Genomic DNA, 227,273 nt, shown 5'->3' on the forward strand with positions numbered 1-227,273 from the left:
TGGAGCCACCGACCAGCCCCGTCACCAGGAGCACGACGGCGACGAGGATGAGCAGAATGCTGGCGACTATCACGGCTCACCCCCGCCGCGTCGGTTCAGATGGCGCGGCCGGCGGCCGTCCGCAGGGACGACCGCCAACCGCGATCAGCGACCGGACTCGAGCGAGCCCGAGCGACCGCCGCCGTACGAGCCGGCGAGGCTGGCCGCGGCGAGGCCGTTGCTGCCACCGGCGGCACGGGTGCCCTCGGCGCGGTTGACCTCGGCCTCCAGGCCCTGGGCCCGGCCGTCGAGGTCACGCAGCTGGCTCTCCAGGTAGGCCTTGAGCCGGGTGCGGTACTCCCGCTCGAACTGCTTGAGCTCCTCGATGTGCTTCTGCAGCGCGGTGCGCTTGGCGTCCAGGCCGCCCATGGCCTCCTGGTGCCGCTGGCGAGCGTCGCGCTCCAGCGCGTCGGCCTTGGCGCGGGCCTCGCGGGTGACCTCCTCGGCCTTGGTGCGGGCCTCGGAGAGCAGCTGGTCGGCCTCGCGACGGGCGTCGGAGACGTGGTCGTCGGCGGTGCGCTGGGCCATCATGAGCACCCGCAGCGCCTGCTGCTCGCCGTCCCCACCGGTGGCCGGGCCACCCTGGGAACGGACCTGCTCCAGCTCGGCCTGCATCGCCCGGGCGGCCTGCTCGGCGGCCGCCTTGTCGCGCTGCACCCGGTCCAGCTGGGCCTTGACGTCGTTGAGCTCCGCCGCGAGACGGGCGTCGCCGCCGGGGCCGGCGGGAGCGCCACCCCGACCGCCGCGCTCCACCTGGGCGCGCAGCTCGTTGTTCTCCTCGATCAGACGGGCAAGCTCGCGCTCGACCTCGTCCAGGAAGGCGTCGACCTCCTCCTCGTCATACCCCCGCTTGCCGATCGGCGGCTTTTTGAAGGCGACGTTATGGACGTCAGCCGGGGTCAGCGGCATCGAAACTCCTCGGGTCAGTTGCGGCCGCGCAGGTGCCGGTCATCAGGAGAACCTGAAGATCAGCGGCTCTAACACAAACCTCATCAGCACGAACAGGATAACCAGGAGCACAAGGGAGGCCAGGTCGACGCTCACGGTACCAATTCGCAGTGGTGGGATCACACGCCTCAACGTCTTGAGAGGCGGATCAGTGACGCTCCACACGGATTCCAGTCCCGCTGACGCTCCTCGGCCCGGCTGCCAGCGGCGACCGTACTGCAGGACGGCGCTGAGGACAAACCGGGCGAGCAGGGCAATCAGGAAGAGATAGACGATCAGGTACAGCACTTGGAACACGATCGACAACACGGCAGGCGACGTCCCTCGGTCGGGCGGACTAGCTCAGGCTGAAAAAGCCACCCTCAGCGATCTTGGCCTTGTCCTCCGCGGTGACCTGGACATTGGCCGGCGAGAGCAGGAACACCCGGTTGGTCACGCGCTCGATCGTACCGCGCAGGCCGAACGCGAGCCCGGCGGCGAAGTCGACCAGTCGCCGGGCGTCGGCCTCGTCCATCTCGGTGAGGTTGATGATCACCGGCACGCCGTCGCGGAAGTGCTCCCCGATGGTCCGGGCCTCGCGGTAGGTGGTCGGGTGCAGCGTGGTGATCTGGTAGCGCTGCTCGTCCTCCGCGGGCGCCGACCGCTCCCGCGGCGGGGCCTGCGGCGCCAGGGCGAGGTTGTCCCGGGTGTGGTAGGTCAGCGCACCGGAGGTCTCCCCCGCGCCGGTCCGGGTGATCGACCGTACGCTCGCCCGCTCCGAGCGCTCGGCGCGCTCCGCCCGCTCGACGTCCCGGTCGGCCTCGGCCGCCCGGCCGGTGGCCCGCTCGGACAGGCGACCGCGGTCACCGACCCGGGACCGTGGCGCCGGCGGCTCCTCGGTCTCGTCGTCGTCCTCGTCGGCGAACTCCTCGGCGTACCGGCTCGACCGGTACCGCGACTCGCGGTAAGCCGGCTTGTCGTAGCCACCGTCCTCGTAGGCCCGCTCGTCGTCCTCTTCGACCAGACCGAGCCAGACCCCCGCCTTGCGCAGTGCACCCATCCCGCGCCCTTCCGTCCGCCGTGCGGCACGCGCCCCCGTGCCGTGTCGCTTGATCACTAATGGACACGGTGCCCATCGGACCGGGACGGCAATCCCTTCGGCGCGCGATTCGCGGTCCGCTCGCCGTGGCCCCCGACACCGGGACGCCGTTCCTGAACGACACAGATGTAATTTGCTTCTTCCGCGGCCAGGCTACCGCAGCGTGGGACGCATTCCGAGCAACGCGCTGCCGACGCGGACATGTGTCGCGCCGTACCCGATCGCGGCCTCCAGGTCGCCGCTCATCCCGGCGGAGAGCGCGGTGGCGTCGGGATGGTCCGCCCGGAACCGGGCCGCCACCTCGGCCAGCCGGGCGAAGGCCCGCTCCGGTTCCCAGCCCAACGGGGCCACCGCCATCAACCCGCCCAGCCGCAGCGCCCCGCGCCGGCCACCGCCGCCGCCACCGCGCCGAGCCCCGGTCGGGGTCGGCGGAGTCCGGCAGGGCGCCGCCCCTGGCCGGGTCGCTGTCGATGCTGACCTGCACCAGCACGTCCAGCGGCCGGTCCCGGCCGGCCGCCGCGGCGGCGTCGAGCGCCCCGGCGAGCCGCACGCTGTCGACCGACTGGACCACGTCGGCGTAACGCACCACCGAGCGGCACTTGTTGCGCTGCAACTGGCCGATGAAGTGCCAGCGCGGGGTCATCCCGGCCGCGGCCACCTCGGCGGCCTTCGGGGCCGCCTCCTGGTCGCGGTTCTCCCCCACGTCGGCGACGCCGAGCCCGGCCAGGGCGACGACGTCACCGGCCGGGTACGTCTTGGTGACCGCGATCATGGTGACCTCGGCCTCGTCCCGGCCGGCGGCGGTGCAGGCGTCGGCGATCCGGGCCCGCACCCGGGCCAGCCCGTCGGCCAGCTCGGCGCGCCGGTCGGGCCGGACCGTGGCTGCGGTGTCGGACATCGGCGGCGCTCAGGATCCGTTCTTGAGGAAGTCCGGCACGTCGACGTCGTCGAAGAGCACCCGGCGCGGCGACTGCTGCGGCGCCGGCATGGTGGCCGGCGGGGTGACCGGGGTGCTCGGCTGCGCCGGCTGGTTCTGGTTGGACTTGCGGGTCGGCTCGGCCGCCTTGTAGGCCGGCGTGCCGCCGTCGAAGCCCGCCGCGATCACCGTCACCCGCACCTCGTCGCCGAGCGCGTCGTCGATGACCGCGCCGAAGATGATGTTCGCGTCCGGGTGGGCCGCGTCGGTGACCAGCTGGGCCGCGTCGTTGATCTCGAACAGGCCCAGGTCGGAGCCGCCGGCGATGGAGAGCAGCACGCCGCGCGCGCCGTCCATGCTCTGCTCCAGCAGCGGGCTGGAGATGGCCGCCTCGGCCGCCTCGACCGCGCGGTTCTCGCCCCGGGCGCTGCCGATGCCCATCAGCGCGCTGCCCGCGCCGCTCATCACGCTCTTCACGTCGGCGAAGTCCAGGTTGATCAGACCCGGGGTGGTGATCAGGTCGGTGATGCCCTGGACACCGGAGAGGAGCACCTGGTCCGCGGTGCGGAAGGCGTCCATCATGGAAATGTTGCGGTCACCGAGCGCCAGCAGCCGGTCGTTCGGGATCACGATCAGCGTGTCGCACTGGTTGCGCAGCTCGTCTATGCCGGACTCGGCCTGCACCTGGCGGCGCTTGCCCTCGAAGGAGAACGGCCGGGTGACCACGCCGATGGTGAGCGCGCCGAGCTTACGGGCGATGTTCGCCACCACGGGCGCGCCACCGGTGCCGGTGCCGCCGCCCTCGCCGCAGGTGACGAAGACCATGTCGGCGCCCTTGAGCACCTCCTCGATCTCGTCGCGGTGGTCCTCGGCGGCGTTCTTGCCGACGTCCGGGTTGGCGCCGGCGCCGAGGCCCCGGGTCAGCTCCCGCCCGACGTCGAGCTTCACGTCGGCGTCGCTCATCAGCAGCGCCTGCGCGTCGGTGTTGATCGCGATGAACTCGACGCCCTTGAGCCCAACCTCGATCATCCGGTTGACGGCGTTGACGCCGCCACCCCCGATGCCGACGACCTTGATGACCGCCAGGTAGTTGTGCGGAGGTGTCATCTCCGGTCCTTTCCCTTCGAGATTGGCATGGGCCGACCCCACACGGCTTGGCCAGACCAGCGGTCGACACGTTTCCAGCGAGGTTACGGGCGGAAACCCTAACCCTCTACTAGAGGCTTACAGTTATGTCAACCACTGATCCTCTTCGGGGCAACGTAAGCGCCTCCACGCCGAGAGCCAAGGACCCTTTCGGCGTGTCGCCCCGTGGAGCGGGCCGGGTCACCTCCGCTGAGCGGTCGGTCACTGGAAGGTGACCACGTCCGGGGCGCTCACGTCGATCCGGTCGGCCCGGCGACCGAGCAGCGCGGTGGCCACCCGGGACTTCTCCGCACCCCGGGTGGCGTCCCCCCAGACGATCTCCCGGTCACCGCGCAGCCGGAGCGTGATCCGGGCCAGCCCGGCCACGTCCACCGCCACCAGCTGGGCGCGCAGCTGCGGGGTGAGCGCGGCGAGCACCGTCAGCCCGGCCCGGGTGCCCGGATCGTCCGGCCCGGGGCGGCCCACCCGGATCACCGGCAGGGCGTCCGGCACCCGGTCCAGGGTCCGGAAGACCACCCCCGACCGGTCGACGACGGCGTACCGCTCGCCCTGCGGGACCGCCGCCACGGCGGTCCGCTCCACCACCCGGATCACCAGGGCGCTCGGCCAGTCCCGGGACACCGAGGCGTGCTCCACCGCCGGCAGGGCGCCGATCCGCCGCGCGGTGGCGGCCAGGTCCACCCGGGCCAGCGGCGCGTCGTCGGGCACCGCCGCCGCGTCGCGGACCTCCACCTCGGTGACCAGCTCCGCGCCGACCACCCGGACCTCCCGCACCCCGAACAGGCCGGTGCCCAGCACCGTCCAGGCGACCAGCCCGGCCAGCGCCAGCACCCCGGCGGCCACCGCCCAGGGCAGGGCCGCACGCATCCGCCGCTGCCGCGCCCGGGCCATGAACCGCCGGGTCGACGGCGGCACCGCGTCGGTGTTCGCCCGGACCAGCTGCCAGCGGCGTACCGGTTCGCGCCGGCCGCGCCGCCGTCCGCGCCCGGGGTACGGCCGCGCGCCGGACCGGGGCTCATCCGGCCGCGGTCGCCGCGCCGTCCGGGCCCACGGCGGTGCCCAGGGCCGGCACCCCGGCACCGGTACGGGCCAGCAGGGCGTCGAGCAGCTGGTCACCCATCAGCGAGATCGGCGGGGCGCCCATGGTGACCACCACGTCGCCCGGTCGGGCCCGCCGGGCCACCTCGACCGGCGCCGCCTCCCAGGAGTCCACGAAGACCTTGCGGTCGGCCGGCAGCGGCACCGCCGCCAGCAGCGCGGCCGACCCCTCGCCCGGCTGGCGCAGCTCGCCCGGTCCGAAGACCTCCAGCAGCACCAGCTCGTCGGCGATGCCGAGCGCCGCGGCGATCTCCGCCTGGAGGTCCCGGGTGCGGTACAGCCGGTACGGCTGGAAGACCACGATCAACCGGCCCTCGCCGGCCACCTCGCGGAGCGTCTGCAGGGCCAGGGTCATCGAGGTGGGGTGGTACGCGTACTCGTCGTAGACCAGCACGTCGTCCGCGACGCCCTTACGCTCGAAGCGCCGCCGTACGCCGGGGAACGCGGCCAGCGCGGCCTCCGCCGCCTCCACCGGCAGGCCCAGCAGGTAGGCGGTGAGCACCGCCGAGGCGCTGTTGAGGCCCATGTGCCGCCCCGGCACCGGCAGCCGGATCTCGCCCAGCGACCGGCCGTCGATCTCGGCCAGGTAGCGCACCCCACGCGCCGAGGAGGCCATCTCGCTCAGCCGCAGGTCGGCGTCGGGCGCCTCGCCGTACGTCCAGACCCGGCGCCCCTCGGCCCGCAGCGTCTCGGCCAGCCGCCGCCCGCCCGCGTCGTCGGCGCAGGTGATGATGAACCCCTCCGGGTCGGTGAGCCGGGCGAACTCGGCGAAGGCCGCCTCAAGGTTCGCCAGGTCGCCGTAGGTGTTGAGGTGGTCCGCCTCGATGTTCGTGACGATCGAGACGTACGGGCGGTAGATGAGGAAGGACCGGTCGCTCTCGTCCGCCTCGACCACGAAGTGCTCGCCGGTGCCGTGGTGCGCGCCCGAGCCCACCTCGGAGATCTCCCCGCCGATCACGAAGGACGGGTCGACGCCGGCCTGCTGGAGCACCATGGTGACCATCGAGGTGGTGGTGGTCTTGCCGTGGGTGCCGGCGACCGCCACGGTGCGCCGGCCGGTCATCGCCGCGGCGAGGGCCTCGGAGCGGTGCAGCACCCGCAGGCCGCGCCGGCGCGCCTCCACCATCTCCAGGTGGTCCTGCGGGATCGCCGAGGAATAGACCACGGTGTCCACCCCGTCGAGGTTGCTCGCCTCGTGGCTCATGTGGACGGTGCCGCCGAGCGCCCGCAGGCCGGCCAGGGACGGCCACTCCCGCAGCTCGCTGCCGGAGACCGGCAGCCCCCGGGTGAGGAAGAGCCGGGCCAGGCCGCTCATGCCGACCCCGCCCACCCCGATCAGGTGGATCCGGCCCAGGTCCTCCGCGGTCATCGTGCCGGCGGGGGTGAACTGCGCGGTGTTCATGACAGGTACCTTCCGGTCGCGACGGCGCGCATCAGCGGGCCACCGCCTCATAGACGAACTGCAGCAGGGCCTCGTCGCCGTCCCGCCGCCCGTACGCGGCTGCGGCGGCGCCCATCGCGCCGAGCCGGTGCGGGTCCCGGATCAGCGGGATCACCGTCCGCTCCAGCCAGGCCGGGGTCAGCTCGGCGTCGTCGACGAGCACCCCGCCCCCGGCCTCCACCACGGGCAGCGCGTTGCGCTTCTGCTCCTGGTTGCTGTGCGGGTAGGGGACGTAGATGGTGGGCAGCCCGATCGCCGCCACCTCCGCGCAGGTCATCGCCCCGCCCCGGGCCAGCATCAGGTCGGCGGCGGCGTAGCCCAGCTCCATCTCGGACAGGTAGGGCAGCGCCACGTAGGGCACCGGCAGGTCGGTGGGGACCGGCACCGGCTCGTTGCGCGCACCCATCACGTGCAGCACCTGCACGCCGTTGCGGGCCAGCTCCTTGGCCGCGCCGGAGACCGCCAGGTTGATCGAGCGGGCGCCCTGCGAGCCGCCGGCCACGAAGAGCACCGGCAGGTCGGGGCGGAGCCCGAAGTGGGCCCGGGCGGCGTTGCGCATGGCGTTGCGGTCCAGGCCGGAGATGCCCCGGCGCAGCGGCACCCCGACCACCCGGGCGTCGCGCAGCGCCTCGGCCTGGGCCGGCTGGTGCGGGAAGCCGACCGCGACGTTCTTCGTGAACTTCATCCCCATCCGGTTCGCCACGCCCGGGGGCACGTTCACCTCGTGGATGACGATCGGCAGCTCACGCCGCCAGGCGGCCAGGTAGCCGGGGACGGAGACGTACCCGCCGAAGCCGACCACGACGTCGGCGGCGACCTCGTCGATCACCTTGCCCGCCGCGCGGGCCGCCTTGTACATCCGGTCCGGGGTGCGGACCAGGCTCATGTTCACCGAGCGGGGCAGCTGGTAGGCCGGGATCTGCCGCAGGTCGTAGCCGGCCGGCGGGATCAGCTCGTTCTCCAGGCCCTTCGGGGTGCCGAGGCAGGTGATCCGGACGCCCGGGTCGTGTCGGCGCAGGCAGTCGGCGAAGGCGAGCAGCGGGTAGATGTGGCCACCCGTGCCCCCTCCGCAGAGCACCACCGAACGCAGCGGACCCATCAGCGTCTCCTCTCGCTCGCCGCGCCGGACCGCGCCCGGCCGGGCCGAAGCTGCGGGCCGCGGCCTGGTCGTCGGACCGCCGCGCGCCGGGACCGGGGTACGGACCCACGGTCCGCCGGAGGCGTCGCCGGTCGGCGGCGCCGGCCGGGAAGCGGCGGCAACGGGGCCCACACTAGTCGGACCCACCGGGCCGGTGGACGGGCATGCAGGGCTCGGGCCGCGTCGGGCTCGGCGCGGGCGAAGGAGGCGAGCATGCCGATCGCCGCGAGGGTCACCACCAGGGCGCTGCCGCCGTCGGAGATGAACGGCAGCGGCACGCCGGTCAGCGGCAGCAGGCCGGTGACCCCACCGATGTTGATCACGGCCTGGCCGACCAGCCAGGCGGTGACGCCGGCCGCGGCGAGCCGGCGGAACGGGTCCTCCACCCGCCGGGCGATCCGCAACCCGGTGTACGCCAGCACGGCGAACAGCACGATCACCACCGTGCAGCCCACCACGCCCAACTCCTCGGCGATCACCGCGAAGATGAAGTCGTTGTGCGCCTCGGGCAGCCAGCCGAACTTGAAGCTGCTCTTGCCCAGCCCGACGCCGAACCAGCCGCCCTGCTCGACCGCGTAGCGGGCCTGGACGAGCTGGTAGCAGCCCGGGATCTGCTCGCTGAAGCAGGTCTTCGGGTCGGGCGGGTCGAGGAACACGGTGAGCCGGCCCAGCCGGTAGTTGTCCGCGTCCCGCGAGCCGGAGCCGGCACCGAGCGAGGCGGCGGCGACCAGCAGGCCGACCCCGGCCAGGCCGACCGCGGAGAGCGCGGCGAAGACCTGGAGCCGGACGCCGGCCGCCCAGAGCATCCCGACCACCAGCGCCAGCAGGCAGAGCATGCTGCCCAGGTCGTTGTAGCCGACCAGCACGAAGAGCAGGCCGACCACCGGGAAGAGCGGGGTGGCCAACTCCTTCCACCAGCCCAGCGCGGCGCCCTTGCGGGCCAGCACGTGCGCGCCCCACAGCACCAGCGCGAACTTGGCCACCTCGACCGGCTGCACCGAGACCGGGCCGAGATAGAGCCAGAGCAGCTTGGCCCGGAGCGGACCGATGGACTCGACCCCGAACAGCGCGTTCAGCGCGACCAGCAGGTTGAGCAGCAGCAGCAGCGCCACCGCCGCCCCGAGCACCGGCCGGCTCAGCGACCGGAAGCTGCGTACGGGCAGCCGCTGGCAGGCCCAGAACGCCAGGATGCCGATCACCGCGAAGATGGTCTGCTTCACCAGGGACGCGGTGGCGTCCCCCTCCTCGGCGAAGTCCTTCACGCTGGTCGCCGAGAAGACCATGGTCAGGCCGATCAGCAGCAGCAGGCCCGCGCTGGAGAGCAGCAGGTAGTAGGAGGCGAGCGGGCGGGCCAGCAGGCCGCGCAGTGCCGCCAGCCCGCCGGCCGCGTCCAGCCCGAGCGGCACTCCGGGCGGGTCGGCCGTCCGGGTCGCCGCGGGTGGTCGTCTGGCCGGTGTGTCGCTGGTGACCTCGATGATTCGTTCCTCCCCCACCCGCCCATCATCGCGGCTCGGCCGGCCCGCCCGTGGCGCAACCGCCCGGTCGGCGTGTCGCACCGGCGAAAAGGAGGGGCTCCCTGCTATCACAGGGAGCCCCTCCGCGACCGGTGCGGCCCGGCGATCAGGTGACCGCGGCGAGGAACTCGCTGTAGAACAGGCCCAGGGCGATCGCCACGCCGATGCCGGCGATGATCCAGAACCGGACCACGATGTTGACCTCGCTCCAGCCGGCCAGCTCGAAGTGGTGCTGCAGCGGCGACATCCGGAACACCCGCTTGCCGGTGGTCCGGAAGGAGATGATCTGGATCACCACGGACATCGTGATGATCACGAAGAGCCCGCCGAGGATCGGCAGCAGCAGAATGGTCCGGGTGGACATCGCCATGCCGGCGATCAGGCCGCCCAGGCCCAGCGCGCCGGTGTCACCCATGAAGATCCGGGCCGGCGAGGTGTTCCACCACAGGAAGCCGACACAGGCCCCGGCCGCCGCCCCGGCGATCAGCGCGATCTCCAGCGGGTCCCGGACGGTGTAGCAGTATTCCCCGGCGGGGTAGTTCGGGTCCGCGCACCAGTGCCGGTACTGCCAGAACGCGATCAGCGCGTACGCCGCGAGGACCATCACCGAGGCGCCGGTGGCCAGGCCGTCCAGACCGTCGGTGAGGTTCACCCCGTTGGTCGCCGCCATCACCACCATGATGATCACGATGATCGCGCCGATCTTGCCGATCTCCAGCGCCGGGATGTCCCGGATGAAGCTCAGCGTGGTGCTGCCCACCGTCTCGGTGTTGGTGGCGGTGCCACTCGGGTCCGTCATCGTGCTCGGGAAATAGAGCGCCACGACGCCGAAGAGGGCACCGACCAGGATCTGCCCGGCCAGCTTGCCCCGCTTGTTCAGGCCACCGCTGTGCCGCTTGCGGACCTTGAGGAAGTCGTCGATGAAGCCGACCGCCCCGGAGAAGACCATCAGCCCCAGCAGCACCAGCGCCGTGATGGTCGGCTCCACCTGGGCGATCTGCGCGTCCGGCAGGGTGGTCAGGGCCAGGTGACCGGCGACGTACGCGATCACCGTGGCCAGGATGAAGACCACGCCGCCCATCGTCGGCGTGCCCTTCTTGCCCTGGTGCATGGCCGGGCCCTCGGCCCGGATCGGCTGGCCGGCCTTGAGCCGGGTGAACACCTTGATCGCGAGCGGGGTGGCCAGCAACGAGACCAGGAACGCGACCCCGATGGCGACGATGACCGCCCTCACCGGGAGACCTCCCCGGCGGCCGGGCGCAGTGCGTCGACCACCTCCCAGGTGCGGTACCGGGAGCCCTTCACCAGCACCACGTCACCCGGACGTAGCTCGCTCCGCAGCACCTCGACGGCCGCCGCCTGATCGGTGAGCAGCACCGACTCTCCTCCCCAGTCACTTACCGCTGTCGCGCCCTCGTGGATCGGCGCCGCCGGCTCACCCACCACGAGCAGCCGGTCGATGTCCAGCTCGGCCGCGAGCCGGCCGACCTGCTGGTGCCCTTCGCGCTCGAACGCGCCCAACTCGGCCATGTAGCCGAGCACCGCGAACGTGCGCCCCGCACCCCGCAGGGCGGCCAGCGCGCGCAGCGCGACCGCCATCGAGGCCGGGTTGGCGTTGTACGAGTCGTCGATCACCGTGACCCCGTCGGGCCGGGCGAAGACGTCCATCCGGCGGGTGGAGACCAGCCCCAGCTCGCCCAGCGCCACGGCCAGCTCGGCCGGCGGCATGCCCAGCTCGCGGGCCACCGCCGCGGCGGCGAGCGAGTTCGACACCTGGTGCCGCCCGGTGAGCCCGAGCCGGACCGGCGCGTTGCCCTCCGGCGTCACCAGGGTGTACGCCGGCCGACCCCGCTCGTCCAGCGTGACGTCCACCGCCCGCACGTCGGCGTGCGGCGCCTCGCCGTACCGGACCACCCGGGCCACCGTGCGCGACGCCATCGCGTCGACCAGCGGGTCGTCGGCGTTGAGCACGGCCAGCCCGTCGGCGGGCAGCGCCTCGACCAGCTCCCCCTTGGCCAGCGCGATGGTCTCCACCGAGCCGAACTCGCCCAGGTGCGCCACCCCGACGTTGAGCACCACCGAGATCCGGGGCGGCACCACGTCGCAGAGGTAGCGCACGTGCCCCACCCCCCGGGCGCCCTTCTCCATCACCAGGTAGCGCGTCTCCGGCGTCGCCTGCAACGCCGTGTACGGGTGACCCAGCTCGTTGTTGAACGAGCCGGGCGGCGCCACGGTCGGGCCGAGCCGCACGGTGAGCTGGGCGATCAGGTCCTTGGTGGTGGTCTTGCCGGACGAGCCGGTCAACCCGATCACGGTCAGTCCGGGCAGCCGGTCGACGACCGCGCGGGCCAGCTTCCCCATCGCGTCGAGGGCGTCGGCGACCAGCACCATCGGCACGCCGGGCACCTCGCGGGTGCCGAGCACCGCCACCGCGCCCGCCTCGACCGCACCGGCCGCGTAGTCGTGGCCGTCGACCTGCTCCCCGGGGAACGCCACGAAGAGCGCCCCCGGGCCGACCTTGCGGGAGTCGAACTCCACGGTGCCGGTGACCCGGGCCTGCGGGTCGGCGGCGACCAGCCGCCCGTCGACCGCGGCGGCCACCTCGGCCAGGCTGAGCGGGATCACCGCTGACCCGCCCGGTCGGCGAAGCGGGCGCGCAGCGCCTCGGCCAGCTCCACCCGGTCGTCGAACGGGTGCACCTCGCCGGCCACCTCCTGGCCGCGTTCGTGCCCCTTGCCGAGCACCGCCACCACGTCACCGGGTTCGGCCAGCCGGACCGCCTCGGCGATGGCGGCCCGCCGGCCGTCCACCTCGACGATCCGGGCCGGCGTGCCGGCCGCGTACGCCCCGGCGAGCACCTCCGCGCGGATCGCGGCCGGGTCCTCCGTCCGCGGGTTGTCGTCGGTCACCAGCACCACGTCGGCTCCCTCCGCGGCGGCCCCGCCCATCACCGGCCGCTTGCCCCGGTCCCGGTCGCCGCCCGCACCGATCACGCAGATCAGCCGGCCGGCGCTGAGTTCGCGCAGCGCACGCAGCGCGGCCACGATGGCGTCCGGCTTGTGCGCGTAGTCGACCACGCCGCGCACCGGCGCGTCGCTGCTGACCAGCTCCAGCCGGCCGGGCACCCCGCCGCAGGCGGCCACCCCGGTGGCGGCGGTGGTCGGGTCCACCCCGACCGCGACCAGCGCGGCGATCGCCAGCAGCGCGTTGGCGACGTTGTGCCGGCCGGGCAGCGCCACGCCGGCCGGCACGACCAGCCCGTCGGGGCCGTGCGCGGTGAACCGCTGGGCGTAGCCCTCGCCGTCGACGTCGGTGGCGTACCAGGTGGCGGTCGGGTCACCGGCCGCCGAGTAGCTGACCGTGGCGGGCTTGAACAGCGGGCGCAGCGCCGGGTCGTCGTGGTTGAGCACCTCGACCGCGCAGCGCCCGTCGAACAGCTGCGCCTTGGCCGCGAAGTAGTCGGCCGAGTCGGCGTGGAAGTCCAGGTGGTCGGAGCCGAAGTTGGTGTAGCCGCCGACCGCGAAGCTGACTCCGCCGACCCGCCCCATCGCCAGGGCGTGGCTGGAGACCTCCATGACCACGGCGGTGACCCCGCGCTCCCGGGCGGCGGCGAGCATGGCGTGCAGGTCGGTGGCCTCGGGGGTGGTCCGGACGCTGTCCACCACCAGGTCGCCGAGGCGGGTCTCCACGGTGCCGATCAGGCCGGTGGTGTGCCCGGCGGCACGCAGCCCGGACTCGACCAGGTAGGCGGTGGAGGTCTTGCCGGCGGTGCCGGTCACCCCGAGCACGGTCAGCCCGGTGGTCGGGTCGCCGTAGACGGCGGAGGCGACGGCGCCGAGCACCGCGCGCGGGTCGCCCACCACCAGCACCGGCAGGCCGGCCCCGGCGGCCAGCTCCGCGCCGGCCGGATCGGTCAGCACGGCCACCGCGCCGGCCTCGGCCGCGCCGGCGGCGAACTCCGCCGTGCCGGCGGGCACCGGGCAGGGCGGCGTACAGGTCGCCGGGGTGGACCTCCTGGCTGGCGTGGGTCACCCCGGTCACGGCCAGGTCGGCGGCGCCGTCGGGCGGGGCCGTGCCGAGTCGCCCGGCGAGGTCGCCGAGCCGGACGGGATTCACGGTACGGGGACGTGGATTGCCGGGCACGGCGTCAGACCCTACCCGGTCGTCCGGTTCCGACCGTACAGCCGCCCCGGTGGTTCGTCGCCACTCACCGATGATGTCCCGTCCTTCCCGGTCAGCGCGGAAAGACCTCGAACTTCGGGGACCGGTCGGTGGCCGACGGCGGCACCCGGTAGTGCCGCAGTGTGTAGCCCATGATCTCGCGGAAGGCCGGTGCGGCGACCGCGCCGCCCTCCCCGCCGGGGCTCCACACGAAGACCGCGACCACGTACCTCGGCTCCTCCGCCGGGGCCATCCCGATGAACGAGCCCACCTCGCCGGGCTGGAGCTTGCCGTCGAGGTAGCGCAGGCCGGTGCCGGTCTTGCCGGCGACCCGGTAGCCGGGGACCGCGGCGGCCAGGCCGGTGGCCCGCCCGTCGGGGCCGTCGACCGTGGTGACCGCCTCCAGCATGGTGCGCAGCGCCGCCGCGTTCTGCGGGCTGAGCACCGAGCGGGTCTTCGGGGCCGGACCGGGCGTCTTCTTCCCGTCCGCGCCGATGACCTCCTTGATGAGGTGCGGCTGCACGTACGTGCCGTCGTTGGCGATGGCGGCGTACGCGGCGGCCATCTGCAACGGGGTGGCGTCCACGCTGTGCCCGATGGGCACCGACCCGTACGCCGAGCCGCTCCACTGGTCGGCGGGGAGCAGCCGCCCGGACGCCTCGCCCGGCATGCCCTCGCCGGTGGGCTGCCCCAGCCCGAACCGCTTCTGGTAGTCGATCAGCCGGTCCTTGCCCAGCTTCTCGGCGATCTCGATGGTGCCGACGTTGGACGAGAAGGCCAGCATCCCGGGGATGCTCATCTTCTGGCCGTTCGCCGGGTGGGTGTCCCGGAAGGTCACGCCGCCCCTGGTGATCGTGTTGGCCACCGGGAACGCGGTGTCCGGGGTGATCACACCCTCCTGGAGGGCCGCGCCGTAGGTGATCGCCTTGTGGATCGAACCCGGGTCGACCACGAAGCTGGTGGCCGCGTCCTCCCGGTCGGTGGGCTTGCTGCCCGCCGGGTCCGCCGCGTCGTAGGTGGGGTTGCTCGCCTGGGCCAGCACCTCGCCCTGCATGTCGAGCACCACGGCGGCCCCGATGCTGCCCCTGGTCTGCGCCATCTGTTCGGTGAGGATGCGCTGGGTGCGGTACTGCAGGTCCAGGTCGAGGGTGAGCGCGATCGAGCTGCCCGGCTTGGGCTGGACGGTCACGCTGTAGCCGCCGGGGATCGGTGCGGCCAGGTCACCCTGGCCGACCTCGTAGGTCTTCCGGCCGGGCTTGCCCTGGAGCACGTTGTCGTACTTGGCCTCCAGCCCTTCCAGCCCGGTCATGTCGTCGCTGACGAAGCCGAGCAGGTTGGCGGCCAGGTCACCGCCGGGAACCTCGCGCCGCTCGTCGCGGTGGGTGCCGATGCCGGGCAGGTCCAGCGCCATGATCTGCTTCGCCCGGTCGATGTCGACGCCGCGGGCCAGGTACTGGAACTGCGACTCCCCGCCGCCGGGCAGCTTGCGCCGCTTCATCTTGTCGGCCAGGTCGGAGGTGGGGACGCCGAGCAGCGGCGAGAGCCGCCGGGCGGTGTCCAGCCGGACGGACTCCTCGATCTGGGTGGGGTCGGCGAAGACGTACCGCGCCTCGACGCTGTGCGCCAGCGGGGCGCCGGTCCGGTCGTAGATCGCGCCGCGCGGCGCGGGCAGCTCCACCACGGCGACCCGGTTGCCGAGGCCGCCGTCGGCGTACGCCGGGGTGTTCACGGTCTGCAGGAAGACCAGCCGGATGCCGATGGTGGCGAAGAGCGCCAGGGCGAGCAGGGTGCCCAGGCGCAGCCGGCGGCGCGGGTCGGCGAGCTTCGGCGGGCGGCGCGGCTTGCGCGACGGCCGCCGGGCGGCCGGCCGCTCGGGGCGGCGCGGTCCGGGCGGCGGCGCGGCGCCGGCGGCTCGTCGTCGTCGAAGGGTTCCCGGCCGGGCCGGGCGGTGACGGTCCGGACCACGCCGGAGCGGCCGCCGCCCGCGGTCTCCCGCCGGCCGGCGCGGCCGGCGCCGGCGCGACCGCCGTCGAGCACCTGCAACGCCGGCCGGAACGGGTCGCCGGAGCGGGTGCTGCGCGGGGTACGCCGCTGCTCGGCACCCGCGCCGGTCCCGGTGCGGGCGGCCCCGCCGCCCTCCCGGACGGTGCGCCCCCGAGGGCGTACGCGCGGGCGTCGGAGATGCCCCCCACGCCGGGCTCGCCGGTGCGCGGCTCGGCCCCCGACCGCCCCGCGACGAGCGGCGCCGGGACCCCGTGGGGTCCCGGCGCGGGTCATCCGATCTGGGCGGCACCGGCTCAGCCTCCGTTGCCCTGCGGGCTGGTGATCGCCGGCTGACCGGTGGCCGGGTGCGGCACGCCGATCATCTTGCCGTCGGGCAGCCGGATGTACGCCGGGTCGTCGGACTCGACCAGCCCCAGCTTGCGGGCGTTGGCGGTCAGGTTGCCCGGCGCCTTCTGCTCGGCGATCTCCTTCTCCAGCTGCTGCTGGTCCACGTCGAGCTTGGCCTGCTGCTGCTGGAGCTTCTCCAGCCGGAACGCGTTCTCATTGATCTTGGTGTTGACCGCCAGGATGCCGAGCACCCCGCCGACCACCAGGAACAGGATCAGCCCGACGAACGGCGCGCGCGGCACGGAGACCGGCGGCGGCGGGCGACCCGCAGGCGCGGCGACGCCGCCTCGGTCGTCCGGGTCCGCTCGGCCGGCCGCAGCGCGGCGCTGCCCTGGGTCGGGAACTCGCGCGCCCCCCGGGCGCGAGTCTCCTCCCGGCGGTCGAGCCGGTCGGCTCCCGCCGTCGTGTTCCGCCGCGCCGCGGTCCGGCCCCCCGACCGCGGTGCGCGCTGCCCGACGGCGCCCCGGCCGTCGTGCTTGTCAACGTTCATGTCCCCTCCCCCTCTTCGTCCGTCCCGTTGTCCCCCGGGGCCGCCCGTGGATCCGTCCCGGATCCCGGTGACCCCGTCCCCGGTTGGTGCATCGCCTTCACCCGGCGCCGGTACCGTTCGCGGTCGGTACGCCCCTGCCGGGTCGCCTCCGGGTCGAGCCGTTCCGCTGCCCGCAGCCGCACCGAAGCGGCCCGCGGGTTCGCGGCGACCTCCGCCTCCCCGGGAAGCTCGGCGCCCCGGCTGAGCAGCCGGAACGTCGGGCCCGTCCCGGGGAGCTCGACCGGGAGGTCGACCGGGCCCTTACTGCGGACCCGGTCGGCGAGCGCCTGCTTGGTGAGCCGGTCCTCCAGCGAGTGGTAGGACAGGACCACCATGCGGCCGCCCACGGTGAGCTTGTCCAGAGCGGCCGGCAGCGCTGTCTCCAGCGCTGCCAGTTCTCTGTTTACCTCGATCCGTAAAGCCTGAAACGTTCTCTTGGCCGGGTGTCCCCCGGTTCGTCGGGCTGGTGCCGGAATGCTCTCCCTGACCAGCTCCGCCAGCCGCGCCGACGAGGTGATCCGGCCCCGCTCCCGCTCCCGGAGGATCGCCGAGGCGATCCGGCCGGCGAACTTCTCCTCGCCGTAGACCCGCAGCACCCGGGCCAGGTCCGGATGGGAGTAGGTGTTGACCACCTCCTCGGCGGTCACCCCCCGGGTCTGGTCCATCCGCATGTCCAGCGGCGCGTCCTGCGCATAGGCGAACCCGCGGTCGGGCGCGTCCAGTTGCAGGGACGAGACCCCCAGGTCGAACAGGATCCCGTCGATCGCCGGATAGCCGAGCCGCTCCAGCACCTCGGGCAGTTCGTCGTAGACGGCGTGCTCCAGGTGGATCCGGTCGGCGAACCGGGCCAACCGGATCCGCGCGTGGGCGAGCGCCTCGGTGTCCCGGTCCAGACCGATCAGCACCGTGTCCGGGTGCGCCTGCAGGACCGCCTCGGCGTGCCCGGCCAGCCCCAGCGTCGCGTCGACGTGGACGGTGCGTCCGTTCCGACCCAGCGCGGGGGCCAGCAACTCGAGACACCGCTCGAGCAGCACCGGCACGTGCGTGCCGCGTAGCTCCCCCATGTCGACCCCCACTGGTTGAAACCCGCTTCCGTCCCTGGTGCGTCCGTTGTCGTCGCGACGCCTCGTCATACCGCCAGATCCCCATCCGCTCCCGCCCGCCGGAGGCCGCGGCCCCCCGATACGGATCGTGCGCCTGGCACCGGGGAAGGGGTGCCAGGAACTCGAAAGCGGCTGGAGATCTCGCAGTACGCCGGGCGTCGCCACGCCCTACAGACCGCCGGGCAGCACCCCCTCGGTGATGTCGGCGAAGTCGTCTTCGCTCTCCTCGAGGTAGGCCTCCCAGGCCGCCCTGTCCCAGATCTCCACCCGGCTGCTCGCGCCGATCACGACCAGATCGCGGTCGAGCGCGGCGTACGAGCGCAGGTGCGCCGGGATCGTCACCCGGCCCTGCTTGTCCGGCACCTCGTCGTGCGCGCTGGCGAAGAAGACCCGGTTGTAGGCCCGGGCCGCCTTGTGCGTCATCGGCTGCGCGCGCAACTGCTCCGCGATGCGCTGGAACTCGGGCATCGGGAAGACGTAGAGGCAGCGCTCCTGCCCTTTGGTGATCACGACACCCCCCGCCAGCTCGTCCCGGAACTTCGCCGGAAGGATCAACCGGCCCTTTTCGTCCAGGCGTGGGGTGTGGGTGCCGAGGAACATCGGCCCAACCCCCTCGCCCTGAGCGGCGTTCGCGGCGCCGCTGACCCCCCGGGCCGGTGTGGCCCTCCCGGCCTCACCATCGGGCCCCACTCTACTCCACTTCCCTCCACCTGCAACCGAAAACGCCCGCGTGGCGCGCCGTGTCGCCGAGCAAAAGAGCACGTCAACGGGGGTGGAGCGGAGTGGAGGGGGTGGCGTGCCCCCGGCGGCCGTCCGCTACCCGACATAGATCGACTCCGTCCGGCGGAACGGCCGCCGACCGGACGCCCGGGAGTGCCCGGCCGAACGGATCGTCGTCGGCGGCGATCTGGCGGGGTCCCGGGTCCGGTAACCTCGCTCGCGTGACGGACGCGAAGATGCCCCTGCGGGCAAAGGTGGCCAGCTCGGTGTCGCGGACCGCCGCGGCGCTGTCGCGGGCCGCGGGTCGGGGCGACGGCTCGGTGATCGGCGGGTGGATCGGGCTCAAGATCGACCCGGACCTGCTGGCCCACCTGTCGGCCGGCCGCGCCATCGCGCTGGTGTCCGGCACCAACGGCAAGACCACCACCACCCGGCTGACCACCGCCGCCGTCGGCGTGCTCGGCCGGGTCGCCACCAACTCCTTCGGCGCCAACATGCCCACCGGCCACACCTCGGCGCTGGCCAAGGCCGGCAGCACCCCGTACGCCGTGCTCGAGGTCGACGAGCACTACCTGGCCCAGGTGCTGGAGGCCACCGAGCCGCACGTGGTGGCGCTGCTCAACCTCTCCCGGGACCAGCTCGACCGCGCCAAGGAGGTCGCCATGATGGCGCAGCTCTGGCGCGCCGCGCTGGTCCGGCACGCCGACGTACGGGTGATCGCGAACGCCGACGACCCGATGGTGGTCTGGGCGGCCACCCCGCCGGCCGACCCGGCGCAGGGCCACGTCCCGCCGCACGTGACCTGGTTCAGCGCCGGCCAGCGCTGGCACGACGACTCCTGGGTCTGCCCGGAGTGCGGCTCCACCATCGCCCGCAAGGACGACCAGTGGTGGTGCACCGGCTGTCCGCTGCGCCGGCCCGAGCCGCAGTGGACCGTCGAGGACGACGGGGTGCTCGACCCGACCGGTGCCTGGCACAAGGTGCGGCTCCAGCTCCCCGGCAAGGTCAACCTCGGCAACGCGGCCACCGCGCTGGCCGTCGCCGCCGAGTTCGGCGTACGCCCGGTGGACGCGGTCTCCCGGCTCGGCTCGGTCACCTCGGTCGCCGGCCGCTACGCGCAGGTCGACCGGGACGGCCGCAACATCCGGCTGCTGCTGGCCAAGAACCCGGCCAGCTGGCTGGAGGCGTTCGACATGGCGGACGAGGCGCCGACCCTGCTCTCCATCAACGCGCGGGACCCCGACGGGCTGGACACCTCCTGGCTCTTCGACGTCGACTTCGCCCCGCTGCGCGGCCGGCAGGTGCTGATCACCGGCGACCGGGCGTACGACCTGGCCGTCCGGCTCGACGTCAACGACGTGCCGTTCCAGCACGTCCGGAGCTTCGCCGAGGCGATCCGGGCGGTCCCGCCGGGCCGGCTGGAAGTCATCGCCAACTACACCGCCTTCCAGGACATCCGAGCGGAGCTGGACCGTGTCAACTGAGAGCCTGCGCATCGTCTGGATCTATCCCGACCTGCTGTCCACCTACGGCGACCGGGGCAACATGCTGATCCTGGCCCGCCGGGCCCAGCTGCGCGGCATGCCGGTCGAGGTGCTGGAGGTCCGCTCCGACCAGCGGCTGCCGGCCACCGCCGACATCTATCTGATCGGCGGCGGCGAGGACGGCCCGCAGGCGCTCGGCGCGCAGCGGTTGATCGCCGACGGCGGCCTGCACCGCGCGGTGGCCCAGGGCTCGGTGGTGTTCGGGGTGTGCGCCGGCTACCAGCTGCTCGGCACCTCCTTCTTCGCCAAGGGCACCGAGTGCGCCGGGCTGGGGCTGCTCGACCTGCGCTCCGACCGGGGGCCCAGCCGGGCCGTCGGCGAGTTGGCCGGTGAGATCGACCCGCGGCTGGGCGTGCCGGCGCTGACCGGCTTCGAGAACCACGGCGGCCGGACCCACCTCGGCCCCGAAGTCGCCCCGCTGGCCCGGGTCACCGCCGGCGTCGGCAACGACGGCGCCACCGAGGGCGCCTGGCGCGGCAAGCTGCTCGGCACCTATTCGCACGGGCCGGCCCTGGCCCGCAACCCTGCCCTGGCGGACCTGCTGCTGCGCTGGGCCACCGGCGTCCACCAACTGCCCGCGCTGGACGACACCTGGGCCGAGCGGCTCCGCTCGGAACGCCGCGCCGCGGTGGCCGCCGCCGCCCGACCGTGACCGGCGCCGCCCGAGCGCGGCGGCGACCGGATCTCCGCCGGCTCGTCCGGTTGCTCGGCGCAGGCGTCCGCGCGGCGGTTCGTCCTGCTGCTGGCCCTGCTCGCCGGGTTCGCGGTGCTGCTGCTCCTGGTGCCCCGGCCGGACCCGGCGCAGCTGCCCCGGCTGGCCGACTCGCTCGGCGGGTACGCCCCGCCGGCCGCCATCGTCGCCGGGGCACTGCTGCTGGTGGCGCTGGTGCCGCGGACCTTCGTCACGCTCGCCGCCGGGGCGATCTTCGGTCCCCTGGAGGGGGCCGCGTACGCCCTCGGCGCGGCGTTGCTGGCCGCGGCGATCGGTTTCACCGTCGGCCGGCTGCTGGGCCGGGACTTCGTCGCCGAACGGGTACGGGGTCGGCTGGCCCGGCTGGACGGCTGGTTCGCCCGGCAGAGCGTGCTCGGGGTGATCACCGTACGGCTGCTGCCGATCGCCGGCTTCGGCCTGGTCAGCTACGGCTACGGCACCACCGGTGCCCGGCTGCTGCCGTTTCTCGCCGGCAGTGTGATCGCGTCCGCGCCGACCGCCTTCGGCTATGCCGCGATCGGCGCGGCGGTCAGCACCCCCGGCCACGTCAACTGGTACGCCGCCGCCCCGGCCGGCCTCGGCCTGATCGCCAGCGTGGTGATCATCGCCCGTTGGTGGCGGGCCGAGCGGCAGCGCCGGCTCGGGCCGAGCTGATGAACGCCGAGGACCGGCTGCCCGGCGGGTTCATCGCCGAAGTGGTCCGGATCGGCGACACGGTCCGCCGCACTCCCCCGACGGACGCCGACTTCGTCGGTGCGTTGCTGCGGCACCTGGCCGTGTCGGCGCCCGGGGTGGCACCGGCGTACCTCGGAACGGACGAGCGGGGCCGCCAGGTGCTGGCCCACGTGGCCGGCCGGGTGCCCTGGCGGGACCGGGAGGAGGACGCCTTCTTCTCCGATGCCGCCCTGGCCGGGCTGGCCCGGCTGGTCCGTACCCTGCACGACGCCTGCGCCGGCACCGCCCTGGCCGGCGGCGCGGAGACCGTCTGCCACCGCGACCTGTCGCCGAAGAACACGGTGTACCGCGCCACGCCGGCCGGGCTGCTTCCGGTCACCCTGCTGGACTGGGACCTGGCCGGACCGGGCCGCCGGATCGAGGACGTCGCCTTCGCCGGCTGGCACTGGGCCACCCTCGGCGGCGACGCTGACCCGGCGGAGCTGGGCCGCCGCTGCCGGCTGCTCTGCGACGGCTACGACGCGGCCGGTGATCCGCCGCTGTGCCGGGCCGGTCTGCTCGACGTCATGCTCGACCAGATCGAGGGCACCTGGCGCGGCATCGCCGCCGGCGCGGAGCGGGACGCGCCCGGCATGCGCCGGCTCCGCGCGGCCGGCGTGGTCGAGGTGGTGCGCGGCTGGCAGGACTGGCTGATCCGGTGTCGTCCGGCGGTGGAGGCGTCCCTCGGCGCCCGCTGAGGGGGTTGCCGGGCGCCGGTCAGCGGGACGGTGCGACCAGGCCCGCGTCGAAGGCGGCGATCACCAGGTGCACCCGGTCCCGGGCGTCCAGCTTGGTGAAGAGGCGGGCCACGTGCGCCTTCGCGGTGGCTGGGCTGATCACCAACTCGGCGGCGATCTCCGCGTTGGACAGTCCCCGCCCGACCAGGGTCAACACCTCCCGCTCCCGGTCGGTCACCCCGGGCAGCCCACGCGGTCGGGGCAGCGGGTCGGGTCGGCGGGCGAACTCGGCGATGAGTCGCCGGGTCACACCGGGCGCGATCAGCGCGTCCCCGGCCGCCACCACCCGCACCGCGCCCAGGATCTCCTCCAGCGCCATGTCCTTGACCAGGAAGCCGCTCGCCCCGGCCCGCAGCGCCGCGTGCACGTGCTCGTCGTCGTCGAAGGTGGTGAGCACCAGCACCCGGGTCGGGCCACCGGCCGCGGTGATCGCCCGGGTCGCCGCGATCCCGTCGGTGCCCGGCATCCGCAGGTCCATCAGCACCACGTCGGGGGCGACCTCGCGGACCAGCCGGACCGCCTCGGCGCCCGTGCCCGCCTCACCGACGACCGTCAGGTCCCGCGCGTCCGCGATGAGCACCCGCAGTCCGGCGCGGACCAGGGGCTGGTCGTCGACGAGCAGCACCCGGACGCTCACGCGCCGGCTCCCGGCGCCGGGAGCCAGGCGGTGACCCGGAAGCCGCCCTCGGGCCGGGGCGCGGCGGCGAACCGGCCACCGAGCAGGATCACCCGCTCCCGCATCCCGACGATGCCGTGCCCGGTGCCGCCGAGCGGGCCGCCCCGCCCGTCGTCCACCACCTCGATGCGTACCCCCTGCGGCCGGTGCTCGACGGTCACCCGGCAGTGGTCGGTCGCCGCGTGCCGGACCACGTTGGTCAGCCCCTCCTGCACGATCCGGTACGCCACCAGCTGTACGTCGTCCGGCAGCGGACCGGGCTCGCCGTCCCGACGCAGGTCCACCCGTACCCCGGCGTCGCCGGCCGCGGTGACCAGTCGGTCCAGGTCGACCAGGCCCGGTGTGGGGTCGAGGGACGCCGCCGCGCCCTCCGGCCGGCGCAGCGCGCCCAGGGCACGCCGCAGCCCGGTCAGCGTCTCCCGGCTGGTCCGCTCGATGACGGCGAGCGCCACCCGGGCCTGTCCCGGCTGGGTGTCGATGACCCGGACGCCGACGCCGGCCTGGATGGCGATCACACCGATGCTGTGCGCCACCAGATCGTGCAGTTCCCGGGCGATGCGCAGCCGCTCGGCGGTGACCGCCTCGGCGGCGGCGTGTGCGCGCAGCGCCTCGGCGTGCCGGCGCCGGGACCGGCGTGAGTCGCCGGCCAGCCAGGCGGCGACCACCGCGAGCACCGAGACGGTGGCCCGGCCCACCGGGTCGGTCGCCAGGCTGACGAAGCTGGCCGCCACCTGGACGACGAGCACCGCACCGGCCGCGACGATCGAGATCCGGCGCGGGTTACGTGCCGCGACCAGCCCCAGCATCAGGTCGATGACGAGGAACTGGAGATACCAGATGCCGGCGAGGTAGCCGTTCTCCCAGGAGCTGGTCGTGATGGTCACGAGGGACGATCCGGCGAGCATCAGCCCCAGGGCGAGCAGCGGACGGCGCCCGAGCAGGCCGGCGGGCAGGAGCACCACCAGGGCGGGCGCGAGGTAACGGAACGGGATGCCGGGCCCGGTGCCGCCCAGGGTGGGCAGGTACAGCCCGGCGGCGCCGTCGGCGAGGCTCGGGGTGAAGAGCACGACGACCGGCAGCAGTGCGACGCCGGCCCAGATCAGGACCGTCCGCGCCCGCCGGGCGGCGGGACGCGGAGCAGGGGCGATGACCTCCATGGGGAACACGGTAGCCAGCGCCACCGGGGCGGTCATCGGCTGACGGGCGTACGCCCGGGGGCGGGTCCCCACCGGCCGGATGTGGTCGTCGGCAGGATGAACCGCCGCCCGGCCTGCGGAATCGTCACCGCCATGATCGAGCTGAGGGACCTCACCAAACGATACGGCCGGACCACGGCCGTCGACCGGCTGACCCTGACCGTGCGACCCGGACATGTGACCGGGTTCCTCGGGCCCAACGGCGCCGGCAAGTCCACCACGCTGCGGCTGATCCTCGGCCTGCACCGCCCCACCGGCGGCACGACGCTGGTGCAGGGGCATCCGTTCGCCGAGAGCCCGCGCGGCCTGCACCTCGTCGGCGCGCTGCTCGACGCCGGCGACGTCCACGGCGGGCGCAGCGCCCGGGCCCACCTGTCCGCGCTGGCCCGCAGCAACCGCATCCCCCGCCGCCGGGTCGACGAGACGCTGCGCGAGGTCGGGCTGGCCGCCGCCGCCGAGCGCCGCATCGGCGGCTTCTCGCTCGGCATGAAGCAGCGCCTCGGTATCGCCGCCGCACTGCTCGGCGACCCGCCCGTGCTGCTCTTCGACGAACCGTTCAACGGCCTCGACCCGGAGGGAGTGCGCTGGGTGCGTGGGCTGTTTCACCGGCTGGCCGGCGAGGGGCGCACCGTGCTGGTCTCCAGCCACCTGATGAGCGAGATGGAGCAGACCGCCGACCACCTCGTCGTGATCGGCCGGGGGGAGCTGGTGGCCGACGAGAGCCTCGCCGGCTTCGCGGCCCGCAGCGCCCGGCCGCACCTCGTCGTGCGTACCCCCGATCCGGGGCGGCTGGCGACGACGGCGCGGGCAGCCGGCGGCCAGGTGACGGTCGACGGCGACGCCCTCACCGTGACCGGCCTGACCGCCACCGAACTGGGCGAGCTGGCGTCCGCCCACCGGATCCCGCTGCACGAACTGGCCACCCGAACCGCATCCCTGGAGGAGGCGTTCATGGACCTGACCGCCGACCGCGTCGAATACCTGGCAGGAGACCACCGATGACCCCCGTACCCGCATCCGCGACCCGGTCCGCCGCTCCGCTCATCGGGCCGAGGGCCCGCTTCCGGGACCTGGTCGCCGCCGAGTGGATCAAGCTCTGGTCGTTGCGTTCCACGTACGGGTCGCTCGCCCTCATCGCGGTCTCCGCCGTGCTGTTCAGCGCCCGCGCCGCCCTCGCCGACCAGTACAACTGGCCGGACTACTCCCCCGAGCGGCGGGCCGCGTTCGACCCGATCCATGACGCCTTTCCCGAGGAGGGTTGGCTCTTCATCATCCTGGCGGCCGGCGCCGTCGGCGCGCTGATGATCGCCGGGGAGTACGCCAGCGGCCAGATCCGGACCACCTTCGCCGCGGTGCCGGCCCGCCGCGCGGTGGTCGCCGCCAAGGTGGTGGTGCTGGGGGCCGTCATGCTCGTCGTCGGCGTGCTGGCCGCGGCGGCGTCGTTCTGGCTCTCCCAGGCGATCCTCGCCGACCGGCAGGCCGGCGCGTCGATCGGCGAGCCCCAGGCGCTGCGGGCCGTCGTGGCGTCGGCGCTGCTACTCCCGGTCTGCGCGCTCATCGGGTTCGGGGTCGGTGCGCTGGTCCGGCACACCGCGCCGGCGATCGTGATCACCGCGACGCTGCTGCTGTTGGCGCCGATGGCATTCGACATCTCCAACCGGTGGACGGCGGTGGCCCACAACGCGCTGCCGGTGCCCGCCTGGGAACGCCTGGTCGGCAACCCGTACGTACTGCCGAACCTGCACGTGGCGACGGTCGCCGGCTCCTGGACGGTGTTCGCCGTCTGGCCGCTGGTCGCCGCGCTGCTCGCGACGGTCGTCGTCCACCGCCGCGAGCCCTGACCCCGGGTACACCGGAGGCGCGCCCCGGACCTGGGACGCGCCTCCGCGGTGGACCGTCAGGCGACGACCGAGACCATCCGGCCCTTCACCACGATGACCTTGCGGGGCTCCTTGCCGGCCAGCGAACCCGCGACCGCCTCCAGCGCGGCCGACCGGACGTCGTCCTCGGCCGCGTCGGCGGCCACCTCGATCCGGCCCCGGACCTTGCCGTTGACCTGCACCGGATAGGTCACCGTCTCGGCGACCAGCAGCGCCGGATCGGCGGTCGGGAAGTCCGCGTACGCCAGGGAGCTGTCGTGGCCCAGTCGCCGCCACAGTTCCTCGGCGACGTGCGGGGCAAACGGCGCCACCATCAGCACCAGCGGCTCGGCCACCTCGCGCGGCGTCTCCGCCAGCCGGGTCAGCCCGTTGGTCAGCTCGATCAGCTTGGCGATCGCGGTGTTGAACCGGATCCCGTCCATGTCGCCGCGGACGCCGTCGATGACCTTGTGCAGCAGCCGGCGGGTCGCCTCGTCGGCCGGCGCGTCGGTCACCCGCAGGTCACCGGTCTGCTCGTCGATCACGGCCCGCCAGACCCGCTGCAGGAACCGGTACGACCCGACGACCGCCCGGGTGTCCCAGGGGCGGGAGACCTCCAGCGGTCCCATCGACATCTCGTACACCCGGAAGGTGTCCGCGCCGTAGGCGGCGCACATCTCGTCCGGGGTGACGACGTTCTTCAGGGACTTGCCCATCTTGCCGTACTCGCGGGTGACCTCCTGCTCGCCGTGGAACCAGCGGCCGTCGACCTCGACGACCTCCTCGGCCGGCACCGGCGCGCGCCGGGCGTCGCGGAACGCGTACGCCTGGATCATGCCCTGGTTGAACAGCTTGCGGAACGGCTCGAACGACGAGACGTGCCCCAGATCGAACAGCACCTTGTGCCAGAACCGCGCGTACAGCAGGTGCAGCACGGCGTGCTCGGCGCCGCCGACGTACAGGTCGGTGCCACCGCAGTCGCCGGGGCGCTGCGGCCCCATCCAGTACGCCTCGTTCGCCGGGTCGACGAAACGCTCGGCGTTGGTCGGGTCCAGGTAGCGCAGCTCGTACCAGCAGGAGCCGGCCCACTGCGGCATCACGTTGGTCTCCCGGGTGTAGCGCTTCGGCCCGTCACCCAGGTCCAGCTCCACCTCCACCCAGTCGCGCCGGCGGGACAGCGGGGTCTCCGGGTTGCTGTCGGCGTCCTCCGGGTCGAACGTCTTCGGCGAGAAGTCGTCCACCTCGGGCAGCTCGACCGGCAGCATCGACTCGGGCAGCGCGATCGGCGCGCCGGTGGAGTCGTACACGATCGGGAACGGCTCGCCCCAGTAGCGCTGCCGGCTGAACAGCCAGTCGCGCAGCCGCCAGGTGACCGCGCCGGTGCCGTGCCCGTTGGCCTCCAGCCACTCGATGACCCGGGCCTTGGCGTCGGCCATGCCCAGGCCGTTCAGGTCCAGGCCGCGGTCGGGCGCGGCGCTGTTGATCATCGGACCGGTGCCGGTGTACGCCCCGCCGGTGAAGCCCTCCGGCGGCTGCACGGTCCGCACCACGGGCAGCTCGTAGACCTCGGCGAAGGCGTGGTCGCGCTCGTCCTCGGCCGGCACCGCCATGATCGCGCCGGTGCCGTAGCCGGCCAGCACGTAGTCGGCGATGAAGATCGGGACGCGTCCGCCGGTGACCGGGTTGGTCGCGTACGCGCCGACGAAGACGCCGGTCTTCTCCTTGCTGTCCGCCTGCCGCTCCACGTCCGTCTTCGCCGCGGCGGCCTTCCGGTACGCCTCGACGGCGGCCCGCGGGTTGGCGTGCCCACCGGTCCAGGCGTCCTTCGTCCCGGCCGGCCAGGCGGCCGGCACCAGCACGTCGACCAGCTCGTGCTCGGGGGCCAGCACCATGTACGTGGCGCCGAAGATGGTGTCCGGCCGGGTCGTGAACACCCGTACCGGGGCGGCGTCGGTCGGGAAGTCGATGTGCGCGCCGCTGGACCGCCCGATCCAGTTGCGCTGCATCAGCTTGATCGGCTCCGGCCAGTCCAGCGTGTCCAGGTCGTCCAGCAGCCGATCGCCGTACGCGGTGATCCGCATCATCCACTGCTTCAGGTTGCGCTTGAAGACCGGGAAGTTGCCCCGCTCGGAGCGGCCGTCGGCGGTGACCTCCTCGTTGGCCAGCACGGTGCCCAGCCCCGGGCACCAGTTCACCGGTGCCTCGGAGACGTACGCCAGCCGGTGGTCGTCGACGACCTGCCGGCGCTCGGCCACGGTCAGCTCGGCCCAGCGGCGGCCGTCCGGGGTGGGCCGGGTGCCCCCCTCGAACTCGGCGACCAGGTCGGCGATCGGCCGGGCCTTGCGGGCCTCCGGGTCGTACCAGGAGTTGAAGACCTGCAGGAAGATCCACTGCGTCCAGCGGTAGAAGTCGGTGTCGATGGTCGCCACCGAGCGCCGCTCGTCGTGGCCCAGCCCCAGCCGGCGCAGCTGCGCCCGGTACCGCTCGATGTTCGCCACGGTGGTGGTGCGCGGGTGGGTGCCGGTTTGCACCGCGTACTGCTCGGCGGGCAGCCCGAACGCGTCGAAGCCCATCGCGTGCAGCACGTTCCGCCCGGCCATCCGCTGGTAGCGGGCGTAGCAGTCGGTGCCGATGTAGCCCAGCGGGTGGCCGACGTGCAGGCCCGCGCCGGAGGGGTAGGGGAACATGTCCAGCACGTACAGCTTCTCGGCGCCGGCCCGGGGGTGGCCCGGGTCGGCCAGCGGCCCGGTCGGGTTCGGCGCGTGGAAGGTGCCCTCCCGCTCCCAGGCGTCCTGCCACCGGTGCTCGATCTCGTCGGCCAGCGCTGCGGTGTACCGGTAGGGGGGGATGTCGCTCGCCGGTGCGGCTGCCTCACTCATGGCGTCTCCTCGGCGCGGTGATGAAAAAGAAGGTGGGGAGTCTGCTTCCGGGCACAAAAAAGCCCCTCGCGCAGGAGGGGCCGCCGTGCTGTCGCGCGTTCAGCGCATCAGCACGGCTCGGTAAGAAGCAGGAAGACTCCGGCCATGACGGGGAGTGTACCCCGCCGTACGGGCGGCCACCTCCCGCGTCCCCCGTCCGGCGCATATTTGGGGCGTAAGCGACCGACTACCTGCGGGGGTCGGCGTCGACGACAAACATGGTTAGCCTGAGAACCACTGAGATTTCTGCGGCAGACGAGGCTCGCACGTCGCGAACCCAACGGCGGGTCCAGGTGCTCTATACAGAGCTGCCGTCATGGCGACGAGGAGGAGGCCCGTGACACAACAGACCTGGGACGAGGTGGGCGGTCTGCTGCCGCACGACGAGTTCCGCGCCGCCAGCGAGGCCATCGTGGCCAACATCGAGCGGGTCATCGAGGGCAAGACGGCCACCGTCCGGCTCGCCCTGGCCGTCCTGCTCGCCGAGGGCCACCTGCTCATCGAGGACGTGCCCGGCGTCGGCAAGACCAAGCTGGCCAAGGCCCTCGCCCGCTCCATCGACTGCTCGGTCCGCCGCATCCAGTTCACCCCCGACCTGCTGCCCAGCGACGTCACCGGGGTCAGCGTCTACAACCAGGAGACGCACGACTTCGAGTTCCGTCCCGGCGCGGTCTTCGCCAACCTGGTCGTCGGCGACGAGATCAACCGGGCCTCGCCGAAGACCCAGTCGGCGCTGCTGGAGTGCATGGAGGAACGACAGGTCACCGTCGACGGGGTGACCTACCAGTTGCAGACCCCGTTCATGGTGATCGCGACGCAGAACCCGATCGAGATGGAGGGGACCTACCCGCTGCCGGAGGCGCAGCGCGACCGGTTCACCGCCCGGATCGCGATGGGCTACCCGGACGTCTCGGCCGAGCTGGCCATGCTGGACGGCCACGGCGCCACCGACCCGCTGCACGAGCTGCGCCCGGTCTCCGACGCGGCGACCGTCCGCCAGCTCATCGGCCACGTCCGGCAGGTGCACGTCGCCGACGCCGTCAAGCAGTACGCCATCGACCTGGTCACCGCCACCCGGGAGGCTCCCGACCTGCGCCTCGGCGCGTCCCCGCGGGCCACCCTCCAGCTGCTGCGCACCGCCCGGGCGGTCGCCGCCCTGGAGGGCCGCGACTACGTGCTGCCCGACGACCTCCAGGCGCTGGCGGTGCCGGTGCTCGCGCACCGGATCATCCCGACCGCCGACGCCCAGCTCGCCCGGCGCACCACCGACGCGATCGTCTCCGAGTTGGTGCACCGGCTCCCGTTGCCGAACGACCGCAAGCGCTCCCCCTACGACACCCGGCCCGGCGGCGGCAACGGCCGCGGGCCGTTCGAGCCACGGAGGCCGTGACGTGCGTGCCGGGCTGCGCGGGCTGACCACCCGCGGCCGCTCCTTCCTGGCGGCCGCGGTCGCCGCCGCGGTCTCCGCCGGCATCCTCGGCGAGAAGGACCTGCTGCGGGTCGCCGTCCTGCTGGCCGTGCTGCCGCTGCTCGCCGCGGCGTACGTGGGACGCAGCCGCTACAAGCTCGCCTGCAACCGCTCGCTGGAGCCGCACCGGGTGCCGGTCGGCGCCAGTTCCCGGGTGGTGCTGCGGCTGCAGAACCTGTCCCGGCTGCCCACCGGCACCCTGCTGCTGGAGGACCGGCTGCCGTACGCGCTGGGCAGCCGGCCCCGGGTGGTGCTGGAACGGCTCGGCGCGCACCAGGCCAGCTCGGTGGCGTACACGGTGCGGGCCGACGTGCGCGGCCGGTACGAGGTGGGCCCCCTGGTGGTCCGCCTCACCGACCCGTTCGGGCTCTGCGAGCTCAGCCGCGCCTTTCCCAGCACCGACCACCTCACCGTCATCCCGCAGGTCACCCCCCTGCCCTCGGTCCGCCTCCCCGGGGAGTACGCGGGCAGCGGCGACAGCCGGGCCCGTTCGGTGGCGGTGCACGGCGAGGACGACGCGGCCACCCGGGAGTACCGGATGGGCGACGACCTGCGGCGGGTGCACTGGAAGTCCACGGCGCGCACCGGTGAGCTGATGGTGCGCCGCGAGGAGCAGCCGTGGGAGAGCCGCGCGACGGTGGTCCTGGACACCCGGGCGTACGGCCACCGGGGCGACGGCCCGACGGCGAGCTTCGAGTGGGCGGTCTCCGCCGCGGCCAGCATCGCGGTGCACCTGCGTCAGGCCGGTTACAAGCTGCGCCTGGTCACCGGCTCCGGGGCGGACGTGGACGCCACCGAGGCCGGCGGTGAGGGTCTGCTCCTCGACCACCTCGCCGACGTCCGGTTGGACACCAACGGTGAGATCGGCACGTTGGTGCAGCGGGTCCGGCAGCGGTCCGACGGCGGCCTGGTCATCGCCCTGTTCGGCGCGTTGAACACCGCCGAGGCCGAGCTGCTGGCCGGGCTGCGCGGCAACGGCGCCACCTGCGTGGGCTTCCTGCTGGACAGCTCCTCCTGGCTGAACCTCCCGGAGAAGGCCCGGGCCGAGGCGGACCGCCTGCACGACACCGCCGCGCTCGCCCTGCTGCAGAGCGGCTGGCGGGTGATCGGGGTCGACCACGGCGGCCGGCTGCCGGCGCTGTGGCCGCAGGCGGCCCGCGGGTCGCAGGGCTTCGCGCTGCGTGCCGCGCTCGCCGAGACCGTCGCCGGGGGCATGCGATGACCGAAAGGGTGACCCCGTGACCGCAGCTCGCAACCTCGGCTTCGTCGCCGCCGCGGCGACCCTGCTGGCGGCGGCGCCGCTGTCGGCCATCTTCCAGCGCTGGACGTGGCTGGTCGAGGCGGCGATCGCGGTGGCCGTGGTGGCCGGCGCGGCGGCGCTGAGCCGGCTGGTCCGCAGCCCTCTGTGGGGTCAGGTGCTGGCCATGCTGGCCGGGCTGCTGCTGGCCCTGACCTGGATCTTCCCGAGCGGCGGCGAACTGCTCGCGTTCCTGCCCACCCCGGGCACGTTCGCCCACTTCGGGGAGCTGCTCGGCCAGTCGCTGCAGGACATGCGGACGTACGGGGTGAAGGTGCCCGACGTCACCTCGCTGCTGTTCCTGGCCGTGCTCGGGATCGGTGCGGTGGCGGTGCTGGTCGACGTGCTGAGCGTGGGGCTGCGCCGGCCGGCGCTGGCCGGACTGCCGATGCTGGCGATCTACTCGGTGCCGGTGGCGATCTACGTGGACAGTGTCCCGGCGGTGCCGTTCGTGGTGGGCGCAGCCGGCTACCTCTGGCTGCTGGTGACCGACAACGTGGACCGGGTCCGCCGGTTCGGCCGCCGGTTCACCGGGGAGGGCCGCGACGTCGACGTCTGGGAGGCCTCCCCGTTGGCGGCGGCGGGCCGGCGGCTGGCCGTGGTCGGCGTGGCGGTGGCGGTGGCGCTGCCGCTGGCGGTGCCGGGGATGACCGGCGGCCTGTTGGACACCGTCGGGGCCGGGGCGGGGGCCGGCAACGGGCGGCCGGGCCTGGGCGGCAGCCCGGGGCGGATCGACCTGTTCGCCGCGTTGAGCGGCCAGTTGAACCAGTCCGAGGTGGCCGACCTGGTCAAGGTCAGGACGACCGAGCGGAACCCGTTCTACCTGCGCTTCGGGGTCGCCGACGAGCTGCGGCCGGACGGTTTCCGGACCCGGGTGCCCAGCGGCCGGTCGGCCCGTGACCTGCCCGACCCGACGGACCAGGGCGCCCGGGGGGTGGACCGGCAGCGCTACCGGGCGACGGTGGAGGTGACGAAGAACCTCAACATGCCGCTGCTGCCGGTCTATGCCGAGCCGGTGAAGACCGACGGCCTGAACGGCAAGTGGCTGTACGACCCGAAGCTGCAGCTGGTCTTCTCCAACCGGGAGAATTCGCGGGGCAAGCGGTACTCGTTCGACTACGTCCGCTCGACGTACAGCCCGGCGGCGTTGCGCGCGGCACCCTCGCTCGCCGCCGACGACCCGTTGCTGCGCCAGCAGGTCTGGACGCCGACGGTGCCGGAGGTCGACCGGCTGGTCAGCCGACTGGTCCGCGGCAAGCAGAACGACTACGACAAGGTCCGGGCGATCTACGACTACTTCTCGGTGGAGAACGGCTTCTCGTACTCGCTCTCCACCCGGGGCGGGACCAGCGGCGAGGACATCACCGACTTCCTCACCAGCAAGGTGGGCTTCTGCCAGCAGTACGCCGCCGCGATGGCCTGGCTGGTCCGGCAGGCCGGCATCCCGGCCCGGGTGGCGTTCGGCTTCACCAACGGCGCCGGCGCCGACGACGGCACGTACGTGCTGACCAACCGGAACCTGCACGCCTGGACCGAGGTCTACTTCGGCCAGATCGGTTGGGTGCCGTTCGACGCCACCCCGGCGAGCAGCGTGGCGGGTTCGGTCCGGTCGTCCTGGGCGCCGGACACCGACGCGCCGGAGGAGAACCTTCCCGTCCCGGGCAGCAGCAGCGCACCCGACGGGGTGGGCCCGTCGGCCGGTCCGGACGGCCCGGACGCCGCCGACCGGGACACCGACACCGGCCTGAGCCTGGCCGGCAGCGATCCCGCCGAGCGGGACCGGTCTGGCCGTGGTGGACGGCCGGGGCGCTGGCGCCTGCTCGCGCTGCTGGCCGTGCCGGCGCTGCGCCGGGCGGCCCGCGTCGCCGGCGGGGCAGCCGCGCCGCGCCGAAGGCCACCGTGGTGGACACGGAACCGGGCACGCCGGGCGCGGTCCGGGAGGTGTCGGTCGGTGTCACCGCCGACCGGGCCCGGGCGGACGCCCACGCCGCCTGGGACGAGCTGCTCGACACGTTGGTGGACTTCCGCGTCCGGGTCGACCGGACGGAGACGCCCCGGGCGACGGCGGAGCGGCTGGTCCGGGAGACGCTGACCGGGGACGTCGACGCCGGCGGCGCGGTGCGGTTGCTCGGTCGGGCCGAGGAGCGGGCCCGCTACGCCCGCGATCCGCTCGGTGGTGAGGAACTGCCCCCGGCCCTGCGTGCGGTACGCGGCGCACTGGCCGGCCGGGCGGACCGGCGTACCCGACTGCTGGCAGCGGTGCTGCCGCCGTCGGTGCTGTTGCGCTGGCGCAGCGGGCTGGCCGACACGTCGACGGGCCTGGTCACCACCGCCGGTCGGCTCCGTCGCCACCTGCTGCGCTGGAGTCCACGGCGGATCCTGGCCGGCCGTCCGGCCCGCTGACCCGCGCGACGCCCGTCCGCCGGCCCACCCGGCGGGCGGGCGTCCGCGTGGGCCGAGGGCCCGGGCTGACCGGAGCGCAGGTGGACTGAAAGGAGCCGGGTGGACCGGGCGCACGGACGGACCGTCCGGTGGGTGAGCGGGTGGACCTGATCGAGGAGCACCTGCGCCGCCGGAGGACCCGGGTGGGGAGTCAGGACATGGCGACGCGGCCACGCGTACCGGAACGAATTCCGGCGGCGCGTCGCCGCGTCACCCGGCTCAGGGACGGAACGTGGTCAGCGGTGCCCCTCCGGGCGCTGCCGCCAGCGATCCTCCATCCGGTCGAGGAACGACCCCCGCCGACCCGCGCGACCACGGGGACGGCGACGGCTGGTCGTGCCACCGACCACGTGCAGGTCGGGTGACTGGGACCGGCGGTGCGACTGCACCGCATAGCCCAGCGAGGCCAGCATGACGACGAAACCCGCCACCGCCAGCGGTGGCGTCTTGATCACGGCACCGTAGATCAACAGGGCCAGACCAGCAATGACCACGGCGGCAGCGACGAGCAGGCGACGCCGCGCGTGGAAACGCGGGTCGCTGGCGCGAACGGCCGAGGCGAACTTGGGATCCTCGGCAAGCGACCGCTCGATCTGCTCGAACAGCCGCTGCTCGTGCTCCGAGAGCGGCACGGCACTCCTCCCCGGTCACGTTGGTCGGCCCGGTCGGACCGACAGACCGTGGCAGCCAACCGGCTGCTTACCCGCAAGTCTACGAGGGGGCTCGCGCGTCGGAAAGCGGGACGACCTATGGCCGGGCCGGATTTTCGTCTCGGCGCGGATCACGCCGCCCGAGCAGACTGGCCGGACCTATGACGGACCGCCCGAATCGGGCAGCGGCGGCGTCCGCGGCCGCTTCCGCTTCCCGCCACCCGCGCTCGGGCGCGCCGAGGGTGAGCTGGCGTGGCGTCCGGTCGGCGGCGGCGAGCCCTTCGGCGCGTACGCCGACGAGCCGGATCGGCTCGGTCGTGTCGAGAACGGTCCAGAGCGCCCAGGCAGTGTCGAAGATCTCCCGGGCGGTGTCGGTGGGCACGGAGAGGGTGCGGGACCGGCTGACCGTGCGGAAGTCGGCCAGCCGGACCTTGAGCGACACCGTCCGCCCCACCTGGCCGGCCCGGCGCAGCCGGACGCCGACCTTCTCGGCGAGGCCCAGCAGCGCCCGGCGGATCTCCCCCGGGTCCCGCACGTCGACGTCGAAGGTCACCTCGGCGCCGATCGACTTCTCGGCGTGTTCCGGGGTGACCCGCCGCGGGTCCCGCCCCCAGGCCAGCTCGTGCAGGTGCTGCGCGGCGGCGTCGCCGACCGCCCGGCGGAGCAGGCCGACGGGCGCCTCGGCCAGGTCGCCGACGGTGTTCAGCCCCATCCGGCGCAGCGTCTCGGCCGACCGCTCCCCCACCCCCCACAGCGCCGCCACCGGCAGCGGGTGCAGGAAGTCGAGCACCCGGTCGACGGGCACCACCAGCAGCCCGTCGGGTTTGGCGCGGGTGGAGCCCAGTTTCGCCACGAACTTGCTCGGCGCCACCCCCACCGAGCAGGTCAGGCGCTGCTCCTCGGCGACCCGGCGGCGGATCAGCCGGGCGATCTCCGCCGGTGGGCCGAAGAGGCGGCGCGCACCGGACACGTCGAGGAAGGCCTCGTCCAGGGAGAGCGGCTCGACCAGCGGGGTGACGTCCCGGAAGATCTGCATCACCGCCCGGGAGGCCGCCGAGTACTGACCGAAGTCGGTCGGCAGGTAGACCGCGTGCGGGCAGAGCGCCCGGGCCCGCGCCGTGGGCATGGCGCTGCGGACGCCGTACCGGCGGGCCTCGTAGCTGGCGGAGCTGACCACGCCGCGGGGGCCGATGCCACCGACCACCACGGGCTTGCCGCGCAGCTCGGGCCGGCGCCGCACCTCGACGGAGGCGAAGAAGGCGTCCATGTCGACGTGCAGGATCGGGCAGTCGGTGTCGTCGGCGTCCGGCCCGAAGCGCGGATCACCGTCACCCCGGGGCAACGACTGGCTGCGGCCCATCCCCGCAGGCTAGCCGCCGGGTCCGACAGGTTGCCCGTCAGCCGCTGACGACCAGCAGCGGGATGGTCATCTCGGTCGCGGTGTCCGACCCGTGGTACGCGACCAGCCGCGACTCCATCGGATGCTCGGAGCGGGTGGCCACCACCGCGTGGGTGCCCCGGCAGACCACCACCACGTCGCCGATCCGGCGCAGGTGCTCCTCGGGCACCGGCCCGAACCAGCCGGCCGCCACCAGTTCGTCCCGGGTGGTGACCCGGGCGGCGTCGCCCAGCACCGCCGACCAGGCGGCCACCACGTCGGCGGTGGCGCCCGGCGCGACGTGCAGGTAGCGGACCCGGGGCTCACCGGCGAGCACCCGCACCCCGGCCCGCAGGCGCGGGTCGGTGTCGAAGTCGACGCGGTGCGCGGCGGGCACGTCGAGCTGGCCGTGGTCGGCGGTGACCAGCAGCGCGGCGTCGGGCGGCAGCCCGTCGACCAGCCGGGCGAGCAGCCCGTCCACCTCGGCGGCGGCGAGCCGCCAGGGGCCTGAGTCGACGCCGCTGAGGTGGCCGTGCCGGTCCAGGTCGGGGTGGTAGCCGGAGACCAGGGTGGGCCCGGCGCCGGCGGCCAGGGCGGTGAGCATCCGGGTGGCGAGGGCGTCGACGTCGGCGGCGCCCCGGTAGTCGCCGCCGCGGTTGGCGGCGAGGGTGAGGCCGCTGCCGGCGTACTCGGGGCGGCTGACCACGGTCACCGCCACCCCGGCGGCGCGGGCCCGCTCGTACTGGGTGGGGATGGGTTGCCAGGCCAGCGGGTCCGGGTCACCGGTCCACTCGATGTGGCTGAGCACCCGGTCGGTGTCGGGGACGCGGACCTTGAACCCGAGCACGCCGTGGCCACCGGGGGCGCTGCCGGTGCCGAGGGTGACCAGGCTGGTCGGGGTGGTGGAGGGGAAGCCGGAGGTGAGCGGGACGCCGACGGTCGCGGCGAGACCCGCGAGGGTCGGGGCGTACGGGGCGGCGGTGGGGATCTGGTGCCAGCCGAGCCCGTCGACCAGCAGCACGGCGATCCGGCGTACCCCGGCCAGCCGGGGGCGCAGGCCGAGCAGGTCGACCGCGCCGGGCACGCCGAGCACCGCGAGGGCGCTGGGCAGCACGTCGGCGAGGCTGCCGCCGCCGTAGCGCGGGGCGACCGGGCGAGCGGCCCCACCACCGTTGCCGGTCATGCCGGCCGGCGGGCGAACAGGTGCAGCTGGGCGGCGAGGTCCCGATGGTACGGCGACCACCCGGCCAGGGCCCGCTCCAGCTCGACCAGGGCGGCCGGCTGGCCGTCCGCCACCGCGGCGGGCAGCAGGTCGGCGAGGACGCGCACCCGTGGATCTCCTCGACGGCGAGCCCGGCGGTGGCCAGCAGCGCGGCGGCGTCGTCGGCGTCGTAGCGGCGGCGCAGGGTGTCCCGCGGAACCGGCGCTGCCGTGCGGGTCGGCGGCGAGCGCGGCGGCGGTGTCGAGGTGGCCGTTCATGGCCCGACCGAGCACGGCGGCGGCCCGGCCGGCGACCAGGACGCTGGCCGCGCCGCCGGGTCGCAGCGCGGCGGCGAGGGCGGCCACCACCGGGGCGGGGTCGTCGACGACCTCCAGCACGGAGTGCAGAGCACCAGGTCGACGGTGGCCGCCTCCACCAGCCCGGCGAGCGCGTCGCCGTCGCCCTGCAGGGCGCGTACCCGGTCGGCGACCCCGGCCTCGGCGGCCCGGCGGGTCAGCGCGGCGAGCGCGTCGGGGCTGGCGTCGACCACGGTGACCCGGTGGCCGGCCTCGGCGAGCGGGACGGCGAATCCGCCGGTGCCGCCGCCGACGTCGAGCACGGTGAGCCGGTCGCCGGCCCGGCGGTCCAGCTCGGCCGCGAGAACCGACCAGATCACGGCGGTACGGGGGGTCAGCGTTCGGGTCTGCTCCACGCCGACGAGCCTAGTCACCCGCGCGGTTCCGATCAGAAGTCGCCGCCCCCGGCGGGATCCTCCTCGGCGCGGGACCGCTGGGCGTTGGCCACCGGACCGTCGGTCACCTCGTACTCGCGGGTCTCCGCGTCGTGGGTCGGCGACCAGCCGGCAGCCAGCCGGGTCCGCCGGGTGTTCGCCACGCCACCGATGTATGCGCTGTTCAGGGTCATCGTTCAATCCCCCATGCCGGGCGGGCCACTCTGCCCGCGCGTGTCGGAAGTCTCCCGCTTCCCGGGGCGGGAAACCGTAATGCGGATCACTGGGCTCAGCGGAAGTCCCGGGAAGCCGGCGTGACCGGCGGCGTGATCGCGTCCAGCCGGTCGGCGGTGAGGCTGGTGACCCCCTCGTACCGCTGCAACCGGCCCCGCACCACCAGTGCCGCGCTGGTGCGGGCGACTCGACGGTAGCGCTGCCAGAGGCCCGGGGAGCAAGTGACGTTGAGCATGCCGGTCTCGTCCTCCAGGTTGAGGAAGGTGACCCCGCCCGCGGTCGCCGGTCGCTGCCGGTGGGTGACGATCCCGCCGACCCGGATCCGCCGGCCGGGCTCCACCCGGCCGAGCCGGGCGATCGGCACGGCACCCAGCGCGTCGAGCCGCTCGCGGAGGAACCGGGCCGGATGCGTCTCCGGTGACAGCCCGGTCGCCCAGACGTCGGCGACGAGCTTGTCGACCTCCTCCATGCCGGGCAGGGTGGGCGGGCTCACGCCGGTCACCGTGCCGGGCAGCCGGTCCGGCCGTTCCTGGGCCGCCGCGCCCGCGGCCCACAGCGCCTGCCGCCGGGTCAGCCCGAAACAGGCAAAGGCGTCCGCGGTGGCCAGCGCCTCCAGCTGCGCGGCGGTCAGCCCGGCCCGCCGGGCCAGGTCCGGCAGGTCCGCGTACGGCCCGTGCGCCGCCCGCTCCGCCTCGATCCGCTCGGCCACCGGAGCGCCGAGAGTACGCACGGCGCCCAGCCCGAGCCGGACCGCCGGACCGCCCAGCCCCCAGGCGTGCGGTGGCTCCCCCGGCTGACTCCCCCATCGGGTCTGCGGGGTGGCTTCCAGCACCGCCGACGCGCCGCTGGCGTTGATGTCCGGGCGGCGTACCTCGACGCCGTGCCGGCGGGCGTCGTCGACCAGGGTCTGCGGCGAGTAGAAGCCCATGGGCTGGGCGTTGAGCAGCGCGGCCAGGAACGGCGCCGGGTGGTAGCGCTTGAGCCAGGAACTTGCGTAGACCAGGTAGGCGAAACTCATCGCGTGGCTCTCCGGGAAACCGTAGCTGGCGAACGCGGTGAGCTTGCGATAGACGTCGTCGGCCAGCTCCCCGGTGATGCCCCGCTCGGCCATCCCGGCGTACAACCGGTCGGCGATCTGCGCCATCCGCTCCACCGACCGCTTCGCGCCCATCGCCCGGCGCAGCTGGTCGGCGCCGGCCGCGTCGAACCCGGCCAGATCGATGGCGAGCTGCATCAGCTGCTCCTGGAACAGCGGCACGCCGAGGGTCTTCTCCAGCGCGTTGCGCATCAGCGGGTGGGCGTACGTCACCGGCTCCTGGCCGTTCTTGCGCCGGATGAACGGGTGCACCGAGCCGCCCTGGATCGGGCCGGGCCGGATCAGCGCCACCTCCACCACCAGGTCGTAGAACTCGCGCGGCTTCAGCCGGGGCAGGGTGGCCATCTGGGCGCGGCTCTCCACCTGGAACACCCCGACCGAGTCGGCCCGGCAGAGCATGTCGTAGACCTCGGGGTCGTCCAGGGTCATGTCGCCCAGGTCCAGGGTCGTCCCGATCATGTCGTAGCCGTAGTGCAGCGCGGAGAGCATGCCGAGGCCGAGCAGGTCGAACTTGACCAGCCCGACGGCGGCGCAGTCGTCCTTGTCCCACTGGAGCACGCTGCGGCCGGGCATCCGCCCCCACTCCACCGGGCAGACCTCGATCACCGGGCGGTCGCAGATCACCATGCCGCCGGAGTGGATGCCCAGGTGCCGGGGGAAGGTCTGCAGCTCGTTGGCGTACGCGACGACCTGCTCGGGGATGTCCTCGACGTCGACGGCGGCGACCGAGCCCCAGCGGTCGATCTGCCTGCTCCAGGCGTCCTGCTGGCCCGGGGAGAAGCCGAACGCCTTCGCCACGTCCCGCACCGCCGACCGGGGACGGTAGGAGATGACGTTGGCGACCTGGGCGGTGTGCTCCCGGCCGTACCGGGCGTAGACGTGCTGGATCACCTCCTCCCGGCGGTCGGACTCGATGTCCACGTCGATGTCGGGCGGCCCGTCCCGCTCCGGGGCGAGGAAGCGTTCGAAGAGCAGCCGGTGCCGGACCGCGTCCACGTTGGTGATCCGCAGCGCGTAGCAGACCGCCGAGTTGGCCGCCGAGCCCCGCCCCTGGCAGTAGATGTCCTGCGCGCGGCAGAAGCTGACGATGTCGTAGACCACCAGGAAGTAGCCGGGGAAGCCCAGCTCGTCGATCATCCGCAGCTCGTGCTCCAGCTGCCCGTACGCCTCCGGGTGCGCCTCGGCCGGCCCGTACCGTTCGTGCGCGCCGGCCAACGTCAGGTGCCGCAGCCAGCTCATCTCGGTGTGCCCCGACGGCACCGGGTACGCCGGCAGCTTCGGCGCGACCAGTTGCAGGTCGAAGGCGAGTTCCGCGCCGAACTCGGCGGCCCGCGCCACCGCTCCCGGGTACGCCCCGAACCGGGCCGCCATCTCCGCACCGCTGCGCAGGTGCGCGGTGGCCGCGGCCGGCAGCCACCCGTCGATCTCGTCCAGGCTGCGCCGGGCCCGGACGGCGGCCAGCGTGGTGGCCAGCCGGCGTCGGCCGGGGGTGGCGTAGTGCACGTTGTTGGTGGCCACCGTGGGCAGCCCGGCGGCGGCGGCCAACTCGGCGAGGGCGTCGTTCCGGTCGGCGTCGACCGGGTGCCCGTGGTCGGTCAGCTCCACCGCGACCGTGTCCGCGCCGAACAGGGCGGTGAGCCGGTCCAGCTCCCGGGCCGCCGCGTCGACGCCCTCGGTGAGCAGCGCCCCCGGCACGTGCCCCTTGCGGCAGCCGGTCAGCACCAGCACGTGGTCCTTCAGCTCCTGGGCGACCTCCTCCAGCTCGCCGTAGACCGGGCGGCCCTTCTCGCCGCCGCGCAGCTGGGCGCGGGAGATGGTGGTGGCGAGCCGGGCGTACCCCTCGTGGCCGTGGGCGAGCACCAGCAGGTGCCGGCCCAGCGGGTCGGGCTCGCCGTTCTGCGGGCCGGGCAGCCCGAGGGAGAGCTCCGCACCGAAGATCGTCGGCAGGTGCAGCGCACGGGCCGCCTCGGCGAACCGGACCACCCCGTAGAAGCCGTCGTGGTCGGTGACGGCGAGTGCGGTGAGCCCCAGCCGGGCGGCCTCCTCGGCCAACTCCTCCGGGTGGCTGGCCCCGTCGAGGAAGCTGAAGTTGGTGTGCGCGTGCAACTCCGCGTAGGGCACGGTGTCGTCGGGTCGGGACAGCTCGGACGCCTCGGGCGGCTCGTAGTGCTGCCGCTTGCGGCTCCACGCCGGGGAGTCACCGCCGTCGGCGTCGACCGCGAGCGGATCCACCACGTGCAGGTGCCGCTCGCCCCCCGACCGCCCGTCCCGACCGCCGCCACTTCCACCGCCGCGCCCGGAGAGCACCCGCTCCAGCTCCGACCAGGGCAGCTTCGGGTTGTGGAAGCTCACCGGTCCGCTCCTCGTGCGGCCGGTGTCAGCGCCGGTGCGGGACGGTGGGTGTCCGTTCGTCGCCTACGAACTTGATGGCAAAGATGAATCAGAGGGCTGGAGTCCCTGGCCGACTCGTCGGAGGTCGTCAGCGATCCATATTTGTCATCAAGTTCGTAGCGTCCGTCGGGCCGGGTCCGCCGCAGCCGACCCGACCGGCGCCCAGCCGCGGACCGGCACCCGGTCCGGGACCGGCGCCCAGCCACAGACCGGCGCCCAGCCATGGACCAGCGCCCAGCCATGGACCGGCGCTCAGTCATAGATCGCCTCCACCAGCCACTGGCCGCCCTCGACCGCCAGCAGCAGGGCGGCGCCGTCGGCCAGGCTGACCTGGAACCGGGCCCGCCGTCGCGCCTCGGCCGGCGCCCACCAGCGCTCCTCCACCGGCCACGGGCCGACCCACCCGACGATCTCCGCCGGCCGGCCGCCGACGACCAGCCGGGCGGGCGGGGCGCTCACCGCCAGGCGCGCGCTGACCACGACCGGCTCGCCGGTGGCGTCCCGCACGGTCGCGGCGAGCGGCGTGGGCAGCACCACGGCCGGCGCGGGCGGCGGCAGCCGACCCGGCCACGGCGGTACGGCCACGCCGCCACCCACCCGGCCGCCACCCACCCGACCGCCACCCACCCGACCGCCACCCACTCGGCCGGCGCCGGCCCGCTCCCTGCCGACCGACGGACCGGCCATCCCGGCCGTCCTGGTCGACCGGCCACCCACCGTCGGCATGACCCGCCGCAACGACCGCACGCCCAGCGTCGGCCCGGTCAGCGACAGCCCGGTCAGCGACAGCCCGGTCAGCGACAGCCCGGTCAGCGCCGGCCCGACCGGCAGCGTCCCGGCCGGCCGCGCCGACGGATCGGTCAGTGCCGTCGATCCGCCCCACCCGGCCGACGGAACGACCGGCGTCAGCCCGACCGGCCAGGTCCAGGGACCGGTCACCATCGCCGGCCCCCCGAATCGCCGGCTCACCAGGCAGGGGCGACCGGCCAGGTAGGGGCGCCGGGCCAGACAACGACGGCGGGTCGGGCAGGGGCGGCGGGCCGGGGCGGGCGGGCAGGCGTTCGTCGCCCCACGGCACCAGACGCACCTGGTCGGCCGGGGACCGGCCGCCGCCGAGCACGGCGGTCAACACGGCCTCGGGGCCGAGGATGCCCTGCACCCGGCTCAGCGCGCGATGCGCCCGCTCCCGCTCCTCGCCGGTCTCCCCCCACAATCCCGGTTGCAGGCCGGCCTGGGCGAGCACCCCGTCGGGGATCAGCCGCAGTCGGATGATCCCGGCGGTGGGCCGGGCCGGTCGGGCGCCGGCCCGACGGTTGCCGCCGGAGAGCCAGCCGTCCAGCTGCCAGCGCACCCGGTCGGCGATGGCGGCGGCGGTGAGCAGGCCGTCGTGTCGCCAGACCCGGTGCAGCTCCTGACCATGCGCGGTGACCGCCTCGATGCCGAGCCGGGTACAGGCCAGCCCGTGCGCGGCGAGTCGCTCGTGCAGCTGCTCGGCCAGGACCCGGGCGGCGAAGGCCGCGGCGTCGACCCGCTCGATCGGCTCGTCGTGGTCGGCGGTGACGACCAGGTCGGCCGGGGGGTGCCGGACGGCGAGCGGCCGGTGGTCCCGACCGGCGGCGAGCCGGTGCGCGAGGGCCCCGTCGAAGCCGAACCGGGCCAGCACGTCACCGGCCGGCAGCGCGGCGAAGTCCCCGAGCGTGCGGATCCCCAGCCGGCGCAGCAGGTCGGCCAGGGCGGGCCGGCCGAGCGCCTCGACCGGCAGGGCGGCCAGGAAGCCGGGCGTCCCACCCGGCGGCACCACCCGGCCGTCGCGGGCGGCCAGTCCGGCGGCGAAGACCCCGTCGGCGATGCCGACCTGGCTCTCCACCGCGCAGGTCTGGGCGACGTGTTCGACGATCCGTTCGGCCGCCGCCTCCTCGCCCCCCAGGTAGCGGCTCGGACCGCGGGCGGCCAGCGCGCAGGCCCCCGGCCGGACCACCTCGACCCCGGCGGCCACCTCCTCCACGGCGGCGACCACCGGCTCGAAGGCCCGGGCATCCCGGCCGGGATCGTGCTCGACGACGGTGAGCTGCGGGCAGCGGCCCTGCGCCTCCCGCTTGCGCAGCCCCCGGCGCACCCCTCGGCGCGGGCCCGCTCCGAACAGGCGACCACCCGGTTGGCGTGCAGTACGGCGACCGGATCGGTGGCGGGCACCCCGTCGACGATCTCGGCGGCGAGCACCGGCCAGTCCGGGCACCAGAGCAGCAGCGTCCGCAGCGGCGCGACGGTCATGCCGGCCCCACCAGGGTGAGCGCGCCACGGCGGACGGGGCGACGACGGCGGCCCGGGTGGCGGCGGCGACCCCGGTCGCCCGGGGGATGATCCGGGTGAGCCCGTCGCCGGGCAGCCACACCTTGATCTCCTTCGGCCGGGCGGCCGCCCCGCGTCCGCGCGCCGAGACGGTGACCTCCCGGCGGCGCAGCCGCCCCGGCCGGCCCCCAGCCCCTCCCAGACGCCCCGGACCACCTGCAGCGTGACGTCGGCCGTCCCACCGGCCGTACGGGACGAGCACGCTGCCCCGCTGTCGGGCGCGGGCGGCCAGCCGGTCGGCGACCGAGGCGGAGACCGTGGCCGGGACGGCGGTGACCACCACGTCCACCCCGTCGATGAGGGCGGCGACGACGGTGGGCCACTCGGGTCCGGGGTGCGGCACCAGGGCGAGCCGGTCCAGGGCGATGCCGGCCTCGGCCGCCGCCCCGGCGCCGAAGGTGGGCACGCCGACCACGGCGCACCACGAGCCGGCCCGGGACGCCTCGGCGAGCAGCGCGAGCAGCAGCGAGGTGCCGCCACTGCGGCGGGGCTGCCCGGCACCGACCGCGATGGTGCTGCCGCGCCGCAGGCCGCGGTTGGGCAGCAGGCCGGTCAGCTCCGGCAGGACCGGCAGCACCCGGTGGCCACCCGCCGGATCGGGTGCGCTCGCCGGACGTACCAGCCCGGCCAGTGCGGCGGAACCGACCACCATGCGGCCCGCCATCGGACCTACCCCCCGTCGTGTGTCGTCACGGGACTGAGCCCCGTGCTGTGCCGTGTCGCTGTGCAGCTGCAAGTGGTGCCGGGTCCCCGGACCCGTGGTGTGTCGTCCCGGGAACCGGGCCCACGTCGCGGAACCGGAGGCGGCGCGTCCGGCCCGGCGGGCTTCCCACCGGCGGGCCGGACGCGCCGGGTCAGGCGGCCAACCCGTCCAGTGCCGGCTGGTGGGCCAGGCCGAGCAGGGCCTCCACCACCGTCACGAACTGTTCGGCGGCGCGGAGCAGGTCGTCGGCCTCCCGGGCGGTGACCACCCGGGGGATACCGGCCTCGGCGGCGGCCCGCTTGCCGGCGCCGGCGGCGAAGTAGCGCGCCCACTCGTCGAGCTCGGGGGCGACGGCGCAGAGCAGCACCCAGACGCTGGTGATCCGGTTGCGCCGGGTGGGGGCCGGGCGGGCGCGGGCGGCGAGCAGGGCGGCGGCGGCGCGCAGCGCGGCGAGGTGGGCGGCGGCGTAGCGGAGGCCGTCGGGGCGGGTCTGGGCGGCCTCGGTCAGCCCGTGCCGAGCCACGGCGAGCAGCTGGGCGGGGGTGCGGTGCGGCAGCACGTGCGCCGGCACCGTCGGTGCCTGAGCCGGACTGGTCGGCATGGGACTGTCTCCTCCACTGACCGAGGCGGGCGCGCCGCCCGGCGGATCGGATCCGCCGGTGCGAGGCGCCCGGGGCGGGTGGTGCGGAGGAAGACGCACCGGGTGGGGGCCGGCCGGGTGTGGATGCTTCCCCACACCACACCCGGCCGGCGTACCGGCGGGTCCGTCGCCCGCCGCCCGGGGGTCGTGGGCGGCGGGCGACGATCCTGCCTGACGGGGCCGGACTCGCGACTGTCCGGCGCCCGGTGCGGTCCGCGGAACCGCACCTTGCCGGGATCCGGTGCCGCGAAACACCCGCACCCGGCGGTTGGAACGAGCGTACGACTCAATCGAACACTCGTTCTAACTACCCCGACAGTACACCTCCCCCCCGACGAAAATGCAACGTGTGACGCGCCGGGACACGCCGGAGGTGAACCGGATTCCCAGCCGGCGCACAGCAGCGGCAAAGGTGTCCCGGAGGTGGTCGCCCCAGGGTTTACCCATGAACGTCAGCCGTACCGAAACGACCGTCCGGTGACCGCCGCCGTCGCCGACCGGCGGACCACCCGGCGGCCCCTCCCGGCGGCGCCCGGCTGGTGGGCCGATGTCGCGGGCAGCGCGGCCGTGCTCAGCCTGCTGGTCGTCACCGCGCTCTGGACCGCGGACCGGGGGGTGCAGGAGCTGGTCGGTGGCCTCGCCACCGGCCTCACCTCGCTCGGCCGCCTCGCCGGCCTGCTCAGCGCCGACCTGATGCTGATCCAGGTGGTGCTGATGGCCCGGGTGCCGCTGATCGAGCGGCGCTTCGGCCAGGACCGGATCGCCCGCTGGCACCGGCTCGCCGGCTTCACCTCCTTCCACCTGCTCCTGGCCCACGTGGTGCTCACCACCCTCGGGTACGCCGGCACCGCCCGGCAGAACGTGCTCGCCGAGACCTGGGACCTGGTCGTCTCGTACCCCGGGATGCTGCTGGCCACCGCGGCGCTGGCGCTGCTGGTGCTGGTCGTGGTGACCTCGGTCCGGGCGGCCCGGCGCCGGCTGCGCTACGAGTCCTGGCACCTGCTGCACCTGTACGCCTACCTCGGCATCGCCCTGGCGCTGCCGCACCAGCTCTGGACCGGGGCCGACTTCCTCGCCTCCGCCGCCGCCCGCGCCTACTGGTGGACGGTCTACCTGCTGGCCCTGGCCAGCGTGCTGGTCTACCGACTGGGCCTGCCGGCCTGGCGTTCGCTGCGGCACCGGGTCGAGGTGGCCGCGGTGGTCCCGGAGGCCCCCGGCGTCACCTCGGTCTGGCTGCGCGGGCGGCACCTGCACCGGCTGCCCGCCCGGGCCGGGCAGTTCCTGCTCTGGCGGTTCCTGGACGGCCCCGGCTGGTCCCGGGCGCACCCGTACTCGCTGTCGGCACCGCCGAGCGGGGACCTGATGCGGATCACCGTCAAGGACCTCGGCGACGACAGCTCCCGGGTGGCCACCCTGCGCCCCGGCACGAAGGTGCTGATCGAAGGGCCGTACGGGCGGCTGACCGGGGAGCACTGGCGCGGCGGCGGGATCACCATGCTCGCCTGCGGCGTCGGGATCACCCCGCTGCTGGCGCTGCTCTGGGAGCTGCCGTACGCGCCGGGCGAGGCGGTGCTGCTCTACCGCGCGCGTACCGAACAGGAGCTGGCCTTCGGCGCGGAGCTGGACCGGCTCGCGGCGGAACGCGGCGTGGTGGTGCACCGGCTGGTCGGCCCCCGGGCCCGGCGGCCCGCCTGGCTGCCGACGTACGCCGAGGGGCTGTCCGACGCGGACGCCCTGCGCCGGCTCTCCCCCGGCGTCGCCGGGCACGACGTCTTCCTCTGCGGCCCGGACGGCTGGGTCGATGCCGCCCGCGCCGCGACCCGCGCGGCCGGGGTGCCCGACGCGCACACCCATCACGAACGTTTCGCCTGGTGACAGGCGCGAAGGGAGGATCCGTGCGACGGATCACCGTCTGGCTGCTCTCCACCGTGGCCGCCCTGGTCCTGCTGTTCAGCTACAAGACCAGCACGATGGGCCCCGGCGGGGAGAGCAGCGCCATCGCCTCCGGCACCGGCTCCGGCGGCACGGGCACCGGCTCGTGGAGCGGGACCGACGCCGGCTCCGGCTCCACCGGCTCGGGCTCCACCGGCTCCGATTCCGGTTCCGGCTCCACCGGCGGCGACTCGGGCGGGTCGTCGAACGGGACCGCCACCGGGTCGGTGGCGCAGACCCGGTGGGGGCCGGTGCAGGTGAAGATCACCGTCTCCGGCGGGAAGATCACCGACGTCGCCGCGGTGCAGGTGCCCGACGGCAACCACCGGGACCAGGAGATCAACGACTACGCGGTGCCGATCCTGCGGCAGGAGGCCCTGGCGGCGCAGAGCGCGCAGATCGACACGGTCTCCGGGGCCACCGTCACCAGCGACGGCTACCGGGAGTCGCTGCAGGCCGCGATCGACGCGGCGCACCTGAAATGAGGCCGACCGGGGAACTCGACCGCCGGGCCTGGGTGGTGCAGGTGATGGGGCTGCCGGTCAGCGTGCACCTGCGCGGCCCCGAGGTGCGTACCGACGCGGTGGCGGAGCGGGTGGAGCGGGTCTTCGCCGAGCTGCGCGAGGTCGACGCGGTGTTCAGCACGTACCGGGCGGAGAGCGTGCTCGGTCGGCTTGGCGGGGCGCCGCCCGGCCCGGCCGCCACCGCCGACCCGCTGGTGCGCGAGGTGGTGACGCTCTGCGAGACGGCCCGCGCGCGGACCGCCGGCTGGTTCGACGCGCGCCGGCTGCCACTGCCGCTGGGCGGCACCGGCTTCGACCCGTCCGGGCTGGTCAAGGGGTGGGCGGTGGAGCGGGCCGCGCGGCACCTGGCGGACCTGCCCGAGCACGACCTCTGCCTCAACGCCGGCGGGGACGTGCTGCTGCGTACCGTGCCGGGACGGCCGGCCTGGCGGATCGGCGTCGAGGACCCCGCCGGGCCCGAACGGCTGCTCGACGTGGTCGAGCTGGCGCGCGGCGCGGTCGCCACGTCGGGCACCGCGCGGCGCGGCGCGCACATCACCGACCCCCGGCCGGTCGGCCGGCCGAGGCCGTCCGGTCGGTCACCGTGGTCGGCCCCGAGCTGCTCTGGGCCGACGTGTACGCCACGGCGGCGGTCGCCCGCGGCGCCGACGCCCTCGACTGGCTGGCCACCCTGACCGGCTACGCCGCCCTCCTGGTGGACGCCACCGGCCGGCCCCGGGCGACCCCGACCTGGCCCGGCTCCCGCCGCCGCCACGCGGATCATGGAGTCGTGGTCCCTCACAAAACTCGCTGACCGGGCGTACCAGGCGCCACCACTCCATGATCCACACAGCTGGGCGGGGGCAGCGGATCGACGTGCGTCCGGGGCAGACTGGCCGGCATGGGTGACATGAGCGATCCGAAGAAGGTGCTGCGGCACTACCTCCAGGCGTGCCGGGACGACCTGATCTGGAAGCTCGACGGGCTGAGCGAACGCGAGGTCCGACTGCCCCGCACCTCGACCGGCACCAACCTGCTGGGCATCGTCAAGCACTGCCTCAACGTCGAGGCCGGCTACTTCGGGCCCACCTTCGGGCGCGAGTTCCCGACCCCCGACGAGCTGCTCCCCCTGTCCGCGTACGACGAGGACCCGCAGGCCGACTGGTACGCGCGGGAGGACGAGACGAAGGACGGGCTGATCGACCTCTACCGTCGGGTCGGGGCCTTCGCCGACGAGACGATCGACCTGCTGCCGCTCGACGCCCCGGGGCGGGTGTCGTGGTGGCGGCCGGGCGCGCAGGACGTGACCCTGCACGGGGTGATCGCGCACGTCCTGTTCGACCTGGCCCGGCACGCGGGGCACGCCGACATCCTGCGCGAGCAGCACGACGGGGCGGTCGGCCTGCGGCGGGAGAACTCGAACCTCCCCGACCAGGACTGGCCGGCGTACGTGGCGAAGCTGACCGCGCTCGCCGACCGGTTCGCCTGACCGGGCGGGACACGGCGTGGGTGGGTGGGAACCGGACGGGCGCGGCGGGGAGAATGGGGGCATGCAGCCACACCCGAACGTGCAGGCGGTGCAGCGGGCGCTCGACGACGCGGGCGCACGGGACGGCTCCGCCGACGCCAGCCAGGTACGCCTGCTGCCCGAGGCGGTGCACACCGCCGCCGCGGCGGCCGAGGCGCTCGGCGTCCAGGTCGGCGCCATCGCCAACTCGCTGATCTTCGACGCGGACGACGCGCCGCTGCTGGTGCTCACCTCCGGCGCGCACCGGGTGGACACCGCCGGCCTCGCCGCCGCCCTCGGGGTCACCCACCTGCGCCGGGCCAGCCCCGAGTTCGTCCGGGAACACACCGGCCAGGTCATCGGCGGGGTCGCCCCGGTCGGTCACCCCCGACCGCTGCGCACGCTGGTCGACACCGCCCTCGCGGCGTACGACGAGGTGTGGGCGGCCGGCGGGGTGCCGCAGGCGGTCTTCCCGACCACGTACGCGGAGCTGCTGCGGATCACCGCCGGGACCCCGGCCGACGTGGCGTGAGCGACGTACCCGACCTGGTCACGCTGCACGTGTGGCGGATCCCCCGGACGGCGGTGCCCCGGGCGCTGGCCCGGATGGCCCTGCACCCGCGCCGGCTGCGGCACACCCGGGGCGTACGGTTCGGCAAGCTGCTCGGCACCGGGACCGGCACCGGCTTCGGTCCCGGCGACGCCGACCTGACCCGGTGGGCCGCCCTGGTGGCCTGGGACTCCCCCGCCGCGGCGGCCGGCTTCGACGCCTCCCCGGTGGGCCGCTCCTGGGCCCGGATCGCCCACGCGTCCGCCCGGGTCGAGCTGCGCCCGCTGACCAGCCGCGGCGAGTGGTCCGGCCGGCGGCCCTTCGGCGATCCGCCCGGTGGTCGGGTCGACGGGCCGGTGCTCGCGCTGACCCGGGCCCGGCTGCGGCCCCGCCGGGCGGTCACCTTCTGGCGGGCCATCCCGCCGGTCGCCGCCGCCCTGCACGCCGCCCCCGGCCTGCTCGCCCGGTTCGGCGTCGGCGAGGCCCCGCTGGGCTGGCAGGGCACGGTGAGCGTGTGGCGGGATCCGGCGGACCTCGTCGCGTTCGCGTACCGTCACCCCGAGCACCGCGCCGCCATCGCCCGCACCCCCACCGAGGGGTGGTACGCGGAGGAACTCTTCGCGCGGTTCGAGGTGCGCGACGTGGTCGGCGACCGGACGGTGCTGGGATGGGTCGCCGACGGCGACGCGGACGAGGCGAGAGGACACGCATGAGGTTGGTGCGGTGGACGCCGGACGATCTGGTCCGGCGGCTGGACGACGTGGTGGCCGTCTACGGCGAGGCGATGGGTTACCGCGCCGACCTGCTGGAGGCCCGGCGCGGCTACATCGCCACCCACGTCCGCCGCCCCGGCTTCCGGGCCGTCGCCAGCCTCACCTCCTCCGGCCAGCTGGCCGGCTTCGGGTACGGCTATCTCGGCGCCCCCGGGCAGTGGTGGCACGACCAGGTGCACCGGGCGCTCGACGGCACCGCCCGGCGGCGCTGGCTGACCGACTGCTTCGAGGTGGTGGAGCTGCACGTCCGGCCGCCCGCGCAGGGGCACGGCCTCGGCGCCGGCCAGCTGCGCGCCCTGCTCGGCCTGGCGGAGGGGACGACCACCCTGCTCTCCACGCCGGAGGCCGACGAGCAGCAGTCCCGGGCGTGGCGGCTCTACCGCCGGTTCGGCTTCGTCGACGTGCTGCGGCACTTCCACTTCCCCGGCGACGAACGCCCGTTCGGCGTGCTCGGTCGCGACCTGCCGCTGCCCCCGCCCGCCCCGCGAGCGTCCGCCCCGGAACCGGCCGCGCCGTGATCCGACGGCGACTGCCCTGGGCGCTGCTGGCCGTCCTGATCCTCGCCCAGATCTGCTACCCGCTCACCACCGGCGCCACCCGGGCCGGGCTCACCGTGGCCACCGTCGTCCTCGGCTACCTGCTCTCGGTCGGGCACGCGCTGGTCACCCGGGGCGTGCGGGCGGCGGGGGCGCTGGTCGCGGTGGCCACCGGGGGTGGCTTCGCGATCGAGGCGCTCGGGGTGGCCACCGGCTTCCCGTTCGGCAGCTACGACTACTCCGGCGAGCTGGGACCGAAGCTCGCCGGGGTGCCGTTGATCATCCCGCTGGCCTGGACCTGGATGGCCTGGCCGGCCTGGCTGGCCGCGGTCCGGCTCACCTCCGGGCCGGCCGGGGAGCGGCGGGCAGTCGGGTGGGTGGACCGGCTCGGCCGGGTCGCGCTCGGCGCGGTCGGGCTGGCCGCCTGGGACCTCTTCCTCGACCCGCAGATGGTGGCGGAGGGCTACTGGCGGTGGCGGGACGCCGTACCGGCGCTGCCCGGCCTGCCCGGCATCCCGGTCAGCAACTACCTCGGCTGGCTGCTCTTCGCGGTGCTGCTGATGAGCGCACTGCGTCCCCTCGCCGGCCCGGCCGTGGACACCGTCGACGGGCGGGACGCGCCGATGTTCGCGCTCTACCTGTGGACGTACCTCTCCAGCGTGCTGGCGCACGCGGTCTTCCTGCGGCTGCCCGCCTCGGCGGTCTGGGGCGCGGTCGGCATGGCGGTCACCGCCGTACCGCTGGCGGTCGTGCTGCTGCGGGCCCGCCGGGACGACGCGGGTCGGCCCGCGCCGCACCGCACACCGCGCCCCGGCGTCGACGCCACCGCATGACCGCCCTGCTCGCCCTGCTGGTCGCGCTGGTCGCGCTCACCGGCCACACCTGGGTCAACGCCACCCGCTGGCTGCGCCGCCCCGGCGCCGGCCCGGTGCAGGTGACCGAGCGGGTGGCGGTGCTGCCCGCTGCGCGACGAGGCCGACCGGGTCACCCCGTGCCTGCGCTCGCTGCTCGCCCAGCAGGGGGTCCGCGACCTGCGGATCGTGGTGCTCGACGACGGTTCCACCGACGGGACGGCCGACGTGGTGCGCGCGGTGGCCGGCGACGACCCGCGGCTCACCCTGCTCACCGGGGTCGCCCCGCCGCCCGGCTGGCTGGGCAAGCCACACGCCTGCTGGCAGCTCGCCACGCGCACCGACCCGGCCGTCGGCGTGCTGGCCTTCGTCGACGCCGACGTGGTGCTCACCCCGTACGCCGTCGCGGCGGCGGTGACCGAACTGCGCGCGGCCGGGGCGACGCTGCTGTCGCCGTACCCGAGGATCCTGGTGCGGACGGCGGCCGACCGGCTGGTGCAGCCGCTGCTGCAGTGGTTGTGGCTGACCTTCCTGCCGCTGCGCGCGATGGAGCGCTCGCCACGGCCCTCCCTGGCGGCGGCCGGCGGGCAGTTCCTGCTCGTCGACCGGGCCGGCTACCTGCGGGCCGGCGGGCACGCCTCGGTCGCCGACAAGGTCCTGGAGGACATCGAGCTGGCCCGCGCGGTCAAGCGCTCCGGGGGCCGGATCGCCCTGGCCGACGGGTCGGCGCTGGCCGCCTGTCGGATGTACGAGACGTGGCCGCAGCTGCGCGACGGCTACACCAAGTCGCTCTGGGCCTCCTTCGGGCACCCGGTCGCCGCCGCCGTGGTGGTGACCCTGCTGCTCCTGCTCTGGACCGCTCCCCCGCTGGTCGCCGTGGGGGCGCTGGCGGCGGGCGCGCCGACGGTCGCCGGGGTGGCGTTCCTCGGCTACCTGCTGGGCGTCGCCGGACGGGTGGTCAGCGCCCGGGCCACCGGCGGGCGGGCCTGGCCCGACGCGCTGGCCCACCCCGTGTCGGTCGTGGTCCTCGGTTGGCTGACCCTGCGGTCGTACCATCTGCGGAAGCGGCGGCGCCTGTCCTGGCGCGGCCGCCCGGTCAGCTAGGAGGACGTGGCATGGCGCGGATCGTGGTCATCGGCGCCGGCGTGGGCGGGTTGGCCACCGCCGCCCGGCTGGCCGTCACCGGGCATGAGGTCACCGTCTTCGAACGCGCCGACACCGTCGGCGGCAAGCTCGGCCGGTACGTCCACGACACGCCGGACGGGGCGTACCACTTCGACACCGGGCCGAGCCTGCTCACCCTGCCCCAGGTGTTCCACGACCTGTTCGAGGCGACCGGCGCGAAGCTCGACGAGTACCTCGACCTGACGCCGCTGGACCCGATCGTCCGGCACGTCTTCCCCGGCGGCGGGCCCACCCTCGACTCCTGCGCCGACCCGGCCGAGTTCGCCGCCCGGATCGGTGCCACCCTCGGCGACCGGTCCGCCGCCGACTGGCAGCGGCTGTGGCGCCGCGCCGCCCGGGTGTGGGAGGCCTCGCACCGGGACATCCTGCGCCGCCCCATCGACTCCCCCCGGGACCTGGCCGCCCTGGCCTGGCGGCTCGGCGACCTCGCCGCCATCGGCCCCGGCCGCACCCTGCGCGGGCTGGGCCGCAGCCACCTGTCCGACCCCCGGCTGCGGATGCTGCTCGACCGGTACGCCACCTACACCGGCGCCGACCCGCGCCGCGCCCCGGCCGCCCTGGTCGCGGTCCCCTACGCCGAACTGGCGTACGGCGGCTGGTACCTGCGCGGCGGGCTGGGCACCCTCGCCGACGCGCTGCTGTCGCGCTGCCTGGACCTGGGCGTGGTCGTGCAGACCGGCACCACGGTCACCCGGATCGACGCCACGGGCGGCCGGGTGCACGGGGTACGCCTCGCCGGCGTCGCCGCGCCGGTCCCCGCCGACGCGGTGGTGGCCAACGTCGACGCGCTCACCCTCTACCGGGACCTGCTGCCCAGCCCTCGCCGGCTGGCCGGCCTCGGCGACCGCAGCCTGGCCGGCTTCGTGTTGCTGCTGGGCGTACGCGGCGACACCGGGCTGGCCCACCACAACGTCTTCTTCCCCCGCGACTACGACGCCGAGTTCGACGCGGTCTTCGGCGACCCGGGGCGGGGGATCCGGGCCCGGCCGGCGCTCGACCCGACCGTCTTCGTCACCGTCGCCGACGACCCGTCGGTCCGCCCGGACGGCCACGAGGCGTGGTTCGTGCTGGTGAACGCCGCCCGTCACGGCACCGCCGCCGGGGCGGTGGACTGGCGCCGGCCGGGGTTGGCCGAGGCGTACGCCGACCGGATCCTCGACGTGCTCGCCGAGCGCGGGGTGGACGTCCGGGACCGGCTGGTGTTCCGGGAGATCCGTACCCCGGCCGACCTGGACGCGGCGACCGGCGCCCCCGGCGGGGCGATCTACGGCACCGCGGGTGGCCTGCTCCGCCCGGCCAACCGGGGCCCGGCGGCCGGGCTGTGGCTGGTCGGCGGCTCCGGCCACCCCGGCGGCGGCCTCCCCATGGTCACCCTCTCCGCCGAGATCGTCGCCCAGGACATCGGCCCCGCCTGGTGACCTGACCGCCGCCCCAACCACCCTCCGACACGAAAAGAGGCCCCTCCCGCCCCGGAGGAGGGGCCTTTTTCACGGAAAGAGTGGCCTCCGAGACCCAGGGGGCCACTCTTTCCGTGAAACTGCGCGTCCGGCTGAGCGGTCAGCCGGCGTCGAGGAGGGCGCGGCGGACGGCGGAGAGGAGCTGGCCGAGGCCGAAGCCGGCCAGCAGGACCCAGACGGTGGTGGCCATGGTGATCGTGCCGGCGGTCAGGTCGGTGTCGATCAGGCCGGCGAGCCCGGCGACCAGCAGGCCGACCAGGGCCACGCTGACCCGGGTGGGGCGCTCCCCCACGGTCACCGTGCCGATCTCCCGCATCCCCGCGGCGACCGCCCGGGCACGGACGTACTCGTGCAGCCAGGACAGGCCACCGGCGGCGGCGACCAGCGCGCCCGGCGCACCGAGCAGCCAGAACGCGGTCAGCCAGGCGGCCTCGCCGAGCCGGTCGGCGACCGAGTCGTAGACGTAGCCGAGGCGGGTGGTCCGGTTGGTGGCCACCGCCACCGCGCCGTCGACGCTGTCGGCCACCGCGGCGAGCAGCACGAAGAGCGCGCCGAGGACCGGCCCGTCCCCCGGCCGGCCGACCAGCAGCGGTACGCAGAAGCAGAGCAGCACCCCGACCACGGTGACGGCGGTCGGGCCGACCCGGAGCCGGCCCAGCACGAAACCGACGTGGTAGGCGAAACGCAGCCAGGCGCGTACCACCGGGGCGGCGGCCCGCGGGTCGAACCCGCCGTGCAGTCGCGCCCACGCCGTCGCGTACTGGTCCCAGTTCAGCTGTGTGCCCACCACGGGAACAACCGTAGAAGGGCGGTGCGGGTGTCGGCGGGACGGGTGGTCACACCCGCGCGTCGGCCTGCAGGTGCTGCCAGACCTCCCGGGTCGCGGTGGACCGGTTGAGGGTGATGAAGTGGATCCCCGGCACTCCCTCGTCGAGCAGCTTGGCGCACATCTCGCTGGCCTGCTCGATGCCGAGCCGCCGGACCGCCTCCGGGTCGTCGGCCACCTGGGCGAACCGCGCGGCCAGGGCGGGCGGGAACGGCGCCCCGGAAAGCTGCACGGACCGCTCGATGGTGCCGATCTGGGTCACCGGCATCACCCCGGCCAGGATCGGGGTGTCGCAGCCGGCCGCCGCGACCCGGTCCCGCAGCCGCAGGTAGTCGTCGGCGTCGAAGAACATCTGGGTGATCGCGAACTCGGCCCCCGCCCGGCACTTGCGGACGAAGTGCGCGGTGTCGGTGGCCACGTCCGCCGAGCGCGGATGCTTGTACGGGAAGGCGGCCACCCCGACGCTGAAGTCACCGGCGTCCCGGACCAGCCGGACCAGGTCCTCGGCGTAGTGCACGCCCTCCGGGTGCGGCACCCACTCGCCGCCCGGGTTGCCCGGCGGGTCGCCCCGCACGGCGAGCACGTTGCGCACCCCGACGCCGGCCAGCCGGCCGATGACGTGCCGCAGCTCGGCGACCGAGTGGTTGACGGCGGTCAGGTGCGCCATCGGCAGCAGGGTCGTCTCGGTGGCGATCCGCTCGGTGACCGCGACCGTGGTGTCCCGGGTCGAGCCGCCGGCACCGTAGGTGATCGAGACGAACGAGGGGCGCAAGGACTCCAGCTCGCGGATCGCCTGCCAGAGCAGCCGCTCGCCCTGGGCCGTCTTGGGCGGGAAGAACTCGAACGAGAAGGTCGGCCGGCGGTCGCGGATCAGCTCCCCGATTGCCGGTTGGGGATTGGGGAGAACCGAGGGGAGACCGAGCGCCACGCACCGACTCTAGCGGGCATCGCGCGCGGCACCCATGAGCTTCCCAGCCGGCGGGCACGCGGAGCGTCGTACCCCGGGGGTAGAACGGTGCCAGCGCGGCGGGCGGCCGACGGCCGGTCCCGGGGGCCCGCGCGGGGGTCAGCACGTTCCGGCGACGCGCCGGTCGGTCCAGCCGGACGGCCGCGTCGTCGCCCGCGCCGAGCCCTCCCGGAGGACCGATGACCCCGTTCCCGCCATCCGGCCCGCGCCTGCTCGGGCCGTTCCTGGCCGAGCTGCGACTGGCCCGCGGCTGGAGCCAGCAGCGGATCGCCGCCGAGCTCTGCGCCGCCTCCGGGGTGCCCACCCTGACCCGGCACGAGGTCTCCCGGTGGGAACGGCAGCTGCGGCTGCCCGGCGACTTCTGGCTGGGCTGGCTCGCCGTCGTGCTCGGCGTGCCCGGCGAGCTGCTCACCGACGCGGCGGCCCGCAGCCGCCGGTGGGGTGCTCCGGCGGGAGGGCCGGTCGGCGTCCGGTCCCGCCCCGGGCGGCCTTGCTCGCCCTGGCGCACCGCTGGCTGGCCGATCCGTCCGGCGTCCCGCTCGGTGGCCCGCCGTGGTGTCCCCTGCCGGGCCCGGACGGGGCGGACCCGGACGGCACCGGTCCCCGGCCCGGTCCGGCCCGCCCGGCGGCCGAGGAGGTGGCCGAGCTGCGCCGGTGGGACGACCTCTCGGGCGGCGCGGACCTGGCCGGCCACGGCCTGCGCCGGCTGCGCCGGACCGCCCGGGCGGTCACCGTCGCCGGGCCGGCGGCCGCCGGCGGCTGCTGCCCGTCCTCGCCGAGGCGGCCCAGCTCAGCGGCTGGCTGAGCGCCGACGCCGGTGACCCGGCCGGCGGGCTGGACGCCTACCGGCTGGCGCTGCGGGCGGCCGGCGTGCCGGTGACCGGGCGCTGGCCGGACACGTGCTCGGCTCGGCCAGCCACCTGCTCGCCGGCGTCGGCGACGTCGAGGGTGCGCTGACCCTCGCCCGGACCGGGTACGCCGGCTCGCGCGGCGTCGCCTCGCCCGGGCTGCGGGCGCTGCTGCTGCACCGGGTGGCCCTGGCGGCCGCGCTGGGCGGACGACGACGTGCCGCCCGGCAGGCGCTGACCGCGGCCGGGCGGCTCGGCGCACCGGTCCCGGAGCGGGAACCGACCTGGCTCTACTGGCTCGACGACGCGGAGCTGGCCGCGATGACCGGCCGCACGCTGGTCGCGCTCGACCGGCCGGGGCCGCCGTGCCGTTGCTCGACCCGGTCGCCCGGGGCGGGGCCGCCCGCGCCGCGCGGCCGTCTACGGCGGCTGGCTGGCCCGTGGCCTGCTCCAGCTCGGCGAGGTCGAGCAGGCCTGCGCGGTGGCCGGCGACGCGCTGCTCGACGCCGTCCGGTCGGGCTCACCCCGGGCGGCCGGCCAGCTCACCGAGGTACGCCGCCGGCTCGCCGCGCACCACGACGAGCCCGCGGTACGCCGGTACGGCGCGCTGCTCACCGCCGCCCGTCCCTGGCTGCCGGTCGGGGTGAACCGCCCGACCCGACCGGCCCGTCGGCAGGGGCCCGGACGGACAGCACGCGCGGCGCGCCGACCCGGCGACACGACGCGACCAACGGGGACCGGCTAGCGTCGGGGCGTGACCCACGCTGCTCCCGTCTCCCCCGTCGACCGCGCCGGCCTGCGCCAGCGGATCGACAAGGCCCTCACCGAGTTCCTCGCCGGCCAGCGCGGCTGGATGGCCGACGTCGACGACGCGCTCGCGCCGGTCGCCGAGGCGATCGAGGCCTTCGTGCTCGGCGGCGGGAAGCGTCTGCGCCCCGCCTTCGCGTACTGGGGTTACCGGGGCGCCGGCGGGGTGGACACGGACCAGGTGGTGACGACCCTCGCGGCGCTGGAGTTCGTCCAGGCCAGTGCCCTGATCCACGATGACCTGATGGACCGCTCGGACACCCGGCGCGGTGAGCCGGCGGTGCACCGGCGGTTCGCCGCCCGGCACCGCGCCGCCGGCTGGGGCGGCGACCCGGACGGGTTCGGCGACGCGGCCGCGATCCTCCTCGGCGACCTCTGCCTGGTCTGGTCCGACGAGCTGCTGCACTCCGCCGGCCTCGACCCGGGCACGGTGGCCCGGGCCCGGCCGGTCTTCGACGAGATGCGGACCGAGGTGACCGTCGGGCAGTACCTGGACGTGCTGACCCAGGCCACCGGCGACACCTCGCTGGAGCGGGCCGGCAAGGTGGCCCGCTACAAGTCGGCGAAGTACACGGTCGAGCGGCCGCTGCTGCTCGGTGCGGCGCTGGCCGACGCGCCAGCCGAGGTGCGGGCGGCGTACTCGGCGTACGGGCTGCCGCTGGGTGAGGCGTTCCAGCTCCGCGACGACGTGCTGGGCGTCTTCGGCGACCCGGCGCAGACCGGCAAGCCGGCCGGCGACGACCTGCGCGAGGGCAAGCGGACGTACCTGGTGGCGGCGACGTGGGAGGCGCTCGACGGGGCCGGCCGGGACGTGCTGCTGGGCGGGCTCGGCGATCCGGGGCTGGACGCGGCCGGGGTGGACCGGCTGCGGGAGCTGATCCGCGGCAGCGGGGCGCTGGACCGTACCGAGCAGCGGATCGGCACGCTCACCGAGAGCGCACTGGCCGCCCTCACCACGGTCGACCTGGACACCGAGGCCCGGCAGGCGCTGGTGGACCTGGCCATCGCCGCCACCCGCCGCGCCGACTGACCAGCCCGGTCCCGGCCGGGTCGGTCCCGTCCGACCCGGCCGATCACGGGGTTGGCGGCGTTCCCGAACGCGGGACACGCCGCCAACCCCATGATCACCGCTGGGAGCGGGGTGGGACGGGTGGGACGGGTCAGAAACCGAGGGCCTGGGCGCGGCGCTTGACCTCGCGGGCGAGGTCGCCGCCGAGGGCGACGGCCGGGGTGCCGGGGAGGCTCGGGTCCTCCTCGTACAGCCAGCGCAGCGCGGCCTCGTCGTCGTAGCCGGCGTCGGCGAGCAGGTTGAGCACGCCGGGCAGGTGCTTGCGCACGGTCTGGTTGGCCACCAGGTCGGCCGGGATCCGGCGGACGCCGTCGCGGCGTACCGCGATCACCTCGCGGTCCCGGATCATCTGGTGGACCTTGCTGATCGACAGGTCGAGCCGCTCGGCGACGTCCGGCAGGGTCAGCCAGGCGGCCGGGTCGGCGGGTCCGGGCAGGTCCGCGCCGGTGGCGGCCTGGTCGGCGGGTACGGAATCGGTCACCCGACCAGCCTGCCACGTACGGTGGGCGGGCCCGGCAACGGCACCCCCACCGGTCGGCCCGCCGGTCCGGACGGCCGGACGAGCGCGGCGGGACGGAACAGGTCGCACCCCATCTGTAGCATCCTGTTCAACCTTCACCCTCTGGACACATAGACTGCCTGCCGATGGACACACAGGTCGCCGACACGTTGCTGGGCTCGCTGATCGACGGGCGCTACCGCATCCGCGGTCGCGTGGCGCGTGGCGGCATGGCGACCGTGTACACCGCCACCGACGAGCGCCTCGAGCGCACCGTGGCGGTCAAGATCATTCATCCGACCCAGGCACCCGAGGCCCGCGCCCGGATGGCCGGTTTCGTGGAGCGGTTCACCGACGAGGCGAAGACCATCGCCCGGTTGACCCACCCGAACGTGGTCGCGGTCTACGACCAGGGAACCCACGACGGCCTGCCCTACCTGGTGATGGAGTACGTCCGCGGTCGCACCCTGCGCGACGTGCTCACCGAGCGGCGCCGGCTCGACCCGGACGAGGCGCTCGCGATCGCCGAGCAGATGCTCGCCGCGATCGCCGCCGCGCACCGCGCCGGCCTGGTGCACCGGGACGTCAAGCCGGAGAACGTACTGGTCGCCGAGGCACCCACCGGCGGCATGACCAGCCTGGTCGACAGCGTGGTCAAGGTGGCCGACTTCGGGCTGGCCCGGGCGGTCGAGGCGAGCTCCGAGGAGGAGAACGGCAACCAGCTGATGGCGACCGTGGCGTACGTCGCTCCGGAGTTGGTCACCGAGGGCCGCGCGGACGCCCGCACCGACGTCTACTCGGCCGGCATCGTGCTGTTCGAGATGCTCACCGGCCGGGTGCCCTACGACGGGGACCGGCCGGTGGACGTGGCCTGGCAGCACGTCGACCGGGACGTGCCGGCGCCCTCCACGCTGGTGCCCGCGCTGCCGAGGTCGCTGGACGACCTGGTCGGCCGGGCCACCCGGCGGGACCCGGGCGCCCGGCCCGCCGACGCCGGCGCGCTGCTGGCGCAGGTGCAGGTGGCCCGCGACGAACTGGGCGCCGCCAACTCGCACACCGCCGTGCTGCGCCGGGTCGGCGACGCCACCGCGGTGGCCGAGCCCACCATGGTGGTGTCCGCCGTGCGTCCCGTCGAGCGGCCTGCCTGGGCCCGGCTGCCGGAGGGTGACGGGCAGCGTCCGCACCGCCGCCGGGCCGGTGGGGAGGACGCCGGCCTCGGCACCCGGCTGGCCGGTCTGCGTACCCGGGTGATGGGCTCGCCCCGCGGCCGGCTGGCGGTCGCCGCGGCGGCCGTGGCGCTCGGCCTGGTGGCCGCGCTCGGCGGCTGGTGGTTCGGGGTGGGCCGCTACACGGTCGCCCCGCAACTGGTGAGCCTGACCAAGGCCGACGCCGAGGCGCGGGCGGCGCGGGCCGGTTTCACCCTGACCTACGCCGATCCCCGGTACGACGAGAAGACGCCCAAGGACACCGTGCTCGGCCAGCAGCCGGCGTCGGCGGCTCGGATCGTCAAGGGCGGCACGATCACCCTCACCCTCTCCCTCGGCCCGGAGCGGCTGCCCGTGCCGGACGTGGTGGGCAAGGACTTCGAGCTGGCCCAGGCCGAGTTGACCGACGCGAAGCTGGTGGCGGCGAAGGGCGCGGCGCGCTACGACGACAACCTGCCCGCGGGCGTGGTGCTGGGCACCGACCCGAAGGTGGGCACGTCGGTCAAGCCGGGCACGAAGATCACCCTGGTGCTGAGCAAGGGCCGGGCGCCGATCACCGTGCCGAACCTGGTCGGCAAGAACGTCGCCGAGGCGCGGGCGACGCTGGCGCAGCTCGGCCTGACCCCGGTCGAGACGTACAAGGACTCGGACAAGCCGAAGGACGAGGTCCTCGGCCAGAGCCCTGCCGACGGCACCGGGGTCGAGAAGGGCACCCAGGTCAAGCTGGAACTCAGCAAGGGTCCGGCGCAGGTGGTCGTCCCCCGGGTCGTCGACCTGCCGTGTCAGCAGGCCAAGCAGACGCTGGAGAGCCAGGGCTTCCCGGTGACCATCCAGCTCAACCCCAACGGGGTGGCCCGCTTCCAGAACCCGGGCGAGAACTCGCAGGTGCCGCCGGGCACCCCGGTCACCCTGACCTGCCTGTGACCGGGCAGCAGCGGCGGGTCGGCTCGCACACGCCCACCTCGGGCGGCCTGGCCAGGGCGGTCCTGCCGTACGTCGAGGCGACCGGCTCCGAGGTGGTGCAGGTCTACGTCTCCAACTCGCGGGGCTGGGCGCTGCCCCCGGGCGATCCGGCCCAGGACGCGCTGTTCCGGGACGGCTGCGGCGAGCGGGACGTGCCGGTCTACATCCACGCGTCGCTGCTGGTGAACCTCGGCTCCCCCACCCCGGACACGGTCGAGCGGTCGGCGGAGACCCTCGCGCACGCGCTGCGCCGGGGCGCGGCCATCGGCGCCCGGGGCGTGGTCTTCCACGCCGGCAGCGCCGTCGACGCGGGCCACGCCGACGCGGCGATGCGGCAGCTGCGGGAGGTGCTGCTGCCGCTGCTGGACGGCGCGGCGGCCACCGGCGGGCCGATGCTGCTGGTCGAGCCGAGTGCCGGCGGGGGCCGGTCACTGGCCTCCCGGGTGGAGCAGCTCGGCCCCTACCTGGACGCGGTGGACCGGCACCCCGGGCTCGGGGTCTGCTTCGACACCTGCCACGCCTGGGCGGCCGGGCACGACCTGGCCGCCGAGGGCGGCATGACGGCGACCCTGGACACCCTGGTGGCGACCGTCGGGCCGGGCCGGCTGCACCTGGTGCACGCCAACGACTCGAAGGACCTGTGCGGCTCCACCCGGGACCGGCACGAGAACATCGGCAAGGGCACCATCGGCGAGCCGGCCTTCGCCGAACTGATGCGCCACCCCGCCACGGCAGGAATCCCGATCGTGGTGGAGACCCCCACGGAGAAGCACGTCGGCCACGCCGCCGACATAGCCACCCTCAAACGCCTCCACCCCTGACCCACCCCGCCCACCCCCGGCCCCCGGCCCCCGAATGTTGATCAAGAGGTTTGCGTCACCCAGGCCGCGCAGCCTGACGCAAACCTCTTGATCGACAAGGCGAGGGGCAGCGGGAGCGCCGGGGGGTCAGGCGCGGAGGAGGTGGGTGAGGGTGGTGGCGGCGCGGTCGATCGCGGCGTCGTCGACGTCCAGGTGGGTGACCATCCGGGCGGTACGCGGGCCGAGCACCGAGATCAGCACCCCCTCGGCGCGGGCGGCGGATGCGAGGGCCCTCGCGTCCAGCGGATGCTTGGCCAGGTCCAGCGGCACGATGTTCGTCCGGACCGGCGTGCCGAGCACCCCGAACGGGGCCACCGCCTCGGCCAGCCGGGCCGCCTTCGCGTGGTCCTCGGCGAGCCGTTCGACGTGGTGGTCCAGGGCGTACCGGCCGGCGGCGGCGAGGACGCCGACCTGCCGCATGCCGCCGCCCATCCGCTTGCGGACGAACCGGGCCCGGGCGATCTTCTCGGCGCTGCCGACGACGAGCGAGCCGACCGGCGCGCCGAGCCCCTTGGAGAGGCAGACCGACAGCGTGTCGAAGAGCGCGCCGTAATCCGCCAGGGGCACCCCGTCGGCGACGTGGGCGTGCCAGATCCGCGCGCCGTCGCAGTGCAGGGCCAGGCCGTTGTCGTCGGCGACCCGGCGCAGGTCGCGCAGGGTCGCCAGCGGGATCACCCCGCCACCGCCCCGGTTGTGGGTCTGCTCCACCGCGATGGCCCGGGTCGGCACCGCGAAGTAGCCGTCGGGCCGCACCATGCCGGCGACCACGTCGGGGTCGATCTCCGCGCCGACCGCCGGCCACGTCCGCGACGAGATTCCGCCGTACGCGGCCGCCGCGCCGATCTCGTACGTGACGACGTGCGCGTCGGCGTCGCAGAGCAGCTCGTCACCGGCCGGCACGACGAGTTGGAGGGCGATCTGGTTGGCCATCGAGCCGGTCGGGGCGAAGAGCGCCGCCTCGTGCCCGAAGAGCGCGGCGACTTCGGCCTCCAGCGCGGCGACGGTGGGATCCTCACCGTAGACGTCGTCGCCGACCTCGGCGGTGGCCATCGCCTCCCGCATCCCGGCCGTCGGCCGGGTCACCGTGTCCGACCGGAGATCGACAACCTCAGCCACTGTCATCTCGTCGGCTGCCGACCGCGGGGCTCGCAGAACCGGCTCACTCCTCGCGTCAGCCACGGAGCATCTCGGCCACGAGGAAGGCCAGCTCCAGCGACTGCTGGGTGTTCAGCCGCGGGTCGCAGGCGGTCTCGTACCGGTCGGGCAGGTCGAGGTCCTCGATGCCCTGGGCGCCACCGAGGCACTCGGTGACGTCCTCCCCGGTCAGCTCGACGTGCAGGCCGCCCGGGTGGGTCTCCAGGCCGCGGTGCACCTCGAAGTAGCCGAGCACCTCGTCGACGATCCGGTCGAAGTGCCGGGTCTTGTAGCCGTTGGAGGACTCGTGGGTGTTGCCGTGCATCGGGTCGCACTGCCAGACCACCTTGGCGCCCGCCGCGGTGACCTTGGCGACGATCGGCGGCAGGGCGTCCCGGACCTTGTGGTTGCCCATCCGGCTGATCAGGGTGAGCCGGCCGGGGACGTTGTCCGGGTTGAGCTTCTCGCAGAGCTCGATCGCCTCGTCCGGGGTGGTGGTCGGGCCGAGCTTCACCCCGATCGGGTTGGCGATCCGGGAGATGTAGTCGATGTGCGCGCCGTCGATCTGCCGGGTCCGCTCGCCGATCCAGAGGAAGTGGCCGGAGAGGCCGTACGCCCGCTCGCCGGAGACCCGGGTGAGGGCGCGGTCGTACTCCAGGGCGAGGGCCTCGTGGGAGCAGTAGAGGGTGACGGTGCGCAGCGCCTCCTCCTCGGTCATCCCGCAGGCCCGGATGAACGCGAGCGCCCGGTCGATCTCGCGGGCGATCGCCTCGTAGCGCTCGCCGGCCGGGGAGTTCTTGACGAAGCCCTTGTTCCAGTCGTGCACGGCGTGCAGGTCGGCCAGGCCACCACCGAGGTAGGCGCGGAGCATGTTCATCGCGGCGGCCGAGTTGGCGTACGCCCGGATCATGCGCTGCGGGTCGGCGACCCGCGCCTCCGGCGTGGCCTCCAGCCCGTTGATCAGGTCCCCGCGGTACGCGGGCAGGCCGCGCGCGTCGGTCGGCAGCGACCGGGGCTTGGTGTACTGGCCGGCGACCCGGGCCACCTTGACCACCGGCAGCGACGCGCCGTAGGTCAGCACGATGGCCATCTGGAGCAGGGTCCGGGCGTTGGCCAGCAGGTGGCTCTCGGTGTTGTCGGCGAAGGTCTCCGCGCAGTCACCACCCTGGAGCAGGAACGCCTTGCCCTCGCAGACCAGCGCGAGCCGCTGCCGGAGCTGGTCGACCTCGTAGGGGGCGACCACCGACGGCACGGTGTCGAGGACCTTGCAGACCTCGGCGACCGCGGTCTGGTCCGGCCAGGGCGGGGTCTGCGCGCGCGGGAGGTCCCGCCACCGGTCCAGGCCGAGGGCGGCGTCCTCGGCGGAGTCGACGGTCGGTCGGCTGGTCTGCAGCCCCGGGCTACCCACGGCGGGGTGACTCAACTGGTGCCACTCATGGCGCATGACAGAAAGCGTACGGCGACGGTGCGACCGCCCGATCGCCGAGGGGGATGGTTCCGGCAGATGGGAGACGACCGACACACCCGGGAGCGGGTCAGCCGCTGGCGGTCGGCGTGGGCGTGCTGCCGCCCGGCGCCTCACCGGCGATGCACCAGTCGGCACCGCTGCGGGTGACGGTGAACAGCAGGGCACGGGCGGTCTGTCGGGCGCCGACGGCGACCGTGACGGAGGTGCTGACCTCCTGCCCGCGTGCACCGGAGCGGACGTCGGTGATGGTGGCCCCGCGCACCGTGAAGTGGTCGGCGAAGTCGCCGTTCGGGCCGGTGGCGTTGGCGTCGAAGGCGGTCTGCAGGGGCGCGCAGAGCTGGCTGCGACCGGCGGCCACGTCCTTGGCGGTCATCGCGTCGAGGTACGCCTGCACCCGCTCGCGGGACTTCGCGGCGGCCTCCTCGGCGGGGGCCCGCGCCGCGCCGGTGGCCGGGGTGCCCGCCTTGTCGTCGTCCCCGCAGCCGGCCAGGGCGAACGGCAGGAGCGCCAGCGCGGCGACCGCGACGGCCGTGCTGCGCGGCGGCTGGCTCATCGGTCGTCCCATGAGCGGCGAGTGTGTCACACCGCCGGCGGACCGGGCAGGGGCCCCCGGCCGGTGCCCGCGCAGCCGGGCGGGGAGGGACCGGTGCGTGGTCCCTCCCCGCCGTGTGGGTGGTGCGTCGGCGCTCGGCTCAGCCGAGTCCGCCCTTGATGGCGCCGATCAGCTCGCCGTTGCTGGTGTCACCGGAGAGCTCCCAGAAGAAGGCGCCACCGAGGCCCTGGTTCTTCGCGTACGTCATCTTTCCGCCGATGGTGGACGGGGTGTCGTAGCTCCACCAGTTGCTGCCGCACTTGGCGTACGCGGTGCCGGCGACGGTGCCGGTGGCCGGGCAGCTGTTCTTGAGCACCTTGTAGTCCTCGATGCCCTGCTCGTAGGTGCCCGGGGCGGGGCCGGTGGCGGTGCCACCAGGGGTCGCCTGGGTCACCCCGGTCCAGCCCCGGCCGTAGAAGCCGATGCCGAGCAGCAGCTTGTTCGCCGGGACGCCCTTGGCCTTGAGCTTCTGGATCGCCGCGTCGGACCAGAAGCCCTGCTGCGGGATGCCGGTGTACGAGGTGAGCGGCGAGTGCGGCGCGGTGGGACCCTGGGCGGCCCAGGCGCCGAAGTAGTCGTAGGTCATCGGCATCAGCCAGTTCAGGTTCGACGCGGCACCGGCGTAGTCGGTGGCGTCGATCTTGCCGCCGGTGCTGCCGTCGGCGGTGATCGCCGCGGTGACCAGGAAGCTCGCGCCGAACTTGGCGCGCAGCGCCCCGATCACGTTCTTGAAGGCGTTCGGGCCGCTGGTGTCGCACTGGAGGCCGCAGGCGTTCGGGTACTCCCAGTCGATGTCGATGCCGTCGAAGACGTCCGCCCAGCGCGGGTCCTTGATCAGCGCGTAGCAGGAGTCGGCGAACGCGGCCGGGTTCTGCGCGGCCTGGGTGAAGCCGGCCGACCAGGTCCAGCCACCGAAGGACCAGATCACCTTCAGGTTGGGGTACATCTTCTTGAGCTTGCGGAGCTGGTTGAAGTTGCCGCGCAGCGGCTGGTCCCAGGTGTCGGCCACCCCGTCGACGCTGTCCGCCGCGGTGTACGCCTTGTCGTAGTCGGCGTAGCTGTCACCGATGCTGCACCGGCCGCCGGTGGTGTTGCCGAAGGCGTAGAGCAGGTGGGTCATCTTCGCCGCCGACCCGCTGGTGTGCACATTCTTCACGTGGTAGTTGCGGCCGTAGACGCCCCACTCGGTGAAGTAGCCGACGACCTTCTTGTCCCCGCTCGGCGGCGGCGGGGTGGTGGTGGGCGGCGTGGTGGGTGAGGTGGTCGGCGAGACCGTGGGCGACACGGTCGGCGAGGCGGTGGGCGAGGTGGTCGGCGAGGGCGCGGTGGTGGTCGGGGTGCCGCCGCCGGCGCAGGACGCGCCGTTGACGGTGCAGTTCAGCGGCGCGGCGTACGGGCCGGTGCCGTTGTAGCCCCAGCTGAAGCTGGTGCCCGGGGCGAGCGGCCCGGCCCAGCTCTTCTTGACCGCGACGTAGTGGTTGCCGCTGCTGGTGACGTCGGCGTCCCAGGAACTGCTGATGGTGGTGCCGGACGGCAGGTCGAACTCGATGCGCCAGGTGTCGACGCTGGCGCTGGTGCCGTTGGTGACGGTCACCTTCGCCTCGTGACCGGTCCCCCAGTCCTGCGCCTTGGCGAACGTGGCGGTCACGGTGCCGGCGGCGGACGCGGTGGTCATCGGCACCGCCGCGACCGCCAGCGCGACCACGGCACCGGCCCAGAGGGCCCGGCGGAGCGATCTCTTCATGTGGCGTCTCCCCAAACAGTTAGGAAACTTTCCAGATTGATTGCTGAGACGCTACTCACGGCGTCATCACTTAGTCAAGATGTGCATCCGTCGATTTCTCCGGCTGCCGCCGACCCGCCGCTCCCGGCGCGTAGCCTCGCCCCATGAGCGTTTTCGACATCGAGATCGACGCCCTCTCGGGCGGTCCCGCGGACCTCGCGCGCTACCGCGGCCGGGCGCTGCTGGTGGTCAACGTCGCCTCCCGCTGCGGCCTGACCCCGCAGTACGCCCTCCTGCAGGCCCTGGCCGAGGAGTACGCCGACCGCGGCCTGACCGTGCTCGGGGTGCCGTGCAACCAGTTCGGCGGCCAGGAGCCCGGCACGGCCGACGAGATCAGCGACTTCTGCCAGGTCAACTATGGCGTGACCTTCCCGCTGACGGAGAAGGTGGACGTCAACGGGCCGGACCGGCACCCGCTCTACACGGCCCTGGTGTCCACCCCGGACGCCGACGGGCACACCGGGGACATCCGGTGGAACTTCGAGAAGTTCCTGGTCGCGCCCGACGGCACGGTGGCGGCCCGGTTCGCCCCGACGGTCGCCCCGGACGACCCGCAGCTGCGCGCCGCGGTCGAGAAGGTCCTGCCGGCCTGACCGACGGGCCGGGACGGAACAGGGACGGGCCCGGGGCGTCGCCGCGCCCCGGGCCCGTCGGCCGGTCTCCGGTCAGCCGCAGCGCTGACCGTTGAGGGTGAAGGCGGTCGGCGCCGGGTTGCTGCCGGTCCAGGTGCCGTTGAAGCCGATGCTGGTGGTGGCGCCGGGGGCGAGCCGGCCGTTGTAGCTGAGGTTCTCCGCGGTGACGCCCACCCCGCTCTGCTTCCAGGTCGCCGACCAGCCCTGGCCGACCTGCTGCCCGGCGGTCGGGAAGTCGAAGCCGAGCTTCCAGCCGTCGATCGCGGTGCTGCCGGTGTTCTTGATCGTCACGGTGGCGGTGAAGCCGCCCGGCCAGCTGTTCGCCGCGTAGCTCACCGCGCAGCCGCCGGTCGGGGTGGTCGCCGGCGCGGTCCGCACGACCACGCCGGGCGAGGCCGCCGAGACGTTGCCCGCCGCGTCCCGCGCGGTCACCACGAAGGTGTACGAGGTGTCCGCCGTGAGCCCGGTGACGGTGTACGCGGTGCCGGTGGCGCTGCCGACCTTCACCGGGCCCGAGGCGTCCACGCGGTGCACGTCGTACCCGGTGACGCCGACGTTGTCGGTGGCCGGCGCCCAGCTCAGTGCCACGCTGTCGCTGGTGACCGTGCCGACCGTCGGCTTACCGGGGGCGGTGGGCGCCTGGGTGTCACCGGGCGTGGTGCCGCGCGGCAGCACCAGGTGGGTGATCGAGTTGGCCGGGAAGGTGGCGGTGAAGCCGGTGGCGGTCACCGGCTGGTCGGCCTGCCGGACGACGCCGGCCAGGTTCGCCGCGCTGTAGCGGTAGACCTGGGCCGTGCCGGCCGACGCTCCGGTGAGCGCGACCGGGCTGGTCAGGTCGTCACCGGACTTGTTGACGACGACCAGGGTGAGCGCCTTGTCGCTGGCGCGCTCGGCCGCGTACACGGCGAGCTTCTCCTGGTCGGCGCTGGTGGCCCGGACGGAGGTCTCGCCGAACGCGCCGCCGGCGCCGTCGTAGTTGCGGTAGATCCGGAAGGCGTTAGCGACCGGCTGGTCGGACTTCGGCGCGGTCCACAGGTTGGCCAGGTCCAGGCCCTCCCGGCCGAAGATGCCGAGCACGTCCGCCTCGGCCAGCGCCCCGTTCATCGACCCGTACGCGCCCCAGTTGTACTCGGTCATCGCGATCTTCGTGCCCGGGTAGTGCTGGTCGACCAGCTCGCGCATCCGGGGGATGAACCGGACCGGCTTGTTGATCCAGCTCTCGTCCACGTAGGTCGGGTCCCAGAGCTGCCGGGTGGAGCGCAGCCGCAGCGCCTGGGTGGTCGCGTCGCCGGCCGCGTCGCCGAACACGCCGGACTGCTGCGGGTAGAGGTGGATGTCGAAGTAGTCCAGGATGCGGGTGCCGTGCTGCTGCTCGTAGGCGCGCATCTGGTCCAGGTACCACGGGCCGAGGTCCTGGCCGCCGTGCGCCGCCTTGTCCGGCGGGTTCGACCAGCACCCGGTACGCGAGCAGGTGTCCTGGTCCAGGCCGGAGTAGAAGATCGAGTTGAGCCCCCAGCCGACCGGGCCGAGGGTCTTCGCCTGCGGGTCGGCGGCCTTGATCGCCGCGGCGTACTGGTAGGTGCGGTCGCGCAGTTCGTCGTAGCCGAGGCCGGTCGGCCGGACGTCCCGGTGGGTGGAGTGCCACAGGTCCGGCTCGTTGTCCAGGTTGTAGAACTGGACACCACCGTTCGCCGCCGAGCCGAACTGTCCCTTGAGGTGGGTCATCCAGTCGGTGACGTACTCCGGGCCGACCGCGACGCTGGTGTCCTTCGGGTCGTTGCCGGTCACCAGGCTGCCGTCCGGCTTCTTCCCGTTGCCGCAGTCGGGCGACCACGGGTCGGTGGACTGCTGGGCGCCGTACTTGGCGACGCTGAAGGCACAGGCCTTCGCCCGATCCTTGGCCACCCAGCCGATCATCGGCACGGTCATGATCGTCGCGGTGCCGGTGGCCTTGTTCTCGGCCACGAACCGGTCGGTCTCCGAGCCCTTGGGCAGGCTCGCCGGGTCAGGGTTGTCGTTGGGGATGTTCTCGAAGTACCAGTCACCGGCCCGGTTGCTGGTGTCGGCACGGAAGTTGTAGCGGGTGGTGGCGTTGCCGCCGTAGCGGTCCACCGGCAGCCGGAGGTCCCGGGCCAGGGCCTCGTCGGCGAAGTTCATGCCGTAGATGTAGGGGCTGATCTGGTGCCGACCCGTGGTGGCGTCGACGGTCAGGGCCGGTCCGGGGCCGGCGGCCAGGGCGGGTGCGGGCAGGGCCAGGCCGCCGAGCGCGACGACCAGGGTGACCGGGAGCAGTGCTGTGGTGGGACGCACGAGCTTTCCTCTCGGGGTTGATCGGAGCTCGCCGATGGGAGCGCTTCCACAGGATCACGCTTTCCCGCACTCCGGTCAATCCCGTCCGGCCCCACCCGGACCCCGTCGACACGCTTCGATCACCGCTGTTCAGGCGGTTTGCGCCGGAGGATTTTTTTTGCGGCCACGCGGACGGGCCGCGCCGACCCGCAGGTCGACGCGGCCCGGAGCCGGCCGACGGTCAGCCGGCGGCGTTGCGGAAGACCGGGTAGTAGCCACCGGACTGCCCGGCGGCGGTCGGGTGGTAGGAGATGCCGATGTTCAGGTAGTTCAGCGCGTGCAGCCACTTGGTGCCGTAGCTGCACAGCTGGTGACCGACGAAGATCGACCGGACGTCGGCGAAGGTGAAGCCGGCCGAGCCGGCGGCGGTCCGGGTGATGTCGTCCACCAGGTTGATGCCCTCGTTGATCTTCGCGCGGGAGGTCGCGCTGAGCCCGGCGCAGAGCGTGCCGAGCTGGTAGAAGACCGGGTAGCCGACGACCACGACCCGCGCGGAGGGCGACCGGGAGCGGATCCCGTTGTAGACGTTCGCGAGCCGGGTGGCCAGGAAGCTGCGGGCGTTGTTCTCCGCCGTCTGCACGGCGGCCACGCACGCGGTCTCCCCCTGCAGCACGCAGGTGGTCATGATGCTGGCGAAGCCGACGTCGTTGCCGCCGATGGTGACGCTGACCAGGGTGGTGGTCGAGGAGAGCGCGGAGAGCTGGTTGTTGATGACGTCGCTGGTGGTCGCCCCGGAGCACGCCACCGAGCGGTAGGAGGCGGGCTTGATGTTGGCGTTGTAGAGCGCCGGATAGGCGTTGGTGCTGCGCTGGCAGGAACCACTCTCGGTGGTGTAGCTGTCCGCGCCGACACCGGAGGCGTACGAGTCGCCGAGGGCGACGTAGCGGTCGGTGGCGGCGGCCTGGGCGGGCACGGCGAACGCCAGCATGGCGCCGAGGGACGTGGCCAGACTCAGGCCGAGGGTAGCAAGACGGGATCTCCGCACGTCGCACTCCTGGGGGTGGGAGGAGGTGGTGGTGGGAGATTGATATCAATAGATCACCAGCGCGCGGAAGATCATCGATTCGCAGGGACCGCTGATAGACGCGTATGGATACAAATCATTGCCGACCCAGAGCTATGGTTTGAAGGTTATTGCCCGGAAATGATCAACACTTGGCCGATCGACCGGCTAGGCTCCCGCCCATGCGGTTGGTGACGGGGGACGACATCACGACGGCCGAGCGACGCCTCGACGGGCGGGTGGTCCGTACCCCGTTGCTGGCGGCGCCGCTGCTCGGCGAGGAACTGGGCCTACGGGTCGCGGTCAAGGCGGAGAACCTCCAGCACACCGGCAGCTTCAAGACCCGCGGGGCCACCAACGCGCTGCTCGCCCGTGCCGAGCGCGCCGGCCTGCCGGCCGGGCTGGTGGCCTTCTCCGCGGGCAACCACGCGATCGCGGTGGCCTTCGTCGGCCGGTCCTTCGGCCTGCCCACCGTGGTCTGCATGCCGCCCGGCGCCGTGCCGGGCAAGGTGGCGGAGGTCCGTCGTCTCGGTGCCGAGGCGGTGTTCACCGACGACCTGCTGGCCACGGCGCAGGCCGTCGCGGGCGAGCGGGGCTACCACCTGCTGCCACCCTTCGACGACCCGGACGTCATCGCCGGACAGGCCACCATCGGCCGCGAACTGCTCGCCGACGGGCCGGCCCCGGCGGTGGTGCTGGTGCCGGTCGGCGGTGGCGGCCTGATCAGCGGCATCGCGGCGGCCGTGAAGGAGACCTCCCCCGGCACCCGGATCATCGGCGTGGAGCCCGACGGCGCGAACGCCGTGTCGTACGCGTTGCGCACCGGCACGGCCACCCCGCCGGTCCGGCCGGCCTCGGTCGCCGACGGCCTGGCGGCCCCGTTCGCCGGGCGGCACACGCTGGCCCACATCCGGGCGCTGGTCGACGACGTGGTGGAGGTGCCGGAGGACTCCATCCTGCCCGCCTGGTCGGACCTGATCCGCGCGACGAAGCTGCTGGTCGAGCCGGCCGCCGCGGTGACCCTGGCCGCGCTGCGTGCGGGCCTGGTCGAGGTGTCACCCGGCGACCGGGTCGTCCTGGTCCTCAGCGGCGGAAACGTCGACCCGGCCCGACTCGCCACCCTCCGCTGAGGAGCCCCCGGCCCCGCCCCGGCCGGGCGGTGGACGGGTCCCTCGCCGGTGCCGCCCGGCCGGCCCGCCCGACCGGGCCCTCCGGACGCTACGAACCTGATGGCAGCGATGAATCACCCGTCGAGCGGGTGCGGCGGCGTGGTCAGACCGGGCGGCGCCCGGCGAAGCCGCACTCCGGCCGGTGGTACCAGCGCACGTCGGAGTCGCCCTCGAGCCAGCACCAGAGCACCGGGCGACCGTCGCGCTCCCCGGGGAAGTCCAGCAGCACCGGAGCGATCCCCTTCACCTGGATCCCGTGTCTGTGCAACTCGTCCACGACAGCGTGCAGCCGGGCCTCGAGGGCCTTCACCTCGGCCAGCCCGCCGAGCACGCTGACCCCGTGGTCGGCCAGGTCGACCCGCAGCTCGGCCAGGTCGGCCCGGAGCCGGATCAGCTCGTCGACGCGCGGGCGCAGGGTGGCCACCAGATGGCGCGCCTGGGCGAGAGTGAACACGCGGCCAGTATGCGGCACCGAGATGTCCCCGCCCGCGCCGCCGCCCCACCCCCGGGATCGTGCTCGATCCTGCATCCAGTGGAATCGCGGCTGCCCGGAGGCCACTCGATCCCGGGTCGAGCCCGATCCGGCAAGGGTCGGGCCGGTGTGGGTCAGTCGGCCTGGGCGGCGATCTCGCGGGCGCGGTCGCGGGCGGCCTCCAGCGCCGCCAGCATCGCCGCACGTACGCCGTGGTTCTCCAGCTCGCGGATGGCGGAGATGGTGGTGCCGGCCGGCGAGGTGACCGCCTCGCGGAGCTTGACCGGGTGCTCGCCGGAGTCGCGCAGCATGACCGCCGAGCCGATCGCGGTCTGCACGATCAGCTCGTGGGCCACCTGGCGGGGCAGGCCGAGCAGGATGCCCGCGTCGATCATCGCCTCGACCAGCAGGTAGAAGTAGGCCGGGCCGGAACCCGAGAGGGCGGTCACCGCGTCCTGCTGGGACTCGGGCACCCGGATGGTGGCGCCCAGCGGGGTGAACATCTCCTCGGCCAGCGCCAGGTGTTCGCCGGTGGCGTACGCGCCGGCCGAGATGGCACTCATCGCCTCGTCGACCAGCGACGGGGTGTTGGTCATCACCCGGACCACCGGGGTGCCCTCGGGCAGCCGCCGGTTGAAGAAGCTCGTCGGCAGGCCGGCGCAGAGCGAGATGACCAGCTTGTCCGGCGGCACCTTGGGGCCGATCTCGTCGAGCAGCGCCCCCGCGTCCTGCGGCTTGACGGAGACGGCGAGCACCGCCGCCTCGGCCACGGCGGTGAGGTTGTCCACCACCCGGACGCCGTACCGGGCGGTCAGTTCCTCGGCCCGGCTCGGCCGGCGGGCCGTGGCGAGCAGTCGCTCCACCGGCCAGCCCGAGCGCAGCAGCCCGGAGAGCATCAGCTCGCCGATCTTGCCCGCGCCGATCACCGCGACCGTGTGCACCCCGGGTGCCATGACGCCGTACCCCTCTCGGTCTCGCGGTGCGGCGCGGCGCTCCGCTGCGGAGCGCCGCGCCGCCTGCCCGTCGATCAGCTGCCGAAGAAGACCTCGGCCTCTTCGTACCGCTCCAGCGGGACGGTCTTCAGCTCGGCCGTGGCCTCGGCGAGCGGGACCCGGACGATGTCCGTGCTCTGCATCGCGACCATCTTGCCCCAGTCGCCCTCGTGCGCCGCGTCGATGGCCTGGAGGCCGAGCCGGGTGGCGAGCACCCGGTCGAAGGCGGTCGGCGTGCCACCGCGCTGGATGTGGCCCAGCACCACGGTGCGCGCCTCCTTGCCGGTCTTCGCCTCCAGCTGCTCGGCGAGCCACTGGCCGATGCCGCCGAGGCGGACGTGGCCGAAGGAGTCGAGCTCCTGGTTGTGCAGGACCATCTGGCCGTCGAGCGGCTGGGCGCCCTCGGCGACCACGACGATCGGGGCGTACTGGTGCTGGAAGCGCTTCTCGACGTACCCGGCGACCTGCTCGACGTCGAACTGCCGCTCGGGCAGCAGGATGACGTTGGCGCCGCCGGCCAGGCCGGCGTGCAGGGCGATCCAGCCGGCGTGCCGGCCCATCACCTCGACGACCAGGGTGCGGTGGTGGCTCTCGGCGGTGGTGTGCAGCCGGTCGATGGCCTCCATCGCGATGTTGACCGCGGTGTCGAAGCCGAAGGTGTAGTCGGTGGCGCCGAGGTCGTTGTCGATGGTCTTCGGCACGCCGACCACGTTGACGCCCAGCTCGTGGAGCTTGGTGGCCACCCCGAGGGTGTCCTCGCCGCCGATCGCGATCAGGGCGTCCACGCCCTGCGCGGCCAGGTTCTCCTTGATCCGCTCCACGCCGTTCTCGATCTTGAACGGGTTGGTGCGGGACGAGCCGAGGATGGTGCCGCCGCGCGGCAGGATGCCGCGGACCTCCGCGATGCCCAACGGCTTCGACAGACCCTCCAGCGGGCCCTTCCAGCCGTCCTGGAAGCCCACGAACTCGTGACCGTAGGTGGCGACGCCCTTGCGGACCACCGCCCGGATTACCGCGTTGAGACCTGGGCAGTCGCCGCCGCCGGTGAGCACGCCGATACGCATGATCCGCTCATCCTCCTGGAACATCAGGTAAAGCCCGGATAAGCCCCAGGATATGTGTCAGAACAGACCATCGGCGCCGTTGCCGGCCCGGGGCGGGCCGTCACTGCGAACTGTAGTCGGCGCGGGTGTCCGCCCACAGCGCGCCCCGGCCCGTCCCGAGCGTCGGACGAAGCTACCGGTCAGTAGCTGACCTCGTGGTTCTCCCCCGCCTGCGGCGGCTTCCCGGTCACCGCCGCCTTGGCGAAGCCGAGCAGGTTGACCACCGTGCTGTTCGGCGAGTCCCAGTACTCGGCGGAGCTGGCGTGCACCTTGATCAGGGTGATGCCGGGGGTGTCCAGGCCGTCCGGGAACCAGGTCTTCAGCAGCGGGTTCCACAACTGTTCGGCGCGCGCCCGGTCCCAGCCCTCCTGGGCCGTACCGGCCACCGACACCCAGGCGTGGTGCCGCTGGTCCGAGAAGCCGACGTTGACCTGGGGGTTCACCCGGATCTGGCGGACCTTGGCGGAATCGGCGAAGGCGAAGAACCACAGGTCGCCGTCGAAGTCGGCGGCCTGCAGACCCATCGGCCGGCTGACCAGTCGACCGTCCACGCCGGTGGTGGTCAGCAGGCAGATCCGGGCGTCCCGGATCAGCTCGGTCACCCGGGCCCGTGCCTCGGCGGCACTGCTCGGTTCGTTGCTCATGGCGGCACTCCCCCTCGGATCGGTTCGATGCCGAACCGTGCCCTGGGCAGAACCGGTCAAACCTGAACGAGACCGCTTTCCGGCCCGGTCACCGGGCGGTCATCGCCCGCCACCGGGCCAGGTTGTGCCGGGCGTCGACCAGGGCGTCGTGGCGCTCGGCCTCGGCATCCGGCAGCTTCGGCCGCCCCCGGTCGTCCCAGAGCTGCCGCAGCTCCTTGGTGAACCGGGGGATCTCCCGGGGCAGCGCCGTCATCGGCCCCCAGAGCTGGGCGAGCACCACGTGGTCGTACGCGGCGTACCAGGCCCAGAGTTCGATCTGCTCACCCGGGCGGTCCCGGACCGGTTCCAGGAGGAACTCGTGCAGCTCGTCCCGGATCCGCTCGCGGGAGCGCCAGGCCCGGTCGGCCGGGGAGGGCAGCTTGTCCAGGACGTTGCGGCGCACCCAGGGCACGGCCCGGGAGTCGTCGAACTCGGTGGAGACCGCGTAGAACTCGCGGCCGTACTCGTCGACGACACCGATCGAGACGAGGTCGACGATCCGGCCGTCCTCGATGAACTCGCAGTCGTAGAAGTAGCGGTAGACCATCCCGGTCATCCTCGTCCACCACCGGCGCCGGCCCGTCGGCGGGGGCCGCGTCGAGGTCGGGGCACTGCTGCGCCGCAGCTCGGCAGGGTCACGGAAGTGTCTCCAGGGGTGTACAGCACGCAACCGGGCCGTCATGATCTGATGTGTACCGCTACCGGACGCCGAACCGGTTCAGAACCTCGTACCGGGGGCTGTCAGGTTCACCCGGCTGCGAGTGTTGGTCCTTGACCGGGGAGGGGTTGGGCCGTGGAGATGCGCCTTCCGGAGCCGGGTGACGCGCTCACTGGCGTGGAGATGTTCGCCGGGCTCGAACCGGAGGTGCGGCAGCGGGTCATCGCCGCGGCGGTGCCGCGCACCTACCGCAAGGGTCAGCTGCTCTTCGTCGAGAACGACCCCGGCGAGTCGCTGATCGTGCTGCGCCGGGGGGCGGTCGCCGTCTTCCGTACCGCGCCGACGGGCGAGCGGGCGGTGCTGTCGGTGATCCGCCCGCCGGACGTGCTGGGCGAGGTCTCCCTGCTGGACGCCTCCACCCGGTCCGCCTCCGCCGAGGCGATCGAGGACTGCGCGGCGCTCGCGCTCTCCCGCCCGGCGTTCATGGAGCTGGTGCACTCCAACCCGCGCATCCTCGACGCGGTGATGCGCTCGCTGGGCGGCCTGATCCGCCGGCTCACCGAGCAGAACGCCGACCACGTCTTCCTCGACCTGCCCGGCCGGGTGGCCAAGACGCTGGTCCGGCTCGCCGGCGAGAGCCAGGCCCCGATGATCACCATCGAGCTCAACCAGAGCCAGCTCGCCGAGATGGCCGGCGGCTCCCGGCAGAGCGTCAACCAGGCGATCGGGTCCTTCGCCAGCCGTGGCTGGCTGCGTACCGAGGGGCGCCGGATCGTGGTGACCGACGTGGCCGCGCTGCGCCGCCGCGCCGGCATGAACGACCGCTGAGACGTACGCGAAAGGGGCCGGGCGCAGCGCGCGCCCGGCCCCTTTCGCGTCTTCCCGGCTCAGACCCCGGAGCTGCCCGGGCCCGCCCAGGAGGTGGTGCTGCCCGGGCCGGCCCACTCGGTGGTGTCCTTGCCGCCGCCGGACCCCTCGCTGACGATCCCGTCGGCCTGGAGGGCGGCGAGGGTGGCCGCGTCCACGTCGACCGACTCCCCCGCGGAGTGGTTGACGCCGTCCGCGTCGGTCCAGTCGCTCTCCAGCTTGACGTACACCATGGCGTATCCCCCTTGATCGCTGTCGCTCTCGGCGACCTGAATCTAGCGCTCCCGACCGGCCGGATGACTGTCCACAAGCCAACAGCCCGGTACCCGACAGCAGTCCCAGCGGCGATACTCGCGGTGGACGTCGCGGGGGGCGCGACGCGCGGCCGGTGCACCGGCCGGCACAACCACCAGTGGAGGGTGTCATCTCCGCGCAGTGTGACCGGTGTGGACGTACCGCCGCCGACGGCGACCGTTTCTGCGGGGGCTGCGGGGCGGAGCTGGGTGCCGTCTGCCCGCACTGCCTGCGACCGATCGCCGCCGACGTGGCGTTCTGCACCTCGTGCGGGACGCCCCGGGCCGGCGGCAAGCAGCCGGTCGCGGTCGGCCAGGAGGACCGCCGCCGGGTCAGCGTGCTCTTCGTCGACCTGATCGACTTCACGCCGTACGTGGAGCGGGCCGACCCGGAGCAGGTCCGGGGCATGCAGACCGGCTTCTTCTCCGCCGCCCGCCGGGTCGTCGGACAGTACGGCGGCGTGGTCGAGAAGTACATCGGCGACGCGGTGATGGCGCTCTTCGGCGCCCCCGTCGCCACCGAGACCGACGCGCTGCGCTGCGTACGGGCCGGCCTGGAGCTGCAGCGGGTGCTCACCCGGTTCGCGCCCAGCGGCACCGACGAGCTGCGCTTCCGGGTCGGCGTGGCCACCGGCGAGGCGCTGGTCGACGTGGCCGCCGCCCGGGACGGCGGGCAGGCCATCGTGGCCGGCGACGTGGTGAACACGGCCTCCCGGATGCAGTCCGTGGCCCCGCCCGGCGGGGTGCTGGTCTGCGGCATCACGCACGCGCTGACCAAGGAGGCCATCCGCTACTCGGAGCAGCCGCCGGTCACCCTGCGCGGGCGCTCCTCGCCGACCGAGGTGTGGCTCGCGCTCGCCCCGGTCCGCCGGCAGCCGACCGACCGGGAGCCGGACACCACCCCGCTGATCGACCGGGAACACGAGCTGGGGCTGCTGGTCAACGCCCTGCACCGGTCGCTGCGGGACCGCATCCCGCAGGTGGTGACGGTCTTCGGGCGGGCCGGCATCGGCAAGAGCCGGCTGGTCCGCGAGCTGTACCGGCACGCCGGACGGCTGGTCGACGAGCCGCTGAGCTGGCGTACCGGGCGGTGCCCGCCGTTCGGGGAGAACGTCACCTTCGCCGCGCTGGCCGACGTGGTGAAGACCGAGGCCGGCATCCTGGACACCGACCCGGCGGCGACCGCCGCGCAACGGCTCTCCTCGGCGGTCGCCGAACTGGTGGGCCCGGGCGAGCGGGAGCGGATCGTCGACGCGCTGCGCCCGCTGGTCGGGCTGACCGGCACCACCCTGCCCGCCGAGGAGGCCGAGTCGGCGTGGCGGCGGTTCCTGCTGGCGCTGGCCGCGCGCCGCCCGACCGTGCTGGTCTTCGAGGACCTGCACTGGGCCGACGACGCGATGCTGCGCTTCGTCGAACTGCTCGGCGCCGCCGCGCGGGACGTGCCGCTGCTGCTGCTCTGCACCGCCCGGCCGGAGCTGGTGGACCGGGACCCGAGCTGGGCCGGGACGATCACCGGGTCGGTCACCATCACGCTGCCGCCGCTGCGGGACACCGGCATCGCCTCGCTGTACGCGCACATGTTCGGCCAGGCGGCGTTCTCCGCCGACATGCTCACCCCGCTGGTCGAGGTGGCCGGCGGCAACCCGCTCTACGCCCACGAGTACGTGCGGATGCTCATCGAGCAGGGCGCGCTGCGCCAGTCGGGGCGCGGCTGGTCGCTGGAGAAGCACCTCGACCTGCCGATGCCGGAGAGCGTGCACGCGGTCATCGCCAACCGGGTCGACCTGCTCGACGCCAAGGACCGCGCGGTGCTGCTGGCCGCCTCGGTGGTGGGGGTGCAGTTCTGGCCGGGCGCGGTGGGGGCGGCGCTGGGCCAGCCGGTGGAGTCGGTGGAGCGGTCGCTACGCCGGCTGGAGCAGCGGGACTTCGTGCACGAACAGGCCGCCTCGACGATGGCCGGGCAACCGGAGTACCGGTTCCGGCACGTGCTGGTCCGGGACGTCTGCTATCAGCGGCTGCCGCGCACCGAGCGGGTGGCCCGGCACGAGCGGACGGCGGACTGGCTGGACGCGCTGTCGGCCAGCCGGGACACCGACCTGGCCGAGGTGCTCGCCCACCACCGCTGGGCGGCGCACGAGATCGCCCGGACGCTCGGCATGGACACCCAGCGCTACGCGGGCCCGGCGCGGGCCGCGCTGCACCGGGCCGCCCGCCGGGCGTACGCCCTGCACGGGCTGGACGCGGCGGCGGCGCACGCGGGCCGGGCGCTCGGCCTGGCCGACGAGACCGACCCGGTGGGCCGGCTCCAGCTGGAGCTGCTGAGCACGGAGATCTCGTTCTACCGGGACGGCAACGCGTTCCTGTCCGGCGGCGGCCCCGAGCAGCTGCACACCCTGGCCGACCGGTTGCTGGCCCACGGCGACGACGCCTGCGCGGCGCGGGCCTGGACGCTGCTCGGCCAGGCCGCCTGGCTGCGCACCGACCGGGGTACGGCGGTGGCCTGCCTGGACCGGGCGGTGGCGCTGTTCGATCCGCTGCCGGACAGCGCCCAGAAGGCGGACGCGCACGCCGAGCTGGGCCGGCTGCACATGCTCAACTACGAGCGGGACTCGGCGGTCGCCGCGGCCGAGACGGCCGCCGAGATCGGTGAGCGGCTGGGCCTGTCGGAGACCCGCACCAACGCCCGGATCACCGCGGCCACCGCCCGCTACCAGGCGGGCGACCGGATCGGCCTGGACGAGCTGCACGCGCTGGTCGAGTACAGCCGGGCACAGCAGTTGCTCGCGCTGCCCCGGGCGGTGCAGAACCTGGCGTACGCGGTCCGCGAGGAGGGTGACTGGCTGCGCTCCGACGCGCTGCTCTCGGCGGCGCCGGCCCGTACGGCGAGCGGACAGACGCTGACCACCAGCTATTCGGCCGAGGCGATGCGGGCCTGGTTCGACGGGGACTTCGGCCGGCTGGTCGCCGCCGCCGACGCCTTCGTGGACACCCCGACCGGCGGCTGGGACATGCAGGTGCGGGGGCTGCGGTCCTGCCTCCTGGTGCTGCGCGGGCAGCCGGCGCCCCCGGCTCCCCGGACCGCGCCCCGGGAGGACGGCGAGCGGTGGACGAGCCGCCCCGGCACCTCGACGACGTGGCGGCGGCGCTGGACGACGCCCGGCGCAGCGGCTTCCACCGGCCGCGCTGGACGATGCTCGGCATGGCGGCGCTCTGCCGGGCGTTGCAGGGCCGGTCGGCCGAGGCGGCGACGCTGATCGAGGAGCTGGCCGACTCCTGGTCCACGGTCCCCGCCCTGGCCAGCGGCGAGTGGATCGCCGCGGCGGCGTACGCGGCGAGCCTCGCCGGCCGGGACGCGGCGGTGCGGGTGCGCGCGATGCTGGACCGGGTCGGGCATCGGACACCCTGGTCGGAGGCGGCGTTGCGGACGGTGACCGGCGCGGTGGCCGCAGCCGACGGGGACCACCGGCGGGCCGGGGAGCTGCACCTCGCGGGCGCGGAGATCTACGCCCGGATCCCGGACGTGACGGACCGGATGCTGGCGCTGGCCCTGGCGGCGGCGGAGCTGACCCGGGCCGGCGACCCGAGGGCGGCCGACGGTCCGCTGGTCGAGGTGCGGGCCTTCGCCGAACGCAACGAGGCACCCGGGCTGCTCGCGCTGGCCGGTCGCCCGGTGGCCGACACCGGTCCCGCGGTGGCCTGCTGAGCCGGGCGTCCCGCGGTGGCCTGCGGGGGCGGGGCTCAGACGGGCACCGGTTCGGCCGGGACGGTGGGCGGCTGGTTCTTGACCTTCTGCGCGTACATGTCGACGTACTCGCGGCCGGAGAGCTCCATCAGCTCGTACATGATCTCGTCGGTGACCGCGCGTTCGACGAACCGGTCGCCGGCCAGGCCGGCGTAGCGGGAGAAGTCCAGCGGCCTGCCGAACCGGATCCGCACCCGGCCGAGGTTGGGCACGATCTGGCCGGTCGGCTGGATCTCGTCGGAGTTGAGCATCGCGGTGGGCACCACCAGGGCGCCGCTTTCCAGGGCGAGCCGGGCCACGCCGGTCTTGCCGCGGTAGAGCCGCCCGTCGGGCGAGCGGGTGCCCTCCGGGTAGATCCCGGCGATGCCGCCGGCCCGCAGCACCCGCAGTTGGGTGTCGAGCGCCGCGCGGGCCGCCTGCCCGCCGGAGCGGTCGACCGGGATGGTGCCGGAGCCGACGAAGAACGCCTTGGTCAGCCAGCCTTTGATGCCTCTACCGGTGAAGTATTCCGCTTTGGCGATGAAAGTGACTTTTCGCTTGACGATCAGCGGCACGAAGATCGAATCCGAGAACGAGAGGTGGTTGCTCGCCAGGATCACCGGGCCGGTGTCCGGCACGTTCTCCAGCCCCTCGACCTGCGGGCGGAAGATCAGCCTCAGCAGCGGGCCGAGGATGATGTACTTCATCAGCCAGTACAGCACCGGTGTCCTTCCAGGCAGGGGCGGCGACAGCACCTCCGCCGAGGGGCCGGCCCGGGCCACCGGGACCCGCCGGGAGTGGGCCCGGGGCGCCGCCGGCGGGCGGGACTGTCGGGCATGAGCCTACGAAGCGGGAGCGGCACGCCACAACGCACTCCCGGAACCGGCCTCCGACGTGTCACGATTCAGGGCACGGCGTACGGGGCGCCGAACGACCGCACCGCCAGGTGCGACGAGGAGGGTGTCCGGTGACAGCGGGTGGGCCTCGCCGGGGACGGCGGGACAACGGGCTCGACGCGAGCGAGTACGCCGTCGCGGGCGACGTCGATCCGCGCGTCGGTGAGCACCTGCTCGACGTGCTCGCCGCCGGCGGCATCGCCGCCTACCTCCAGCCCTCGGCCGATCTCAACCCGGTCACCCGCACCACCACCGTGCCGGCCCGCCCGGTCGACCGGCTCTACGTCGACCGCTCGCACCTGACCACCGCCCGGGACTACCTCACCCAGCTCACCGACGAGGGCGACACCGAGCCGGCGCGCGCCGACGAGCCGGACATCGAGGCCGAGTGGGCCCGGATCGTCGCCGGCTTCCACACCGCCCCGGCGGCCGGCAGCCACCCGTGGCCCGCCGCCGAGGACATCGACGAGCCCGACCCGAGCGAGCCGGCCGGCGGGACGCTGCCCCGCGGCGGGGCCGACGAGACCGCCGGCCCGACCGCCACCGACGTGCGCCGCCTGCCGTACGCGGCGGACATCTCCGGGATCTCGGTCGGTCCGGGTCGCCCGGACGAGCCGTCGCTCCTGGACGGTCTGGACACCTTCGGCGCCGGGCTGCCCGGCGACACCGAGGAGCACTACACCCCGCCACCGCCGCCACCGCTGCCCCGCGTCTCGAAGTACGCGGCGGTCGGCGTGCTTGCCATCATGACCGGCTTCGTGCTCTTCCTCTATCCGTCGCTGCTGCCGGTCGACCCGCCGGTGGTGACGCTGCTCGGCTTCACCGGCATCCTGGCCGGTTTCGTGATGCTGGTCTGGCGGCTGCGCCCCGGCGACACCGAGGACCACGACCCGGACGACGGCGCGGTCGTCTGACCCCGCCGCCCGGACCGGCGTGCCCGCATGCCGGGACGCGCGCCGCCCCGGACCGGGGGCGTAACAGTGGTGTAACTTACTGTCAGTAGGAATACCGCTGTACGTCACTTCCCCCACTGACTGCCCGGTTGTTCCCTGCTCGTGGCGGTCGGTCTCTGCTGATCGGAATGCCCGAGATGCGACAGAGTTCCCTCGTGGTGGTGGCCAACCGCCTCCCCATCGACGACAGTGTGGCGCCCGACGGCGCCTGCGAGTGGCGACGCAGCCCGGGCGGGCTGGTCAGCGCCCTGCATCCCCTGCTGCGGCACACCACGGCGACCTGGGTCGGGTGGGCCGGTGGCACCGGTCCGGCACCCAGCTTCCCCGACCTCGACGGCGTCCGGATGCACAGCGTGCCGCTGTCCGCCGAGGACCTGCGCGACCACTACGAGGGGTTCGCCAACGCGACCCTCTGGCCGCTCTACCACGACGCCGTCGAACAGCCCGAATACCACCGCCGCTGGTGGGAGGCGTACCAGCGGGTCAACCAGCGGTTCGCCGAGGCCGCCGCCGAGGTCGCCGAGCCGGGGGCCCTGGTCTGGGTGCAGGACTACCACCTCCAGCTCGTCCCCGGCCTGCTCCGCGCGCTCCGCCCCGACCTGCGGATCGGCTTCTTCCTGCACGTGCCGTTCCCGCCGCCCGAGCTGTTCATGCAGCTCCCCCGCCGGGCCGAGCTGCTGCGCGGGATGATCGGGGCCGACCTGATCGGCTTCCAACGGGCCCAGGCCGCGCACAACTTCGCCCAGCTGGTGACCAAGGTGCTGGGCCTGCCGGCCACCGACCGGCGGATCACCGTGGACGACCGGCAGGTCCGGGTGGGTGCCTTCCCGGTCTCCATCGACACCGCCGAGATGGCGGCGCTCGCCGCCCGACCCGACGTCGCCGACCGGGCCCGCCGGCTGCGCCAGGACCTCGGCGACCCCGAGCACGTCATCCTCAGCGTCGACCGGATGGACTACACCAAGGGCATCGAGCAGCGCCTGAAGGCCTACAGCGAGCTGCTCGCCAGCGGCGACGTCAAGGTCCGCGACACGGTGCTGGTGCAGATGGCGGTGCCCAGCCGGGAACGGGTCGGTCAGTACCAGATCCTCCGGGACCGGGTGGAACGCGAGGTCGGCCGGATCAACGGCGAGTTCGGCCGGGTCGGCGAGCCGGCGATCCACTACCTCACCCAGACCTTCGACCGGGCCGAACTGGCCGCCCTCTACCGGATCGCCGACGTGATGGCGGTGACCCCGCTGCGGGACGGGATGAACCTGGTCGCCAAGGAGTACGTCGCCGCCCGCGTCGACGACGGCGGGGCGCTGCTGCTCAGCGAGTTCGCCGGGGCCGCCGCCGAACTGTCCCAGGCGTACCTGGTCAACCCGCACGACCTGGAGGGGCTCAAGCAGGAACTGCTGGCGGCGCTGCGGGCCGAGCCGGCGGACGTCCGCAACCGGATGCGGGCGATGCGGGAGCACCTGCACCGCAACGACATCCACGCCTGGGCCCGCTCCTACCTGAGCGCGCTCGACGAGAGCGGCTCACTGCTCACCCGGGTCGCCGGCACGGACTGACGCCCGTCGCCGGTCAGCCACCGGCCGGGGTGGGCTCCTTCTCCAGCCAGTCCAGGATGGCGTCGATCGGCTCCCGCCAGCGGGCGTCCAGCATCAGGTCGTGTCCCATGCCGGGGAAGAGCAACGGGGCGGCGCCGTACCGGCCGGCGGCCCGGGCCAACGCGGCCGGTGGCACCACCCGGTCGTCCGGGCTGCCCAGCACCAGCACCGGCGGCCGGCCCACAGCCGGCTCCGGCTCCCCGCCGGTGAGCAGCTGCCACTGGGCCCGCCGCCCGGCCCGGCCCAGCCGGGAGACGTACCGGCGGGCCTCGCCGTCGGGCAGCTCCCGGCTGAACAGCTGCCGGCGGTTCAGCCGTAACGGCCCACCGAAGACCGCCGGCAGGGTGCCGCCCGGGTTGCGCCGCAGCGCCGCGCCGAACGTCCCCCAGCCGCCGAGCACCGGGGCCACCAGCACCGCCGCCCGGGCCGGGTAGCGGGACAGGGCGTGCGAGACCACCAGGGCGCCGGCGCCGTGCCCCACCAGCACCGCCCGCCGCGGCAGGCCCGCCGCCGCCTGGACCACGTCATGGGTGTACGACCGCAGCGTCGCCTCCGGCGCCGGCTCGCTGCCGCCGTGCCCGCGCAGGCTCAGCGCGTACGCCGGGAAGCCGCGCGACGCGGCGTGCTCCAGCCAGTGCTCGGCGAACGCCCACGCCCCGTGCCCGAACCCGGGTACGAACAGCAGCGGCGGTCGCCCCGCCTCCAGCTCCGGGACCGCGCCGAGCACCTCCCGGCGGGCCGCCCGCTCCGGCCGGGCCCACTCCCATGCCCGAACCACCCGCATCCGTTCGGTCACTGGGCCTTCCTTTCGTTCGCGACTGCGGGGCTCCGCTGCGCTGCACTCCTCGCGCTCACCGGTCTTTCTCCAGGTCGGTGAGGGCGCGTTCGAGGGCGCGCAGGTAGTCGGCGTGGCCGACCTCGAACCAGTGCCGGGTGCTGTCCTTGACCGCGCCGGAGTAGCGCTCGCCCAGGCCGGCGACGACCTTCCGGTCGAACCCGGCAGCCCGGTCCGGTCGGCTGGCCCGCAGCCGCAGCAGCCGGGCGAAGAGCACGCTCTGCCAGTGCGAGATGGTGAAGATGCCGGAGTCCGGCTGCACCAGGCCGACCACCGCCAGGGTGGGGTGCCCGGCGGCGAACGCGTTGAGCCAGAGCCGGGGCCGGCCGACCCCCTCGTCGTCGCCGAGCACCTTCGCCTCGAGGAACTCGAAGCGGGGCAGGTAGCCGGTGGCGAAGACGACCAGCTCCGGGTCGATCTCCCGGCCGTCGGTCAGCTCCACCGTCTTGGCGTGGAACCGGGCCACCTCCCCGACCGGGGCGATCTCGCCGTGCCCGACGTAGTAGACGAGCTGGCTGTTGGCGATCGGGTGGGTCTCGTAGACCCGGTGGTCCGGTTTCGGCAGGCCGAACCGGGTCAGGTCGCCGACGGTCAGCCGGAGGGTCCAGTGGTAGAGCCACTGCCGTACCCGCAGCGGGACCCGCAGCGCCAGCAGGGTGTCGTTGACCTGGTCGGCGGGGCGGCCCAGGACGTACTTCGGGGCGTACCAGTAGCCGCGGCGGGTGGAGTGCCAGCAGTGGGACGCCTGCTGGGCCGCCTCGACCGCGATGTCGCAGCCGGTGTTGCCCGCACCGACCACGAGCACCCGCTTGCCGCGCAGCTGCGCCGGGTCCTTGTAGGACGAGGCGTGCATGACCTCGCCCCGGAACTCGGCCAGCCCTTCGTAGCGGGGGAGCTTCGGCGACCAGTTGTGCCCGTTGGCGATCACCACGGCGGCGTACCGGGAGGTCCGCTCGGGGCCGTAGCCGCCGGTGCTGCGGGTGGTCACGTCCCAGCGGTCGCCCTCGACCGGCTCCACCCGGACCACCTCGGTGCCGAACCAGATGTGCTGGCGCAGGTCGAAGTGGTCGGCGTACCGCTCGAAATAGGAGAGCAGCTGGCTGTGGTGCGGGTAGTCGGGCCAGTCGTCCGGCATCGGGAAGTCGGGGAACTGGGTGAACGGCCGGGACGAGATCAGATGGGTGCTGGCGTACACCGGGCTGCGGTCGTGTCGCCAGTTCCACGCCCCGCCGACGCCGGTCTCCCGCTCGTAGCAGTCGACGCCGAAGCCGTGCTCGGTGAGGTTCTTGATCGCGGTGAGGCCGCTGGCCCCGGCACCGATGACGCAGACGGTGTCGCCCCGGTCGGAGACCGGGCGGCCGAGGTCGGTGGAGGAGGACACCGGGAATCTCCTTTGTGCGGCACGCGTGCCGGGTCGCTGCGAAATCCTGCCGACAACTCCGGCCGTTGTCCAGCCGCCCCCGCCGGATCGGGATGACCCCGGCCGGCTGTCGTGACGCTGAGCGACGCGCAGATCCGTCACGCAGCGTGCACCTCGATCCGCTGCCGGCCCGCGGCGCGTCGGCCCTTTGCTCTGCAGCCATTCACGCAGCACCCCACTGAGCTGGCATCCGTGGCGCGCAACCGTGTCGGAGCGCGGCGGCCGTGGTGACGCTCCGCGACTGCTGCGGATATGGCTGCAGAGCAAAGGCGGCCGAGGATGAGCTTCCGGCCGCGGAGAATGTGACCCTCCGTCACTCACCGCCGGGCGCGGGAAGCCCGGACCGACATGGCGCCGCACCCCGCCGCCGGCGTCACCCGTCGACCAGCGGCGGACGCTCAGTCGGCGGCGGGTAGCAGCAGGTCGACCAGGATCGGGAAGTGGTCACTGGCCTGCCGGGTCCGCGGAGTGTCCACCACGTCGTAGTCGACGACCGCGATGCGCGGATCGACGAAGAGGGCGTCGATGCGCCGACGGGGGTTCCCGCACGAGTAGGTGTGCCGGTCGGCCCGGTCCATCGCCTCCGCCGTGTCGGTCAGTCCCGCCGCGACGGTCCGCCACGCCGGCCCGTCCGGCCCCTCGTTGAGGTCGGCGCCGGCGACCACCGGCAGCGTCGCGGCGGCCAGCGTCCGCTTGAACGCCGCCGCCTGCGCCGGCCGCTCGGCCGGGTCGGTGGAGAGGTGGGAGCCGGCCAGCAGGAACCGGCTCCCGCCCACCACGCACTCGGCGTACGCGGCACCGCGCAGGTGCCGGCCGGGGGTGAGCGGGTAGCGCTCGCAGCGGGTGTCCAGCACCCGCACCCGGAGGCTGGTCAGCAGCAGGTTGCCCAGCGCGGGCAGGCCGCCGGCACCCACCACCAGGCCGAACGACTCGGCCAGGGTGGCGCTCTTCTGCCGCCACCGGAACCGGCGCGGCCCCTCCTGCACGATCACCACGTCGGGCGCGGCCGCGCGGACCACCTCGGCCAGCGCGGCCGTGTCGTCGCGCTGACTGTGGATGTTGTACGACAGCACGCGCAGCGGCACGCCGCCGGTTCCTCCGGGCGCCACGACTACAGCCGACGGGCCAGGTCGGCGGCGCCGATGACGCCGGCGGTGTTGCCCAGTTCCGCCGGGCGGACCCGGGCCACCGGGAGGCGGCTGCGCTGGGCCAGGGCGTCGGCGAACGACCGGCGGGTGGGGCCGAGCAGCAGGTCACCGGCCTCGACCACGCCGCCACCGACCACCAGGACCTGCGGGTCGAGGATCTGTGCCATGTCCGCGAGGCTGGTGCCGAGCCAGCGTCCGACCTGGGCGAACGACTCGGCGGAGACCGGATCGCCGCCCTGCGCGGCGGCGGTCACCATCGGGCCGGTGATCGCCTCGGCCTCACCGCCGGCCAGGTCCAGCAGAGCGGTCGCCCGGTGCGGCTCCTGCCGGGCGGCGGCCCGGGCGAAGCGGACCAGGGCGCTGCCGCTGGCGTACTGCTCGATGCAGCCGAGCCGGCCGCAACCGCACTGGTGGCCGTCCGGCACGGTGAGCATGTGGCCCAGCTCCGCGGCGATGCCGTGCGCGCCGCGGACCAGCTCCCCGCCGAGCACGATGCCGCCGCCCACGCCGGTGCCGATGGTGAACATGACCATCGAGTCGTCGGCGTCCCGGGCCGCGCCGTAGCGGAACTCCGCCCAGGCGGCCACGTTCCCGTCGTTCTCCACGATCACCGGCAGGCCGGTCGCGGTGCTCACGTAGTCCCGCAGCGGCTCGTCGCGCCAGGCCAGGTTGGGGGCGAAGAGCACCGTGGAGCGGCTGGCGTCGATCCAGCCCGCCGCGCCGATGCCCACCGCCTCGACGGTACGGCCGGTGGCCAGCTCGGTGACCAGCTCGATGATGACGTCCCGGGTCTTGGCCACGTCGTCGGCCGGGGTGTCCCGTCGAGTCTGCACGAGAACCTTGCCGGTGTCGTCCACGACACCGCCGGCCACCTTCGTGCCACCGACGTCGACTCCGATGGTCAGCGTCACCGCTGCCACTCCCCTCTGCTGTGCTGCCCGGCATCGGCCGAACCGGCCGTGCGATGCCCGGGATGTCCGGTGGTCAGGCCCCGTCGCCTGGTGCGTCCGCGTCCTCGCCCACCTCGCCGGACGCCCGCGACGCGGGCACCACGGGACGGCCGGCCGGCGACCGGATCGTCACCGGCACGTCCGGCCCGGCACCATCGGCGGGCGAAACGACGGCACCCGGATCGGTCGCGCCCTCCCCCCGGGTGGCGGCGGACCACACGTCCTGCTCGGGTGCCGGCTGAGAATCATGCCCGGTACGGGTGGCCTCGCGCCACACGTGATCTCCCCCGGCGGCTCCGGCGGTGGCCCCGGACGGCCCGGGCGGAGCGGTCGACGGGGCCGGCTCGGCGGGGGCGAACGCCCGCAGCAGACTGGCCACTCCGGCCGCCAGATCGCCCGCGCCGGTGGCGAGGCGCTCCGCGAATTCGGGACTGGGGTCGCGCAACGCCGCGATACCGCGACAGACCGGACAGACGCAGCATTCCGGTGAGCCGGTGGCGAATCCCGCACCGGCCCCGGCCCCGTCGGCGGGGCCCGGGTCCGGGCCGGCGGACCGGCCGGTCGCGGCACTGTGACCGAGGACACCCGACAAGATCCCACCGAGCGGACCCCACGGACCGGCGCCGGGTGACGCGGCGGCCAGCCGGGCGGTGCCCAGCAGCATGGCGACGAGGCGTTCGGCCTCCTCCCGGGCCGAACCCGGATCAGTCGTGCCCATGGTTCGGCTCCTCTACCGTGGCGACCGGGCGTCCGGTCGGGTCAGTCGGCCGCACCGGGTGCTTCTACCCGGCGCTTGAGCTGCTTCAACGCGGTGTCCATGATCATCTTCTCGGCCTTGCGGCGAAACATGCCGAGCATGCCCACGGAGAGCTCCACCTCCAGCGTGTACGTCACCGTGGTGCTGCCGTCCGGGTTGCCCGCCAGGTCGTACGACCCGCGCTGGGCCTTCTGCATCTTCGAGGGTTCGACGAGGTGCCACTCGATCCGGGACAGGTCCTCGGCGTACTCGTAGGCGAGCACGTACTCGTCGGCCATCACGCCGGCGTCGATGGTGAACCGGACCTGGCTGGCGTAACCGTCCTCGTACTCCTCGATCACCTCCGCCCGCCGCACCGCTTCGGTCCACTCGGGGTAGCTCGGGAAGTCACAGATGACCGCCGCCACCCGGTCCGGTGGCGCGCCGACGACGATCGACTGGGTGGAGGAGTCCGCCATGGGGGGAGGCTACCCGGCGGTGGGCCCGAGCGCGCCGCTCCACCCCCGCGACGCCCCGCCGCCCGCTCCCGACCGGTGTCCCACCCCTCGGGCGGGCAACCTGCCTCGCCCGCCCCACCCGGCCTGCGGGTAGGTTTCGACAGAGCCGACCCAGCGGGCGGCCCGGCCAGTGCGAGCACGAGGGAGTGCAGGTGCGCGAGTTCTCCGTTCCGCCGATCGTCACCGTCGGCGATGCGGCAAACCTGACCGACCCGGTCTGGGCCAACGCCGAGGCCGCTCCGGACGCGGTGCAGTTCGCCCGGGCCGACGGGACGGGCCCGACGGGCACCATCTGGACCGAGGTGACCTGCCGGCAGTTCCGCGACGAGGTCGTCGCGGTGGCCCGGGGCCTGGCCGCCGCCGGCATCTCGCCCGGCGACCGAGTCGCCCTGATGAGCCGCACCCGCTACGAGTGGACCCTGCTGGACTACGCCATCTGGGCGGCCGGCGCGGTCACCGTGCCGATCTACGAGACCTCCAGCGCGGAGCAGGCGGCCTGGATCCTGGCCGACTCCGGCGCCGTCGCCGTGATGGTCGAGAGCACCGGGCACGCCACCCTGGTGGCGGGCATCCGGGACCGGCTGCCCGAACTGCGCCACGTCTGGCAGATCGAGCTGGGCGGGGTGGCCGAGCTGATGACCGCCGGCGCGGCGGTCGACCCGGCCGACATCGAGGTGCGCCGCAAGACGGTCCGGGCCGACGACGTCGCCACCATCATCTACACCAGCGGCACCACCGGCCGGCCCAAGGGTTGCGTGCTCACCCACCGCAACATGTACGCCGACATCGCCAACGCGGTGCCGGTGCTGCCCAACCTGTTCCGTCCGGGCGCCTCGACCCTGCTCTTCCTCCCCCTCGCGCACGCCTTCGCCCGGCTCATCCAGATCGGCGTGGTGCAGGCCCGGGCCACCATGGCGCACTGCGCCGACACCAAGAACCTGGTCGGCGAGCTGCAGGACTTCAAGCCGACCTTCGTGCTCTCCGTACCCCGGGTCTTCGAGAAGGTCTACAACGGCGCCCGGCAGAAGGCCGAGGCGGACGGCAAGGGCAAGATCTTCGACCGGGCCGAGAAGGTCGCCATCGCGTACAGCGAGGCACTGGAGACCGCCGCGGGGCCGGGCCTGGCCCTGCGCACCCAGCACGCGCTCTTCGACCGGCTGGTCTACCGCAAGCTGCGCGCCGCGCTCGGCGGCCGCTGCCGCGACGCCATCTCCGGCGGCGCTCCGCTCGGCGCCCGGCTCGGGCACTTCTTCCGGGGCATCGGGGTGACCATCTGCGAGGGCTACGGCCTCACCGAGACCTCCCCCGCCGCCGCCGCGAACCTGCCGACCGGCACGAGGATCGGCAGCGTGGGCCGACCGCTGCCCGGCGTGACCATCCGGATCGAGGACGACGGCGAGGTGCTGATCTCCGGCGACATCGTCTTCCGGGGGTACTGGCACAACGACACCGCCAGCGCCGAGGCGCTCACCTCCGACGGCTGGTTCCGCACCGGCGACCTGGGGCAGCTCGACAACGACGGCTACCTCACCATCACCGGCCGCAAGAAGGAAATCATCGTCACCGCCGGCGGCAAGAACGTCGCGCCGGCCGTGCTGGAGGACCAGGTCCGGGCGCACCCGCTGGTCAGCCAGTGCCTGGTGGTCGGCGACCGGCAGCCGTTCATCGCCGCGCTGGTCACCATCGACGAGGAGGCGCTGCCGAAGTGGCTGGCCGCGCACGGCCGGCCGGAGACCACCAGCGTCGCCGAGCTGCGCGCGGACGAGACGCTGCGCGCGGAGATCCAGGGCGCGGTCGACCAGGCCAACCAGTCGGTCTCCAAGGCCGAGGCGATCAAGGTGTTCCGGATCCTGCCGCACGACTTCACCGAGGCGACCGGCGAGCTGACCCCGTCGCTCAAGGTCAAGCGGCAGGTCGTGCACAAGACCTACGCGGCGGAGATCGCCGACATCTACTCCCGCTGACTACGATCCGTCACGTGCCCCCGTCGACACCCACCCAGCCACCGACGCAATCCCTCGCCGCCGCCGCGCGGCTGGTCCTGCTCGTGCTGGTCGCCGCCCTGACCCTCTTCGCCACCCGCGACGTCGCCCAGCTCTGGTGGATCGCCCTGCTGGCCGTCGCCGGACTGCCCGCCGTCCTCGCCCCGCAGCACCGCCTGCTCGGCCCGCTCAGCCGCTTCGCCGAGGTGGTGGTGCTGGGGCTGGCCGCCAGTCAGGTCGCCGCCGACACCCACCTCACCGGGGTCACCGGCGGGCTGGGCGCGTCGGCCGTGCTGCCGTACCTGGCCGTCCCGGTGACCGTGACGGCGCTGCGCCGCCGGTTCCGCGAGGGCGCCGCCCTGCTCGCGGTCGCCGCGGCCACGCTGCTGATCAGCGCCGCGCTGACCGAGGTCGACGGCGGGCGACAGCTCGGCCAGCTCGGCTACCTGGCGGTCTGCGCCCAGTGGCTGATCCTGGCCGGCCTCGGCCTCTACACCGCCGGCACCCTGCAACGGGTGATGCGGGTGCGCAGCGAGGGCAAACCCCAGCCGTACGCGGAGGCCACCCGGCTGCTGACCCAGCTGCGCACCGTCGCCCGGCAGCTGCCCGGGGCGACCCTGGACCCGGGCGGCATCTCCGAGCACCTGCTGGAGGAGCTGCGGATGGTGGCGCAGACCGACCGCGGCGCGGTGCTCTCCGCCAGCGGCGGCGGTCGGCTGGTGGTGCTCGCCCAGATCGGCGTGGACCGGGTCGACTGGGAGACCACGCTCGACGCGGACTCGGCGATCGCCGACGCCTGGGCCAGCCAGCAGGCGCAGACCTCGTCCCGCTCGCAGGCCCGCTCCCGGCAGGCCGGTGAGGTGTCCGCGCTGATCGTGCCGCTGGTCGCCGGGGTCCGCACGGTCGGCCTGGTGGTGCTGGAGGCGGACTCCGCGCACGCGTACCCGCCGCCGGTGGTGTCCCGGGTGACCGCGCTGACCGGCCCGGCCGCGCTCCGGCTGGAGGCGGCGCTGCTCTTCGACGAGGTGCGGTCACTGGCCACCAACGAGGAGCGGCAGCGGCTGGCCCGGGAGATCCACGACGGGGTCGCCCAGGAACTGGTGATGGTCGGCTACGGCATCGACAACGCGCTGGCGTACGTCGACGAGGACCCGAAGGAGACCGCCGAGGCGCTGCGCACCCTGCGCCAGGAGGTCACCCGGGTGATCACCGAGCTGCGGTTGAGCCTGTTCGAGCTGCGCAGCGAGGTGGACCGGCACGGCGGCCTGGCCGCCGCGATCGCCGAGTACGCCCGCACGGTCGGCGCCTCCGGCGGGCTGCGGGTGCACCTGTCGCTGGACGAGTCGACCGCCCGGCTGCCCGCCGCCACCGAGGCCGAACTGCTGCGCATCGCGCAGGAGGCGGTCACCAACGCGCGCAAGCACGCCGGGGCGTCGAATCTCTGGGTCACCTGCGAGGTCGACCCGCCGTACGCGCAGATCGAAGTGTCGGATGACGGTCACGGCATCGGTGACCAGCGCCCCGAGGGGCACTACGGTCTTGCGATCATGGCCGAGAGGGCGGAACGTATCCGGGGCCGGTTGGAGATCAGGCCGCGGCAACCCAGCGGCACGACCGTGGCGGTGGTGCTCGGTTCGTCGCCCCGGCGCGATAAGGTGCGCGGCAGTGCAGCAGCAGAAGGGGAGTAACCCGAGGATGACCACAAGTCCGACACCGGCCACCCGTACCAAGGTCCTCCTTGTCGACGATCACGACCTGATCCGCAAGGGTCTGCGGCACGCCTTCGAGCGGGACCGGCAGTTCGAGGTCGTCGGCGAGGCCGCCACGGCGGCGGAGGGCGTACGCCAGGCCGGTGCGCTTCAGCCGGACGTGGTGATCATGGACCTCCGACTGCCCGACGGCAGTGGCCTGGAGGCCACCCGCGCGCTCCGCAAGTCCAGCGCGTCGATGGGCATCGTCGTGCTCACCATGTACGCGGGCGACGACCAGCTCTTCGGCGCCCTGGAGGCCGGGGCGAGCGCGTTCGTGCCGAAGACCGCGCCGGCCGACGAGGTGGTGGCCGCCGCCCGGCACGCCGCCTCCTCCCCCAGCGCCTTCACCGCGGCCGACCTGGCCGAGGCGATGAAGCGCCGGCTGGCCCCGTCCGGCCCGCAGCTCTCCCCCCGCGAGGGCCAGGTGCTGCGGCTGCTCGCCGACGGCATGAGCGTGGCGGGCATCGCCAAGCAGCTCTTCGTCAGCGAGTCGACCGCCAAGACGCACATCTCCAAGCTCTACGAGAAGCTGGGCGCCGCCAACCGGGCCCAGGCGCTGATGACCGCGCTGCGGCTCGGTCTGCTCGAGGCCCCGGACGCGCCGAAGTTCTAGCGTCCACCCGTGCCCGCCCGGAGCGGCCCGCGTCCCGACCACGGACCGGGCCGCTCCGGCGTTGCGGGGAGTTTCCGCTGCGTACGGTGAGGGGCCGAGTGCGCAGCGACGGCGGTCTTTGCAGCGCGACAACGGGCGGGCAGAATACCCGGATGGCCCTCGGGGCCGTGGACTTCACGCGCTGTTGACAAAAAGGGGCAGGGGCATGCAGCGGCCGGACTGGGCACCCGACACGATCGACGTCGAGCGTCCGAGCGCGGCCCGCATGTACGACTACTACCTCGGCGGCTCGCACAACTTCGCCGCCGACCGGGCGGCGGCCCGGGCCATGGTCGACGCGGTGCCCGAGGCGCCGCTGATGGCCCAGGCCAACCGGGCCTTCCTGCGCCGCGCGGTCCAGTTCCTCGCCGACGCCGGGATACGCCAGTTCCTCGACATCGGCTCCGGCATCCCCACCGTCGGCAACGTGCACGAGATCGCCCAGCGGATCGACCCGGAGTCGCGGGTGGTCTACGTCGACGTCGACCCGGTGGCGGTGGCGCACAGCCGGGAGATCCTCAGCGGCAACGACCGGGCCACCGTGCTCCAGGAGGACCTGCGCCGGCCGGAGGCGATCCTGCGGCACCCCGAGGTGACCGGACTGCTGGACTTCTCCCAGCCGGTCGCCGTGATGATCGTGGCGGTGCTGCACTTCATCCCGTACGCGGACCAGCCGGCGGAGATCCTGCGGACGCTGCGGAGGTCACTCGTGCCCGGCAGCCACCTGGTGATGTCGCAGGCCTGCGACGAGGGCCGCGTCGAGACCGGTGAGCGGGCGGAGGCAGAGCGGGTCTACCGCCGCACCGACAACCAGCTCTGGATCCGCAGCCGGGCCGAGCTGGTCGCCCTCTTCGACGGTTTCACCCTGGTGGACCCGGGCGTGGTCTGGGTGCCGCAGTGGCGTCCGGAGACCCCGGACCAGGCCGAGAACGCCGAGCAGGCGGTCTTCATGGGCGGGGTCGGGCGGCTCGATGGGTGAGCCGGCGGTCGCCGTGGCCCGCACCTGCCCCGGCGCCTTCGCCCGGGCCTGGGCGAAGGCGGTCTCCGGGACGAGTTACCTGCCGATGACCCAGGCGCAGCTCGAGGCCCTGTTGCAGCGGCTCACCGAGCGGCTGGCCGGGGCGCTCCAGGCGGAGCCGTTCGACCTGCGCACCGGTCAGCAGGTCGGCGCGGAGCTGGTCGCCGCGCACATCGCCTCCGCCGAGGGCCTCGGCCGGACCATCGAGGTCATCCAGCTCCGCCTGGTCCGCGATCTCGGGCTGGTCGCCGACGACGTCGAGGACCGGATGGCCCGGCTGCTCGCCACCGTGGCCACCGGGTACGCCCGCGCCCTGCGGGACCGGACCCTGGACGAGCAGGAGGCGATCCGGCGGGCCGCGATGGTGGCCCGGGCGCAGGCCGAGCGGGCACTGCGGGACAGCGAGGCCCGGTTCCGCCACCAGGCCACCCACGATCCGCTCACCGACCTGCCCAACCGCACGCTCTTCACCGAGCGGCTCTCCGCGGCGATCGACGGGCCGGGCCGGGCCGCCGAACGGGTCGGTGTCTGCTTCCTCGACCTGGACCGGTTCAAGGTGGTCAACGACTCCCTCGGTCACCAGGTCGGCGACTCGTTGCTGGTGTCGGTGGCGCAGCGGCTGCGCGGGGCGCTCGGCGACCACCTGGTGGCCCGGCTCGGCGGGGACGAGTTCGTCATCCTGGTCGAGCGGACCGGCTGCACCGACGACGCGGTGAAGGTCGCCGAGGCGGCGCTGGCGGCGGTGAGCGAGCCGGCCCTGGTCGACGGGCACGAGCTGACCGTCTCCGCCAGCATCGGCATCGTCGAGCGGCAGGTGGCCGGCACCTCCCCCGGCGAGCTGATGCGGGCCGCCGACAGCACCCTGCACTGGGCCAAGGCAGCCGGCGGCGCGCGCTGGTCCCTCTTCGACGCCGACCGCAACCGGCGTGAGCTGGCCCGGTACGCCCTCTCCGCGGCCATCCCGGGCGCCCTCGACCGGGGCGAGTTCTTCCTCGACTACCAGCCGCTGACGTCGCTGCGGGACGGCACGCTGCTCGGTGTGGAGGCGCTCGTCCGATGGCGCCACCCGGAGCTGGGCCTGCTCCGCCCGGACAGCTTCATCGGGCTGGCCGAGGAGACCGGGCTGATCGTCCGGCTCGGCAGCTGGGTCCTCGCCGAGGCCTGCCGCGAGGCGAGCACCTGGTCGGCGGGGCGGGACGACGCCCCCTTCGTGAGCGTCAACCTGGCCGTGCGCCAGCTGCACCGGCCGGACCTGGTGCGGGAGGTACGGGGGGTGCTGGCGCGTACCGGGCTCCCGCCCGAACGGCTCCAGCTCGAGGTCACCGAGAGCACCATGATGAGCACCGTCGAGGAGCCGGTCCGCGCGTTGCGGGTGCTCAAGGACCTCGGGGTCCGCATCGCCATCGACGACTTCGGCACCGGCTACTGCAACCTCGCGTACCTGCGGGACCTGCCGGTCACCGAGCTGAAGGTGGCCGGCGAGTTCGTGGCGGGACTGCGCGCGCCGGCCGCCGACCCGGCCAGCCGGACCGACGAGCGGATCCTCGCCTCCCTGGTCTCCCTCGCGCACGCGCTGGACCTGACGGTCACCGTCGAGGGCGTGGAGACCGCCGAACAGGCCGACCGGCTCCGGGCGATCGGTTGCGACGCCGCGCAGGGCTGGCACTTCGGCCGTCCCGCCCCCGCCGCCCACCTCTTCGCCCCCCACCCCTGACCCGGGACGGGCCGAGGCGGGGTGGGGCGGGTCAGCCGGTGAGGAGGGCGGACATCCGCTCGGCCTGGGTCTCCCAGCGCCACTCACGCTCCACCCAGGCGCGGCCGGCGGCACCGAACTGCCGGGCCAGGTCCCGGTCGGCGAGGAGGGTGGCGACCCGGTCGGCGAGTTGGGCGACGTCGCGGCCGCGGACCACGTAGCCGGTCTCGCCCTCGCGGACCGCGTCCGGTGCCCCGCCGGAGTCGCCGGCCACCACGGGCAGGCCGGTGGCGCTGGCCTCCAGGTAGACGATGCCGAGACCCTCGACGTCGAGGCCGCGGTTGCGGGTGCGGCAGGGCATCGCATAGACGTCGCCGGCCGCGTAGTGGGCGGGCAGCTCCGCCGAGGGCACCGAGCCGGTGAAGACGACGTCCCGCTCGACGCCGGTCTGCCGGGCCAGCTTCTCCAGCGTCGCCCGGTAGGGCCCGCCGCCGACGATCAGCAGGGCGGCATCGGGCGCCCGCCGGCGGATCTCCGGCAGGGCCCGGATCAGCATGTCCTGGCCCTTGCGGGGCACCAGGCGGGAGACGCAGACCACCACCGGGCGGTCGGCCAGGCCGAGCCGGAGCCGGACCGCGTCGCCGGCCACGGACGGGTGATAGGTGTCCACGTCCACGCCGGGCGCGAGCCGGTGCAGTTCGGTCACCCCGTGCAGCACGCGGGCCAGCCGGACCCGGGTGTACTCCCCGAGGTAGGTGGTGACGTCCAGACCCCGGCCGATCCGGCGCAGGGCGGCCCGGGCGCCGGGCAGCGCGGCCCAGCCGACCTCGTGGCCGTGGGTCAGCGCCACCGCCCGGCGGATCCCGGCGCGGCGGCGCAGCCGGCGCGAGCAACCCCAGCGGGGCCGCCGCGCCGAACCACACGGTGTCGCAGTCGTACGCCCGGGCGAGTCCCGCCGCCCGTCGGGCGACCAGCGGGGTGGGCAGCAGCACCCGGGTGCGTTCCCGGACCACCTCGAAGGGCTGGTCGGCGTCGAACTTGTCGGCGTCCCGCCAGCTCGACGCGTAGACCACGACCGAGCCGGGTGGCTGGCGTACGGCGAGGTTGTGCACGAACGACTGGATGCCGCCCGGGCGGGGCGGGAAGTCGTTGGTGACCAGCAGCGTGCGGCTCATCGGCCGGCCTCCCTGGCGTACGCGCGGGCGGCGGCCATCCGCTCCACGGTGGACGGGTGGGACGCGGCCCAGAGGTGTTCCCACCGGGGCGGGTCGGGGTCGGCGAGGTTCACCCCGGCCAGCCGGCGCTGCATGGCCTCGAAGGTGGCCGGGTCGCCGGTGAGGGCGAGGGCGTGCGCGTCGGCCCGCGCCTCGACCCGCCGGGAGATCAGCGCCTGGACCGGAGTGGCCACCAGCCCGGCCACGGTGACCATGGCGATGAGCAGCGGAAAGGCGCGGGGCTCGGTGACGGAGTCCACCCCGGCCAGCCGCAGCAGCGGTGCCCACGAGCCGAGCAGGTAGAGCGCCACCACGGCGAGGGCCGCGCCGAGCGCCCCGGTGAGCGTGCCGGCGAGGACGTCCCGGTCCTTGGCATGCCCCAGCTCGTGCGCGACGACGCTGGTCACCTCCTCGGGAGTGGCCTCGCGCAGCAGGGTGTCGTAGACCACCACCCGTCGGGTGGGCCCCAGCCCGGAGACGTACGCGTTGACGGCCCGGGTGCGCCGGGACGCGTCGGCGACCAGCACGTCGCGGACGGGCACCCCGTCCCGGGCGGCCATGCTGGTCAGCTCGGTGCGCAGCGGACCGGGTTCCATCGGGGTGAACTTGTTGAACACCGGCTCGACGAGGACCGGCAGCACGAACGACAGCAGCACCACCAGCCCGGCGGCACCGGCCGCGCCGAACGCCCACCACCAGCGCGGCGCGATCCGGACGACGGTGTAGAAGCCGAGCAGGACGAGCGCGCCGAGGACGGCACTGAGCGCGTACGACTTGAGCAGGTCGACCGTCCAGCCGCTCCAGCCCTGGGTGCTCAGCCCGTACCGGGTGAGCACGGTCTGCCGCCAGGCGGCGAACGGCAGGGTGAACAGGTCGGCCAGGAGCAGCACGGCCAGCCCACCGAGCACCGCCCGGGCCACCCAGTGGCCGCCGAACGGGCGGCCGGCCAGCTCGACCAGGCGGGCACCGAGCGGGGTGAGCCCGAGGGCGAGGGCGACCAGCAGACCGACGGCGAGCGCGCCGTAGCCGCCGGGGCGCAGCGCCGCGTGGAACGCGCGCCCCAGGGACACCTGGTCGACGGGGAGGTCGCGCAGCGCAGCGACTGGTCGGCGCGGGGTGCCGGCGGGCACTCCACGGGATCAGCAGCGCGAACGCCACCAGCAACGCGACGGCCAGCCCGGCCAGGGTCAGCACCGCCCAGCCGCGCGGGCTCACCGCCCCGCCCCGTCGCCGCGCCGTACCCTCGTCATGCCGCTCCTCCCGCCGTGAGCGCTCATCCTGTGCCCGGCGGGGCGCGGCGGCCCGGGTGCCCGACCGCCGGTCGAGCCGCGCGGCCCCGGCGGGGCGGGCCGGACGGCCAGCGCCGGCGGCAGCACCTCCACCTCGAAGCCGGCCCGGGCGAACACCTCGATCGCGCGGGTCTCGGCGGCACCCAGGTCGGCCGCCGGGGAGCCGGTGTCGAACAGCGCGGTCACCAGGCAGCCGGAGCAGCCGTCACCCCGGATCCCGCACCTGTCGCAGTCGATGAGCATCAACGCCTCCTGACACGTCGCGGCGGAGGCGGGCGGGACACCGTCGTCGTCACCCGACCACCGTCGGTCACCAGGACGCTATGCCAGGGGTGTGACAGAACCGGACAACGAGGCAGCAGCCACCCCGAAAACGATCACAAGCCCTCAGGAGCGGGCCAGTCGGCGCAGCAGCGAGTCTGCGCCGAGTGGGTACGCGCCGTGCCGGCGTACCCCGTCGGCGACCTCCCGGTCCGACGAGACCACCACCACCGGCCGGCCGGCCGGCTCGGCCCGGACCAGCCGGCGGATCAACTCGTCCGCGGTCTCCCCCTTGCGGGAGAAGAGCACCCGCACCCCGCGCGGCGCGGGCGGCAGCCCGTGCATCCGCTCGGCGCCGTCGAAGACCACGGTGACCTCGTCGCCGGTCTGCGCCGCGATCCCGCCCAGCCCGGTGATCAGGCGCTTGCGCTGCTGCTCCAGCGACATCTCGCCGAAGCCGCGCTTGGTCACGTTGTAGCCGTCCACGACCAGGTGGGCGCGGGGCAGCGCGAGCAGCTGGTCCAGCCGGGCCGGGTCGTCGGTGTCCCGGGCGCGGGTGGCGGTGCCGGCCGGGGTGGCCGCCGGCTGGTCGGCGAACGCGTCCGCGACGAAGTCGGCGGGCAGCTTCTCCACCGGGTCCAGGGCCAGTTCCCGGCGCAACCCCACGGCGGCCTGCCCGATGGTCTCCAGCAACAGCCAGAGCCGGGCGTCGTCGACCGAGCGGGCCTCCTTGGCGCTGGCCCGGGCGACCCCGGCCGCGGCCTCCGCCTCGGCCAGCCGGGCCCGCACCCGGCGCAGCTCCGCCTCGGTGTCGGCGGTGGCCCGCGCGGCCCGGCCCCGCTCGGTGGCGACCAGTTCGGTGGCCTTGCGCTCCCGGGCCTGGGTCTCCCGCAGCGTACGACCGAGCTGCCGGTTCTCCTCGCGCAGCTGGCCCAGCTCCTCCCGGACGCGGGCCAGCTCGTCGCGGAGCTTCTCGGCCTCCACCCGGGCCACCGCGCGGTCGTGCTCGGCCCGGGTGGCCCGCTGCTCGGCCTCGCGGACCAGCTCCGCCACCACCGCGCTGTCCGCCTCGGCGCGGACCGCGGCACCGCTGGGCCTGATCTCCCGCCAGCCCGTCGGCCGGGCCAGGTAGGCCAGGGCGGCCACCTCGACCGGGTCGGCGGCGGCGGGGCGGTCCCCGCCACCACGGCGGCGCCGAGGTCACCCGAGTCGGCCAGCACCCGCGTGGTGACCCGCTGCCGGAACAGCGGGTCGGCGGTGAGCTGGGCGGCGATCGCCGGCGCGCCGAGTCGGGCCCGGCGGTTGGGGGCGAACTTCGCCACCCGGCGCAGCGGCACCGGCAGCTCGTCGGCGGGCAGGCCGGGCAGCACCGCGGCGGTCAGCGAGACGATCCGCTGCCGGACCGGCTCGGGCAGCACCGGCTCCGCCTCGGGCACGGTCGGGTCGGTTTCGGCGGGACCCTCGCTGAGCTGGGCCGTCTCGTCCTCACCAACGTCCTGCACGCCCGCCACCTGCTCCCGTTCGGGGAGGTGGTCGTCGTACGGCTCGGTGAGGGGCATGTGGCAAGTCTCCCACCGCGAGCGGGCCCACCGCCCGGTGAGTGAGCCGATCTCTCATCCTAGACCGATGGTGACCAACGGGACCGCTGAGACGGGAGTGTCGGACCCGGTCGCTAGCGTCCCGCGGGTGGCCCAACAGGAATACCTCCAGCCGGCGCTGGCCGGGCTGGACCCCACCGTCGGCGGGGTCGATCCGGCGCTCCCGCTGTATGCGACGACCTTCGTGGTGGTCGACCTGGAGACCACCGGCGGCGCCCCCGACGGCGGCGGGATCACCGAGATCGGCGCGGTGAAGGTGCGCGGCGGTGACGAGCTGGGCGTGCTGGCCACCCTGGTGAACCCGGGGGTGCCGATCCCGCCGTTCATCACCGTGCTGACCGGCATCACCCAGGCGATGCTGGTCCCGGCACCGCCGATCGAGCAGGTGCTGCCGAGCTTCCTGGAGTTCATCTCCGACGCGGTGCTGGTGGCCCACAACGCCCCCTACGACGTCGGTTTCCTCAAGGCCGCCTGCGCGAAGCACGGCTACCGCTGGCCGAACCCCCGGGTGCTGGACACCGCGGCGCTGGCCCGCCGGGTGCTCACCCGGGACGAGGTGCCCAACCGCAAGCTGGGCACCCTGGCCGCCTACTTCCGCACCGCCACCCAGCCGACCCACCGGGCGCTCGACGACGCCAAGGCCACGGTGGACGTGCTGCACGGGCTGATCGGGCGGCTCGGCGGGCACCGGGTGGACACCGTCGGCGAGGCGATCGAGTTCGCCCGGGCGGTCACCCCCACCCAGCGGCGCAAGCGGCACCTGGCCGACGGGCTGCCGAAGGTGCCCGGGGTCTACATCTTCCGGGCCGCCGACGACCGCCCGCTCTACGTCGGCACCTCCGGCGACATCGCCACCCGGGTGCGCAGCTACTTCACCGCCGGCGAGAAGCGGGCCCGGATCTCGGAGATGCTCGCCGCCGCCGAGCGGGTGGAGGCCCTCGAGTGCGCCCACTCGCTGGAGGCCGAGGTCCGCGAGCTGCGGCTGATCGCCGCGCACGCGCCGCCGTACAACCGGCGCTCGAAATACCCGGAGCGGATGGTCTGGCTCAAGCTCACCGACGGGCCGTACCCCCGGTTGTCGGTGGTCCGCAGCCTCGCCCCCGGCGACCGGGCCTACCTCGGGCCGTTCAGCTCCCGCCGGGCGGCGGAGCTGGCCGCCGCCGGCTTCCACGACGCGGTGCCGCTGCGCCAGTGCACGCACCGGCTCTCGCTGCGCACCGTGACGCCGGCCTGCGCGCTGGCCGAACTGGGTCGCTGCCCGGCGCCCTGCGAGCACCGGATCACCCCCGAGGAGTACGACCACCGCGCCGCCGCCCCCTTCCGCACCGCGACCACCAGCGACCCGCAGGTGGTGGTGGACGCGCTGCTGGCCCGGATCGAGGTGCTCGCCGGCGACCAGCGCTACGAGGAGGCGGCGGTGGTCCGGGCCCGACTCGCCGCGGTGCTGCGCGCCACCGTCCGGATGCAGCGGCTGGCCGGGCTGACGTCCATCGCCGAGCTGGCCGCCGCCCGGCCGGCCGCCCGGGGTGGCTGGGAGCTGGCCCTGGTCCGGCACGGTCGGCTGGCCGGCGCCGGGGTCTCCCCGCCGGGTGTCCACCCACGACCGACCCTCACCCTGATCCGGTCCACCGCCGAGACGGTGCCGCCGGGCCACGGTCCGGTCCCTGCGGCCTCCGCCGAGGAGTCCGAGCGCATCCTGTCCTGGTTGGAACGACCCGAGACCCGACTGCTGGAACTCTCCTCCGGCTGGGCGTCGCCGGTGACCGGTGCGGGCCGGTTCCGGGACCTGTTGACCAAGGCCGAGCGGGGCGGTTCCCACCAACTCTCGACCGAACGCTCATGACCAAGTGTCCGATCGGACTACGTCGACTCGCTTAGGCTGTTGGAGAAGTGCAGTCCTGCCCGTTTCGTGGGCCTGCTTCCGGTCGGCCCGGCACGGGGACCGTGGAGCCGGGGTGAGGAGGTGTCCCACGTGGACGTCGACGCCGGACGCGGCGCCGCCCTGGGGGGCGCCCTGCCCACCCAGCCCGGTGAGCTGCCCCTGACCCGCCGGTTGCGCTCCCTGTTCACCTGGCCCACCACCGACACCGACCCGGTCGGCCCGCTGGTCCGCGCCCACCGGGCCGTGCACGCCAGCGCCGACGCCTCGGTGCTGCGCCGGGCGTACACGATCGCGGAGAACATGCACCGCGGTCAGTTCCGCAAGAGCGGTGAGCCGTACATCACCCACCCGCTCGCGGTCGCCGAGATCTGCGCCGACCTGGGCATGGACACCATCACCCTGGTCGCCGCGCTGCTGCACGACACCGTGGAGGACACCCGCTACACCCTGCAGGCCCTGGCCGAGGACTTCGGCCACGAGGTGGCCCACCTGGTCGACGGGGTGACCAAGTTCGACAAGGCGTTCTACGGCAAGAACGCCGAGGCGGAGACCATCCGCAAGATGATCGTGGCGGCCGGCAAGGACGTCCGGGTGCTGATCATCAAGCTGGCCGACCGGCTGCACAACATGCGCACGCTCGGCGTCCGCTCCGCCGCCTCCCGGGAGCGGATCGCCCGCAAGACCCAGGAGGTGCTGGTCCCGCTCTGCGACCGGCTCGGCATCCAGACCCTCAAGCGCGAACTGGACGACGTGGTGCTGCTGCACCTGGAGCCCGACGAGCACGCCCGGATCGCCCGGCACGTGCACGACCGGCCCGGCTGGGACGCCTATCTGGACGACGTGGTGGCCAACGCCCGGGTGGCGCTGCGGCGCAGCCGGGTCGACGCGAAGGTCTCGCCCCGGCCCCGGCACCTCTACTCGATCTGGAAGGACACCGTGGCCGGCGGCTACGCCGCCCCGTACGACCTGCCCCGGATCGCGATCGTGGTGGACGGCCCGGCCACCGACTGTTACGCCGCGCTCGGTGCGGTGCACTGTCTGTGGCGGCCGGTGCCCGGCCGGTTCAAGGACTTCATCGCCTCGCCGAAGAACAACCTCTACCGGTCGCTGCACACCACCGTCCGGGGCCCGCAGGACCGCACCGTGGAGGTGCTGATCCGGACCGAGGAGATGCACCGCGCCGCGGAGTACGGCGTCGCCGGGCACTACCGCTTCCCCCGCTCCGCCGGGCGCTCCGCCGACCGGGACGAGGAGCTGGCCTGGCTGCGCCGGGTGCTCGACTGGGAGCAGGACACCGTCGACCCGGCGCAGTTCCTGGAGTCGCTGCGCTGCGACCTGGCCGAGGCGCAGATCCAGGTGGTCGCCGACGGCCGGCAGGTCGTCCTCCCGGCCGGGGCCACCCCCGTCGACCTGGCGTACGAGTTGGGCACGGAGCGGGGTGACCACTGCCTGGCGGCCCGGATCAACGGCCGACTGGCGCCGCTCTCCTCCGAACTCGACGAGGGCGACGTGGTGGAGATCTTCACCGAGTCCGACGCGGAGAGCGGCTTCGAGGCCGACGCCGCCCCTCGGGGCCCGCGCCGGGAGTGGCTGGGCTTCGTCAAGTCCCCGCACGCCCAGAAGCAGATCAACCGCTGGTTCGCCGAGCACACCGAGCCCGGCATCTCGATCGCCGACAAGGTACGCCTCGGCCGGGCCACCATCGGTCTGGCCCTGCGCCAGCACAACCGGGGTCTGGCCAGTGACCTGCCGCTGCTGCGGCTGTCGGAGGAGCTGGGCTATCCCGACCTGGAGACGCTGCTGGTGGCGGTCTTCGACCGGGCCGTCGAGCCGGACACCGTCGTCCGTCAGCTGATCGACCTGGTCGACCACCGGCAGTAGCCGAACGCCACCCGGACGGACGGGCCGGCGCGCCACTAGCCTGGAGGCATGATCCCTCGCGCACGTGCCACCGGGCGGGCCATCGGCTACCGGTTCTTCTACCGCCTTCCCGTCCCGGTACGCCGCCGACTGGTCCGGCTGGCCGTGCCGAAGTACATCGTCGGGGCGGTCACCCTGGTCCGGGACACCGAGGCCGAAGGCGCGGGTCGCCTGCTGCTGCTGCGCCAGCCGCCGGGTCACAGCTGGACCCTCCCGGCCGGCCTGCTGCAACGGGGTGAGTCGCCGGTGGTGGGCGCGGCCCGGGAGCTGTTCGAGGAGACCGGCATCCGGCTCGACCCCGAGCGGCTCCGACCGGCGGTGCCGAACGCCGTGGTGCACGCCAAGGGCTGGGTGGACATGGTCTTCGAGGTGGAACTGCCGGCGTCGACGACCGAGCTGGAGGTCGACGGCGCGGAGGTGCTGGAGGCGGTCTGGCACCCGCTGGACGACCTGCCCCGGTTGGCCCGGGCCACCGCCGGGCTGCTCGGCCGCTACGGCATCGGCCCGCAGGCCGGGCAGGTCCCGCCGACCACCCCGCCGGGAGCGTGACCGACCCTCGGCCGGTCCCCGGCCGCACCGCCACCGGCCGGACAGGATCGAGCGGGACCACCGGACCGGGCGGAGCCACGAGCGCGGGCGGGACCGCCGGACCGGACGGGAGCACGGGACCGGGCTGGCGTACCGCGGTGGAGGTGTGTGCGGTGGTGCTCGCCGCGGGCGAGGGCACCCGGCTGCGACCGTTGACCGCGCGGCTGCCCAAGGCGCTCTGCCCGGTCGGCAACGTGCCGCTGCTCGACCGGGCCCTGGACCGGCTGGCCGGACTCGGGCTCACCGGTCCGGAGCGGGTCGCGGTGAACGCGTGCTATCTGGGCGAGCAGGTGGTGGCGCACGTCGGGCCCCGGGCCCACCTGTCGGTCGAGCCGGGCGACCCGCTGGGCACCGCCGGCGGCCTGGGCAACCTGCGGGACTGGATCGCCGGCCGGGGCGTGCTGGTCGGCAACGCCGACGCCTACCTGGCCGACCCGCAGGCCCCGCCCGGCCCCGACATCGCCGCGCTGCTGGACGGGTGGGACGGGCGGAGCGTACGCCTGCTCGGGCAACCGGCCGACGACCCGGCCGCGCCCGGCACCTTCGCCGGCCACCGGTTCGTCGGGTTCTCGCTGCTGCCGTGGCGGCTGGTCCGGGACCTGCCGGCGACCTTCGGCGACCTGGTCCGGGCGGTGTGGCGGCCGGCCGAGGCGGCCGGCGCGCTGGCGGTGGTCGGCTATCCCGGCACCTTCTACGACACCGGCACGCCGGCCGACTACCTGGCGGCGAACCTGCACGCCGCGGGCGCCGGCAGCCTGGTCGAGGCGTCGGCGACGGTCACCGGTCGGATCCGCCGGTCGGTGGTCGGGGCGGGTGCGACGGTGGCCGGCGAGGTGACCCGGACGGTGGTCTGGCCGGGCGCCACGGTGGGCCCCGGCGAGCGGCTCACCGACGCCGTCCGGGCCGGGGTCGACCTGACCGTGCCGGCCCGGCCGGATCGACGAGCCGGGGACGGCGTGACCGCGACAACCTCTAGCATGAGCGACGACGCCGACGAACGGAGAAATGTCCCGTGATCACCGCGATCGTGCTGATCGACTGCGCCACCGACTCCATCCCCGAGGTGGCCGAGACCCTGGCCAACCTCCCCGGCGTCAGCGAGGTCTACTCGGTCGCCGGGCACGTCGACCTGATCGCCATGGTCCGGGTCCGCGAGTTCGAGCAGATCGCCCAGGTCATCGCCGGCAGCATCTCCAAGGTGCCGGGGGTGCTGAACACCGAGTCGCACATCGCCTTCCGGGCCTACTCCCAGCACGACCTGGAGGAGGCCTTCGCCATCGGGCTGGCCAGCGCCGACTGACCCGGCTCTACCCGCCGACTGACCCGGCCGTACGCGCCGGTGGCCGGCCCGCCCGGGAGGGCGGACCGGCCACCGCCGGTGTGCCGACGTCAGCTCTGGCTCGGGGCCGGCGTCTCCGTGGTGCCCGGGGCCGGCGACTCGGTGCCGCCCGGAGCCGGGGACTCGGTGCCACCCGGGGCCGGCGTCGTGCTGCCGCCCGGGGCGGGCGTACCGCTGGCGCTGGTCTGCGGGACCGGGACGCCCAGGGTCTGGGCGAGGGCCACCAGCGCGTCGTAGTGCGCCTGGAGCACCGGCAGGGCGTCCTGCGCCAGCTGGATCACCGACTGCTCGGAACCCTGCGAGATCTCGGTCTGGGTGGCCTGGATGGCCTGCACGTGACCGGCCAACTCGGCGGTCACCCACGCCTTGTCGAACTCGGCGCCGCTGAGCTTGTTCAGCTTGTCGATCACCTTCTGCTGGTCGGCGGTTGGCTGCTTCGGCAGCTGCACGTTCAGCTGCTGAGCGGTGCTCTGCACCGACTGGTCCAGCTGGGTGTGGTCGGTCACGAACTGCTTACCCAGCTCCTTGACCTGCTGGTTCTGGCCCTTCTGCTGGGCCAGGTTGCCGCTGACGATCTCCGCCAGGTTCACCTGGTGCACCGCCTGCAGGTACTGGGTGTCCTGCGTCGACGGCTGGGCCGCCGCCTGCGCGGCCGCAGCCGGCGCCAGCCCGACGAGCACGAGCGCCGCCAGCAGACCCAGGCGTTTGATTCCCAACATGCTTTCCCCCCCTTGAGACGTTGGACCGCACGGATACCCGGCTGACCGGGGTTATTCCTGCGATTCCACCCGTCCGGGGGGACGGACCGGCAGGTCGACCGGGACGGCGCACCCGTCCGCCGGGTGCCGCGTCCCGTCTCGTACCGGGCGCGCGGGTCGTCCGCCGACAGCACCGGCGTACGGAAAAGGCCGTGGCGCCCGCCGGAGATCCGACGGGCGCCACGGTCAGGTGTTCCGGGTCGGTCAGCGGCGGCTCTCGCCGCTGACGATCTCCTCCCGCTCCGGGCGGGGCTCGACCGGCGGGTGCCCCGGCGAGACCGGCGCCTCGGCCGGCCGTTCGATCGGGTAGAAGAAGCCCCGGATGGCGGGCCCGAGGGCACCGAGCCGGTTCATCTTCTTCGGTACGACCCAGCCGACGTAGTCCAGCGCCGGGGCGTGCCCGTCGTGCCCGTCGGCCGCGCTGAGCGGCTGGTGGACCTCGACGAACCGGCCGTCCGGCAGCCGCTTGATGATGCCGGTCTCCACGCCGTGGGCCAGCACCTCACGGTCGTGCTGCTGCAGACCGAGGCAGAGGCGGTAGGCCACGTAGTAGGCCAGCGGCGGGACGACCAGCAGGCCGACCCGACCCGCCCAGGTCATCGCGTTGAGGCTGATGTGGAACTTGTCGGCGATCACGTCGTTGCCGCCGGAGAGGGTCAGCACGATGTAGAAGGCCACCGCCATGGCACCGACCGCGGTCCGGGCCGGTACGTCCCGGGGCCGCTGGAGCAGGTTGTGGTGCCGGTAGTCCTTGAGGCGACGGGCCTCCAGGAACGGGTAGAACAGGGAGAGCCCGACCAGGATGCCCGGCAGCACGACCGTCGGCCAGAACAGCGGCGGGATGACGTACCCGTCGCCGATCGGGATGTCGATCTGCCACGCCGGCATGAGTCGGGTCGAGCCGTCGAGGAACATGACGTACCAGTCGGGCTGGCTGGCGGCCGAGACCACCCACGCCTCGTACGGGCCGAAGTACCAGATCGGGTTGATCTGGAAGAGGCCACCCATCAGCGCGATCACGCCGAAGACGACCATGAAGAAGCCGCCCTGCTTGAGCGCGTAGCGCGGGAACATCCGCTCGCCGACCACGTTCTCGTTGGTCCGGCCGGGGCCGGGCCACTGGGTGTGCTTCTGCTTGAAGACCAGGCCCAGGTGGGCGCTGATCAGCGCCACGAGCAGGCCCGGGATGAGCAGCACGTGGGCGATGAAGAAGCGGCTGATGATGATCTCGCCGGGGAACTCCCCGCCGAAGATCGACGAGGTGACCCAGGAGCCGATCACCGGGATGGAGAGCATGATGCCGGAGGCGATCCGCAGGCCGGTGCCGGAGAGGCCGTCGTCCGGGAGCGAGTAGCCGGTGAAGCCGGCGAGGAAGCCGACCCAGAACAGCAGCGAGCCGATGATCCAGTTCGTCTCCCGCGGCTTGCGGAACGCGCCGGTGAAGAAGACCCGGAGCATGTGCACCACGATCGCGGCCATGAACAGCAGCGCCGCCCAGTGGTGCATCTGCCGCATGATCAGACCACCCCGGACGTCGAACGACAGGTCCAGGCTGGAGGCGTACGCGGCCGACATCGGCGTGCCCCGCAGCGGGGCATAGCTGCCGTTGTAGACGACCTCGGTCATCGCCGGCTCGTAGAAGAAGGTCAGGAAGACACCGGTCAGCAGCAGCACGACGAACGAGAAGAGCGCGATCTCGCCGAGCAGGAAGGACCAGTGGTCAGGGAAGACCTTGTTGAGCAGCTTGCGCAGCGGGGTGGCCACCTGGAAGCGGTCGTCCACCGCTCCGGCGGTCTTGGCCGGCACCGCTGCTACGTCGAACTTTCGGCGCTTCATGGCCGCTCCCAGAAGTCGGGACCGATGGTTTCGGTGTAGTCGGACTTCGCGACGAAGAAGCCCTCTTCGTCCACCTCGATCGGCAGCTGCGGGAGCCGCCGGCTCGCCGGTCCGAAGACCGGGCGCGCGTTGTCGGTGATGAGGAACTGCGACTGGTGACACGGGCAGAGCAGCCGGTTGGTCTGCTGCTCGTAAAGACTAGCCGGGCAGCCCGCGTGGGTGCAGATCTTGGAGAACGCCGCGTAGTTGCCCCACATGTAGTCACCGTGGCCGACCCGGGAGTTGGCCTCCCGGGACGCCTGCGCGTCGTCCTCGCGCAGGTGGATCAGGAGCGTCGGGGAGTCGGCGTGCTTGTTGCTCACGCCCTCCTCGATCCCGGGGAAGACGGTGAGCTGGCCGCCCGCGCTGACGTCCGCCGGACGGATCGGTCGGCCGTCCTCGCGGACCAGCCGGATCCGCTCGCCGCCCTCGGCGGGCGCGAAGCCGGTGGTGAACATCTGGTTGTTCTTGTGCGGGTCGGAGATCAGGCCACCGACCAGCGGGGCCGCGGCCACCGCGCCGACCGGCGCGAGACCGGCCAGCAGCGAGATGCCGAGCAGCGGCCGGCGCCGGACGCCCATCTCGTCGGCGAGGAAGAGCATCGTCTCGCCGGTGATCTTGCGGTCCTCGGGCGAACCGGGCTGGTCGTGCCGGTCCTGGATCGAGACCTCCTTGGGCAGCAGCTTCTTGCCCCAGGTGAGGATGCCGAAGCCGATGCCCAGCAGCGCCAGGCCGAGGGTCAGGCCGAGCAGCGGGGTGTAGTACTTGTCGCCACCCCGGCCGGCCTCCCACTTCCACGGCCACCAGATGTAGACCACCAGGAACGCGGTCGCGGCCAGGCCGGTCAGCAGGAACATCGCGGCGACCAGCCGGGTGATCCGGCGCTCCGCCTTGGTGCCCGGGACGACCTGCGGCTCGTAGTGGACGATCTCGATGTCGTCCCGCCGCGCGCCCTCCTGCATGATCTCGAACCGGGAGAGCCGGGGGTCGTTCACGTCGAGCGGCTCCCGGCCCTGCTGGGCCTGGTGCTCGGTGTGCGTGCTCATGCCGTCACCTCGCTACGGGCGGTGCCGGCGGCCGGCACCACAGCACTGAAACCAATGATCCGTCCGGTCACGACTTGCCCGCAATCCACAGGCTCGCGAAGACCAGCGCCACGATGCCGACCAGGAAGATCGCCAGACCCTCGGTCGACGGGCCGTACCGGCCCAGGTTGAAACCACCCTGGTCCTGGGTGTTCTTCAGGTTCTCCTGGATGTAGGCGATGATCTCCGCCTTCTGCTCCGGCCGCAGCTGGTTGTCGCCGAAGACCGGCATGTTCTGCGGGCCGCTCAGCATGGCGGCGTAGATCTGCCGGTCGCTCGCCGGGCGCAGGCTCGGGGCGTACTTGCCGGAGGAGAGGGCGCCGCCGCCACCGCCGAAGGCGTGGCACTGCGAGCAGTTGATCCGGAACAGCTCACCACCGGCGGAGACGTTCGCGCCCTGGTGCAGGTCGTTGCCCGCGGGGACCTGCGGGCCGCCGCCGAGCTCCTGGATGTACTGACCGAGCTGACGCACCTGCTCGTCGGTGAACTGCGGCGGCTTCCGCATGGCCTGGGCTTCCTGCCGGGCCATCGGCATCCGGCCGCTGCCCACCTGGAACTCGACCGAGGCGGAGCCGACGCCGATCAGGCTCGGGCCGCGCCCCTCGATGCCCTGGGCGTTGCGACCGTGACAGGTCACACAGCTCACGTCGAACAGCGCCTTGCCCTCACCGGCGGCGGCGCTCAGCGGCGGGTTGTCCTGCGCCTGCGCGCCGGGGGCGAAGACGGTGTAGGCGCCACCGGCCAGCATCAGCGCGGCGAACAGCCGGACCGCGGCGCCCAGCCGGCGGCGGCCCCTGCTGCGCGCCACGGGCCGCCCGCGCAACAGCGCGAGCAGACCGCGTCGGCGGTCGTTGTCAGAAGTCATGACCTGTGTCCTTAACCGGGTTGGACCTTGTCTCAGGGGACGGAGCAGCGGCGCTGTTCGTGACGCGCCAAGATCACTGAAGCCAGTAGATCATGGCGTAGAGCCCGATCCACACGACGTCGACGAAGTGCCAGTAGTAGGACACGACGATGGCCGACGTGGCCTGCGCCGGGGTGAACCGGCCCATGGTTGTGCGGATCATGAAGATGATGAACGCGATGAGACCGCCGGTCACGTGCAGACCGTGGAAGCCGGTGGTCAGGTAGAACATCGACCCGTACCCGTCTTCGTTGATCTTGACGCCCTCGTGCACCAGGTTGCGGTACTCGTTCGCCTGACCGAGCACGAAGATCAGACCCATCACGAAGGTGATCGTGAACCAACGCCGCAGGGCGTGGACGTCGCCCTTCTCGGCCGCGAAGACACCGAGCTGGCAGGTCACCGAGGACAACACCAGGATCACCGTGAAGGTGGTCGCGTAGGGGATGTTGAGAACCTCGGTGTGCTTCTCCCACTGCTCCGGCGCCGCCGCGCGGATCGAGAAGTACATCGCGAACAGCGCCGCGAAGAACATGAGTTCGCTGGAGAGCCACACGATCGTCCCGACGCTGACCATGTTGGGACGCGTCAGGGAGTGGATCCGGCTCTTGTCAATGGCTGGGGCCGCAGTCACGCGGTCATTATTGCCCTTGACCGGGGCCGGCGATCAGCGGGGTGGCAAACCAGCGCCCTTCGTGGCCCGATCGGGGTGGTCCGGTTCGCCTGGCATACGCTGAAAAGCGTGCTGCACGTCGATCCGATCTTCGCCGCGACCTCGGCCGCGCCGCCGAGTCTGGCGGCGGCAGGCGAGGCGCTCCCGCCCCCCTTCACCCTGGCCCGGGTGTTCACCGAGACCCGGCTGGACAGCTGGCTCGCCCTCGGGCTCGTCGTGGCCGCCGGCCTCTACCTGTACGGCGTGCACCGGCTGCGCCTGCGCGGGGACCACTGGCCGGTGCTGCGCACGGTCAGCTTCCTCGGCCCCGGTCTGGGCGGTGTCGCGGCGGTCACGGTCAGCGGGCTGGGCGCGTACGACACCGTGCTGCTGTCGGTGCACATGGTCCAGCACATGGTGCTGTCGATGATCGCGCCGATCTTCCTGGCGCTGGGTGCCCCGGTGACCCTCGCCCTGCGTACCCTGCCGGCCCGGGGGCGGCGGCGGCTGCTGGCGGTCGTGCACAGCCGGATCGCGCGGATCTACAGCTTCCCGCTGGTGGCGTTCGCCATCTTCGTGGTGAACCCGTTCGCGCTCTACTTCACCGACCTCTACCACTTCACGCTGCAGCACGAGTGGGCGCACGAACTGGTGCACGCGCACTTCATCATGACCGGCTGCGTGTTCTTCTGGCCGCTGGTCGGCCTGGACCCGCTGCCCGGCCGCTGGCCGTACCCGGCCCGGGCCCTGCTGATGGTGCTCTCCGTGCCGTTCCACACCGTGCTCGGTCTCACCATCATGCAGAGCACCACGCTCTTCGGCGGCGACTGGTACCCGGCACTGAACCTGACCTGGTCCGACCCGTGGAACGACCAGAAGGTCGCCGGCGGCGTCCTGTGGGCCGGCGGCGAGTTCGTCAGCGTCACCATGCTGGCCGTGCTGGTGCTGCAGTGGATCAAGCAGTCGGAGCGCGAGGCCCGCCGGACGGACCGCGAGCTGGACCGCCAGGAGGCCCGCCAGCGCGCCGCGGAATCACCCGCCTGAGCCCACCGCCGGGGTACGCGGGGCGGCTCATCCCGCGGAATGTGATGCCCGCTACGATCAGCGGGCAGCTACGAAGGTGGGAGTCAAGCCAGTGAGCGATCGTCTGTGCACCGTCCTGCTCTACAGCGACGACCCGCAGGTCCGGGACCGGATGCGGCTGGCCGTCGGCACCCGACCGGCGCCCGGCCTGGAGATCGAGTTCGTCGAGGCCGCCGACTACGCCGAGTGCGTCCGCCTGGTCGACGACTACGAGATCGACCTGCTCCTGCTCGACGGTGAGGCCTCCCCGGGCGGCGGCCTCGGCATCGCCCGGCAGATCAAGGACGACCGCGCCGACGCCCCACCCACCTGCCTGGTGATCGCCCGGGCGGCGGACCGCTGGCTGGCCGCGTACGCCCAAGTCGACGCCACCCTGATGCACCCGCTCGACCCGGTGACGACCGGCACCACCGTCGCCGAGGTGCTCCGGCGTACGCCCGCCGCCGCCTGACCCGTCTCCCCCGGCGCCACGGCATCGCCGCCGTGGCGCCGCCGCCGTTCCACATCCCCATCCGCACGCTCGGGAGGCCCACCATGGGCGAACGGACCTGGCCGCTGCTGCTCAACGCGCTGCTGCGTGGCGACGAACTCTCCACCGCCGACACGGCGTGGGCGATGGACGAGATCATGACCGGCGCGGCCAGCCCGGCGCAGGTGGCCGCCTTCGCGGTGGCGCTGCGCGCCAAGGGCGAGACGCCGGCCGAACTGGCCGGCCTGGTCGAGGCGATGCTCGGCCGGTCGGTCGAGGTGCAGCTGCCCGAGGAGCTGCGCCGCACCGCGCTGGACGTGGTCGGCACCGGCGGTGACCTCGCCCACACGGTGAACATCTCCACCATGACCGCCCTCGTGGTGGCCGGTGCCGGGGTCCGCGTCGTGAAGCACGGCAACCGGGCCGCCTCCTCCCTCTGCGGCACCGCCGACCTGCTCGAACACTTCGGCATCCCGCTGGACCTGGGCCCCGAGCAGGTGGCCCGCTGCGTCGCGGAGGCCGGCATCGGTTTCTGCTTCGCCGCCCGGTTCCACCCGGGAATGCGGCACGCCGGCCCGGTCCGCCGGGAGATCGGGGTGCCCACCGCGTTCAACTTCCTCGGTCCGCTCACCAATCCCGCCCGCCCCCGGGCCGGCGCGGTCGGCTGCTTCGACCTGCGGATGGCCCCGGTGATGGCCGCCGTCTTCGCCGCCCGCGGCGACTCGGTGATCGTGCTGCGCGGCGAGGACGGGCTCGACGAGTTCACCACGGCGGCACCGACCCGGGTCTGGGTGGCGCAGCAGGGCACCGTGAGAGAGGCCCTGCTGGACGCGGCCGACCTCGGGGTACCCCGGGCCACCCTGGCCGACCTGCGGGGCGGGGACGCGGCGTACAACGCCGGGGTGGCCCGCCGGCTGCTGGCCGGTGAGCCCGGTCCGGTCCGGGACGCCGTGCTGATCAACGCCGCCGCCGCGCTGGCCACCCAGGGCCCCCTCGACGGCGACCTGCCCGAGGCGCTGCGGGCCGGGATGACCCGGGCCGCCGAGTCCATCGACTCCGGAGCCGCCGCCCGCACCCTCGACCGCTGGCTCCAGGTCGCCACCTCCCTCTGACCCCCACCCCCTCGCCCCCCTCGCCCGCCTCGCCCCCGCCTCGCGCGCCGATCATGGACTGGTGGTGCCCGGAACGCGTACTTCGCGAAATAGGTGAGGGGCCACAACTTCATGATCGACCGGCTGGTCAGGGGCGACGGTGGTGGGGCCGGGCGTGATTGTCGGGGGTGGCTGGTAGCAAGGCGGTGACCGTGGTGGGGGCGGTCCGGGAGTGTCGGACCGGCGTGCCAAACTACACGGGAGTAATTTCCGTTTTCCGCCGATGGCGGCCCTGCCCGTCGGCGGGCACCGGAGCGAGAGGAGACGCCCGTGTCGGACCGCGAGCTCTACTGCGACACCTGCGAGGGCGTTCAGCTGTTCGAGGTTCCGCCCTGCGTCGACGACCACGGCGTCGACTGCCCCGAGCTGGTCTGCACCGGGTGCGGCGCGGCGGTGCTGATCGCCACCTTCGCCTTCCGCGCCCCGCGCCTGGCCCGCCGCAGCCGGCCGTCGACCCACCGCCGCGCCGCCTGAGGCAGCGCCCGCGCGCCACCGGCCACCACCGCGCAGTCTGATCCACCGCACGACGAAGGCCCGCCTCCCCCAGGGATGCGGGCCTCCGTCAGGTGGGGCTCAGTGCTCGGCGGTGCGCCGGGTGCCGCTGTAGTACTCGAAGAGCAGGCCGCAGGCGGCGAAGATGACCGCGACCAGGCCGAGGCCCAGCAGCCAGAACTGCCAGTACACCAGGCCGAGGCCGGCGAGCGCGGCGGAGAGCGCCAGGCCGAACGGCCAGTAGCTGCCCGGGCTGAAGAAGCCGATCTCGCCGGCGCCGTCGGCGATCTCACCGTCCGCCCGGTCCTCCGGGCGGAGGTCGATCCGGCGGGACACGAACCAGAAGAAGCCGCCGCACATCGAGCAGAGCAGGAACGACAGCAGCAGGGCCACCGTGCCGACCCACTCGACCCGGCCGGACTCACCCGCGGTCCAGGTGCCGTAGAGGATCGTCGCGCCCAGCAGGAAGGTCGCGATGATCAGGAAGATTCGCCACTCGGTCTTCATGCCCGTCCCCTCAGCTTCCCGCGCCGGCGGTGGCGCTGTCCGGGTTGAAGTTGGCCGTGTTGCGGCGCGTGTTGAACGGCTGGGTGGTCTCGGCGTACGGGTTCTCGCCGATCGCGGTGAGCGCTTCCTGCGTCGACTTGCCGGCCTTCTTCGCCGCGAGGAACTGCTCGTACTTCTCCGGGGAGACGACGCGCAGCTCGAAGTTCATGAAGGCGTGGTAGCTGCCGCAGAGCTCGGCGCAGCGGCCGACGTACGCGCCCTCCTGGTCGAGGCTGGAGACCTCGAAGACGTTGCGGACGTTGCCCGGCATGACGTCCCGCTTGAACAGCAGCTCCGGCACCCAGAAGGAGTGGATGACGTCGCGGCTCTGCTCCTCGAACCGGATCGACTTGCCGGTCGGCAGCACGAGCACCGGGATGACCTCGCTGGTGCCCAGCGTGGAGGCGACGGTGTTGGCGTCGCGTCCCTGGCCGTCGCGGTAGTTGAACTGCCAGTTCCACTTGAAGGCGACGACCTCGACGGTGATGTCGGGGTTCTTCGTCGTCTTGTCCACGCCGGTCTGCACGATCGCCGTGTAGTAGAAGAGCACGGAGACGATCAGGATCGGCGCGATGGTGTAGAGGAACTCCATCGGCATGTTGTAGCGGGTCTGCACCGGCAGCTCGTTGCCGCGCTTCCGGTAGCGGACCACGCACCAGAAGATCAGGCCCCAGACGAACACGCCGACCGCGAGCGCCGCGATGCAGGAGGCGATCCACAGGTCGTACATCCGGTGCGACTCGGGGGTGATGCCCCCCTGCGGCCAACCGAAGCCGCCGAACGTCTTGCCGACATCGCAGCCGGTGAGCAGAACCAGCAGCGCCGCTCCGCCGAGACCGAGCCCGGCGAGCCGACCAGCACCACGCCGCCGGCGCCCACCGGCTCCTGGGGAAGCGCTGTGCCGTACGGCCGACGGCCGTACCTCCGAACTCCTTGCGACCACCTGGTCCTGCCTCCCTAGCGCGCCGCGGTGGTTGTTTCCATGAACACCGACGGCAAAGGCGTCACCGACGGTCGCAGATTACTCGACCATGAGCGGCCGGACCGTGGTGGGGTCACTCTCCGCCTCCATCGGGGGGATCTCGGGCATACCGACGCGATACCGTCTGACCCCATGAGCGCGCCCCCGGTCTACCTCGACGCGGCCACCGCCGCGCCGCTGCATCCGGTCGCCCGGCAGGCCCTGCTGGCCGCCCTGGAGGACGGCTGGGCCGACCCCGGCAAGCTCTACGGCCAGGCCCGCCGGGCCCGCCAGCTGCTCGACGCCGCCCGCGAGGCCACCGCGCAGACCCTCGGCGTCCGCGCCGACGAGGTCTCCTTCACGCCCAGCGGTACGACCGCGGCGCACGCCGCCGTGCTCGGTGGCCTGACCGGCCGGCGGCGGGCAGGTACGACCCTCGTGCACTCCGCGATCGAGCACTCCGCCGTGCTGCACGCCGCCGAGCGGCACGTGGCCGGCGGCGGTACGGCGGTGTCGGTGCCGGTGGACCGGTCCGGTCGACTCGACCTGGACGCCTGGTCGGCGGCGGTGTCGGCACCCGGGGTGGCCCTCGCCACGCTGATCGGGGCCAGTCACGAGGTGGGGACCGTCCAGCCGGTGCCCGCCGCGGCGGCGGACTGCGTCGACGCGGGCGTACCGCTGCACGTGGACGCGGCGCAGCTGGTCGGCCGGGTACCGGTGCCGGCCGGCTGGTCGGTGCTGACCGCCAGCGCGCACAAGTGGGGCGGGCCGCCCGGTGTCGGGCTGCTGGTGGTGCGCAAGGGCACCCGCTGGGAGTCGCCCTATCCGGCCGACGAACGGGAGTCGGGGCGTACCCCGGGGGTGGTGAACCTGCCGGCGGTCGTGGCGGCGGCGGCGAGCCTGCGCGCGGCGGCGGCCGACGCGGCGGCCGAGGCGGCCCGGTTGGCGCCGCTGGTGGACCGGATCCGGGCCCGGGTGGCGGCCGAGGTGCCGGACGTGGAGGTGGTCGGCGACCCGGTCGACCGGCTCCCCCACCTGGTCACCTTCTCCTGCCTCTACGTGGACGGCGAGGCGCTGCTGCACGCGCTGGACCGGCGCGGTTTCGCCGTCTCCTCCGGCTCCTCCTGCACCTCGTCGACGCTGCAGCCGTCACACGTGCTGGCGGCGATGGGGGTGCTGTCGCACGGCAACGTACGGGTGTCGCTGCACCGGGAGACCACCGCGGCGGACGTCGAGCGTTTCCTCGCCGAACTGCCGGGGATCGTCGCCGGGCTGCGGGCGGAGGCCGGGGTGTTGGGCCTGTGAGCGCGAGGAGTGAGCCGCCTCTGCGAGCCCCGCAGTCGCGAACGAAGGTGGAGCCGTGAGCGCGAGGAGTGAGCCGCCTCTGCGAGCCCCGCAGTCGCGAACGAAGGTGGAGCCGTGAGCGAGCCCGACGAGGTGCTGGACTGCCGGGGTCAACGCTGCCCGCTGCCCGTGATCAATCTCGCTCGCCGGCTGCCGGAGCTCCCGGTCGGCGCGGTGGTCCGGGTGCTCGCCGACGACCCGGCGGCGGCGGTGGACATCCCCGCCTGGTGCCGGCTGCGCGGCCAGGAGTTCCTCGCCGCCGCACCCGACGTGCCGGCCTATGACGTCCGCCGGGTGCGGTGAACCGGGCCCGGGGTGGTCCCGGGCCCGGCGCGGCGGTCAGGGCAGCAGGTGCGGCCGGACCTCGTCGGCGGCCACGTCGCCGTACGACTCGGCGAGGCGCTTGACGAACAGGTCGCGGCGGACCTCGTACTCCTGGCCGCCGAAGTTCTCCAGCACCAGGGTGGCGAGCAGGCAGCCGACCTGGGCGGCCCGCTCCAGGTCGACGCCCCAGTTGAGGGCGGCGAAGAAGCCGGCCCGGAAGCCGTCGCCGACACCGGTCGGGTCGGTGGCCTGGATCTCCCGCGCGATCGGCACCCGGATGGTGGCGAAGCCCCGCCCGGCGATCTCCACACCCTGCTTGCCCAGCGTGGTGACCCGGACCTTGACCCGGTCCAGCAGCTGCTCGTCGGTGAGGCCGGCCTTGCTCTGCAGCAGCGACTTCTCGTACTCGTTGGTCATCAGGTAGTCGGCGCCGTCGATCAGACCGATCACGTCCGTGCCGTCCATCCGGGCGAGCTGCTGGGACGGGTCGGCCACGAAGGCGAAGCCGCGGTCGCGGCACTCCGCGGAGTGCCGGATCATCGCGGCCGGGTCGTTGGCGCTGACCAGGACCAGGTCCAGGCCGCCGAGCCGCTGGGCGACGGGGGCCAGCTCGATGTTGCGCGCCTCGCTCATCGCCCCCGCGTAGAAGGAGGCGATCTGGCACATGTCGGTGTCGGTGGTGCAGACGAACCGGGCGGTGTGCGCGACCTCGCTGACGTGCACCGAGTCGCAGTCGACGCCGTGCCGCTCCAGCCAGGACCGGTAGTCGGCGAAGTCCGCGCCGACCGCGCCGAGCAGCACCGGGCGCAGCCCCAGCTGGGCCATGCCGAAGGCGATGTTGGCGGCCGTGCCGCCGCGCCGGAGCACCAGCTCGTCGACGAGGAAGGAGAGCGAGACCTTGTCCAGCTGGTCGGCGATGAGCTGGTCGGCGAAGCGACCGGGGAAGCTCATCAGGTGGTCGGTCGCGATCGAGCCGGTCACGGCGATCTTCATGTCAACCCTCGTGGTCGGGAGCACGGCGCGGGTCAGCCTACCGGTCCGGGACACCGCGCGGCCGTCGGTCGGTCGACCGGTGCACATCCGGGCGTCACTCTAGGGAAACCCCCACCCGACAAAAAGGCGGAACCACCCGGGAAGGGTGGTTCCGCCTTTCCGATCAGCTTTCCGACGTCGGCCGGGCGAGCGGTCGACTCAGCTGAACGAGTCGCCGCAGGCGCAGGAGTTGCCGGCGTTCGGGTTGTCGATGGTGAAGCCCTGGGCGTCGATCCGGTCGGCGAAGTCGATCGTCGCGCCGGCCAGGTAGGGGGCGCTCATCCGGTCGACGACGACCTCGACACCGCCGAAGTCGGTCACGACGTCACCGTCGAGCGACCGCTCGTCGAAGAAGAGCTGGTACCGCAGGCCGGAGCAGCCGCCCGGCTGCACCGCGACCCGGAGCCGCAGGTCGTCGCGGCCCTCCTGCTCGATCAGGGCCTTGACCTTCTGCGCCGCGACGTCGGTGAGGACGACGGAAGTAGGGGCCTTGGCCTCGGTCGACTCGGTCTGCGCTGGCGTGGTCACGTGGAAATCTCCCTGCGCGGTATGGGTCCGGACGCACTGGCCAACGTCGCTCGTCGCCCAGTGATTCCCGGTGTGGTCCGGTTCCGATCGTACGCCGCCCCGGCCGGGGTCACCTCCGGTGGCGTGGTCCGCGCCCGGTGAGCCGCGCCGCAGGCCGGGCCCGCTCAGCGGCTCCACTGCCGGGCCAGCCGGGCACCGAGCGCCCGCAGCCCCTCGGCGGGCCGGCCCATCGCCGCCTCGATCCCGCCGCGCTCCTCGCCGCCGAAGTGCTCCACCAGGCTGCACGCCTCGGTCACGCCGGCGGCGGCGGCCTCCGCCGGCCGGTGCTCACCCGTCCCGCCAGCACCACGCAGGGCACCCCCGGTCCCGGGCGGCCCCGGCCACCCCGGCCACCACCTTGCCGCGCAGCGACTGGTGGTCGAAGGAGCCCTCCCCGGTGATCACCAGGTCGGCGCGGTCCAGCGCGACGTCCAGCCCGATGGCCCGGTGACCAGGCCGATGCCGGACTCGCAGCGCCCGCCCAGCGCCAGGATCGCCGCCCCAGCCCACCGGCCGCCCCGCCGCCGGGCAGCGCGCCGAGGCCGGGCGGGCAGCCGGGCAGGTCCTTCTCCAGCACCGCCGCCCAGCGTTCCAGCGCGGCGTCCAGCAGCAGCACGTCGGCGCGGTCCGCGCCCTTCTGCAGGCCGTAGACGCTGCTGGCGCCGTGCAGGCCGAGCAGCGGGTTGTCCACGTCGGTGGCGGCGACCAGGTCCGCGCCGCGCAGCCGGGGCACGCCGTCCAGCGTCGCGGTGGCGGCCAGCGCCGCTCCCCCGTACGGCAGGGCCCGGCCGGCCTCGTCCAGCGGCGTGACGCCGAGCGCGGTCAGCATGCCGGCGCCCCGTCGTTGGTGGCGGAGCCGCCCAGCCCGACCACCACCCGCCGCGCCCCGGCCTCCACGGCGGCGGCCACCAGCAGCCCCAGCCCGTACGAGGTGGTGGCCTTCGGGTCGCGCTCGGCGGCGGTGAGCAGGTGCAGGCCGCACGCCTGGGCGCTCTCCAGGTAGGCGGTGCCGTCGTCGGTGACCAGGATCTCACCGGCGGCGGGCCGGCCGAGCGGGTCCAGGGTCGGCACCGGCAGCCGCCGTCCGCCGAGCGCCTCGGCGAGCACAGCGACGAAGCCCGGTCCACCGTCGGCGAGGGGCCGGATCAGCAGTTCGTCACCGGCGGCGACGCTCCGCCAGCCCTCGGCGACCGCGGCGGCCACCTCCTGGGCCGGCAGCGTGCCGGCGAACTTGTCGGGGCAGAGCAGCACGCGCATGCCGAGCAGTGTGGCAGGCCACACCGGCGGACGGTGCGCGCCCGCCACGCTGTGGGACCATGGGAGGCGTGACTTCGACCTGGGCTGAGCCCGCCAACACCGCCACTGCGCTGCTGCTCCTCGGCCGCGGCAGCGACCCCGCCACCGAGCGTGGCGTGGAGTGTCCGGGTGACCTCCCCGCGCCGAGCGACCCCGACCTGGTGGCCCGCGCGGCGGCGGCCAAGGCCGCGCTCGGGGAGAAGGTGTTCGTGCTGGGACACCACTACCAGCGCGACGAGGTGATCCAGTTCGCCGACGTGACCGGCGACTCGTTCAAGCTGGCCCGCGAGGCGGCGGCCCGCCCCGACGCGGAGTACATCGTCTTCTGCGGTGTGCACTTCATGGCCGAGAGCGCCGACATCCTCACCTCGGACGCGCAGCGGGTGATCCTGCCCGACCTGGCCGCCGGCTGCTCGATGGCCGACATGGCGGTGCTGTCGCAGGTCGAGACCGCCTGGGACGTGCTCACCGAGCTGGGCATCGCGGCCGACACCGTCCCGGTGACGTACATGAACTCCTCGGCGGACATCAAGGGTTTCGTCGGCCGCAACGGCGGCGTGGTCTGCACCTCGTCGAACGCCGAGCGCGCGCTGGACTGGGCGTTCGAGCAGGGGTCGAAGGTGTTCTTCCTGCCCGACCAGCACCTGGGCCGCAACACGGCGGTGCTGGAGATGGGCTTCTCGCTCGACGACTGCGTGCTCTGGGACCCGCACAAGCCGAACGGCGGGCTCACCCCGGAGCAGCTGCGCGACGCGAAGATGATCCTCTGGCGCGGGCACTGCTCGGTGCACGGCCGCTTCACCCTGGACAGCGTCAACGACGTGCGGGAGCGGGTGCCGGGGGTCAACGTGCTGGTCCACCCGGAGTGCCGGCACGAGGTGGTCACCGCCGCCGACCAGGTGGGCTCCACCGAATACATCATCAGGACCATCGAGGCGGCCCCGGCCGGTTCGGCCTGGGCGGTCGGCACCGAGCTCAACCTCGTCCGCCGGCTGGCGCTCGCCCACCCGGACAAGCAGATCATGTTCCTCGACAAGGCCGTCTGCTATTGCTCGACGATGAACCGGATCGACCTGCCGCACCTGGTCTGGGCGCTGGAGGAGCTGGTCGCCGGGCGGGTGGTCAACCAGATCACGGTGGACCCGCAGACCGCGCACCACGCCCGGGTGGCCCTGGACCAGATGCTCGCCCTGCCGGGCGCGTGATCACCGTCGGTCACGTCGCTGGCACGGAAACGTACCGGACACCCCGGTTCGTGCCGTCGCTGGCGATGTGACCGATTCCATTTTCGTCACGGAGGGCTATGCTGCCGGGGCGAACGACAACACGCGAGCCGTTTTCGACAGGCCGCGTTCCGGGTAGCGATGAAGATCGTGCGCCCCACTCATCTACACGGCAGTACCAACGCGCTGGAGGTTGCGTTGACCGACGACGTCCTGGTCGTACACGGAGGCACTCCGCTCGAAGGGCGGATCCGCGTCCGCGGCGCGAAGAACCTCGTGTCCAAGGCGATGGTCGCCACCCTGTTGGGCGACTCCCCCAGCCGGCTGTTCGACGTGCCGAAGATCCGCGACGTCGAGGTGGTCCGGGGCCTCCTCGGCCTGCACGGGGTCAAGGTGACCGACGGCGGCGAGGACGGTGAGCTGGTCTTCGACCCCACCAACGTCGAGAGCGCCAGCACCGACCAGATCAACGTGCACGCCGGTTCCAGCCGCATCCCGATCCTGTTCTGCGGCCCGCTGCTGCACCGGCTCGGGCACGCCTTCATCCCGGACCTGGGCGGGTGCCACATCGGGCCGCGCCCGATCGACTTCCACCTCCAGGCGCTGCGCGAGTTCGGCGCGACCGTGGAGAAGACCCCGGAGGGGCTGCACCTGTCGGCGCCGAACGGGCTGCACGGCACCAAGTTCGCCCTGCCGTACCCGAGCGTGGGCGCCACCGAGCAGGTGCTGCTCACCGCGGTGATGGCCGAGGGCGTCACCGAGCTGCGCAACGCCGCTGTGGAGCCGGAGATCATCGACCTGATCTGCATCCTGCAGAAGATGGGCGCGATCATCAAGGTGCACACCGACCGGGTGATCGAGATCCAGGGTGTGAAGAAGCTGCACGGCTATTCGCACCGGCCGATCCCGGACCGGATCGAGGCGGCCAGCTGGGCGGCGGCGGCGCTGGCCACCCGGGGCCACGTCGAGGTGCTCGGCGCGCAGCAGGCCGACATGATGACCTTCCTGAACATCTTCCGTTCCGTCGGCGGCGAGTACGAGGTCACCGACGCCCGCCCGCCGAAGCTCGGCGACCCGGGCCAGGAGGGCGGCATCCGGTTCTGGCACCCGGGCGGCGAGCTGAACGCCGTGGCGCTGGAGACCGACGTGCACCCCGGCTTCATGACCGACTGGCAGCAGCCCCTGGTGGTGGCGCTGACCCAGGCCCGGGGCCTGTCGATCGTCCACGAGACGGTCTACGAGCAGCGGCTCGGCTACACCGAGGCGCTGAACAGCATGGGCGCCAACATCCAGGTCTACCGGGACTGCCTCGGCGGCACCCCGTGCCGCTTCGGCCGGCGCAACTTCAAGCACTCGGCGGTGATCGCCGGGCCGAGCAAGCTGCACGCGGCCGACCTGGTCATCCCGGACCTGCGGGCCGGGTTCAGCCACCTGATCGCGGCGCTCGCCGCCGAGGGCACCTCCCGGGTGTACGGCGTCGACCTGATCAACCGGGGCTACGAGGACTTCGAGGCGAAGCTCGCCGACCTGGGCGCGCACACCGAGCGTCCGTAACGTCACACGACCCGCAGCCGGGCCCGGTGCACCGCGATGTGCACCGGGCCCGGCTGTTTGGCTACCCTTCACGCGTGCCGTCGCTGTTTCGTCGTAAGCCCGCCGACCTCGTCGAGGAGTCCGTCACCACGGTGACGACCGACGAGGGGTCCGCCGCCGCCCGCCCCCGGGGCTACACCCCGAGCAAGAAGGAGTTGGGCCGGGTCACGCCGAAGCGGCCCACCGCCGGTCGGCGTCCGGGCACGCCGTCCGCGCCGCTGACCAAGGAGGAGGCGCGGGAGCAGCGCCGGATCGCCCGCGCCGAGGCGGCGGCGGAGTTCCGTCGCGAGGGCGGCCCGCGGGACCGCGGCCCGGAGCGGCTGCTGGCCCGCAACGTGGTCGACTCCCGGCGTACGGTGGGCACCTGGTTCTTCGGTGGGGCGCTGATCGTGCTGGTCGGCTCGAACCAGGCCATGCCGCCGATCGTCCGGCTGGTCTCCAACCTGCTGTGGGGCGCGCTGGCGCTCGGCGTGGTGATCGACTCGGTGCTGATCTCCCGCAAGATCAAGAAGCTGGTGCGGGAACGCTTCCCGAAGAGCGACCAGAAGCTGGGCTCGCTCTACCTGTACGCGATCATGCGGTCGATCACCTTCCGCCGGATGCGCGCCCCGGCCCCCCAGGTGGAGATCGGCGACAAGATCTGACCGCCCCGGGTCGACGGGGCCGCGCGGGAAGGTGCGGCTGCCGTCAGCGTGCGGCGGCGTCGACGAGGGCCTGCAGGAGTCGCGACGGGTCCTCGGCGATGCGGTTGCAGGTGTAGAGCCACCACTGGTCACCGAAGACGACGTACTCCCGGGTCGGACGACGGGCGGCGCGGAGCCGCTCGAGATGCTCCCCGCCGATGCCGTACAGGGTCTCGAACTCGTAGCCGTCCGACCCGCTCGCGGCGGCGAACCGTTCGATCTCGTCGAGCAGGGCCCGGTCGTGGGTCGCGATGGAAGCCGGGTGGCCGGAGGCGAGCAGCGCCCGCGCGTACGTGAGGTACGCCTCGCGCAGGCCGTCGCTGTCCCGCGGGTGGGCGATCTCCTCGGCAGCGGGGTACGCCCCCTTCACCAGCCGGATGCGCCCCGGCAGGTCGAGCAGTCGCGGCAGGTCGGCGCGGGTGCGGTGCAACCGGGCCTGGACGGTGACGCCGACATGGGTGAAGCGCCGGCAGAGGCGACGGTGCAGGCGCAGGATCGCGTCCGTGCGATCGGTGCCCTCCATCGAGATGATCATCTCCTGGCCGTGCTCGGCGGTCGCCTCGGCGATCCGGACCGCCTGCGCGTAACCGAGTTCCTCGTCGACGACCAGGCCGATGTGCGAGAGGTCGAGGGAGATCGAACTGCGGGCGCCCGCCGCGGCGAGCCGGGTGGCGAGATCGAGGAAGACGTCCGCCTCCCGGACGGCCTCGTCGGCACTGCGGCAGCTCTCCCCCATGTAGTCCACCGTCGCGGCGTCGCCACGCCGGTTGACCTGCGCCACGATGAGCAGGGCGTCGCCGACGCGGTCACCGGCGACGTACCGCCGGGCGACCCGACGGGCCACCGCCCGCAGGGCGGGATCGTCGGCGACGCGCCGCTTGAGATCCTCGTCGAGAGCGAGCTCGCGCAGCACCTCCGCGGTCCTGCCCGAGAGCCCCACCGCAGCTTCACCTGTTACAGCCATGCACGCCATGTTGCCTTTGAGTGTCACAAAACTCAAGAGGCTCCGGCCGGCGTCAGGAGGCGCCCGCCGCCTCCACCGGGGTGCGGTAGAGGCGGGCGACGACGTCCTCGATGTCGGGTTCGACGATCGAGATGTCGCGCAGGGTGGCCAGCCCGGCCAGGGCACCGACCACCTCGGCGACACCCGCCGACTCCAGCGCGAAGACCAGCCGGTGTCCGTCGGCCTCCACCCGCTCCAGCGGGGCGCCCGGCAGCACCGGCGGCGCGGCCAGCACGGTGTCCAGTTCGGCGACGACCAGCCGGCGGGAGCCGTACCGGCTGTGCAGGGCGGCGATCGAGCCGTCGTGCACCACCCGGCCGTGGTCCATCACCACGAGGCGGTGGCACAGCCGCTGGATGTCGGCCAGGTCGTGGGTGGTGAGCACGAGCGTGGTGTCGCCGGCCCGGCCCAGCTCGGCCAGGAAGCCCCGGACCGCCTGCTTGCTCACCACGTCCAGCCCGATGGTCGGCTCGTCCAGGAAGAGCACCTCCGGGCCGTGCAGCAGGGCGGCGGTCAACTCGCCGCGCATCCGCTGGCCGAGCGAGAGCTGCCGGACCGGGGTGTCCAGGAACTCGTCCAGGTCGAGCAGGCCCCGGCAGCGGCGCAGCCGGGCCGCGTGCTCGCCGGCCGGCACCCGGTAGACGTGCCGGAGCAGGTCGAACGAGTCCCGCAGCGGCAGGTCCCACCACAGCTGCGAGCGTTGGCCGAAGACCACCCCGATGCGCAGCGCCAGCCGGGTGCGCTCGGCCACCGGCCGCAGCCCGCAGACCCGGGCCTGTCCCGCCGAGGGCATCAGCACTCCGGTCAGCATCTTCAGCGTGGTCGACTTGCCGGCGCCGTTCGGGCCGATGTAGCCCAGCATCTCGCCGCGCTCCACCCGCAGGTCGATGCCGTCGACCGCGGTGACCGTCCGCTTCTCCCGGCGCAGCGGGCCGGCCTTCACCCGGACGGTGAACTCCTTGCGCAGCCCGCTCATCTCGATGACGCTCATGACCCCGTACTCCGGTAGTGGCGGATGCCGACGCGCCAGGCCGCGGCGGCGAGGGCGGCGGCGACCAGCGCGACGCCCGGCGCGGCCCAACCCACCCAGGCCGGCAGGCCGAGCGGGTCGGCCCGGCCGAGCAGCGCCAGCGCCGGGTGGTAGCTGACGAAGGCGAACCCCAGCCCGTACGCGAAGAGCGCCCGGAACCAGCCGCCGTAGACGGTGATCGGGTACGAGGTGAAGTCGCGCCCGCCGTAGGTGACCGCGTTGGCCAGCTCGCCGGAGTCGACCCAGTAGAACGACACGGTGGCGGTGGCCACGAAGACCGAGCCGAAGAAGACCACGCCGGCGGCCGGGGCGACCACCAGCAGCGCCAGCCGCCCCGGGGTCCAGTGGATGCCCGCCGAGCCGACCGCCACCAGCAGCACGACCAGGCCGAAGGCCGCCCGGGACACCTTGCGCAGCGGCAGGTCCATCAGCAGCAGCTGGGGCAGCGCGGCCAGCGGGCGGACCAGCACGGCGTCGAAGAGGCCGGTACGGACGTACCGGGGCAGCCGCTCGATGTTGCCGACCAGCAGGTCGGCGGTGGCGAACGCGAAGGCGGAGAGGCCCACCATCACCAGCGCCTCGCGGAGCGTGAAGCCGCCGAGTTCCCGGGTGACCCCGAACAACACCAGGATGGTCACCACGTCGAAGACGGTGCCGCCGACGTTGCCGATCAGGTCCACCACGAAGGACACCCGGTAGCTGGCCTGTGACCGCGCCTGCGCCCCCAGCATCGCCCGGTACGCGCCCCACGCCCCCGGCCGTCGGCCGGTCCCCGTGCCGGGCTCCGTGACCGCCACCCGGTCAGCCACCCTGCACCACCATCCGGCGTTCCGCCCGGCGCTGCACCAGCCGGCAGGCGGCCAGCAGCAGCACCGCCCAGCCCACCTGGAGGCCGACCAGCCCGACCTGGACCGGGGTGGCCTGCCGCTCCACCAGCACGTCGAGCGGGGTCTGGAACAGGCTCGGGAACGGGGTGCCGTAGCGCAGCGACAGCTCCAGCCAGTCGGGCAGGAAGCCCAACGGGAAGTAGAGTCCGGCGAGCACACCGGAGCAGAGCGTCCAGAGGATCATCGGACCGCGCACGTCCTGGAGCCAGTACGCGGTGGCGTTGACCAGGAAGCGGCAGGCGAAGCAGACCACGATCGCGGTCAGCACGGAGAGCACGAAGAGCGGCAGGGTGGTCCAGCGCCGGGGCAGGTGGACCTCGAAGAAGAGCGGCCCGACCAACAGCGGCGGCACCAGCCGGGCGACCGAGGCCCACCCGGCGCGACCCAGGTCGGCGGCGAGGTAGCTGGTCACCGGGTGCACCGGCCGGAGCAGGTCGCTGGCGATCTCACCGGTGCGGATCCGGTCGGCCAGCTCGGTCCAGCCCCAGAGCAGGATCACCGCGAGCAGGCCCTGGCCGGCCCAGACGAAGGTGGCGAGCTGGGCGCGGTCGTACCCGCCGGCGGTGCCGGCCGCGCCGGCCACCGCGAGGAAGACGTAGCAGTGCAGGAAGCCGAAGACCGAGTTCGTCACCGCTCCGGCCACGGCCGCCTGCCGGTAGGTGGCGTGCCGCCGGAATCCCGATGCAGCTATAGCACCAAATGTCCGAAACCATGAGGTAACGTGTGAGCCGGTGGTCGGTGCCACAGTGGCGGTGACCGAGCCCACGCCGCTACCCTCCTTGCGCAGCCCTGACGTGCCGGACCGGGCGACTCTACCGGCGCGCGGGGCGCCCAGCGCGACAATTTTCCGACGAGGTGACATCGCCGTGAGCGAGCGACGCGAGCCGGCCCGGGGCCGCACCGCGCGAGCGGCGACAGGGTCCCGGAGATGAGTGGCGGCTACGACCGCTGGCGCGACCCGGCCGAACCGTCCTGGGCGGCCGAACCGACCACCGAATGGCGTCCACAGTTCCCGGGGCAGCGCTATCCGGGCGACATCGGCATCGAGTACCTGACCCCGCCCCCGCCGCGTGGCCGGGCCGCCGTGGTGGGCCGCGCCGAGGTACGCCCGGTCAGCCCCGCGCCGGACGAGGCGTACCCGGTCAGCCCGGCGACCGGCGACCCGCGCGGGACCTGGCCGGTCAGCCCGGCGACCGGCGGTTACGCCGACGATCGGGACCGGCGGCCCCGCAGCGGCCCGGCGGAACCCGACCCCGGCCGGTACGACCACCGCGCACCCGAGTGGACCGTGGAGCGGAACGGCGGGAGCTGGCACGGCGAGCGCGAACGGCCACACCCGGTACGCCCCGACGCCGGCCGGTGGACGCCCGACGCCGTTCCGCAGCGACCCGTATCCCCCGCCGCTGAGCCCGGCTGGCTGCGCCGAGCCCGACGAGTTCCCGCACCGCCCGGCCGCCTGCCCGGCCGCCGGTCCGGACCCGGCGGCCTGGTCGGAACGGCAGTGGAGCCGGCCGCCGGGCGACGGCCGGACGGACGGCCCGACGGACCGCCGGGAGCCCGGAGTCGACGGCCGGCCCGCACGGCCGGCCGCAGCCGACCCGCGTCGCGACGGTCCGCCCCACCGGCCCGGCACTCCCGATCCGCGCCGCGCCACCGACCCTCGCCGTGACGCCGACCCTCGCCGTGAGGCCGACCCTCGCCGTGAGGCCGGCCCGGAACCGCGCCGGACGATCGACCGGGACCCGCGTCGGGACGCGGCGGCCCGCGCCGACACCTACCAGGGACCGGGCCCCGCCCCGAGCCCGGCGGCCTGCGCTGGCCGGCCGACCCGCGCCAGCCGGAACCGGTCCGGGGGCCCGGTTACCGCAGCCAGCCCCGACCCGGTGAGGTCCCACCCGGTCACCGGCCGGAGGACCGTCGACCCGACGACCCGCGCCGGTTCGGGCCGGACGCGCGGCCGGCGGAGCAGCGCGCCTGCACCGAGCCGGGCTTCCACCCCGACGAGCGGCACCGGCCCGACGAGCGGTCCCGTCCCGACCAGTGGCACCGCCCCGACGACCGTCCCCGGCCCGACGAGCGGTACCGGCCGTCCACCGGGCCGGTCGTCCGGCCCGGTCCCGAGGCCCGACCCGACCGTCCGACGCAGCCCACGACCGCCGGTCGGGACGAGTGGCGGGCCGGCCGGCCGAGCAACGGCCCGACGGCAGGTCCGGCCACCCGGCCGACCCGGCCGCTGCCCGCCACCCCGACGGCCGGCGCCCGGAAGGCGAGCGGACCGGGTTCCGAGCCGACGAGCGGTACCGGCCCGAGGAGCGGCCGACCGGGCGGGCCCGGCCCGACCAGTGGCAGGACCACCCGGGCGACGGCCGGCGTCCCCGTACCGGACCCGACGGCTGGGTCCGGCCCGAGGACCAGCGGCACCGGCCGGCCGCCCCGGTCCCGCCGCGACACGACGACGACCGACGGCCGCCCGTCGAGCCCGCCGCACGGACCCGACCCGACGAGCGCCCGGCCGCGCCGACCTCGGGCGGGCCGCGTACCCGTCGCCGGACCAGCCCGGGACCGCCCGACCGGGCCGGTGCCGCCGGAGGAGCGGACACCTCCGCCGGTCTCCGCGCCGCCCGCCGCCGGGCTGCGCGTGGAGTTCCGCACGCCGCCCACTCCACCGGCCGGGACCGACCGGGCCCAGGTACGACCGGTGGTCGGCCCGATCGAGGGCCGGCCCGTTCGACCGCACCGGGCGGGACCACGGGGACGGCCCCGGTCGGCCGGTGCCGCGTCCCCGACAGCCCGTCCGGCCGCCGCGCCACCCCGCACGCCTCCGTACCGTCGGCTCCCGCCACCCCGGCGGAGCCCGGCCGCACGGCCCGTCCCGTCTCCGGGCCACCGGCCGACGCGGCCGCCGCTCCGTCGGCGCCGGCCGTCCCCGTCGCCCGACCGGGATCGGACGTCCCCGTCGCCGGGTCGAGGCCGGACCTTTCCGTGGCCGGGTCGGGGGCCGGTCGGCCCGCCGCCCCGGCCCGTTCCGGATTCGTCGGCCATCCAGGGTCCGGTGCCACCGGTCGCCCCGTCGGCACCGCGGGAGTCGGTGCCCGTCTCCGCGCCGCCGGCCGCCTCGTCTCCGCGCCGCCGGCCCCCGCGCCGCAGCAGGCCGTGGCGCCTACCGCGCCGGTCTCCGCACCGCCCGGACCACAACAGGCCGCGCCACCGGCCGGACCAGCGTCGACGCCACCGGTCCCCGCGCCGCCGCCCGCCGCGGCACCGGCCACGCCGCCCGTCGCACCGGACTCCGCACCGCCCGCACCGCAGCAGGTCGCGCCACCGGCAGCGCCCGAGTCGGCGCCGCCGGCAGTCCCCGTGCCGGCGGCCCCGGTGTCCGCACCGCCGGCACCGCAGGCGTCCGTGCCAGCGGTCGCGCCGGACTCCGCACCGCCGGCTCCGGCGGCCGGGGACGACCGGCCGTCCTCGGTCACGGACGCACCGGCCACGGTGGACCCGGAAGCTGGCCCGGCCCCACCACCACGCACACGGTCGACGCGACCGGCAACGGCGCGGTACGCCCCCGGCCCGCCGTCGGGCAGCGTGACGGCACGCCGGAGAACACCGGGGACGGCCCGGCCACCCCGCCGAGCGGTCGCCGGGCCGAGGCAGCGGTGCCGTGGTTCCTGCCGAGCCGGCCCGTACCGGCCGTCGACGAGACACCCGCGCCGCGGCCCGTCGCCGACGAGGCGCCCGCGGAACGGCCCGGTGTCGTACCGGTCTCCGCACCGCCCGCCGCGCGTCCCGCGCCACCCGCGTACCGGCCGGTGTCCGCGCCGCCGGCCGCGTCGGGTGGACCGTCCCCCGCTGCCGCGCCGGCGCTCCCGCGTACCGGCCGCCCGCCGGGCCGCCGGAGGTCGTGTCGCGGCCCACCTCGGCACCCGCCCGGCCGGTGTCCGCGCCACCCGCTCAGCCCGGTACGGGACCGGACGGGTCGGCGCACCCGGTGTCCGCACCGCCGGCCCGGCCCGTCTCCGCGCCCCCGGCAGTGGACTCACCGACGCACCCGGGGTCGGCGGCACCCGACCGACCCGTCTCCGCGCCGCCGGCAGCGGATCAGTCGACGCACCCGGTCCCCGCCGCGCCGGCACCCGCCGGCGTCGAGGAGGAGGCCCGACCGGTGTCGGGACCACCGGCAACGGACCGGCGCGAGCCGGCGGACCACCCCGCAGCCCCGGCACCCACCGACGTGCAGGAGACGACCCCATCCGCACCGGTGCCACCGGCAACCGACCGGGGCGAGCCGGCGGACCACCCCACCCCGGCCGGATCACCGACCCCCGCCGCCGGCACCGGAGCGGCGACCGCGACCGGCACCGGCACGCCCCTCGACGCCGAGCGGCCGGAGCAGGAGCCCGACGCCCAGCCGCCGGACGAGCGGCAAGCCGCACCGGAAGAGCGGCGAGCGGCACCGTCGGGCGAACGGCGGGAGACGCCGGACGAGCGGCAGGCGACGGCGGAGGAGCGGCGGGAGGCGCCGGAGGAGCGGCGGGAGGCGCCGCCGGTGGATCCCGAACAGGCGCTGGCCGCCTTCCGGTGGCGGCTGCACCCGGGGACGCTGCGCGAGGAGATCGCCGAACCGGCGGAGCTGCGGACCGTCCGGGACGGGCTGACCGCCAAGCTGGGCGTGGCGCTGGACAACCGCAGCCGGGCCCGGCTGCTCAGCCTGCGGGCGGTGGCCTCGCGGATCCTGGGCGACCTGGACGACGCCGTCGCCGACGGTCGGCTCGCCCTGACGTACGCGGAAGCCACCGGTGAGTTGCGGCGGACCGCGCTGGCGCGGGCCCGCCTGGCGGAGGTGCTGCGCTGGCGCGGCGAACACACGGAGGCCGATCGGCTCTTCGCGGAGGCCAACTCCGCGGAGCTGCCCGACCGGCTGCGCGCGGTGCTGCACGAGCACGCCGGCCGGTCCTGCTATGACCAGGGCCGGTTGATCGAGGCGTGTCAGCACTTCGAGTCGGCCCTCGACCTGCGCCAGGGCGCCGACGCGGAGCTGGCGGCGCGGACGGCGGTGGCGTTGGACGCGGTCCGGGAACGGGCCACCGTGGACGGCTTCGGCCCCCGGCCGCGCAATCGGGACGAGCTGCTGGGCGGCGAACGGTCACCGGCGCCGACCTTCGACGAGGAGTCGGAACGCTGGGGGTACGCCGACGCCGACGGCCACCTGGTGATCCCCTGCGACTACGCCGAGGTGCAGCCGTTCCGGGAGGGGATGGCCTGGGTACGCCGGCCGGAGGCGTCCCGCTGGGCGCTGGTCGACACGTCGGGGGCGACGCTGATCGCGGCGAACAACGGCTATCGGGCGGTCGGCTCGTTCGCCGAGGGTCTGGCCTGGGTCTCGATGGACGGCAAGGGCAACTGGATGGCGGTCGACCCGACCAACATCGTGAAGGTCCCGCCGGGCTTCGAGGAGGTCCGCCCGTTCGCCGGCGGGGTGGCGGTGGTCCGCCGGGACGGCGGCTGGGGTGCGGTGGACCGCGCCGGTCGGCTCGTCGTGCCGCCCCGCTACCAGGCTTTCCGCACTCGGATGGCGGACGGGCGGTCGGTGGACGGTTTCACCGAGGAAGGGCTGGCCGTGGTGGAGCTGGCCGGCCGCCGGGGAGTGGTGGACCGGACCGGCCGGGTGCTGGTGGAGCCGGCCCATCCGACCCTGGTGATCCACCCGGTCGCGTTCCTGGTGGCCACGGCGGCGGGCCGGTGGGGGGCGTTGGACCGGCGGGGCGAGCCGCTGCTCGACCCGGTGCATCCGGGCCGGGCCGAGGTGGTGGCGGAGCTCGATCGGCTGCTCACCGACGCCACCCCGGTCCTCTGACCGCCCCTGGCCCGCCGGGGCCGCACAGGGCCGCGCGGGGCCGCGCCGCAGGGGCGACCGTGATCGGGCCGGGCTAGGGTCGGAGCATGGAATTCCGACACCTGGGCCGCTCCGGCCTGATGGTCAGTGAGATCTCGTACGGCAACTGGATCACCCACGGTTCGCAGGTCGAGGAGGACGCGGCGACCGCCTGCGTGCGGGCCGCCCTGGACAGCGGCATCACCACCTTCGACACCGCCGACGTCTACGCGGGCACGAAGGCCGAGTCGGTCCTCGGCCGGGCCCTGAAGGGCGAGCGCCGCGAGGGGCTGGAGATCTTCACGAAGGTCTACTGGCCGACCGGACCGGGCCGCAACGACCGGGGCCTCTCCCGCAAGCACATCATGGAGTCGATCGACGGCTCGCTGCGCCGGCTGCAGACCGACCACGTGGACCTCTACCAGGCCCACCGGTACGACTACAGCACGCCGCTGGAGGAGACGATGGAGGCGTTCGCCGACGTGGTGCGCGCCGGCAAGGCGCACTACATCGGCGTCTCGGAGTGGAAGGCGTCGCAGATCCGCGAGGCCCACGCGCTCGCCCGGGAGCTGCGCATCCCGCTCGTGTCCAACCAGCCGCAGTACTCGATGCTGTGGCGGGTCATCGAGACCGAGGTCGTGCCGACCAGCGAGGAGCTGGGCGTCAGCCAGATCGTCTGGTCGCCGATGGCCCAGGGCGTGCTGTCGGGCAAGTACCTGCCCGGCCAGCCGCCGCCGGCCGGTTCCCGGGCCACCGACGACAAGGCCGGCGCGAACTTCATCGCCGCCTGGCTCAACGACGAGGTGCTGACCCGGGTGCAGCGGCTCAAGCCCCTCGCCGAGCAGGCCGGGCTGACCATGCCGCAGCTCGCCGTCGCCTGGGTGCTGCAGAACCCGAACGTGGCCTCCGCGATCGTCGGGGCGTCCCGGCCCGAGCAGGTGCACGACAACGTCAAGGCGGCCGGCGTGAAGCTCGACGCCGACCTGCTCAAGGCGATCGACGAGATCGTCGAGCCAGTCACCGAGCGGGACGCGGCGAAGACCGAGAGCCCGGCCGAGCGGCCGTGACGCTCCCCCGGGCCGGCGCGGCCTCCGCGTCGGCCCGGGCCCCTTTCCGGGTACGCCGGACCGACGCGCTCCCGGCGCTGCGCGCCGGCTGCCGGCGCCCGGTCGGCCCCGCCACCGACCACCGGTCGGCCCGATCGCCGTTCGGTCCGGCCGGGCCGGCCGGCGGTCAGCCCTGCCAGAAGCGGATCAGGTCCAGCCCGCGCAGATAGAGCCCGGGCGGCAGCCCGAGCAGGTCGGCGAGCCAGAAGACCGCGCCGAAGAACCAGCCGTTGATCCGCGGGTTCCACAGCAGCGCGAAGAGCAGGATGAAGCCCCACGGGGCCATCAGGTCATAGCCGCGCCGCCACTGCGGGTTCAGCCACGGCTGGATCATGTTGCCGCCGTCCAGGCCCGGCACCGGCAGCAGGTTGAGCACGCTGGCGGTGAGCTGGAGGAACGTCAGCAGTGCGACCCCGGCCCAGAACTCCGGCGAGCCGCCGGTGCCGAAGCCGACCCGCAGCGCGGCCACCAGCAGCAGGGTGAACAGCACGTTGGTGGCCGGGCCGGCGAGGCTGACCAGGGTGTGCCGCAGCCGGCCGGGGATGGCGTGCCGGTCCACCCAGACCGCGCCGCCGGGCAGGCCGATGCCACCGAGCAGCACCACCACCACGGGCAGCACGATGGACAGCAGCGGGTGGGTGTACTTGAACGGGTTGAGGGTCAGGTAGCCCCGGTGCGCGATGTCGCGGTCACCGGCCCGGAACGCGACCACCGCGTGGGCGTACTCGTGCAGGCAGAGCGAGACCAGCCAGCCGGAGACGACGAATCCGAACACGTCGAACCGGACGTTGCCGTAGCCCTGCCAGGCCATCACGCCGCTGGTCACGAGGAGCGCGACCAGGGCGAGGAAGACCGGGCTCGGCCGGAACGCCGCCCGGGGCACGCCCAGCACGAGGGGCTCGCCCGGGCGGTCGTAGCCCATCACTCGGCCGGGGGCTGCAGGCTCATCCGGTACTCCACCCGGTCGTCCTCGACGAGCGCGACGGTGGTGACGCCGGACGTGGCGAGTTCGCGCCAGGTCTGACCGATCCACGACTCGGCATCCGCCTGGCTGCTGAACGACTCGGCCGGCCCGTCCACCGACTCGCCGTTCGTGCCCTCGTACCGCCAGCTCCACGCCATGCCGCGTCTCCCCTCGCCGCCGTCGTCCCCTCGGGACGCGAACCCCCGCAAGCGTAGTCGGCCGGCTGCGCGACGGCCCGGCCCCACCGCCTCCGGCGGGCCGCCGGGTGGGTCAACGGCCGCCGCCCCGGCCGGTACGGTGACGCGGTGCTGACTCCAGGAGTGCTGCTGCACGACCGCTATCTGCTCGGCGAGCGCATCGCGACCGGTGGCATGGGCGCCGTCTGGCGGTGCACCGACACCCTGCTCGACCGGCCGGTCGCGGTGAAGGTGCTGCTGCCCGCGCTGGTCGCCGACCCGGAGTTCACCACCCGTTTCCGGGCCGAGGCGCGGATGCTGGCCGCGCTGCGGCACCCCGGCATCGTGCAGGTGCACGACGTCGGTTCGGCGACGCTGCCCGACGGCAGCCGGGTGAGCTACCTGGTGATGGAGTACGTCGACGGCGAGCCGCTGGTGACCCGGGTCCGGCGGACGGGGCGGCTCGACCCGGCCGCCACCATGTCGGTGGTGGCGCAGGCCGCCCGCGCGCTGCACGCCGCGCACGTCGCCGGGATCGTGCACCGGGACGTCAAGCCCGGCAACCTGCTGGTCGAGCGGGACGGCAGCGTGGTGCTGGTGGACTTCGGCATCGCCCGGTCCGGCACGACGGCCGGGATCACCGCCGCGCACACGGTGCTCGGCACCGCGTCGTACATGTCGCCGGAGCAGGCCGGCGGGCAGCCGGTCTCGCCGGCCACCGACGTCTACGCGCTCGGTGCGGTGGCCTACTACTGTCTGTCCGGCCGGCCCCCGTTCGAGGGGGAGAACCCGCTGCAGGTGGCGCTGCGGCAGGTGCAGGACGAGCCGGCCCCGCTCCCGCCGGGCACCCCGCCGGCCGTGGCGGAGGTCGTCCGCCGGGCGCTGGCGAAGAGCCCCGGCGACCGGTACGCGAGCGCCGCCGCATTAAGCGGACGCCGCCGAGGACGCCCGGGACGCGACCCCGGTGGTGCTGCCGGCGCCCACCGACCCGGCCGGAGCCGGCGGACGGCCGCTCGGGGTGGGGACGGCAGTTCGCGCTCGCCGCGGGCGGCGTCGTCGTGCTGCTCTCGCTGGGCGCCACCGCCGCCCTGGCGACCCTGTACTCCCCGGTGGCCGACGACCCGCCGCAGCGACAGGCCGCGCCGACCGGTGCGTCGACGTCCGCCGCGCCGGGACCGGCCTGACCGTCGGCCACCACGCGGTCGGCGGCGCCGACGCCGGGTCGTACCGGGCGGGCCGGTCGGTCGCCGTCGGTGGCTCCGGTGGCGGACCCGACGGCCACCGCGTCGGCGACCCGGACCGGCCGGCGGTGCGGTGTCGGCGTCGCCCACGCCGACCGCCACCGGCGGTGCTGACCCGAACCCGTACGCGGCGACGCGAGTGTGCGGCGGCAACACCGGGTGATCGACTCGGCGGCGCTGACCGTCGGCGGGGTCCGGCAGGGCCGGGTGTACCTGCTCTGGAACGGCGGCAACGGGCGCAACTGCGTGGTCACCCTGAAGGAGAAGAACGTCGGCCAGGCCACCGCCGTGTCGGCGTACCTGGAGAAGTGCGGGGGAAGGCCCGCGACACCGAGAGCAGGTCCTACGCGTACTACGCGGGGCCAGTCCGGGCGGTCGCCAGGGCGTGTGCGGTGGGGCGGCGCGACCGGCGGGGCGAGCTACGCCGGCGTTCGAGCACTGCGGCTGACCCGCCGGAGGTCGCCGCCGGGTGCCAGGCGGCGTCCGGGCCGGCGGGCGGCGGTCCGCCGGACGGCCTTAAGGTACGGGCATGTCCGTAGACGGGTGGGGCCGCTCCTGGTGCTCGGCGGTATCCGGTCCGGCAAGTCCGAGTTCGCGGAATCGCTGGTCGCCGACGCTCCCACGGTCCGCTACCTGGCGACCGCCCCCGCGGGCGACCCGGACGACACCGAGTGGGCGAACCGGCTGGCGCACCGCGCCCGGCGGCGGGAGCTGGACACCGAGGAGACCGCCGGGGACCCGCGCCGGCTGGCCGACGTGATCGCCGGTGCCGCGCCGACACGGTCCTCGTCGACGACCTGGGTGGCTGGGTGTCCGTGCTGCTCGACCCGGCCCACCAGCCCGGCCGACGACACACCGCCGGTGGACGAGCTGGCGGCGGCGGTGCGGTCGAGCGCCGCCCGGCTGGTGCTGGTCAGCCCGGAGGTCGGGCTCTCGCTGGTGCCGACCACCCCGCTGGGCCGCGCCTTCACCGACGCGCTGGGCGCGACGAACCGCGCGGTCGCCGACGCCTGCGACGCGGTGGTGCTGGTGGTCGCCGGCCAGCCGTCGTGGTTGAAGCCCGCCGCGCCCGACCGGTCGAAGCGCGCCGGTCCCGGCCGGCCCCGGCCAGGCCGGCGCCGGTGCGACCCGGCGCTGATCAGTTCGGCACCGGTCAGGCCGGTCCCGGTCAGGCCGGCGCGCCGGCCGAGCGGCGCTGCCGGAGGTGCTGACGCCGAGCGTGGCGCCGCGACCGGCGAGCGGAGCGCGCCAGCCGCCGCCTGGGCGGCGCCGACCGTGGCGCTGCCGATGGTCAGCACCGGCCTGGTCATCCGGCCGGCATGGAACTGCCGATGCCGACGACTACGCCGGCCCGCTGGCCGTGGAGCGGCTCGCCACGCTGGACGTACCGGGTGCCGGGCTCGGGCTGCTGGACCGGGTGGTCGGCTTCGCCGCCGCCACCCAGGGCACCGCCACCCCACCCGTGGGCCTCGGTCAGGTGCTGCTGCTGCACGGCGACCACACCGGCGGCGCGGCGGCCGGAACGGCACCCGGCGAGTCGGCCCGCCGGGCCCGGCAGGCCGCGCCGGTCGGGGTGTCCTGGCCCGGCTGGCCGCCGAGAACGGCGCCAGCCTCCAGGTGGTGGACGCCCCGACCGCCGCCCCGATCGAGGACGGGCCGGCGCTGACCGCCGACGAGGTGGAGGCGGCCCTGCGCCAAGGGCTGGCGGCTGGCCGAGGCGGCCGCCGAGGCGGGCGTACAACTGCTGGTGCTGGCGGCGTGCGGGCGGGCACGGAGGCCGCCGCCGCGGCGGTGCTCGCGGCGACCGCCAGGACGAACCGCCAGCGGTGCTCGGCCGGGTGGTGAGCGGGGCCGGCGAGGTCGACGACGTGGCCTGGATGGCCGGTAACGGTCCGCGACGCCCTGCACCGGACCCGACGCTCGCCGCGCGACGCCAAGGACGTGCTGGCCGAACTGGGCGGCGGCGACGTGGCGGTGGCCACCGGCGTGCTGCTCGGCGCGACCGCCCGCCGGCTGCCGGTGCTGGTGGACAGGCCGGTCAGGGTGGCCGCCGGCATGGTCAGCCAGGATCTGGCCGGGCAGGCCCGGCACTGGTGCCTGCTGCCCGACCACGGTGGGCGGCAGCCGTCCAGTTGGCCGCCGACGTGCTCGGCCTGACCCCGCTGCTGGACTGCGGCTCGACCTGGGCGAGGGGGCCGCCGCGCTGTACTGCCTGTTGCGCTCGGCGCTGGCCCTGGCCGCCCACGTTGCCGTGCACCCGACGCTCGGCGGCGACGCGGGCGAGGACGCCGCCGACTTCGCCGAACCCGAGCCGGCCGGCCCCGGCCCGGCGACCACCCGCGGACTTCGCCGGGCGAACCCGCAGGCCCCGGTCCCGCCACCACCGGGTCGGACGAGGCGGTGCCGGACGCACCGGCTGGCGTGCCGGCTGAGTCGCGGCTCGCCGACGGCGTCCGGCCTGGCGAATACCGCCGCCGCTGCCGCTGCGCGGTCAGGTGGACCGGGCCGCGGCGGGCCGGGCGATGGCGTTCGCCCCGGCCGTGGGCGCGCTGCTCGGCACGCTGCTGGGCAGGGTGCTGCTGACCGCCGCTCTCGCCCCACCGCTGGTCGCCGCCGGCGTCACCGTCGCCCTCGGTGCGCTGGTCACCCGGGGGCTGCACCTGGACGGGCTGGCCGACACCGTGGACGCGCTGGGGTCGTACCGGCGGGGGGCGGCGGCGCTGGAGATCGCCGGGAAGAAGCCGGACGTCGGCCCGTTCGGGAGCTGGTCGCGCTGGTGGTCGTACTCCTGCTCCAGGCCGGGGTGCTCGCGGAGCTGGCCGGGCGGGGGGTGGGCGGCGGCGCTCGCGGGCGTGGTCGCGGCGACCGCCGCCGGTCGGCTCGGCGTCACGGTGGCCTGCCGGCGCGGGGTGCCGGCCGCCCGCCCGGAGGGGCTGGAGCGCGCTGGTCGCCGGGACGGTCGGGCCAGTCGCGCTGGTCACCGGCACGGCCGTCGTCGCGCTGCTGGCGGTGCCCGCCGTGCCGGACCGCCCGTGGCAGGGGCCGGTCGTCGTGCTGGCCGCGCTCGCCGTCGCGGTCGGGCTGCTACGGCACGGGGTACGCCGGCTCGGCGGGATCACCGGTGACGTGCTCGGGGCCACCGTGGAGGTCGTCACCACGCTGGTCTACCTGGGGTTGGTGCTGTCCGGCTGAGCGCGGCCCGCCCGGCCGGGTAGCGTTCTGGGGGGACAGCACCGGCGCGGTCGATGGGGGACGGCATGCTCATCACGGACGACTTCCTGCCCGTACCGGTCCCGGAGTCGTTGGATGCCACCTATCTGGTGCCGATCGCCGGGCTGCCCCGGGTCAGCGCGAAGACCGCCGTGGCGGGCCTCGCCGGCCGGCTGGCCGAGCCGGTGTACGGGCTGGCGAAGCAGATGTTGGACAGTCCGCTGATGAGCGTGGACACCCGGCCGATCGAGGAGTTCCCGGAACTCCCGCCGGACCTGCTCACCGCGTTCGGGGCGACCGAGGCGCAGCTGGCCCGGCTGGCCGCCGCCACCCACCTGGTGGTGGTGCAGGCGGAATACCGGCCCGGCTGGCCGCCCGCGCACGAGTGGGCCGCCCGGGCGGTCGCCGCGGCGGTGGCCGAGACGGTCGACGGCGACGTGGTGGACGTCTTCGGTCTCCAGTTCCTCGACCCGGCGACCGCGCTGCGCTCGCTCCCTGACGAGCAGGGCCGGATCCGGCTGGTCGACTGGGTGCTGGTGCCCTATTCGTCGGACGCCGACGGGCTCTGGTTTACCACCAAGGGCCTGCGCCGGTTCGGGCTGCTGGAGCTGCAGACCCAGGGCGTGCCGGACCACCTGACCCGGGCCTGGGGCGCGGTGATGACCGGCGCCGCCCGGCGGCTGCTGCGGGACTGGACCGACGGGCTGGCGGGCGAGGAGGTGCCGGCGTTCGTGCAGCTGCCGGTGCTGGCCACGGTGACCGGCCACGACATCGCGGTGGCGTACGGCAACCCGGAGCAGCACGGGGCGACGGCACCGGTGCTGCTGCGGCTGGAGCTGGACCCGGCGACCGACCCGGACGCCGACTCGTTCCTCAGCCTCCGCCCGCCGGCCGGGCACACCGGGCCGGACGGGCGCTACTTCGCCGCCGCCTGCGCCACCCTCTTCGCCGGCATCCAGCCCGACGTCCGGTACGCCCGACCCGGCGACGCGATGAGCAGGGCGATCGCCACCGCCCGGGCCGGACTGGGCGACATCCGGGCCCGGTTCCTGGCCGGCCGGCTGCCCGCCGAGACCCAGCTCGTGGTGAAGTACGGCCTGCCCGGCGACGAGGGCCCCGAGTTCGTCTGGGCCGGTGTCACCTCCTGGGACACCCCGGAGCGGATCGTCGGCGCCAGCGCCAGCGACGCCGCCACCGACCCCTCCGTCCGGATCGGCGCCCCCGTCGTGGTCGAGACGACCGACGTAGTCGACTGGGCCCTCCTGGACGGCACCGGCGTCCTGGAGGGCGGCTGGACCCAAGCCGTCCTCGACGCCGGCGAACCCCCCACCCCCGCCTGACCCCCACCCCACCCGCGTCGCCCGCCCCACCCCATCTCTGGGTTGATCATGGGGTTGGCGGCGCTGTGGATCTCCTCCACTGCCGCCAACCTCATGATCAACGCCAGCAGAGCAGGGGGGGGACGGGGGGCGGGGGGTTACTTGACGGAGGGGTTGAGGAAGGGGGGGCGGGTGAGGCGCAGTTGGGCGCGGCGGCCGCGGATGTCGACCTCGATGACCTCGTCGTCGGCCAGCTTGGGGGCGGTGTCGACGAGGGCGAGGGCGATGCCGTGCTTGAGGGTGGGGCTGAACGTGCCGCTGGTGACGGTGCCGACCCGGGTGTCGCCGACGTACAGGGCCATGCCGGGGCGCGGGATGGCCCGGTCGACCGCCACCAGGCCGCGGAGCGTACGCCGGGGGCCGGCGGCCTTCTCGGCGAGCAGCGCGTCCCGACCCCAGAAGGCCGGCTTGTCCCAGCCGACGGCCCAGCCGGAGCGGCCCTGCACCGGGGTGATCTCCAGCGACAGGTCCTGCCCGTGCAGCGGGTAGCCCATCTCGGTGCGCAGCGTGTCCCGGGCGGCCAGCCCGCAGGCCCGCAGGTCGAACGACTCCCCCGCGGCGAAGAGGGCGTCCCACACCGCGACCGCGTGCTCGGCCGCCACGACCAGCTCGTAGCCCAGTTCGCCGGTGTAGCCGGTGCGGCAGACCGTCAGTTCCGTCCCGTGCAGGGTGGCGGTGGAGAAGCTCATGTACTCGTGCCCGGTGGGCAGGCCGAGCGCGCCGAGCAGCTCCGCCGAGCGGGGGCCCTGCACGGCGAGGACGGCGTACCGCTCGTGCTGGTCGGTGACCGTGACGCCGGTCGGCGCGGCGGCACGCAGCCGACGGACCACCTCGGCGGTGTTCGCCGCGTTGGGGATGAGGAAGACGTGATCGTCGGCGTGCAGGTAGGCGATGATGTCGTCCACCACGCCACCGCTCGCGTCGTCGCAGCAGAGCGTGTACTGCGCCTTGCCGGGAGCGATCCGACCCAGGTCGTTGGTCAGGCAGGCGTTGACGAAGTCCGCCGCGCCCGGCCCGGTGACCCGGGCCTTGCCCAGGTGGGACACGTCGAAGACGCCCACTCCGGTACGGACGGCCGTGTGCTCCTTGAGCACGCCGCCACCGGCGTACTCCAACGGCATCTCCCAGCCCCCGAAGGGGGCGAACTTGGCGCCGAGAGCGGTGTGCCGCTCGTGCAGCGGGGAACGGCGCAGCCGGTTCGCGGCAGCGGCGGAGGTCACCTCGGTCATGGGTGGCAACTTACCGGTGCCTGAACGGCTGGTTAGCATCGGCGGGACCCGTCGGGACGATCGGCGGGCACACCCGACGTCCGGCGGGTAGGTTGCCGCCGGAGACCTTCATCGCCGGTACGCGACGACGCGCCCGGCCCGGCCCGCCCGGAGTAGCTCACGTGACATCGCCCAGCACCACCCTCAGCCTGGTCGACACCGACCCCGCCGAACTCACCGTCGACGCCATCGTGATCGGCCTGCACAGCCAGCCGACCGAGCAGGACGCCACCCCGGCCGCCTCGCTGCTGCTGGCCAGCGGCGCCGAGAGCATCGCCGCCGCCTTCGACGGCAAGCTGACCGAGACGTTGGCACTGCTCGGCGCGACCGGTGGCCCCGGCGAGGTGATCAAGCTGGCCACGCTGGGCACGGTCACCGCCCCGCTGGTCGTCGCGGTCGGGCTCGGCGCGGAGCCGACCGGTGCCGCCCCGGCACCGGAGGTGCTGCGGCGGGCCGCCGGCTCGGCCGTCCGCGCCCTGGCCGGCGCGCCCCGGGTGGCGCTGGCCCTGCCGCTGCCGGACGACGCCGACGCCCTGGCCGCGCTGCGCGCGGTCGCCGAGGGCGCGCTGCTCGGCGGCTACCGCTTCGCCGGCTACAAGACCAGGCCGCAGCCGACCCGGCGGGAGCCGGTGGCCGAGGTGCTGGTCGCCGTGCCGGACGCGGCCGACACGACCGCCCAGGCGGAGATCACCCGGGCCCAGGCGGTGGCCGGCGCGGTGCGGCTCAGCCGGGACTGGGTGAACACCGCCCCGAACGAGCTGCGCCCGCCGTCGTTCGCCGACGCCGTGGCGTCCGCCGCCCGCGAGGCGGGCCTCGGCGTCGAGGTGCTCGACGAGGCGGCCTTGCAGGCCGGCGGGTACGGCGGCATCATGGCCGTCGGCCAGGGCTCGGAGGCCCCGCCGCGGCTGGTCAAGCTGACCTGGACGCCCGAGGGCGGGGGCAACGGCAAGCGGGTCGCGCTGGTCGGCAAGGGCATCACCTTCGACACCGGGGGCATCTCCATCAAGCCGCCGCAGGGCATGTGGGAGATGAAGTCCGACATGGCCGGCGCGGCGGCGGTCGGCGCGGCGATGCTGGCGATCGCCGCACTCAAGCCGGCCGTGGCGGTGACCGGCTACCTGCCGATGGCGGAGAACATGCCGTCCGGCACCAGCTACCGCCCCGGTGACGTGATCACCATGTACAACGGCAAGAAGGTGGAGGTGCTCAACACCGACGCCGAGGGCCGGATGATCCTCGCCGACGCCATCGCCCTGGCCTGCGAGGAGGGCACCGACTACCTGTTCGAGACCTCCACCCTGACCGGCGGCCAGGTCGTCGCGCTGGGCAAGCGGATCGCCGGCGTGATGGGCAGCCCGGAGCTCTGCGAGCGGGTCCGGGTGGCCGGCGACGCGGTCGGCGAGCCGGCCTGGCCGATGCCGCTGCCGGACGAGGTCCGCAAGGGCATGGACTCCGACGTGGCGGACATCTCGCAGACCAACGCCGGCATGGACCGGGCCGGTCACATGCTCCAGGGTGGCGTGTTCCTGCGCGAGTTCGTCACCGACGAGGTGGACTGGGCGCACCTCGACATCGCCGGCCCCGGCTACCACTCGGGTGAGCCCACCGGCTACTGGACCAAGGGCGGCACCGGCGTCCCGGTCCGCACCCTGGTCCACCTGGTCGAGGACATCGCCACCAACGGCTGACCCCGCCCCACAGGCCCGACGCCCGCAGCAAATTCACGGAAAGAGTGGCCATTCCACGTGGAATGGCCACTCTTTCCGTGAAAGACGTCCCCTTGAGCGCAATGAGGGGGGAGGGGGGCGGCGCGCGGTGAGGGGTGGGGGTGGGGGTGGGGGTGGGGGGTCAGTAGAGGTCGGGGCGGCGTTTGCGGCGTTCGTTGTAGTCGCGCATGCGTTGCGGGTAGCCCATCAGGCGGACGTCGTAGATCGGGATGGCCAGCTTGTGGGCGAAGCGGCGGGCGCCCTCGGGGCCGTCGATGCGGCGGCGGGTCCACTCGCCGTCGTCGGCGATCAGCATGACCGTGGTCTCGGTGACGGTGGTCCGGGGTTCGAGGTACGCCTCCACCCCGCGCCGGGTCCGGACGAAGTTCTCCAGGTGGTCGAGGGCGGCGCGGTCGACGGACCGGTCGCGGCTCACCGCACCCGGCTGCCTGCGTCGTCGGAACAGACCCACCGACCCGTCTCCCCCCGTGCGCCGTCAATCGAAGACGGTGCCAAGCGTACGTGTCGTCGACGTGTCGTTGGGCACCTCACTACGCGCTCCGGCCGGGGTGGTGACAAGATGACCGAGGTGGGGTGTGCCTGTTACTCCGCCGTAACCCCCGAAGCAGCGACGCGACCTGGGAGTTGGACGTGAGCGAGCCGAACGACGCAACCTTCGACATCGTCATTCTCGGAGGTGGCAGCGGCGGCTACGCGGCGGCGCTGCGTGCCGCCCAGCTGGACCTCTCCGTCGCGCTGATCGAGAAGGGCAAGCTCGGGGGCACCTGCCTGCACAACGGCTGCATCCCGACCAAGGCGCTGCTGCACGCCGCCGAGATCGCCGACCAGACCCGCGAGTCGGAGCAGTTCGGCGTCAAGGCCGAGCTGGTCGGCATCGACATGGCCGGCGTCAACTCGTACAAGGACGGCGTGATCGCCCGGCTCTACAAGGGCCTGCAGGGCATGCTCAAGAGCAACAAGGCGATCACCATCGTCGAGGGCCACGGCAAGCTGGTCGGCAAGAACGTGGTCGAGGTGGACGGCAAGCGCTACACCGGCCGCAACGTCATCCTGGCCTCCGGCTCGTACGCGAAGAGCCTGCCCGGCCTGGAGGTGGACGGCGAGCGGATCATCACCAGCGACCACGCGCTGACCCTGGACCGGGTCCCGTCGTCGGTGATCGTGCTCGGCGGCGGCGTGATCGGCGTCGAGTTCGCCAGCGTCTGGAAGTCCTTCGGGGTGGACGTGACCATCGTCGAGGCGCTGCCCCGGCTGGTCGCCGCCGAGGACGAGGAGTCGTCCAAGGCGCTGGAGCGGGCGTTCCGCAAGCGGAAGATCAACTTCAAGGTGGGCAAGCCGTTCGAGAAGGTCGAGAAGACCGAGAACGGCGTGAAGATCACCATTCAGGGCGGCGACACCGTCGAGGCGGAGCTGCTGCTGGTCGCCGTGGGCCGGGGCCCGAACACCGCCAACCTCGGTTACGAGGAGCAGGGCGTCAAGATGGACCGCGGCTACGTGCTGACCGACGAGCGGCTGCGCACCAGCGTGCCGAACGTCTACGCGGTCGGCGACATCGTGCCGGGCCTGCAGCTCGCGCACCGCGGCTTCCAGCAGGGCATCTTCGTCGCCGAGGAGATCGCCGGCCAGAACCCGGCCGTGATCGACGAGGCCGGCATCCCGCGGGTCACCTACTCCGACCCGGAGCTGGCGTCGGTCGGCCTGACCGAGGCGAAGGCCAAGGAGCAGTACGGCGACAAGGTCAAGACGTACAACTACAACCTGGGTGGCAACGGCAAGAGCCAGATCCTCAAGACCGCCGGCCACGTGAAGCTGGTCCGCGTCGAGGACGGCCCGGTGGTGGGTGTGCACATGGTCGGCGCCCGGGTGGGTGAGCTGATCGGCGAGGCGCAGCTCATCTACAACTGGGAGGCGTACCCGGCCGAGGTGGCGCAGCTCGTGCACGCCCACCCGACCCAGAACGAGGCCCTGGGCGAGGCGCACCTGGCCCTCGCCGGCAAGCCGCTGCACGCGCACGCCTGACCACGACAACCCGCGGCGTCCGGCGACGGGCGAAGATCCCACCAGGGGAATGAAGGAGTCTGGAGAACATGCCGGTATCGGTCACCATGCCCCGGCTCGGCGAGAGCGTCACCGAGGGCACCGTCACGCGCTGGCTCAAGCAGGAGGGCGACACCGTCGAGGTCGACGAGCCGCTGCTCGAGGTGTCGACCGACAAGGTCGACACCGAGATCCCGTCGCCTGCGGCGGGCGTGCTGAGCCGGATCGTCGTCGGTGAGGACGAGACCGCCGAGGTCGGCAGCGAGCTGGCCGTCATCGCGGGTGAGGGCGAGTCGGCCGGCGAGGCCGCCCCGCAGCAGCAGGAGGAGGCCCCGGCCGAGCAGGCCGAGGAGGCCGCCGCCGAGCCGCAGGCCGAGGCGGAGCAGCCGGCCGTCGAGGAGCCGGCGGCCGAGGCCGCCCCGGCGCCGTCGGGCGAGGGCACCCCGGTGAAGATGCCGGCCCTGGGTGAGAGCGTCACCGAGGGTACGGTCACCCGCTGGCTCAAGCAGGTCGGCGAGACCGTCGAGGTGGACGAGCCGCTGCTGGAGGTCTCCACCGACAAGGTCGACACGGAGATCCCGTCGCCGGTGGCCGGCACCCTGCTGGAGATCAAGGTCGCCGAGGACGAGACCGCCGACGTCGGCGCCGACCTGGCGATCATCGGTGCGGCCGGTGCCGCACCGGCCCAGCCGAAGGCGGAGCCCAAGCCGGAGCCGAAGGCCGAGGCCAAGCCGGAGCCGAAGGCCGAGGCCAAGCCGGAGCCGAAGGCCGAGGCCAAGCCGGAGCCCAAGGTCGAGGAGCCGACCCCGGGCATGTCGTACAACGAGCCGGCCGCGGAGGCGGAGACCGCCGCCCAGCCGGCCAAGGCGGAGCAGGCGGCCCAGCCCGCCGCGCCGACGCCGACCCCGCAGCGCCCCTCCGCCCCCGTGCAGGGTGGCGGCGAGGAGGCGGCCGGCTACGTGACCCCGCTGGTGCGCAAGCTGGCCGGCGAGCACGGGGTGGACCTGTCCTCGATCACCGGCACCGGGGTCGGCGGCCGGATCCGCAAGCAGGACGTGCTGGAGGCGGCCGAGAAGGCGAAGGCCGCCAAGGCCGCGCCGGCCTGGCCGCGCCGCCGGCCGCCGCCGCGGGCGCTCCGGCCAAGCCGGCCGCGAAGCCGCAGCCGAGCGGCAAGCGGGGCACCACGGAGAAGCTGCCGCGGATCCGGGCGACCATCGCCAAGCGGATGCAGCAGTCGCTGCACGAGATGGCGCAGCTCACCACGGTGGTCGAGGTGGACGTCACCAAGATCGCCAAGCTGCGGGCGCAGGCCAAGGACTCGTTCCTGGCCAAGCACGGCGTGAAGCTCTCCTTCCTGCCGTTCTTCGCCCTGGCGGCCATCGAGGCGCTGCAGGCGTACCCGATCGTGAACGCGAGCATGGACCTGGACGCGGGCACGATCACCTACCCCGACGCCGAGCACCTCGGCATCGCGGTGGACACCGAGCGTGGGCTGATGGTGCCGGTCATCCACGGTGCCGGTGACCTCAACCTGGGCGGCATCGCCAAGCGGATCGCCGACCTGGCCGAGCGCACCCGGACCAACAAGATCAGCCCGGACGAGATCGCCGGGGCGACGTTCACGCTGACCAACACCGGCAGCCGGGGCGCCCTCTTCGACACCCCGATCGTGCCGTCGCCGCAGTCGGCGATGCTCGGCACGGGTGCCGTGGTGAAGCGTCCGGTCGTGGTCAACGACCCGGAGCTGGGCGAGGTCGTCGCGGTCCGCTCGATGATCTACCTGGCCCTCTCCTACGACCACCGGCTGATCGACGGCGCCGACGCCGCCCGTTTCCTGGTCGCGGTCAAGGAGCGGCTGGAGGCCGGCAACTTCGAGGCCGAGCTGGGGCTGTGACCCGCTAGCAGGACCCGGAAGGGGGCGTACGGCTCACGCCGTACGCCCCCTTCGTCGTTCACGGGCGGCACCGCCGGTCGCCCTGGGAGACTCGGCCCATGCGCGGCGGTTGGAGGCGACACGTCGGGCCAACCGTCGAGGTCGCGCCCGGTGCCCGTGCGGACCGGTTCGAGATCCTCTTCGATCTGGTCTACGTCTTCTCGTTCTTCATCATCAGCCGCGCCGCCACGGCGGAGCTGACCGGCCGGGGCCTGCTGCACGCCATGCTGCTGCTGGCGGTGCTCTGGTGGTGCTGGGTCATCCACAGCGTGGTCGCCAACCGGGTCCGGCTCGGTGAGGGTTTCGTACCCGCGGTGGTCGTGGTCGTCATCATCGCGGTCTTCGCCTTCGCGCTGGCGAGCCCGCGGGCGTTCCGCGACTCCCCGGAGGGGCTGTCGGGGCCGCTCGTGGTGGCGTGCAGCTACCTGGTGATCCGCCTGGTGCTGATGGCCCTGTACGTGTACGCCGTGCGCGACGAGCCGAGCCGGATCCGTCGGCTCGGACCGTTCGTGCTGGAGCTGGCGTTCAGCGTCTCGCTGCTCTTCGCGGCGGCGTTGGTGCCACCCCGGGTCACCGACCCGGAGACGGCGGCACTGGTCCGTGACGGCCTCTGGGTCGTCCTGGTGGTCTTCCAGTACGCCACCCCGCTCGTTGCCGGCACCGCGAGCTGGACGGTGAGCTCGGCAGAGCACTGGACCGAGCGGTACGACCTCATCCTCATGATCGCCCTCGGTGAGTCGCTCATCTCGGTGGGCATCGGCAGCAACGTGATCGGTCTCCCGATCACCTGGCCGACGCTGGTCGCGGCGGCGCTGGGCATCGTGGGTATCGCCGCCCTGTGGTGGGCGCACTTCGACCTGGTGGCACCCGCCGCACGGCTGGCCATGCACGGCACGCGCGGCGATGCCCGGACCCGGCTGGCGCGGGACGCGTACGGGCACCTCTACCTCATCATGCTGGCCGGGATCGTGATCTTCGCCCTGGGCGGCGAGGAGCTGATGCACCAGGTGAGCGGCCCGCAGTTCCGGCTCGGCGATCCGCTGCACGGGACGGGAGCTCTCCTGCTGTACGGCGGGACGGTCTGTTTTCTGGTCGGCGACCTGCTCTTCCAGCTCCGTGTGCTGCACACCGTGACCTGGACCCGGGTGGGCGCCATCGTCGCGCTGACCGGGCTCGGGGCGCTCTCCGTACACCTGCCGTTGTTCGCCGCTTTCGGGCTGTTGATCGGGGTGGAGCTGGTCATGATGGCGGTCGAGATGGTCGTGCTCGCGTCCTCCCGGGAAGCGCTGCGCGAAGGGGTGCTCGAGGAACGGCTCGCCCGCGAGCGGTTCGAGACCGCCTGGCGCCAGCGGCGTTTCCACGACCAGCCCGACGACCGGCGCGGCTAGCCGGACGCGGCGCTCGACCGGCTCGCCGTCGCCCGGGCGACCCGTGAGCGCCCGGCACCGGCTGCCCGGATTCGAGCCCCGCACGGAACGGACGCTGACAGACTCGGACGGTGAAGGGCGGCAGGTGGCGTGGACGGCTCGGGCCGGCGGTCGCGGTCTCCCCGGGCACCCGGGTGGGGCGGTTCGAGATCTTCTTCGACCTGGTCTTCGTCTTCTCGTTCTTCATCATCACCCGGGCCACCGCACTGAACCCGAGTGGCGCCTCGCTGCTGCACGCCCTGCTGGTGCTGGCCGTGCTCTGGTGGTCGTGGGTGATGCACAGCGTGGTCGCCACCCGGGTCCGGTTGGGCGAGGGCTTCGTCCCGGTCCTGATGACCATCGCGATGGCCGGGCTGTTCACGTTCGCCCTGTCGCTGCCGCAGGCGTTCCGGGACCCGCGTGGCAATGCCGCCGGCCCGATGGTGGCGGCGATCAGCTACACCGCCATCCGGATCATCCACCTGTCGCTCTACCTGCACGTGGTACGGGACAGCCCGGTCGAGCGCCGGCAGCTGATGCGGTTCGCGCCGGAGGTGGTGGGGAGCACCCTGCTGCTGCTCGCCGCCGCGCTGATCCCGCCGAAGCTCGACGGCCTGGCCTCGGCGGGGGCGGTCCGGGACGGGCTGTGGGCCACCGTCGTGGTGCTGCAGTACGGCACCGGCCTCCTCGCCGGCACCTGGGGCTGGGGCGTCGCCTCCGCCGAGCACTGGACCGAGCGGTACGACCTGATCCTGATCATCGCGCTGGGTGAGTCGGTCATCTCCGTCGGTGTGGGGAGCAACCTGCTCGGGCAGCCGCCGACCTGGCCCGCGGTCACCGCGGCGGTGCTCGGCATCTTCTTCACCGCCGCCCTGTGGTGGGTGCACTACGACGTGATCGGGCCGGCGGCCCGGATCGCCCTGCACGCGGCGAAGAACGGCCCCCGGGTGGCCATGGCCCGGGACGCGTACGCCTACCTCTACCTGCCGATGATCGCCGGCATCATCCTGTTCGCGCTGGGCGCCGAGGCACTCGTGCACCAGGTCGCCGCTCCGGCCGTCCCCCTCCACGAGCCGGCCCACCGCTCCGCGGAGGCGCTGCTGTACGGCGGGGTGATCTGCTATCTGTGCGGCAACATGCTGTTCCAGCTACGGACCCTGCACACCCTGTCCTGGACCCGGGTCGGCACGGTGCTCCTGCTAGCCGGGTGCATCCCGGTCGCCGGTGCGGTGCCGGCGCTGGTCAGCCTGGGTCTGCTGACCGCGATCTGCGTGGGACTGGTGGCCGCCGAGGTGATGGTCTTCGGCGAGTCGCGGCAGGCGCTGCGGGCGCTGGTCTTCGAGGAACGGGCCACGCACGAGGCGCAGGAGGCCGCGTACCGGGCCCGCTGGCACGAGCCGGCGTCCGACGAGCCGTCCACCTGAGCGGGACGCCGCGCTGAACCGGGACGCCGTACGGTGCGTGTCGGGAACCGGCGGCCGGCACGCGGGCGCCGGACAGGACGGAGCGGACCATGACCACGGGGACGATCGACGCCGCGGCGGCGGGCAGTTGGCGACTGGGTGACCGGACGGTACACCGGCTCGGCTTCGGCGCGATGCGGCTGACCACGAACGCCGACGGCGGCCCCAGCGACCGGGACCGGGCGATCGCGGTGCTGCGCCGCGCGGTCGAGCTGGGGGTCAACCACATCGACACGGCGGCGTTCTACTTCTCGGCGCTGCGCTCGGCCAACGAGCTGATCAACACGGCGCTGTCGCCGTACCCGGACGATCTGGTGATCGTGACCAAGGTCGGGCCGGGGAAGGACCCGTCCGGCGAGTGGCTGCCGATGGCCCGGCCCGACCAGCTGCGCGGCCAGGTCGAGGAGAACCTGCGCCAGCTCGGCCGGGACCACCTCGACGTGGTCAACCTCCGGGTGTACGGTCCGGAACCGCTCGCCGAGCACTTCGGCGCGCTCGCCGAGCTGCGCGACGCCGGCCTGATCCGGCACCTGGGCGTCTCGGCGATCCGCCCGCACCAGCTCGCCGAGGCGCAGGCGATCGCCCCGGTGGTCTGCGTGCAGAACTCCTACGGCCTGGGTTACCGGGCGGGCCAGGACGAGCTGGTGCGGGACTGCGCGGCGCAGGGCATCGCCTTCGTGCCGTTCTTCTCGCTCGCCACCAGCGGGCGGGAGGCGGGCGCGAGCGGCGTGGAACCGGAGGAGGTGCGGGCCGTCGCCCGGGAGCACGGGCTGACCCCGGCGCAGGTCCGGCTGGCCTGGCTCCTCCAGCGCGGGCCGAACGTGCTGGCCATCCCGGGCACCGGCAACCCCGAGCACCTCGCCCAGAACGTGGCCGCCGGCGGGCTGCGCCTCTCCCCCACCGACCTCGCCCGCCTCGACGCCGTGCACCGGGCCGGCTGAGCAGTTCGGCCGTCGGCAGAAGCGGGCGGTACGGGGTCGCGCGGCCGGTGGGCGAGGGCGCAGGGTGGGCTGATGGCGATCTTCTCCGTACAGGCCAACCCGACCGATGCGCGGAGCTGGCTCGACCTGGCCCGACGGGTCGAGGCGGCCGGTTTCGACGCCCTGCTCGCCGGTGACCATCCCGGGCACGGCGCGTCGCCGTTCGTGGCGCTGGCCGCCGCCGCGGCGGTGACCTCGACGCTGGGTCTCGGCTCGTACGTCGCCCACGCGGGGGTGCGGGAGCCGATCCTGCTCGCCACCGACGTGGCCACCCTGGACCTGCTCTCCGGGGGTCGGGCCCGGCTCGGCCTCGGCGCCGGCCACACCCCCGCCGAGTGGCGGGCCGTGGGGCGGGAGCGGCCCGACGTCGCCGCCCGGGTACGCCGCTGCGTGGCCGTCGCCGAGGCCGTCCGGGACCTGCTCGCCGGCCACGAGGTCACCGTGGACACCCCGGAGCTGGTCGCCCGGTCGGCCCGGCTGACCCAGCCGCCCGTCGGGCCTCGGGTGCCGCTCACCATGGGTACGGCCAACTCGACGCTGCTGCGCTGGGCCGGCGCGTACGCCGACGTGGTGGGGTTGACCGGCTTCGGTCGTACCCTCGCCGACGGCCACGCCCACGACGTGCGGTGGCGGGCCGACCAGCTCGACGCGCAGCTCGCGCACGTCGCGGCCGGGGCCACCGGGCGGGCCGAGGCACCCGCGCTGGAGGCCCTGGTGCAGCACGTGGCGGTGACCGACGACGCGGAGGCCGCCGCCGCGGCGACCGCCGCCGACACCGGCCTGACCGTCGCCGAACTCCTCGCCACCCCGTTCGTGCTGATCGGGACCCCCGACGAGATCGTCGCGGCGGTCGCGGCGCACCGCCGCCGGTGGGGCGTGACCCGCTTCGTCGTGCGGGCCGACGCGGTCGGGCCGCTGGGCCCGCTGCTGCCCCGCCTGGCCGGGGCGCGCTGACCGGCGGCCGGCCGGACGGGGCAACGAAACCGGTCGATCGTACGTACGATCCGACCGGTGATGGACGAACGTTTCGCGCTGCCGCCCACGGCGGACGAGCGGGCGCTGCTGACGACTTTCCTCGACTATCAGCGGCACGCGCTGGAGCGCAAGTGCGCCGGCCTCACCGACGAGCAGTTACGCCTCCGGCCGGTGCCCTCGTCCCACCTCTCGCTGCTCGGCCTGGTGCGTCACCTGGCCACCGTCGAGCGGTGGTACTTCCAGGCGGTGATCGCCGACGCCTTCCCCGGTGACCTGTTCGACCGCACGGACGACTGGGACGAGACCTTCGACGACGTGGACCGGGCCACCGGCGAGGAGACGTTCGCGCTCTGGCGGGCGGAGGTCGAGGTGTCCCGGCGGATCGCCGCGGACCGTCCGCTGGCGGCGGTCGGCCGCCCGTTCGCCGGCCGGCACCGCCCGCTGCGCTGGGTGTTCCACCACCTGATCGACGAGTACGCGCGGCACCTCGGCCACGCCGACATCCTGCGCGAGGCGATCGACGGTCAGACCGGGGAGTGACGCGTGGTCGTCCCGCCCGGATGACGGTCGCGCTTGACGTGGAGTGCACTCGAGGTTGAAGAGTGGTCCCATGACGACGACACGACGACTGGGTCGCAGCGGCATCGAGGTCAGCGCGATCGGCATGGGCTGCTGGGCGATCGGCGGGCCGCTCTGGGCGGGCACCCAGCCGCTCGGCTGGGGCGAGGTGGACGACGACGAGTCCGTCCGGACGATCCACCGGGCACTCGAGCTCGGGGCGACCCTCTTCGACACGTCCAGCAACTACGGGGCGGGGCACAGCGAACGGGTCCTCGGGCGGGCCCTCGCCGGCCGCCGTGACCGCGCGGTGATCGCCACCAAGTTCGGTTACCCCACCGACGAGGCCACCCGGCAGGCCACCGGCGAGGACGCCAGCCCGGCGTACGCGCGGCGCAGCCTGGAGGGCTCGCTGCGCCGGCTCGACACCGACCACGTCGACCTGTACCAGCTGCACGTCAACGCGCTGCCGGTGCCGCAGGCCCTGGACCTGGTCGAGACCCTGGAGGCCCTGGTCGCCGAGGGCAAGATCCGGGCGTACGGCTGGAGCACCGACGACCCCGCCTCGGCGCGGGCGTTCGCCACGGCCGGACCGCACTGCGCGGCGATCCAGCACGACCAGTCGGTGCTGCGGGACAACGCGGAGATGCTGGCGGTCTGCGACGAGTTCGACCTGGCCAGCCTCAACCGGGGGCCGCTCGCGATGGGCCTGCTCACCGCCAAGTACCAGAGCGCGCCGGCCGCCCGCAGCGGCGACGACGTACGCGGGGTCGCCCCGGAGTGGCTGCCCTGGTTCACCGACGGGCTCCCGCGCGCCGAGTGGGCGGACCGGGTGGGCCGGGTGCGGGAGGCGCTGACGGTCGACGGTCGACGGTCGTACCCTCGCCCAGGGCGCGCTGGGCTGGCTGCTGGCGCGCAGCCCCCGGACCCTGCCCATCCCCGGCTGCCGCACGGTCGCCCAGGCCGAGGAGAACCTCGGCACCCTGGCGTACGGCCCGGTGCCCGACGCCGCCTTCGCCGAGGTGGAGCGGCTGCTCGCCGACCTGCGCACCGCCCCGGCCGACGCCTGACGCATCGTCGGGCCGGCTCACCGTCGGGCGTTCACGAAGGCGACGATCTCGTCGAGGCCCGGCCGGTAGCCGTCGCTGGTGTCCACCTCCAGTTCGGGGACGTCGAGCCGTACCCGGTCGTAGCTGTCGTGGCCGGCGGCATGCCGATGCGGCTCGTCCCCGTGGGTGTCGGTGTGCGCGCGGCGGGTCGGGCTCTCGTGCCAGCGCTGCCGGATCCGCTCCCGGGCGACCGCGGCCGGCACTCGGCAGTGGACGATCCGGAGGTCGGCGAGCCCGACCAGGGGCCGCAGGTGGGGGCGCCAGAGCCGGTCCTGGAAGGCCGCCTCGGCCACCGTGGTGACCCCTGCGGACAGCAGCAGTTCCAGCACCCGGAAGAAGGTCGGCAACGTCCGGCGGCTCAACTCGTCGCTCGGCGCGGCGGTGAAGTCACCGGCCGCGTGGACCATGCCCTCCTTGATCTCGTCTCGGCAGATCGCCGGACAGCCGATCCTCCGGGCGAGTCGGTGGGCGAGCACGGTCTTGCCCGCGCCGGGCGGACCGCTGACGACGACGAGCTTCGGTCGACTCCGCACCATGTCCTTCATAGCCCCTGTCGTGAGGTAACGGCCGACCTCACGGACGTTCGGGCCCGCGAGAGGGCCCTGGGGCCCTGGGGCTGCGGGCGGGGTCACTACTGGCCGAAGGTGTCGCGCAGGTTGCCGTTGATCAGTTGGTTGATCCGCTTGCGCAGGTGACCGAGCAGCGACGGGTCGGGCAGCGGCTCGTCGACCAGCAGCGTCCAGCACAGCTCGGTGCCGGCCAGGCCGTCGGAGGCCAGCTCGAACCGGACCAGGGCGTCCGGGCGTCGCGGCCACAACGACGACCAGACCACCAGGTTCGGGTACGCGGTCTCCACGAGCCGCGGACGCTGTTCGTCGTCCAGCAGTCGGAGCCAGGGACGCATCGGGTCACGGTCGGGGCGGGTCAGCGCCGCGAAGACGACGTGGGGCGGGGGCGGTTGGTTGCGCGTCCGTCGACCGGCTTCGAGCATCGTTCAGCACCGACAGGCCGGCGTCACGACCTGCCCTCCCCCCGCGCCAACCGCTCGGCGACGAATGCGCCGACGCCGCGCCCGCCTTCCCGGCCCTGCGTCCGCAGGACGAGGATCGCCGGGCGCGACCGCCTGCGACACGCCGTGCTCTTCCCTGAGCTGCGCGGTCGACGGCAGCTTGCGTCCCGGCGCGAACTCGCCCGACTCGATCCGCACGCGGCGGTCATCGGCGAGCTGCGTTCACTTCGCTGTGGCGGCATCCACACTCCCAGGTCTGCACCGGCCATTCGACCATGAGCTGGCTGTCCTGAGGAACCACCCGGCCGACCACCTCACCCGGGCAGTCGGCCGGCGTCCCGGCCGGCGGCCTGCCGGCGGTGGGCTCCGTGAACAGGCCCGGGGTGGGTGGCGGGTTCCGGCCGCCCCCTGCGCGCACGCCGCCCCCGCCCGCCTCGGTGCCGTACCCGATCGAGGAGGCGACCCTCTGTGCGGTCAGCGACCGACGAACGGTGGACGCCATGGAGAAGGTGCCCGGCGCAGCCCGCGACGGACGCCGCGCCGCAGCCGCAGCCCCAGCCCCAGCCCCAGCCCCAGCCCCAGCCCCAGCCCCAGCCCCAGCCCCAGCCCCAAGATCATGCTCGATGCAGGAAGTAGTGGGGTCGAAGGGCGTCCGATGCCACTCGATCCAGGATCAAGTGGGCGCTCGGGCAGACAGCTCCATGATCGACGCGTGCGGAGGTGCGCGATTCATTTACGTCATCAGACTCGTAGCGGCCGTGCAGGTAGCCCCGCCGCACGGGCCACCGCTCGTGGGGACCGATTCGACGCAATGCATCCAAGTCGGGGTCCGTGACCGAAGATGGGAGCATGCGGATCCTCATGGCCGGCGCGTCCGGCTTCCTCGGCACCCGGCTGGTCGACCGGCTCACCGCCGACGGGCACCAGGTGACCCGGCTGGTCCGGCGACCGGCGCGTACCCCGGACGAGCGGCAGTGGAATCCCTCCGCCGCCCAGCTCGACCCGGCCGTGGTGGCCGACGCGGACGCGGTGGTCAACATGGCCGGTGCGGGCGTCGGCGACAAGCGGTGGAACGACGACTACCGGAAGCTGATCCGGTCCAGCCGGGTCGACACCACCACCACCCTGGCGGTCACCATCGCCGGGCTGCCCGCCGCGGACCGCCCGAAGGCGCTGCTCAACTCGTCGGCCGTCGGCTGGTACGGCAACACCGGCGACCGGGTGGTGGAGGAGGACGCCCCGGCGGGCGAGGGCTTCCTGGCCGACGTGTGCCGGGTGTGGGAGGCGGCGACCCGGCCCGCCGAGGACGCCGGCGTACGGGTGGTGCGGCTGCGTACCGGGCTGCCGCTGCACCGCGACGGTGGCCTGCTCAAGCCGCAGCTGCTGCCGTTCAAGCTGGGCATCGCCGGGAAGCTGGGCAGCGGCCGGCAGTGGCTGCCCTGGATCTCGCTGCGGGACTGGCTGGACGCGACGCTGTTCCTGCTGGACCGGGAGGACGTCGCCGGCCCGGTCAACCTGGTCGGCCCCCACCCGGTCACCAACGCCGAGTTCACCAGGGAGCTGGCCCGCCAGCTGCACCGCCCGGCGATCATGCCGATCCCGGCGCTCGCCCTCAAGGTGGCCCTCGGCGGCTTCGCGCAGGAGGCCCTGACCAGCACCCGCGTCCTGCCCGGTGTGCTGCCCAGGGCCGGCTTCGGCTTCACCCATCCCGACCTGCCGAGCGCCCTGCACGCCGCCCTGACGCAGTGACGGCGCTCAGCAGCCGATGACCCAGTAGCTCGGGCCGGTCTGCTTGAGGGCGGTCGTGTAGAAGGTGTTGTAGAGGCCCATCCGCTGGTTGCTGCCGAGCGCGTACGCGTAGCCGCCGGACTGGTAGGCGCGGCCGGCGGCCACGTGCGCGTAGTTGCTGGCGGTGACGCAGACCGGCGAGGCCGTCGGGGTCGGCGTCGGCGAGGCGGTCGGGCTGGGCGTGGCGGTGGCCGTGGCGGTGGCGGTCGGGCCGGGCGTCACGCCGCCGTCGAGACCGAAGAAGAGCGCGTCCCGGTAGGTCGAGCAGATGGTGTCCAGGAAGTACGCGGCGGCCGTCCCGCACTGGTCGGTCGCCGAACCCGGGTCGACCGGGGTGCCGTGCCCCATCCCGGAGACCCGGTAGAGACGGACCGCGTCGTTGCCGTACACCTCGAGGCTGGTGCCGCCGGGCAGCGACGCCGTGCTGGTCGGGGTCTGCGGGACGCCGAGCACGTCGGTCCACTGGTCGCGGGACTCGGCGGCGTTGGCCACCGCCACCGTGTAGTCGCTGGTGCCGTGCCAGATCGCCACCCGCGGCCGGCGGCCGGCATAGCCGGAGTACGCGCCGCGGACCAGGTCGCCCCACTGCGCGGGCGTCCTGTCCACCCCGGGGTTCATGCAGGAGTACGCGCTGGTGCTGCTCGTCGCGCAGCGGTAGGGCAGCCCGGCGATGACCGAGCCGGCGGCGAAGACGTCTGGGTAGGTGGCCAGCATGACGGCGCTCATCGCGGCACCGGCCGAGAGGCCGCTGACATAGATCCGGCCCGGGTCGACGGCGTAGTTCGACTTCGCGTAGTCGACCATCTGCTTGATCGACAGGGCCTCGCCCTGGCCGCGCGTGGTGTCCCCGGTCTCGAACCAGTTGAAGCAGGAGCTGGAGTTGTTGGCCGACGACTGCTGGGGCACGAGCAGCGCGAACTTCCACAGGTCGGCGTACTTGCGCCAGCCGGAGTTGGTGAAGTAGCCGGTGGCGTCCTGGGTGCAGCCGTGCAGCAGGACCACGGCGGGCGCGTTCGCCGGCAGGCCGTCCGGGCGGTACGCGTACATGGCGAGGTTGCCGGGGTTGGAGCCGAAGCCGGTGACCTGGGTCAGGGTGGCGGCCTGCGCGGGTACGGCCACGGTCAGCACCGCGGCGGCGGCCAGCACGATCCCGGCGGCCACCCCGGCGAGCCGGGTGAGGATGGACGGAGAGCGGCGCACGTGGACCTCCTGAGTGAAATGTGAACTGGGTCACCCCCGAGTTGCCGTGACGTTACGTCGATGTTTCGGGCGGCCGACATGGCGAGGACAACCACATTTGTCGATGCGGCAATATGGCCGGTCCCGCCGTGGCGAGGTGAGGTTTCGTGTCTGACCGGTGGTGCCCGGTCCGATTGGTAACGTCCGCTGCGTGCCGACCTCCCCGTCCGTGGTCACTGACCCGTCGCCCACGTCGCCCCCCGCCACCCGGGACCGCCGGGCCGACCTGATCGTGGTGCTGGTCGCGCTCGCCCTGGCCTGGTGGGTGACCAGCGGGATGTGGCGGGACCCGGGCACCCGGATGATCACCGTCAACTCCAGCGACCAGGCGCTCTTCGAGTGGCTGCTCGCCTTCGGCGGGCACACCCTCACCCACGGGCAGAACCCGCTCTTCACCCACCTGATCAACGTGCCGGACGGGGTGAACCTCGCCGTCAACACCTCGGTCACCGTGTACGCGTGGGTCTTCGCGCCGCTGACGTACCTGATCGGGCCGCCCGCGACGTTCCTGGTGATCCTCACCCTCAACCTCGCCGCCACCGCGGTCGCCTGGTACTGGCTGCTCAGCCGGCACCTGGTCCGCAGCCCGCTGGCCGCCGGGGTGGGCGCACTGTTCATCGGCTACTGCCCGGCGATGGTGTCGCACGCCAACGCCCACCTGAACTGGACCGCCGGCTGGCTGGTGCCGCTGCTGATCCAGGGCGTGTTCGCACTGCGCCGGCCCGGCAACGCGGTCCGCGGCGGGGTGCTGCTCGGCCTGCTGGTGGCGGTCGCCTTCTCGATCGCCGCCGAGGGACTCTTCTTCACCGCCCTCGCGCTCGCCCTGTTCCTGCTGTTCCTGGCCCTGCACCCGGCCCGGCGGGCCGAGGTCCGCGCCGCGCTGCCGGGCTTCCTGCGCGGGCTCGGCGTCACCGCGCTGGTCGCCGGGGTGCTGCTGGCGTACCCGCTCTGGCTGCACTTCGCCGGGCCGCAGCGCTTCCACGGCACCGGCTTCGACCCCGGCGTGCACTCCGAGGACATCGCCGCGTACGGGTCGTACCCGCGCCGGTCGCTGGCCGGGTGGGCCGGGTTGGGCACCTCGCTGGCGCCCAACCCGACCGAGGAGAACAGCTTCTTCGGCATCCCGCTGCTGCTGCTCGCCGTCGCCTGCTTCGGATATCTCTGGCGGCGGGCCGACCGGGCGTTCCGGGCCACCCTCGCCGCGCTGGGCGTGACCGCCGTGGTCTTCGCGGTGCTCTCCTGGGGACCGCAGGCCAAGTGGAACGGCCGGCGCACCGACCAGCTCCTGCCGTTCGGGGTGCTGGACAACCTGCCGGTGGTCAACGCGGCGCTGCCGTCCCGGCTGGCGCTGGTGGTGGCGCCGGTGATCGGGCTGCTGCTGGCGTACACGGTCGACCGGCTGCGCGCCCGGCCACCCCGGCACCGCGCCACCGCGGCGGCCTGGACGGCCGGCTTCGCCGTGGCGCTGCTGCCGCTGCTGCCCGCCCCGCTGCTGACCGGCGAGCGGGAGCCGATCCCGGCGTTCATCACCGCCGGCACCTGGCAGCGGTACGTCTCCCCCGGCGGGGTGCTGACCCCGCTGCCGCTGACCCTCGACGTCACGCCCGACGGCCAGCGCTGGCAGGCGTACGCGCTGGCCCACCGACAGGGCGAGTTCCGGATCCCGGCCGGGTTCTTCCTCGGCCCCGGCGGCCCGGACGGCCGGGGCCGGATCGGGCCGGTGCCGCGCACCTTCGACACGCTGATGGACCAGGCCGGGCGGACCGGGCTCGTGCCGATCATCACCGAGGGCAGCGTCCGGGAGTCCCTGGCCGACCTGCACTACTGGCACGTCGAGGTGGTGGTGCTGGCCGACCGGGTGCACGGCGCCAAGTACGACCTCGACGAGGACGCCCTGCGCCGGACGGCCACCGCGCTGCTCGGACCGCCGCAGCGGGTCGACGACGTCTGGCTGTGGAAGGTGCCCGCCTGACGCGACGAGGCTCACGGGGGTCACCGGCCGTCGACGGGACTAGGCTGGACGGGTGACCGTGACGACTTCCGGACCGACCGCCGTCCGTGCCGGGCTGCTCGACTACCAGGCCGCCTGGGACGAGCAGCGCCGGCTGCACGAGGCTGTGGTGGCCGGCGAGCAGCCCGACACCGTGCTGCTGCTGGAGCACCCGAGCGTCTACACCGCCGGCAAGCGCACCGAGCCGTGGGACCGCCCGATGGACGGCACCCCGGTGGTCGACGTCGACCGCGGCGGCAAGATCACCTGGCACGGCCCGGGGCAGCTCGTGGGCTACCCGATCCTCACCCTGCCCGACCCGGTGGACGTGGTCGCCTACGTCCGCCGGGTGGAGGAGCTGCTGATCGACGTCTGCGCCGAGTTCGGGCTGGCCGCCGGCCGGGTCGAGGGGCGCAGCGGCGTCTGGGTGCCGGCGGACGACCGGGGCCCGGCCCGCAAGGTCGCCGCCATCGGCATCCGGGTCGCCCGGGGCGTCACCCTGCACGGCTTCTCGATCAACTGTGACTGCGACCTGACGTACTTCGACCGGATCGTGCCGTGCGGCATCCGGGACGCGGGCGTCACCTCGCTCACCGCGGAGCTGGGCCGCCCCGTCACCGTCGCCGACGTGCTGCCGGTCGTCGAGCGGCGCCTGTCGACCCTCGTCACCGGCTGAGGTCCGGGTGCGGATCGATCTCGTCACCCTCGTCGTCGCCGACTACGACCCGGCCATCGCCTTCTTCACCGAGGTACTCGGGTTCGAACTCGCCGAGGACTCCCCCTCGCTGACCAACGACGGCCGGCCGAAGCGCTGGGTGGTGGTCCGGCCGCCCGGCGGCGGGACCGGGCTGCTGCTGGCCCGCGCCGACGGTGAGCGGCAGGAGGCCGCCGTCGGTGACCAGACCCACGGACGGGTCGGCTTCTTCCTCCAGGTCGACGACTTCGACGCGACCCACCAGCGGATGGTCGACGCGGGCGTCGAGTTCGTCCGCCCGCCGCGCACCGAGGCGTACGGCCGGGTGGCGGTCTTCCGCGACATCGCCGGCAACCCCTGGGACCTGCTCGGCCCCGCCTGACCCGTCACCACCGCGCCGGCACCGGATTTGACCGGCCGCGCCCGGGGCAGGTTGGGTGCTGTCGAGAACCACCGCCCACGGAAGGACCCCCGATGACCGACGTGCTGTCGACGCAGCAGCAGATCGCCGCCGAGCTCCAGGTCGCGGCGAGCTTCGACGCGGCGAGCGAGATCGAACGGCGGGTCGTCTTCCTGGCCGACCGCCTCGTGGACACCGGACTGCGGGCGCTGGTCCTCGGCATCAGCGGCGGGGTGGACTCGACCACCGCCGGCCGGCTCTGCCAGCTCGCCGTCGAACGGGCCCGCGCCGCCGGCCACGACGCGGTCTTCGTCGCCATGCGGCTGCCGTACGGGGTGCAGGCCGACGAGCACCACGCCCAGGCAGCGCTGGCGTTCATCCGGGCCGACCGGGTGCTCACCGTCGACGTCAAGCCGGCCGGCGACGCCGCCCTCGACGCGTTGGAGGCGGGCGGGCTGACCTTCCGCGACGCCGGGCAGCGCGACTTCGTGCACGGCAACATCAAGGCCCGGCAGCGGATGATCGCCCAGTACGCGGTCGCCGGGGCGATGAACGGGCTGGTCGTCGGCACCGACCACGCCGCCGAGGCGGCCACCGGCTTCTTCACCAAGCACGGCGACGGCGCGGCGGACCTGGTGCCGCTGACCGGGCTGACCAAGCGCCGCGTACGGGCGATCGCCGCCGCGCTCGGCGCCCCCGCCGAGCTGGTCGGCAAGGCACCGACGGCGGACCTGGAGAGCCTCGCCCCGGGCAAGCTCGACGAAGACGCGCTCGGCCTGACGTACGAGCAGATCGACGACTACCTGGAGGGCCGGCCAGTCCCGGCGGAGGTCGAGGCGGCCCTGGTGGCCCGCTACCGGGCCACCGAGCACAAGCGGCAACTGCCGATCGCCCCGGCCTGACCGGTCCGCCGCCGCCGACCGGGTACGGGCCCGGAGGGCCGGACCGGTGGGCTCACCGGTAGGTGTCCTCGTGGGACTTGCGGTAGTCGACGATCGCGTCGAGCCGTCCGGCACCGGCGTGGCTCACCCAGGCCGGGTTGCCCAGCAGGATCCGGCCGAGCGCGACGAGGTCGAACTCGCCGGCCGCCACCCGCCCGACCAGGCCGGAGACCGACTCGGGGCCGGTGGACCGCAGGAAGTCGCGGGTGAGGCCGACCGAGCCCACCGTGATCGTCGGCAGGCCGGTGAGCCGCTTGGCCCAGCCGGCGAGGTTCAGCGCGGAACCGGGAAACGCCGGCTCCCAGAACCGCCGCTGGGACGCGTGCAGCGCGCTCGCGCCGGCCTCCGCGAGCGCGCCGAGAATCGCGTCCAACTCGCCGGGGTCCTGCGCGATCCGGGCGTCGAACCGCCGCTCCTTGAACTGCGAGAACCGCACGATCACCGGTCGGTCCGCGGGGAAGGTGGTCCGCACGGCACGCACCACCGCCGCCGGGAACGCCGCCCGCCGCACCGGCGAGCCGCCGAACGCGTCCGTACGCCGGTTGGTGAACGGCCAGAGGAACTCGTCCAGCAGATAGCCGTGCGCGGCGTGGATCTCGACCGCGTCGAACCCGGCCCGGGCCGCCACCCGGGCCGCCTCGGCGTACGCCGCCAGCAGCTCGTCGATGTCGGCGAGCGTCATCGCGTGGCTCACCGGCCGCCCCGGCTCCCGGACTGCTGACGGCGTCCACGCCGGCCGCCCGTCGACCGGTTCGCGCAGGCTGCCGAGGTGCCACAACTGCGCCGCGATCCGACCGCCCACGGCGTGGACCTCGTCGACCACCCGCCGCCAGCCCGTCTCGGCGACGCCGGCGGTCATCCGCGGCACCGCGTCCTCGTGGCCCGCCGTGGGATGGCCGACCAGCACCCCCTCGGTGACGATGAGCCCGATCCCGTGTTCGGCGCGACGGCGGTAGTAGCCGGCGACATCGGGGGTCGGCACACCGCCCGGCGAGTGGGCCCGCGTCATCGGCGCCATGACGAACCGGGAGGACAGGGGCAGACCGGCGAACGTAACCGGCTCCAGCAGCGGTGCCACCGGCACGTCGACATGTGGGGAGAGTGCGCAGGGTGCGGTCATGCCCTCACGCTAGGAGCTGACACCGGTGTCAGGGGCAAGCCCGCGGCGGCACCGGTTCTCAGGCCGCTGCGCGCGGTTCGCCGGTCGGTTCCTCGACCGTCAGGTCGCCGATGACGCGCTCCAGCGCCGACACCGTGGCGGCGAGCTGAGCCATCTCCGCGACGATCCGCTCGCGCTCCTCGCGGAGCCGGTCGGTCAGCCACGACGTACGGATGTCCGGGTTCGTCATGCAGGGCAGCAGTTCGTACATCCGCTTGCTGCTCAGGCCCGCGTCGAACAGCCGCTGGATCAGCCGGACCCGCTCGACCGCCGCCTCCGCGAAGAGTCGCTGACCGCTCGCCGTACGCCTCGACACCAGCAGTCCCTGCTGTTCGTAGTACCGGATCGAGCGGGCGCTCACCCCGGTCCGGCCCGCCAGCTCCCCGATTCGCATCATGCCCCCGCCCTGACACCCGTGGCGTCACCTCCACCCGAATCTATGCCGTCCCCGGGTCGTGCGGAAGCCGGCCGCGAACGGGCGGCTTCCGCACGTCACCCCGACGCGTCAGGGCGTCAGCCGGTGCAGGTCGCGGGGGAAGGCGGTGACCTCGCGGACGTTCGCCGCGCCGGTCAGCCGGGCGACGAAGCGTTCCAGCCCGATGGCGAAGCCGCTAACAGCCGCCCAGGGTTCCTGTAACCGGATTTCCGGAGGTGGCGGTGTCCGGTGTCACAACATCCGCGGGGTGACGCCCGTCGCCCGCGGTTCATCGACGGCCACCGTCGGGCGTAGGCTCGGTTTTGTGACGATCGAGGACTCCGCGCCGACGACGACGCAGGCCACCCGCACCGCGACGGCCGCCCCCGAGGGGCGACGGCTGCTGCGGATCGAGGCGCGCAACGCCGAGACGCCGATCGAGCGCAAACCGCCATGGATCAAGGTCAAGGCCAAGATGGGCCCGGAGTACACCGAGCTGCGCGGACTGGTCTCGCGCGAAGGGCTGCACACGGTGTGCCAGGAGGCCGGCTGCCCCAACATCTACGAATGCTGGGAGGACCGGGAGGCCACCTTCCTCATCGGCGGTGACCAGTGCACCCGGCGCTGCGACTTCTGCCAGATCGACACCGGCAAGCCGGCCGAGTTCGACGCCGACGAGCCGCGCCGGGTCGCCGACTCGGTCGCCGCGATGGGGCTGCGCTACGCCACCATCACCGGCGTCGCCCGCGACGACCTGCCGGACGGCGGCGCCTGGCTCTATGCCGAGACGGTCCGGCAGATCCACGCCCTGGGCTCCGGCTGCGGCGTCGAGCTGCTGATCCCCGACTTCAACGCCGTGCCCGAGCAGCTCGCCGAGGTCTTCGGGTCGCGTCCCGAGGTGCTCGCGCACAACGTCGAGACCGTGCCGCGGATCTTCAAGCGGATCCGCCCGGCGTTCCGCTACGAGCGCTCCCTCGACGTGATCCGGCAGGCCCGCGCCGACGGCCTGGTCACCAAGAGCAACCTGATCCTGGGCATGGGCGAGGAGCGGGCCGAGGTGTCCCAGGCGCTGCGCGACCTGCACTCCGCCGGCTGCGAGCTGATCACCATCACGCAGTACCTGCGCCCCTCCCCCCGGCACCACCCGGTCACCCGCTGGGTCAAGCCGGAGGAGTTCGTCGAGCTGCGCGAGGAGGCCGAGGAGATCGGCTTCGCCGGCGTGATGAGCGGGCCGCTGGTCCGCTCGTCGTACCGCGCCGGCCGCCTCTACCAGCAGGCCCTCGCCGCCCGCGAAGAGGTCCCCGCCGCCGGCTGAGGCCGGCCGTCGGGGGGACGCAGCGGGCGGGGGACGGAGCGGGCGGGGCGGGAGGGCCGGGCGCGGATCAACGTCGCGGGCGGCGACCACTAGACTCTCCGGCATGGCAAAGCCCCAGGAGAAGGTCTCGTTCGGCCAGCGGCTGAAGCAGATCGGGATGGTGTTCCAGTTCACCGCCAAGCAGGACAGGTGGTTCGCGCCGCTGACGGCGGCGGCGGTGCTGATCCCGCTCGCGCTCACCGTGGTCGCGGTGATCCTCTGGGGCTGGATCTGGCTGCCGATCGGCATCCTGTTGACGCTGCTCGCGGTGCTGATCGTGCTCAACCTGCGGTCCAACAAGGCGATGATGAACGCCGCCGAGGGACAGCCCGGCGCGGCGGCACAGATCATGGAGAGCATGCGCGGCGACTGGCGGGTCACGCCGGCCGTCAGCTCCACCACCCAGATGGACATGGTGCACCTGGTCATCGGCCGGCCCGGTGTGATCCTGCTGGCGGAGGGGAACCCGCAGCGGGTCCGCGGCCTGCTCGGCCAGGAGAAGCGGCGACTGGCCAAGGTGATCGGCTCGGCCCCGCTGCACGACTACGTGATCGGTCAGGGCGAGGGCGAGCTGCCGATCCGCAAGCTGCGGATGACCCTGATGCGGATGCCGCGCACGCTGAGCCCGAAGGACGTCAACGCCCTCGACAAGCGGCTCAAGGCGCTCACCGCCCGTCCGCAGATGCCCAAGGGCGCGATCCCGAAGAACATGCGGCCCGCGCGGGGCGCGTTCCGCCAGTCGCGGGGTCGCTGACCTCTCCGCGTACGCCGGGAGCCGGTTCCGCCACGCGGAGCCGGCTCCCGCCGTGTGTGCCTCCTCCGGTCACCCGGCCGGCGCCGCGGCGGTGACGTCGTCCAGCAGGGCGCGCAGGGCCTGTTCGGGGGTCTCCAGTTGGGGCAGGTGCCCCGTGCGGGGAAGCAGCTCGAACCGGGCGGTCGGGATGGCCGCGGCGTAGGCGCGCCCGTAGTCGACGTCGACGATCCGGTCGCTGTCGCCCCAGAGCACGAGCACCGGGACGGACACGTCGGCGAGGCGGCCGGCGAGGGTGGGGTCGCTCATCGCCCGTCCGCCGTAGACGGCGAGGGCGGCCCGGTTGCCGGCGGCGACGGCCTGCGCCGCGGGCGGCAGCGTCGTCGGGTCGAACCGGAACGGCGCGGGGTCGTGGTACGAGAGGCGGAAGACCTCGTCCATGGTGAGTGCGAAGAAGTCGGCCACGGGGTGTCCGGGGACCTCGATCCCGACGGCGTCGAGCAGGACGACCCGGCCGACCCGGGGTGAGGCGAGCAGGGCCAGTTCGGCGGCGATCCACCCGCCGAGCGAGCTGCCGACGATGGTGACGTCGTGCAGGTCGGCCTGCTCGATCAGGCCGGCGTAGAGCGCGGCCAGGTCGGCGATGCCGGTGAGCTGCTCGGGGCGGCCGGTGCCGCCGAACCCGGGGTGGGTCGGCACGAGCACCCGGGCCGGGTGGCGGTCGGCGAGCAGCGCGGCGAACCCGGTCATCGACTGGGGGCCCGCTCCACCGTGCAGGAGCAGGAACGGGGCCGCGCCGGTGCCGTACTCGTCGACGGTGACCTCGACCGGGTCCGTCCCGGGCAGGGGTACGTGGTGGGTGGTCATCGGGCTCCGTCCTGAGGGGGCTGGGCCGCCGACGGGGCGACGACCGAGGTTTCGCGAGAGTTCGCTCTCACGAACATAGCCCCCTTCCGCCGTTCGCGCGAGTACGCTCTCATGAAATCTCGCGCTCCCGGTCGGACCGGGAGCCCGGTGCAGGCACCCACCCGGATCGGAGCAGCCATGGCGCAACCGGAGCGGACCGAGACCGAGCGGATCGGCCGGGCCGAACAGAAGCGCCGGACCCGGGCGGCGCTCGTGGCCGCCTGCCGCCGACTGATCCGCTCCGGCGAACTGGTGACGATGCCGGCCGTCGCGGCCGGGGCCGGGGTCTCCGAGGCCACCGCCTACCGGCACTTCCCCGACCTGGTCTCCCTGGCGAACGAGTCCCTGGCCGGCCTCTGGCCCGACCCGGCGCAGGCGCTGGCCCCGGTGGCCGCCTCGGCGGATCCGGTGGAACGGACGGTCTTCGCCTGCGAGTTCCTGCTCCGCCGGGTGCACGCCTTCCAGGGTTCGGTCCGCGCCGTCATCGCCGCCACGATCGTCCGTCCCGGCGGCGCCGCCGCCCGGCCCGGGTTCCGGTTCGGGCTGATCGACGCCGCGCTCGATCCGGTGCTGCCCGTGGCCGGTAACCCGGCACGCGCCCGACTGACGCAGCTCAAGCAGGACCTGGCCGCCGTGGTGAGCGCCGAGGCGTTCTTCACCCTGACCGACCTGGTCGCCCTGACCCCGGACGACGCGATCGCCAGCCTCACCCGGACCGTCCGGACGGTCGTCGCGGCGGGGGTGCGCGACCTCGAGCGCCTGGCGGACGACCCGGCAGCCCGGTGAGCGCGGCGGGTCAGCGCCGGGGTGCGGAGGTGACGACCGAGCCGGTGAGGCGATCGTGCAGGCCGCGGCGGTGCTCGTCCATGATCAGCGCCGGCACGACGAGGGCGAGCAGGGCACCCCGGAGCAGGGCGCGGATCACGCCGATCCGGCCGCCGTCGGACCAGGCGACGCAGCGGATCCGGGTGACGTACATGCCGGGGGTCTGGGCGAAGAGGCCGAGGAAGAAGCCGTACTCCAGGACGAGCACCAGCACCGGGGCCCAGCCGTCGCGGACCGGGTCGGCGAAGAAGTTGGACACCAGCAGGCAGAGCACCCAGTCGACGACGAGCGCACCGAAACGGCGACCGATGCTCGGCGGGGTGAAGGTGGAGTCCGTTGCGGGTGGCGCGGGGTGCTGCGGGTTGGTCACAGCAGTCAGGGTAGCCAGCCGGGCCGGGCGGTCCGGATGCACTCTCCCCGCCAAATCGGACGAAGCACATCAATTAGCGCGACACCGTTACGGGCGGTATCGTCCGAACGGAGTACCAGCGGTGACCGAGCGGCCGGGATGACGCTCCGCGAGCAACGTAACACGGCGGAAACAGAGGAGACACCCCCGGGCAACCGCACGGTCATAGCGTCGCCAGCAGCCTAGCCACCCCGTGGACGTGCCAGGAGGACGTGTGTTCGCCAATCCCGAGGAACTCCTGCGATACCTCAAGAACGAGGACGTGAAGTTCGTCGACGTACGGTTCTGTGACCTGCCCGGCGTGATGCAGCACTTCAACCTGCCGGTCGAGTCCTTCGACGACAGCGTCTTCACCGACGGCCTCGCCTTCGACGGTTCGTCGATCCGCGGCTTCCAGTCGATCCACGAGTCGGACATGCTCCTGCTCCCGGACGTCGCCACCGCCTTCATCGACCCGTTCCGGGCGCAGAAGACCCTGGCGCTGAACTTCTTCGTCCACGACCCGTTCACCCGCGAGGCGTACTCCCGGGACCCGCGGAACGTGGCCAAGAAGGCGGAGGCGTACCTGGCAGCGAGCGGCATCGCCGACACGGCGTACTTCGGTGCCGAGGCGGAGTTCTACATCTTCGACTCGATCCGCCACGAGACCTCGACCCACCAGTCGTTCTACTACATCGACTCGATCGAGGGCGCCTGGAACACGGGCCGCGAGGAGCCGGGTGGCAACCGCGGTTACAAGACCGCCCTGAAGGGTGGCTACTTCCCGGTGCCGCCGGTGGACCACCTGGCCGACCTGCGCGACAGCATGGTCCGCCGGCTGGTGGACGCCGGGTTCACCGTGGAGCGCTCGCACCACGAGGTGGGCACCGCCGGCCAGTCGGAGATCAACTACCGGTTCTCCACGCTGCTGCACTCGGCCGACCAGCTCCAGCTCTTCAAGTACCTGATCAAGAACGAGGCCTGGGCCAACGGCAAGACCGCGACCTTCATGCCGAAGCCGCTCTTCGGGGACAACGGCTCCGGCATGCACACCCACCAGAGCCTCTGGCTCAACGGCGAGCCGCTCTTCTACGACGAGACCGGCTACGCCGGCCTGTCGGACACCGCCCGCTGGTACATCGGCGGCCTGCTGCACCACGCGCCGTCGCTGCTGGCCTTCACCAACCCGACGGTCAACTCCTACCGCCGACTGGTGCCGGGCTACGAGGCCCCGGTCAACCTGGTCTACTCGCAGCGCAACCGCTCCGCCTGCACCCGCATCCCGGTCACCGGCAGCAACGCCAAGGCCAAGCGGGTCGAGTTCCGGGTGCCGGACCCGTCCAGCAACCCCTACCTGGCCTTCTCGGCGATGATGATGGCCGGCCTGGACGGCATCAAGAACAAGATGGAGCCGCCGGCGCCGATCGACAAGGACCTGTACGACCTGCCGCCGGAGGAGTTCGGCAACGTCAAGCAGGTGCCGGGCTCGCTGCCGGAGGTGCTGGACGCGCTCGAGGCCGACCACGACTACCTGCTCGACGGCGGCGTGTTCACGCCGGACCTCATCTCCACCTGGGTGGGCTGGAAGCGCGCCAACGAGGTCGACCCGGTGCGCCTGCGCCCGACCCCGCACGAGTTCGCCATGTACTTCGACTGCTGAACCTTGTTCCGGCGCTGACCCGGACCAACAGGTCAGCCACTGATCCCGGGTACAGATCGGGTATCACCTCACGGACGGCGGTCACGCCCGGCTCACGGCCGGCGTGGCCGCCGTTTCCGTGCTGACACCCCGGCCCGGCTCCGTGAACCAACCACGATCTGGAGGTGGCCGCTGTTCTCGTCGCGCTAATCCAGGGCTTCGGATTTCCGCAACTCGGCCAGAGCGGAACTGGCACGAGGCTCCCATTGCGGGTGCCTGCTCTGCACGACTTCCCGCAGCATGATCAGCGCATTCTGCAGCCTTGCTGGATTTCCGTGCGCACCATCCCACCAATAGAACATGCCCATCCAGTAGGCCGCTTCCAGGCGATACTCGGGATGCCCCGAGTGATACGCCGTCCGAAGGTGGCGCATCCCTACATGTTTCCTGCCCTGCGTGCCGTGCAGCAGACCGAGGGCACAATGCCCGGCGGGAGCCCAGTCCACATGGCCGGCATCGATCGTGGTCTGATACGCCACGATTGCCTCGTCCAACTCCCCCAACTCCTCCAACATATGACCGAGTCGCCAGGCCGCTTCGCTCTGCGCTTCCGGATTCTGTGACTCATACGCCAGACGCGTCACCCTCAGGGCCTCTGGGCCGGGGCCATTCCGACGGTAGATCCGGTCGCCGAGCGTAACGGCCGCGATCGGAGCGTAAAGAGGATCATCGACCTGAATGGCTCGGTAGTAGTAGTCGTCGATGATCGCGGCATCCGCATCCACCGACTCGTGGACCTGGGCAAGCATCATGGCAACCTTGGCCTTGAAACCTGACTCAGCCAGGTCCATGGCGTGTTGAAGTTTGGCCAGGGCGGTGCGGTAGTTCCGACCATCAAGGTGGGCGACGCCGATGTTGAAGGCAGCCTTTGCCCGCACCTCCGGATCACCGAGCTCCTCGGCGGTGGTCCAGGCCTGGATTGCTGCGCGAGCATCCGCCTCCTCCTTTTCCCACAGCAGAGCACCGAGACTGAGCGCCGCCTGCGCGGAGTAGTGAGGTTGCGTGCACCGGATGCATTCTTCGTAGGCCTCCCTCGCCTCCTCCAGGAGGCCCATCTCCATGGCAGCTGATCCAGCGTCGTAGAGTGCCGCTGCGCGGAGCTCGGGCGGCGCAGAGGCGGCCACGCCGCGAAACGCCGCCAAGGCACCGCGTAGATCCCCGAGCTCAAATCGCTTCCTGGCGCCAGCCAGCGCTACATCGACATCGAGCGGGTGAGGGTCGGATTGAGGTGCTGATTCCTCGGCACTCTGGGCAAGTTCCACATAGTCCCGCAGAGCTCGGGTGACGTCGTCAGAATTTCCCCGGCGCTGGTTGTCCGCGGTTTCCCACGCCTCAAGGAGTGCTTGCATCTCTCCGACTGAGCCTCGGACAAAGGAAAGCAGCGTCGATGCGCGCAGTTCCATGCCAGGAAGAAGGGGATCAGAGAAGTCCCGGCTCAGTGCCGCGATCGCTTCATCTTTTTCACCTATCGACGCGTAATGACGGCCGAGTTCGAGCCAGGACATGAGCGCGTGGGTGCCGGGCCACTGCGTTGCGAGCGTCCAGTACTCGATGGCACGTTCGATGCTTCCCTCAGCTTTGCACATGCGCCCCAACAGTTCGGCCGCGGCACTCGCCTCCTCCGACGGTCCCAGGCTGACGACCGCCATCAGCGCCGCCCTCGCAGCGGATAGATCGCCCAGCTCGTACAGTGTGTTTCCGAGCAGAAACTTTGCCCGGGCAAGGTTTTCGGGGATCGTTGCCGCTTTGACCAGCGCTTCCCTCGCATAGACGAGGGCGCCGCGCTCGTACGCCGCCCGGGCGACGTGAAAGCACTCCTTCGGACTGAGGATCCCGACGAGGGCTGGCCAGAGGGAATCGGGCATCTCCCAGGTCGCCTTGCCGTCCCGCAGATGATCTGAGATAGTCCAGCAACGACGACGACGCCAGCTCCGGAAATGGATCAATGAAGGAGTATCGGGGCCGGCCTTCTGCGCCCACGCCATTCCCTCCACGAAGAGCCCGTCGGAGGCAGGGATATCACCGATCTCCGCAAGGTGGATCGGGAAGATTTGTCTCAGCTCCTCCTCCAGCACCGGTCGCGTCAAGCCGGCACGCCATAGATCGAACAGGCTGCGGACAATGGCCACCCCGGAAGGGCTCTGGAAGCGGCCTGCGTTCAGCCGAATCCACATCAGACGGGGATCCACGCCCGGCTCGGCCCTGCTCAGCTCGACGTTCCTGGCGCCAACTGTCTGCTCAATGACTTCTGGGTCATACGGCAGGGGAACGGAATACGCGCGCTGGAGCGCTGCCCTGGCGGTCGGCTTCGTGCCATGAGCGTCGAGGATGGCAGCGCACTCGTCAGCCGAGATGGTCGCTACGAGGAACGCCCTGTGGGCGAGTAATTCCAGCGTTTCGTGAGTAAGGCGGTCGAGGTCTGCGGAGGTCACGCCATCCGCCCAGATCAGCAGGCGGCCCGTCATCGTGGCGACGTCATCGGCGTGGGCAAGGGCGGCGATCGCACTCATGTCGCGCGGTACGAGCACTTTGGTCTCCGGCTCCAGCGTCTCCACGATCGCGGCCCACGCAGCTGTCGACTTGCCGGCCCCACCTTCGCCGTACACCAGCAGGAACGGATACGGGGACGACGGAGTGGCCAGCGCCACGCGCAGTTCCTCATCGAAATCGGGACGCGGCAGGTACACCCCGCCGGCCGGCGCGGGCCTGCCGGTCCAGCACTCGACCTGGTCCGCCGGAAGGACCAGGAACTGATCCAGCAACTTCCTCCGGCGAACGCCTTGCTGAGCTTTCTCCCTCTCCAATTCGGCGTGCACCAGCTGGAGGCGCCTGCTCCACTCGTCCCGATCCACCAGGCTGGCTTCCAGCTCCAGAGCTTGCTCCCCGGCGCAAACCACCAGCCCCCTGACGACATCGTCCACCAGTTCCCAGCGCGGGGCCCGCCTACCACCGCCGGCGAACAGCTCGGAGAGAGTCGCAGTACCCCATCTCCCTCTGGTCTTACCGCTGATCTTTCTCAGTGACGGCGACCCAGCGCGCAGCCTGAGTTCGCGAAGCGCCTCGGCGAACCGAGGCACTGACCACACGGTGTTCCCATCGCCCCTGACGCCAGTCGGCTCCTCGCTCATTGGCGCACTTTAGCGCCGGTCCGGCACAAGGGTGGCGTTCGGAATCCTTCGCCATTGTTCGGACTCGTTTCGCGCGCGCTGGCGGCGCGGCATATTCGTCCGGGCCGCAGCGGGTGCCACGGCCGGGTGAGACGGAGGAACCGATGAAGTTGTTCGACACCAGGACCGCGCTCGTCCTTCTCGCGATGCTTGTCGTCGCTGCGCTGGCGGCCGGTCTGACCCTGGCCGCCGGAGGCACGTGGCCGGCCGCGTTACTGGTCGGTGGAGGGAGCGCGTGGAGTGTGCTGGCCACGCTGCCGTTTGTGCTGAAGTGACGTGGGGTGCCCTGGTCGGCCGGTTACCGATCAGCTCAGCGTGGTGTTCTCGGCGCTCGCCGACCCGACCCGACAGGCGATCATCGCGGAGTTGGGCGCACGCGACGCCACGGTCACCGGGCACACCGCGCCACTGTCCGTCTCCATGCCGGCGGTGTCCCGGCTCCTGAAGGTGCTCGAGCGCGACGCGCTCATCTCGCGGTCCCGGGCGGGCAAGTGGGGCGCGAGCCACCTCGATGCCCACCTCGCTGCGGTGCAGGCCGCCGGACCGGCCGTGGCCCGGGCTGGACCGGTCAGGTACGGCGAGCGCGTACCGCCCGGACCGCGAGCAGCACCAGCAGCAGGGTCATCGCGAGCGCCCCCGGAGCCTTGGTGAACCGGGCCAGGTTGGTGCCGTCCGGGAGGGCGAGGAAGCAGACCACCGCGCAGGGCAGCACGAACCGGACCGTCCCGGACACCGTCGCCACCGCGAGCACCGCGAGGGGCCAGGTGGCGTACCAGGGGTGGAAGACGGGGGCGAGCAGGACGGTGGCGGCGAGCGCGAGACCCGCCCCGGTCAGGGCGATCCGAGGACCGGCCGCCCCGCGCGACGCCCGCCACGCCCACCACCAGAGCGCCACCAGCAGCACCGCGAGCAGCAGCAGCGCCACCAGCCGGGCCACCGGCACCGCGTCCGGCCGCCGGCCGACCAGGCCGCCCGCGTAGTCGACGACGAAGCCGACCGCGGTCGGCGGGGACGTCCACTGCGCGGAGTCACCGCTGTGCGCCAGCCCGCCCACCCAGCCCGGCCCGAGGCCGGTGGCCAGGGTGGTGACCAGCAGCGCGGCCAGCACTCCCCCGGCCAGCCAGCCGGCGGCCCGCAGCAGCGCGCCGACCGGACGGTGGCCCCGCACCGCGACCAGCGCCGCGAACGGCAGCACCACCACCGCGACCGCCTTCACCAGCACCGCCAGGCCGAGCAGCGCACCGGCCAGCAGCAACGCCCGGGGCGTGCCGGACGACCGCACCAGCACCAGGAGACCGAGCAGGAGCAGGCCGAGCAGCAGGGCGTCGTTGTGCGCCCCGCCGACCAGGTGCACGGCGACCAGTGGGCAGGCCAGCGCCAGCCAGGCCGCCCGTCGGGCCGGCACGCCGGCCGCCCGGGCCAGCCCGGGCACGCTGAGCGCGGCCAGCAGCACCCCGGCCACCGCGAGCAGGCGCAGCAGCACGACCGTGCCGACCAGGCCACCGCCGAGCAGCAAGGCCAGCCCGGCCAGCAGCACGAAGAACGGCCCGTACGGCGCCGGGGTGTCCCGCCAGATCGGCGAGACGGCGTCCGTCCAGGGACACCCGGCCGCCGCGACCCCCACCCGGTAGGGATCGGCACCCTCCACCCAGGTCCAGCCCTGGCAGGCATACGAGTAGACGTCGCGGCTGCCCAGCGGTGGCGCGGCCAGCAGCGGGAGCAGCCAGAGCCCGACGGTCCGGTAGGCCCAGCGGGTCGACGGGACGCCGTGCCGCAGCGCCCACCAGGAGCCGACCAGCAGGCTCGTGCCGAGCAGCCAGCAGCCGATGACCAGCGGCCCGTGCGGGCCCCGCCAGATGCCGACCGGGGTGCGGGCCGGTGCGTCGGGCAGCGCCCCGCCGAGCCAGCCGGCCACGGTGAGCAGGACCGCGCCGAGCAGACCGGCGTACCGGGCGGACCGGGCCCGCGCGTCGGGACCGGCCACGGCACCTCTCCTCAGTCGGCGGGAGACGGCTCGCGGGCCGCTCGGGCCGACCGTACCAACCGGACGGCCACCACGATCACCAACAGCGTCATCAGGGGTGCGCCGGGCATCTTGGTGAACCGGGCCAGACCGGTGCCGTCCGCCAGCACCAGGAACGACGAGACCAGGGCGACCAGGCTGAACCAGCCGGTCCGCCGGGCGGTCGCGGCGAGCACCGCCAGCGGCCAGGTCCAGTACCAGGGGTGGAAGAGCGGGGCCAGGGCCACCGTGGCGGCCAGCGCGAGGCCGGCGTGCCAGAGCGGTTCCCGGTGCCGCGCCCGCCACCAGAGCCAGACCAGCAGGACCGCCAACACGAGTACGCCGATCGCCCGGGTCGCCGGCAGCGCGTCGACGTGCGCGCCGAAGAGCGCCGCCACGTACCCGACGGTCTGACCGACCGCGGTGGGCGGCGAGGTCCAGGCGATGACCAGGTTGCCCTGCTCCAGGCCGGTGACCCAACCGAAGTCCAGCCCGGCGGCGAAGGTGATGCCGACCACGGTGACCACCGCGGCGGCGACCACCCACCAGCCATCGCGCAGCAGCGCCCGGAACCGGTACGGGCCGGCGATCGCGGCCAGGGCCGCGAACGGCACCACCACCAGCGCGGTCACCTTGAGCGCGGCGGCCAGCCCGAGCAGCAGCCCCGCGGCCAGCAGCGGCCCGGGACGACCCGGACGGGACGCCACCACGGCCAGGCCGGCGACGAGCAGACCCACCATCAACGCGTCGTTGTGCGCCCCACCGACCAGGTGTACGGCGACCAGCGGGGAGGCCAGCGCCAGCCAGAGCGCCCGCTCGGCGGGCACCCCGCAGCGACGGGCCAGCACCGGCAGGCACCACGCGGTCAGCGCCACCCCGGCCACCGCCAGCAGCCGGAACAGCACGATGCTGCCGATCAGCGACCCGGTCAGCTTCACCACCGCTCCGGCGAGCACCACGAAGAGCGGCCCGTAGGGCGCCGCGGTGTCCCGCCAGATGTAGGAGATGGTGTCCAGCCACGGGCAGGGCAGCGCGGAGACGCCCTGCTCGTACGGGTTGATCCCGCCGGACCAGCTGGCCCCCTGGCAGGCGTACGCGTAGGCGTCCCGGCTGCCCAGCGGCGGGACGACCAGCATCGGCAGCAGCCAGAGCGCGACGGTGACCAGCACCCAACGGGTCGACGGCGGCCCGGTGCGCAACGACCACCAGGCCCACGCCATCAGGCCGGTGCCGACCAGCCAGGCACCGATGACCAGTGGTCCGTGCGGGCCCTGCCAGATGCTGACCGGGGTGGGGCGCAGGTCGCCGTGGGGCAGCGCCCCACCGAGCCAGGCGGCCAGGGCGAGCAGGACCGAACCCGCCAGGCCGGTCCATCGCGAGAGGTGGTGAGGCACGCCGGACATGCTGCCAGTACGGTGGTCGCGGTCAGGAGGTGGGCATGCGGGGCAGTCGGGTGGTGGCGTTGGCCGCCGGTTCCGCCGCCCTGCTCGGGCTGCTCCTGCTGGTGCTCCCGCCGCTCGGCTCGGACCTGTCCGCGCAGGTGGCCCGCGCCGGGTTCTTCGCCGCGCACGGTGCCGCCCCGGTGGACCTGCGCTGGTACGGGGGCGTCCACCCGTGGGGCTACAGCCTGGTCTCCCCGCCGGTGATGGCCCTGCTGGGCGTACGCCCCACCGGGGCGGTCGCGCTGGTCGCCTCGGCCGCCGCGTTCGCCGCCCTGCTGGTGCGTACCGGGGTGCGTCGGCCGCTGCTCGGCAGCCTGGTGGGGGTGCTCACCATCGCCGGCAACCTGGTCTCCGGCCGGGTGACGTACGCCCTCGGGGTGGCCTTCGGGCTGGCCGCGCTGCTCGCCCTCACCCTGCCGACCGCTCGGCCCTCGGTGGACGGCCCGGCCGGCCGCTGGTGGTGGCGCTGGGGGCTGGCCGGGTCGGCGGCGCTGCTCGCCTCGGCGACCAGCCCGGTGGCCGGCCTCTTCGTCGGCCTGGCCGGCGCGGCCCTGCTGCTGGCCCGCCGGTACGCCGACGGCCTGGCGCTCGGCCTGCCCGCCGCGCTGCCGCTGGCGGTGACCGGGCTGCTCTTCGGCGAGGGCGGCTGGATGAACATCAGCCGCACCGACACCCTGCACGCCGTGCTGACCAGCCTCCTGGTGGCGGCGCTGGCGACGGGCCGGCCGGTACGGCTGGGTGCGCTGCTGTCGGCGGTCGGGGTGCTGGCGGCGGCGCTGGTGCACACCCCGGTCGGGTTGAACGCGACCCGCCTGGTGGTGATGTTCGCCCTGCCCGTGCTGGCCGCGACCGCCCGGCTGCCCGGGTGGGCCGACGCACGGTTGTCCCGCCGGGCCGGTGGCGCACCGCGTCGACGGCTTGCCGGTGCGGTCGCGCTGGCGGTGCTGCTGGGCGTGGTGTGCTGGTGGCAGCCGCCGGTGGTGGCCGCCGACCTGGGCAGCGGCAGCGACCCGACCAACGACCCGGCGTACTTCGCTCCGCTGCGCGCCGAGCTGGTCCGGCGAGGGCTGACCGGCCGGGTGGAGGTGCCGCCGACGCGGAACTACTGGGAGGCGGCCCGGATGGGCGAGGTGCCGCTGGCCCGGGGCTGGCTGCGCCAGGCGGACATCGACCGCAACCCGCTCTTCTTCACCACGGTCCCCGGGGCCACCGGCACCGGCGTCGCGCTGACCCCGGCCAGCTACCGGGTCTGGCTCGCCGACAACGCCGTGCAGTACGTGGCCGTGCCCGACGCCGAGCTGTCCTGGGTGGGCCGCGACGAGGCGAACCTGGTCCGGGCCGGTCTGCCCTACCTGAGCCGGGTCTGGTCGGACCGGCACTGGCAGTTGTACGCGGTCGCCGACCCGACGCCCCTGGTGGGCGCACCGGGCGAACTGGTCCGCCAGGACGGCGCGTCGGTCACCTTCCGGACGGCCGTTGCGGGCCCGGTGCCGGTCCGGGTCCGGCACGACCGCTGGCTCTCGGTCACGGGCGGGGCGACGCTCGCTCCGGCCGGCGCCTGGACCACGGTGACCGTCCCCCGCCCCGGCACCTACACCCTCGGCGGCTGAACCAGCGACGGGACGCCATGCGCCGGGGTCCGGGACCGGTTTCGTCGCGCTACGAGTTTGATGACGTATATGAATCGCGCATCCGATGACGGCCGCCCGGATCGGGGCCGGTGCGCAAGCCGGGGCCGACGTCGGGCGTAGGCCAGAGCCGGGCCAGGGCCAGAGCCGGAGCCAGAGCCGTGGCCAGGGCCAGAGCCGAGGTCAGGGCCGGGGCAGCCGTCGGACGCTGATTCATTTACGTCATCAAACTCGTAGCGGGCATTCCCCCTGCCCAGCGCGCCGGCCGAGGGCCGCACCGCCCACACCGGCCACACCGCCACCCACCCGAGCCGCCCGCCCGTCAGGTCACCCGCCCGTCAGGTCACCCGCCCGTCAGGCCGCCCGCCGTCGAGCCGCCCGGCCGACCGACGCCGACCAGCCGACCGACGCTGCTGGGCCGACAGGGCCGACAGAAACGGTGGCGGCGGGCGCGGGCGGTTGTCAGGGAGTGTCGAGGACGCGCTCCATGGCGGTGCGGGCGCGGCGGGTGGTGCGGAGGTATTCGTCGAGGAACTCGCCGGGGTCGTCGCGGCCGAGCAGCCGGACCACGCCGGCCAGCTCCACACCGTGCCGGGGCAACTGGTCGCCGGCCCGGCCCCGGATCAGCATCAGCGCGTTGCGGGCCTGCGCCGCGAGGGTCCATCCGGCGGCCATCTCGGCGGCGTCGTCCGGGTCGACCAGGCCGGCGTCCCGGGCGGCGGCGAGCGCGTCGAGGGTACGCGTGCCGCGCAGCGCGGCCAGCCGGCCGGCGTGCCGGAGCTGGAGCAGCTGCACCGCCCACTCGACGTCGGCGAGCCCGCCCCGGCCCAGCTTGGTGTGGGTGGCCGGGTCGGCGCCGCGCGGCAGCCGTTCGTTCTCCACCCGCGCCTTGATCCGGCGGATCTCCACCACCTGCTCGCGGGTCAGCCCGTCCGCCGGGTGGCGGACCGGGTCGACCATCGCCTCGAACTCGGCGCCCAGGTCGGCGTCGCCGCAGACGAACCGGGCGCGCAGCAGCGCCTGCGCCTCCCACACCTTTGACCAGCGGGCGTAGTACTGGGCGTACGCGGCGAGGCTGCGGACCAGCGGACCCTGCCGGCCCTCGGGCCGCAGGTCGGCGTCGACCCCGAGCGGCGGGTCGGGGGCGGGCACCCCGAGCAGCCGGCGCAGCTCCTCGGCGACGGCGTGCGCGGCGGCGCTGGCCGCGCCGTCGTTCGCCCCGGCCGGCGGGTCGTAGACGAAGAGCACGTCGGCGTCGGAGAGGTAGTTGGACTCGTAGCCGCCCAGCCGGCCCATCCCGATCACCGCGAAGCGCAGCCCGGGCGGGGCGGGTTGAGCGGCCCGGGCGGTCCGCAGCGCGGCGGCCAGGGTGGCGTCGGTGACGTCGGAGAGGGCGGTGCCGACCGCACGCACGTCGGCGAGGACGGGGGTCCGCTCGGGTCGCGTCCCCGGGTCGGTAGGGCGGGGCGTGAGCGGGGCCAGCGTGCCGGCCCGGCTGAGCACGTCGGCGCAGGCGAGCCGGAGCAGCTCCCGGCGGCGCAGGGCCCGGACCGCCCGGATGGCCTGCTCCGGGTCGGCGTGCCGGGTCGCGGCGGCGGCGAAGCCCTCGCAGAGCACCGCCCGGGGTCGGGGGGCCAGCTCACTGTCCTCGGCGAGCATCCGCAGCGCCTCGGGTTCCCGGGCCAGCAGGTCCGGGACGTACCGGGAGGAGGACAGCACCCGGGCCAGCCGGCGGGCCACCGGCCCCTCGTCCCGCAGCAGCCGCAGATACCAGGGGGTGCTGCCGAGCTTGTCGGACACCTGTCGGTAGTTGAGCAGCCCTCGGTCGGGTTCGGGGGCGTCGGCGAACTCGCTGAGCAGCACCGGCAGCAGGGTGCGCTGGATGGCCGCGGTGCGGCTCACCCCGCCGGTCAGCGCCTGGAGGTGACGCAGCGCGCCGGCCGGGTCGGCGAAACCGAGGATCTCCAGCCGGCGCCGGGCCGCCTCCGGGGTGAGCCGCAGCCCGTCGGCCGGCACCCGGGCCACGGACTCCAGCAGCGGCCGGTAGAGCAGCTTGGCGTGCAGCCGGCGTACCTCGGTGGCGTGGGTGACCCACTCGGCGCGGAACTCCTCGACGGCGCTGCGGCCCGGGGTGGCCGCATAGCCCAGCGCGGCGGCCAGCCAGCGCAGCGCGGCCGGCTCGGTCGGCACGGTGTGGGTGCGGCGCAGGCCCTGCAGCTGCAGCCGGTGCTCGACGCCGCGCAGGAAGCGGTAGCCGCGCAGCAGCGCCTCGCCGTCGGCGCGGCCGACGTAGCCACCGGCGACGAGGGCGCGCAGCGCGGGGATGGTGCCCGGCACCCGCAGCGACTCGTCGACCCGGCCGTGCACCAGTTGCAGCAGCTGGACGGCGAACTCGATGTCGCGCAGCCCGCCGGGGCCGCGCTTGATCTCGCGTTCCAGCTCCTTCGGCGGGACGTTGTCGATGATCCGCCGGCGCATGGCCCGCACGTCGTCGACCGCCTCCGGCCGCTCGGCCGCCGACCAGACCAGCGGCGCGAGCTGGTCGATCCACTCCCGGGCCAGGTCCAGGTCGCCGGCCGCCGGCCGGGCCTTCAGCAGGGCCTGGAACTCCCAGGTCCGGGCCCAGCGCCGGTAGTAGGCGAGGTGACTGGCGAGGGTACGCACCAGCGGCCCCCGGCTGCCCTCCGGGCGCAGTGCCGCGTCCACCGGCCAGGCGACCAGCCCGCAGACGTGGATCAGTCGGGTGGCGACCAGGGTGGCGGCGGGCAGGTCGTCGTCGGCGGCGACGACGAAGATGACGTCCACGTCGGAGACGTAGTTCAGCTCGTCACCACCGCACTTGCCCATCGCCACCACGGCCAGCCGGGGCGGGGCGGTGCCCTCGGGCAGCTCACCGACGGCGATCTCGTACGCGGCGGCGAGGGTGGCGTCGGCGAGCGCGGAGAGCGCCGCCATGGTCTGCTCCAGCCCCCGCCCGCCGGTCAGGTCGGCCGCCGCGATCCGCAGCAGCGCCAGCCGGTACGCCTGCCGGAGCACCGCCACCGGCTGGGTGGACGCGGTACGGCGGCCGGCGTCGGCCAGCTCCAGCCGGCCGTCGGCGGTCGGGGCGAGCCCGTCCGGGGCGGTGGCCAGCACCGACCACTGGTCGGGGTTGGCCACCAGGTGGTCGCCGAGGGCCGAGGACGCCCCGAGCACGGCGACCAGCCGGCGGCGCAGCCCGGGGTCGTCGTGCACCGCGTCGAGCAGCGGGGACGGGGTGTCCCGCGCGGTGGCGTCCCGGCCGGCGGTGGCGTGCCGCTCGGCCTCGACGAGGCGGTGCAGCTGGCGCAGCGCCAGGTCCGGGTCGGCGGCCCGGGAGAGCGCGGCCAGCAGTTCGGTCGCCCGCTCGTCGGTGGGTTCCTGGGTGTCCGGCCGCCACAGCCCGAGCCCGTCGGGGCCGAGCAGGTCGGCCGCGCGGGTCCCGCCCTCGCCCTCGGCGAAGCCGTACCGGGCGAGGCGGCCTCGGGTGGACCGGGTCATCTCAGTGCCCGAGCAGGGGCAGGCTGCGGCGGGGGGCGTCGTCGTCCAGCTCGCCGAGGGCGAGGGCGGCGAACCGGATGGCGAACGGCTGCCAGACCTCCTCGACGTCGGCCATCACCCGGTCGCAGGCGGCCACCACCAGCTCCTCGTCGTAGCCCAGCTCGGCCAGCAGGTCGGAGTCGCGGGCCCAGTCGGCGATCATGGCGGTGTCGCACTCGACGTGGAACTGCAGGCCCCAGGCCCGGTCGCCGAGGCGGAACGCCTGGTGCGGATAGCGGGTGGAGGCGGCCAGCAGGGTGGCGCCGCGGGGCAGCACGGTGATCTCGTCGGAGTGCCACTGGAGCACGTCCGGGATGAGCGGCACGTACCGGAAGAGCGGGTCGCCGTCGGCGGCGTCCCGCTTGCCGACCACGCCGGGGCCCACCTCGGGCCCGGAGGTGCTCCGCTCGACCTCGCCGGCGTGCGCGGTGGCCAGCAGCTGGGCGCCGAGGCAGACGGCGAGGGTGGGCAGCCGGTGCCGGACGGCCTTGCGCAGCAGCCCTTCCAGCGCGGGGAACCACGGTGCGCCGGGGGTGCCGTCGGGCCCCGGGTACGCCTGCTGGTCGCCGCCGAGCACCACCAGCGCGGCGAAGCCGGTCAGGTCGGCGGGCAGCTCCTCACCCGCGTGCGGGCGGACGACCCGCAGGTCGAGGCCCCCCTCGGTCAGCCACTCCCCCAGCCGGCGGAGGTCGTCGGTCGGGTCGTTCTCGATCACCAGCGCGGTCGCCACGACGTCGAGGCTATCCGGTACGCGGACCAACGCCTCCGAACGGCCCCGCCCGGCGCGCACTAGGCTCCCGCTGTGCCCACCGACGACTGCCTGCGCCCGCCCGTCCTGCGTCCCGGCGACACGGTCATGCTGGTGTCCCCGTCCGGTCCGACCAGCCCGGAACGGGTGGCCCGGGGCGTCGAGCTGCTCACCGGCTGGGGCCTGCGCCCGGTGCTCGCCCCGAACGCGTACGCCCGGCAGGGTTATCTGGCCGGCGGCGACGAGCTGCGCGCGGCCGACCTGAACGCGGCCTTCGCGGACCCGGCGGTACGCGGGGTGATCTGCACCCGGGGCGGCTACGGCGCGCAGCGGGTGGTGGACCTGATCGACATGGCGGCGGTCCGGCGGGACCCGAAGGTGGTCGCCGGTTTCTCCGACATCACCGCCCTGCAGTTCGCGCTCTGGCGGGGTGCCCGGCTGGCCGGCGTACACGGTCCGGGCGCGGCCTGGCGGGACGAGCGCCTGCCGCTGAGCTCGGCGGAGTCGATGCACGCCGCGCTGATGACCACCGAGCCGGTGACGGTGACCGCCGTCGCCGAGGAGGAGACGTACGCGGTGCGGGTGCCGGGCCGCGCGCAGGGCCGGCTGCTCGGCGGCAACCTGTGCCTGATCACCGCGTCGATCGGCACGCCGGACATGCCGGACCTGACCGGCGCGGTGCTGCTCGTCGAGGAAGTGCAGGAGCCGCCGTACAAGGTGGACCGGATGCTCACCCACCTGCGCCGGGCCGGCGTGCTGGACGGGCTGGCCGGGGTGGCGGTGGGCCAGTTCACCGACTGTGCCGACGGCTGGGACACAGGCGTCACCGACGTGCTCACCGAGCGCCTGTCCGACCTCGGCGTACCGGTCCTCGGCGGCCTCCCCGTCGGCCACGGCCCCGGCCAACTCACCGTCCCGGTCGGCACCCCCGCCCTCCTCGACGCCGACGCCGGCACCCTGACCGTCTCCCCGGCGGTCCGCTGACCACCGGTCAGGGGGCGAGGACCGCGACGGCGCCCGTTTCCAGGGCCGCGCAGACGGCGCCGGCGGGCGTGACGGTGATGCCGTGCGGCTCCGACCCCGGCGTGGGGAGGTCGTGGCCGGTGATCCGGCCGGCGGGGTCGACGTGGGCGATGCGGTTGGCCCCCCACTCGGTGAACCAGCAGCCGCCGGCCGGGTCGGCGACGATGGCGTGCGGGCGGGCCGCGCGGTCGGGCAGCGGGAACTCGGTGATCCGGCCGTCGACGGTGATCCGGCCGATCTGACCGGCGGCGATCTCCACGAACCAGAGCGCGCCGTCGACGCCGAGGGTGATGCCGACCGGCCCGGCCGCGTCGGTGGGCAGGGCGTGCAGCGTGACGGCGCCGTCGAGGCCGATCCGACCGACCGCGCCGGCCTGGTTGAGGGTGAACCAGCAGGCGTCGTCCGGGCCGGCGGTGACCATCGAGGGGAAGCCGCCGGAGACCGGCAGCGGGAACTCGGTGACCTGGCCGTCGACGGTGACCCGGCCGATCGTGTCGCTGTTCATCCCGGCGTACCAAAGGGCGCCGTCGGCGCCGGTGGCGAGGCCGCAGGGCCCGGTGCCGGCCGGCAGCGCGACGGAGCCGGCGGTGCCGTCGACGGTGATCCGGCCGAGCCGATGGTCACCGGAGCGGGTGTACCAGAGCGCGCCGTCCGGGCCGGTGGTGATGGTCAGCGGTGCGCTGTCCGCCGGGTCCGTGCGGTGGATCCGCACCTCGCCGTCCGGGCCCACCCGGGCGGTCCCGCCCGCGCCGACCAGGGTGAGCCACAGCGCGCCGTCCGGGCCGGTGGCGATGCCGTACGGCCGCAGGCCGGGCTCGGGCAGTGCGATCTGGTCGATGTCCGCCATGGTGCCCACCCTCGTCGGTGCCGGGCCGGGCCGCACCCGGTTTTTCAGCTCGCGCACAGGGTCACCACGGGTTGCCTCCAGCCGGTTCGGTCACAGTCGGTCACGTCAGCGCACCACCACCGACAGACCGGAGGACTGATGTCCCGCACGATGTCGAAGAAGCACCTGCTGGCCGGCCTGGCCGCCGCCGGGGTCCTCGGCGTGGGGATCGCCGCCCCCACGGTGGCGTTCGCCACCGACAGCCCCACCCCGACCCCGAGCGCCGGCAGTGACCAGGGCGCCGACCGGCAGCAGCAGCGGGCCGACCGGCAGGGCGAGTTCGCCGCGGCGCTCGCCGAGGAGCTGGGCGTACCCACCGACAAGGTGACCGCCGCCCTGGAGAAGATCCGCGAGCAGCACCGGGCCGACCGGCCGGCGCGCCCGTCCGGCGAGGACCGGCAGGCGGCGCTCAAGGAGCGGCTGGCCCAGGCGGTCAAGGACGGCAAGCTCACCCAGGAGCAGGCCGACGCGATCACCAAGGCCGTCGAGGCAGGGGTCTTCCCGGGCCCGGGCGGCCGTGGCCACCACGGCGGCCCGGAGGGTACGGGCAACTGACCTCGATGGTGCCCACCGGTCGCTCCCTCCTTCCGGCCGGTGGCACCGCGGTCCGGCCCCGGCGCGTGACGCGTCGGGGCCGGACCGGTCCATCCGGCGGCGCTGCCGGGCGGGCGGCGGTCAGCGCAGGTATGGCCCGTCCGCGCCGATCTTGCCGGGGGCCGGGTTGCCGGGCAGGCCGAGCACGTAGACGCGCAGGTTGCCCTTGCCGCTGACGGCGGCGGTGAGGGTGCCGTTGGTGACGGTCTTCACGTCCCCGGTCACCGCGTCGGTGTACGTGCCGTTCGGTATCCCGCTGAAGGTGGCCCCACCGGAGACGGTGACCAGCGCGAAGCTGTCCACCGCGCCCTGGGTGAACCGCCGCTTGTACGCCAGTGCGTTCCCGCTGACCCCCTCGGTGGAGTACTGCCCCTTCTGCAGGGCGGGTACGGCCCGGCGGATCCGGTTGAGCCGCTGCACGTGCTTGACCAGCGGCTGGTTGAGCGTGGTGGCGACCGCCCCGGTGGCCGAGCCGACCACGCCGAAGTCGGTGGCGGTGACGCTGCCGGCCAGGTGGTCGCCGTAGTAGGCCCGGCCGGTGGTGGCGAGCGGGCAGGTCGGTCCGCAGTCGATCCGGGCGCCGGCCTGGAACTCGATCTCCGAGCCGTAGTAGAGCGTCGGGACGCCCCGGAACGTCCACATCAGGCTCATGTTCTCGGCCCAGGCGTCGGTGCCGCCCGCGTACCGGGTGGCGGACTTGTTCGGCCCGTAGTCGTGGCTGTCGACGTAGACGACGTTGTAGGTGGCGTCGTTGTAGCTGTCGTCGGAGTCCTTGCCGTTGAGGAAGGCGTTCGTGGCGTCGCCGAAGTTCATGTGCATCCGCATGTCGATGACGTTCATGCCGGAGAACTTCGAGTGGTCCGGGGCGTGGTAGTCGTTGCCGCGCAGGAACGCGTTGTCGGTGGTCGGCTGGCCGTTGGGGCCGAGCAGAGACTCGTAGTCGTACTGCTCGATGGCGGCCTTCACGTCGTCCGGGCTGTACTCCTTGCGCTCCTGCCAGGTGAAGAACTGCGCGGAGTGGTTGACCGAGCCGCGGTTCCACTTGTCGTTGACGAACGCGGCGACCTCGCCGAAGACGTAGAAGTCCTTGCCCTTCGCGCCGAACCGGCTGACCGCGTGCTGCTGGATGGCGGGCAGGAAGCGGCGGTTCCAGGTGACCCGGGGGATGTGCACGGCGGTGTCGATCCGGAAGCCGTCCACCCCCATGTCGATGTACCGGTTGTACGCGTTGATCAGGTACTGCTGCACCGTCGGGTTCTCGGTGTTGAAGTCGGCCAGGTCCTCGTGCAGCCAGCAGCTGCGCGCGTCCTCGCCCTCCCAGTTGCCGATCCAGCACTGGTGGTAGCGGTCGGCGGGGAAGAGCCTGCTGGTCGGGGTGGGCCACTGGCAGTTGTAGAGGGTGTAGCCCTCCGCGCTGCGCCCACCGGTCGGGGTCCCCCAGTTGAGGCACTGGTTGCCGGTCGGGGCGGCCGAGGACCACAGGTCACCGTTGTAGGGGCGGCCCTTGGCGAGCGCGTTCTGGGCGGGGGTGAGCGCCGGGTCGGTGCCGGTGGCCTCGACCATCGGGTCGTACTCCCGGCCGGCCTGCGGTTGGTCGTAGTACCACTTCCACTGGTCGTCCCGAGTGCCGTGGACGGTGGGGACGAAGAGTCCCTTGGCACCCCAACGGGAGCTGTGGTTGTAGACCACGTCCTGGAAGATCTTGATGCCCTTGGCGTGCGCCGCGTTGATCAGGTCCTGGTAGGACGCACCGGGGCTCTCCAGGCGCGGGTCGACGCGATAGAAGTCCCAGCCGTGGTAGCCGTGGTAGTCGTAGTCGGAGCGGTTCAGCACCACCGGGGTGATCCAGATGGCGGAGAAGCCCAGCCCCTTGATGTAGTCGAGCTTGTCGACCAGCCCCTTGAAGTCGCCCCGGAACATCGGGTCGTTGTTGGCCGCGTTGCCCGACTTCACGTGCTGGCTGCCGCCCCGGTCGTTGGCGGTGTCGCCGTCGGCGAAGCGCGCCGTCATGACGAAGTAGATGCTGTCCTCGCGCGGGTCGCCGCCGAGCGGTGCCCCGCCGGCCGGGGCGGTCCCGGTGGTCGCGGAGGCCGGCGCGCTCGCCGCCGACCGGTTGCCGGCCGCGTCGAGCGCCCGCACCGTCCAGGTGTACGCCGTGCCCGGCGCGAGGTCGTACGCCACGTACGAGGTGGTGGTGCTGGTGACGGTGGTGCTCCCGCCGGTGCCCCCGGTACGGGTCAGCTCGTACCCGGTGACGCCCCGGTCGTCGGTGGCGGCCGACCAGGTCAGGGTGACCGCGAGTCCGTCGGCGCGGGCGGTCAGCCCGCCCGGCGCGGACGGTGCCGTGGTGTCCGGGCTGACCGGCGTGCACGGGTCGGCGGCGTTGGCGGTGACCTTGCCGCCGTCGACGGTGCTGCGGCCGGCACCGAGGGTGTAGTCGGTGCCGTTGTTGTTGTCCCAGGTGCCGGCGTTGTCGTTGAACGCGGCGGTCAGCCCGCCGGCGGCGCCGAGGTCGACGACCTTGCGGGCCCAGCCGGCGCAGGCGACCGTCATGGCGACGCCCGGCACGGTGGTCCAGGCGCCGCCGGTGGGCCGGTAGTGCAGGTTCGCCGCGCTCCAGCCGCGCGGCGTGAGGTGGTAGAACACCTCGGCGGTGCTGCCCGGCCCGGCCGTGGCCGACGGGCTGCCGGTCGGCGACGGAGGCGTGGTGGGTGACGGGCTACCGCTCGGTGACGGGCTCGCGGTCGGTGACGGGGTCGCGGTGGCGCAGGGGTCGCCGGAGCCGACCTTCCCGGCGGCGACGGTCACCGGGCCGGTGCCGAGCCGGTAGTTCGCGCCGTTGTTGTTGTCCCAGACGCCGGTGCCGTTGGTGAAGACGACCTGGAGGCCGGTGGCCGCGCCGAGGTCGATGGTGCGGCGGCGCCAGCCGGTGCACGCGGCATCCATGGCGACGCCCGGGACGGGTGTCCAGGCTGCGCCGTCGACGCCGTAGTGGATGTTGACCGAGCTGCCCCACGCGGCGGGGGGTTGATAGTAGACGGTGACCGTGTTGGCCGCCGCCGCTCCGGTGAGCGGCAGCAGACCCGCGGTCAGGCCGGCGGCGAGGGCGAGGGCGCCCCACCGGCGTCGGATGCTGGTCGTGGTACGCCTCATGGTGGCTCTCCTGACACCCGCACCCGCTCGACGGGCGCAAAAGGATGAAGGCGTTGCAAGAACTTGCGGCTTGCGGTGCCAGGAAGTTACCAGCTTCAATCTTCGGAAACCAGAGGTTCATCATCGACCGGTATGAGATTCCGGCGGCCCCGCCGTTGGAACCACTTGCACCTGCCGAAACACCTTGCGACCCGGTTCGGGTGCATCTCCTGCTGTCGGGGCAGCAACAGATGCACCCGGAACACGTCAGCCGGCGGCCGGCGGCGTGAAGACGCCCAGCAGGTTGCCGAACGGATCCCGCAGCCGGGCCTGCACCAGCCCGCTCGGGGTGGTGTTCGGCGGCACCACCACCGTGGCTCCCGCCGCCTCCGCGCGCCGGCAGGTCTCCGCCACATCGGCCACCTGCGCGTAGAAGATCGCGTAGTTCGGCGAGCCGGCGTCGAGGGTCCGGATCGCGCCCCCGATCCCCTGCTCGCCGCCGGCCACCGTCTGCCGGTAGGCGGGGCCCTGCGCCTCGAAGGCCCAGCCGAACAGGTCGGTGTAGAAACGCTCGGCCTCGTCGGGGCGGTCGGCGCCGATCTCGAACCAGGTCACGGGCGTGCTGGACATGCTGCCTCCTCGGAATGCGCCGGCCGGTCGGCCGGCGCCGTCAGGAGTCAGCCTCGCCGGCGTCCGCGACACCGTCCTGTCGGTGTTTCCGTAGCGTCTCGGAAGTATCAAAGTCCACAAGCGGCCGCATTCGTGCGACCAGATCAGGACGGCGGGCAGCACATCGCTGCTGAAAGCTCTTCATCTCGATAGCCGAGATCGGCTCGCGACGCAGCTCTAGCTCGTACAGGCGCACTAGCCCCTCCGCGATTGACTCGTCCAGCCAGTCAGCCGGACGTCCGCGCCCTGCCGCACCTCCCCGGGCCCCTGTCACCAGCGCGGGGGTCAACGCGGTGAATCGAATGTCGGCCTGGTCGTCCCGGCCGAGGAAGGTCAGCACGCAACGGAACACCGGCTCCTGCAGTCCCACGGTCAGGTTCAGCTCGTCGAGACGACGAAGCGTGTCGGCGACGAAGACAGCAGGCAACTCGCTGTCACAGCTCATCCGTTCCAGCAGCAGGGCGACGAGAGGTCGTTGCTCGGGATCTTCCTCGTACGAATCAAGGGTGGAGATCAGCCGTTCGTAGACCCGTAAACGCTCGGTGACGCCGCTACCCGACACCGACGCGAGTGCCACGTCGAGGAGCACCCTCGCCTCCGACCGGTCCCCGTCCGGGAACGTATAGAAGCTTTCCAGCTCGGTCCGAGGCACGACCCCGGCCCGCACCCCTTCCGACAGAAGGAAGTCAAACGGTTCTACGGCGTGCAGTACAGCCTCGACGGCCGGGTCGCACTCGAAATACGCGGTGCGATGAAGCACTTCGACATCATTGCCAGCAGGTGCGTACCAGTATCTCGCATCCGTGTCGACCGGATCGTCGACAGCCCTGAACTGCCAGCGAGGGTCGCTACGCGTCGGAGGCGACTGATCCGAGGGGCGAATCGACAGGGTCAACTCCCGCCTCCCGCTGACCCACGTCCGCGTCGGCCGCACCATCCTCAAAAGGCTCAGGTAGCCCTCCGTGGGCAGTTGCGCCCGCCACTGCAGCGCGTCCCGTCGCCAGTGATACATGGGCGCACCGGCGTCGTCGTAGAGTGCGGAACACGAAAGGTCGGCCACGCAAAGGGCAAGCACTAGCAGGTTCGCAGAGTAGGCCGCGCACCGCCCGGGCAGTGTCAACCGCGTCGGCTGGTAACCGTCGAACCGACGCGCCCGAGAAACATGCGGCGCCATCCGGAATAGCCGCTGCAGCAGGGATGTCGAGGCCTCCCGCCGCGCGCCGTCTTGGCTCGCGAGCCGTTCGGTGAGGAACCCAACCACCGGAGCGCGGCTGGTGAGCACGGCGTAGGACAGCAGGGCGTGGAGCAGGTCGTCGTCGACCGGCTCGCCGCCCCAGGACAGGCTGGTGGCCCGGTCCCGGGCCACCAGGTCCTCTACCACCTGCGCGGTGAGCCGGGCTACCAGGTACTCGCCGAAGGTGGCATGTAGAAACTCGTACGTCTCCCGCCACCGCTCGTCCGTGGCGGCCCGGGACCGGTGGACGAAGAAGAACCGCCCCAGCACCAGCTCGGCCGCAGCCAAGGGGGTCCGCAGCCCGCCGCGCTCGCTGGCTGTCCCGCCGCCGAACGGCAGCGCGGCGAGGTCGGCGTCGAGTTCGGCCGTGCTTACCCACTGCGCGCCCCGGTTGAACATCGCGAAGGCGACCACCGACAGCCGGCACAGTTCCTGCTCGATCACCCGGGCCAGTTCGTCTTCGGGTAGGCCGTCGCGCTGCTTGACCACCTCCCGGCGAGCGAAACGGCGCAACAGCCGCTCGTACAGCTCGCCCTGACGCAGCTCCCCGGCTTGGCGCAGGTCGTTGCCCTCGGCGTCGTAGAGGGCCAGCATCAGCAGCAGCAACGGCTGCTCGGCCAGCTCGCGGTGGGTCAGCACGGTTGCGCAGTCCAGCGGTCGCACGTGGAGCGCCCGGAAAGCGGCGAGGTTAGCCCGGTTCCAGGTCCGCACCCAGGTCTCAACCCGCGCGTCGTCGAAGGGCTCCAGTCGGACGGCCACCGCGCCGGGCGGTGGCTGCGCCCGGTCGGCGACGCTGCTCCGGCTGGTGACCAACACCGCTACCGGTCGACCCTGGTCGGCCTCCCGGCGCTGGAACGTGGCCACCCGCCGCAGGTAGTCGGTCTGGCTGACCCCGGTCGCCTGGAGCAATTCGTCGAAGCCGTCAAGCAGCACCACCGGCAACGCGTCACCCGCCGAACGGGCCAGCGCCGGCCAGTCCAGACGTTCACCGGTGTCGTTTCGGATCGCCTGCTCAATCTGGTCCTGGAGGTCACCCGCCGCGTACACGTCCCGCAGCACGACCCGGACGACCAGGAAGTCGGCGGCCGGTAGTTGGGCGGCGACGACCCGGGTCAGCACCGACTTGCCGGAGCCCGGCTGACCGAGCACCAGCAGCGGGGCCCGGATCGCGCCGGGCGAGGTCAGGTGAACGACGAGGGACTCCCACAGGTCATCGCGAACCGGCTGGCCGTCCCACCAGGTCTCGTCGGCGGGCCGCGCCTCCGGGCCCAGCTGGGCGATCCGGCACAACGGTGGCACGTACGCCTCGCCGAGCGTCGGCACGATCAGCCCGGCCGGTACGTCGCCGGAGCTGAGGATCGGCCGGCGCAGCTCCGCGGTGTAGGCGGCGGCGAGCGCCGCCCGCCGTTCGTCCGGCGGGCGGCCGGTGGACAGGTCAGCGAGGGCTCGGTGCAGCTCGGCCAAGCCCAACGATAGGCTGCGCACCTGCGCACGGGTGGCTTCGTGCTCATGCAGGCCGAGCCAGAGCGACACCTCGGGGAAGTCAACGGCAAGCTGGGTCAACAGGTCCCGATGCCGGGCGGCCGCCGCTTCCGGAATTGGCGACAGCTCTGTGATCTTTCGGCGCTGCGACAGAGGTAACGCCGCCCACATCTGTAGGCCCTCGAGGAAGTGCAGTAGACGGCCGGCGAGGTCCTGGTAGAAGGCGATAAGGGCGGCCCGTAGGGCCGAGTAGGGCAGATGCGGCCCGGGCACCGGCGCGGCAGCGGAGAAGAACGCGTCGGTCAGCGTCGATGGATCGACCGGACCGGCGCCGGCCAGCGACAGCTGCTCGGCCTTGATAATCCGCATCTCCCCGAGGTCGAACGGTAGATCAGCCTCGCCGAGCGCCTCGAAGAAGGCGGTCACCGCGATCACCGCGTGCGCCGCCTCCAGCCGCTGCGTCCTCCTGTACCGGGACAGCCCCGAACGTTTCTCGGAGACAGTCTGCAACAAATCCTGTCCGAGCCGCGCGAAGCCCTTCACGTCGAGTAACCCGAACAGCGGTGGCACCGGCACCATGGTCGTCAGCTTCTCGAACCGCTCGATGAAGCCGCTCTGTTTCCCGCCCAGCAGGCGTACGGCGTCGGCGTAGCTGAGCGTGTCGGGCACGCGCGTTCCTCCCCAGGGACGGCAGACCCGCCAGGGTCCCGCATCCGGACCGGGAACGCTGTCGGGTTTCAGACCAGACTCAGCGGGCGCAGCCGATCGTGCGGGATGTCGATGTCCTCGGGGCGCAGCTCCCGGGTGACCGGCTCGGACAGCGACGTCACCGAGACGATCCGATCGGTGCGGAAGCAGCGGGCCCCGTCGCGGAGCCGGCACCAGCCCCCCAGGTACCAGTGGCGGGAGTTGCCGAGGTAGCCGAGCGGCTCGACGTCCCGCGACGACACCGCGCCCGCGCGGTCCGCGTACCGCAGGCGGAGCACGCGCCGCGCGGCGACCGCGTCGGCGACGGCGGCCGGGACGGGCGTGGCCGGCCCGTCGCCGATCAGGTGCACCCGGCCGGCCAGCCGGTGCGCCTCGGCCACGTCGGCGGCCGGCATGACCGCGACCAGCTTGCGCAGCGCGGCCGGCCGCCGACGCGAACGGCGAACCGGCCAGCCGGTGCAGGCCCAGGGCGATCGCCACCGCCTCACCCGGGGTCAGGTTGACCGGCGGCAGCGTGCGCGCCCGGTCGACCACGTAGCCGCCGGTGCGGCCGGGCTCGGCCCAGATCGGCACGCCGGAGGCCTGCAACGCGCCGATGTCGCGCTCGACGGTCCGGGTGCTGACCTCGAAGCGGCGGGCCAGCCAGGCGGCGCTGCGCGGGCGCGGCGACACCGCCCGCAGCTCCTCCACCAGGGCGTAGAGACGATCCGTCCGGTTCACCCCCGAAAGCTAGAGCAGGGGTACGACAGCCGTCAGGCGATGCAGGCGCAGACGATCAGCGCGGCCCCGAAGTGGGTGGCGGCGCTGACCCGGGCCGCCGGGTGTGGCTCGTCCGCGCAGATGACCTCGCCGAGCCGACCCGGGGTGAGCAGGTCGAGCACGAAGAACGCCAGGGCCATCACCAGCAGGCCGACCAGCCCGAAGATCACCGTGGAGGCGAGCCCTTTGCCGAAGTCGTGGTAGCTGGTCAGGATCGCGGTGAAGACGATCCCGGCGATGCCGAGCTGGTTGGCGGCGAGCAGCAGGGCGGCGTTGCCGTTGCGCCGCACCCAGATCAGCTCCCGCAGCTTGCCGGGGGTGAGCAGGTCGACCAGCAGGAAGCCGGCGGCCATCAACGCCACCCCGACGACCCCGAACACCACGCTCTGCCACGCCCCGCTCAGCAGATCCTCCAGCACCGACGCCTCCCCGGCTCCACCGCCCGGCGAGGGTGCCGGGACGGTGCCGCAGACGATAGCGGGACGGTGCCAGCCCACGCCGCCCCGGCAGGGCGCGACGGGTCGACCGGTCGCGCGTCGGCGCGCCGCGCCGCCCGGGGCTGTGCCGGCGGCGGGTGGCGGACGAGAATCACCGGCATGGAACCGGCAGACAGCGCACGCAGCGCAGGGGTGGTCGCGATCTTCGACCGGGTGGCCGACACGTACGACAACGTCGGCGTGCCCTGGTTCGCACCGATCGCCGAGGGACTGGTGCGGGAGTTGGCTCCCCGGCCCGGCGAACGCGCCCTGGACGTCGGCTGCGGGCGCGGGGCGGCCCTGTTCCCGCTCGCCGAGGCGGTCGGCCCGACCGGATCGGTGACCGGCGTGGACCTGGCACCCCGGATGGTCGCGGCGGCCCGCGCGGAGGTGGCCCGGCGTGGGCTCGCCCAGGTGGACGTACGACTCATGGACGCCGCGGCACCCGACCTGCCGGCCGCCGGCTACGACCTGGTGGCGTCGTCGCTGGTGGTGTTCTTCCTGCCCGACCCGGCGGCGGCGCTGCGGGCCTGGCGGGAGCTGCTGGTGCCCGGGGGCCGGCTGGGCATCGCCACGTTCGGCGACCAGGACCCGCGCTGGCAGCAGCTGGACGCGTTCTTCCGGCCGTACCTGCCGCCGCACCTGCTCGACGCCCGTACCAGCGGCGCCGCCGGCCCGTTCGCCAGCGACGCCGGGGTGGAGGAGCTGCTGACGGCAGCCGGCTACACCCGGGTACGCACCGCGGCGCTCGACGTCGAGGCGGTCTTCACCGACCCCGAGCACTGGCACGCGTTCTCCCTGTCGCACGGCCAGCGGGCCATGTGGGAGGCCGTACCCGAGCGGGAGCGCGCGACGCTGCGCGCCACCATGACCGGGTTCGCCGAGGGGCTGCGGGGCGACGACGGGACGATCCGGCTGACCCAGCGGATGCGCTACACCCTCGCCGAACGCCCCGCCTGAGCCGGCCCCCTAGAGCGACAGGTAGCGCTGCCGCTCGTACGGGGTGACCTCGCGGCGGTACTGCTCCCACTCGGCCCGCTTGTTGCGCAGGAAGAAGTCGAAGACGTGCTCGCCGAGCACCTCGGCGACCAGCTCCGAGCCGGCCATCACGTCGATCGCCTCGGCCAGGTTCTCCGGCAGCGCCTCGTAGCCCATCGCGCGCCGCTCGGCGCTGCTCAGCGACCAGACGTCGTCCTCGGCGCCCGGGGGCAGCTCGTAGCCCTCCTCGATGCCCTTGAGGCCGGCGCCGAGCATCACCGCGAAGGCCAGGTAGGGGTTGGTCGCCGAGTCCGGCGACCGCACCTCGACCCGGGCCGAGTTCGGCTTGCCGTACGCCGGGACCCGGACCAGCGCGGACCGGTTCAGGTGACCCCAGCAGACGTACGCCGGGCTCTCGGTGATCCGGTCCGGCAGCGCCTGCGGGAAGAGCCGCTTGTAGGAGTTGACCCACTGGTTGGTGACCGCGGTGTATTCCCGGGCGTGCATCAGCAGGCCGGCGATGAACGACTTCGCCACCTTGGAGAGCTTCATCGGGTCGCCCGCGTCGTGGAAGGCGTTCCGCTCCCCCTCGAACAGCGACAGGTGGGTGTGCATGCCGCTGCCCGGCTGGTCGGTGAAGGGCTTCGGCATGAAGGTGGCCTGCACGCCGGTGGAGAGCGCCACCTCCTTCACCACGTGCCGGAAGGTCATGATGTTGTCGGCGGTGGTCAGCGCGTCGGCGTACCGCAGGTCGATCTCCTGCTGGCCGGGCGCGACCTCGTGGTGGCTGAACTCGACCGAGATGCCGATCCGTTCCAGGGCGAGCACCCCCTGCCGGCGGAAGTCCCGGGCCACCGCGTGGGTGGTGTGCTCGAAGTAGCCGCCGGTGTCCACCGGTACGGGCACCGAGCCGTCCTGCGGGCCGTTCTCCAGCAGGAAGAACTCGATCTCCGGGTGGGTGTAGAAGGTGAAGCCCTTCTCGGCCGCCTTGGAGAGCATCCGGCGCAGCACGTGCCGCGGGTCGGCCCAGGAGGGGCTGCCGTCGGGGAGCAGGATGTCGCAGAACATCCGGGCGCTCTCGCCGCTGACCCCGCCCTCGAAGGGGAAGACCTGGAAGGTGGTCGGGTCGGGCATGGCCACCATGTCGGACTCGAAGACCCGGGCGAAGCCCTCGATCGCGGAGCCGTCGAAGCCGATGCCCTCCTCGAAGGCCGCCTCCAGCTCGGCGGGCGCCACCGACACGCTCTTGAGCGTGCCCAGCACGTCGGTGAACCACAGCCGGACGAACCGGATGTCCCGCTCTTCCAGCGTACGGAGGACGAACTCCTGCTGACGGTCCACTTCCACCCCTCGCGACACTCTTGTCCGGCACCGGTCGAGCCCGTGCGGCCTGACCGCCCAGTCTCCACCGGCCTCGTTACGCCGACGTTACGCGACCCCTCGTCCCGCGTCCCGCCGTGTCCCGCCGCGCGGACCACCGGCCTCGGCACCACCGCACCACGGCGGCGGGGTGTCGCCGTCCGGCCGGGTCCGGGGCGGTCGGCTGGGGCAAGATGAGGACATGCCCACCCTGCGTCTCGCCCTGTGCCAGGTCAACCCGACGGTCGGTGACCTCGCCGGCAACGCCGACCTGGTGCGCCGCTGGGCCCGTCGGGCCGCCGACGCCGGCGCCCAGCTCGCGCTCCTCCCCGAGCTGATGCTGACCGGCTACCCGGTCGAGGACCTGGTCTTCCGCCGCTCCTTCGTGGCCGCGTCGAAGGCCGCCCTGGGGCAGCTCGCCGCCGACCTGGCCGCCGACGGGCTGGGCGACCTGCCGGTGCTGGTGGGCTATCTCGACGCGGACGGCCCGCCGCAGGTCAGCGCCGACGCCCAGCCGGGCCGGGGGGCCCGCAACGCGGCCGCCCTGCTGCACTCCGGCGGCGTGGTCTGCACCTATTTCAAGCACCACCTGCCCAACTACGGCGTCTTCGACGAGGACCGCTACTTCGTACCGGGCGACGCGCTGGTCGTGGTCCGGATCGGCGGGGTGGACGTGGCGCTGACCATCTGCGAGGACCTGTGGCAGGCCGGCGGTCCGTTCGCGGTGGCCCGGCGGGCCGGCGTGGGGCTGGTGCTGAGCATCAACGGCTCGCCGTACGAGCTGAACAAGGACGACATCCGGTTGCCGCTGGTCCGCCGCCGGGCCGCCGAGGCCGGCGCCACCATCGCGTACGTGAACATGGTCGGCGGCCAGGACGAGCTGGTCTACGACGGTGACTCGATGATCGTCGACGCGACGGGCCGGCTGCTGGCCCGGGCCCCGCAGTTCGTCGAGCACCTGCTCGTGCACGACGTGGACCTGGCGCCGGCGAAGGAGCCCGTCGAGGCGGCCGAGGAGGTCGCCGACGACATGCGGATCGTCCGCGCCAAGATCAGCGACATCCTGCCCCCGGCCCCGACCGGCGCGCTGGCCCGGGGCGGCATCATCGAGCCGGTCGCGGACGAGGCCGAGGTGTGGCAGGCGCTGGTGCTGGGGCTGCGCGACTACGTCGACAAGAACCGCTTCCCGTCGGTGGTGCTCGGCCTCTCCGGCGGCATCGACTCGGCGGTGGTGGCGGCCCTCGCGGTGGACGCGCTGGGCCCGGACCGGGTGGTCGGGGTCTCGCTGCCCAGCCAGCACTCGTCCGAGCACTCGCGGGCCGACGCGGAGGAGCTGGCCAAGCGGACCGGCCTGGACTACCGGGTCGAGCCGATCCAACCCATGGTGGACGCCTACCTGGCCAACATCGCGCTCTCCGGGGTGGCGGTGGAGAACCTCCAGGCCCGGGTCCGCGGCGTGATCCTGATGGCGCTGTCGAACCAGGAGGGCCACCTGGTCCTCACCACCGGCAACAAGAGCGAGCTGGCGGTCGGCTACTCCACGCTCTACGGCGACTCGGTCGGCGGCTACAACCCGATCAAGGACGTGTGGAAGACGCTGGTCTGGCGGCTGGCGAAGTGGCGCAACGCCGACGCGGCCCGCCGGGGCGAGACCCCCCCGATCCCGGAGAACTCGATCGGCAAGCCGCCGTCGGCGGAGCTGAGCCCCGGCCAGCTCGACAGCGACACCCTGCCGGAGTACGACGTCCTCGACCCCATCCTGATCGGCTACGTCGACGGCGACCTGGGCCGGGACGGGCTGATCGCGTCCGGGCACGACCCGGCGGTCGTGGACAAGGTGCTGCGGATGGTGGACGCCGCCGAGTACAAGCGCCGCCAGTCCGCCCCCGGCACCAAGATCTCGATCAAGGCGTTCGGCCGGGACCGGCGGCTGCCGATCACCAACCGCTGGCGCGAGCACGGCTGACGCCCGGCCCGCCGGCCCGGGAGTGAAATCCTCCACTGCGCCCTGCCGCCGCCCGGTCGTCCGGTGCGACGATCGCGACGGAACCCGGGGACCGCGAGCGCGGCCTCGAGGAAGGAGAGAGCCATGGTGGAGTCCACCCCGACCGAGGTGACCGCCCTGTACGGCGGGCCGGTCACCCGACGGGTCCGCACCCGCGACCTGATCGCCGCCAAGGAGCGTGGCGACCGCTGGGCGATGCTCACCTCGTACGACCAGTACACCGCCTCGATCTTCGACGCCGCCGGCATCCCGGTGCTGCTGGTGGGCGACTCGGCGGCGAACAACGTCTTCGGCTACGAGACCACCCTGCCGGTCACCGCCGAGGAGCTGCTGCCGCTGGTCCGCGCGGTGGTGCGGGCGACGAAGCACTCGCTGATCGTCGGCGACCTGCCCTTCGGCTCGTACGAGGAGGGGCCGACGCAGGCGCTGCGGACCGCGGTGCGGTTCATGAAGGAGGGCGGCTGTCACGCCGTCAAGCTGGAGGGTGGCCGGCGCTGCGCCGACCAGATCGCGGCCATCGTCGGGGCCGGCATCCCGGTGATGGCGCACATCGGGTTCACCCCGCAGAGCGAGCACACCCTCGGCGGCTACCGGGTGCAGGGCCGCGGCGACACCGCCGACGAGGTGATCGCCGACGCGCGGGCGGTGGCCGAGGCGGGCGCGTTCGCGGTGGTGCTGGAGATGGTGCCGGGCGAGGTGGCCAAGCGGATCACCGCCGAGCTGCCGATCCCGACGGTCGGCATCGGGGCCGGACCGGACACCGACGGCCAGGTGCTGGTGTGGCAGGACATGGCCGGCCTGCGGACCGGCAAGGCACCGCGCTTCGTGAAGCGCTACGCCGACGTGGCCGGCGTGCTGACCGACGCCACCCGCCGCTTCGCCGACGAGGTGCGCGGCGGCGAGTTCCCCGCCACCGAACACACCTTCTGACGCGTACGGTGGCCGGGCCCCTGCCGCAGCGGGGGCCCGGGCCCGTGCTCAGAGGTCGGGGCGCCGGCGCGACCGATGATCCACTATCGTCGCGTCACGTGATTCGTACTCGCGTTCTTCCCATCCTCCTGACCGGTTTCTCCCTGGTGGCGCTCGCCGCCTGTGGCGACAAGGCCACCGACTCGACGGCCGCCGCCACGCCCACCGCGTCGGCGTCGGCCACCGCCGCGGCCGCCCCCACCACCTCCGCCGCCGCGACCCCCGCAGCGGCCGCGATCGACGACAAGCAGCTCTGCGAGAACGCGAAGAAGGCCAACGCCAGCATGAAGGCCAAGCTGGTCGAGACCATGACCTCGGGCTCGACCCCGGCTCCGAGCGACTTCGCCAAGATCCTGACCGGGTTGGAGAAGGAGATGAGCGCCGTGGCTGCCACCGGCGCGCCGGACAGCGAGGTGACCGCCGGGCTGACGGCGTTCGCCAAGGAGGCCGGCAAGGCGGCCGCTGCCGCGGACCCGGCGAGCGCCGCCGACAACCCCGAATTCATGAAGGCCGGAGCGACGCTCTCCGCCGCCTGCGGGAAGGCCGGCGTCACCGTCGTCTTCTGACCGGTGAGCAGAGGCCCCTGCCGACGCCAGTCGTCGAGCAGGGGCCGCTGTCCACGCATCGGTGAGCCCGTCGCGGGCCGCGGCGGGCTCAGAGGTCGGTTACCCGGATCCCGGCGTGCGCCTTGTAACGCTTGTTGATCGCGATCAGGTTGGCGGTGAACGCCTCGATCTGGTGGGCGTTGCGCAGCCGGCCGGCATAGATGCCCCGCATGCCGGGGATCCGGGCGGCCAGCGCGCCGACCACGTCGACCAGTTCCCGGTCCTCGGTGCAGATCAGCACGTCCAGGTCGATCCGGTCGACCTCCGGGTCGGCCAGCAGCGGGGCGCTGACGTGGTTGAAGGCGGCGCAGACCCGGGAGTCGGGCAGCAGCCCGGCGGCCTGCTGCACCGCGCTGCCCTCCTCGACGTCCAGCGCGTACGGGCCCTGCTTGTCGAAGCCGAGCGGGTTCACGCAGTCCACCACGATCTTGCCGGCCAGCGGCTCCGCCAGCGCGGCGACGGTCGCGGCGTGCCCGTCCCACGGCACCGCGATGATCACCACGTCGCTGCGCCGGGCCACCTCGTCGTTGTCGGCCCCGGTGACGTCGACCCCGGCGGGCATCCCGGACAGCGCGGCGATCTCGCCGGCCGCCTCGGTGGCCCGCTCGGCGGAACGGGAGCCGATCAGCACCCGCTGCCCGGCCCGGGCGAACCGGTAGGCCAGCCCTCGGCCCTGGTCACCGGTGCCACCGATGATGCCGACGGTGAGCCCGGAGACGTCGGGCAGCGTGGTCGCGTCGTAAGCCATTCCGCCATCCTCGCAAACCCCGCCCACGCCCAGCAGCCCGAGCCACTGTGACAATCCCCCCGCCGCCCGCCGGGCCCGCTGATCTTGGGCACCTGCCGTTCGCGGGGAACGGAAACTGTCCGAGATCTCGACGGGCACCGACGCGAGGCGGGGCCGGGAGGGGTGGGGCGGGGGCGGTCAGGCGCGTTCGAAGAGGACCTTGCGCTCGGCCGGGTCGGCGGTGACCAGGCGGACCGGGACGCGCTCGCCGAGCGGCAGCTCGCCGAGGCAGCGGGCCCGGACCGGCGGCTCGTCCAGGGCGACCGTGCCACCGGGCTGACGGGCCGGTCGACCGTTCCCGGACTGCCGGGGCGGCGGGGTCGACGTTCCGCCGGACTCGCGGGGCGGCTCGGTGGTCGGGCGCGGGGTGTCGACGTCCAGCACGGCGGCGGAGAAGGTCTCCCCACCCGGTGCTCCAGCAGCACCGCCTCGGCCAGCTCGATCGCGCCCCGGGTCGCCGCCGACGCCGTCCGGTCGGTGGTCGCCATCACCTCCGGCAGCTTCGGCAGCGCCGCGCGGGCCCATTCCGGCACTTCCCGGCCCTCGTGCAGGGCCAGGCAGACCTCGGTCGCGTACCGGTCGGCGAGCCGGCGCAGCGGCGCGGTGACGTGCGCGTACGCGGCGGCGACCCCGCCGTGCTCCGGCTGTTCGGGCAGCTCCCCGTCGAAGGCCGTGTACGCGGCACCGCGCATCAGCTCGGCGGCCTGGTCGATGAAGGCCGCCGCCCGGGGCCGGGAGGCGTCCAGCCCGGCGAGCACCTCGCCGACGCTCCGGTCCGCCGGCCACTCGACGCCCAGCGGGCCGGCGGCGAGGCGCAGCCGCTCGACCGCCTCCCGCTTCGGCGGCGGCATGGTCCGCAGCAGCCCGATCCGGCCGGCGAGCATGAGGTCGGCGGCGGCCATGCCGGTGAGCAAAGAGATCTGCGCGTTGTGGTCCTCCATCGCGACCGGCCCGCGCAGCACCAGCCGCCAGCCGTCGCCGTCCGGCTCGACGTCCTGCTCGGGCAGGGGCAGGTTGATCGCGCCCCGGCGCAGTCCCCGGGCGGTGAGCAACGCCCCGATCTCGGGCAGCAGGGCGATCGGCTCGGGCAGCCGGCCGGCGTCGGCGTCGCGCTGCACGCCCACGTAGTCGAGCTTGGCGCGGCTGCGGACCCGGGCCCGCTCCAGCGTGACGCCGACCGTGTCGCCGTCGGCGGCCAGGTCGATGGTCCAGAGCACCGCCGCCCGGTCGGCGTCCGGCAGCAGGCTGGCCGCGCCCTCGCTGAGCGTGTGCGGGTGCAGCGGCACGTTGCCGTCGGGCAGATAGACGGTCTGCCCCCGGCGCCAGGTCTCCTCCTCCAGCGCGCCGCCGGGGCGGACGTGCGCGGCGACGTCGGCGATCGCGTACCGGATCCGGAAACCGCCCCCGGCCCGGCGGCTCAGGTGCATGGCCTGGTCCAGGTCGCGCGAGGTCGCCGGGTCGAGGGTGACGAACGGGACGTCGGTGCGGTCGGCGGCGGCCGGCAGCGGCGCGGCGGCCGCCTCGTCGGCCTCGCGCGCCGCGGCCGGGAAGCCCTCGGGCAGTCCCAGCTCGCGGCGCAGCGCGCCGAAGTCGATACGGGGCGCCAGTACGCGTCGGATCACCACGCGGTCAATCCTGACAGCGTGCCGCCACATCCGCTCACCGGCACGGCGGACGGCCGGTCAGCGCGTACCCACAACCCTCAGCCGGCGGCCTTCCGGGCGGCCGAGCGGGCGCTGCGGGCGCGGTGGCCCGGGCGGCGGCGGTCCGGGCCGGCGCCTTGCGGGCGGTGACCTTCTTCGCGGCGGTGGCCTTGCCGACCGGCGCCTTCTTCGCCGCCGCCTTGCGGGTGGTGGTCGACGAGGTCGCCGTCGCCTTCTTCGCGGGGGCCTTCGTGGCCGCCGCCTTGCGCGCGGTGGGCCGGGTGGCGGAGGTGGTCTTCTTCGCCGGGGCCTTCTTCGCCGCGGTGGTCTTCTTCGCGGCCGCCGTACCCGTCTTCTTCGCCGCCGCACCCGTCCGGCTGACCGTGGCGGTGGTCTTGCGGGCGCTGGAGGTGACCTTCCGGGTCGCCGCCGTGGCCTTCGCGGGTGCCTTCTTCGCGGCCGTCGTCTTCTTCGCGGCCGTCGTCTTCTTCGCGGCCGGGCCCGTCTTCTTCGCCGCGGTCGTCTTCTTCGCGGCCGGGCCCGTCTTCTTCGCGGTGGTGGTCTTCTTCGCGGTGGTCCGGGTGGCCGGAGTCGTTCCGGCGGCGGTCTTCGTCGCCGGCGCCTTGCGGGCCGCCGCCACCACCTTCTTCGTGGCCGCCTTCTTCGCGACGGCCTGCTTCGCGGGCACCCGCCCGGCGCCGGCTCCGGAGGCGTTCGGGGACGCCTTGGTCACCGTCGCCGCCCGGCCCGTGGTCCGCTTCGCCGTGGCGGTCGTCTTCGCGGTCGTACGTTTGGCGGCCGGGCGGGTGGTGGCCTTCTGTGCTTCGGCCATCTCGGTTCCCTCCTTGGGGACATGCTCTCGCCCTCGCGGAGCACGGAGTACCTCGACGCGGGCCGTCCCGCGCCGTCTACCTGTTCTCCCCGGCCCAACGGGCGTCCTCGGCGTCCCACGCTTCGTTACGCTCCTGCACCTGCTGCAGGGCGTTCTCCGCGTCGGCGGCTGAGGCATACGGTCCGAGAACGTGCTTCGCAGGGCACACGTCGGCATCGGTCTCGACCCGGTGGTGTCGCGTGCACCAGTAGTAGTGCCCACCACTTCCGCTGTCGCTCATGAGATCACTGTGCACCGCGAAGCGCCCGGCCGCCACCGGATCGCCGAAAAGAGGTGGTCGATGCTCTCCACAGTAGACGTGCTCGGGGCGGTCGGGAGGCGGAACGGAGAAAGACGGGGCAGCCGGGAACGCACCCGGTGACGGAGAATCCCCGGGTGCGTTACGGGGGAGGAAAGTCTGCATGGCTGCGGCGTGGACTGCTGGCCGGCGTCGCGGTCGGGGTGCTCGTCGTCCTGGGGGTGCTGGCCGGGATGCCGGTGTTGCGGGAGCGGTCACAGCACCGGTTGGAACGGCAGGCCGACCGGGAGGTGACCGCCACGGCGCAGAAGGCCCGCGGTGCGTTGCTGGCCAGCCCGGCGGTTCCGGCCACGGCACTGCGGGCCGCCGCCGAGGACGTGGACGGGGTCGAGGTGCTGGCGGTCGAGGACGCGGTGCGGCACGGCGGCATCCGGCTGGTCTTCCGGGTCCGGGTGGCGAAGACCGCCGCTTCCGTCTTCGGCTGGCAGCGGACCACGGCGGTCGGCTGCTTCGCCCAGGTCGTCCGGCCGGCGACCACCCCGGCCCTGCTGGAACGGGTGCCCTGCGCCGGCTGACGCGCGCGGACCGGATCAGGCAGGTGCGGGCACCGGGTCGGCCTCGTCGGCCGGGCGCGCCGCCGCCCGGCCCGCGCCGATCGCGTACGCCAGCGCGTAGGGCGTCCAGGCCAGGTAGAGGAAGGGTTGCACCTCGGTCAGGTCGGTGATGAGGAAGACCTCCTGCCCGGTCGGCCGGGGCAGCCCGAGGGACGAGTCGGTCCAGGTGGCGAAGAGCCAGAGCGGCGCGGAGATCCGGTCGACCGTGTCGCCCTGCGCCACCCCGTCGAGCACGGTCTCCGGACCGGCCGGGATGTGCGCGACCACCACGAGCACCACGGCGAGGTCGGCGACGACGAGTGCGCCGAGCAGGCCGAGACACCAGGCGACCCGGGTCCGACCCCGGCCGGCGAGTGTGCCGGCACCCCAGAGCACCAGGAACAGGCCGGGCAGCCAGACCACCAGCCCGGGTGCCGCCCGGAGCAGGTCGTCGACGGTGTCGTTCGACGCGTACTCGATGCCGACGGCGGTCAGGGCGAGCGGGGCCACGACACCGAGCGCGACGCGCAGCGGTCCGGGCAGGGCGGTGCGGCCGGCGGCCCGGCCCGTGGCCCGGGCGAGCAGCACCGCGAGGACCACCGTCACGGTCATCAGCACCGGCACCTGCGCGTCCATGGCCCAGCTGGTCGAGGCGAGCAGCTGGTTGGTCACCAGATTCATGGCGACCGCCGCGACCAGCAGCGCCGCCACGCCGGCCAGCGGCGCGGCGAGCAGGGTGGCCGCCGTACGCCGGGCCTGGCCGGGCACGCGCGGTCGGTCCACGATCGGGCCGCCGGAGCGGCTGAGCGCGAGGCTCGCCGCGAACCGGAGCATCCGCAGCCGGTCCCGACGGGCGGCGAGGACGTGCAGCTCGGCGACCCATTCCCGGTGCAGGTCGGCGCGGAGTTCGGCGGGCCAGCGCCGCACCGCCGTGCGCAGCAGCAGCTCGGCCAGCCACCGGGTCACCACGCGGGGGCACCCGTCGGTGCGATGCCGCCGTGGGCGGGGCGACCCCCCGGGTCGAGGGCGCGCAGCTCGGCCAGGGCCTGGCGGGCGTCGCGGGCGCCCTCGGCGGTGAGCCGGTAGTAGCGCCGCGCCGGCCGACCTGCCGCGGACGGCTCCACCTCTTCCCAGTCGGCGGTGAGCCAGCCGGCCTCCCGGAGCCGGTGCAGCACCGGATAGAGGGTGCCGCTGGGCAGGCCGGTGAGCCGCATCAGGTCGAGGCCGTACTGCTCGGAGTCGGGTTCGGCGAGCAGCGCGGAGAGCACCTTCGCCACCGGAACGGTGATTCGCATCCGAGGACTATATCGGAACTCTACATAGGGGTGCTGCCCCGATCGGACGTCCGGCCCGGTTGGTGCACCGCTTGACGTTCCTCCGACCGGGGCAGCCGGGTGACGCGGCCTCGGTTACTGTCCGGCTCGTGCAGTGCTTCGCCGCCTGGCGCACCCGCTCCTGAGGGGCGGCTCGAATCCGAGCCGCGCGTTGCCCGACCTGCCGGTCAGGTCGGGCTGTTCGCCACACCCTCAGACGAAAGGCACTGACATGGATCTGCGTCCGTTCCGGCCAGCCGACCTGACGCCCCTGCTCGAACTGACCATCGCCACCTTCGGCCCGTTCTTCGAGGACTCGTTCCGGTCGATCGTGGGCGACGCCGTCATGACCAACCAGCACGGCACCTGGCGTGCGGACTACCGCGAGATGTGGGTCGGGCTGCACGACCCGGAGCAGAACAAGCACGTCGTCGTCGCCGAGGAGGGCGGGACGCTCCTCGGATTCGCCGCCTGGCAGGTGGACCCGGAGAAGCGCAGCGGTGAGATCGACATCATCGGCGTGGCGGCGGACCAGCGCCGGCACCACGTCGGCACGGCACTGTGCACCCACGCCTTCGACGCGATGAGGCGGTCCGGGGTCGAGGTCGTGTCGATCGGCACCGGAGGCGACCGGTTCCACGACTCGGCCCGGGCGTTCTACGACAGTCTCGGCATGACCGCCATGCCGTTGGTCCGCTACTACCTGGCCCTCTGACGGGCGTACCGGTTGGCCGTCGCGGGCGGCCAACCGGTGTCCCCGTCCGGAGCGGTCGAGCCTGCACCGCCGAGGCTGCACACCCCCGGACGGACGCCCGGCGGGCGGGGCGGCGCGGTGTCGGTGGGCGGTACTAGCGTCGGCGCATGGCGTCCCACCGGCTCGACCGAGACGAGGCACGGCAGCTTGCCGTCCGCGCCCAACTGCTCGACGCGCACCGGCCCACCGACCTGGTGGCGGTGGTGCACCGGTTGACGTTCCTCCAGCTGGACCCGACGGCCGCGGTGGCGCCCAGCGCCGACCTGGTCGCCTGGAGCCGGTTGGGCGCGGCATACCGGCCGAGCCACCTGACCCGGGCGCTGGAGCAGGACCGGGCGCTCTTCGAACACCGGGCCATGGTGCGGCCGATGGCCGACCTGGGGCTGCACCTCGCCGACATGGCGGCCTGGCCGCAGGAGTCCCGGCGGCGCGAGTGGCTGCGGGCCAACGACGCCTTCCGCCGCTACGTGCTGGACCTGCTGCGCGACTCCGGCCCGTTGCTCTCCCGCGACGTGGAGGACCGCAGCACCGTGCCGTGGCCGTCGACCGGCTGGACCAACAACCGCAACGTCACCCAGATGCTGGAGTTCCTCGCCGCCCGGGGCGAGATCGCCATCGCCGGCCGGATCGGCCGGCAACGCCGCTGGGACCTCGCCGAACGGGTCTACCCGGCCGGCACGCCGGTCGTTCCCGCCGACGAGGCCCGCCGGCTGCGCGACGAGCGCTGGCTGCGCGCCATGGGCATCGCCCGCCCCTCGGTGGTGGGCGACGCCGGGGAGCCGGCCGAGGTCGCCGGCGCCGCCGGCATCTGGCGGGTCGACCCGGAGGCACTCGGCCGGCCCTTCGCCGGCCGGACCGTGCTGCTCTCCCCCTTCGACCGGCTGGTCCACGACCGCAAGCGGACCCTGGAGCTCTTCGACTTCGACTACAAACTCGAGATGTACGTGCCGAAGGCAAACCGCCGCTGGGGCTACTTCGCGCTGCCGGTGCTGCACCACGACCGGCTGGTCGGCAAGGTGGATGCCACGGCCGACCGGAAGGCATCGGTGCTGCGGGTGGACGCGATCCACCGGGACGTGCCGTTCGACGCGGAGACCACGGCCGCCGTGCACGGCGAACTGGCGGCGCTGGCGAGCTGGCTCGGACTGAGCGACGTCGAGATCGCCGGCTGACCCGATCAGCCGGACGGCGCGGGCGCGGGTTACCGCGGGACTACCGGGCGTCGCGCCGACGACGCGCGCGCTCGACCTCGGCGACGTCCGACATCCAGGGACCGTGCTGGTCGAGTGCGGCGCAGCCGCCGCGGACGAAGGCGCTCACCAGGTCCCGGTATCCGCCGATCCCGTCGACCAGGCGGTACTCGACCCGGTACTCCGGATCCGACCCGGCTCCCCCGGGTCGCACCGTGGTGATCCGGGCGATGGAGTCCGCGTAGAAGTGCAGCTGGATCCCCTCACCCATCGCCTCGTCCGCGATGGTGAACACCTCGTTGTCCCCGGCCGAGCGGTCGGCGACGAACGCCCAGAACTCGGCGGAGGCGGTGCGAGGGCCGTCCCGTAGCCACTTCTTCTCGCCGCCCTTGTCGTCGGTGAACGACAGGGCCGTCTTTTTCGCACTCCCACCGAGGTCGGCGTGGTCGTCGGCAGCCTCCTCGTCGTGGTCCACCGGCGTGCTCCTGGCGCGGTCCGCGGCCTCCGAGCACATCAGGAAGCTCACCGTACGCACCGCGTCGTCGACGAGTTCGGGATACGCGCGGCGCACGGCCGCGTCGACCGTCGCCGCCATCCGATCCCAGTCGTGCTTGTCCGTGGCCCGGTTTCCCCGCCGCGGATCGAGGCCGATCCGCATCCCGGCGCACGCCTGCTCCGCGGTGGCGATCACCTGCATGACCTGGGGCAGCAGCGCGGGGTCGACCGCATCGGGCAGCCGCCTCGGCACCGTCGCGCCGTGCAGATACTGGCCCGTGTAATTCAGGATCTGAGCGTCGAGTGGCCCGAGGACTGTTCCACGCCGGGCGCGACGGCGGTCCGCATGATGCTTCTGGGCACGTTTCTCGTTCGGCGACTCCGTCGCCGAACGCATCGCCGCGCAGACCTGGCCGCGCTCAAGTAGCTGAATGTCGGCACCATGGGCGACGAGCCGGCTCCGGTCCCACTCGATACGCCGAAAGAGCGCGTCGACCTCCTCGGGCGAGGAGAGCAGGACCGGGTCCAGGAGCGCGACGGCAGCATCCTCGTCGAGCCGGCCCCGGGTTCCGGCGGCCTCGCACAGCGGAAGGACCGCACTCCACAGCAGCAGGTGCCTGGCCAGGTCCTCCTGGATCACCGCGAGGTGGGCCGCCCCGATCGGGAAGGTGAACGTGCGAGGCTCATGGTTGGCGTCGGCCCCGGCGCCGAGCATCAGCTTCAGTTCGCCGTCCTCGCGGACCACGTTCGGGATCCAGCCACTGCTACGCGTGAAAACGATGTCTCGCACAGGTCACGCCCACCGTGCACATTCGACGTCGAGGCGTGGGTCGGTACGCACCCAGACCTCGCCCTCGGCGGCCTCGGCCGGGGCGTCGACCCGGTCGAGACCGAGGAATGCGACCAGCTGGAGCAGTTCGGCTCGGTCGGCTCGGTCGTCGTCGAGATCATGCGAGTCGAAGAAGACGTAGTACTGGTCGCTCGGGTCGACGATGCCAGAATCCGCCCAGATCCGGCCTACCTCTTCGATCGCCGCTGATTCCGTCGTCATCATGGCGGCTCGGGCGGCCCCGCGGATCTCCGGTGACGCGTCGAGGTCGGCGAGGTCGGAGAACCACTGGCCGAAGTAGTCGAGGCCGGCATGTCCGTTCTCGAAGAACAGCATCGCGCTGGGAAGGTAGCGGTTGCCCCGCTCGACCCGAAGGTGTTCCCACCGAGCCTGGTCCGCGTCCATGCTCCGGGAGATCACACCGAGACGCGGCCTGAGCACCAAACTCTGCCTCGCCGACTCATCTCGGATGGTGTAGACGTCGGACTCTCGGCTCTGGAAGAACGCAGAGAACGCGACGTAGGCCTCCTGGGGGTCGCCCACCGAGACCTGCTGGTCGTTGCCGTCACCGACAGAGAAGACGAACTGCTTCGGTCCGGGAGCGTAGGGGCGGGCCATGTGCGTCCTTCGTTCATGGGTGACAGCCCCACCAGGTTAGTGGATCAGAGCGGACATGCCCGTGGCCCGCGCAACGGTGACCCGTTCACCCGGCTGGCAGCCGGGTTCGGTGTCGACACCGCCTGGCACTACGTCCGCGAAGCGATCACTCTGCTCGCCGCCGCAGCAGACGACCTGACCACGGCAGTTGAAGCGCTCACTGGACCGGGACGAAGGTGGCGGCCAACACTCGCCAGTTGCCGTCCTCACGCACCCACAGCCGGGTGTAGCGCAACCGCGCGGACATGACGACACCGCCCTGAACGGCATCCACCGCAGCGACCGTGCGGGTCACCCCCGTCTCACCGTCGTCCTGGACGTCGAGCGACTCCTCCACCAGGTTGGTGATCCGCAGGGCCCCTGAGCGGTAGCTCTCCAGGTCATCTTCCTTCGTGAAAACCGTTCCATCCGGTCCAGCGCCCACGACCCGGGGGTGCAGAAGCGCGTCGAGGGACTCGACATCGGCGGCACGCTGAGCGGCTTGGAGTTGCCGTTCCGCGGTACGGAGATCCATCCACCGATCCTCGACAGCGCCCCGTAACGAGACAAGCGGGTTCGCTCGCGGCAGAACGCCGGCCCAGCACGGCTTCACGTGTCCAGGGCGTCGAGCGCCGGCCAAAGTTGACCACCGACGACCATCAGCGCCCGGACCTAGGACAAGGTCAGAGCCTTGATCAGGCCTCTGAGCCGGTGGGCGACGGACGAGTCGACCTGTACGCCGGATTCTGTGACCGACGCACCCGAAGGCGCGTCGGCGGCGGCCATCCATCTCGGCCTGCCGTTGCCGGCAGGCTCCAGCGGCCTACCCGCAGACATCGGGCGGGCAGCCCTCGAGCGTCTGCGCCGGGTCGTCAGCTTGCGGTGACGGCCCTTGCTTGGCCTTGCTCCGGGTGGGGTTTACCGAGCCATCCCGGTCACCCGGGATGCTGGTGGGCTCTTACCCCACCGTTTCACCCTTACCGACCCATGGGTCGGCGGTCTGTTTTCTGTGGCACTGTCCCGCGGGTCACCCCGGGTTGCCGTTAACAACCACCCTGCCCTGTGGAGTCCGGACGTTCCTCGGCAACGGGCCGGAGCCCGTCGACGCGACCGCCCGGTCGACTCGTCCGTCGCGCCCTCATCCTAACGACCCGGGCCGTCCGCCCATTTCCGCCCCGGCGACGCGGCCCGGCCACACCGGAGGACCGATTCCGGTATCGGCGGCCGTATCAGGTGTGGCAACGACAGACCATCCCTCGGTGAGTCCCATTTACGGGACTCCCGTCCCCGGCTCGGTGACGGTCAGGCAGATGGCGACCCGAGCAGATGCGCCCCGATTGTCCGTGTGCAAACCTCGACTGAGCCTTTGTGCACGGGTGTCACCGCGTGTCTTAACCGGGTGGATCCTGGACGTACGCGGCGGCGCCGACGGAAACCTGGGGAGAGAACACCGTGGCGAACCTTGACGTCGCGCTGAAGAGCGCGATGAGCATCGACGGCGCGATCGGCGTCGCGCTCGTGGACCACAGCAGCGGCATGACCCTCGGCGTGGCCGGTGGGACCGGCGAGATCGACCTGACGGTCGCCGCCGCCGGCAACACCGACGTCGTACGCGCCAAGCTGCGCACCATCGAGATGCTCAACCTGAACGACGAGATCGAGGACATCCTCATCACCCTCGGCACGCAGTACCACCTGATCCGGCCGCTGACCAACCGGGCCGGCAAGGGCCTCTTCCTCTATCTGATGGTGAGCAAGAGCCGGGCCAACCTGGCGATGGCCCGCCACCAGTTGCGCGCCATCGAGGAGAGCCTGGAATTGTGAGCGGACTTCCCCACCGGGTACCGAGGGCGGCGGGCACCCTGCCGCCGCCCCGCCGCCTGCCACCGTCGCTGGCCGGGCACCCGGCCCTGCCCTATCCGGCGATCGCGCAGCAGCTGGCCGAGCTGCGGCTGCAGATCCCCGGGGTGGACGGCTGCGTCCTGGGCGGCGTGGACGGCCTGCTCATCACGCACAACATGCAGACCGACGTCGACCCGAACGAGCTGGCCGCGCTGGCCGCGACGACGTACGGGCTGGGCCGGCAGGTCGGCTCCCGGCTCGGCCAGGGCGGGTTCCAGCAGTCCACGATCCGCAACGCGGACGGCTACCTGAGCGTCTACGCGGTCAGCCGGCAGGCGTTGCTCGCCGTCGTCGGGCAGGACAGCATCAACGTGGCCCGGCTGCACCTGCACGCCCCGGCGATCACCGAACGCCTCGCCGACCTGCTGGAGGGGGTCACCCCGACCGCCGACTGACGGCCGGGACCGCACCCGCCTGCGCGGGACGGTCGGTCGGGCTAGCCTCTGGGGACCATGGACCTCTCCGACGCCGCGCTCCTGCTCGCCGCCGGTCTCGCCGCGGGCACGGTGAACGCGGTGGCCGGGGGCGGTTCGCTGATCACCTTCCCGGCGCTGATCGCGGTGGGCCTGCCGCCGGTGCCGGCGAACGTCAGCAACTCGGTCTCGGTCTTCCCGGGGTACGTCGCCAGCGTGGCGGGCAGCCGGGCGGACCTGCCGCCCGGGCGGCAACTGTGGCCGTTGCTGCCCACGGCGGTGCTCGGCACGGTGGTCGGCTGCGCGCTGCTGCTGGCCACCCCGGCGCGGGCCTTCGAGCTGGTGGTGCCGTTCCTGGTGCTCGGCGCGACCGCCGTGCTGGCGTTCCAGGATCCGCTGCGCCGGCTGGTCGGTCACCCGGCCGAGATCGGTCCGCGCCGCCGGCGGGTCACGGTGCAGGCGATGGTCGCGGTCGGCACCGTGTACGGCGGTTACTTCGGCGCGGCGCTCGGCGTCATGCTGGTCGCCGGGCTGGCCCTGGTGCTGGACGCGACGCTGGCCCGGGTGTCGGCGGTGAAGAACCTGCTCTCGGCGGTGGTGGGGCTTACCACGCTGGTGGTGTTCGCGCTCTTCGGCCCGGTGAACTGGGCGGCCGTCGCGGTGGTCGCGCCGGCCAGCCTGGTCGGCGGGTACGCGGGTGCCCGGCTGGTCCGCCGGCTGCCGCCGGTGGTGCTGAAGACCATGATCGTCGTGTTCGGCACGGTCATCGGTCTCTATCTGCTCTGGCGCGCGCTGCACTGAGCCGAACCACGCCGCGCTGAGGCACCGAACCGCCCCGGCCTGCGCCGGGGCGGTTCGGCCACCGCTCAGTACGCCTCGCCGACCGGTTCCTCCGGCGCGTGCTCGGCCTGCCGGGCGGCCCGGTTCCACACCACCCGCTCGCCGTAGCCGGCGGCCATCACGTGCCCGAAGGCGAGGTAGACCAGCACGCCGACGGCGAGCACCCCGAAGCCGACCCAGAACGGCAGGGCCAGCCCGTGCTCGGCGAGCTTGCCGGAGATGATCGGCGCCGGCGCGGCGGCACCCCAGCGGACCAGGTTGAACGCGCCGGTGGCGACCCGGCGGTCGCTGGAGCCGAGGCCCAGCGCCAGGTCGGTGAGGTTGGCGTTGGCCAGGCCCATGCAGAGGCCGGCGAGCACCAGCACCACGAGCGACATGGCGGTGCCGGTGGAGGTGGCGAAGAGGACCATGCAGATCAGCAGGCCGACGATGGCCACGCCGACGGTCTGCACGGCACCGATGCGGTGCGCCAGCCGGTGCCCGATCACCAGGATGCCGGTGGCCAGGCCGAGGCCCCAGGCGGTGAAGGCCAGCCCCAGTGGCACCACGTCGAGGTGCAGGAAGAGCGGGGTGTAGCCGAGCACCACGAAGAAGACGAAGTTGTAGGCGGCGGTGACCACGCAGAGGGTGACGAACGCGGGCTTGCGGTAGGTGGCGAAGATCTGGCCGACGCGTACCGGGGCCTGCCGGTTGGTCGGCTCGCGGAGCTTGCGGGCGGCGACGCCCAGCGCGAGCACCATGAAGACGCCGCAGACGAAGAACGGCAGCCGCCAGCTCACGTGCCCGAGCAGGCCACCCAGCAGCGGTCCGACGGCGAAGCCGAGCCCGAGCGCGGTCTCGAAGAGGCCGACCACCCATTCCCGGTCGAGGGCGAGGTTGACCAGCACCACCATGGCGGTGGCGAAGAACATCGCGTTGCCCAGCCCCCACACGCCGCGCAGCACGGAGAGCTGGACGATGTTGTTGCTGAACGAGGCCAGGATCGCGGCGACGCCGACCACCGAGACGCCGGTGATCAGCACCGGCTTGAAGCCGAACCGGCCGCTGGCCAGGGTGGCCGGGATCATGCCGACCGCCATCACCGCGATGTACGCGGTGAAGAGCAGCTCGACCTGCCAGGCGCTGACCCCGATGTCCTCGCCGATGACGGGCAGGATGGGGTCCACCACGGCGATGCCGGCGATGGCGAGGAAGGCCACCAGGGTGGTGGCGTAGATGGCACTGCGGTTGGGTTCGGATCGCCGATCCACTCCGCGCCTCCAGACAGATAGCTGTATCGTACAGGTAATTCCGTTGTATCATACAGCTATGACGGACGACCACACCCCGGAAGCGGGGCCGGATGAGATCACACTCGGCCGGATCGAGACCGAGGTGGCGCTGCTGATGCGCTTCGGCGAGGCCACCCGGCGGGCCAGCGGCACCGCCGAGCACCGGGTGCTGGACCGGGCGGCGTACGTGATCCTGCGGCACCTGGACGCGGCCGGGCCGCAGAACGTCTCCGCGCTCGCCGCGAAGCTCAACCTGGACGGCTCCACGGTCACCCGGCAGGTCTCCGCGATGCAGCGGGACGGCCTGGTCGCGCGTACCCCTGACCCGGCCGACGGGCGCGGCACCGTCATCTCCCCGACGGCCGCCGGCCTGTCCCGGATGACCGCCGTCCGGGCGGCCCGCACCCGGCTCTACGGCGAGATCCTCGGCGGCTGGTCGCCCGACGACCGGGACACCCTGGCCGAACTCCTGCAGCGCTTCAACCAGGCCCTGGAGTCCCGCCCCCGCTCCCGCTGAGCCCCCCGCCCCGCCGCGCCAACCGGATGTAAGGAGGGGCCCCCTGTTAACGCCTGGCGTTAACAGGGGGCCCCTCCTTACATCTCAGGCGACGGGCTCGCGGGCGGAGTCGGCGTCGCGGTCCGGGCCGGGGGTGACGCGCGGGTCACCCTCGTCGGCGAAGTAGTCGTCCGGCGTGGTGCGGTCCACCCCGTCGGCGACCTTCCCGGCCCGCAGGGCCAGGGTCAGTAGCGCGGCCACCACCAGGTTGACCAGCACCGCCACGATGCCGACGTAGATCGTCTTCTTGGTGTCGAAGCCGAACTCCGACAGCGGGAAGGCCGAGCCGGCGAAGTGCTTCTTGCCGGTCACCGGGTTGGCGATCTGATAGAGCATCCACATGCCCAGGCCCATGCCGGCCACCCAGCCGCCGATCAACGCCCAGCGGTGGAACCAGCGGGTGTAGAGGCCCAGCGCCACCGCCGGCAGCGTCTGCAGGATGATCACGCCGCCGATGAGCTGGAGGTCGATGGAGAACTGCGGGTCCAGGAAGATGATGAACGCCAGCGCCCCCACCTTGACCAGCAGCGACGTGATCTTCGAGACCTGCGCCTCCTGCGCCGGACTGGCGTCCCGCTTCAGGTACTCCTTGTAGATGTTGCGGGTGAACAGGTTCGCCGCCGCGATCGACATGATCGCGGCCGGCACCAGCGCGCCGATGCCGATCGCCGCGTACGCCACCCCGGCGAACCAGTCCGGGAACTGCTGGTCGAACAACAGCGGCACCACCGTGTTGCTGTCCACACTGCCCGCGGAGGCCCCCGGCAGCGGCTTCACCTTCGCCGCGATCGCCATGTAACCGAGCAGCGCGATCAGCCCGAGCAGCAGGCTGTACGCCGGCAGCGCCGACATGTTCCGCTTGATCACGTCCCGGTTCCGGCTGGCCAGCACACCGGTGACGCTGTGCGGATAGAGGAAGAGCGCCAGCGCCGACCCGAACGCCAGCGTGACGTACTGGAGTTGGTTGTTGGCGTTGAGCAGGATGCCGTCCCCGGGCGCCGGGCTGGCCTTGAACTTGGCGTCGGCGGCGTCGAAGATGCTCCCCCAGCCGCCCAGCTTCCACGGCAGGTAGATGACCGCCACCAGGATCACGATGTAGATCAGCGAGTCCTTGACGAAGGCGATCAGCGCCGGGGCGCGCAGCCCGGACTGGTAGGTGTAGGCCGCCAGGATGGCGAACGCGATGATGATCGGCAGGTGCCGGGCCAGGGCGTTGTCGCCGGTCACGCCCATCGTCTTGAGCACCGACTCGATGCCGACCAGCTGCAACGCGATGTACGGCATGGTCGCGACGATGCCGGTGATCGCCACCAGCAGCGCCAGAACCGGCGAGTCGAACCGGTTGCGGACGAAGTCCGCCGGGGTGACGTAGCCGTGCCGGTGCGACACCGACCAGAGCCGGCACAGCACCAGGAAGACCATCGGATAGATGACGATCGTGTAGGGCACCGCGAAGAAGCCCATCGCGCCCGCGCCGAACACCAGCGCCGGCACCGCCACGAAGGTGTACGCGGTGTAGAGGTCACCGCCGATCAGGAACCAGGTGATCCAGCCGCCGAAGTTGCGGCCACCCAGCCCCCACTCGTCCAGGTGCGCCATGTCCCGGGGCGCGCGCCACCGGGCCGCCACGAAACCCATGGCGCTGACCAGCAGGAAGAGGATCGTGAAGACGATGATCTCGGTCAGGTGGTCCCGCCACATCAGTGGTCACCCCGCTTCTTGGTCATCTGGTAGACCAGCGTGGTGCTGACCACGCCGAGGATGATCCAGGCCAGTTGCAGCCAGTAGAAGCGCGGGAACCCGAACAGTCGGGGTGCGTCGGCGTTGAATAAGGCCGGGATCAGCGGCACCACGATGGGGATGAAGAGCAACCAGTTCCAGGGGCTGTGGTCCTTCGCCCTGGATCGCGCCGTGGTCGGCGCCTCCGGTTCGGGTGCTGCCATGTGACACACCTCCGGGAAGTCGTAGCTGGCCAGGTAACGGCCGGAGGCTACGACCCTGTGACCCCCATCACGTTCAATGCATCGACGCCGATGCGCCGAACGGCCCCCCACCTGCGCCGAACGGCCCCACCCCCCGTCCCCTCCCCTCCACCCCCTCCCTCCTTCGGGCGCGAATACACGGAAAGAGTGGCCATTCTCGGCGGAATGGCCACTCTTTCCGTGAAAGTGCGGGGCAGAGGGAGGGGGGAGGGGGGAGGGGGGAGGGGCGGAGGGAGGAGGGAGCCCGTCAGAGGGTGGTGAGGTGGGCGGTGTCGTTGACCAGGCGGACCGCTACGCCGCCGTCGGGGTAGAGGTCGAGCAGGGAGATGCCGGCGGTGTCGAGGTAGAGGCGGTGGAGGAAGGCGTCACCGGCGGCGAGGGCGTCGCGCAGGATCAGCTTGATCGGCGAGACGTGGGAGACCACCACGACGGTCTCCCCGGGGTACGTCGTACGCAGGCGGTCGATCGCGCGGCCGGTCCGCTCGGCGACGGCGACGAACGACTCCCCCTCCGGCGGGGCGACCCGGGTGGAGGCGAGCCAGGCGTCCAGCTCACCCGCCCAACCGTCCCGCACCTCGGCGAAGGTGCGCCCCTCCCAGACCCCGAAGTCGCACTCGATCAGGTCGTCGTCGGGGCGCACCGGCGGGTTGCCGACGACCGCGGCGATCGCCTCGGCTGTCGCCGTACACCGGGACAGCGGGGAACTGACCACGGCCGCGACGGACGGCGCGAGCGCGGCCACCCGGGCGGCGGAGGCCCGGGCCTGGGCCCGGCCCCGGTCGGTCAGCGGCACGTCGCCGCGGCCGGAGTAACGCTTCTGCACGGTCCGCTCGGTCTCGCCGTGCCGGACCAGGATCAGCCGGGTGGCCTCCTCCGTCGGGCGGGGCTCCCAGGAGGCCGGCGTGGTGGCCGGGTCGGTGCCGGTGGCGCGGCCGGTGGCTGCCCGGGCGGCCACCTCGCGGGCCGCGGCGCGGGCGGCCGAGTCGGGGCCGGCCACCTCGCGCGGCGGCTCCACGATCCGGGGTGACGCGACGACGGCCCGGGCCGGGGTCTTCCCGGCGGCGGCGTCCATCGCGGCGTTGGCCAGCGCGTCGGCGTGCGTGTTGCGCTCCCGGGGGATCCAGCTGAACCGCACGTTGGCGAACCGGCCGACCAGGCCGGCCGCCTGCGCGGCCAGCGGGCGCAGGCCGGGGTGCTTGATCTGCCAGCGGCCGCACATCTGCTCGACCACCAGTTTGGAGTCCATCCGCGCCTCGACCTCGACCGCGCCCAGCTCGGCGGCGGCCTCCAGCCCGGCGATCAGGCCCCGGTACTCGGCGACGTTGTTGGTGGCGGTGCCGATCGACTCGGAGCGTTCGGCGAGCACCTCGCCGGTCGCGGAGTCCCGGACCACCGCGCCGAAGCCGGCGGGACCGGGATTGCCCCGGGACCCGCCGTCGGCCTCGATGACGACCGCGCGCACCGCCACGGCGGCTACAGGCCCGACTCGTTGGTACGCACCATGATCCGCCGGCACTCCTCGCAGCGGACCACGTCGTCCGGGGCGGCCTTGCGGATCCGGGCCAGGTCCGCGCCGGAGAGCTCCAGCCGGCAACCGCCGCAGCGGGCCCCGGTGAGCAGCGCCGCGCCGAGCCCGGTGTCCTCGCGGATCTTTTCGTAGAGGCCGACCAGGTCGGTCGGGAGGTCACCGGCGAGCGGCTGGCGGGCGGAGCGCTTGAACTCCTCCTCGCGGGCGATCTCGGCGAGGCTGTCGTCCCGGCGCTGCTCGGTGGCGGCGCGCCGCTCCCGGGCCTCGGCGATCCGCCGCTCGACCCCGTCGAGCACGCCCTGCGCGGTCTCCCGCTGCTCCATCAGCTCCAGCTCGGCGTCCTCCAGGTCGCTCTGCCGGCGGTTCAGCGAGGCCAGCTCGTGCTGGAGCGCCTCCTGCTCCCGCGCCGGGATGCCGCCGCCGGCCAGGCGGTTCTCGTCCTTGCTCTTGCGCGCCCGGACCTGCTCGACGTCCTTCTCCATCCGGGTGATGTCCCGGTCCAGGTCGTCGACGGCCACCTGAGCGCGGACCCGCTCGTCCTCCAGCGCGGAGAGTTCCCGCGCGAGGGCCTCCAGCTCGGCCCGCTCGGGCAGCGTCCGGCGGCGGTGAGCCAGCTGGGCGAGGGCGGTGTCGATCGCCTGGAGGTCGAGCAGGCGGCGCTGGACCTTCGGGTCAGCCTTCACGGGCGGGGCTCCTTGTCGTCGGGACGGGGTGCGGCGGCGTGCACGGTCCACGGGTCGGTGTCCAGGTCGGACACCACGGTCTCGACGCCCAGGGCGTCCCTCAGGTGGGCGGCCAGGTCGTCCAACCAGGGTCGTTCGGTCGCCCAGTGGGCGGCGTCCAGCAGGGCCGGGCCGCCGGCGGCGAGGTGCTCGCCGGCGGGGTGGTGGCGCAGGTCGGCGGTGAGGAACGCGTCGACCCCGGCGGCGGTCGCCTCGGCGAGGAAGCCGTCCCCCGAGCCACCGCTCACGGCGAGGGTACGAACCCTACGCCCGGGATCCCCGGCGGCGCGAACTCCCCAGGCCGTGACGGGGAGCACCGCGGCGGCCTGCCGGGTCAGCTCCGCGAGCGTCATCGGGGTGGGCAGCTCGCCGATCCGGCCGATGCCCCGCCCCTCGCCGTCGGCGGGCGAGCCGGGCCGGGGCCGGTGCAGCGGGCGCAGCCCGGTCAGCCCGAACCGGGCGGCCAGGGCGTCGGAGACACCCGGGTTCGCCACGTCGGCGTTGGTGTGGGCCACGTGCAGCGCCACGTCCGCCTTGATCAGCTGGTGGACGATCCGCCCCTTGTAGGTGGTGGCGGCGACCGAGGAGACCCCGCGCAGCAGCAGCGGGTGGTGGGCGACGATCATGTCGACTCCGGCGGCGAGCGCCTCGGCGACCGTCTCCGGCACCACGTCGACCACGCAGGCGATCCGGCGTACCGGGAGGGCGGGGTCGCCGAGCACCAGGCCGACCCGGTCCCACTCCTCCGCCCAGCCGGGCGGATAGCGGCGGTCCAGCAGGGCCACCACGTCGGCCACCGTGGGCGGTGCTGTGGTTGTCCTCACGGCCGGCCAGCTTACCGGCGCGGACCGCGAGCCACGCCGCTGGCGGTCGGCAGGGGCCCCGGACGCGTCGACGAGGGGCCCCTGCGCACCACCTCTCAGGCGACGGGGACGACGGGGGGACGCAGGCCGGTCAGCGCCGCCAGGCCGGCCGACCAGGGGAAGGCGTCCAGGTGGCGTTCGCCGGTGCCGGGCGGGTGCAGCGGGACGACGTGGTCGCCGAAGACCACCGCCACCCCCCACTCCCGGAGCCGGGCCAGGCTCGCCCGGAACACCGGGTGGGCGGCCATCGCCACGTTCGTGTACGGCACCGCCGCGATCGGTACCCCCGCGCCCTGCGCCTCGATCAGCAACCCGAGGGCGAGGGTGTCGGTGATGCCGGCGGCCCACTTGTTGACCGTGTTGAACGTGGCCGGGCAGACCAGCATCGCGTCCGCCGGGGGCAGCACGTCCGGGTCGCCCGGGTTCTTGTAGTGGCTGCGGACCGGGTGGCCGGTCTGCCGGGCCAGCGCCGTCCGGTCCACGAACTTCGCGCCGTCCGGCGTGGTGACTACGCAGACGTCCCAGTCGTCCTGCTGGGCCAGCTCCACGAGCCGACCCACCTGACGCGCCAGCGGCGAACCGCAGACGATGACATAGAGCACCCGGGCGCTCATACTCCGACTCCCATGTGCTCAGCCAACTCCGCAACGGGCGGAGGCGGCGCACCCCGTGTGCGACGGAGCACGTCCGACATCACCTCGTGGGCGATCGGCCGGCAGCGGATCTCGGACGGGGCGAGCCGGTCGCCGCGCAGCAGCATCTCCCCCGCGTTGGCGACGTCGCCGAGCTGGGCGTAGCCGCGGGCGATGTCGAGCAGGTGGTGGGCCCGCCGCTCCGGCAGCAGCGCGTTGAACGCCGGTTCGGAGATCCGGTGGTGGAGCTCCACCGCCCGCCCGCCGTCACCGAGCTCCACCGCGGCGGCGGCCCGGTGCAGCTCCAGGTTGGTCGGGCCGAACGACGTCCAGTAGTGGTTCTGGTCGCCACCGAGCAGGACGGCTGCCTCCTGGGCGCCGGTGAACAGGTCGTCGACCGTGGCGGAGTCACCGATCCGGGCGGCGGCCATCGCGCCCTGCAGCAGCAGCATGCCGTAGACCGAGAGCCGGCCCGGGGAGGCGTCGTTGTCGCCGCCGGGGGCGAGCCGGTTGGCGATGTTGACGTTGAGTTCCAGGGCCGGCCGGGCCCGCCCCATGGCGACCAGGGCGTTGCAGACCCGGGTGGTGGCGATGCCGGCCAGCAGTTGGTCGTCGGCCCGCTGGGCGACCGCCATCGACCGGTCGGCGGCCAGCCAGGCCAGGTCGCACTCGCCGAGCTTGCGCAGCACCGAGGAGGCGATCTGATAGACCTGCCCGAGCAGGTGGGCCGCCTCCCGGGCCTGGTCGCCGCCGTAGCCGGCGTCGCCGGCCTGGGCGTCGCGCAGCAGCTTCGGCAGGGCGCGGGTGAGCATGCCGTAGCGGCCGTACTGGTAGGTGAGCCAGGCGTGGTTGACCGCCTTGCGCATGTCGGCCAGCGGGGGCGGGTACGGCGCGGCGTCGAAGTAGGCGCTCATCGAGTCGTACCGCTCCAGCGCGGCCCGGATCTCCTGCACCTCGACCTGGTCGATGCAGTTCAACGCGTCGGTACGGCGTTCCGGGTCCTTGCCGAGCAGCAGTTGCACGTCGACCTGGAGGATGTCGGCGATCTCGTAGAGGACGGAGAACTTGTCGAGCCGGCGTACCCCGCGCTCGACCTTGTCCACCCAGCTCTTGGACTTGCCGAGCCGGTCGGCGAAGACCTGCTGGGACATCTTGCGCCGCCCGCGCCAGTACGCCACGCGTCGGCCTATGGGCAACTCGTCCATGGTCCATCCCCTCCCCGACCCGGTCGCGCTCCCCGGGTCGGTGACCGGCTCTGCCCGTAGGTCTTCAGGTTTTCGCTGGTCGCACAGTCTGTGCGTCAGCCGTACAGCCAGTCCTCGTACTTTTCGTGCAAGTTGCATGAGCCGTTCGTCAGCTCAACGAGCATGGGTTACGGCAGTGACGGCGCTCGACGTGTGACATGGGAACCGATCGATCCCGACGAGAGGAGATGGCACACATGTGGGGGAACGTCGTACCGCGCGTCACTCACCTGTCGCCCCTGGAACGGGTCCGGCTGCGTCGGGTGGCGGTGCGCTACGCCGCACACGGCTGGCAGGTCACCCCGGGCGCCTGCCTGGCCAACAGCCGTTTCGTCTGCGGTCGGGCCGGCTGCCCCACCGTCGGCTGTCATCCGGCGCTGGAGAACTGGGAGCACGCGGCCAGCACCGACCCGGCCCGGGTGGCCACCTGGTGGCGCAGCCGGCCGCACGGGGTGCTGCTGCCCACCGGGCGGGCCTTCGACGTGCTGGAGGTCCCGGCCCACCTCGGCCGGCGCGTGCTGAACGCCGTGGCCACCCACCCGGCCGGGCCGGGCGTACGCGGGCCGGTGCTGGTCACGCCCACCGGGCGGTGGATGTTCCTGGTCCGCCCCGGCGATCCGCTCCGCCCCGAGCTGGAGAACTGCTTCCACGTGGTCCGGCACGGCCCCGGCTCGTGGATCCCGGCGCCCCCGACCCGGCTGCCCGAGGGGACGGTCCGCTGGCTGGTCGCCCCGGAACAGGCCCGCTGGCAGCTGCCCGACTCGTACCTGGTGCAGAACGCGCTGATCGACGCGTTACTCGGGGCCGGGGTGCGGCTCACCTCCGACCTGCTCCCCGGCCACCTTCCGCTGCCCCGGCGCGGCTGGTGAACGACGGCAGTACGACAGCGACCCCGGCGGTGCCGCCCTCGTTGAACCGGTGACGGCGCGATCGGCGCCCGGAGCGGGGGTAGAGATGTCCAGAGACGACGCGGCACGGCACACCGACGGCACCGAACCACCCCGGCACCACCGCCGGCCCCGGCGCTGGGCCGGCACCCGTCCGTTCGGCGCCCGCCCCGGCCGCCCCCGACCCCCGTTCTCCCGCCCCGCCAACACCTACCGCCCCCCACGCTGACCCCTTGCCCCTTCCCCCTTCCGCGCCGGCCCGGCGCCCGCACCGCGCCGGTGATCATGGACGTGGCGGCACTCAGGGAGATCCACACCGCCGCCAACCCCATGATCAACTCGGCGGGGGCCGGGTGGGGTGGGGCCGGTGGTGGGGTGATTCATCTTTGCCATCAAGTTCGTAGCGAGCCCACGAGGGGCCCGCTGACCTCCGCGCCGCTCCCGGCGAGCCGGGTGCGGGTCAGTCCGTGACCGGCAGGTCGCGGGAGGACAGGAGCCGGGCATCGTCGGTGACCACGGCGTGCCGGTGGCCGGGGAGGCGGTCCAGCCAGCCGATGCCCGCCGCACCCATCGCGACGGCGGCGGTGGCGTACGCGTCGGCCACGCCCAGGTCCGCGCCGACCACGGTGACCGAGCGCAGGCCCTCGGCCGGTACGCCCCGGCGGGGATCCACCACGTGGTGGCCGCGCTCGTAGACGCCGGAGGTGGCGACCGCCAGGTCGGTGCCGGTGAGCACCAGACAGGTGGCCGCCGGGTCCCAGGGGTGCCGGACGCCGATCCGCCACGGCTCACCGGTCGCGGACCGGCCGCGTACCCGGACGTCACCGCCGGCGTTCAGGCAGTGGTTGACCGCCCCGGCCGCGCAGAGCCGGTCCGAGGCGACCTGCGCCGACCAGCCCTTGACGTAGCCCGACGGGTCGAACCGGCCGGTGGCGTACGCGTCGAAGAAGCCGTCGGTGGCGGCCCAGAGGTCGGCGCAGCGCTCCACCACCGTACGCAGGTCGGCGGAGGCGTCGGCGAGCCGCAGCTCACCCCGGTCGAAGCGGCACACCTCGCTGTCGTCCCGATAGGTGCTGAACCGCGCGTCGACCTCGTGCAGCCAGGCGAAGGTGTCGTCGGCCAACTCCCGCAGCGTGGCGGCGGGCAGGTCGTCGGCCAGGTCGAGGCTGATCGCCGTACCCATGACGGGCTCGACCCGGCGCAGGCCGGGACGGGCGGACGGACCCGGCTCGCCCACCCGGTCAGGCCTTGTCGATCGCGGCCTGGAGCGACTGCTTGTAGGCGGTGCTGGTGTAGGTGGCCCCGGAGACGGTGTTCAGGTTGGCGCTCTGCTTCGCCACCACCTCGCCGGAGCTGCCGCTGTAGCGGGCCTGCACGTCGTCGCTGCGCAGCCCGGACTGGCCGCCGAGCGGCATGCCGATGGCCGTCGCGTCCACGATCCGGGTGCCGGCGAGGGTGATCCGGACGGAGAGCGAGCCGTACTTGTAGCTCACCGTCGGGCCGGTCACCGTGCGGGTGGCGGGCTTCGGTGCGCTGGTGGTGGCCCTCGGTGCGGCCGTCGTCGCCCGGGTGGTGGTCCGCGAGCCCGGGGTCCGGCTCGCGGAGGGGCGGGTCGACGCGGTCGGGCGGGGCGCGGCGGCGGACCGGGTCGCCCCCGGGGTGGGGGTGAGCCCCGGCGTGGGCGGCAGCGCTCCCCCGGGCACCGCCGGCGCCTGGGCGGCGGGGCGGTCCTGGGCGACCTGGCTGGCCCCGGGCGAGCCCTTGAGCACCACCAGGGCGGTGGTGCTGGCGGCCAGGCCGGTGATCGCGAGGACGGCGCGACGCATGCGCAGCAGTGCCTTTCCTAGAGCTCGAAGGTGGCGAGGTGGATCTGCCGGCGGGGCACGCCGGTGCGGCGCAGCGCCCGGACCGCCTCGTCGACCAGGCCGGCCGGTCCGCACAGGTAGACGTCGCGGCGGGTCACGTCGGGCACCAGCCGGCGCAGCCCTTCGGGGCTCATCACCTGGCGGGGCCCGGGATCGTTGCGGGAGCCGATCACGTACCAGACGGAGGTCTGCCGGGCCTGCGCCAGCCAGTCCAGCTCCTGGTGCATGAGCACGTCGGCCGGGTTCCGGGCGCGGTAGATCAGGGCCGCGCCCGGCGGCAGCTCCTCCAGCATCGCCCGCAGCGGGGCGATACCGCTGCCGCCGGCGATCAGCAGCGCGCGCTCCCGGGTGCGGTGCGCGGCGGTGAACGTGCCGGAGGGGCCCTCCGCCCAGACCCGGGTGCCGGGCCGCAGGTCACGCAGGTCGGCGGTGTGCGTGCCGACCACCTTGACGGTCAGCCGCAGCCAGCGGCCGTTGGCGGCGGCGGAGAGCGAGAACGGGTGCGACTGCCACCAGCCGCCGACATTCAGGAAGCGCCACCGGAAGTACTGCCCGCCCAGCATGTCGATCTGGTTGAGCCGCCGGCCGGTCAGGTAGATCGAGATGGTGTCCGGGCTCTCCGCCACCACGTCGGCGACCTGGAGCCGGTGCCGCAGGTTGAAGTGCAGCGGCGCGAGCACCCGCCCCCAGACCAGCGCGGCCAGCACCAGCAGGTAGCCGGCGATCCAGCCGGTGCGGACCGGCCCGGGCTCGAAGAGCTGGGCGCCGTTGCTGAACTGGTGGCCGAAGCCGAGCAGCAGGGCGGCATAGCTGGTCAGGTGCAGGTGGTACCAGAGCTCGTAGGGCAGCACGGTGCGGATCGCCCGGATGCCGGTGAGCCCGACCACCAGCATGATGCCGGCGGCGACGAACGCGGAGACCATGTCCTCGTAGTTGCCGAGCAGCGAGCCGACCTCGCCGAACAGGGACTTGCGCTCCAGCCCGGCATAGCCGACCACGATCAGCGACAGGTGGGCGAGCACCGCGACGAGCAGGGTGGCGCCGAGGTCACGGTGCAGCCGGGAGAGGCGTTCCCCGCCGACCCAGCGTTCCAGCGCGCCGACCCGGCTCATCATCAGCACCTGCACCAGCAGCAGGTAGCCGGCGACCAGGCCGGTGATCCGGCCGGCGGCGGTGAGCAGGTCGGTGGTGCCGCTCAGCGAGCCGGCCGGGGTGTCGAGCCACCAGGGCAGCACCGCGGCCACCAAGCCGAGCCAGAACAGGGCGGCGAGGGCCCGCCGGCCGCCGGGCCCGCGCCGGGGCAGACCCGGCGGGGGTACGGGGGCAGCCGAACGGCCGCCGTACGGGGAGGTCGTCCCGGTACGACGGCCGGTGGCCGTGATGTCCTGGTACGTCACGCGTACAGCTTCATCGGGGTGTACTTCTGTCGCGGGAACACCTTGTCCACCTCCGCGGTCGTCAGGCCGAACCGCCCCTGAGCGACGGACCCGTAGACGTTGAACATGTTGTTGTACTCAGGTACGTCGCCCGAGTCCAGATCGTTCAACCCGTTCCACGTCCCGAGCAGGGACCCGGCGAGCTTACGCCCGGACAGGATGCTGACCACCCCACCGTGCCCGTGGTCGGTGCCGCCCCGGTTGGAGGCGACCCGGCGACCGAACTCGCTGGTCACCATGACCGTCACGTCCGCGGACCGGTCACCGAGGTCGGTGAAGAACGCGGCCAGCGCGGTGGCCAGCTCGTTGAGCTTGCGCCACAGGTTCCCGCCGTCCTGGGTGCCCTGGTTCTCGTGGGTGTCGTAGCCGCCCATGCCGACCGTGGCGACCCGGACGTTCGCGCCGCCCTTGATGAGCTGGGCGAGCTGCTGGAAGGCGGAGCCGACGCCCTCGTACTTCACCCCGGCCACCGCCTGGTACGGCTTCGCGGCGAGCTTCTGCGCGGTGGCCAGCGCGCCCATCCCCTCCAGGACCGCCTCCTCGACCGGGTGGTTGATCCCGGTGAAGAGCCCCCGGATCGCCTTCTCGGTGGCGGCCCGGTACTTGTCGTCGCCGTTGAGCCGCAGCTCACCGACGTTGTTCAGGGAGATCGCGCCGTTCACGCCGACCAGCGAGCGGGGCAGCGTGCTGCCGATGCCGACACTGCGGAAGGCGGTGCCCTTGCCGAGGGTGTCCACCAGGCTGTCCAGCCAGCCCCGGCCGCCGGTCT

188 protein-coding genes, 1 other RNA gene and 25 pseudogenes (2 of these 214 only partly in view) are annotated in these 227,273 nt (G+C 73.7%); 96 read left to right on the top strand and 118 right to left on the bottom strand.

Annotated elements, in window-relative coordinates; translation table 11 throughout:
- The 17 genes and pseudogenes from MRQ36_RS34325 to mraZ all read right to left on the bottom strand — a co-directional run.
- Nucleotides 1–73: pseudogene (locus MRQ36_RS34325) on the bottom strand (hypothetical protein); its annotated part reaches 305 nt to the left of the window's first position; the annotation flags it as partial.
- Between the two features lie 71 nt (nucleotides 74–144).
- Entirely contained in the window at nucleotides 145–948 is an 804-nt protein-coding gene (locus MRQ36_RS04005) for a DivIVA domain-containing protein (protein ID WP_242792904.1), read from the bottom strand.
- Nucleotides 949–990: 42 nt separating this feature from the next.
- Nucleotides 991–1,296, bottom strand: a complete 306-nt coding sequence (locus MRQ36_RS04010) for a YggT family protein (RefSeq protein WP_242792906.1) — start codon at nucleotides 1,294–1,296, stop codon at nucleotides 991–993.
- 28 nt (nucleotides 1,297–1,324) lie between these two features.
- Complete coding sequence (locus tag MRQ36_RS04015; RefSeq protein WP_242792908.1) at nucleotides 1,325–2,026, bottom strand: cell division protein SepF; 702 nt, start codon at nucleotides 2,024–2,026, stop codon at nucleotides 1,325–1,327.
- Between the two features lie 192 nt (nucleotides 2,027–2,218).
- A pseudogene (locus tag MRQ36_RS04020) lies at nucleotides 2,219–2,963 on the bottom strand (YggS family pyridoxal phosphate-dependent enzyme).
- A 9-nt stretch (nucleotides 2,964–2,972) separates the two neighbouring features.
- Nucleotides 2,973–4,088 (bottom strand): cell division protein FtsZ, encoded by a 1,116-nt coding sequence (gene ftsZ, locus MRQ36_RS04025; protein WP_242792910.1) that lies wholly within the window; start codon nucleotides 4,086–4,088, stop codon nucleotides 2,973–2,975.
- 240 nt (nucleotides 4,089–4,328) lie between these two features.
- On the bottom strand, nucleotides 4,329–4,994 hold the full coding sequence (locus tag MRQ36_RS04030) for a cell division protein FtsQ/DivIB (protein ID WP_242800813.1): 666 nt from the start codon (nucleotides 4,992–4,994) through the stop codon (nucleotides 4,329–4,331).
- A 148-nt stretch (nucleotides 4,995–5,142) separates the two neighbouring features.
- Entirely contained in the window at nucleotides 5,143–6,627 is a 1,485-nt protein-coding gene (gene murC / locus MRQ36_RS04035) for a UDP-N-acetylmuramate--L-alanine ligase (RefSeq protein WP_242792912.1), read from the bottom strand.
- A 31-nt stretch (nucleotides 6,628–6,658) separates the two neighbouring features.
- Nucleotides 6,659–7,765 carry an undecaprenyldiphospho-muramoylpentapeptide beta-N-acetylglucosaminyltransferase gene (gene murG / locus MRQ36_RS04040; RefSeq protein ID WP_242792914.1) on the bottom strand — a complete coding sequence of 369 codons (1,107 nt, stop codon included), beginning with the start codon at nucleotides 7,763–7,765 and terminating at the stop codon, nucleotides 6,659–6,661.
- Nucleotides 7,765–9,180, bottom strand: coding sequence for an FtsW/RodA/SpoVE family cell cycle protein (locus MRQ36_RS04045; protein ID WP_242800815.1), 1,416 nt, complete (start codon nucleotides 9,178–9,180; stop codon nucleotides 7,765–7,767). Before MRQ36_RS04045 ends, murG begins: the two co-directional genes overlap by 1 nt.
- A gap of 244 nt (nucleotides 9,181–9,424) precedes the next feature.
- A complete protein-coding gene (gene mraY, locus MRQ36_RS04050) occupies nucleotides 9,425–10,552 on the bottom strand; it encodes a phospho-N-acetylmuramoyl-pentapeptide-transferase (RefSeq protein WP_242792916.1) in 1,128 nt (375 codons plus the stop codon).
- Nucleotides 10,549–11,943 carry a UDP-N-acetylmuramoyl-tripeptide--D-alanyl-D-alanine ligase gene (murF, locus tag MRQ36_RS04055; protein WP_242792918.1) on the bottom strand — a complete coding sequence of 465 codons (1,395 nt, stop codon included), beginning with the start codon at nucleotides 11,941–11,943 and terminating at the stop codon, nucleotides 10,549–10,551. The genes mraY and murF overlap by 4 nt, the downstream gene beginning before the upstream one ends.
- Nucleotides 11,940–13,461 (bottom strand): annotated as a pseudogene (locus tag MRQ36_RS04060) (UDP-N-acetylmuramoyl-L-alanyl-D-glutamate--2,6-diaminopimelate ligase). The gene murF and the pseudogene MRQ36_RS04060 overlap by 4 nt, the downstream one beginning before the upstream one ends.
- Nucleotides 13,462–13,552: 91 nt before the next feature.
- Nucleotides 13,553–15,772 (bottom strand): annotated as a pseudogene (locus MRQ36_RS04065) (peptidoglycan D,D-transpeptidase FtsI family protein).
- Between the two features lie 4 nt (nucleotides 15,773–15,776).
- Nucleotides 15,777–16,360, bottom strand: a pseudogene (locus tag MRQ36_RS04070) (hypothetical protein).
- Nucleotides 16,357–17,463, bottom strand: coding sequence for a 16S rRNA (cytosine(1402)-N(4))-methyltransferase RsmH (gene rsmH / locus MRQ36_RS04075; protein WP_242792922.1), 1,107 nt, complete (start codon nucleotides 17,461–17,463; stop codon nucleotides 16,357–16,359). Before rsmH ends, MRQ36_RS04070 begins: the two are co-directional and overlap by 4 nt.
- 207 nt (nucleotides 17,464–17,670) lie before the next feature.
- Complete coding sequence (gene mraZ / locus MRQ36_RS04080; RefSeq protein WP_242792924.1) at nucleotides 17,671–18,102, bottom strand: division/cell wall cluster transcriptional repressor MraZ; 432 nt, start codon at nucleotides 18,100–18,102, stop codon at nucleotides 17,671–17,673.
- 356 nt (nucleotides 18,103–18,458) lie between these two features.
- On the opposite strand from mraZ, the gene MRQ36_RS04085 reads away from it, so the two are divergent.
- The 4 genes and pseudogenes from MRQ36_RS04085 to MRQ36_RS04100 all read left to right on the top strand — a co-directional run bounded on the left by MRQ36_RS04085 (nucleotide 18,459) and on the right by MRQ36_RS04100 (nucleotide 21,890).
- Nucleotides 18,459–19,706 carry a MurT ligase domain-containing protein gene (locus MRQ36_RS04085; RefSeq protein WP_242800817.1) on the top strand — a complete coding sequence of 416 codons (1,248 nt, stop codon included), beginning with the start codon at nucleotides 18,459–18,461 and terminating at the stop codon, nucleotides 19,704–19,706.
- Nucleotides 19,696–20,418, top strand: a complete 723-nt coding sequence (locus MRQ36_RS04090) for a type 1 glutamine amidotransferase (protein WP_242792926.1) — start codon at nucleotides 19,696–19,698, stop codon at nucleotides 20,416–20,418. Before MRQ36_RS04085 ends, MRQ36_RS04090 begins: the two co-directional genes overlap by 11 nt.
- Before the next feature lie 50 nt (nucleotides 20,419–20,468).
- Nucleotides 20,469–21,132, top strand: a pseudogene (locus tag MRQ36_RS04095) (TVP38/TMEM64 family protein).
- A complete protein-coding gene (locus MRQ36_RS04100; RefSeq protein WP_242792929.1) occupies nucleotides 21,132–21,890 on the top strand; it encodes a phosphotransferase in 759 nt (252 codons plus the stop codon). The pseudogene MRQ36_RS04095 and the gene MRQ36_RS04100 overlap by 1 nt, the downstream one beginning before the upstream one ends.
- Before the next feature lie 19 nt (nucleotides 21,891–21,909).
- On the opposite strand, the gene MRQ36_RS04105 is transcribed toward MRQ36_RS04100, so the two are convergent.
- Nucleotides 21,910–22,566, bottom strand: a complete 657-nt coding sequence (locus MRQ36_RS04105; RefSeq protein WP_242792930.1) for a response regulator transcription factor — start codon at nucleotides 22,564–22,566, stop codon at nucleotides 21,910–21,912.
- A complete protein-coding gene (locus tag MRQ36_RS04110; RefSeq protein ID WP_242792931.1) occupies nucleotides 22,563–23,762 on the bottom strand; it encodes a sensor histidine kinase in 1,200 nt (399 codons plus the stop codon). The genes MRQ36_RS04105 and MRQ36_RS04110 overlap by 4 nt, the downstream gene beginning before the upstream one ends.
- 132 nt (nucleotides 23,763–23,894) lie before the next feature.
- On the opposite strand from MRQ36_RS04110, the gene MRQ36_RS04115 reads away from it, so the two are divergent.
- Nucleotides 23,895–24,803 carry an ABC transporter ATP-binding protein gene (locus MRQ36_RS04115; protein WP_242792932.1) on the top strand — a complete coding sequence of 303 codons (909 nt, stop codon included), beginning with the start codon at nucleotides 23,895–23,897 and terminating at the stop codon, nucleotides 24,801–24,803.
- A complete protein-coding gene (locus tag MRQ36_RS04120; RefSeq protein WP_242792933.1) occupies nucleotides 24,800–25,642 on the top strand; it encodes an ABC transporter permease subunit in 843 nt (280 codons plus the stop codon). The genes MRQ36_RS04115 and MRQ36_RS04120 overlap by 4 nt, the downstream gene beginning before the upstream one ends.
- Before the next feature lie 56 nt (nucleotides 25,643–25,698).
- Here the strand turns inward: MRQ36_RS04120 and leuS are convergent, their stop codons facing one another.
- Nucleotides 25,699–28,539: a leucine--tRNA ligase gene (leuS, locus tag MRQ36_RS04125; RefSeq protein ID WP_242792934.1), complete on the bottom strand. Its 2,841-nt coding sequence runs from the start codon at nucleotides 28,537–28,539 to the stop codon at nucleotides 25,699–25,701.
- A gap of 376 nt (nucleotides 28,540–28,915) precedes the next feature.
- On the opposite strand from leuS, the gene MRQ36_RS04130 reads away from it, so the two are divergent.
- From MRQ36_RS04130 to MRQ36_RS04140, 3 genes and pseudogenes are all read left to right on the top strand, one after another.
- Nucleotides 28,916–29,968 carry a MoxR family ATPase gene (locus MRQ36_RS04130; protein ID WP_242792935.1) on the top strand — a complete coding sequence of 351 codons (1,053 nt, stop codon included), beginning with the start codon at nucleotides 28,916–28,918 and terminating at the stop codon, nucleotides 29,966–29,968.
- Between the two features lies 1 nt (nucleotide 29,969).
- Nucleotides 29,970–31,268, top strand: a complete 1,299-nt coding sequence (locus MRQ36_RS04135) for a DUF58 domain-containing protein (RefSeq protein ID WP_242792936.1) — start codon at nucleotides 29,970–29,972, stop codon at nucleotides 31,266–31,268.
- Between the two features lie 16 nt (nucleotides 31,269–31,284).
- Nucleotides 31,285–33,746 (top strand): annotated as a pseudogene (locus MRQ36_RS04140) (DUF3488 and DUF4129 domain-containing transglutaminase family protein).
- A gap of 275 nt (nucleotides 33,747–34,021) precedes the next feature.
- Here the strand turns inward: MRQ36_RS04140 and MRQ36_RS04150 are convergent.
- The 10 genes and pseudogenes from MRQ36_RS04150 to MRQ36_RS04190 all read right to left on the bottom strand — a co-directional run bounded on the left by MRQ36_RS04150 (nucleotide 34,022) and on the right by MRQ36_RS04190 (nucleotide 45,118).
- On the bottom strand, nucleotides 34,022–34,417 hold the full coding sequence (locus tag MRQ36_RS04150) for a DUF3040 domain-containing protein (RefSeq protein ID WP_242792939.1): 396 nt from the start codon (nucleotides 34,415–34,417) through the stop codon (nucleotides 34,022–34,024).
- Nucleotides 34,418–34,532: 115 nt separating this feature from the next.
- Nucleotides 34,533–35,795, bottom strand: coding sequence for a DNA polymerase IV (locus MRQ36_RS04155; RefSeq protein ID WP_242792940.1), 1,263 nt, complete (start codon nucleotides 35,793–35,795; stop codon nucleotides 34,533–34,535).
- Between the two features lie 37 nt (nucleotides 35,796–35,832).
- Nucleotides 35,833–36,996: an alkaline phosphatase family protein gene (locus MRQ36_RS04160; RefSeq protein WP_242792942.1), complete on the bottom strand. Its 1,164-nt coding sequence runs from the start codon at nucleotides 36,994–36,996 to the stop codon at nucleotides 35,833–35,835.
- Nucleotides 36,993–37,744 (bottom strand): annotated as a pseudogene (locus tag MRQ36_RS04165) (class I SAM-dependent methyltransferase). The gene MRQ36_RS04160 and the pseudogene MRQ36_RS04165 overlap by 4 nt, the downstream one beginning before the upstream one ends.
- Before the next feature lie 14 nt (nucleotides 37,745–37,758).
- Complete coding sequence (locus tag MRQ36_RS04170) at nucleotides 37,759–37,938, bottom strand: hypothetical protein (protein ID WP_242792944.1); 180 nt, start codon at nucleotides 37,936–37,938, stop codon at nucleotides 37,759–37,761.
- Nucleotides 37,939–38,033: 95 nt separating this feature from the next.
- Nucleotides 38,034–41,426, bottom strand: a complete 3,393-nt coding sequence (locus MRQ36_RS04175) for an error-prone DNA polymerase (RefSeq protein ID WP_242792946.1) — start codon at nucleotides 41,424–41,426, stop codon at nucleotides 38,034–38,036.
- A 291-nt stretch (nucleotides 41,427–41,717) separates the two neighbouring features.
- A pseudogene (locus MRQ36_RS33800) lies at nucleotides 41,718–42,047 on the bottom strand (DNA polymerase Y family protein); the annotation flags it as partial.
- Between the two features lie 373 nt (nucleotides 42,048–42,420).
- Nucleotides 42,421–43,736, bottom strand: a pseudogene (locus MRQ36_RS33805) (DNA polymerase Y family protein); the annotation flags it as partial.
- A 22-nt stretch (nucleotides 43,737–43,758) separates the two neighbouring features.
- A pseudogene (locus tag MRQ36_RS04185) lies at nucleotides 43,759–44,478 on the bottom strand (hypothetical protein); the annotation flags it as partial.
- Nucleotides 44,479–44,668: 190 nt separating this feature from the next.
- The gene (locus tag MRQ36_RS04190; protein ID WP_242792948.1) at nucleotides 44,669–45,118 is read right to left on the bottom strand and encodes an SAV_6107 family HEPN domain-containing protein; all 450 of its coding nucleotides are present in this window, start codon (nucleotides 45,116–45,118) and stop codon (nucleotides 44,669–44,671) included.
- 516 nt (nucleotides 45,119–45,634) lie between these two features.
- On the opposite strand from MRQ36_RS04190, the gene MRQ36_RS04195 reads away from it, so the two are divergent.
- The 10 genes and pseudogenes from MRQ36_RS04195 to MRQ36_RS04240 all read left to right on the top strand — a co-directional run bounded on the left by MRQ36_RS04195 (nucleotide 45,635) and on the right by MRQ36_RS04240 (nucleotide 54,412).
- Entirely contained in the window at nucleotides 45,635–47,032 is a 1,398-nt protein-coding gene (locus MRQ36_RS04195; protein WP_242792950.1) for a ferric reductase-like transmembrane domain-containing protein, read from the top strand.
- A 20-nt stretch (nucleotides 47,033–47,052) separates the two neighbouring features.
- Complete coding sequence (locus MRQ36_RS04200) at nucleotides 47,053–47,574, top strand: FMN-binding protein (RefSeq protein WP_242792952.1); 522 nt, start codon at nucleotides 47,053–47,055, stop codon at nucleotides 47,572–47,574.
- A complete protein-coding gene (locus MRQ36_RS04205; RefSeq protein WP_242792953.1) occupies nucleotides 47,571–48,287 on the top strand; it encodes an FAD:protein FMN transferase in 717 nt (238 codons plus the stop codon). Before MRQ36_RS04200 ends, MRQ36_RS04205 begins: the two co-directional genes overlap by 4 nt.
- A gap of 206 nt (nucleotides 48,288–48,493) precedes the next feature.
- On the top strand, nucleotides 48,494–49,081 hold the full coding sequence (locus MRQ36_RS04210; RefSeq protein ID WP_242792956.1) for a DinB family protein: 588 nt from the start codon (nucleotides 48,494–48,496) through the stop codon (nucleotides 49,079–49,081).
- 61 nt (nucleotides 49,082–49,142) lie between these two features.
- Entirely contained in the window at nucleotides 49,143–49,631 is a 489-nt protein-coding gene (locus MRQ36_RS04215; protein WP_242792957.1) for a YbaK/EbsC family protein, read from the top strand.
- On the top strand, nucleotides 49,628–50,362 hold the full coding sequence (locus MRQ36_RS04220) for a monooxygenase (RefSeq protein WP_242792958.1): 735 nt from the start codon (nucleotides 49,628–49,630) through the stop codon (nucleotides 50,360–50,362). Before MRQ36_RS04215 ends, MRQ36_RS04220 begins: the two co-directional genes overlap by 4 nt.
- Nucleotides 50,359–50,940 carry a GNAT family N-acetyltransferase gene (locus MRQ36_RS04225; RefSeq protein ID WP_242792960.1) on the top strand — a complete coding sequence of 194 codons (582 nt, stop codon included), beginning with the start codon at nucleotides 50,359–50,361 and terminating at the stop codon, nucleotides 50,938–50,940. The genes MRQ36_RS04220 and MRQ36_RS04225 overlap by 4 nt, the downstream gene beginning before the upstream one ends.
- The gene (locus tag MRQ36_RS04230) at nucleotides 50,940–51,791 is read left to right on the top strand and encodes a carotenoid biosynthesis protein (RefSeq protein WP_374251085.1); all 852 of its coding nucleotides are present in this window, start codon (nucleotides 50,940–50,942) and stop codon (nucleotides 51,789–51,791) included. The genes MRQ36_RS04225 and MRQ36_RS04230 overlap by 1 nt, the downstream gene beginning before the upstream one ends.
- A pseudogene (locus MRQ36_RS04235) lies at nucleotides 51,788–52,913 on the top strand (glycosyltransferase family 2 protein). The gene MRQ36_RS04230 and the pseudogene MRQ36_RS04235 overlap by 4 nt, the downstream one beginning before the upstream one ends.
- A gap of 11 nt (nucleotides 52,914–52,924) precedes the next feature.
- Nucleotides 52,925–54,412 (top strand): NAD(P)/FAD-dependent oxidoreductase, encoded by a 1,488-nt coding sequence (locus MRQ36_RS04240; RefSeq protein WP_242792964.1) that lies wholly within the window; start codon nucleotides 52,925–52,927, stop codon nucleotides 54,410–54,412.
- A 139-nt stretch (nucleotides 54,413–54,551) separates the two neighbouring features.
- Here MRQ36_RS04240 and MRQ36_RS04245 read toward each other — a convergent pair whose 3' ends face one another.
- Both MRQ36_RS04245 and metF read right to left on the bottom strand, forming a co-directional pair.
- Nucleotides 54,552–55,241 (bottom strand): CDP-alcohol phosphatidyltransferase family protein, encoded by a 690-nt coding sequence (locus MRQ36_RS04245; protein WP_242792968.1) that lies wholly within the window; start codon nucleotides 55,239–55,241, stop codon nucleotides 54,552–54,554.
- Nucleotides 55,242–55,287: 46 nt separating this feature from the next.
- Entirely contained in the window at nucleotides 55,288–56,205 is a 918-nt protein-coding gene (gene metF / locus MRQ36_RS04250) for a methylenetetrahydrofolate reductase [NAD(P)H] (protein ID WP_242792969.1), read from the bottom strand.
- A 218-nt stretch (nucleotides 56,206–56,423) separates the two neighbouring features.
- Here metF and MRQ36_RS04255 point away from each other — a divergent pair, with 218 nt between their 5' ends.
- Nucleotides 56,424–57,065, top strand: a complete 642-nt coding sequence (locus MRQ36_RS04255) for a helix-turn-helix domain-containing protein (RefSeq protein ID WP_242792970.1) — start codon at nucleotides 56,424–56,426, stop codon at nucleotides 57,063–57,065.
- 21 nt (nucleotides 57,066–57,086) lie between these two features.
- Here MRQ36_RS04255 and MRQ36_RS04260 read toward each other — a convergent pair whose 3' ends face one another.
- Complete coding sequence (locus MRQ36_RS04260) at nucleotides 57,087–57,272, bottom strand: hypothetical protein (RefSeq protein WP_242792972.1); 186 nt, start codon at nucleotides 57,270–57,272, stop codon at nucleotides 57,087–57,089.
- 301 nt (nucleotides 57,273–57,573) lie between these two features.
- On the opposite strand from MRQ36_RS04260, the gene MRQ36_RS04265 reads away from it, so the two are divergent.
- Both MRQ36_RS04265 and MRQ36_RS04270 read left to right on the top strand, forming a co-directional pair.
- Nucleotides 57,574–57,837: a hypothetical protein gene (locus MRQ36_RS04265; protein WP_242792974.1), complete on the top strand. Its 264-nt coding sequence runs from the start codon at nucleotides 57,574–57,576 to the stop codon at nucleotides 57,835–57,837.
- Nucleotides 57,838–57,846: 9 nt separating this feature from the next.
- Nucleotides 57,847–58,929 carry a polyprenyl synthetase family protein gene (locus MRQ36_RS04270; RefSeq protein ID WP_242792976.1) on the top strand — a complete coding sequence of 361 codons (1,083 nt, stop codon included), beginning with the start codon at nucleotides 57,847–57,849 and terminating at the stop codon, nucleotides 58,927–58,929.
- A gap of 130 nt (nucleotides 58,930–59,059) precedes the next feature.
- Here MRQ36_RS04270 and MRQ36_RS04275 read toward each other — a convergent pair whose 3' ends face one another.
- Nucleotides 59,060–59,449 (bottom strand): Rv2175c family DNA-binding protein, encoded by a 390-nt coding sequence (locus tag MRQ36_RS04275; protein ID WP_242792978.1) that lies wholly within the window; start codon nucleotides 59,447–59,449, stop codon nucleotides 59,060–59,062.
- A gap of 164 nt (nucleotides 59,450–59,613) precedes the next feature.
- On the opposite strand from MRQ36_RS04275, the gene pknB reads away from it, so the two are divergent.
- Both pknB and MRQ36_RS04285 read left to right on the top strand, forming a co-directional pair.
- Nucleotides 59,614–61,596 carry a Stk1 family PASTA domain-containing Ser/Thr kinase gene (gene pknB / locus MRQ36_RS04280; RefSeq protein ID WP_242792980.1) on the top strand — a complete coding sequence of 661 codons (1,983 nt, stop codon included), beginning with the start codon at nucleotides 59,614–59,616 and terminating at the stop codon, nucleotides 61,594–61,596.
- Complete coding sequence (locus MRQ36_RS04285; protein WP_242792982.1) at nucleotides 61,593–62,456, top strand: deoxyribonuclease IV; 864 nt, start codon at nucleotides 61,593–61,595, stop codon at nucleotides 62,454–62,456. Before pknB ends, MRQ36_RS04285 begins: the two co-directional genes overlap by 4 nt.
- 126 nt (nucleotides 62,457–62,582) lie before the next feature.
- On the opposite strand, the gene MRQ36_RS04290 is transcribed toward MRQ36_RS04285, so the two are convergent.
- The 4 genes from MRQ36_RS04290 to MRQ36_RS04305 all read right to left on the bottom strand — a co-directional run bounded on the left by MRQ36_RS04290 (nucleotide 62,583) and on the right by MRQ36_RS04305 (nucleotide 67,433).
- The gene (locus tag MRQ36_RS04290; RefSeq protein WP_242792984.1) at nucleotides 62,583–63,617 is read right to left on the bottom strand and encodes a low specificity L-threonine aldolase; all 1,035 of its coding nucleotides are present in this window, start codon (nucleotides 63,615–63,617) and stop codon (nucleotides 62,583–62,585) included.
- Between the two features lie 49 nt (nucleotides 63,618–63,666).
- The gene (locus tag MRQ36_RS04295; protein ID WP_242792986.1) at nucleotides 63,667–65,073 is read right to left on the bottom strand and encodes a class II 3-deoxy-7-phosphoheptulonate synthase; all 1,407 of its coding nucleotides are present in this window, start codon (nucleotides 65,071–65,073) and stop codon (nucleotides 63,667–63,669) included.
- 91 nt (nucleotides 65,074–65,164) lie between these two features.
- Nucleotides 65,165–65,662 (bottom strand): hypothetical protein, encoded by a 498-nt coding sequence (locus tag MRQ36_RS04300; RefSeq protein ID WP_242792988.1) that lies wholly within the window; start codon nucleotides 65,660–65,662, stop codon nucleotides 65,165–65,167.
- Between the two features lie 127 nt (nucleotides 65,663–65,789).
- Nucleotides 65,790–67,433 carry a glycosyl hydrolase family 18 protein gene (locus MRQ36_RS04305; RefSeq protein ID WP_242792990.1) on the bottom strand — a complete coding sequence of 548 codons (1,644 nt, stop codon included), beginning with the start codon at nucleotides 67,431–67,433 and terminating at the stop codon, nucleotides 65,790–65,792.
- Nucleotides 67,434–67,576: 143 nt separating this feature from the next.
- Here MRQ36_RS04305 and MRQ36_RS04310 point away from each other — a divergent pair, with 143 nt between their 5' ends.
- On the top strand, nucleotides 67,577–68,065 hold the full coding sequence (locus MRQ36_RS04310) for a glutathione peroxidase (RefSeq protein WP_242792992.1): 489 nt from the start codon (nucleotides 67,577–67,579) through the stop codon (nucleotides 68,063–68,065).
- 72 nt (nucleotides 68,066–68,137) lie between these two features.
- Here MRQ36_RS04310 and MRQ36_RS04315 read toward each other — a convergent pair whose 3' ends face one another.
- Together MRQ36_RS04315 and MRQ36_RS04320 are read right to left on the bottom strand one after the other, a co-directional pair.
- On the bottom strand, nucleotides 68,138–70,414 hold the full coding sequence (locus MRQ36_RS04315) for a glycoside hydrolase family 44 protein (protein WP_242792994.1): 2,277 nt from the start codon (nucleotides 70,412–70,414) through the stop codon (nucleotides 68,138–68,140).
- Nucleotides 70,415–70,634: 220 nt separating this feature from the next.
- Nucleotides 70,635–71,438 (bottom strand): SGNH/GDSL hydrolase family protein, encoded by an 804-nt coding sequence (locus MRQ36_RS04320; protein ID WP_242792996.1) that lies wholly within the window; start codon nucleotides 71,436–71,438, stop codon nucleotides 70,635–70,637.
- Between the two features lie 200 nt (nucleotides 71,439–71,638).
- On the opposite strand from MRQ36_RS04320, the gene MRQ36_RS04325 reads away from it, so the two are divergent.
- Nucleotides 71,639–72,586, top strand: coding sequence for a threonine/serine dehydratase (locus MRQ36_RS04325; RefSeq protein WP_242792998.1), 948 nt, complete (start codon nucleotides 71,639–71,641; stop codon nucleotides 72,584–72,586).
- A gap of 142 nt (nucleotides 72,587–72,728) precedes the next feature.
- Here the strand turns inward: MRQ36_RS04325 and MRQ36_RS04330 are convergent, their stop codons facing one another.
- The 5 genes from MRQ36_RS04330 to MRQ36_RS04350 all read right to left on the bottom strand — a co-directional run bounded on the left by MRQ36_RS04330 (nucleotide 72,729) and on the right by MRQ36_RS04350 (nucleotide 76,422).
- A complete protein-coding gene (locus tag MRQ36_RS04330; RefSeq protein WP_242793000.1) occupies nucleotides 72,729–73,079 on the bottom strand; it encodes a DUF2203 domain-containing protein in 351 nt (116 codons plus the stop codon).
- Between the two features lie 152 nt (nucleotides 73,080–73,231).
- Complete coding sequence (gene proC / locus MRQ36_RS04335) at nucleotides 73,232–74,050, bottom strand: pyrroline-5-carboxylate reductase (RefSeq protein ID WP_242793001.1); 819 nt, start codon at nucleotides 74,048–74,050, stop codon at nucleotides 73,232–73,234.
- Nucleotides 74,051–74,124: 74 nt separating this feature from the next.
- Nucleotides 74,125–75,153: a 6-phosphofructokinase gene (locus tag MRQ36_RS04340; protein ID WP_242800819.1), complete on the bottom strand. Its 1,029-nt coding sequence runs from the start codon at nucleotides 75,151–75,153 to the stop codon at nucleotides 74,125–74,127.
- 179 nt (nucleotides 75,154–75,332) lie between these two features.
- On the bottom strand, nucleotides 75,333–75,836 hold the full coding sequence (locus MRQ36_RS04345) for a pyridoxamine 5'-phosphate oxidase family protein (protein WP_242793002.1): 504 nt from the start codon (nucleotides 75,834–75,836) through the stop codon (nucleotides 75,333–75,335).
- Nucleotides 75,837–75,924: 88 nt separating this feature from the next.
- Nucleotides 75,925–76,422, bottom strand: coding sequence for a polyadenylate-specific 3'-exoribonuclease AS (locus tag MRQ36_RS04350; RefSeq protein ID WP_242800821.1), 498 nt, complete (start codon nucleotides 76,420–76,422; stop codon nucleotides 75,925–75,927).
- A 246-nt stretch (nucleotides 76,423–76,668) separates the two neighbouring features.
- Here MRQ36_RS04350 and MRQ36_RS04355 point away from each other — a divergent pair, with 246 nt between their 5' ends.
- Nucleotides 76,669–77,361, top strand: coding sequence for a Crp/Fnr family transcriptional regulator (locus tag MRQ36_RS04355; protein ID WP_088972405.1), 693 nt, complete (start codon nucleotides 76,669–76,671; stop codon nucleotides 77,359–77,361).
- 59 nt (nucleotides 77,362–77,420) lie between these two features.
- On the opposite strand, the gene MRQ36_RS04360 is transcribed toward MRQ36_RS04355, so the two are convergent.
- Entirely contained in the window at nucleotides 77,421–77,633 is a 213-nt protein-coding gene (locus MRQ36_RS04360; protein WP_242793003.1) for a hypothetical protein, read from the bottom strand.
- 179 nt (nucleotides 77,634–77,812) lie between these two features.
- On the opposite strand from MRQ36_RS04360, the gene MRQ36_RS04365 reads away from it, so the two are divergent.
- Together MRQ36_RS04365 and MRQ36_RS04370 are read left to right on the top strand one after the other, a co-directional pair.
- The gene (locus tag MRQ36_RS04365) at nucleotides 77,813–80,947 is read left to right on the top strand and encodes an adenylate/guanylate cyclase domain-containing protein (RefSeq protein ID WP_242793004.1); all 3,135 of its coding nucleotides are present in this window, start codon (nucleotides 77,813–77,815) and stop codon (nucleotides 80,945–80,947) included.
- On the top strand, nucleotides 80,893–81,396 hold the full coding sequence (locus MRQ36_RS04370) for a hypothetical protein (protein WP_242793005.1): 504 nt from the start codon (nucleotides 80,893–80,895) through the stop codon (nucleotides 81,394–81,396). The genes MRQ36_RS04365 and MRQ36_RS04370 overlap by 55 nt, the downstream gene beginning before the upstream one ends.
- A 35-nt stretch (nucleotides 81,397–81,431) precedes the next feature.
- Here the strand turns inward: MRQ36_RS04370 and MRQ36_RS04375 are convergent, their stop codons facing one another.
- Nucleotides 81,432–82,136, bottom strand: coding sequence for a 1-acyl-sn-glycerol-3-phosphate acyltransferase (locus MRQ36_RS04375; RefSeq protein ID WP_242793006.1), 705 nt, complete (start codon nucleotides 82,134–82,136; stop codon nucleotides 81,432–81,434).
- Nucleotides 82,137–82,381: 245 nt separating this feature from the next.
- On the opposite strand from MRQ36_RS04375, the gene MRQ36_RS04380 reads away from it, so the two are divergent.
- Complete coding sequence (locus MRQ36_RS04380) at nucleotides 82,382–83,224, top strand: DUF308 domain-containing protein (protein ID WP_242793007.1); 843 nt, start codon at nucleotides 82,382–82,384, stop codon at nucleotides 83,222–83,224.
- A 176-nt stretch (nucleotides 83,225–83,400) separates the two neighbouring features.
- On the top strand, nucleotides 83,401–84,819 hold the full coding sequence (locus MRQ36_RS04385; protein WP_242793008.1) for a trehalose-6-phosphate synthase: 1,419 nt from the start codon (nucleotides 83,401–83,403) through the stop codon (nucleotides 84,817–84,819).
- 13 nt (nucleotides 84,820–84,832) lie between these two features.
- On the opposite strand, the gene MRQ36_RS04390 is transcribed toward MRQ36_RS04385, so the two are convergent.
- From MRQ36_RS04390 to MRQ36_RS04415, 6 genes are all read right to left on the bottom strand, one after another.
- The gene (locus MRQ36_RS04390; RefSeq protein ID WP_278187832.1) at nucleotides 84,833–85,642 is read right to left on the bottom strand and encodes an alpha/beta fold hydrolase; all 810 of its coding nucleotides are present in this window, start codon (nucleotides 85,640–85,642) and stop codon (nucleotides 84,833–84,835) included.
- Nucleotides 85,643–85,709: 67 nt separating this feature from the next.
- Entirely contained in the window at nucleotides 85,710–87,074 is a 1,365-nt protein-coding gene (locus MRQ36_RS04395) for an NAD(P)/FAD-dependent oxidoreductase (RefSeq protein ID WP_242793012.1), read from the bottom strand.
- Between the two features lie 437 nt (nucleotides 87,075–87,511).
- Nucleotides 87,512–88,198, bottom strand: a complete 687-nt coding sequence (locus MRQ36_RS04400; RefSeq protein WP_242793014.1) for an endonuclease/exonuclease/phosphatase family protein — start codon at nucleotides 88,196–88,198, stop codon at nucleotides 87,512–87,514.
- 26 nt (nucleotides 88,199–88,224) lie between these two features.
- Nucleotides 88,225–89,172: an ROK family glucokinase gene (locus MRQ36_RS04405; RefSeq protein ID WP_242793015.1), complete on the bottom strand. Its 948-nt coding sequence runs from the start codon at nucleotides 89,170–89,172 to the stop codon at nucleotides 88,225–88,227.
- Nucleotides 89,173–89,245: 73 nt separating this feature from the next.
- Nucleotides 89,246–89,929 carry a hypothetical protein gene (locus MRQ36_RS04410; protein WP_242793016.1) on the bottom strand — a complete coding sequence of 228 codons (684 nt, stop codon included), beginning with the start codon at nucleotides 89,927–89,929 and terminating at the stop codon, nucleotides 89,246–89,248.
- Nucleotides 89,930–89,970: 41 nt separating this feature from the next.
- Nucleotides 89,971–90,426: an SRPBCC family protein gene (locus MRQ36_RS04415; protein ID WP_242793017.1), complete on the bottom strand. Its 456-nt coding sequence runs from the start codon at nucleotides 90,424–90,426 to the stop codon at nucleotides 89,971–89,973.
- A gap of 191 nt (nucleotides 90,427–90,617) precedes the next feature.
- On the opposite strand from MRQ36_RS04415, the gene MRQ36_RS04420 reads away from it, so the two are divergent.
- The 5 genes from MRQ36_RS04420 to MRQ36_RS04440 all read left to right on the top strand — a co-directional run bounded on the left by MRQ36_RS04420 (nucleotide 90,618) and on the right by MRQ36_RS04440 (nucleotide 97,582).
- Nucleotides 90,618–92,429, top strand: a complete 1,812-nt coding sequence (locus tag MRQ36_RS04420) for a long-chain fatty acid--CoA ligase (RefSeq protein WP_242793018.1) — start codon at nucleotides 90,618–90,620, stop codon at nucleotides 92,427–92,429.
- A 14-nt stretch (nucleotides 92,430–92,443) separates the two neighbouring features.
- Complete coding sequence (locus MRQ36_RS04425) at nucleotides 92,444–94,135, top strand: GAF domain-containing sensor histidine kinase (RefSeq protein WP_374249902.1); 1,692 nt, start codon at nucleotides 92,444–92,446, stop codon at nucleotides 94,133–94,135.
- Nucleotides 94,136–94,142: 7 nt separating this feature from the next.
- Complete coding sequence (locus tag MRQ36_RS04430; RefSeq protein WP_007072219.1) at nucleotides 94,143–94,811, top strand: response regulator transcription factor; 669 nt, start codon at nucleotides 94,143–94,145, stop codon at nucleotides 94,809–94,811.
- 205 nt (nucleotides 94,812–95,016) lie between these two features.
- Nucleotides 95,017–95,829: an SAM-dependent methyltransferase gene (locus tag MRQ36_RS04435; protein WP_242793020.1), complete on the top strand. Its 813-nt coding sequence runs from the start codon at nucleotides 95,017–95,019 to the stop codon at nucleotides 95,827–95,829.
- On the top strand, nucleotides 95,822–97,582 hold the full coding sequence (locus tag MRQ36_RS04440) for a bifunctional diguanylate cyclase/phosphodiesterase (protein WP_242793022.1): 1,761 nt from the start codon (nucleotides 95,822–95,824) through the stop codon (nucleotides 97,580–97,582). Before MRQ36_RS04435 ends, MRQ36_RS04440 begins: the two co-directional genes overlap by 8 nt.
- 31 nt (nucleotides 97,583–97,613) lie before the next feature.
- On the opposite strand, the pseudogene MRQ36_RS04445 reads toward MRQ36_RS04440, so the two are convergent.
- From MRQ36_RS04445 to MRQ36_RS04460, 4 pseudogenes are all read right to left on the bottom strand, one after another.
- Nucleotides 97,614–98,736 (bottom strand): annotated as a pseudogene (locus MRQ36_RS04445) (glycosyltransferase family 4 protein).
- Nucleotides 98,733–99,990, bottom strand: a pseudogene (locus MRQ36_RS04450) (M48 family metallopeptidase). The pseudogenes MRQ36_RS04445 and MRQ36_RS04450 overlap by 4 nt, the downstream one beginning before the upstream one ends.
- Nucleotides 99,991–100,048: 58 nt before the next feature.
- A pseudogene (locus tag MRQ36_RS04455) lies at nucleotides 100,049–100,307 on the bottom strand (hypothetical protein).
- A 144-nt stretch (nucleotides 100,308–100,451) separates the two neighbouring features.
- A pseudogene (locus MRQ36_RS04460) lies at nucleotides 100,452–101,884 on the bottom strand (NYN domain-containing protein).
- A gap of 127 nt (nucleotides 101,885–102,011) precedes the next feature.
- Between MRQ36_RS04460 and MRQ36_RS04465 the strand changes: the two are divergent.
- The 5 genes from MRQ36_RS04465 to MRQ36_RS04485 all read left to right on the top strand — a co-directional run bounded on the left by MRQ36_RS04465 (nucleotide 102,012) and on the right by MRQ36_RS04485 (nucleotide 107,613).
- Nucleotides 102,012–103,766 (top strand): DEDD exonuclease domain-containing protein, encoded by a 1,755-nt coding sequence (locus MRQ36_RS04465; RefSeq protein ID WP_242793024.1) that lies wholly within the window; start codon nucleotides 102,012–102,014, stop codon nucleotides 103,764–103,766.
- A 129-nt stretch (nucleotides 103,767–103,895) separates the two neighbouring features.
- Complete coding sequence (locus MRQ36_RS04470; protein ID WP_242800825.1) at nucleotides 103,896–105,686, top strand: bifunctional (p)ppGpp synthetase/guanosine-3',5'-bis(diphosphate) 3'-pyrophosphohydrolase; 1,791 nt, start codon at nucleotides 103,896–103,898, stop codon at nucleotides 105,684–105,686.
- 48 nt (nucleotides 105,687–105,734) lie between these two features.
- Nucleotides 105,735–106,274, top strand: a complete 540-nt coding sequence (locus MRQ36_RS04475) for an NUDIX hydrolase (protein WP_242793026.1) — start codon at nucleotides 105,735–105,737, stop codon at nucleotides 106,272–106,274.
- Nucleotides 106,275–106,426: 152 nt separating this feature from the next.
- Complete coding sequence (locus MRQ36_RS04480; protein WP_242800827.1) at nucleotides 106,427–107,329, top strand: sugar phosphate nucleotidyltransferase; 903 nt, start codon at nucleotides 106,427–106,429, stop codon at nucleotides 107,327–107,329.
- Nucleotides 107,326–107,613, top strand: coding sequence for an Lrp/AsnC family transcriptional regulator (locus MRQ36_RS04485; protein WP_043329379.1), 288 nt, complete (start codon nucleotides 107,326–107,328; stop codon nucleotides 107,611–107,613). The genes MRQ36_RS04480 and MRQ36_RS04485 overlap by 4 nt, the downstream gene beginning before the upstream one ends.
- Nucleotides 107,614–107,702: 89 nt before the next feature.
- Here the strand turns inward: MRQ36_RS04485 and MRQ36_RS04490 are convergent, their stop codons facing one another.
- The 5 genes from MRQ36_RS04490 to MRQ36_RS04510 form a co-directional block, all read right to left on the bottom strand.
- On the bottom strand, nucleotides 107,703–108,371 hold the full coding sequence (locus MRQ36_RS04490) for a DUF4142 domain-containing protein (RefSeq protein ID WP_242793027.1): 669 nt from the start codon (nucleotides 108,369–108,371) through the stop codon (nucleotides 107,703–107,705).
- Between the two features lie 243 nt (nucleotides 108,372–108,614).
- Nucleotides 108,615–110,246 carry a cytochrome b N-terminal domain-containing protein gene (locus MRQ36_RS04495; protein ID WP_242793028.1) on the bottom strand — a complete coding sequence of 544 codons (1,632 nt, stop codon included), beginning with the start codon at nucleotides 110,244–110,246 and terminating at the stop codon, nucleotides 108,615–108,617.
- Nucleotides 110,243–111,331: a ubiquinol-cytochrome c reductase iron-sulfur subunit gene (locus MRQ36_RS04500; RefSeq protein ID WP_242793029.1), complete on the bottom strand. Its 1,089-nt coding sequence runs from the start codon at nucleotides 111,329–111,331 to the stop codon at nucleotides 110,243–110,245. The genes MRQ36_RS04495 and MRQ36_RS04500 overlap by 4 nt, the downstream gene beginning before the upstream one ends.
- Nucleotides 111,332–111,398: 67 nt before the next feature.
- The gene (locus tag MRQ36_RS04505; protein WP_242793030.1) at nucleotides 111,399–112,235 is read right to left on the bottom strand and encodes a cytochrome c; all 837 of its coding nucleotides are present in this window, start codon (nucleotides 112,233–112,235) and stop codon (nucleotides 111,399–111,401) included.
- A 73-nt stretch (nucleotides 112,236–112,308) separates the two neighbouring features.
- A complete protein-coding gene (locus MRQ36_RS04510) occupies nucleotides 112,309–112,908 on the bottom strand; it encodes a heme-copper oxidase subunit III (RefSeq protein ID WP_242793031.1) in 600 nt (199 codons plus the stop codon).
- Nucleotides 112,909–113,016: 108 nt separating this feature from the next.
- Between MRQ36_RS04510 and MRQ36_RS04515 the strand changes: the two genes are divergently transcribed.
- The 4 genes from MRQ36_RS04515 (at nucleotide 113,017) to MRQ36_RS04530 (ending at nucleotide 116,103) form a co-directional block, all read left to right on the top strand.
- Entirely contained in the window at nucleotides 113,017–113,970 is a 954-nt protein-coding gene (locus MRQ36_RS04515) for a cytochrome c oxidase assembly protein (protein WP_374249903.1), read from the top strand.
- Between the two features lie 91 nt (nucleotides 113,971–114,061).
- On the top strand, nucleotides 114,062–114,460 hold the full coding sequence (locus MRQ36_RS04520; RefSeq protein WP_242793032.1) for a hypothetical protein: 399 nt from the start codon (nucleotides 114,062–114,064) through the stop codon (nucleotides 114,458–114,460).
- A gap of 83 nt (nucleotides 114,461–114,543) precedes the next feature.
- Nucleotides 114,544–115,590 (top strand): anthranilate phosphoribosyltransferase, encoded by a 1,047-nt coding sequence (trpD, locus tag MRQ36_RS04525; protein ID WP_242793034.1) that lies wholly within the window; start codon nucleotides 114,544–114,546, stop codon nucleotides 115,588–115,590.
- A 309-nt stretch (nucleotides 115,591–115,899) separates the two neighbouring features.
- Nucleotides 115,900–116,103 carry a hypothetical protein gene (locus MRQ36_RS04530; RefSeq protein WP_242793036.1) on the top strand — a complete coding sequence of 68 codons (204 nt, stop codon included), beginning with the start codon at nucleotides 115,900–115,902 and terminating at the stop codon, nucleotides 116,101–116,103.
- 99 nt (nucleotides 116,104–116,202) lie between these two features.
- Here MRQ36_RS04530 and MRQ36_RS04535 read toward each other — a convergent pair whose 3' ends face one another.
- Both MRQ36_RS04535 and coxB read right to left on the bottom strand, forming a co-directional pair.
- Nucleotides 116,203–116,628: a cytochrome c oxidase subunit 4 gene (locus MRQ36_RS04535; RefSeq protein WP_242793038.1), complete on the bottom strand. Its 426-nt coding sequence runs from the start codon at nucleotides 116,626–116,628 to the stop codon at nucleotides 116,203–116,205.
- A 10-nt stretch (nucleotides 116,629–116,638) separates the two neighbouring features.
- A complete protein-coding gene (gene coxB / locus MRQ36_RS04540; protein WP_242793040.1) occupies nucleotides 116,639–117,610 on the bottom strand; it encodes a cytochrome c oxidase subunit II in 972 nt (323 codons plus the stop codon).
- Between the two features lie 171 nt (nucleotides 117,611–117,781).
- Here coxB and MRQ36_RS04545 point away from each other — a divergent pair, with 171 nt between their 5' ends.
- Together MRQ36_RS04545 and MRQ36_RS04550 are read left to right on the top strand one after the other, a co-directional pair.
- A complete protein-coding gene (locus MRQ36_RS04545; protein ID WP_242793042.1) occupies nucleotides 117,782–118,933 on the top strand; it encodes a cysteine desulfurase family protein in 1,152 nt (383 codons plus the stop codon).
- A gap of 114 nt (nucleotides 118,934–119,047) precedes the next feature.
- Nucleotides 119,048–119,275: a sulfurtransferase TusA family protein gene (locus MRQ36_RS04550; protein WP_242793044.1), complete on the top strand. Its 228-nt coding sequence runs from the start codon at nucleotides 119,048–119,050 to the stop codon at nucleotides 119,273–119,275.
- Between the two features lie 36 nt (nucleotides 119,276–119,311).
- On the opposite strand, the gene MRQ36_RS04555 is transcribed toward MRQ36_RS04550, so the two are convergent.
- The 3 genes and pseudogenes from MRQ36_RS04555 to MRQ36_RS04565 all read right to left on the bottom strand — a co-directional run bounded on the left by MRQ36_RS04555 (nucleotide 119,312) and on the right by MRQ36_RS04565 (nucleotide 122,152).
- A complete protein-coding gene (locus MRQ36_RS04555) occupies nucleotides 119,312–120,289 on the bottom strand; it encodes a carbohydrate kinase family protein (RefSeq protein ID WP_242793046.1) in 978 nt (325 codons plus the stop codon).
- A gap of 198 nt (nucleotides 120,290–120,487) precedes the next feature.
- Complete coding sequence (erpA, locus tag MRQ36_RS04560; protein ID WP_242793048.1) at nucleotides 120,488–120,856, bottom strand: iron-sulfur cluster insertion protein ErpA; 369 nt, start codon at nucleotides 120,854–120,856, stop codon at nucleotides 120,488–120,490.
- A gap of 164 nt (nucleotides 120,857–121,020) precedes the next feature.
- Nucleotides 121,021–122,152 (bottom strand): annotated as a pseudogene (locus MRQ36_RS04565) (glycerate kinase).
- 68 nt (nucleotides 122,153–122,220) lie between these two features.
- Between MRQ36_RS04565 and nadA the strand changes: the two are divergent.
- The 3 genes from nadA to MRQ36_RS04580 all read left to right on the top strand — a co-directional run bounded on the left by nadA (nucleotide 122,221) and on the right by MRQ36_RS04580 (nucleotide 125,651).
- Nucleotides 122,221–123,396, top strand: coding sequence for a quinolinate synthase NadA (gene nadA, locus MRQ36_RS04570; protein ID WP_242793050.1), 1,176 nt, complete (start codon nucleotides 122,221–122,223; stop codon nucleotides 123,394–123,396).
- Between the two features lie 216 nt (nucleotides 123,397–123,612).
- Nucleotides 123,613–124,968 carry a UDP-N-acetylglucosamine 1-carboxyvinyltransferase gene (gene murA / locus MRQ36_RS04575; RefSeq protein WP_308194776.1) on the top strand — a complete coding sequence of 452 codons (1,356 nt, stop codon included), beginning with the start codon at nucleotides 123,613–123,615 and terminating at the stop codon, nucleotides 124,966–124,968.
- 74 nt (nucleotides 124,969–125,042) lie between these two features.
- Nucleotides 125,043–125,651, top strand: a complete 609-nt coding sequence (locus MRQ36_RS04580; RefSeq protein ID WP_242793054.1) for a DUF3043 domain-containing protein — start codon at nucleotides 125,043–125,045, stop codon at nucleotides 125,649–125,651.
- Nucleotides 125,652–125,694: 43 nt separating this feature from the next.
- Here the strand turns inward: MRQ36_RS04580 and MRQ36_RS04585 are convergent, their stop codons facing one another.
- From MRQ36_RS04585 to MRQ36_RS04600, 4 genes are all read right to left on the bottom strand, one after another.
- On the bottom strand, nucleotides 125,695–126,603 hold the full coding sequence (locus MRQ36_RS04585; protein WP_242793056.1) for a proline dehydrogenase family protein: 909 nt from the start codon (nucleotides 126,601–126,603) through the stop codon (nucleotides 125,695–125,697).
- Nucleotides 126,604–126,706: 103 nt separating this feature from the next.
- A complete protein-coding gene (locus MRQ36_RS04590) occupies nucleotides 126,707–127,684 on the bottom strand; it encodes an ATP-binding cassette domain-containing protein (RefSeq protein WP_242793058.1) in 978 nt (325 codons plus the stop codon).
- Entirely contained in the window at nucleotides 127,681–128,454 is a 774-nt protein-coding gene (locus tag MRQ36_RS04595; protein ID WP_242800831.1) for an ABC transporter permease, read from the bottom strand. The genes MRQ36_RS04590 and MRQ36_RS04595 overlap by 4 nt, the downstream gene beginning before the upstream one ends.
- Before the next feature lie 70 nt (nucleotides 128,455–128,524).
- The gene (locus MRQ36_RS04600; protein WP_242793061.1) at nucleotides 128,525–129,376 is read right to left on the bottom strand and encodes an ABC-2 family transporter protein; all 852 of its coding nucleotides are present in this window, start codon (nucleotides 129,374–129,376) and stop codon (nucleotides 128,525–128,527) included.
- Between the two features lie 162 nt (nucleotides 129,377–129,538).
- Here MRQ36_RS04600 and MRQ36_RS04605 point away from each other — a divergent pair, with 162 nt between their 5' ends.
- From MRQ36_RS04605 to MRQ36_RS04615, 3 genes are all read left to right on the top strand, one after another.
- Nucleotides 129,539–130,279, top strand: a complete 741-nt coding sequence (locus tag MRQ36_RS04605) for a hypothetical protein (RefSeq protein ID WP_242793063.1) — start codon at nucleotides 129,539–129,541, stop codon at nucleotides 130,277–130,279.
- Nucleotides 130,280–132,865: 2,586 nt separating this feature from the next.
- Complete coding sequence (locus tag MRQ36_RS04610; protein WP_308194777.1) at nucleotides 132,866–134,461, top strand: WG repeat-containing protein; 1,596 nt, start codon at nucleotides 132,866–132,868, stop codon at nucleotides 134,459–134,461.
- Between the two features lie 86 nt (nucleotides 134,462–134,547).
- Nucleotides 134,548–135,546 carry an aldo/keto reductase family protein gene (locus MRQ36_RS04615; RefSeq protein WP_242793071.1) on the top strand — a complete coding sequence of 333 codons (999 nt, stop codon included), beginning with the start codon at nucleotides 134,548–134,550 and terminating at the stop codon, nucleotides 135,544–135,546.
- Nucleotides 135,547–135,712: 166 nt separating this feature from the next.
- Here MRQ36_RS04615 and MRQ36_RS04620 read toward each other — a convergent pair whose 3' ends face one another.
- Nucleotides 135,713–136,507, bottom strand: coding sequence for a site-2 protease family protein (locus tag MRQ36_RS04620; protein WP_242793073.1), 795 nt, complete (start codon nucleotides 136,505–136,507; stop codon nucleotides 135,713–135,715).
- A complete protein-coding gene (locus MRQ36_RS04625) occupies nucleotides 136,507–136,707 on the bottom strand; it encodes a hypothetical protein (protein WP_242793074.1) in 201 nt (66 codons plus the stop codon). Before MRQ36_RS04625 ends, MRQ36_RS04620 begins: the two co-directional genes overlap by 1 nt.
- Before the next feature lie 147 nt (nucleotides 136,708–136,854).
- Between MRQ36_RS04625 and MRQ36_RS04630 the strand changes: the two genes are divergently transcribed.
- The 7 genes and pseudogenes from MRQ36_RS04630 (at nucleotide 136,855) to MRQ36_RS04655 (ending at nucleotide 142,516) form a co-directional block, all read left to right on the top strand.
- Nucleotides 136,855–138,129, top strand: coding sequence for a serine/threonine-protein kinase (locus MRQ36_RS04630; protein ID WP_242793075.1), 1,275 nt, complete (start codon nucleotides 136,855–136,857; stop codon nucleotides 138,127–138,129).
- Nucleotides 138,130–138,524: 395 nt separating this feature from the next.
- A pseudogene (locus MRQ36_RS34330) lies at nucleotides 138,525–138,953 on the top strand (bifunctional adenosylcobinamide kinase/adenosylcobinamide-phosphate guanylyltransferase); the annotation flags it as partial.
- 373 nt (nucleotides 138,954–139,326) lie between these two features.
- Nucleotides 139,327–139,632 (top strand): nicotinate-nucleotide--dimethylbenzimidazole phosphoribosyltransferase, encoded by a 306-nt coding sequence (locus tag MRQ36_RS04640; protein ID WP_242793077.1) that lies wholly within the window; start codon nucleotides 139,327–139,329, stop codon nucleotides 139,630–139,632.
- 275 nt (nucleotides 139,633–139,907) lie between these two features.
- Nucleotides 139,908–140,123, top strand: coding sequence for a nicotinate-nucleotide--dimethylbenzimidazole phosphoribosyltransferase (locus MRQ36_RS04645; protein WP_242793078.1), 216 nt, complete (start codon nucleotides 139,908–139,910; stop codon nucleotides 140,121–140,123).
- Nucleotides 140,124–140,488: 365 nt separating this feature from the next.
- Nucleotides 140,489–140,818 (top strand): annotated as a pseudogene (locus MRQ36_RS33125) (adenosylcobinamide-GDP ribazoletransferase); the annotation flags it as partial.
- A gap of 121 nt (nucleotides 140,819–140,939) precedes the next feature.
- On the top strand, nucleotides 140,940–141,158 hold the full coding sequence (locus tag MRQ36_RS33130; RefSeq protein ID WP_278187847.1) for an adenosylcobinamide-GDP ribazoletransferase: 219 nt from the start codon (nucleotides 140,940–140,942) through the stop codon (nucleotides 141,156–141,158).
- Between the two features lie 65 nt (nucleotides 141,159–141,223).
- Entirely contained in the window at nucleotides 141,224–142,516 is a 1,293-nt protein-coding gene (locus tag MRQ36_RS04655) for a DUF2314 domain-containing protein (RefSeq protein ID WP_242793079.1), read from the top strand.
- Between the two features lie 137 nt (nucleotides 142,517–142,653).
- Here the strand turns inward: MRQ36_RS04655 and gcvT are convergent, their stop codons facing one another.
- On the bottom strand, nucleotides 142,654–143,784 hold the full coding sequence (gene gcvT, locus MRQ36_RS04660) for a glycine cleavage system aminomethyltransferase GcvT (protein WP_242793081.1): 1,131 nt from the start codon (nucleotides 143,782–143,784) through the stop codon (nucleotides 142,654–142,656).
- Nucleotides 143,785–143,945: 161 nt separating this feature from the next.
- Here gcvT and MRQ36_RS04665 point away from each other — a divergent pair, with 161 nt between their 5' ends.
- The gene (locus MRQ36_RS04665) at nucleotides 143,946–145,511 is read left to right on the top strand and encodes a leucyl aminopeptidase (RefSeq protein ID WP_242793083.1); all 1,566 of its coding nucleotides are present in this window, start codon (nucleotides 143,946–143,948) and stop codon (nucleotides 145,509–145,511) included.
- Nucleotides 145,512–145,671: 160 nt separating this feature from the next.
- On the opposite strand, the gene MRQ36_RS04670 is transcribed toward MRQ36_RS04665, so the two are convergent.
- Nucleotides 145,672–146,001: a hypothetical protein gene (locus MRQ36_RS04670; protein WP_242793085.1), complete on the bottom strand. Its 330-nt coding sequence runs from the start codon at nucleotides 145,999–146,001 to the stop codon at nucleotides 145,672–145,674.
- A 179-nt stretch (nucleotides 146,002–146,180) separates the two neighbouring features.
- Between MRQ36_RS04670 and lpdA the strand changes: the two genes are divergently transcribed.
- The 8 genes and pseudogenes from lpdA (at nucleotide 146,181) to MRQ36_RS04710 (ending at nucleotide 155,972) form a co-directional block, all read left to right on the top strand.
- The gene (lpdA, locus tag MRQ36_RS04675) at nucleotides 146,181–147,569 is read left to right on the top strand and encodes a dihydrolipoyl dehydrogenase (protein WP_242793089.1); all 1,389 of its coding nucleotides are present in this window, start codon (nucleotides 146,181–146,183) and stop codon (nucleotides 147,567–147,569) included.
- A gap of 68 nt (nucleotides 147,570–147,637) precedes the next feature.
- Nucleotides 147,638–149,481 (top strand): annotated as a pseudogene (gene sucB / locus MRQ36_RS04680) (2-oxoglutarate dehydrogenase, E2 component, dihydrolipoamide succinyltransferase).
- A 98-nt stretch (nucleotides 149,482–149,579) separates the two neighbouring features.
- Nucleotides 149,580–150,908 carry a low temperature requirement protein A gene (locus MRQ36_RS04685; protein WP_242793090.1) on the top strand — a complete coding sequence of 443 codons (1,329 nt, stop codon included), beginning with the start codon at nucleotides 149,580–149,582 and terminating at the stop codon, nucleotides 150,906–150,908.
- Between the two features lie 110 nt (nucleotides 150,909–151,018).
- A complete protein-coding gene (locus MRQ36_RS04690) occupies nucleotides 151,019–152,350 on the top strand; it encodes a low temperature requirement protein A (protein ID WP_242793091.1) in 1,332 nt (443 codons plus the stop codon).
- A gap of 89 nt (nucleotides 152,351–152,439) precedes the next feature.
- Complete coding sequence (locus tag MRQ36_RS04695) at nucleotides 152,440–153,330, top strand: oxidoreductase (protein WP_242793093.1); 891 nt, start codon at nucleotides 152,440–152,442, stop codon at nucleotides 153,328–153,330.
- Nucleotides 153,331–153,402: 72 nt separating this feature from the next.
- Nucleotides 153,403–154,323: an LLM class flavin-dependent oxidoreductase gene (locus MRQ36_RS04700; protein ID WP_242793095.1), complete on the top strand. Its 921-nt coding sequence runs from the start codon at nucleotides 153,403–153,405 to the stop codon at nucleotides 154,321–154,323.
- 60 nt (nucleotides 154,324–154,383) lie between these two features.
- On the top strand, nucleotides 154,384–154,884 hold the full coding sequence (locus MRQ36_RS04705) for a DinB family protein (protein ID WP_242800833.1): 501 nt from the start codon (nucleotides 154,384–154,386) through the stop codon (nucleotides 154,882–154,884).
- Nucleotides 154,885–154,954: 70 nt separating this feature from the next.
- A pseudogene (locus MRQ36_RS04710) lies at nucleotides 154,955–155,972 on the top strand (aldo/keto reductase).
- Between the two features lie 17 nt (nucleotides 155,973–155,989).
- On the opposite strand, the gene MRQ36_RS04715 reads toward MRQ36_RS04710, so the two are convergent.
- The 3 genes from MRQ36_RS04715 to MRQ36_RS04730 form a co-directional block, all read right to left on the bottom strand.
- Nucleotides 155,990–156,556 carry an AAA family ATPase gene (locus MRQ36_RS04715; RefSeq protein WP_242793097.1) on the bottom strand — a complete coding sequence of 189 codons (567 nt, stop codon included), beginning with the start codon at nucleotides 156,554–156,556 and terminating at the stop codon, nucleotides 155,990–155,992.
- 86 nt (nucleotides 156,557–156,642) lie between these two features.
- Entirely contained in the window at nucleotides 156,643–156,915 is a 273-nt protein-coding gene (locus tag MRQ36_RS04720) for a hypothetical protein (protein ID WP_242793099.1), read from the bottom strand.
- Between the two features lie 579 nt (nucleotides 156,916–157,494).
- On the bottom strand, nucleotides 157,495–157,638 hold the full coding sequence (locus MRQ36_RS04730) for a hypothetical protein (protein WP_242793101.1): 144 nt from the start codon (nucleotides 157,636–157,638) through the stop codon (nucleotides 157,495–157,497).
- Between the two features lie 231 nt (nucleotides 157,639–157,869).
- Between MRQ36_RS04730 and MRQ36_RS04735 the strand changes: the two genes are divergently transcribed.
- Nucleotides 157,870–158,769, top strand: a complete 900-nt coding sequence (locus tag MRQ36_RS04735; RefSeq protein ID WP_242793103.1) for a TIGR01777 family oxidoreductase — start codon at nucleotides 157,870–157,872, stop codon at nucleotides 158,767–158,769.
- A gap of 6 nt (nucleotides 158,770–158,775) precedes the next feature.
- Here MRQ36_RS04735 and MRQ36_RS04740 read toward each other — a convergent pair whose 3' ends face one another.
- Nucleotides 158,776–160,008: a PHB depolymerase family esterase gene (locus MRQ36_RS04740; protein ID WP_242793105.1), complete on the bottom strand. Its 1,233-nt coding sequence runs from the start codon at nucleotides 160,006–160,008 to the stop codon at nucleotides 158,776–158,778.
- A gap of 190 nt (nucleotides 160,009–160,198) precedes the next feature.
- Here MRQ36_RS04740 and MRQ36_RS04745 point away from each other — a divergent pair, with 190 nt between their 5' ends.
- The 4 genes from MRQ36_RS04745 (at nucleotide 160,199) to nadE (ending at nucleotide 164,033) form a co-directional block, all read left to right on the top strand.
- Nucleotides 160,199–162,019, top strand: coding sequence for a DUF2079 domain-containing protein (locus tag MRQ36_RS04745; RefSeq protein ID WP_242793107.1), 1,821 nt, complete (start codon nucleotides 160,199–160,201; stop codon nucleotides 162,017–162,019).
- 52 nt (nucleotides 162,020–162,071) lie between these two features.
- Nucleotides 162,072–162,713, top strand: a complete 642-nt coding sequence (gene lipB / locus MRQ36_RS04750) for a lipoyl(octanoyl) transferase LipB (protein WP_242793109.1) — start codon at nucleotides 162,072–162,074, stop codon at nucleotides 162,711–162,713.
- 7 nt (nucleotides 162,714–162,720) lie between these two features.
- Nucleotides 162,721–163,113, top strand: a complete 393-nt coding sequence (locus MRQ36_RS04755; protein WP_242793111.1) for a VOC family protein — start codon at nucleotides 162,721–162,723, stop codon at nucleotides 163,111–163,113.
- A gap of 92 nt (nucleotides 163,114–163,205) precedes the next feature.
- Nucleotides 163,206–164,033, top strand: a complete 828-nt coding sequence (gene nadE / locus MRQ36_RS04760) for an ammonia-dependent NAD(+) synthetase (protein WP_242793117.1) — start codon at nucleotides 163,206–163,208, stop codon at nucleotides 164,031–164,033.
- Between the two features lie 52 nt (nucleotides 164,034–164,085).
- Here the strand turns inward: nadE and MRQ36_RS04765 are convergent, their stop codons facing one another.
- From MRQ36_RS04765 to MRQ36_RS04775, 3 genes and pseudogenes are all read right to left on the bottom strand, one after another.
- A complete protein-coding gene (locus MRQ36_RS04765; protein ID WP_242793122.1) occupies nucleotides 164,086–165,192 on the bottom strand; it encodes a 12-oxophytodienoate reductase in 1,107 nt (368 codons plus the stop codon).
- A gap of 58 nt (nucleotides 165,193–165,250) precedes the next feature.
- Complete coding sequence (locus MRQ36_RS04770) at nucleotides 165,251–165,625, bottom strand: MerR family transcriptional regulator (protein WP_242800835.1); 375 nt, start codon at nucleotides 165,623–165,625, stop codon at nucleotides 165,251–165,253.
- A gap of 111 nt (nucleotides 165,626–165,736) precedes the next feature.
- Nucleotides 165,737–165,841, bottom strand: a pseudogene (locus tag MRQ36_RS04775) (amino acid--tRNA ligase-related protein); the annotation flags it as partial.
- 73 nt (nucleotides 165,842–165,914) lie between these two features.
- Here MRQ36_RS04775 and lipA point away from each other — a divergent pair.
- Together lipA and MRQ36_RS04785 are read left to right on the top strand one after the other, a co-directional pair.
- A complete protein-coding gene (lipA, locus tag MRQ36_RS04780) occupies nucleotides 165,915–166,961 on the top strand; it encodes a lipoyl synthase (protein WP_242793124.1) in 1,047 nt (348 codons plus the stop codon).
- Nucleotides 166,962–167,064: 103 nt separating this feature from the next.
- Entirely contained in the window at nucleotides 167,065–167,754 is a 690-nt protein-coding gene (locus tag MRQ36_RS04785) for a DUF4191 domain-containing protein (protein WP_242793126.1), read from the top strand.
- 69 nt (nucleotides 167,755–167,823) lie between these two features.
- Here MRQ36_RS04785 and MRQ36_RS04790 read toward each other — a convergent pair whose 3' ends face one another.
- Entirely contained in the window at nucleotides 167,824–168,618 is a 795-nt protein-coding gene (locus tag MRQ36_RS04790) for an alpha/beta fold hydrolase (protein ID WP_242793129.1), read from the bottom strand.
- Nucleotides 168,619–168,795: 177 nt separating this feature from the next.
- Between MRQ36_RS04790 and MRQ36_RS04795 the strand changes: the two genes are divergently transcribed.
- Nucleotides 168,796–169,443 (top strand): TetR/AcrR family transcriptional regulator, encoded by a 648-nt coding sequence (locus tag MRQ36_RS04795; RefSeq protein ID WP_242793135.1) that lies wholly within the window; start codon nucleotides 168,796–168,798, stop codon nucleotides 169,441–169,443.
- Between the two features lie 10 nt (nucleotides 169,444–169,453).
- Here MRQ36_RS04795 and MRQ36_RS04800 read toward each other — a convergent pair whose 3' ends face one another.
- Nucleotides 169,454–169,852 carry an RDD family protein gene (locus MRQ36_RS04800; protein ID WP_308194778.1) on the bottom strand — a complete coding sequence of 133 codons (399 nt, stop codon included), beginning with the start codon at nucleotides 169,850–169,852 and terminating at the stop codon, nucleotides 169,454–169,456.
- 253 nt (nucleotides 169,853–170,105) lie between these two features.
- Between MRQ36_RS04800 and glnA (MRQ36_RS04805) the strand changes: the two genes are divergently transcribed.
- Complete coding sequence (gene glnA / locus MRQ36_RS04805) at nucleotides 170,106–171,530, top strand: type I glutamate--ammonia ligase (RefSeq protein ID WP_242793143.1); 1,425 nt, start codon at nucleotides 170,106–170,108, stop codon at nucleotides 171,528–171,530.
- A 185-nt stretch (nucleotides 171,531–171,715) separates the two neighbouring features.
- On the opposite strand, the gene MRQ36_RS33810 is transcribed toward glnA (MRQ36_RS04805), so the two are convergent.
- Nucleotides 171,716–174,490: a tetratricopeptide repeat protein gene (locus MRQ36_RS33810; RefSeq protein WP_242793145.1), complete on the bottom strand. Its 2,775-nt coding sequence runs from the start codon at nucleotides 174,488–174,490 to the stop codon at nucleotides 171,716–171,718.
- Between the two features lie 350 nt (nucleotides 174,491–174,840).
- Here MRQ36_RS33810 and MRQ36_RS04815 point away from each other — a divergent pair, with 350 nt between their 5' ends.
- Complete coding sequence (locus MRQ36_RS04815; RefSeq protein WP_242793147.1) at nucleotides 174,841–175,011, top strand: hypothetical protein; 171 nt, start codon at nucleotides 174,841–174,843, stop codon at nucleotides 175,009–175,011.
- A 293-nt stretch (nucleotides 175,012–175,304) separates the two neighbouring features.
- Here the strand turns inward: MRQ36_RS04815 and mptB (MRQ36_RS04825) are convergent, their stop codons facing one another.
- Nucleotides 175,305–176,720, bottom strand: coding sequence for a polyprenol phosphomannose-dependent alpha 1,6 mannosyltransferase MptB (mptB, locus tag MRQ36_RS04825; RefSeq protein WP_308194779.1), 1,416 nt, complete (start codon nucleotides 176,718–176,720; stop codon nucleotides 175,305–175,307).
- Between the two features lie 11 nt (nucleotides 176,721–176,731).
- Complete coding sequence (mptB, locus tag MRQ36_RS04830; protein WP_242793149.1) at nucleotides 176,732–178,132, bottom strand: polyprenol phosphomannose-dependent alpha 1,6 mannosyltransferase MptB; 1,401 nt, start codon at nucleotides 178,130–178,132, stop codon at nucleotides 176,732–176,734.
- A 44-nt stretch (nucleotides 178,133–178,176) separates the two neighbouring features.
- Here mptB (MRQ36_RS04830) and MRQ36_RS04835 point away from each other — a divergent pair, with 44 nt between their 5' ends.
- Complete coding sequence (locus MRQ36_RS04835; RefSeq protein WP_242793151.1) at nucleotides 178,177–179,790, top strand: hypothetical protein; 1,614 nt, start codon at nucleotides 178,177–178,179, stop codon at nucleotides 179,788–179,790.
- A 480-nt stretch (nucleotides 179,791–180,270) separates the two neighbouring features.
- Here the strand turns inward: MRQ36_RS04835 and MRQ36_RS04840 are convergent, their stop codons facing one another.
- Nucleotides 180,271–183,327 (bottom strand): bifunctional [glutamine synthetase] adenylyltransferase/[glutamine synthetase]-adenylyl-L-tyrosine phosphorylase, encoded by a 3,057-nt coding sequence (locus tag MRQ36_RS04840; RefSeq protein WP_242793152.1) that lies wholly within the window; start codon nucleotides 183,325–183,327, stop codon nucleotides 180,271–180,273.
- 1 nt (nucleotide 183,328) lies between these two features.
- Complete coding sequence (locus MRQ36_RS04845) at nucleotides 183,329–184,096, bottom strand: type 1 glutamine amidotransferase (RefSeq protein ID WP_242793153.1); 768 nt, start codon at nucleotides 184,094–184,096, stop codon at nucleotides 183,329–183,331.
- Between the two features lie 72 nt (nucleotides 184,097–184,168).
- On the opposite strand from MRQ36_RS04845, the gene MRQ36_RS04850 reads away from it, so the two are divergent.
- Entirely contained in the window at nucleotides 184,169–185,098 is a 930-nt protein-coding gene (locus MRQ36_RS04850) for an LD-carboxypeptidase (RefSeq protein ID WP_242793155.1), read from the top strand.
- A gap of 7 nt (nucleotides 185,099–185,105) precedes the next feature.
- Here MRQ36_RS04850 and MRQ36_RS04855 read toward each other — a convergent pair whose 3' ends face one another.
- Entirely contained in the window at nucleotides 185,106–185,984 is an 879-nt protein-coding gene (locus MRQ36_RS04855) for a virginiamycin B lyase (protein ID WP_242793157.1), read from the bottom strand.
- A gap of 138 nt (nucleotides 185,985–186,122) precedes the next feature.
- Between MRQ36_RS04855 and MRQ36_RS04860 the strand changes: the two genes are divergently transcribed.
- Nucleotides 186,123–186,578 carry a hypothetical protein gene (locus tag MRQ36_RS04860; RefSeq protein ID WP_242793159.1) on the top strand — a complete coding sequence of 152 codons (456 nt, stop codon included), beginning with the start codon at nucleotides 186,123–186,125 and terminating at the stop codon, nucleotides 186,576–186,578.
- Between the two features lie 120 nt (nucleotides 186,579–186,698).
- On the opposite strand, the gene MRQ36_RS04865 is transcribed toward MRQ36_RS04860, so the two are convergent.
- From MRQ36_RS04865 to MRQ36_RS04890, 6 genes and pseudogenes are all read right to left on the bottom strand, one after another.
- On the bottom strand, nucleotides 186,699–189,770 hold the full coding sequence (locus MRQ36_RS04865) for a carbohydrate binding domain-containing protein (protein WP_242793167.1): 3,072 nt from the start codon (nucleotides 189,768–189,770) through the stop codon (nucleotides 186,699–186,701).
- 246 nt (nucleotides 189,771–190,016) lie between these two features.
- A complete protein-coding gene (locus MRQ36_RS04870; protein ID WP_242793170.1) occupies nucleotides 190,017–190,379 on the bottom strand; it encodes a VOC family protein in 363 nt (120 codons plus the stop codon).
- Between the two features lie 40 nt (nucleotides 190,380–190,419).
- A complete protein-coding gene (locus MRQ36_RS04875) occupies nucleotides 190,420–193,803 on the bottom strand; it encodes an NACHT domain-containing NTPase (RefSeq protein ID WP_242801534.1) in 3,384 nt (1,127 codons plus the stop codon).
- A 68-nt stretch (nucleotides 193,804–193,871) separates the two neighbouring features.
- The gene (locus MRQ36_RS04880; protein ID WP_242800843.1) at nucleotides 193,872–194,330 is read right to left on the bottom strand and encodes a YafY family protein; all 459 of its coding nucleotides are present in this window, start codon (nucleotides 194,328–194,330) and stop codon (nucleotides 193,872–193,874) included.
- Nucleotides 194,331–194,436: 106 nt separating this feature from the next.
- A pseudogene (locus MRQ36_RS04885) lies at nucleotides 194,437–194,562 on the bottom strand (HTH domain-containing protein); the annotation flags it as partial.
- A 32-nt stretch (nucleotides 194,563–194,594) separates the two neighbouring features.
- Nucleotides 194,595–195,020 (bottom strand): DUF350 domain-containing protein, encoded by a 426-nt coding sequence (locus tag MRQ36_RS04890; RefSeq protein WP_242793172.1) that lies wholly within the window; start codon nucleotides 195,018–195,020, stop codon nucleotides 194,595–194,597.
- 177 nt (nucleotides 195,021–195,197) lie between these two features.
- On the opposite strand from MRQ36_RS04890, the gene MRQ36_RS04895 reads away from it, so the two are divergent.
- Nucleotides 195,198–196,037, top strand: coding sequence for a class I SAM-dependent methyltransferase (locus MRQ36_RS04895; protein WP_242793174.1), 840 nt, complete (start codon nucleotides 195,198–195,200; stop codon nucleotides 196,035–196,037).
- 9 nt (nucleotides 196,038–196,046) lie between these two features.
- On the opposite strand, the gene glnA (MRQ36_RS04900) is transcribed toward MRQ36_RS04895, so the two are convergent.
- Complete coding sequence (gene glnA / locus MRQ36_RS04900; RefSeq protein ID WP_242793178.1) at nucleotides 196,047–197,396, bottom strand: type I glutamate--ammonia ligase; 1,350 nt, start codon at nucleotides 197,394–197,396, stop codon at nucleotides 196,047–196,049.
- 220 nt (nucleotides 197,397–197,616) lie between these two features.
- Here glnA (MRQ36_RS04900) and MRQ36_RS04905 point away from each other — a divergent pair, with 220 nt between their 5' ends.
- The 3 genes from MRQ36_RS04905 to MRQ36_RS04915 all read left to right on the top strand — a co-directional run bounded on the left by MRQ36_RS04905 (nucleotide 197,617) and on the right by MRQ36_RS04915 (nucleotide 200,954).
- Nucleotides 197,617–199,380, top strand: coding sequence for an NAD+ synthase (locus tag MRQ36_RS04905; RefSeq protein ID WP_242793179.1), 1,764 nt, complete (start codon nucleotides 197,617–197,619; stop codon nucleotides 199,378–199,380).
- 123 nt (nucleotides 199,381–199,503) lie between these two features.
- Nucleotides 199,504–200,349 (top strand): 3-methyl-2-oxobutanoate hydroxymethyltransferase, encoded by an 846-nt coding sequence (panB, locus tag MRQ36_RS04910; protein ID WP_242793180.1) that lies wholly within the window; start codon nucleotides 199,504–199,506, stop codon nucleotides 200,347–200,349.
- 98 nt (nucleotides 200,350–200,447) lie between these two features.
- Complete coding sequence (locus MRQ36_RS04915; protein WP_242793181.1) at nucleotides 200,448–200,954, top strand: hypothetical protein; 507 nt, start codon at nucleotides 200,448–200,450, stop codon at nucleotides 200,952–200,954.
- A gap of 88 nt (nucleotides 200,955–201,042) precedes the next feature.
- Here the strand turns inward: MRQ36_RS04915 and npdG are convergent, their stop codons facing one another.
- The 3 genes and pseudogenes from npdG to MRQ36_RS04930 form a co-directional block, all read right to left on the bottom strand.
- Nucleotides 201,043–201,741: an NADPH-dependent F420 reductase gene (gene npdG / locus MRQ36_RS04920; protein WP_242793182.1), complete on the bottom strand. Its 699-nt coding sequence runs from the start codon at nucleotides 201,739–201,741 to the stop codon at nucleotides 201,043–201,045.
- Between the two features lie 177 nt (nucleotides 201,742–201,918).
- Nucleotides 201,919–203,405 (bottom strand): annotated as a pseudogene (locus MRQ36_RS04925) (RNB domain-containing ribonuclease).
- Nucleotides 203,406–203,439: 34 nt separating this feature from the next.
- Entirely contained in the window at nucleotides 203,440–204,255 is an 816-nt protein-coding gene (locus MRQ36_RS04930; RefSeq protein ID WP_242793184.1) for a histone, read from the bottom strand.
- A 435-nt stretch (nucleotides 204,256–204,690) separates the two neighbouring features.
- On the opposite strand from MRQ36_RS04930, the gene MRQ36_RS04935 reads away from it, so the two are divergent.
- Entirely contained in the window at nucleotides 204,691–205,128 is a 438-nt protein-coding gene (locus MRQ36_RS04935) for a hypothetical protein (RefSeq protein WP_242793186.1), read from the top strand.
- Between the two features lie 15 nt (nucleotides 205,129–205,143).
- Here MRQ36_RS04935 and MRQ36_RS04940 read toward each other — a convergent pair whose 3' ends face one another.
- Nucleotides 205,144–206,115, bottom strand: coding sequence for a hypothetical protein (locus tag MRQ36_RS04940; RefSeq protein WP_242793188.1), 972 nt, complete (start codon nucleotides 206,113–206,115; stop codon nucleotides 205,144–205,146).
- The gene (locus MRQ36_RS04945; RefSeq protein WP_242793190.1) at nucleotides 206,109–206,441 is read right to left on the bottom strand and encodes a PadR family transcriptional regulator; all 333 of its coding nucleotides are present in this window, start codon (nucleotides 206,439–206,441) and stop codon (nucleotides 206,109–206,111) included. The genes MRQ36_RS04940 and MRQ36_RS04945 overlap by 7 nt, the downstream gene beginning before the upstream one ends.
- 250 nt (nucleotides 206,442–206,691) lie before the next feature.
- Here MRQ36_RS04945 and MRQ36_RS04950 point away from each other — a divergent pair, with 250 nt between their 5' ends.
- The gene (locus tag MRQ36_RS04950) at nucleotides 206,692–207,174 is read left to right on the top strand and encodes a GNAT family N-acetyltransferase (RefSeq protein ID WP_242793192.1); all 483 of its coding nucleotides are present in this window, start codon (nucleotides 206,692–206,694) and stop codon (nucleotides 207,172–207,174) included.
- Nucleotides 207,175–207,320: 146 nt separating this feature from the next.
- Nucleotides 207,321–208,385, top strand: coding sequence for a DNA glycosylase AlkZ-like family protein (locus MRQ36_RS04955; protein WP_242793193.1), 1,065 nt, complete (start codon nucleotides 207,321–207,323; stop codon nucleotides 208,383–208,385).
- Nucleotides 208,386–208,425: 40 nt separating this feature from the next.
- On the opposite strand, the gene MRQ36_RS04960 is transcribed toward MRQ36_RS04955, so the two are convergent.
- On the bottom strand, nucleotides 208,426–209,688 hold the full coding sequence (locus tag MRQ36_RS04960; RefSeq protein WP_242793195.1) for a DUF6357 family protein: 1,263 nt from the start codon (nucleotides 209,686–209,688) through the stop codon (nucleotides 208,426–208,428).
- Between the two features lie 3 nt (nucleotides 209,689–209,691).
- Complete coding sequence (locus tag MRQ36_RS04965; RefSeq protein ID WP_242793197.1) at nucleotides 209,692–210,345, bottom strand: hypothetical protein; 654 nt, start codon at nucleotides 210,343–210,345, stop codon at nucleotides 209,692–209,694.
- Nucleotides 210,346–210,414: 69 nt separating this feature from the next.
- On the opposite strand from MRQ36_RS04965, the pseudogene MRQ36_RS04970 reads away from it, so the two are divergent.
- Nucleotides 210,415–210,543 (top strand): annotated as a pseudogene (locus tag MRQ36_RS04970) (IS5/IS1182 family transposase); the annotation flags it as partial.
- Here MRQ36_RS04970 and MRQ36_RS04975 read toward each other — a convergent pair.
- Both MRQ36_RS04975 and rnpB read right to left on the bottom strand, forming a co-directional pair.
- On the bottom strand, nucleotides 210,542–210,898 hold the full coding sequence (locus MRQ36_RS04975; RefSeq protein ID WP_242793199.1) for a nuclear transport factor 2 family protein: 357 nt from the start codon (nucleotides 210,896–210,898) through the stop codon (nucleotides 210,542–210,544). The pseudogene MRQ36_RS04970 and the gene MRQ36_RS04975 overlap by 2 nt on opposite strands.
- A 184-nt stretch (nucleotides 210,899–211,082) precedes the next feature.
- An RNA gene (rnpB, locus tag MRQ36_RS04980) (RNase P RNA component class A) lies at nucleotides 211,083–211,489 on the bottom strand.
- 326 nt (nucleotides 211,490–211,815) lie between these two features.
- Between rnpB and MRQ36_RS04985 the strand changes: the two genes are divergently transcribed.
- Genes MRQ36_RS04985 through MRQ36_RS04995 form a run of 3 tightly spaced genes read left to right on the top strand, consistent with a single transcriptional unit; the run spans nucleotide 211,816 to nucleotide 213,479 of the window.
- A complete protein-coding gene (locus MRQ36_RS04985) occupies nucleotides 211,816–212,187 on the top strand; it encodes a hypothetical protein (RefSeq protein ID WP_242793201.1) in 372 nt (123 codons plus the stop codon).
- Nucleotides 212,184–212,660 (top strand): roadblock/LC7 domain-containing protein, encoded by a 477-nt coding sequence (locus MRQ36_RS04990; protein WP_242793204.1) that lies wholly within the window; start codon nucleotides 212,184–212,186, stop codon nucleotides 212,658–212,660. The genes MRQ36_RS04985 and MRQ36_RS04990 overlap by 4 nt, the downstream gene beginning before the upstream one ends.
- Nucleotides 212,661–212,717: 57 nt before the next feature.
- Complete coding sequence (locus MRQ36_RS04995) at nucleotides 212,718–213,479, top strand: sulfite exporter TauE/SafE family protein (RefSeq protein ID WP_242793206.1); 762 nt, start codon at nucleotides 212,718–212,720, stop codon at nucleotides 213,477–213,479.
- Between the two features lie 65 nt (nucleotides 213,480–213,544).
- Here the strand turns inward: MRQ36_RS04995 and MRQ36_RS05000 are convergent, their stop codons facing one another.
- On the bottom strand, nucleotides 213,545–214,768 hold the full coding sequence (locus MRQ36_RS05000) for an MFS transporter (RefSeq protein WP_242793208.1): 1,224 nt from the start codon (nucleotides 214,766–214,768) through the stop codon (nucleotides 213,545–213,547).
- A 58-nt stretch (nucleotides 214,769–214,826) separates the two neighbouring features.
- On the opposite strand from MRQ36_RS05000, the gene MRQ36_RS05005 reads away from it, so the two are divergent.
- Complete coding sequence (locus tag MRQ36_RS05005) at nucleotides 214,827–215,306, top strand: MarR family winged helix-turn-helix transcriptional regulator (RefSeq protein WP_242793211.1); 480 nt, start codon at nucleotides 214,827–214,829, stop codon at nucleotides 215,304–215,306.
- An 84-nt stretch (nucleotides 215,307–215,390) separates the two neighbouring features.
- Here MRQ36_RS05005 and mctP read toward each other — a convergent pair whose 3' ends face one another.
- The 7 genes from mctP to MRQ36_RS05040 all read right to left on the bottom strand — a co-directional run bounded on the left by mctP (nucleotide 215,391) and on the right by MRQ36_RS05040 (nucleotide 222,277).
- Nucleotides 215,391–217,046 (bottom strand): monocarboxylate uptake permease MctP, encoded by a 1,656-nt coding sequence (gene mctP, locus MRQ36_RS05010; protein ID WP_242793213.1) that lies wholly within the window; start codon nucleotides 217,044–217,046, stop codon nucleotides 215,391–215,393.
- Nucleotides 217,046–217,288, bottom strand: coding sequence for a DUF3311 domain-containing protein (locus tag MRQ36_RS05015; RefSeq protein WP_242793215.1), 243 nt, complete (start codon nucleotides 217,286–217,288; stop codon nucleotides 217,046–217,048). Before MRQ36_RS05015 ends, mctP begins: the two co-directional genes overlap by 1 nt.
- Nucleotides 217,289–217,574: 286 nt before the next feature.
- The gene (locus tag MRQ36_RS05020; protein WP_242793217.1) at nucleotides 217,575–218,795 is read right to left on the bottom strand and encodes a bifunctional RNase H/acid phosphatase; all 1,221 of its coding nucleotides are present in this window, start codon (nucleotides 218,793–218,795) and stop codon (nucleotides 217,575–217,577) included.
- Nucleotides 218,796–218,800: 5 nt separating this feature from the next.
- Nucleotides 218,801–219,538 (bottom strand): zinc ribbon domain-containing protein, encoded by a 738-nt coding sequence (locus MRQ36_RS05025; RefSeq protein ID WP_242793219.1) that lies wholly within the window; start codon nucleotides 219,536–219,538, stop codon nucleotides 218,801–218,803.
- Entirely contained in the window at nucleotides 219,535–220,401 is an 867-nt protein-coding gene (locus MRQ36_RS05030) for a Nif3-like dinuclear metal center hexameric protein (RefSeq protein WP_242793230.1), read from the bottom strand. Before MRQ36_RS05030 ends, MRQ36_RS05025 begins: the two co-directional genes overlap by 4 nt.
- A gap of 95 nt (nucleotides 220,402–220,496) precedes the next feature.
- On the bottom strand, nucleotides 220,497–221,054 hold the full coding sequence (locus MRQ36_RS05035; RefSeq protein ID WP_242793231.1) for a flavoprotein: 558 nt from the start codon (nucleotides 221,052–221,054) through the stop codon (nucleotides 220,497–220,499).
- Nucleotides 221,051–222,277: a helix-turn-helix domain-containing protein gene (locus MRQ36_RS05040; protein ID WP_242793232.1), complete on the bottom strand. Its 1,227-nt coding sequence runs from the start codon at nucleotides 222,275–222,277 to the stop codon at nucleotides 221,051–221,053. Before MRQ36_RS05040 ends, MRQ36_RS05035 begins: the two co-directional genes overlap by 4 nt.
- 227 nt (nucleotides 222,278–222,504) lie before the next feature.
- On the opposite strand from MRQ36_RS05040, the gene MRQ36_RS05045 reads away from it, so the two are divergent.
- Together MRQ36_RS05045 and MRQ36_RS05050 are read left to right on the top strand one after the other, a co-directional pair.
- On the top strand, nucleotides 222,505–223,185 hold the full coding sequence (locus MRQ36_RS05045) for a bifunctional DNA primase/polymerase (protein WP_242793235.1): 681 nt from the start codon (nucleotides 222,505–222,507) through the stop codon (nucleotides 223,183–223,185).
- An 85-nt stretch (nucleotides 223,186–223,270) separates the two neighbouring features.
- Nucleotides 223,271–223,432 carry a hypothetical protein gene (locus MRQ36_RS05050; protein ID WP_242793237.1) on the top strand — a complete coding sequence of 54 codons (162 nt, stop codon included), beginning with the start codon at nucleotides 223,271–223,273 and terminating at the stop codon, nucleotides 223,430–223,432.
- Between the two features lie 231 nt (nucleotides 223,433–223,663).
- On the opposite strand, the gene MRQ36_RS05055 is transcribed toward MRQ36_RS05050, so the two are convergent.
- The 4 genes in view from MRQ36_RS05055 to MRQ36_RS05070 are tightly spaced (at most 58 nt apart) and all read right to left on the bottom strand, a layout consistent with a single transcriptional unit that may run on beyond the window.
- The gene (locus MRQ36_RS05055; RefSeq protein ID WP_242793239.1) at nucleotides 223,664–224,386 is read right to left on the bottom strand and encodes an FAD:protein FMN transferase; all 723 of its coding nucleotides are present in this window, start codon (nucleotides 224,384–224,386) and stop codon (nucleotides 223,664–223,666) included.
- Between the two features lie 58 nt (nucleotides 224,387–224,444).
- Nucleotides 224,445–225,029 (bottom strand): FMN-binding protein, encoded by a 585-nt coding sequence (locus MRQ36_RS05060; RefSeq protein ID WP_242793241.1) that lies wholly within the window; start codon nucleotides 225,027–225,029, stop codon nucleotides 224,445–224,447.
- Between the two features lie 17 nt (nucleotides 225,030–225,046).
- Complete coding sequence (locus MRQ36_RS05065) at nucleotides 225,047–226,465, bottom strand: ferric reductase-like transmembrane domain-containing protein (RefSeq protein WP_242793242.1); 1,419 nt, start codon at nucleotides 226,463–226,465, stop codon at nucleotides 225,047–225,049.
- Nucleotides 226,462–227,273, bottom strand: the 3' portion of a protein-coding gene (locus tag MRQ36_RS05070; protein WP_242793243.1) for a DUF1501 domain-containing protein. It continues 568 nt past the right edge of the window; 812 of the gene's 1,380 nt are visible here — the last part of the coding sequence; its start codon lies off the right edge, out of view; the stop codon is at nucleotides 226,462–226,464. The genes MRQ36_RS05065 and MRQ36_RS05070 overlap by 4 nt, the downstream gene beginning before the upstream one ends.

The sequence above is a fragment of the Micromonospora sp. R77 genome, assembly GCF_022747945.1.
Lineage (GTDB): Bacteria > Actinomycetota > Actinomycetes > Mycobacteriales > Micromonosporaceae > Micromonospora.

What these genes read in the sequence shown, in the direction of transcription:
- MRQ36_RS04950 (WP_242793192.1), top strand. Translation starts at nt 206,692, where the DNA reads ATGGATCTGCGTCCGTTCCGGCCAGCCGACCTGACGCCCCTGCTCGAA.
- MRQ36_RS04005 (WP_242792904.1), bottom strand. Translation starts at nt 948, where the DNA reads ATGCCGCTGACCCCGGCTGACGTCCATAACGTCGCCTTCAAAAAGCCG.
- MRQ36_RS04240 (WP_242792964.1), top strand. Translation starts at nt 52,925, where the DNA reads ATGGCGCGGATCGTGGTCATCGGCGCCGGCGTGGGCGGGTTGGCCACC.
- MRQ36_RS04765 (WP_242793122.1), bottom strand. Translation starts at nt 165,192, where the DNA reads ATGACCGCACCCTGCGCACTCTCCCCACATGTCGACGTGCCGGTGGCA.
- MRQ36_RS04735 (WP_242793103.1), top strand. Translation starts at nt 157,870, where the DNA reads ATGCGGATCCTCATGGCCGGCGCGTCCGGCTTCCTCGGCACCCGGCTG.
- MRQ36_RS04360 (WP_242793003.1), bottom strand. Translation starts at nt 77,633, where the DNA reads ATGGTGTACGTCAAGCTGGAGAGCGACTGGACCGACGCGGACGGCGTC.
- MRQ36_RS04305 (WP_242792990.1), bottom strand. Translation starts at nt 67,433, where the DNA reads ATGAAGAGATCGCTCCGCCGGGCCCTCTGGGCCGGTGCCGTGGTCGCG.
- MRQ36_RS04370 (WP_242793005.1), top strand. Translation starts at nt 80,893, where the DNA reads ATGGCGGCGCTCTGCCGGGCGTTGCAGGGCCGGTCGGCCGAGGCGGCG.
- MRQ36_RS04215 (WP_242792957.1), top strand. Translation starts at nt 49,143, where the DNA reads ATGCAGCCACACCCGAACGTGCAGGCGGTGCAGCGGGCGCTCGACGAC.
- MRQ36_RS05050 (WP_242793237.1), top strand. Translation starts at nt 223,271, where the DNA reads ATGTCCAGAGACGACGCGGCACGGCACACCGACGGCACCGAACCACCC.
- panB (WP_242793180.1), top strand. Translation starts at nt 199,504, where the DNA reads ATGGTGGAGTCCACCCCGACCGAGGTGACCGCCCTGTACGGCGGGCCG.
- MRQ36_RS04110 (WP_242792931.1), bottom strand. Translation starts at nt 23,762, where the DNA reads ATGGAGGTCATCGCCCCTGCTCCGCGTCCCGCCGCCCGGCGGGCGCGG.
- MRQ36_RS04490 (WP_242793027.1), bottom strand. Translation starts at nt 108,371, where the DNA reads ATGTTGGGAATCAAACGCCTGGGTCTGCTGGCGGCGCTCGTGCTCGTC.
- MRQ36_RS04205 (WP_242792953.1), top strand. Translation starts at nt 47,571, where the DNA reads ATGAGGCCGACCGGGGAACTCGACCGCCGGGCCTGGGTGGTGCAGGTG.
- MRQ36_RS04795 (WP_242793135.1), top strand. Translation starts at nt 168,796, where the DNA reads ATGGCGCAACCGGAGCGGACCGAGACCGAGCGGATCGGCCGGGCCGAA.
- MRQ36_RS04495 (WP_242793028.1), bottom strand. Translation starts at nt 110,246, where the DNA reads ATGAAGCGCCGAAAGTTCGACGTAGCAGCGGTGCCGGCCAAGACCGCC.
- proC (WP_242793001.1), bottom strand. Translation starts at nt 74,050, where the DNA reads ATGGCACCCGGGGTGCACACGGTCGCGGTGATCGGCGCGGGCAAGATC.
- pknB (WP_242792980.1), top strand. Translation starts at nt 59,614, where the DNA reads ATGGACACACAGGTCGCCGACACGTTGCTGGGCTCGCTGATCGACGGG.
- npdG (WP_242793182.1), bottom strand. Translation starts at nt 201,741, where the DNA reads ATGGCTTACGACGCGACCACGCTGCCCGACGTCTCCGGGCTCACCGTC.
- MRQ36_RS04030 (WP_242800813.1), bottom strand. Translation starts at nt 4,994, where the DNA reads ATGCGTGCGGCCCTGCCCTGGGCGGTGGCCGCCGGGGTGCTGGCGCTG.
- leuS (WP_242792934.1), bottom strand. Translation starts at nt 28,539, where the DNA reads ATGAGTGAGGCAGCCGCACCGGCGAGCGACATCCCCCCCTACCGGTAC.
- MRQ36_RS04700 (WP_242793095.1), top strand. Translation starts at nt 153,403, where the DNA reads ATGGCGATCTTCTCCGTACAGGCCAACCCGACCGATGCGCGGAGCTGG.
- MRQ36_RS04115 (WP_242792932.1), top strand. Translation starts at nt 23,895, where the DNA reads ATGATCGAGCTGAGGGACCTCACCAAACGATACGGCCGGACCACGGCC.
- MRQ36_RS04705 (WP_242800833.1), top strand. Translation starts at nt 154,384, where the DNA reads ATGGACGAACGTTTCGCGCTGCCGCCCACGGCGGACGAGCGGGCGCTG.
- MRQ36_RS04895 (WP_242793174.1), top strand. Translation starts at nt 195,198, where the DNA reads ATGGAACCGGCAGACAGCGCACGCAGCGCAGGGGTGGTCGCGATCTTC.
- MRQ36_RS05060 (WP_242793241.1), bottom strand. Translation starts at nt 225,029, where the DNA reads ATGCGTCGCGCCGTCCTCGCGATCACCGGCCTGGCCGCCAGCACCACC.
- MRQ36_RS04385 (WP_242793008.1), top strand. Translation starts at nt 83,401, where the DNA reads ATGCGACAGAGTTCCCTCGTGGTGGTGGCCAACCGCCTCCCCATCGAC.
- MRQ36_RS05035 (WP_242793231.1), bottom strand. Translation starts at nt 221,054, where the DNA reads ATGAGCGCCCGGGTGCTCTATGTCATCGTCTGCGGTTCGCCGCTGGCG.
- MRQ36_RS04715 (WP_242793097.1), bottom strand. Translation starts at nt 156,556, where the DNA reads ATGAAGGACATGGTGCGGAGTCGACCGAAGCTCGTCGTCGTCAGCGGT.
- MRQ36_RS05055 (WP_242793239.1), bottom strand. Translation starts at nt 224,386, where the DNA reads ATGGGTACGGCGATCAGCCTCGACCTGGCCGACGACCTGCCCGCCGCC.
- nadE (WP_242793117.1), top strand. Translation starts at nt 163,206, where the DNA reads ATGACCGACGTGCTGTCGACGCAGCAGCAGATCGCCGCCGAGCTCCAG.
- murC (WP_242792912.1), bottom strand. Translation starts at nt 6,627, where the DNA reads ATGAACACCGCGCAGTTCACCCCCGCCGGCACGATGACCGCGGAGGAC.
- MRQ36_RS04955 (WP_242793193.1), top strand. Translation starts at nt 207,321, where the DNA reads ATGGCGTCCCACCGGCTCGACCGAGACGAGGCACGGCAGCTTGCCGTC.
- rsmH (WP_242792922.1), bottom strand. Translation starts at nt 17,463, where the DNA reads ATGGGGGAGCTACGCGGCACGCACGTGCCGGTGCTGCTCGAGCGGTGT.
- MRQ36_RS05045 (WP_242793235.1), top strand. Translation starts at nt 222,505, where the DNA reads ATGGCACACATGTGGGGGAACGTCGTACCGCGCGTCACTCACCTGTCG.
- MRQ36_RS04835 (WP_242793151.1), top strand. Translation starts at nt 178,177, where the DNA reads ATGCGGGGCAGTCGGGTGGTGGCGTTGGCCGCCGGTTCCGCCGCCCTG.
- MRQ36_RS04865 (WP_242793167.1), bottom strand. Translation starts at nt 189,770, where the DNA reads ATGAGGCGTACCACGACCAGCATCCGACGCCGGTGGGGCGCCCTCGCC.
- MRQ36_RS04785 (WP_242793126.1), top strand. Translation starts at nt 167,065, where the DNA reads ATGGCAAAGCCCCAGGAGAAGGTCTCGTTCGGCCAGCGGCTGAAGCAG.
- ftsZ (WP_242792910.1), bottom strand. Translation starts at nt 4,088, where the DNA reads ATGACACCTCCGCACAACTACCTGGCGGTCATCAAGGTCGTCGGCATC.
- MRQ36_RS04350 (WP_242800821.1), bottom strand. Translation starts at nt 76,422, where the DNA reads ATGGTCTACCGCTACTTCTACGACTGCGAGTTCATCGAGGACGGCCGG.
- MRQ36_RS04290 (WP_242792984.1), bottom strand. Translation starts at nt 63,617, where the DNA reads ATGACAGTGGCTGAGGTTGTCGATCTCCGGTCGGACACGGTGACCCGG.
- MRQ36_RS04170 (WP_242792944.1), bottom strand. Translation starts at nt 37,938, where the DNA reads ATGACCCTGAACAGCGCATACATCGGTGGCGTGGCGAACACCCGGCGG.
- MRQ36_RS04325 (WP_242792998.1), top strand. Translation starts at nt 71,639, where the DNA reads ATGCGGTTGGTGACGGGGGACGACATCACGACGGCCGAGCGACGCCTC.
- MRQ36_RS04505 (WP_242793030.1), bottom strand. Translation starts at nt 112,235, where the DNA reads ATGACTTCTGACAACGACCGCCGACGCGGTCTGCTCGCGCTGTTGCGC.
- MRQ36_RS04190 (WP_242792948.1), bottom strand. Translation starts at nt 45,118, where the DNA reads ATGCCGACCAGTCCGGCTCAGGCACCGACGGTGCCGGCGCACGTGCTG.
- MRQ36_RS04975 (WP_242793199.1), bottom strand. Translation starts at nt 210,898, where the DNA reads ATGGATCTCCGTACCGCGGAACGGCAACTCCAAGCCGCTCAGCGTGCC.
- MRQ36_RS04615 (WP_242793071.1), top strand. Translation starts at nt 134,548, where the DNA reads ATGGAATTCCGACACCTGGGCCGCTCCGGCCTGATGGTCAGTGAGATC.
- MRQ36_RS04390 (WP_278187832.1), bottom strand. Translation starts at nt 85,642, where the DNA reads ATGCGGGTGGTTCGGGCATGGGAGTGGGCCCGGCCGGAGCGGGCGGCC.
- mctP (WP_242793213.1), bottom strand. Translation starts at nt 217,046, where the DNA reads ATGTGGCGGGACCACCTGACCGAGATCATCGTCTTCACGATCCTCTTC.
- MRQ36_RS04870 (WP_242793170.1), bottom strand. Translation starts at nt 190,379, where the DNA reads ATGTCCAGCACGCCCGTGACCTGGTTCGAGATCGGCGCCGACCGCCCC.
- MRQ36_RS04815 (WP_242793147.1), top strand. Translation starts at nt 174,841, where the DNA reads ATGAAGTTGTTCGACACCAGGACCGCGCTCGTCCTTCTCGCGATGCTT.
- MRQ36_RS04300 (WP_242792988.1), bottom strand. Translation starts at nt 65,662, where the DNA reads ATGGGACGACCGATGAGCCAGCCGCCGCGCAGCACGGCCGTCGCGGTC.
- MRQ36_RS04340 (WP_242800819.1), bottom strand. Translation starts at nt 75,153, where the DNA reads ATGCGTATCGGCGTGCTCACCGGCGGCGGCGACTGCCCAGGTCTCAAC.
- MRQ36_RS04655 (WP_242793079.1), top strand. Translation starts at nt 141,224, where the DNA reads ATGCTCATCACGGACGACTTCCTGCCCGTACCGGTCCCGGAGTCGTTG.
- MRQ36_RS05015 (WP_242793215.1), bottom strand. Translation starts at nt 217,288, where the DNA reads ATGGCAGCACCCGAACCGGAGGCGCCGACCACGGCGCGATCCAGGGCG.
- murG (WP_242792914.1), bottom strand. Translation starts at nt 7,765, where the DNA reads ATGGGTCCGCTGCGTTCGGTGGTGCTCTGCGGAGGGGGCACGGGTGGC.
- MRQ36_RS04545 (WP_242793042.1), top strand. Translation starts at nt 117,782, where the DNA reads ATGAGCGCGCCCCCGGTCTACCTCGACGCGGCCACCGCCGCGCCGCTG.
- MRQ36_RS04905 (WP_242793179.1), top strand. Translation starts at nt 197,617, where the DNA reads ATGCCCACCCTGCGTCTCGCCCTGTGCCAGGTCAACCCGACGGTCGGT.
- MRQ36_RS04120 (WP_242792933.1), top strand. Translation starts at nt 24,800, where the DNA reads ATGACCCCCGTACCCGCATCCGCGACCCGGTCCGCCGCTCCGCTCATC.
- MRQ36_RS04595 (WP_242800831.1), bottom strand. Translation starts at nt 128,454, where the DNA reads ATGCTGGGGGCGCAGGCGCGGTCACAGGCCAGCTACCGGGTGTCCTTC.
- MRQ36_RS04860 (WP_242793159.1), top strand. Translation starts at nt 186,123, where the DNA reads ATGTCCCGCACGATGTCGAAGAAGCACCTGCTGGCCGGCCTGGCCGCC.
- MRQ36_RS04225 (WP_242792960.1), top strand. Translation starts at nt 50,359, where the DNA reads ATGAGGTTGGTGCGGTGGACGCCGGACGATCTGGTCCGGCGGCTGGAC.
- MRQ36_RS04155 (WP_242792940.1), bottom strand. Translation starts at nt 35,795, where the DNA reads ATGGGCCGCAGCCAGTCGTTGCCCCGGGGTGACGGTGATCCGCGCTTC.
- gcvT (WP_242793081.1), bottom strand. Translation starts at nt 143,784, where the DNA reads ATGACCGAGGTGACCTCCGCCGCTGCCGCGAACCGGCTGCGCCGTTCC.
- MRQ36_RS04855 (WP_242793157.1), bottom strand. Translation starts at nt 185,984, where the DNA reads ATGGCGGACATCGACCAGATCGCACTGCCCGAGCCCGGCCTGCGGCCG.
- MRQ36_RS05040 (WP_242793232.1), bottom strand. Translation starts at nt 222,277, where the DNA reads ATGGACGAGTTGCCCATAGGCCGACGCGTGGCGTACTGGCGCGGGCGG.
- MRQ36_RS04410 (WP_242793016.1), bottom strand. Translation starts at nt 89,929, where the DNA reads ATGGGCACGACTGATCCGGGTTCGGCCCGGGAGGAGGCCGAACGCCTC.
- MRQ36_RS04310 (WP_242792992.1), top strand. Translation starts at nt 67,577, where the DNA reads ATGAGCGTTTTCGACATCGAGATCGACGCCCTCTCGGGCGGTCCCGCG.
- MRQ36_RS04535 (WP_242793038.1), bottom strand. Translation starts at nt 116,628, where the DNA reads ATGAAGACCGAGTGGCGAATCTTCCTGATCATCGCGACCTTCCTGCTG.
- MRQ36_RS04440 (WP_242793022.1), top strand. Translation starts at nt 95,822, where the DNA reads ATGGGTGAGCCGGCGGTCGCCGTGGCCCGCACCTGCCCCGGCGCCTTC.
- MRQ36_RS04430 (WP_007072219.1), top strand. Translation starts at nt 94,143, where the DNA reads ATGACCACAAGTCCGACACCGGCCACCCGTACCAAGGTCCTCCTTGTC.
- MRQ36_RS04770 (WP_242800835.1), bottom strand. Translation starts at nt 165,625, where the DNA reads ATGCGAATCGGGGAGCTGGCGGGCCGGACCGGGGTGAGCGCCCGCTCG.
- MRQ36_RS04730 (WP_242793101.1), bottom strand. Translation starts at nt 157,638, where the DNA reads ATGATCTTGGGGCTGGGGCTGGGGCTGGGGCTGGGGCTGGGGCTGGGG.
- MRQ36_RS05005 (WP_242793211.1), top strand. Translation starts at nt 214,827, where the DNA reads ATGACGGACGACCACACCCCGGAAGCGGGGCCGGATGAGATCACACTC.
- MRQ36_RS04620 (WP_242793073.1), bottom strand. Translation starts at nt 136,507, where the DNA reads ATGGGCTACGACCGCCCGGGCGAGCCCCTCGTGCTGGGCGTGCCCCGG.
- MRQ36_RS04160 (WP_242792942.1), bottom strand. Translation starts at nt 36,996, where the DNA reads ATGACCGGCAACGGTGGTGGGGCCGCTCGCCCGGTCGCCCCGCGCTAC.
- MRQ36_RS04840 (WP_242793152.1), bottom strand. Translation starts at nt 183,327, where the DNA reads ATGACCCGGTCCACCCGAGGCCGCCTCGCCCGGTACGGCTTCGCCGAG.
- MRQ36_RS04945 (WP_242793190.1), bottom strand. Translation starts at nt 206,441, where the DNA reads ATGCGAATCACCGTTCCGGTGGCGAAGGTGCTCTCCGCGCTGCTCGCC.
- mraZ (WP_242792924.1), bottom strand. Translation starts at nt 18,102, where the DNA reads ATGTTCCTCGGCACCCACACCCCACGCCTGGACGAAAAGGGCCGGTTG.
- MRQ36_RS04295 (WP_242792986.1), bottom strand. Translation starts at nt 65,073, where the DNA reads ATGCGCCATGAGTGGCACCAGTTGAGTCACCCCGCCGTGGGTAGCCCG.
- MRQ36_RS04685 (WP_242793090.1), top strand. Translation starts at nt 149,580, where the DNA reads ATGCGCGGCGGTTGGAGGCGACACGTCGGGCCAACCGTCGAGGTCGCG.
- MRQ36_RS04015 (WP_242792908.1), bottom strand. Translation starts at nt 2,026, where the DNA reads ATGGGTGCACTGCGCAAGGCGGGGGTCTGGCTCGGTCTGGTCGAAGAG.
- MRQ36_RS04590 (WP_242793058.1), bottom strand. Translation starts at nt 127,684, where the DNA reads ATGAGCGTCATCGAGATGAGCGGGCTGCGCAAGGAGTTCACCGTCCGG.
- MRQ36_RS04695 (WP_242793093.1), top strand. Translation starts at nt 152,440, where the DNA reads ATGACCACGGGGACGATCGACGCCGCGGCGGCGGGCAGTTGGCGACTG.
- MRQ36_RS04255 (WP_242792970.1), top strand. Translation starts at nt 56,424, where the DNA reads ATGACCCCGTTCCCGCCATCCGGCCCGCGCCTGCTCGGGCCGTTCCTG.
- MRQ36_RS04995 (WP_242793206.1), top strand. Translation starts at nt 212,718, where the DNA reads ATGGACCTCTCCGACGCCGCGCTCCTGCTCGCCGCCGGTCTCGCCGCG.
- MRQ36_RS04555 (WP_242793046.1), bottom strand. Translation starts at nt 120,289, where the DNA reads ATGAAGATCGCCGTGACCGGCTCGATCGCGACCGACCACCTGATGAGC.
- MRQ36_RS04100 (WP_242792929.1), top strand. Translation starts at nt 21,132, where the DNA reads ATGAACGCCGAGGACCGGCTGCCCGGCGGGTTCATCGCCGAAGTGGTC.
- MRQ36_RS04930 (WP_242793184.1), bottom strand. Translation starts at nt 204,255, where the DNA reads ATGGCCGAAGCACAGAAGGCCACCACCCGCCCGGCCGCCAAACGTACG.
- MRQ36_RS04345 (WP_242793002.1), bottom strand. Translation starts at nt 75,836, where the DNA reads ATGAGCAACGAACCGAGCAGTGCCGCCGAGGCACGGGCCCGGGTGACC.
- MRQ36_RS04210 (WP_242792956.1), top strand. Translation starts at nt 48,494, where the DNA reads ATGGGTGACATGAGCGATCCGAAGAAGGTGCTGCGGCACTACCTCCAG.
- MRQ36_RS04435 (WP_242793020.1), top strand. Translation starts at nt 95,017, where the DNA reads ATGCAGCGGCCGGACTGGGCACCCGACACGATCGACGTCGAGCGTCCG.
- MRQ36_RS04720 (WP_242793099.1), bottom strand. Translation starts at nt 156,915, where the DNA reads ATGCGTCCCTGGCTCCGACTGCTGGACGACGAACAGCGTCCGCGGCTC.
- MRQ36_RS04605 (WP_242793063.1), top strand. Translation starts at nt 129,539, where the DNA reads ATGAGTGGCGGCTACGACCGCTGGCGCGACCCGGCCGAACCGTCCTGG.
- MRQ36_RS04625 (WP_242793074.1), bottom strand. Translation starts at nt 136,707, where the DNA reads ATGGCGTGGAGCTGGCGGTACGAGGGCACGAACGGCGAGTCGGTGGAC.
- MRQ36_RS04790 (WP_242793129.1), bottom strand. Translation starts at nt 168,618, where the DNA reads ATGACCACCCACCACGTACCCCTGCCCGGGACGGACCCGGTCGAGGTC.
- MRQ36_RS04475 (WP_242793026.1), top strand. Translation starts at nt 105,735, where the DNA reads ATGATCCCTCGCGCACGTGCCACCGGGCGGGCCATCGGCTACCGGTTC.
- MRQ36_RS04965 (WP_242793197.1), bottom strand. Translation starts at nt 210,345, where the DNA reads ATGGCCCGCCCCTACGCTCCCGGACCGAAGCAGTTCGTCTTCTCTGTC.
- MRQ36_RS04085 (WP_242800817.1), top strand. Translation starts at nt 18,459, where the DNA reads ATGCCCCTGCGGGCAAAGGTGGCCAGCTCGGTGTCGCGGACCGCCGCG.
- MRQ36_RS04415 (WP_242793017.1), bottom strand. Translation starts at nt 90,426, where the DNA reads ATGGCGGACTCCTCCACCCAGTCGATCGTCGTCGGCGCGCCACCGGAC.
- MRQ36_RS04500 (WP_242793029.1), bottom strand. Translation starts at nt 111,331, where the DNA reads ATGAGCACGCACACCGAGCACCAGGCCCAGCAGGGCCGGGAGCCGCTC.
- trpD (WP_242793034.1), top strand. Translation starts at nt 114,544, where the DNA reads ATGGGCGAACGGACCTGGCCGCTGCTGCTCAACGCGCTGCTGCGTGGC.